We start from the raw sequence: 230,043 nt of genomic DNA, 5'->3' as shown, positions 1-230,043 counted from the left end.
GACGATGAAAGCGCAAAGAATACAGACTAAGACCTTCGTGGTCTCTCTTAGGTTTGCCATCTCAACAATTATAGCTGAGGGAGAAATTTTTTAAACTTGTTTTACACTAATTTTTGGTCGGGTCCAAAAACCCATTTGTGTTGCTGACCGATCACGCGGAAAAATCCGCCGTTTTCTTCATTCCAGCTTAAGACATTCTGGAAACGCTCCATTGGAAATTTCTCTCCCAGGTTATAACAAGGAGTCAGAACCCATGGAAAAGAAAGAGAGCTTTCGGTTGTTGCCAGAGATTTGAAAGCATCAAGAGTCGATTCAAAATCCACTCTGTCAGCGATAACTGATTTTAACTGAAACTTCGCTCCGTACTGAGCGTTCATTTTTTGGATGTTCTTAAGGGGAGTTTTTACCCCTGTGGAAGGCGTTTTATAGTCGAAACTGATATAGTCAACTAAGTCGAAGATTTCGTCTACAACACGAGTTCCGGCCGCTTCAATATTCACGTAATACTTTCTTTCTTTAAGTGCTTTAACAAGTGCCAGGACGTGAGGCACGTGGCTTGGGTGAAGTGGATCTCCCCCAGTAATCGAAACGTTTTTAATCGTTCCGTTAAAGCCTTCTGCGTGAACTCTCGCCAGGATTTCTTCCAGATCGATTCCCGCTTCTTTATCGAAGTCCCAAGTGTCTTTTGAATCACAGTTCAAGCATCCTACCGTACAGCCCTGGTAGCGAACGAAGATTTGCGGGCGTCCTAAAAAGACTCCTTCTCCTTCGGTAGCGCGGTAAATAGAATTTATGAGGTGATTTCCATTCATATGTAATTTGTCTTTTTACAGGGGGGGCCTATAGGCGTCAAATGATACCTTCGGGAGTAAGTACTTTTTTCAGCCTCTCCCCCTAAATTAGTGATAAAATACGTATATATGAACCAAAAATATCAAGAATTATACCGAGACACTATTGAGAAACTGCGCCAAGGACACCGTCCCCAGATCAAGCTCACCCCCGAGCTTCTGGCGGACCTCAAAGGCGAATGGGAAAAAATCCTCGCTGAAGGAACTGACAAGGCCCTTCAAAGCGAGACGTTAAAGAAAATTCTCTGCATCTTAGATAACTCACAAAACACGACTGCTGAGTTTAATGAACTCTTCATTAAAACCCTCAAAAATATCAAAGACCACGAACTCATTGTCTACGCTCTTTCAGCTTCACAAAAACATGTGGTCGCTGAAAGTTTAAAAACCGGAACAATGATTTCTTTTGAATACTTTGAAGTGCTAAAAAATTTAATCAAAGACAAAAACCCTGAAGTCAAAGAATGGGCCTTGAGAACGATTGAGTCCCTTGGACCAATGAGTTTGCGTTTAAAAAATGAAGTGCTGGCCGCGAAACCAGGGCTGATGAAACTTTTTGATAAACACCAAAAAGCAAGTTCTCAAATCATTGAGTATCTTGAAAACGAATGGAAGCGAATGAAGTTATGAGCCGCTATAACGACGAAGAAGTCAGAAAGTTCCTACAAAAACATCACGATCCACAATCACAGCTGGAGAAGTTAAAAACATACACCAACGCTGCGACCACTCCTCTTTTTGAAACTGATTATCACGAAACTTATAAGGTCAATATCATCCCGGATAAAGCTGTCGCGCCCGCGATGTTCATTCCAGATAAACTCGATCCAAAAAAATTCCGCGCACATCCGACAACAATTCGTGCAATGAGAAAAGATCTCTTCATGGGTGGAGAAGACTTTGTTGACTTAGAGTGTCTCATCACTTGCGCATCATGCAAGACAGAAGTCGACCTGCAATTCTGGCACTTTTGCCCATACTGCGAAGCCTCTTTTCCAAGCGGAATCAAATAAATTCTATCAAAGATGTTAAGCTTTGTTAGATTTTAGTAATTTACTAGATTGCTCCCCTATCTGTATCTTCAATTTCCAGAATACTGTTCTTTTAAATGTTTGCCGCCGCAAAATATCATTGAGGATGAATGCGGTTATTTTTCAGGAGTAAGAATGAAAAGAGAGAATGCTTATCTGTCAGACAAACAAATTGCTATTTTAAAAGATAAACTGTTATCGGAAAAAGAACGCATCGCGAATAAGAAGCTTGAACAAGAATCATATCAGCTTGATAGAAATGAGCTGTCTGATCCTCTTGATGAAGCTAGTGTTAACACACAAACTTCTCACGATATCCGTTTCATTAACCGCGAAAACTTCTACCTAAAGAAGATCAATAAATCTCTCGATGCTATGAACCGCGGGACTTACGGTCTATGCGAAGAATGTGATGCTGAGATTGGATTTGAAAGACTAAATGCTCGCCTTACAGCTGAACTTTGTATCGCTTGTAAAGAAGAAGCAGAAATGGCAGAAAACAACAATTTCTTCGACAAAAAATCGAAATCTCTTGGACGTGCTCTTCACGACACTACAAGATAAGAAACACACAAAACAATTATTCTTTTAAGGATGCGACTCTTTTGGGTCGCATTTTTATTTTAAGGGAGCTGCTTCGCCTACTGGATGCTGGTAGAAATTAAGTTCGACATATTTGAGATTGTGCTTTTTTAATTCATCCATCACCGCGTACTCTTTTCCGTGAAACTCATCTTTTAAAACAACTTTCATCGTCGTACCAGAAACCACAGAAACAGATTTAATCATGCTATGGAATTGCTCTGATTCAAGCAGATTTTTTTGATCGATGGATTTTAAACCAACAATCAGCTCTCCCCACTTGTATCCATCACACAGGTCATTTTTTGTTTGCTCTAATCCACCCATTGACCTGATTTGCAGTTTTCCTTTATTCAGTTTTAACCAAAGACAGATAGGGCGATTATTAAATTCAGATTTAACCACCAGGCTTGATCCATATCCTCCACAGTGCAGAGTCAGGTCACTCGTTAGGGCCTTGTCTCTTTTTTTACCGTAAAGTAATTCTTCAACCTGATACTCGACTTCATCGCGAGTGATAAGAATAGACTCTTTGTCGTTAAAGCTTGCGATTCTTAAGGCATCGCCTTGCTCATACCAACAAGCTCCATCAGAAAGCGACTGCACGCTTACGTCTTCTGCCATGACAGAGCTAGCAATCATGAGTCCGATCATAAATTTGGTGAAATGGGATAGGCCCATCACAACAATCCTCTTATAGGGTTTACTTTACCGATCCTATCGGTTACTCATGGAATAAGTTTACTTTTTTAGTCTGATAATAAATTTTAAGGGTTTAGGGCCACTTTTTATGCGTGAACTGATCTATATCGTGGTGGAAGCTTTCTACAAAAAGGCCGTCTATGACGTCCTTATTGGCTATCATTTCGAGAAATTCAGGCAGCCAGAAGAGCTTGAAAGCCACCTGCAGAGAATTGCGACCTTCTGGGAAATGCAACTGACGGGGCAAATCACAAAACCTTTAGAAGGCCCGCAATTCAGGCTTATGCTCACGCATCTACAGATTGGAATTAAGCGCGGAGAGCTTGGAAGATGGGTCATGCTCTTTCACCAAACCCTCGATGAACTTGAAGAGCAATTCAGGACACAGGCCCCGGCAGAGGAGCTGGCAGAAATTCAGTTGATCACTGCTGAATGGAAAAAACGAATCGCCTTTTTTAAAGAGCGATTTGAATCAAACCCAAATATGTTTTCCAGAAATTTTTAGTGGTGCTCGCCGCCGCCTGCAGGGGCCGCGTGCTCTGAAGGAATGTTCACTGGTTTTCTTTGAACCCTACGCTTTGGATTGGCCGCATGGAATTTCACAATCATTAAATCTTCTAAGATCGGCTCCCCTTCAACTTTATCAAAAAGCCAGTTGCGAGAGTAATACTGATTAAGTCTTAGAGCTTCTTCACGGGCCTGTTTTTCAGTTTCAAATTCAACCACAGCAAAACTTAAGCGCTGATAGACCATAGGCCTTGAATTGACTCTATTAACTCCTGGAGCGTAGTCTTCAAACTTGATGGCGTTGGCCGCGTCTTTATCGCCGGCGGCCCCTGTTGAATCCAGGATGAGGTTGAATTCTTCCAGCGTGTATTTTAAATCAGGTGCTTCTTTCTTTTTGGAACAACCAAAAATCAAAAAAGCACCTAAAAATAAAATCGCTAGTTTTAATTTCATTATCTTGCTGATCTCGTCGTTTTCTTTGCTGGAGATTTTCCAGTGCGCTTATAGCGAGGAGTGTTTACGTTTTTAACAGTTTTAGCGTGGCGTTTCTCACCCGGTTTTTTCTTAGTGAAAACTTTCTTCTTGAGTTCATCAAGCTGCTTTTTCTTTTTATCCAGCTTCGTCTCAACAGCTTTTGCTTTAATCGCTTTAACCGCAGAGAACTTCTTCTCATCAAAAGCAGTTAAACGAATCGCTGATTGGTTTTTAATCGCTTCGTTAATACGCGTGATGATGTTCATATCTTTTGGCGTCACCAGGTTGTAAGCAAAGCCCTCTGCCTGTCTTCTTCCTACGCGACCACAACGGTGGATGTAGTAAACAGCTTCAAATGGAAGATCGAAGTTCATAACCCAAACCAGGTCCTCAATATCCATTCCGCGAGCAGTGATATCAGTTGAAATCAGCACTCCACCTTCTTTTAGGAATTGATCGTAGGCCTTCTTTCTTGCTTTTGCTTCCATTTCCCCGTGAAGAGCATGGAACTTCATTTTCGGGAATTTCTCCGGAAGCTGAGAGTAAAGCGAGGTTACTGTATCGTGTTTGTTAACGAAGATAATCCCGCGTCCCTGGGCCTGATTTTTTAAAAAGGCTTCAGTCATTTTCAGTTTTTCATCGTCTTTTAAGTAAATGTTAAATGTACGCACTGATTGAGTCAGTTTGTTTTTATCTTCGCTGTTGTAGCTAGCAAAATCAATCTCAGCAAAAATGGTACGGCAGAATTCATCAAGACTTGGTGAGTGAGTCGCACTGAAAAGCCCCACGTGCACTAAAGTGTCATCACAAGACTTGTAGATATTTTCCAGGTCGCGACGGAACCCCATTTCCAATAATTGGTCTGCTTCGTCCATGATCAGGTAGTTTGTTTCTTTAAGGTTTAGTTCTTTTCTTTTAAGGGCATTACTTAAGCGCCCTGGAGTCGCGATTAAAATATCAATATTGTCGCGAGAAAGAAGATGGTTCGCCTTAGCAGCTTCACCACCAGCGAGCATACGCACGCGAAGCTTTACATGGTGAGAAACAGATTTAAAAACTTTTTGCAGCTGAAGAGCAAGCTCTCTTGTTGGAGCTAAGATAACAGCGCGAGGTTTCCCTTTTGTTTCTTTCGGGTCCCCGACCATTCCATCTTCTTCGGCCGTTTTTAAAAGCTCGCAAATTGGAAGAGCAAAACACAGAGTTTTCCCTGAACCAGTTTTAGCGATAACGTTAACTGATTTACCCTTGATAAAATCAGGAATAACTAAAGATTGAATGCGCGTAGGCTCTTTAAGTTTATTTTCTGTAGTAAAAGCAAGGACTGAAGGATGTGATAGGATTTTTTCGAAACTCATGGTTGGACTCATCTGATGCGCGGTAAGCTAGTTAATTTAAAACCAGCTTACCACGACTAACAGACTATTAAAAGAAAATGCGGAAATCGACCGAGTGAAGCGCTGTAAGCTTTACGTCCTCGTCAGTGTCCTTAAGTGGCTTTTTAAGCGAGTATTCAAGCTGCATTAACCACAGTTTCATACGTGGAGTCAGGGTTAAATATTGTTTATCTACCATGGCGCGGAACTCAAGCCCCAGGCGGTCTCCCCAGACGTGGGCCCCGACACTCGTACCTGCGTACATACCGTCAGCAAATCCGTATCCTGACCTCTTGTGGACACCAATAAAAGGCTGAAGAGATAAAGCGTTTAAACGGTATCGTGCGTCTGCGTGGAAACGAATTAATGGGTCATAGTCATACATATGGGCCTTTGAGCCTTCTTTTGCGTCACCGATTTTAGTTAGTTTTAGTTCTTCAATACCTAGGAATGTTGAGTAATTTGAGTTTCTGTAACCTAGACGGTAATCGACTTGAACCGTTGTTTCAGTGTTCATTTTGTCAGGAGTGTCGATTGAGTCCCCTTTTGCGATCTGAGTTCCTGTTACGAATTGATAAAGATCCGCTCTTCCCATTCCGTACAGGTTGAAATTCCCAAAGAAGTGCTCGCCGTATGTGTAATCATTGAAGAATCCTGCTTTCGCATCGGCCTTTGCAAAAAGAGTCATCGTCGGGTTATTTCCAACGTTTGGAACAATATATTTTCCTGTCGGTAAGTTGTCACAGTAAAGCCTTGCAGCTGTATTGGCCGTCGTGCGGGCAATACAAATAGTCTTGATGTCATTTCCTTGTTCTGAAACCAGGTCAAGACCCAAGATGATCGTTTGAAGTTCTGCTGGTACATCGTCTCTAAACAAATCAAGAAGATCTTGGTTGGTTACTTTTTGGCTTCTAATTCCAATATTGGCCCCGACATCAACATACACTCTAAAGTTTGGCGTAAACTTCACATCCCATGCTGAAAATGACGGAAGTGGAGTTCCCAGAGCCACGTTTATTTTCAACGTTTGTTCGGTCTTATCATATTTTGTTAGAATACGGTTTGCTTCATCAATTTTTTCCTGGTCCGTTCCCTGAAACTTTGAAGCTTTGTCGATATCGTCAATAACATCCTGAACGTTTTTATTGGCCGTTGCCCCAATATCAAAGAAGAAGTCGTGTCCGATTGGTCTTAGCATTGCTTCTGTTTTTAACTTATCGTCGATAATCTTATAGCGTTCAACAACGTCATAAGCTTGGGCCGTCAACGATCCGGCAACCAGGGTACCTAGGGCAAGAGCTCTGATAGGTTTCATTCAAATCTTCCTTGATTGTTCATGATGCACAAAATTGTTATTAGTCTCCATCGTAGTGGGTGACAAAAAATTGTAAAGTGGATTATGCCCGAGCAAAGACATCCATTTATCTTTTGATTGTTAAAGTCTGATATTTTTTGCGATAATTATCTCACTATGAACCAAGAAAAAAACCAATTCCGCCTCGATGTTCGCCTAGATAACAAGCCGCCGATGAAAATCGATGTGATCGACACCATCACCGTAGGCCTTGACCCTCGTTGCGACTTGGTTTTATCTGGAACAAAAATTAAGAATCGCCACCTGGAATTTATTGCGAAAGGGGAAAATCTTGCACTCGTTTATCTGGGAAATACGAACCAGACTTTTTTAAACTCCCTTCCTCTGGAGGAAGGGAAAACATATTTACTAGAAATTGATGACCGCATTCAACTTTCAGGGGCAGAAATTATCGTCCGCTCTGAAGTCGTACTTGTACATGAAAGTCAGAGAGTAAAACCTATTGTCTTTAATTCTCTCGAAGACCTCACTCCTGAGTCTATTCCAGAAAAAATCGTTTATGCAGACAATCCGACGGGTTCAATGAGACGAGAAGTCCATGTCAGACCCAATGTCATCGACAGTATCGAAGGGCATTCAATCATCAACCTATGGGTGGTTAAAACGTCTTCACTTGTTTTTGATTTTTTTATCACTTATTTAGTGCTCGCTGTTTTACTTCCCATCGTTTTTGCCCAAGATTACGCCATCGTGATTATCGATTATCTTGCCTCTGTCATTTTCCCTCTAAAAACCCATTCATTTTTTAAATTCTTCATTGCCTGGTACTTGTTAAGTTTTGCCCAAACGTTGGTGTTTGGAACAACTATCGGCCAGTTCCTGCTTGGCCTTCGTCATAAAGGTGAAAACAAATTCGGCAAATTGATTTTCTTTCGCTTAAAAACATTTTTGTTTTCTCTTTTTCTCCTTCCAGCACAAAACTCACTAAGCCAGAATTATTTTTTTAAAGGAGTGAGAAAAGTTGGAGTTTTTCTTGTCATCCTTTTTATTGTCTTCTCCCCTTTTTTCCTTCCCTCTCCTTACAATCTACCTATCACTCCCATGGTCGATGGGCCGAGCACCCACAAAGAGTTGCGCGCTAGAAGTATTTTTAGCTTCTCTAAGGACCTGCAGGTCAATCTCAACGCCGAACTCTCTCCCCGCTATATGCTTCTTCCTTATGTTGGAGCAGAATCGAAAAAAAGGGCCTTCGAGCTTTTTGATCTAAAAACCAACACTAGTATCGTGATTAAAGAAGTCAGAGACTTTTTTTATAACGACCTTGACGATCAGATGGAGTACGCCAACCCACTTTATAAAACATTTCATCGTCTCCCTTTTAGCGAACTTACCATAAGAGAAAAAAAGGAAATGATTGAAGTGGCCTTGATGTCTTCGCCTGGCCAGGTAAAATCATTATTCTTAAACCTCGGCCCTTTCTTTGGAAGTGCCACTCTCATCAAGTCCCGCCTGATGGAAGGAATCACTACCAACGAGGCCACTCTTAAGTCCTATGCTCCACAATCCCCAATGTTTTTTATTGGCAGCACTGGCATCGATTATTATTACGTCTTCACTCCAATGGGGATCAAATGCTTTAGCATCGATTCACCTAATAAAGGCGCTTTATCCGCCGTTTTTGAGGAACAGATCTGGAGCAAGCTTCTTTCTGAATCTGAAAATACCGTCGTCTTAAATCGCCAAAACGTAGACCTCCTTCTGGCCCAAGACTCTTTTTTACACGGTGACGAGCAAACCTTTTTGACTTATTACGTCGGAGTTGCTAATAACCTCTCTAACGTAAGGATAGTACACGCAGAAATGGACCTAACCGACAGAGCAAAACGCGCTGTCATCAAAAACATCGATGCCGTTATGAAATCTGTGACCAACAAAAACGTTCACAAGTCCTTCGCCGACATTAAAAACCAACTCACACCAATGGAAAATCCTGGAGAAAAATGATGAGTGCCACTGATACCCCAAGAATCCAAGACCAAGTCAAAGAACACTTCAAATTCAAACTAGAGCACGTAGATCGTCACTCAAAGGCCCGCGCCGGTGTTATCACTACTCCACACGGAGATATCCCAACTCCCGTCTTCATGCCCGTAGGAACTCACGGAGCGATCAAAGCGCTTCAACCACAAGTCCTAGAAGACATGGACACAAAAATTATTCTTTCAAACACCTACCACCTTCACTTAACTCCAGGTTCAGACCTCGTGAAAAAAGCTGGTGGGCTTCATAAGTTTATGAACTGGCCTCGCCCCATCCTAACAGACTCGGGAGGATTCCAGGTTTTCTCTCTTCAAAAGAAATCAATCAAAGAAGAAGGTGCAGAATTTAAAGACCAAAAAGGTGCAAAAATTCTTCTTTCTCCAGAGACATCAATCACGATCCAACAAAACCTTGGATCAGACATCATGATGGCCTTCGACGAGTGTATCCCATATCCTGCCACTCGCGAGTACACCAAAAACTCAATGGATAGAACTCACAGATGGCTTGATCGTTGTATCGCCACTTGGAACAATCCAAAACAAGCGCTTTTTGGAATCATTCAAGGATCAACATACAACGACCTTCGTAAAGAGTGTGTTGAAGAACTTGTAAAACGCGACCTTCCTGGATACGCCATCGGTGGTGTATCAGTTGGTGAAGGTGCTGAGTGGATGGAAAAGATCGTGAGCTTCACAGCTCCTCTTATGCCAGAAAACAAACCTCGTTATGCTATGGGGATTGGTAACCCAGAAGATCTTCTGATGTTATGGGAAAATGGAATTGATATGAGTGACTGTATCATTCCAACGAAATTTGCTCGTGGTGGGACGCTATTTACGTCGCGTGGGAAGATTCGTATTCGTCATAGAAATTATCGCCGTGACTTTTATCCTATCGACCATTCTTGTTCTTGTTATACTTGTAAGAATTTTTCTCGTGCTTATATTAAGCACCTTTTTGATTCGAATGAGATCTTGGGACAGGTTTTGGCGACGACTCATAATATTGCTTATTATAAGTCGTTGGCAGAAGGTGCGAGGAAAGCGATCCTTGAGGACCGCTTCCTGGATTTTAAGAAAGAGTTTTTTGCTAATTATAAGAGAGATGATTCTAAGGATGATGATATGGGTGGGGAGGATTAATTCCTCTCCCCTTAACTTTTAGAAAGCCAACGAAATATTCGTTTATTAAATTCCGGCTCTTTTAGTCCCTTAAAGACACACCCTTTATCGTTGTGTGGACAATACATGCAAAACGAAGGGTTCTTTGAAAATTTTTTTTGATTAATGGTTATCACACTTTCTAAACAATTTATCTCAATAGATTTTTCTATTCTTTCTGGTAAATAAGCTAAAAATAAATCTCTTCCAAAACTACTTTGCGACAGACAAACAACATAAACTGACAACAATAAAAACACATGACTTATTTTATATAAGTTCTCTCGTTTTGTTATTTTATTAATTACAAATTTAATCAAGAAAAAGAACGCTATAAATAGAGGAAGTTCAAAATACCATTGCAAATCCCAAGAACTATTAAAAGGATCGTAACCTCCTTCTTCCTGCCACGTGACTTGAAATTTATCGGCCAATGCTTTTGGATATAATTCGTACCTGGCCCCAAAATAGATATAGAGCTGTAGAATGATAATTATCACTGTCGCAAACAATGCACTAAACGATGTCATTAGAAATGAAATTACTTTTCTTCGTGATAATATTTTCATTAATATAATTCCATCTTTCTATAGCCTTCAATTTCCTTCCAGCTGGTGCTGGAACCAATATCCATAAAAAACCAATTCTCTTTTTAAATAGATTAGGATTCAAATCCTTATCATAACAGTGAGCAGTTTTTTATTCTTCTAAGATGTCTCCGAATATTGTTACTTTTTTATATGATCCAATCCCTGCTCCAGCCCTCAAATTACATACTTCTGGCAATTTTTTTAATTGAAAGTTGATTTTAGATAGGAAAATCATTTTTTTCTCACAATCAATCCAAGCATTCTTAAGAAATTCATTACGACTATTAAAAGTGGTACTCATGATACAATAACGAAAAGAATAAAAACTTATACAAAAGATAACCCAACAACCAATAGTCAGTGCTATCTTTCTTATAAGTCCCGAATAATTATATTTTTTGCTTCGACACAGGAAAAAATACGCAACAACACAAAAAAGCAAAACTAAAAGAATCACTGTCGCCAAAAAAAGAAATAAAAAAATAATTTCTGAGTCATTCTTAAACGGTTCATAAAGCACACATCCTGATCCAACGAAACAGCTTAGATGATAAAAAAAATCAGCAACAGAAGCAGCTGCTGCCGTTAAGACAATGGCAACTACTTGATACATAATAGTTTTTTTATCTCTCAATTAAAACTCCTCAGACTGAAAAAAAATCTAGTCTCAAAGCACAGTCCTTGCCTGAAATAGGTCAGTTCCGACACACCTTTCTTGTTACTATATCACCAAAAAAGTCTGCTGGAGCATCCCATTGAATGTCTTTTTAACTTAATCCCTATTTGTTAAAAACAAACTCATGATCTTCCATTCATTATTAACTTTTTCTAAATCTAATTCGAGATCATTGTAATTATCACATGAATTTTTTATTAGAATATTACGAATAACTGTGAGTGTTTTCACCTGTGCAGTAAAATGATTCTGAGTATGAAAAAGAATGTAATTTGTTGAATTATTCAACATAGATGCTTCTTTTAAGTGACTCCACAACTTAGTATTTTTGTGATTCGCCTTATTTGCAAGTCCTTTTGGGATTGCACTCTCTTCAAGGTTTCGATTGTTCTTTTGATTATAAACTTTACAAGTAAGAGGATCGTCAAAAATAATTCTTCTGTTAACTTTTTCATCTAATGTTTTTTTCAAAGAAGGAGAAGATAATTCCTTTAAACATTCAACACTTTCTTTGCTAGTGCACTCCTCTACCTGTCTTAAAAACACTTGTAGATCTGGATTTTGTCTCAAAACAGTATCTACATTATTCTGGCCACTTCCCGGAGGGAAATAACTTTGAAAACCTACGTTAGAATAGCCACTATCCTTAGAAACAAAAAATATGTTTTTTTCATTATTATACTCAACAACAAAACCTCCATCTAGCATTTGATCAATTTTTACTTCGATACTTTCATCTGAAGGATAGTATTTCAAGAATGAGAACTCAGACAAAACCACACCTTGTGTTTCATTTTGTTTAGGATTTTTTTTAATTAAATCTAAAAAATTTGCGCTCTTACCATTATAAATGACCTCTTCTTTAGATATTATCATCTTACCATTGCTCGATTTAAGGACTTCCCCATTTCCTTTTTTTATAAAAAAACTACCATGGTAACCATCTTGCTTTCCTAAAAAGCGTTCATTCGCAACAATGTTTAAATTCTCCTCGCTCGCGACAGTAAGGTTAATTAACAATAAAAGAATATGCATCAATTCTCCTGTAACAATTCCATTGGACAAGTATTTAGAAGCAGTATAATTTAAAACCTCCAAGAACCGTAAACAAGTCTTGGCATATAATAAGTCAAGGCCATAAAAGATTGTCTATTCTTAATAGTCGCTCCATAACAAATATTTTTCCCATTATACAGCTCGCTATTATAAATTCCCTTATCCAACTTAAATTGATATGCAGGTGTTAAAGACTCAGCAGCTTCTTTAACTCGAATATCCACTGATTTCATCCAATCCAAAAGCTTCGGATCATTCTCCTCTGCATTTTCAACAAAGTTAGGATCCCTATTAATTGTGTCTACCTGTGCATAATTTTTTATTTTTGCGCAGAACATGGCCTTGATTTCTTTTTGATTGTCTTTATAGGCTTCTGCAAACTGAACAACTCTTAGATCTTGATTTCTAATGATGCTCTTATTAACAAAAAAATTATTAAAAGAGCTCAAAGGGATCAAGTAGTCGTCACCCGTTGAAGCAGATATTAAGTAATAGGGGTAATCGGATTCAGAATAAATTAAATTTTTAACTTTGAATTTTTCTCCGATATCAAAAAAAACCACCCGCGTTTTTATCTTATTTTTCCAATTGCCGTATTTATCACGGTCCCAAATATCAAATAAAATACTTAGCTCATTTAAGCTGTTAGTGGTTTCAATACGAGTATTTAAAAATTTGGCCTCTTCCTCTGAAAATTTTGAAAGACCAACCAAACGAATTACATTAGTGAGCTCTTTACCAATATTCTTTCGATCCTCTGAATACTTCGCTTCAAGTTTCTTTAATTTCTCTTCTTTATCTGCTTTTTCCTGAATTTTTCTTTCTTTCTCATATTTGGCCTGCTGCTCTTTTGCCTGTAGCTCGTATTTCCTTCTCATCTCTTCTTCTTTTTCAACCATCTTTCTATTTTGGCGGTTAACCCGATCTTCCAGAGTAATTTGCTCAGATACAGCGGTATTACTTACAAGAAAGATTAATCCTAGGGCCAAACTTGAAACCTTCATAAATATTCCTATTAAAATATTATTTTTTGTTTATATTAATATAATGAAATTAAAAAATTTAATTGCAATCTATTTGTTGCTCTTCTCAATTAATATTTTTTCAAATGAGTGCACCAAGCCCCCCGGCCCTGAGAATGCAGCTCAATGTGCACAAGTATGCAAAGAAGATATAGATTGCAAGGAAGCCAGGATTTGCGGCCAATTCTATTCTATTAATACCAAATATGATGACGTATTCAAAAACTATATCAAACAGTTCCAACCCCAGAGTTGTGAGCCTGATAAGAACGGCAATGTCATCATTAATGGGGTTTGCTATACTCCAAAGTGTGTATCGAATAAGTGCGTTCGTCTAAGTACTACTTGCAGTAAAAATCCTATAAGAATGCAAGCTACTCCAAATTATCAAACCTCATCTCTAAAAACATTTGAAAATTTTATTGGTCCTCACTTTGAGAAGGGGAAAACTTGCACAGTTGAAAGCGTTTTACTTGAAAAATACATTTTCAAAAATAAAAAACAAATAGATCTACCATTTTATAAAACGAAAGTTGTTCTTGAATATGCCCAAGATCAGCTTCAAAGAAAAAATAATAATGACGGGGTTTATTGCTCTGGACTTTACCTAGTAAAGACAATTGAAAAAGACACAGGAGCTGGAAACAATTTCAATGATCAACCTAATCTTCTTGCAGAAATTAAAAATTACTTAATCAAATTTATTACTTACTCTCCAGAAATAGCTGCCACGTTCAATCAAAGGAATCAGGACTACTCATGGCAAATCATTCAAAAATTTAGCACTGATTTAGATTTTTTAAATAAACTCCCATCGGAGTTACTAACATCTTTATATGCCTTAAGAGGAAATACTACTTGGAATCACAGTGAAGCTGATTTTTATTTTAATAAAAGAATCAATGGCATAACTTTGCCTCTATTTGGGCCAGGGCTAAGGATATTCCTAGAAGATAATCCAGATTACTACAATCAAAAGGTTTTGCCGATTTTAAATAAAATAAAACCATCAGAGAGTGCAATTCGAAACATCGTTTCTTATTCAGACGAATCAAATCTCATCCAAACATTAATATCAAAAAAAATAGCCAACCAACATCAAAAAGGAATCATTAACTTTCTTTCGGAAAAAGGAGAAGAGCAATTTAAATGCTCTTTTGCGGAACAGTTTATTTCATATTATTCAGCAGCTACTACACAAAAAGATTATTTGAAATTGTTAGATAGTAAATCAAACTGTATAAAACAAAAAGCTGCTTCTCTTAAAATGATTAGTCGAAAAGATCCAAATGGATGTGACTTCGCCCTAAGCAGTACTAGTATAAGCCAGGCCCATTTTGCGGAATTAAAAAATACAGCAAATAATTGCAAAAAGCTTTGTAATCAAAAATCAGATTGTCTTTCTGTAAATTTAGACTGCTTAAATCCCATCGCCATTAATAATTCATTTAAAGATGACTTTTTAAAACCAAACCCAGCCAATAAGAATCCAATATGTAATGACATAAAAATTATACCAGAAGTTTCTGCTGATTGTATTGCTGGTCTCTGTGAAGTTATCAGCAACAATTGCACTTACCCAAGCTTTACTGAAAGTGTTAAAAAGTTTGTCAATTCAAATGATCTTAATCTTTGTAACGTTGATTCAGAATGTGAGTTAAGTAATGCTCGAGGAAATATATTTCCCCCTATTATGTATGCTTTTTCTATAAAGCAACCTAATAGCAGAGTGGCCATATCGAGTTATGTTTCCAATACTCAAAAATCTTGTACTGCAATCTCGAAGCAATTTTGGGCAACAGAAAGAAATGATGAATTAGGAAAAAGATTTGAGCCGAAATGTATCGATAATAAATGTTTTGCAGTTGCTTACTAAATGGAGATCAAGATGCTTTTAAAGTTGTCTTTCATTTTATTAACTTCAGGTCTATTGCACGCTCAAAGTGTAAATCCTTTCGTTTCTCCATTTGCCGAAAAAATTGATTTATCAGATGAAAACTTTAAAAAAGCTTACGATGAAACGTCTAAAAAATTAATGGCCTTTATAGAATCAAAAGACCCAAAAAAAGATGGTGAATTATTAAAATCATTTAAAAATAGCACCTCATGTATGTTTTCTTTTTTTAGGGCCAGCGATTTTAACTCGCATACCGAAATTTGGGATAGTCTTCTCCAAAATGCGATGCTTCACCCTAATTATGAAGAAAAAATTCAGCAAATTGAAAGCCAAAAAGATAAAGATGACCAGAAGAAGATCGTTTCTCCTGCAGAACTTAGAAAATTTTGTACTTTTCAGATAAACCAAGAAGCCTTAAAGAAAATGGAAAATGATTGGAAATTAAAAGATACTCAAGTCTCAGAAGACTACAGCGCTTTAATGGTATATCTTCCCAAAGCGCATAAGGAATTAAGAGCTAACTTTCAAACAATGAAAGATTTTATTGATGGTATGCGCTTAATGCTTAAAGATAAGACAATTCTAGATAAAGATTCGATCTTGTACAAAGAAATCATTTTTCAACTCTTCTCTCAAATGATTTATCAAAGTGAAGTTACTGTGCCTATGTCTCTAGAAAGAATGTCAAAAGAGTGTCAGCCCTTCATCGACACGATTTATAATAAGAAATGTAAAGATGTAGCTTTATACAAAGATATCCCAGGAAAAAATACGCGCTTAGCCTATTGTCTGGACGATCATCAAAAAGACTTTCCTGTCACCTGCGGTTATAAAAAAATAATTCGTCCGTATTCTGACATATTAAAGCGATGATGATTTCTTATTAACTTTTAGAAACTATCCAATCAAAGAACTTAGTAAAGAAGCTTCCTGTACCACTTGAGCCCGATCCAGATGAAGGCCCAGGGTAAAGACGGATTCCTACCATGGCCTCCCAATCATTCGAGCTCTCATGAAGGTGGTGGTAGTAATCGTAGTTGGCGTAAAGTTGTAGGTATTTTCCTTTCAGAAGTACGACGTCTGCTCCGGCCATTAACCCCTTGCTTGAAAGTCTTCCTAGGTTGTAATCAGTTTTGATGGTTGAGGTTTGAGAAGCACTGTAATTCCCATTAACCTTGGTTTCACTGGAATGAAGAGCATAACCAGCATGAACGTTAAAAAATGAAAAAATCCAATAACCAAAGTGCAGGCCACCAGTGAGACTAGTTCTACTAATATCCCCTTCGATGTTAGAGAATTTTATATCATCTTTTTGAGAAGCGTAGCGGATAAATAAGTTTAACTCGACGTTACTTTCCCAGCGAATTCCCATTAAAGCTTTATAAGAAGGTCCTCCAGGTTTGTAATTTTGATTGTTATCATTCTTTCCATAACCATAAAGTAAAGACCAGCTGGAAGAGTTAATTTTATGTTGTCCACCAGGAGCTGCAAAAAGAGATTGGGACCCAATAAGAAGAAGCATTATAAATAATTTTTTCATAAGATTAAGGCTAATCTATGTTTAATTTTTTACAATGCTTTTGATAGACTTTTTAACTTCTAACAATACCAGACAGGAAGAATCGGAATAGCGATACGTAAATTTGACCTTACTTTTTATAAACCGAAATCCCTGCATTCTTCCACTTATGCGAAATATTCTGAAAACTCTCCGAGTGGCCAAGGAAACAATGCCCGCCAGGCCTTATATTTTTATAAAGCAGCTCATTGACCTTTCCTATCGTATCGGTTTGAAAATAAATCAGTACATTCCGGCAAAAAACGACATCAAAAGGTTCCTCGTCCATTGCCGGGTTTACAAGATTGATCTGCTTAAAAGAAATACTCTCTCTTAATTCAGGCCTGATTCTAAACCAGCCCGCAGCTTCTTTTGTCCCGACAGTCAGCCATTCATGATAAATTTCTGGAATCCCTTCTCGCTCAACGAGAGGATAGACTGCATTCTCGGCAACAGAGAGAACTTTTGTATCAACATCGCTGCCTAGGATAAAAAATTTGCGATCTGGTGGTAGGTGTTTTTTTAAAACAAGTCCCAACGAATAAACCTCTTCCCCTGTTGAAGAGGCCGCACACCACAATCTAAATGTCTCTTCATTTTTCTTTAACCACTCAGGAATGACCTGCTCGATTAAAAAATCAAAATGACCTGCCTCTCTAAAAAAGAATGTCTTATTTGTCGTAAGCATATTCACGAAAGACTGCCACTCAGGATCGTTATTATCCAGATTTTCCAGAAGCTCACGGTATTCGCTATAGTTTGAAAGCGCTCGCGCTTGTAAACGTTTTCTTAAGCGAGTTTTCACTAAGTCAATCTTGACCGGACTTAAGTAAATCCCAGTGCGCTTAAAGATTGCTTCTGAAAAATAATTGAAGTCTGAATCGCTTAAAGAGAGAGAGGGTCCCCCCTCTCTCAATGTTACCTTTACTGCTGAGCTCATAAATTAAACGTCCTTAAAACCGTCGTGGTGGTAGCTAGGAGTGCTGTCGCCAGACACTTTTTTAGCGGCCACTGGTCTTTGAGTATTATAAGACGCTGCTTGCTTTTTTACCGTGTGTTGCTTTAAGTAAGCTACATTAGTTGTGGCAAAATTCTCTTCTTCTTTATGTCCATCCTGACCATTGATTGTCAGAACCAGCTGGCCTACGGCCTTTCTTAAAGACTCTGCCTGAGCTGATAGCTCTTCAGCGGCACTTGCACATTCCTGGCTTGTTGAAGCGTTTTGCTGAGTGGCCTGGTCAAGTTGCCCCATCGCCTTTGTGATTTCATCAACACCCTTTGACTGCTCCTGGCTGGCCGTCGCAATTTCTGCGGCCATGTGAGATACACTTGAAACATTTTGAACGATCTCTTCTAAAACGTCCCCACACTCACGAGCAACCACACCACCTGTTTCAACAGTGTTCTTACCTTCGACAATAAGTTTTTCAACTTTTGTTTTTGTTTCTGAAACGATTTCATTTACTTTATTGATACTGTCATCAAGAAGAGAGCCGATTTCTTTAGCAGCATTTCCACTCATTGCTGCCAGGTTCCCCACCTCTTCTGCAACGACTGCGAATCCTTTTCCATGTTCACCAGCACGGGCCGCTTCAACTGAAGCATTGAAAGAAAGAAGCTTTGTCTGGAAAACGATATCATTGATAACTTTTGTCTTATGACCAATTTCTTCAATCACTTTTACAATTTCAGCAATGCGATTGTTGCTGTAGTTAACTTGTTCCATGATCATTGTATTACTCTTATCAATGGCCCCCATTGAGTTGATCATTTTTTCTACAACTAATTTACCATCGGCGGCTTTTTGTTGAGAGACACCTGATGTTGTTGCTGTCGAGTTTGCGTTATCTGAGTTTTTCGCAACCATTGAGTTCATTTCTTCGATTGATGCAGCAGTTTCTTCTAATGATGCTGCTTGCTCGGTTGTCGCTTGTGAAAGCTCTTCTGCTGATGAAGCAATCTGAGCTGCTGCACTACTTACCTGAGCCGAGCTATCAAAAAGGCTTTTTACAACTTCATTAATTGCATTCGTCACAGATTTTAAAGCAAAGAATGCCACTGTAATTGATAATACGATGGCCGCAACAGAAATGATTAATGTCATCATAATTGCACTAGAAGCAAGTTCATTGGCATGTGCCGACTTTTCTGCAAGTTGGCTTGCCGTCAACTCATTCATTTTTCTGATTTGTTCTCTCATTTTCTGGCGATAGTCTTCAGCAGAAGAAATCTGATCATAAGCTTCCTTATTAAGATTCTTTTGAGCAAGTTCTGCAGTTTTATCTGCGCTCACAATCCAATTATCTAAAGATGCTTTATAATCTGATAAAAATGCTTTTCCTTGATCAGAGGCCATTGAATGATACTCATCCATGCTCTTTGCAATCGACACCTTAGTGTCTTGATAACGTTTTTTAATCAAAACCAATTTTTCTGGATTAGTTTCTAGAATCTGCTCAAACGTAGAAATCGTCAGGACTCGCTGAGCATCCTGGATCTCAGAGGTCAGCTGATCCCTCTTCACATTTATAGTTGTAATTTCATTTAGCTCATTTCTGATTGTCGACATTCGACTAAGACCTAAATAAACACACCCTACAAACGCCACGATCAATAAAGACAAAATAGCCCACACTTTGCGGCTCAAACTCCACTTACTCATAATTCCCCCTATGAATGTTAATCATTAAGCAACTTGCTTTAAATTCTTTTGCGATAAAATTTGTCGATCTGAAATATTAAGCATCAGCTCAACATCCAGGCTTAAAATAAGACGGTCCCCTTTTTTGGCGACTTCTCTGATACAAGAATGCTTTAGGGCATTATCTGAAAAAGTTGCGGCCACAACTTCATTTGATGAAAAGACCAAAACACAATTAATCGAGTCTACAACTAGCCCAACGCACGAAGTTCCATAATCGAGAATAATAATAGATGTCTCTGGGCCGTCTGCGTGTGTAAGTAAACCTAACTTTACCCTAAGATCTATTATAGGAATGATTTGTCCACGCAGATTAATGACTCCCTTGAAATAAGCAGGAGATTGTGGAATTGGCGTTGTTCCTGTCATACCAATCACCTCTTTTACGCTTAAAAGAGGTAAAGCATACTCTTCGTTTTTGATAGAAAAAACCAAGTGCCTCAATCCGTTATCTTCCATAGATGCAAAAGCATCTCTACCTGAAGCCTCTTCAGTTTTATTCATCTCTTCCTCCCTTAATTTGTCTTACATATTGCTTATCGGCCCTCAATTTAAAAACTTTAAGGATAAATCCATATTGGAATAAAAATATGGACATAAACTTATGGATATAAAATCATAAGTATAGGTATCCTGATATATAGGAGGTATTTCGATGGGCAGAAATATCAAAGGTATAAAGGACAAGGAGCTAAAAACCCTTATCAGCAACCTGGCAAAGAATTTAAAGAAGGCCAGGCTGGAAAAAGGGCTCACAATGCAGGAACTGGCGACTGCGGCAAAAATTGCAACTTCTACTGTATGGGAACTTGAAAACGTAAAGGCGGAAGACTTTAGAATGAGTACCATAACTGCAATTGCGAATCAGTTAGGAGTCTCACCGCTGTCTTTAATAGGGAAATAATTTTTTTTTATTTCTTTTGTAAATAAATATACCTTTTAATGACGATATTCAGTTTTTACAAATGATATATCGTTTTCTTGAACAAAAATTAATAACTCGCTATTACATCAATTCTCTGCCAGAACTGGCACAAGCATCAATTTTGGCTCAGCGACAGGAGCTTCATTTTTTTCCAATGCCGAGGTAACTTTCGAATAGGTCACATACCCAACACCCATATCAACCAGTGCGATAGCATAACCTACGAGTTTTAATTTAGGATTTCCTTTCTTTAAGGCCATCTTTTCAAAATACTCCAGCGCCTTTAAATCAATCTGCACTTGTGCATTTCCGACGACAGTCTCCCATGCCGTATCAAAAGCGACGCGAGATATATTGGCATCATCTTTAAGAGCGAAGTTCACAATTGATGAGTTCGTAATCGCCACTGCTCCACTGGCCATAAAACGCGCCTTAGTGGTTTTAAGATTTTTTGAAATACCAGTCATAAGAATTGTATCTGTCGTCATGAATCCTACGTTCTGAATCACTTCAGGGTTAGTCGCTAAATTTTTTGCCATGACTAGCGGATTAGGATCATAAATTTCATCATAACGGGCCACGGCCTCTGAGCCCATCTGTACTCCTGTATTGAGAGCAATGTACTGCCATTCAGACTTTGCTCCTTTAAGGATTTTCTTCGGCCACTTAATAGACTTTGCCAGATACAGCCGAAGACGTTGTTTCATCTTCTGTGATTTGATGGTCGCAGTTAATGCTTTTTTATAAGTTGCGACAGTTAAAGCAGTGACAACTTCTTTTTCTGCGACTTTCATTCCAAACTTCGCTTTGGTACTCGCCACTTTATCTTTTAGTATTGATAGACGGCTCTCAATCGCGACCTTTTGTTTTTCAAAGAAACCAATCAAGGTTTCTTTTACTGTTGTAACGAATGCCGTTTCTGAGGCTATTAAGCCGACTTTTGCCAGGATTTTAGCTCCCCAGTTAAGCACAACACCGCCCGTGATCCAAAGACCAATATCTGCGAAAGCATAACCCCAGAAAGTTTTCTTTCCAAAGGTCTCCATGCGGTTTGCAAGATCTTTAAACCCCATAGAAATGAGTTCATGGTGATACTGTATTTGATTGTAGGTATAGGCAGAACCAAAGTTCGCCATATCATCTTCAAATTGAATACGCATCTCTTCTAAGTCCATCCAGTCGCGGTAATACTCTTCCTGGACATCCACTCCAGCACTTACTGATAAAAAGAGATAACTTAAAAGGCTTGAAGCTGCCGAGCTGGCATACATCGTAAATGTTGAGCGGTATTTTTTGACTAAGATATCACCTAAAACATCTGTCCCCGTAGGGTCAGATCCTTCTAGTCTCACTAAGTCGATTCCTTGTTTAGTGATTAAAAACCATGAATCGATTTTTCCATTTCCGTCGATATCACGGCCGAAACCAATAACAGGATTAATCTTACTGGCGAAGCGAGGAATCCCTGCGGCCTCAATGCGCACTTCAAACTCACCATTATGGTTAGTGTATTTAGTAAGGGCTACTTTAAACTCTCCCCCATAGGCGTCATGAAGCACGGTCTTTATAGTCACGGGTTTTTCTGCGGAGTACACAACTCCACTTTGAACACCTAAAAATAGTAATGCAAAGACTGCTATCCATCTTTTCATAAAAATATGCCTCATTCGTAGGTGTCAGAAGCAAGTTTTAGACCCAAACCTGAAGTCATCTTTTTAAAGGGTTATAAACTATATGGTGTCTATACTTTTGACAGTGTGATGAGAGATTCAACACCGAAGCTTAAACAAAAATTAAATTCAATGAGTCTTTCTCCTTAGGTACAAATATGAAGGCACATCATTCTTAAGGAGATTTATGCTCACAGAAAGGCAGGCCAGAGAAAAAAACTACTACGAAAAATTCGCTCTCACGTTTGATCCAACCAAGCATATCGACCTCTCTCCCGTTGAAGGAAAAGAGCAGAGACCCTGGAATAGTTACTGGAGAACGTATGAACTCTCAAAGAAACATTATCAGTCGATTTACCACACACCAGTTACACTTCTGGATTTCGGGTGTGGCCCCGGTGACAATGCTTTGAGATTTTCAAAGATTGGCTACCAGGTCACTGGCCTTGATATCTGTGAAGAAAACGTAAAAAACTGTCGCGAGATTTTCTCCCTTTATCCAACAGACGAGCGCGCGCATTTTGTGGTCTGTGCGGCCGAAAGTCTTCCTTTTACAGATCACTCTTTTGATACAATTGTCGGTATTGATATTCTTCATCACGTCGATATCGAAGCAGCAATGAATGAAATTCATCGCGTGCTCAAAGAAAATGGTATCGCTATTTTTAGAGAGCCTCTGGATGTTCCTTTACTAGACAGGCTAAGAAATACCAAACTTCTTAAAAAACTTTTTCCAAATACTCCCTCACTCGATCATCACATCACTGAAGATGAAAGAAAACTTAACTCAGAAGATTTAAAACTCATTCGTAAAAAGTTTCCTGATATGAAAGTTGAAAGAAGTCTTATTCTTTCGAGACTTGATAAATTTATCAGGCAACCGGGAGATAAGAGAGCAAGCTGGCTTGAGAAAATGGATTATTTCTTAAGCAAGCTTGTTCCCTATTGGAGTTATCTTGGTGGGGCCGCAGTGATCATCGTTAAGAAAAAAACAATGATGAGCTTCATTCCACTGTTACCCACACTGATCCTACACCATTATTTCTAACCATACGGTTAAAGATATAAGCATTGTCCGGGTGTAAGCGAATGCATCCATGAGAAGCCGGTTTTCCTAGCATCGGCCAGTTTCCTCTGGTTGTTCCGTGAATGGCATACCCTCCATAAATAAAGACAGCGTAAGGCATATTACCAAGCCCATTGTAGTCACCGCCTGGCCAGGTGGTTGATGAGTATCGGTCATAAATTCTTCCATTGGGGTTTTGATCCATCGCTGGTGTTCTATAACCTGACATACCAGTTGAGACCAGCCAGACATAAGTGACGACTCCATCGACGTAGAGATACATCATCTGTTCTGCACGTATGATTCGCGCCCAGACAGGGCATGCGCTTTGATAACACCAACCTTTTTCCTGCTCACCTTCGCTAATAAAAGGCGACTCGCCGGTTTCTTCGGTGTAGCGCTCGTCATAATATTGGAGGATTTCTTCAATGTGTGGGTCGCGAGGATCTAATTCATCGAGGATATTGTAGGGCCTGCTTTCGGTCCCATGGACAAGGTTAAGAGAGCAAATCACAAAAATAGACAGGATAAACGACTTCATTGTTCACTCCTAATGTTTTAAATTAAAAGTGATGCTTCGATCCCATCTACGAATGAAAGGCCATCCTAGGCCAATTTAGGAAATGATGGATCCAGTTGATCCGCAACATTTCTTTGGTAGAGTTCTGCGACTGTATGATATTTGGCAGACACTGGACCATTTAGGAGTGTTACGGTCAAGAATGCTAGGATTAAAACTTTCATACATCACCTTTTGTGTAGTTGGAGGGGCTCCCTCTTCTCTTCTTCGGAGTTGCAAAGCAGATACCGTCCTTTTTCATTGGTTAGTGTGACAATTTGTCCCAGATTCGCTGGCATTTCCTATGCAGAAAGATACTCAGGAGGAAAATCGCACCATGAAAAAAATACGCATCGACAGTAAAAACCAAGCAAATGTCATCGGTAACAAAATAAGAAAAAAGGAGAAATTAGGAAATAGAAATGAATTGATAAAGAAAATGAAGGGCCTCACTCGAAGATGAGGCCCAAAAGAGAAATTAAAGTTTTGATTCAATCATTAGAGAAAGAAGTTTTGTTAGTTTCTCAAGATCCCCGTAAGAGATGTTGTGGAACATAGAAATTCTAAACTGGTTTCTTCCCAGTTTTCTGTATCCATCAATCCCGTAAACATATTTTTTCTTTTCAAGATACTTAATTACGTCATCAACGTTAACTTTTGAATCAACATCGATTGTCGCTACTGCGATTGAACGGAATTGTTTTTCTTCGATGAAACATGAAAGGTATGGCTTAGACTCTGCCCATGAATAAAGCAGGTCTGCTTTCTTCTGTGAAAGTTTTTGGATTTCTGCGTATCCAAGCTCGTTCATTCTCTTGACTTGTTCATTCATAATGAAAATTGTTGCAAGTGCAGGAGTATTGTAAGTTTGATTAGCCTCAGAATTTGTGATTGCATGCTCCCAGCTCATGATGTCTGGAATGTAACGAGACTTATCTGCTGCGATTTTCTTTGCACGCGCCTGAGCTTTTGGCGACATAATCGCAACCCATAGTCCTCCATCAGAAGCGAAAACCTTTTGTGGAGAGAAGATGAAAAGGTCAGTTTTAGAAACGTCACAAGGACATTGTCCAGCTCCAGATGTTGCATCAACAGCAAGAATTGTATTGGCATCAACTACTGGAAGTTCTGAAATCTGAACACCTGTTGATGTTTCGTTAAGAGTGACAGCGATCATATCTGATCCTGCGACAGCTTTACCGTTGATCCCTTTTCCGAATGGAACGGCAACTTGTTCTGCTGTAATCCATGGAACAAGCTTAGAAGCTTTATACCATTTCTCAGAGAACTCTCCACATGTGAAGTGAGTGACTTTCTTTTCAACGATCCCTAGAGCGATCATATCAAAAAGAAGTGTTGCTCCACCATTTCCTAAAGCTACAAGGTAGCCTTCTGGAAGGTTGAAATATTTTTTGATTCCGTCTTGAAGTTCTTTTACAACGTTTTTTACACCTGGCTTTCTATGGCTTGTTCCCATGAATTCGTGGCCGGTTTTTGCCAGTCTTTCTAAAAATTCTGTTGGTACAAGAGAAGGCCCTGAACCAAAACGTGGGTCACTTGGAATAAGTTCTTTTGGCATTTCGAAATTATCAAACATAGTCATGTCCTTTGCGATGGGGATTATTTCGTGAGCAATAAGGTAAATTTTCTTAGACATTTTAACTTATCTTTTGACAGAATACTAAGCGATTATGAAGAAAATAAAATACCTGACACTAATGCTTTTTATCAGTACTCCGCTCTTTGCTGCGACCAGCAGTGCGGGCCCAACTTCGAGGGATTTAAACTTCTCACTGGGGAATCTCTGCGAATACGTAGGAAAAATTCAGACAGATGGCGAAGGAAAGTCTAATACATGCAGCTTTCTTCCAACTCTCGCTGGAAGTTATGACATCTTTCTAACGAAGGAATTAGCTCTTTCTCCACAGCTTGGCGCAACCCTTCCCAAGACTGGTCGCGATGAAAATATCAAGCGTATGACCCTCTTTGCTCTCTTAAACGGCAAGTATAAGACGTCTTACCTGACTTTTATTGCAGGAGCAGGTCTCTACTTCACCAGAATCTGGGGACCGGGAGGAGATGAAGAACTCAATAACGGCAATAGCACCGATTCATTCCCTCTTCCTAAAGACCCGGTCTACTCGAGAAACTTTATTGTGAACCTAGGCGCTGGCTACGACTTTAATACGACCTGGTCTGCTGAACTCTATACCTATGTCTTTAACGCTCTAGAAAGCGAAGACAGGGCCTTTAGTGTTGGCGCTACACTCTCTTATCACTTTGGAGACGTCCTATGAAATACACTCTAGCGACCCTTGGGCTTCTTCTGACACTTAATGCTTCAGCGTTTACTCTGAACAATTCTGCCAAGCTGACTTTTGCTCAAGACGAAGTCAAAGTAAATCTCGCAGGAGGATTCTGCGCGAATCTTGGTATCACAGATGAAGAGTTCATGAGTATTATCGGCAAGGCCGTCGATAGTTTCTGGAACAAATCACCAACCAGCCGATTGAAACTGAGAAAAGGAAGTATCGTGAACGTCGATTCAGCTTTTCATACTGATACGATTTGCACTCCATCGACGAATTGTACTCCAAACCCTGACCTGGAAGTTTCCAGCGATATCCTCATCAGTTGCAACACTAACGTTTCAAACTTTTCCAGCGCTGCTATTTTAGGAGTGACTATTCCCAACAATGTCAGTGGCGACACTATTTATGGATCGTTGGTTTTAATCAACGATCAAGCTAATAATCAGTTTAAAAATAAATCGGCCGAACAAAAAGCTTCTATCATCGCCCACGAACTAGGCCATGCTTTTGGACTCGGGCACTCTCCGGTAGAAGACTCGCTAATGTATTATGCAACGATGGCCAACAGAAAAAACCTGGGCCGCGATGATATTGATGGTATCTCTTACCTGTATCCTAAAAAACAGCCTTTTAGTGGCTGCGGGACTGTAGATTTTAATGGCGGAGATAAACCCAATTACTGGGGCGGGCTTTTTATTGGATTTGCCCTGATCTCACTTGCTGAATTAATGAGAAAAAAAAGAGCGGTTTAAAACCGCTCTCTTTTATTTTTTGTATTTGAAACTTCTTCCGCGTTTTGCGCATTCTTTCTCGTACTCATCAAGCCACGTCTTTTCTTGTTCAGAAAGCATATTGAAATCAATCAGGTCGTGATCAAATCCAACATACACCATGTTCTTAAAGCGAAGCATGTTCTTGTACTCCGGGTGGCGCTCAACTGTTGCTACGTTTTCTAAACGGACTCCACCAAAACCTGGAATATAAATCCCCGGCTCGATTGACCCAACCGTGTTTTCTCTCAGTGGAACGTTTGACGTTGTTGAAAGCCTGAAGCCTCCTTCGTGAACGTTGATCCCTACTCCGTGACCTGTTCCGTGGTTGTAATTTAAACCAGCTTTAAAGATCGGCTGTCTCGCTACACCATCAACCACTGATCCCCATGTCCCTTCCGGGAACACAGCATTTAGTGTGTGAAGAATAGACTGAAGAACAAGAGTGTAGACTTCCTTTTGGCGAGGACTTGCTTCGCCTCCACTTAGAAAAGCTCTCGTCGTATCAGTGGCATATCCAGATTCAAAGTATCCACCAGAATCAAGAAGAACCATTTCATTTTTCTTAAACGCTACGTCTGCGCTTGGGCTTCCGTAGTGAATGATTGAAGAGTTAGGTCCAAAAGCAGCAATCGTATTAAAGCTTTGGTCCAAAGCCCCGTTGTTTTTATAGAACTCATTGGCCTTATGGTAGAAATCAAGCTCTGAGAAGCTCGCTCCATTTTTAATGCTTTCTTTTACCCAAAGAATCGTTTCATAGATAGCAGTGTCTGCTTTATTGAAAGAGTCTTGCATTGCTTGAAGTTCCGCTTCGTTTTTTAAAGCGTGAAATGGAACTAATCCTTCTGGTCTGTTGATCATTTTATCAACACCGAAGTGAGCGCTTAGTTTTAAGTAGTCCGCTGCGTTTGTTGAATTAGCTGAATAGAAAATCTTGTTGAACTTATAAGTTGTCTCACCAGATTTTTTCTTCCACTCCGTTTCGTATTCATTTACTAACGCCAGAAATTTTTCCAGCTCAGAGAATTTTCCAATTGAAAGATCGATCACATCGCTTTGGATCTCCCCTTCAATGTGCTCCATTAATAAATAAACGCGTTCGCGAGTCGCTAGTGCTTTTGCTCTAAACGTACTCTGGCTTGGCATTTCATAACGGCGCATGTTTGTTAACCATGCGATTGAATCAAGGGCGCTGATAAAAAAAGCTTCACCGTCATTTAAAATGCGCTCAAGCTTACTCTTTGTTGTCTCACCCACAAGTGAAAGCGGAAGCTCCATGATTTTCTTATTGAAAGAAAAATCCTGAAACGAAATCACTTTTGTCAGTTCAGCGTTGTTGAACGCTTCTGTTTTAAGTTGAGTTTTAAAATCGTTGTAAAGAGAAAGCTCAATGCGGTCTCCTTCAACACCTAGAGATTTTAGTTTGCGAGAGTTGATCGCCTCTTTCATCGCCTGACGAAGTCCTGTCCCGTAAGGAACTTTGAAAACTTCTACAAGAGAGAGATCGCACTCAAGGTCTGCCTGCTCATAATAGCGGCCATCGATAAAAAGCATCACTCGCCCTTCTAAAGGGACAATCACTTCGGCCGTTGAGCCGGTAAAACCTGTGACGTAGTAGCGGTGACAGTCGGCCAGAGGCACATATTCATTCAAAAAAATGTCCGAGCTCGATAGGTAGAAGCCATCAAGCTTCTTTGATTTCATGAATGATTTCAAAGCGTTAATGTTGTTTTTGAGTTCCGTATTTCCAAGAAAACCAGTCTTTGCCATAAACTATACCTTTTTAGTTAAGTTCTTTTCTGAATCTGCCGATAAAGCGTTCACGATTATAACCCAACACAGAGTGCTTATGAAACCAAAACTCCACCCGGTTTACATTATTATTGGACTGTTTCTTTTCAAAGTAGGAATTATCGACAATTTCCGCTTTCACGGAAACAATTCAAACGCTGAAAGACGTGTAGCAAGTATCGAAGAATCGAGAAAAGCTAGCCGCAACTAAGAGGGTGTTCCCAGAAGTTTGACGAACGTTTCACCACGCTGAGCGTAGTTTTGAAATTGATCAAACGATGGGAATGCCGGAGAAAAAAGTAAAACTCCTTTGTCGGCACCATAATTCTCTCTAAGAAACTTCAATGTTCCTTCCAAAGTATCCTTCTTTTGATAAGACACTTTCCCCTTGATCTCACTCTCAATTTCCGCACCCATTTCACCAATTAAGTAAAAATGCGCGACTCTTGATTTTAAGAAATCCAGGTGAGGAAGAATTGAATCCCCATGCCCTCTCTTTTTTCCGCCAATGATTAAGTGAATAGGAAGATTGAAATCCTCCATCGCTTTTACTGCAGTCATCGTCGCATCCCAGTTCGTGCTTTTAGCATCGTTGTATGCGCGAAAAGATGGAAGACCTACGACTTTATCAACGTATTCAATGCGGTGATGAACACCAGCGAATGTATCAATTGAATGCTGGATGGCCTTTGGTGAAAGACCTAAGCTCTTTGCTGCTTTTAGAATGAAGGCCAGGTTTACTTTGTTGTGAATTCCTGGAAGTTTAAAATTCCCAATAGGAAAATCAATTTCTGGAGCTTCTGTATTAATGGAAAGTTTTTTTCCTTTCTGAGTCTCTGCCCATTTTTTAATGATAGGAAAATCTTCCGGATAAATTAGCACATCGTTTTCAGTGAAACGATTAGTGATAAAAAATTTCGAACGCCCGTACTCTTCAATCGTCGCGTAGCGCTCTCCATGATTTTGAAAGAGGTTTAAGATCATTGCCACATTCACATGGAAATGATCAATACTCTCCAGCTGAAAACTAGAAAGCTCAAGCAGAATAAAGTCCGCGTGATTTTTGTTTTTTAAAACATCGTAAGCGTAATCGCAAAATGGAACCCCAATGTTTCCACCGACAAAAACTTTTTTCTGATCGGCTTCAATCATCTCGCCTAAGAAAGTTGTCGTCGTCGTTTTACCGTTGGTACCAGTGATACCAATCAGAGGTCTTAAAAAGTTATTGGCCTCAAGGTATTGGTACGCGAGTTCAATTTCTCCCCACACCGGAATGTTTTTATCCAAAAGTGGTTTAAGAAGTTTGTGGTCGCGAGGAATACCCGGGCTCAGGATCACCAGATCAACTGAATTTAATTTAGCTGGCAAGGCAGGATCAGTTTCAGAAAAACAGGCCTCTTTAGAGACAAAATCAAGCACTCCCTGACTCTTGGCCCATGAAGTAACTTCGCCTCCATTGATGGCGATCAGATCGCCTTCAAGGGCCTTAACAAAACGAAGGGCCGAGAGTCCAGAAACACCCATCCCATAAACTGCAATTCTTTTATTTTTTAGTGTAAACATGCTATCAAGTATAGCCTATGAACTATAAAAGTCACGCTATGAAACTCCTGGATTTCGTCAATCTCTACGCTCCGATGTGGAAGGAAGAGATTATGAATGAATACCCGGAAACCATTCATGACTACCCTCGCGAATGGATTGATCTCCTGGACTCTTTAAGTGAAAAAGAGCTTTATGACGTGGATTGTAAGCGCGATATTCCCGCCCTTGCCGGCAGCTCTTTTAGAGAATTCGTGCAGACCATCAAGACTTTGACCGAAGTTCCAAAGATCCCTGAGTCCCCAGAGCTTCCACTGGAAATGTGGGCCTTCCATGGGGTGAAGAAAAAGAAAAAGCATGAAATCCAAAAGATCGTACCGGTCTTAAAAAATCTCCGCGATCATAGTCACTTTGATTACGTTGTCGATATTGGCGGTGGCGTGGGCCATCTTTCCCGCGTCCTTTCCCACTACCACCAGATCCCTTCGATCTCCATTGACCAAAACAGCGAGTTCCAGGAAATTGGAAAAGAGCGTTTGAAAAAATTCAGAAAACTCGATGGCGCTAAAGATGTGACGTTCATGAACCTGACCTTTGGCCGTCCAGAAGATCAGAGCGCTTTAGAAAAAGTGTTTCATGAAAAATCCGTGAGCCTTGGTCTGCATACGTGCGGACCACTGGCCAATAAACTTATCCAAAACACAATTGATCATCACTCAATGGGGCTTTTAAATTTTGGGTGCTGCTATTACAGAATTAATCCGGAAGTCGATTTTCCTCTTTCAAGCTTCTACAAAGAAAATAACTTCACTCGCCTGAATCTTTTTGGATTGAGTCTCGCTACCAGGTCTCATGCAGCGATGGAGCTTTCAACTTATCAAACGAAAGAGCGAGTTAAAAATTATCGTTATGCCCTTCATCTCTTTTTGATGAAACACTATAACAATAAGTACGCTACCGATGTCGGTGAATGCCAAATCCAAACTTACTGGAAGCCTTTCCAGTTCTACATCAGAGAAAAACTGGCCGAGCTCAAAATCGAACACACATTTTCAGATGACTACTTCAATGAATTCTACGCCGATCCCTCTCTTCAAAGAGAGCTTCGTGTGATGTTTTTATGCAACATCATCCGTTGGCAACTAGGTCGCGCGCTGGAAGTTTACCTGCAACTGGATCGCTGTCTATACCTGGAAGAAGAAGGTTATGATGTGAAACTTGAACAGTATTTCGACGAGGAACTCTCTCCTCGCAATCTGGGCATCCTGGCGCTTTTAAAAAAGGCCTAACCTTTAAGCTTACTTAAAACGAACTCCATCATTTTTGAAATCGCTCTAAAGAAAAACAAAGTCACGGATAAAAAATAAAATCTTAAATGCAAAACTATTCGCTTAACGACCTTCATTCTTTATTTTTATAAAACCACTGGATAAAAATCAAAGCCTGGGTCTGTCCAGTCAGCACTATCTAGACAATTGTAAGAAGAATACGTTTCAAAGAAAGGTTGTTACATGTTTTGGGGCCAATATGCGCCTGTTGAAAATAAAAAAGGCCCTCCGAAGAGGGCCTCTCATTGATCGTTATCTTAAGAAAAGCATGTCGTAGTATTTTGGAAGTGTGTAGAACTGATTTGGGATCAATTCTTCAAGCTCGTTACAGATACCGGCCATTGTCGTTACCATTGTCATTAGCTCGCTTCCAATTTTTTCTGCATACTTCTGGTGATCAGAGTGATCGCCTGAAAGTTCTTTTTGCAAGTTTGTAGACAGAGAGTGGATTTCATCAATCTTTGTCGATACTTTTTTGTAAGCATCCATTTCAAAATTTGAAGCTACACCAATTTCTTTTTGTCCCTTAATCAGGTTTGCAAGAACTGATTTATATTCAAGCCCCGATGGAATGACATACTGGTGAATCATGTCGATCATTGTTTCAAACTCGATCTCTCTGATCTTGATGTATCTTTCAAGAAGGATGTTATAACGAGTCGTCACCTCTTCTGCCTTAAAGATTCCGTTGCGAACCAGGAAGCTATAATCTTCTGCGTTCGTCATGGTCTTTAGAGCTTCTGGAGTTGTGCGAAGGTTTGGAAGACCACGTCTTGCCGCTTCTTGAACCCATTCTTTCGAGTAACCATCTCCGTTAAAGACAGCTTTCATTGAGTTCCCCATAAGCTTTTTAATTAAGCTCATAAGAGACTGATCTACCGTTTGCCCTTTTGCTTGCTCAGCTTCAAGGTAAGCGTTCGCCTCATTGAAAATGTCTGTTACCGCTGCATTTAGAATAGTCATTGGGAAACCGATCGCGTGGCTTGAACCGACAGCACGGAATTCGAATTTATTTCCAGTGAAAGCAAATGGCGATGTTCTGTTTCTATCAGTGTTGTCCTGTAGAAGATGCGCCAGCTGGTTTGTTCCAAGGTCGATTACATTGTTTGATCTTGGAGTGAATGATTTATCTTCCATGATTGTGTGGAAGATTTTATCAAGTGTATCCCCTAAGTAAGCAGAGATAATGCTTGGAGGTGCTTCGTTCGCTCCCAGGCGGTGATCGTTACCTGCTCCAGAGATCGCCATACGAAGTGGCTTCGAATAGCGGTGAAGAGCTTCTACGATAACAGCAACTGTTGCTAAGAAACGAAGGTTTGATTGTGGCTCTGATCCTGGCTCTAGCAGGTTTAATCCTGTGTCGTCGCTCATTGACCAGTTAACGTGCTTTCCAGAACCATTGATTCCAGCAAATGGTTTCTCGTGAAGAAGAACCATCATGTCGTGTTTTTCAGCAATTCTTCTCATCGTCGTCATAATCATCTGGTTGTTGTCAGACGCGACATTGGCTTCAGAGAAAATCGGAGCCATTTCAAATTGCCCTGGAGCAACTTCGTTGTGACGAGTTTTTGAAGGAATTCCCAGGCGGTGAAGTTCGTAATCAAGCTCTTGCATGAAAGCAAGAACGCGGTCAGGAATTAAACCGAAGTAGTGATCTTCAAGCTGTTGGTTACGAGTTGTTAGAGCTCCAAAAAGAGTTCTACCAGTCATAACTAAGTCAGGGCGTGCATAGTAGAAAGCTTTATCAACCAGGAAGTACTCTTGTTCAGCTCCGCATGTAACGTGAACTGAAGTTGTTTGTTTGTGTCCTGCTAGTTGAAGAAACTTTGTTGCTGCCGGGCTTAGTTTTGAGATCGATTTTAAAAGAGGAGTTTTAATATCGAGAGACTCACCAAAATATGAAACGAACGCTGTTGGAATACAAAGCGTTCTTCCGTTTGTTGTTTCAATTAAAAACATTGGGCTTGTTAAATCCCAAGTTGTGTATCCACGCGCTTCGAATGTTGAGCGAGATCCACCGTTAGGAAATGAAGAAGCATCCGGCTCACCCTGCATAAGCTGAGAAGCTGAAAGTCTTTCGATAGGTTTGCCATCTTTTAAACTGAAGAAGGCATCATGTTTTTCTGCCGTTCCACCTGTTAGTGGCTGGAACCAGTGACAAAAGTGAGTTGCCCCATTTCTTACGGCCCAGTCTGTAACCGCTTTTGCGATCGCTTCTGCGTGTTCTTTTTTAATCCCACGTCCTTCATCAAGGGCCTTGATGATTTCTTTTTTCGTAGCATCTGAAATGTCTTCTGATGTTTTGAAATCAAACGTGAGTTCGCCATAGTAATCACTTACTTTTTTTGGCAGTCCCAAATTGTCGAGAGGTACATTGAAATGTCTTGGATTTCTTGAAGTAGCACGGTTACGCAAACTAGATACAGAATCTTTCTCGATCGTCATACATCCTCCCCGATGAATTTTTGGCACGAGAAGATTGTAAAGTTAAACGGTTAGTTGATAAAGAAGATTTGTCGCAATTTTTCCTAAAGAGTGCGAAGGCACATCATCGCAACCATGGCGAAAAAAAGGAGTAGCGTACCAATTGTTGCCTGCATTTCTTCTGGCATCATAACGATTAATTCCTGACTAATTTTATTTTTCGTCTTCATTTATGCCAAAAAGTTTTAAACCCAGCAAGTCAAAATCTCTGAATGTGTAAATGACCTACTGGGTTATTTATGGTTATTGCCCTACTAAAATATCGTACTGAGACTTCTCTAACTTGTTAAAAGTGTTGAGAATTGTCTCTTTATTGCTTCCTTCTTCCTGCTCTTTAAAAAGTTTAGGAAGATCAATTTTAAGTGTGTAGTCCTCGTTGTATTGGCTGGCAAAGGTCCCCATTCCAAGTGTATCAACCTGGCCATTTAAGAGTGCACTGACGACGTAGTTTCCAAATTGGAAGGCCTCATACTCATTAATAAGCGTGAGAAAATCACTAAAAGAAGTAATCGCTTTCGCATGGTTCTTCTGCGCACTAAAGGCCGCTTTGTAAGCGCGTGCAATAGGATTGTTTAGTTTAAACGCCTCTTGAAACTGCGCCGAATGTCTTGTCTCGTGAATAAGAAGGAGCAGTCCCGCATGTGGGTTGCTATCTTTTTCCAGCTCGTCGATGTTGAGAAGAACTCTCCCCGTACCTGGATTTGTGATATCAAAATCAAAGTACGCTTCATTTTTTGTCGTGGTTTTATCAATGATAAGCTCTGGGGCTTTCATTCCTAGTGCCTTCACTTCAAGAGCAAAAACCTGGCGAAGAACTTTTTCTTTTTCTTCCCAAGGAAGCTCTTTGTATTTTTGGATTTTTTCTAGAAGAGCACTGTCTTCTTTTATTAACTTTATAAAAAGCTCGCGTTCTCTTTTGGATTTCTCTCCAATAAGTTTATGGAATTCATTCGCTTCCGGCTGAAGAGCAAAGGCCTCCGGGGCCAGTCTCTGAACTTCTTCATTAGCAAAATAGCGATCAAGGGCAAAAACATTTTGAGAACATACAACAAGCATAACTAACAGCATTTTCATGAGATACCTCCGCTATCCTACCATCCCCTTTTAGATTCTTTTTGGCTGTTGACAAATATCAACAACAAGATAGATAAATATCAACATGGAAAACTTCACAATATCACCTGATGACTGCCTCATTCTACGCGCTTTTAAAGAAGCGTCTTCCTTAAGGGAAGCGGCAAAAATACTCAACTGCGATCCTGCCGGGCTTCAACGAAAAACCCAGCGCATTTCCGAAGACTATGGACTCATTCAAAAAATCGACGGCCGCTGGGGACTCACCGACTCAGGTCTTGCTTTAGTTGGCTGGGTAGAAGAAAGTATCGCTGCTCAAAAGAAAGTCATGCAGGGTCATTCGACAATTAGGATTGCTTCAACCATGTGGTTAGTTGAGCAGTTTCTCATCCCTCACCTTACCCTTTTTCCCACGAAGGCCCATTTAAATATCAGCACTCCTGGAGGTGATATTGAAAACCATCTTATCACTGGGGCCTGTGACTTTGTTATTGTTTGCCATCCGCCGGAAGACCCGGCGATTGCTCATAAACAGCTCTTTAAAGAAGAATGGCTGGTGGTCACTCCTGCTTCATGGAAAACCAAAGGTCAGAAACTTTCAATAGAAGCTCTGATGAAAAAACCTTTCATTCGTCACGAGCAGATGAATCCTGATATTTTTTCTTTTAGCGATCTGTCCGCACAGACGGTTTTAACTGTTGATAGTTTGATTGGCGTGCGTTCGGCCGTTTTAAATGGTGTTGGCTGGAGTGTGGTTCCTAAAATTCTGGTACATGATTTGTTGAAAGAAAAAAAGATTGCTTTTGTCGAGCATGAGATAGAGATGGATAGAAAGATGTGCGTGTGGTGGCTTAGAAGAAGAACGGATTCGAAGAAGCTATCGACTCAAGTCTGTCAGTTTTTGCAAACAGCTTACGATAAACTCAAATAAAAAGCGCTCCCGAAGGAGCGCTTCAATCTCTTATGGATTAAAAACTTTCACGGCCTTGTCTTTATCGGCCACAGTAATCGCCTTAAGTTTTGCCGGCGTCACTCCGACATTTAAAGTCACAGTCTGAAGACTTGCCAGTCTTGAGATCATGAATGTGTATGACTCATTAGCTCTTAGGTATTTTGCATAATCATTGTAGCGGTCTTTTAGGACACGCATACCATTGATAGCGATGATTTCATCTCCTGCGTTTAATCCTGCTTTATAGGCTGGACCATCAAGAGTTACTGCTCTTACGATCACTCTATCCCCTGAGAACTCAGGGTCAAATCCAAGCCATGGTGATTCAGATTTATCCCACTCGAACTTTAATCCAGCTGTAGCACAGATGGACTCAAGATCAATTTCTTCAGTTGTTGAAGTCATCACTTCAAACTTCTCTCTGATCTCTTTTCCACCAACTTCTTCAACCATTTTGTAAACCTGTTCTGGGTTTACTCCACGCTCTGGATGTTTTTTATAATCATTCCATAGAAGAGTTAGAAGATCGTTAATGCTCTTTCCTTTTTCTGCCAGAAGGATGTTTAAAGCAAAGAAAACAATTCCACCTTTAAGGTAGTAACTCACACTTGAGTTGTTTGAGTTTTCATCCGGGCGGTAAAGCTTGATCCATGAGTTAAAAGATGAATCATCCAGTGAGTGAAATTTTCTTCCTGGAACAGAGAAGTATCTGTTCAGGTTATCTTTCTGCATTTCTAAGTATTCTTCCATCGTGATCAGACCCGCTCTATAGATGAACAGCTCATCCATTAAAGATGTCAGACCTTCAGCAAGCCATAGAAGTTTTGAAGTTGCTTCCTTTAAGTAGTTAAATGGCCCAAGCTCAAAAGGACGAATGCGCTTTACGTTCCATGTGTGGAAGTATTCGTGAGATACAAGTGCTAAATAGTTAATGTAACCTTTGCGGTTTGTAATTGCCGTTGGGTCAAACTGCAGTGCTGTTGAATTTGAGTGCTCAAGACCACCGTATAGGCCAGGAACAAAATGAGTCATGAAGGTGTATTTTTCATACGGGTATCCACCCATAAAGCCAGCGATGTGTTCAACGATTTTTTTCGTGTCTTCTTTTAGGTTTTCTTTGTGAGGAAGAAGGTTTCCATAGAAGGCCACATCGTGGGGAATTCCTCCGGCCATAAAACCATCAGTTTCCTGGCAACCAATCTCAATTGGTGAGTCGATCAGGTCGTCATAATTTTTTGCTGTATAGATGAAGGCTTCGCGCTTCACCGAAATATCTTTTAGTCCTGTTGAAACTTTTGACCACGATGCTGGGAAAGATAATTCGATCGTCGGGTCAGTTATATTTTTTCCTAACACACCCATTAGAAGAGTTGGCAAGTGTAAGAAAGCATGTGAGTCATCAACGTGTGATGTTCTTACTGTTAGCTCATGGCAATAAACATTGTAAGAAAGCGTAAATGTGTCAGCATCCTTAGTATTTTTTAACTCGCTTTTATTCCAATCGATATTAAAAGTTGAAACATCTGTTTGTTCGAGAAAAAGTCTTTCACCGTTAGCTGTTTCCGCTTTTAAGCTAGATAGATGGCGTGAATATTCACGGATTAAATAAGATCCTGGCGACCAACGCGGAAGAAAAAAGTCCAGTGATTTTTCACCAGATTCTTTTTTTCCTTGAATGACAACTCGAACTTGGTGCGTCGAAGGTGTTTCAATTATTAATTTATACGTTAGCTTCATAAAAAATTTCCTTTTTTGACTTGTAAATTCTTTTTTGGTTGGATAGTTACTGGTGCACATACAATAACACTAACGACACTTTTCCGCATGGGATTTTCACATGGGTTTTAAACAAAATAAGGTTAACAAGGACTTGGTCCTTCCGCCTGTGATCATGTTTACTGAGCGCGCCCTTGAACAATTAAAATTGATCATCGACAACGATTTTACCTTGGCGGGTAAGTACTTTCGTATTGTCGTAAGTGGTAAAGGTTGCGAAGGCTTTACTTACGCAGCAGGTTTCACTGATCTTCAAGAAGACGACTTCCAGGTTCGTATTGCTAATAGCAACGACGACATTTATATCGTTATTGATCCATTTGCTGCCTTCTATTTACAGGAAGCTTCTGTGGACTTTATTCAGGATTTCAACCAGGACGCTGAGGGCTTCGTTATTACGAACCACTCTCAAGGCGAATTCAAAGGGAAATTCTGGAGAGCAAGCCCAGAAAAAACACCTCCAGTAAAAGAAGGAGTTTAAAATGCTAGATTTTCGCTACCTGAAGGCCTTTATGCTTACGGCAAAGTACGCAAGCTTCTCAAAGGCCGCTGAAGAATTAAACATTGCTCAGTCAGCAGTTAGCCGTCAAATTAAACTTCTGGAAGACTCTCTTCAAGAAGAGCTCATCATTAGATCTAGTAAAAAAGTTATTCTTTCGGAAAAAGGAAAAGAGCTTTACCAGGCCTCTCAAAGTTTTGAGAAGACCTCGCTTCAGATTTTCCAGCGCGAAGATCAACTCCCACTTTCCATTGGTATTTTAGAAGGACTCCTTAAGAACTGGTTCACTCCTCTTCTGACAGACTACCTTAAAGGACAAAAGCGCGACGTGACAGTTCACGTGGCCGATATGCCTGAGCTGCGTTCAGGAATTGAAGAGAGCAAATTTGATGTGATCTTTGGAACGGAAAATATCCAATCAGAGCTCGTGACATCACTAAAACTTTTCGAAGAAAAACTAGTTCTCATTTCTAAAAATGAAGTGAACAGAAAAAAACTAAGCGATCAGCGCTGGGTGGTTTTTTCAAACAACGATCACCTGTTTAAACTTTCAAAAACTAAAAGTGAATCTATCGTCATGGTAGACTCATTTACGTCAATCATCTCATTGGTAAAAAACGATGTAGGGATTGCCATCATTCCAGATCATTTAATCAAGAAAGAAGACCAGCTCAAGGTTCAGGAAATCCCAGGACTGCCTTCATCTCAGATTTACATGAGCACACTTAACTACAAAAAGATGCCTGAGAGAATCAAGCATCTTTCTGATATCGTTAAGAAAAAATAATTTTTAAATTAATGCGCTTTCTTTTGATCGACGAGTGGCTTGTTTTTAACGTTGTCCAAGCTCTCGAAGTAATCATGGAAGTATCCGCTAAAGAAGTCATTGGCCTTCTTGAAGTCAGCACTATTTGTGTTAAAGAGGTTAATGGCATTATACGGACTTGAATCGTAAGGCCCAAAGCGCCCGGCCTGAGTGACAAAGACCATGATATCTTTTTTTCCTTTCTTCATTGGCATGTAAGTCGCAATCCATGTATCGACATCAACACTTCTGCCAAGGTTAGTATCTAGGACAATCCATCCTTTTTCAGTGTACACCATCGTGGCCACATGGTGTCCCCACACTCCCATATCACCGGCGATCCAGATCTTTTTAACTGAATCAGGATGCACTTCTCTTACTATGGCTTCCATATGAGCAATTGTCGCGCGTCCAAAACAAAAACCGATTGTTCCTTTTGGGTCGTAACAGTAATGGTTTTTATTGACGTTAGAGTCGGCCATTGCACGATAAATCACGTTGGCATCATCCATAGGAATGGCCTTGATTTTTCCGGGCACATCCTTTGGTTCAAATGGATCTTTTAAAAGTTGCTTTAAGTTGGCATTGTTTTTTAAGATCTCATCGTTTGAAATTCGTCTTTGGATTTCGATTAAGTTATCGCCACCATACAATCCTTCAAGCTCCTTAAGCGATTTCGCATGAGAGAAGACTTGAGCGGCAGGACCGTAGTGAGTTTTGTAATTCATGATGTTGGTCATGGCCTCAAAACAGGTCTGAAAATTTGCCGGGTCTCTCTCTGGAGACTCAACATGAACAGGTGTCTGTGAACAGCTAAAAAAGGTAAAGAGAACGACTAGAGGTATTAGTTTTTTCATACCTACTTCATCGGAGAATTACCCTAAGAATTTTAATAACAATTTTTTGATCTTGGCAGCACGCGACCATCTTCGCAGAGGTTTAATTCTAAATGCTTACCTTTTCCTGAGAGTTTTTGTAGATTATATTTTCGAATGAGTGGCGCCACTCGGCCTAGGCGGTCTTCGCTGCCAATGCTCCATCTAACTTCAACTTCTTTAGGAGTTTCATGCCCGAAAGCAAAGTAAACACCTTCTTCATTTTGTGAAGGAAGAGAGCCATAAGCGTAGTTGGCCTCGCCGAAATATTTTGTTTTAGTCGTTGAAAAAGTCAGTGTTGAAGAGATGCCGTGGAAGTTACTCTTCTTTCCTTGAAGGTGAAAGCGCATTGAGCCCTTTCCTTCTCGCTTAGTTTGATTTTCAAAAACATAGAGACGAGTGTTGATATCTCCAGCGCGCACTTTACTTTGCCCTGAAATAAAATCCATCACACCATCACCGTTTAAATCAATCGTCACAATTCCTGATGGGTTCATAAGATTGATCCCCAGCTCTTTTGCTTTATCATCGTAAGCGTGGTCCGGCTCCTGTTCAAAGAAGACCAGTCGTGAAGAAGGAGGAAAACCAGAGTTGGCGATTAAAAGATCGTTTAGCCCATCAAGGTTATAATCAATCCATGCTCCTCTTCTATCTCCCTCTGACCAATTCTCTTGTTTGTCTTGAAGGAAAAATTCTGAGCGGATAAATTTTGGTGGAAAAGTTTTTACTGAACCAGTCAGCACTGCTGATTTGTCGCGGGATTCAGGGTCGCTGTCGCGGGCCAGGTTTCCAACCACGATATCAACAATCCCGTCGTTATTGTAGTCGCCACATAAACTGAAAAATGAATTTCCTCCGCCTTTTTGATCAGCAGAGCCTTCATTGTCGGCCGCATAGCCTGACTCTACTGCGTAGTTAACGAAGTTTTTCCCGTCGATATTAAGCCATAGCTTATTGTAGTAGCCGTTTGAATTACTGGTCATGATATCGGGAAGACCATTTTTATCCACGTCGCACACACTTGCACCAAAAGTTGGTGTGGCATTCGGGTAAATCTTGTCCGATTTATTATAGTCGTACTCACCTCTTAACTGGCTTCCGACGTCGGTGAATTCAAAACCTTTTCCTTGTAAAAGATAATCTGTCACTGGTTTTGGATTGTTGTCTTTTTGTGAAAACCAATTGGCCAGGTAAAGATCGATTTCACCATCAAGGTTGAAATCTAAAGGCACAATACTCGCCGTGGGCAGAACTCCCGTTGGCAAAGAAGCCTTGGCCTGATAGCGAAGCTTTCCGTTTTCTACGATGCCTTTATAAACGCGCCCAGGGTACTGGGTCATCTCACTTCTTTGGTTGAGATTTCCTACAATGACATCGTAAATCCCATCGTGGTCCAGGTCGACAAAGTTGAGGTAACTTGCGCGCACAATTTCATTAAAAGGGTTTTCCCCTAATTTGAATTTTTTTTCTTTTTTATTGAAGTAATAAAATTTTGGAGAGGCATAAAAATCATCCAGAATTACCAGGTCAGTGGCCCCGTCATTGTTCACATCGACAGCATAAAGATGAACTGCTGAAACATCCTTAAGTCCATACTCTTCAGTCTTATCGACAAAAATTCCGCCAGATCTTTCAGGGGCAATATCGTAAGGAATCGACTGCTCACGAGGGCCGCCGAGATCTTTTATAGGCTGAATCTTTTTTTCAGCACACCCTGAGAGTAAAACCCCCAGGAGTGCCAAATAAAGGGACTTAGAAGTCGATGATGTCAAAACCGTATCCACCATTTTTTACAACTGTTTCAGAAATCTTGATAACGTTTTTGTCATTGTTTTTTGACATTGCCTTCAGATTTCTTCTGATTTTTCTTCCAGAATCATTGCAGATGAATTTAGTTAAACGAAGAACGTAGTCTTTTTGTTCCTGAGTTGCTTTTGAACTATTCAGGATAGCTGTCGTTCTTGAGATCGTTGCCAGGATAATATAAAGATCGATCACCATGTCAGCAAGGCGTCCTTGTGGAAGCTCATTGTCCACAATTTTCTTTCCGTATTTAATTAAAGTGTCTTCTACTGCGATAGCAAACTTACCAAGCATAGAAGAGAACTTCTCTGCCTGCTCTTTTAGCTCTGGGTGAGCTTTTGTAAGAGCTTTTGATCCCATCATATGAGACATTCTCTTTCTGGCAAATTTTGTAAACACACCAAGAGACTTAATTGGGTCTTGAAGCGCCTTTGAAACGTCAGTCACTTTTCCAAGCTCTTTCATTTCTTCAGATGGCCCTCTTACTCCTGATAGAGCAAGAAGTGCGCGAAGAATTTCGTTTGTTCCTTCGAAGATCATGTTGATACGAACGTCTCTCATTAATCTTTCATAAGGGTACTCTTTCATATAACCGTTACCGGCCGCAATTTGCATTGCCATATCAATGCTTGCCCAAAGAGACTCTGAACCGTAGATCTTACAAACAGCTGTCTCCATATAGTAATCGTTCATGCCTTTGATCATGTTCCCTGTTGTCAGGTAAACCATACTCTCCGCTGCATAAGTCATCGCCGCCATTTTTGTCAGCTTATCCTGAATTAATCCAAACTCGGCAATAGGACGATCGAATTGTTTTCTGTTTGTAGCGTGAGCTGTGGCCATTTCAAGAATCATCTTCATTCCAGAAACACATCCTGCTCCCAGAGATAGTCTTCCCGAGTTAAGAACATTCATCGCAATCTTGAAACCTTTTCCAAGCTCACCAAGAATATTTTCTTTTGGAACGACAACTTTATCAAAATAAACAGCGCGGGTTTCACTCGCACGAATCCCCATTTTGTTTTCTTTTTCACCAAAAGAAAGTCCTGGAGATCCACCTTCTACGATGAAGCAGGAAATTTTTTCCACAGTCTTACCGTCAATCACGTGCTCTGTTTTACAGAAAACTGAATAAAAACCTGCCAGACCACCATTAGTAATCCAAAGTTTTTGTCCGGTAATAGTGTATGTTCCATCCTTATTATCAACAGCTTTTGTTTTAATTGAGTATGCATCTGACCCAGAACCTGGCTCAGTTAAACAAAAAGCTGCGATCACTTCACCACTTGCCAGGCGAGGAAGCCATTTCTTTTTTTGCTCAGGTGTCCCTTCATTTAAAAGAGCACGGTAACCAATCGACTGGTGAGCCCCGATCATCGTCGCCACTGAACCATCATGACTTGCTACTTGAGCAAACACGCGACAATAAAGTGAGTAATCAAGACCTAGACCACCCAAATCCTCAGGAACTCCCAGACCTAAAAGACCCATTTCAGCGAGTCCTTGAATGACTTCTTTTGGAAGGTGAGCTTCTTTATCAAACTTCTCTCCGTTAATATTGTCTTTTGCGAAAGCATCAACTGCTGCCGTCATTTCCTTGGCCATTTCAACTTGAGAGTCTGAAAAGTGTGGAAAAGGAAAAACCAGGTTTTCGTTGATTTCACCGAAAAAGAGAGACCCTACTACTGATTCTAATTGTCCGTTCGAATTACTTGCCATTTTTGATCACCTTTTATGATTGAAACGTTGAATTTAATACATTTACTAGGATACTCAATCTTTCCAAAAAGAGAAATGAAAACAAAGACCAATCTGTTTACTCAGGTACAAAAGAATCTTATTGCTACAAGTCTTCTAACTTCTTAGAATAGAAGAATAACTATAAATTTGATCCACCATGGATGGTGAATTTGAAAGCTTTATTAATGTTGTTCAAAATTAACATGATGTTAAAACAAATATGAAAAAATTTAATTTCAATTTTAAGTTCTTAGATCGTTTCAAAAAGTCTAAACAAGACCACGATGAAAATCTTGAAGAACAAACCGATCAAACAGACACTGATTACGATCAAGAAGACGACGACTCCCCTGTTCAATTCACAGAGATGCGCAGAGATGGACAAGAGTCCGAGGCCATCGCTGGTGATGAATCTTATACTGATGAAAACCCAGAAGTTTTTGCAGAGAAAACTCTCAGCAACTACAACCTCAATAAATTCAGAGAAGAAAACCAACACCTGGTTAATGACTACAGTGAATCAGATAAAACTGATCACAATATGAGTTTTGAAGAAATGGAAATGGACCCGCCTGAAAAGCCGGAGTCTGTCGGCCGTTTTAAATTTAAATTTCCTAAATTTGGTGCAGGAAGTGGCGAGCGAATCAGAGAGAGATTCTCTGGTGCTTCTCCAATGAAAAGTATCGATAAATTTAGCTGGAACGATTTCATTTTAAAGCTTTTCTCTCCTTACACACGTGGAAAAATCCACGGTGTATTTATCATTCTTCTGGTTGTCACGTTCACTTATTTAATTGGTAAAACAGCTGCTCTTTTTATTGGTCGCGGAACTCCGATGGTTTCAACAGTAAAAGGGAATATCAGTGTTCCAATTGAAAAATCGGACACAACTCTTCAAGACATCAACCGCATTTCTTCAACAAACCTCTTCAATGTTAAAGAAAGCGATAAGGCCGGTGATAAAGGTCCAAAAATCGACATCGCGAGCATCGTCTGTACGGATGCTGAACGCCCTACTTCTGAACCACTGAAACTTCTGGATACAATTGTTCTTCAAGACTCGGTAAAATCTGTGGCTTCAGTTCAAGTTCGCGGATCAAGTGAACTAGTCAATGTGAGAGAAGGTGAACAACTAAACAATGCTGTTGAAGTTTCAAGAATCAACCGCATGAAAATCATTTTAAAGAACCTGACAACAGGTGAATGTGAATACATCGCCAGTGAAGAGGAAGATGCTCCGATTATGCCTCCGATGAAAATCGTTTCTCCAAAAGTTGGGCAAAAAATGTTTAAGAGCCTTAACCCAAGTATTAAAAACGTAGGGAACTCTTTTAAAATTAAGCGCGCTTTCAGAGACAGCATGATCAGCAACATGAGCGAAGTCTTGACTCAGGCCAAGGCGGTTCAGATCACCAACCCGGATGGATCACTGGCATTTAAGATGACAGAAGTTGTTCCAGGGTCAATCTACTCTCAGCTTAATATCCAGAACGATGACGTAATCACGTCAATTAATGGAAAGAAAATTGAAAATCTCAATGAACTTATGACTCTTCTTGGACGAATCAAAGAAATTGACCAGTTCCAGATCGGCCTTAAGAGAAATGGAATGAACGAAACATTAGAATACGGGTTTGAATAAAAATATTTAATTTGGACGTTTAAATGAAAAAAAATGTTAATCTCTCGAAAGTCTTAACCGCGTCTCTCCTACTTACCACAGTGGGGCTATCGCCTGAAGTAAGAGCACAGTTTGACAAATTTAAGAGCAAAACAAAATTCAACCGCCCAAGTGGAGCGGCCAACGCTAAAAAAGGTGTTAACACTCCTTCTGATATCTCTATTCCGGATACAGGAAAATCGGCAAGCTCATTACTAGATGCTTCGGCACAGGATACGACCAATTTTGCTCCAGGTGATGATGAAGGTGGCGATGAAATGGCCGATGAAGGAAGCGATTCATTCGAAGAAAGCTCTCGTGGTGGAAGCGGATCATCTGATACTTTCGGAAGAAAAAGAACGGGGTCTGCAAGCCCTACAAAAACAGATAAAAAGTACGTTAACCTAAACCCTGAAACGGCCTTTGGTCCTGAAGTTGTCACGAGCTTCGACTTCCCGAACGTCTCGATTTTAGATTTAACAAAACATATGCAAAAACTTACAGGATTAAACCTAATCCTGGATAAAGACATTAAAGGAAAGATCTCGATCTCTTCACCTACTCCAATCACGATTGGAGATGCGTGGAAAGCTTACCTTCAGGCCCTATCAATCAATGGGTACTCACTGGTAAAATCAGGGGCCTTCTACACGATCGTTAACAACCGCGATATCAGATACTCTCCAACGACGATGTATACGGGGACCTACACTCCGAATACTGAAAACTACGTGATGCAGATTATCCCGCTAAAGTATGTTAACTCGCGCGAAGTCGCTAACTCTTTCCGTCCATTCATGTCTCGTTACGGAAGAATCATCGAAATCAAGCAAACCAACACGGTTATCGTTCAGGAAACAGGAACGCACATCAACCGTCTAATGAAGCTAATTAAGTTCATCGATATCCCTGGACACGAAGAGTCTCTGCAAATTATTAAGGTAAGAAACTCATCAGCTCAAGAGATCGCAACTCTATTAGATAAAATTTTAAAGAACGGATCAGGAGCTGGTGGAGTTCCAAGAACAAACACTGTGGCCTCGGGATCAGGTTCAACATCTCAATCAAATATCTCTCGCATCATTGCTGAGCCAAGAACGAACTCAATTATCGCCATGGCAAACTCTGATGGGGCACGCGAACTTAGAGGCCTCATTGAAAAACTAGACGTTAAAGTTGTCGCTGCAGGTTCTGGACAAATCCACGTTTATTACCTGAACTACGGTGACTCTGAGGCCCTGGCAAAAACTCTTTCATCTCTGGTTGGAAACGCACCGAGATCAGGAGCTGCTGGTGGTTTAACTCGCTTTACATCGCCAACAAGTGGAACAGCAACAACGGCCACTCTTTTTAACAGCGAAGTAAAAATCACTTCTGATAAAGAAAACAACGCCCTTGTCGTAACGGCCTCTCCTACTGACTACGAAACTGTAAAAACAGTTATCGCTCAGCTGGATATCCCACGCGACCAGGTTTATGTTGAAGGTCTAATGATGGAAACTCAGGTTTCCAGAGGACAAGGATTCGGGATCAGCTTAATTGGAGCTTACGGTTCTGGTGGATCGCAAAAAGCTGGTTACGGTAACACAAACGATCTTCTTTCTCTTATGACAAACAATATCACTAACCTTTCAGGACTTTTCGTTGGTGGTGGTATCGGAAGAAAAGTTGACCTTAAGACACCAGATGGAAATACAATTCAGGTCAATTCGGTTAACGGTCTAATCACTGCGATTGCAACAAACGCAGGAACAAACGTTCTGGCGACTCCACAAATCCTGACAATGGATAACGTTGAAGGGGCATTCGAGTCTGGGGAAGAAGTTCCAACAACTGAAACAACGAGTGCAACGAATGGTTCAACGACCAACTCGATTAAAATGCAAAAGGTTTCACTTAACTTAAAAATCACTCCGCAAATCAACAAAGTTACACGCTTTGTAAAACTTAAAATCGACCAGAAAATTGTCGACTTCTCGGGAAGACAAGTGAACTCTACTCAAGGTGGGGTTGGGACAGTTATCAGAGCATTTAACACGACAGTCGTTGTGCGCGATAAAGACACAATCGCTATGGGTGGTTTAATGCGTGATAAAGAAACAAACACAACAAGTAAAGTTCCTTTACTGGGAGATATCCCGGTACTAGGTTGGTTATTTAAAAACACGACGAAGTCGGTTGAAAAAGTTAACCTACTCTTCTTCATGACGCCAAAAATCCTGGCCTCATATGAAAAAACAAACGCTGAAAACGTAAAAGACCTGCTTAACCGCCGTCAGTCTCACTTAAAGAACATGGTCGGAGACGACGATGCCTTCTCTACTACGGTTAAGGGACTTTACGACAAAGCTAAAAAACAAGGTGAAGGTCCTCTGTACGATACAAGTGAAACTGAAAAGTACAAAGACAGAAATGAAGCTATTGGTGTAGATGCAACTGAAGGCAATGTTCCTGATTATCAGGAAATTATCCAGAAAGCAGAAAACAAGCCGGCGGGAACAACTGATCCGGTGACATCAGTACAGTAATTTAATTTTTTAAGGAAGTATCAGTGAAAATATCCGATCACATGATGGAAAAAGTTGAAGGCCAGAAAGAAAAAATCGGCCAGCTCCTTTTGAAGCATACATCGCTCACCGACGCCCAGCTGGAAGAGGCCCTGGAGATTCAACACGAATCTGGAATGCTTCTGGGTGAAATTCTTTTAAAGAAGAATTACATCAATCCGCACGACATCATTAAAGTGATCTGCCACCAGGTGGACATTCCTTATTTAAATGAACTAAAACTTGAAGAAATCGACCCGAATCTGACGTTAAATATCAGCATCAACTACGCCAAGACTCATGAAGTCCTGCCGATTTTGGAAACGGAGTACTCTGTCACTCTTCTAGTGACGGACCCATTTAACTTTGATGCAATCAACGACATCCAGGAAATTTTTAAGAAAGAAGTAAAGATGGTTGTCGCCAGCCCTCTTAAAGTTCAGGATGCGATTAACCGCATCTACGAAAGAGCAAACCGCAACGTGGTCGACTCAATCGAAGGTGAATTCGACGAGAACCTGGACTTAGACGGACCTATCGATATCCTTGAAGCTGGAGCTGATGAAGCGCCAGTTATCCGTTTTGTGAACTCGATTATCTTCCGCGCGATTAAAGAGCGCGCCTCAGATATTCACATCGAGCCTTACGAAAAAGAAGTCGTCTATCGCTTCCGTATTAACCGAGTTATGAGAGAGATTCTGCGCCAGCCGATTAAAACTCAGGCCGCAGTGACTTCTCGTCTAAAAGTTATGACGAAGTCGATGGACATCGCTGAAAAGCGTCTTCCTCAAGACGGTCGTATTAAAATTAAGATGGCCGGAAAGGACATCGATATTCGTGTGAGTGTTGTTCCTATTCAAAACGGTGAACGTATCGTAATGAGGGTTTTAGAGAAATCAAACAACATTCTGACTCTGGAAAACCTGGGCTTCCACGGGCAAAACCTAAAAGCACTTGATGAACTTTCAAAAAGAAAACATGGTGTCGTTTACGTCTCGGGACCTACTGGTCACGGTAAAACGACGACCCTCTTTGCGATGTTAGACCGTATCAATACACCAGATAAAATGATCATCACCGTTGAAGACCCGGTGGAATACGAGCTGCAAGGGATTTCGCAAATCCAGGTTAACCACAAAATTGACCTGACTTTTGCCCGCGCACTCCGCTCTATTCTTCGTCAAAACCCCGACGTTATCATGGTGGGGGAAACCCGCGACTTGGAAACAGCAGAGATGGCGATCCAGGCTTCATTAACGGGTCACTTTGTTCTTTCTACGATTCACACCAACGACGCTTCGTCTGCTCCTAACCGCCTTATCGATATGGGAGTTCAGCCGTTTCTTATTGCTTCTTCACTGGCGGGAGTTCTTGCTCAACGTCTTATTCGTACTCTATGCAATGACTGTAAAGAAGCTTACACTCCTACTGATTACGACTTCCAGATGCTGGATGTTCACTCAATGCCAAAAGAAGCGACACTTTATAAACCAAAAGGTTGTCCAAAGTGTAACTACCTTGGGTACGCCAGCATGACAGTTGTTTCAGAACTTTTAATTATCACTGACGACATTCGCCCTTTAATTCTAAAGAAGGCCGATGCCTCAACGGTTAAAAAGATGGCAATGAAAAATGGAATGAAATCTCTTCGCCAGGACGCCCTGGAAAAAGTTTTCAAAGGAATCACTTCTGTAGAAGAAATGGTCCGTGCGATCAACGAAGAAGATGAGGAAACACAACACTAATGGCGATTTATAATTATAAAGGGATTGATAAATCTGGAAGTGAAGTTAAAGGCACGGTGAATGTCGAAGGACTAAGTGCTGCCAAGACGCGTATCCGCGGAATGGGAATCATGCTGATTGAAATCAGCGAACAGACTTCCGGATCAGTGAAAAAAAGCGGCGGGATTAATTTCGGAAGTGCCGTTTCAATCAATGACCTCGCCTTAATGACCAGACAGCTGGCCACCCTTCTTCGCGCTAAAATTCAAGTCGTCGAAGCCTTCAGTGCCCTGGTTGACCAGACTGAAAACCCAAGCTTAAAAATCACTCTTTCTGAAATCAGACAAAAAGTTAACGAAGGGTCATCGCTGGCCAAAGCTCTTTCTGATTATCCAAAAATCTTTGACAACGTTTACGTCAACATGGTCGATGCCGGAGAGGCGTCAGGTACACTTGAAGTTGTTCTTTTAAAACTGGCCGATTTTACGGAAGGACAGGTAAAACTAAGAAACAAAGTTAAAGGGGCCATGACTTATCCCATGATCATGATGGGTGCCGGTGGCGCCATGATCGGGATCATTTTTATTTTCGTTATCCCAAAGCTAACCAGAATCTTCGTTTCAATGAAAAAAGAACTCCCTCTTCAGACAAAAATCTGTATCTGGATTTCTAATTTCCTGATGAACTACTGGTGGCTGGTCATTTTAGGGCTCGTTGGCGGATGGATGCTTTTTAAACGCTACATTTCTACTGAGTCAGGACGATCTAAGTACGATGCTCTTGTGCTAAAACTTCCAGTGGTCGGAGAAATCGTGACCATGGTTAACGTCAGCCGTTTTTGCTCGACACTTGCCACACTACTTCAGTCAGGTGTTCCGATCCTGGTCTCAATGAAGATTGTTTCTAACCTTATTTCCAATGTTCACATGAAAAAGGCCATTGAAGACTCTCGCGCAAGCGTCTCCGAAGGAGCTTCACTAACCGGTCCCCTTGTCCGTTCTGAGCTTTTCCCGCCGATGGTAACCCACATGATTAAGTTGGGCGAAAAATCAGGGGAATTAGAACCGATGTTGCAAATTGTTTCAGAAAACTACGAAGATCAGGTAAATTCAAAACTTGCTGGACTAACATCCATCCTAGAACCTATAATGATGGTAGCAATGGGACTTGTAGTAGCATTTATTATCTTCTCGGTAGTAGTGCCGCTTATTGATCTCAATAGCGTTGGAAGATAAAACCAAACAACCTAAAAACATATTTTCTCTTTTTGGAGTCCTAGATGGAAAACATGTCGTTTACTAAAGCTCTTGCTCAGAATCAAAGAGGTTTCTCTTTGATCGAGATCCTCATCGCTCTTACTCTACTAGCTATCGCTGGTACATTCGTTGTTGGTCGTTTTAACGACACACTTATCGAAGGAAAAATTAAATCTGCAAAAATCCAGATGAGTAACCTGGACGCTCGCTTAAAAGAATTCAGAAGAAAATGTAGCTTCTACCCTTCTACTGAACAAGGTCTTGAGGCCCTGATCTCTAAGCCAACAGGCGGAAGAGAGTGTAAGGACTATCCACCTAATGGATTCATTGATGGTGATGGTATTCCAAAGGATCCATGGGACAATGATTATGTTTATGAGTCTGATGGAAAAACTTACAACATCTACTCTTACGGAGACGATGGTGAAGCTGGTGGTGAAGGCAATGATGCTGACATCTATTTAAAAGCACCAAAAGGTGGAGCTGCTGCCTCAGGTGGTGGAGAAACTGGCGGTGAGGCTGCTCCAGCGGAATAAATTTATTCAAGCAAAACTTCTAAAATCAAACCAAGGCTTCACGGTCATCGAAATCCTGATAGCCTTGGTTTTGATCACTCTCGTAATGGCCATGGCCCTCTCTAATCCCTTCTCTACCAGCCAAGATTTAGATCAAGAAAGCGACAACATCGAAAGAGCTATTCGTTTCATGAGCGATGAAGCTGTACTAAGAAACTCAGTCGTTCGCCTGCATTTCATGTTGGGCAAGGCCCCTCAGGAATACGCAGTTGAATATGGCCCGAGCTCTTCTTTTGTCCTTCCCCCAGAACCTGAGTATGAGTCGACATCTCAAAGTAAAGAGGAAGAAGAAAAAGAAGCTAAACGACTAAAAGAAACGAATATGCAATTTAATAAAATTCAGGAATTCCAGGATTCCAACAAAGAATTGCCAGAAGGTGTTAAGATATTAGGTGTTGGCAATGGAAGCTCGGAAAAATTTAAGAGCACCGGTGATGTCTCTGTCTATACTTTCCCTACCGGGGAAAAAGACGATGCGATCATCATCCTGGCCAATGATGAAAATGTGATTTCATTGGAAGTGAATCCGTTTAATCAAAAAATTGAAAAGAAAACTCATAAACTTGAAAACCCTGGAAACCGCGAGATCAACGATCTGCAGTCGGCAAAGGCAAAAGAAATTTTTGAGACATGGCTGAAAGAAAGATAAGGACTACACTTCTTGGCAACCGCTCTGGCTTCACACTGATTGAAGTTATGATTGCTATTGCCATTTTTGCTGTGTTTGCCTCGGCCTTCGTAACCGGATTTGGTTACAACCTCATAGACTCGGGAAAACTTAAGGAAGATATGCTCCTTAAGGATTTCTGCGAAAATAAAATCAATGAAATCATCACGAATCCTCCGGCACTCTCCGACTCTTTAACGTTAACTAAAGACACAAAAGATGTGGAGAACAACAATAACTATCAGACGATTGTTGAGTATAAAAAATTCTTTGTCCCTGATATGTCAAAAATCGAATCAAGTGCGGACTTAGAGCAATCTCAGGAAGAAAGTCAGGAAAAACAGTTAGAAAAAAGAATTTTTACAGTCTTTAAAGAAAATATGGAAAAGATGATCTGGCAGGTTGAAGTCACCGTGAAAAATAAAAGCTCGGGTGAAACTTATAAACTGGATGCCTGGATTATGAACCAGAATGCGGATGTGGCCATTGGATCATTCTAAGACCTGCTCTCCATTAAATAACAATCAGGGCTTCACTCTTTTTGAAGTCATGATCGCTATTACCATTCTTTCTATGATCTCGTTTGCGACCTACAAAATGATCGATACCAATACGGAAACCAAAGACCGTGTTATCAAAGAAGACCGCCAGACTGTTCAGAGCTTAACGGCCATTGGACGTTTAGACAGCGACATTTCTCAAATCTATAATCCACTTTTTTCTCATTCTAAAATTGTTCCGACAGCAAGTAACTCAGCAGATGTTTATGCTGACACTAATACCAATGCTAATGGCGCTTTTGATGGAAGAACTAACAATGGATCTCTAATCCCTCAATTTAAGTCAGAAGAAAAATCGAGCATCATCTTCTTAACTCAGGCCAACCGTAGAAAGTTTTCCGACTCAAAAGAGTCGCGTTTTGCCTGGGTAAAGTACAGCCTGCGCGCCATGGAGCCTGACCCGGATAATCCTGATGATAAAGTCTCGGGCCTTTACGAAGTCGTCCGTCAAACGATTGCTACAGACATCTATAACTCTACTCAAGACTGGTCGAAGCCAAAATTTCAGGTCGTGATGGATAAAGTAAAGGACTTAGAATTTTCTTTCTGGGATGAGAGGACAAAAAAATACACGACTTCTCTTCAGGAATTAAATGAAAATAAAAACCTGATCCGCTCATTAAAAGTCAACGTGACGTGGATTGATGAAGACAAAAACGAACAAAAGCTGGAAAAAACTTTCCGCGTGCTCAATCCATACTTCAACACCAAACAAGACGATATTAAAACCGGGGCCCTTGGAGGCACAGGTGGAGATGGGTCTCAACAAGGTGGTGGATTTGCCGGCGGACAAGGTAGAGGTGCTGATCAACCGGGAGAAGACGATGACAATTAGACCCGGTTTTCTAAAAGCGACAATTAAAAACGAACGCGGAATCGCACTGATGCTGGTCTTAGGGGTTATCGCTATTTTAACTTTCCTTCTGGCCGATTTTACGTTTGAGACCAAACTCAACAAGATTAAAATTTATAATCAACAAGATAAAATCCAGGCGCGCCTTAATGCTGAGTCAGGACTTAACTTCGCAATGGGAAAACTCCGCCTTTATCAGGTGGGAAGAAATAAACTGGAAAAAGAAGAGAGTCTAAAAAGTGCTTTCCCTACTTCCGACTTAGAAAACATTATTATCCAGCCCTTCATCTACCCTATCCCGGAACCAAAGGGTGCAGGGATTATTCAAAAAACAGCGCTGGAAGAATTTAATAAAAAGACTCTTTTTAGAGGCGAAGTCTCAGTGACTTTCACCAAGATCGCCGGGTTCTTAAATCCAAATGGTCTTCGTCTAAAACCAACCAATAATAAATCTGCACAGGACCAGGACGCTGCGGCCGGGGGTTCAGGGGATTTAGACGGAGGAGACTCTGACTCTGGGGATTCTGGAAGCTCTGATGATGGCGACGGCAAAAAAACAAAAACAGAAAGAGCTGACGTTATTATCGAGAAAAAATTAGTAGAGACTCTCCAAAGGCTGATTAAAGATAAGAGTGACACTGATGAAGAGTTCCACGCGAAGTACTCCAACGTCGATCCGGCCTACTTAGTTAAAGAATTAAAATTCTACGTTAATGACTCTTCAAAATTCCAGGACAGCCAAAGACCGGAAGTTGAAGCGAAATTCAACCAAAAGAATATCACTCCCAAACACGCTCCTCTGGCCTCAATTGATGAGCTGTATTTGCTTCCTTCATGGGATGATGCCATCGTTGATCTGATTAAAGACCGCATGAGCGTTCACGAAGTCAGCGTTATCGCCATCAACGAGTTGACTATCGAAGACCTAAAAATCCTTTTCCCAAGCATCAACAACATCCAGATTGAAGAATTCTTCAAATACCGCGATGGAGACGAAGACAAAAAAATTAAAGGTAAAAAGTTTAAAAGTGCTGAAGACTTTAAAAACGTTATTGTTGGAACCCTCAATATTGTCTCAGACACGGACTATAACGAGCGAATGAGTGAACTCAAGCAGGCCGGGCTAACCATCGATACGGCCGGAAAACTTTATAAAGTTAACAGCCGCGGTTCATACAACAACGCCGTTTATAATATTGTGGCCTATGTAGATCTTCCGGTTAAGCCTCAACCGGCCAAGCAAAAAAAGCCAAACGAACCAGCTGACCCGGGTGGTGACGGCAACCCTCCTGCTGGCGATCAAGGCCAGGGGCAAGGTCAAGGATCAGGGGGCGGCGACAAAAAAGATGAAAAGCCTCAGCCTGTTGAACTCCTTCTTCCGCGCGTAATTGAAATGCGACTAGAATAGTCGGAGAACCTTTTTTCCCTTATAATTTCCTATGCTTCATTAGGCTTTGCCCTTAAACTTAAACTATGAACATACTGGCCATTGATATTGGTGCCTATTCAGTCAAGTTTATTGAGGTGAGGCCCGAGCGTAAAAATTATGTGTTGGTTGAAAAACAAGAAATCATTCTTGAAGAAGTAAAACCGCATTATCCAAACATCGTAAGTCTTTCTGATTTGCAGAAAGAAATTATCAGCAATTATATTCAAAAAAAGCCAAACGATATCAGAATCATTATGCAAATGCCTAATGAAATGCTGACGACGAGATACCTGGAAATTCCAGGTACATCGAAAAGAAAAACAGAACAGATCATTCCGTTTCAATTGGAAGAAAACCTTCCCTACTCGCTAAACAATGCTCACTTCAGCTCGCGCATCAATAAAAAGAGCAACAGCTTTTCTGTTTTAAGTAACATCACTCAATTCAGTGTCTTTAAAGATTTTTTTGGTTACTTTGAAACGAAGGAAGCTCAGCCTTCTATCGTGACCAGCGAAGTTTCTGTTATGCAGGCCTATGTGGATCACATCCGCATGAACGATACTTGTTGTATCATCGACCTGGGACACAAGACGACAAAAGTTTACTTTGTTCAAAACCGTCAGATTGTTTCTAACCACACTTCTTACGTGGCAGGAAATGCTATCAACGAAGTCATCGCCAGAACGTATCAGATCTCGCTGGAAAATGCGATTATCTATAAACATGAAAACGCTTTCATGCTTAACGATGAACAGCTGGAAGAAGTTTCTCCTGAACAAAAAGGGTTCGCTCTTTTAATGAAGCAGGTCTTCAATCCTCTGATCCTCGATTTAAAAAGATGGGAAATCGGCCACCGTGTAAAATTTGGAACGAGTATCGACAAGTTTTATATCTTTGGTGGAACAAGCAGCATCAATAACATTGATAACTTTATTTACTACCATACTGGAATTCCAGTGGAGACATTGCCTCCGCTTCTGGATTTAAAGAATGATTACACGGCCCACGATAAAAACTTTTATCTGGCAAAGATGATGGCCATCTCTCAAAAGGCCCCATCAAGTATCATCAACTTCCTGACGGGGAAATTCCAGACTGCTTCCAATGCTTTTATCTCAGTTCACTCTGCGGTCTTTATCTGGGTAAGAACGACTTTCATCGCTCTACTTTTGATCTTAGGTCTGGTGGGTGAAAGATTTATTTTCCTGCAAAAGCAAAACGCTGATGCCGACAAAAAAATCAAAGCACTTCTTAACCGCGGAAATTTAGCACTGTCTGCTCCAGATAGAAAAGCTTATGAAAAAAACCCGAACCGCGTTTTAAACGTTCTTAAAAAGAAAAATAAAATCGTTAAAGATGAAGTTTCATCGATTCTTTCTTCTCAATCAGTCAACGCTCTAAGGCCTCTGGCCCTACTGAGCAAGACGATTAACAACAACCCAAAAGTGAATCTTGAAAAATTCACCAGCGACGGGTTTGAAGTTAAAGCGGTCTTCTCTTCACTTGAGCCGGTTGAACTTGAGAACATGGAAAAAGTCCTAAAAGGCTCAGGTCTTCCCGGACTCGTCGTCAACTACAAACCTGGACAGGCCACTTTGGAACTCCAGTTTGAGGATAAATAGTCATGGAAAAATCATCGAATCTTTTTATTAAAATTGATGAGTTTATTTTTCAAAAGCTGGATGCTTTAAAAAGCGAAGGCGTTTTCCAGAAGTTCAACGATGCTCTGGCAAACCTGGATGAAGACCAACAAAAGATTGTTGCCCAGGTAACAACTTTCACTTTGATTATTATCCCTTTTATTTTCGTTGCTGTTTTATGGTGGGGAAATTCTCAGTCGAGAAAGGCCATTGAGACGAAAAAACAAATCATGGATCAGATTGCGCTTTTTGACGGGAACAAAAATACCCTAAACAACATCAGCGCCAACTACCTTGCCCCTTCTTCAATCATGGGCCAGGACGACTTAGACAATAGAATGAGAAACATCCTTTCTCAAAGCTCGATTGATCAGTCAAAAGTGAACATTTCAAACTTCACTCAAAACTCGATTTCTTCAAGCATCAACAAGACAGAAGCGGAACTTGTCTTCCAGGGATTTGGGACCAATGATTTCTCAAATTTCATGCGCGCTCTGGTTGACCAGGAAAGATTTAAAATTTTAAAAATCAATCTGAATAAAAACAATGAAACGAACCTGCTTCAAGGAACAATCTCCCTGATGCATATGGGTCCCAATCTTAATCAATAATGAAGAAGAAAAGAATTCAGTATAATGAACTTAACGAAGAAATCTACACGCCCAAATACTGGACGAAGGCAAGACTCGTTGTCATCGGTTTCATTCTGCTGTTTCTTGGTTTCATGGTGAACTTTTCATTAGAAGAAAGGGTGAATAAATTTCTTCAGACGAAACTTGGCCAAAACCCTTCGTGCCCTATTCAATTTGAAAAAGTAGAACTCTCTTACCTACTTCCTAAAGTAGTGATGAGAAAGCCGGTTATTCTTGGTGCCTGTTTCGGCCAGTACAACAACCGCCTGGAGTTCCAGGATATCAAAGTTGCTTTCCACTCTCCTAGCTTCTATCCCGTTGGTCTAAGACTGCATGTTGAAGCAAGAAGCGGAAAATCTTATATCAATCTCTACCCGGTGATCTCGGTCTTCTCGCAAAACGTGAAGATTGAAAAAACCCGCGTAGACACCCAGCTTTTTGCCCCAATGACAGAAGCAAACCTTTCACCAGTTGCCGGAACTCTTAGCATTGAAGGCTTCTTTGAATTTAAATCAGGATCTCTTCACGATGGTGAAGTTGATATCGTTTCACGCAACTTCTCTCTTCCTTCTCAAAACATCAAAGGTTTCGAGTTGACTCAAATCAACCTGGAAACGCTTAACATTTCAGCTAAGTTTGATGACCCAAGCAACATCTCTATTGAGCGCATTCAGATTGGTAAAAATAACGCTCCAGTCGAACTGAACTTAAAAGGGAAAATCAGAGTTAACGAAGCAGACTTCATGGGTTCCATGCTAAATCTTAGCGGGAACATGAAACTTACCAACTATATTTTGACGAACTTCGCCTTCTTAAAACTATTCTTGCCTGAGTCAAATACCAGTGGTAATTATCAGTTAAAGGTCAATGGACCTCTTAGAAACCCTGGTGCTCCTCAAATCCTATAAAACGTATGCAGACACAACAGCTCGAAAAAATGCTCGCTCACCATTTAGCGGGTAACCTTCCTCACCACGCCATCAAAGACGTTTATGAATACGCTGTGCTTCCTGGTGGAAAACTTTTTCGTCCTCACCTGGTCTGGTCTGTTTTTTCTGATTTAAATCCGGAAGCATTCCTGGCCTCGAAAGAAAACTTAAATTCTAACCACGCTAAACTCTCTTCTGGCGTGGAATTTCACCATACGTACACTTTGCTTCACGATGACCTGCCGGCGATGGATAACGACCTTACAAGGCGTGGAAAGCCGTGCACGCATATTGCTTACGGTGAATGGCAGGCACTTCTTGCTGGAGATGGCCTGTTAAATATTTCTTATCAACTGCTTTCAAAAATCAATCACCCGAGATCGCAGGACCTATTTAGATTTTTTAGCTGGGCGCTTGGCCCAAAGGGATTGATCCACGGTCAGGTTTTGGATCTTTCTCACGAGATGACAAAATCTTTTGCCAACACTCTTCGCACCCACGAACTAAAGACGGCCCGTTTGATTCAAGTGGCGATTCTTGGAAGTGCACTCATCTCACTTCCAAAAAAAGACGCAAGAAAAGAAAAGGCCCTCTGGAGATACTCAAGACTTCTGGGCGTGAACTTTCAGCTCATTGACGACCTTTCTGAGCTTGCTGAAAGCGAACTCTCTCAGCATGAGCTGGATGTGAATCCATGGCTTCGTTTTGGCGAAGACTGCCTTCAGGAGACGTCTCGTGGTCTTTTTGAGTTCGCTCGCCTCTCGGGTGAATTAAAATTAAAGAATACAGATAAAATCGTGGCAGATTACTACGCAAAGATGCTCTCGATTATTGAACCGAACCTAAAAACAATCAATGGTCACTTAAAAGGGAAACTGGACTTAGCTCCAGTGATTCTTATGATGAAGACCTTCGGTAATGTGTAGAATCTCTTGAAGCTTTGACTTGGCGGCCATCAGCTTTTGGAAGTCAGATTCAATCAACACTCTCTTAGTCATAGATTCACGGACAACTTCTTTTTGAGAAGTTCTTTCCGGGTAAATAGGTGCTTCTGGAATAGAGTCATTTGCCAGGAATTCATCTTCATGAAGAGCTTCATCGTCTTCGAATGAAAAGTTATCGGCAAAACTTGCTTCAACAAGAGACTCGCGAGGCATAAGAATTTTCATCTCTGCCTTCGCGCGCTCAATTGTCATTTTATCTTCGAATAGTAATTTTTTGATGAGAAGAATCGCTTCGATATCGCGATGTTCGTAAAGTTTTTGTCCTGATGAAGAAGTCATTGGAGCAATCTCTGTGAACTCTGACTCCCAAAAACGTAAAACATAAGATTTTACACCAGTGAGCGCACAAACTTCATTGATCTTGAAGGAAGATTTGTTGGGAATTTCAATTGGTCCAAACATTAATTATCCTCTGCCCTACTTCAGAACAACGACTAATCGTTGTCTTCATCCTCAGGTGAAAAGTCCATATCGTCATCACCATCATCAGTGTTCGACATGAATGAGCTTAGAGCTCTTGCCGTTCCTTCTTTTGGAGGAAGTGACTTATTTTCATTTCCTTTTTCATCCAGACGGTGAGCATATCTCATTGTGACATCTTCTTTAAGCACTTGTGAAGGCTTAAAAGTCAAAACTCTTCTTGCAGAGATGTCCATTGCTTCACCTGTTTGCGGGTTACGCCCTACACGTGTTGCTTTATCTCTGATGGAAAAATTTCCAAAACCAGATATCTTTACCTTCTCTCCTTTTGAGAGAGTATCTTTGATTACTTTAAATACGAGATCAACTAAATCTGCTGCTTCTTTCTTCGAGAAACCAGCTTCTTTATACACTCGTTCAACGATGTCGGCCTTCGTGAGACTCATTATCTTCCTCCATGAAAATTATGTGCGCCATAAACCATATATTAGCAGGTTAACTTAGAAGGTCATTTTTTTCTATAAAAAAATTCAAGGTTTTACGTTTAATCGAGCTTGTCGCTCAACTATTTGCGCTTAACTTTCTTTTTTCCTGACTCTTTTTCAATCTTTTTCTGCTGATTGGCCTTCTCAGTATCTCTTTGCTTCATCCAGGCCGTAAGCTTCTCATCCACTTCACGAAGTTCTTCGATAAGTTTCTTTTCAACTAGCGTCTTTGACTTAGCAATTTTGTCAAATTCTTTAAGAGATGCTGAATCATCCTTCACCATGAGCTGACGTTTTTCAACTTCTTCTTTGGTCATACGGTAGATCGGCATGTCGGCCAGGTACTCAGCAAACGTGAATTTCTTTTTATCAAGGTATTCAACGTAAGATTTTCTGTTCGTCGACTTTGTCGCTACTTCGTATTCTTTTTCTTTGATGAAGCGGATGATTTCGTTGTTTTGACGGATCTTCTTTTCAAGATCTTCAACCATTAATTCATAACGACGCTTAACAACTTCAAGTCTCTTTGCCCCGAAGATCTCAATGATCTCTTCTGGTGCATTAAAAATTCTTACCCCGCGCTCAGAGATAAGCGTGTAGTTTGGAACCAGAGTTGAAGCTGTCGACATTTTCTTGATCACTTCTTCAAGTGGTGGCTGCTGCCCCTTCTTGAAAATAAGTTCAATCTTAATGTCGTTGTTAACTGAAGAGTCGATAAAGTCTTTGATATAATCTTCATCAATGAACTTAGTTAAATAACGGTACACTTTCGCAGCATCGTATCCGCGAGGAAGCTCAGTGATGTAAATTGAACCGTGGATTTCTTCGAATTTCATTCCGAAAACAAGACGGCCTTTTTCATCTACTTCAATTTTATTTTTGTAAGTGTGAACGTAACTCTTAAGCTTTTTAGCTTTTCCAGTTTCAATGAACTGAATGATTGAGTTTACAAGATCAGAGTGGTGGAAGCTTGGAATAACAGATGAGAAACCTGTTCCAATTCCTTCTGCTCCGTTCATTAACATGATAGGAAGCTTTGGAAGAAGACAAACCGGCTCCATAACTTTTTCATCGTAGTTAGGAACCATGTCGACCTGGTTCATGTCATCAAATAACAGGAACTCAGTCATTTTTCCAAGTTTACATTCGATATAACGTGAAGCTGCCGGAGCAGTTTCCATTCTTTCACCGAAGTACCCTTTTTTGTCGATCAATGGATAGTTGTTTGAGAAGGTATAATCCTGGGCCATGTTAACGATGGCCGATTCAACTGAAGCAGGTCCGTGCGGGTGCAGGGTTAATACTAACCCGGTTGCACTGGAAACTTTCATCAGTCCTTTTGATTGGTTTTTCCACAGAGTGAAAAGAATTCTACGCTGACCAGGCTTTAATCCATCTTGCAGGTATGGAATCGCACGATCCATCAACGTATAGATTTGGTAATTTCTATATTCTTCTTTTACAACTTCAGTAAGTGATACTGAATCCAGAGCGTGAAGATATCTTTCTTCCATTGTACTTTAATCCTTTCTTTCTATTTTTTCTTTTTAGTCGCTTTCTGTACTGGTTTTGCTTTCGCTGTTGTTTTTGTAGCTTTCGGGGTCGCTTTTTGAGTTCCCTTAGCAGCAGCTTTTTTAGCAGGTGCCTCTTCTGCGGCGATGGCCCCAGTAGACTCTGCATCCAGTAGTAGTTCTTTTCTTAAATTTGTATCTTTACCAAAACAAATATCTAGAGTTTGTTTTGCAGAATCCATGTCATCGACACTGATTTTTGTAAACTCATCACGGCTTAGTGTGTACTTGAAGGCCTCTGGAGACATCTCTCCTAGTCCCTTGTTTCTTTGGATTTCTTTAATTTTTACCCCTGATTTTTTCAGTTTCTCTAACTGTTCATCGCTTTCCACAAAAAGCGTTTCTTTGTCAGTGATAACCTCAAAAAGTGGAGCTTTAGCAAACTGGATAGCACCTTGTTCGTAAAGTTCCGGCCAGAAAGTGAAGAAGAAATTCACTAAAAGCGTGTTGATGTGACCACCATCCACGTCCGAGTCGGCAAGGAAGACGATTTTAGAATAACGAAGATTTTGTGCATCAGCTTTTTGCCCGATAGTTAGACCAATCGAGGCCATGATGTCCATGAATTCCTGGTTATTGATAACATCGTTAATCGATGCCTGCATGACGTTCATCGGTTTCCCTTTGAGCGCAATACCACCCTGGTAAAGTTTATTTCTTGCTGAACGAAGTCCACCAATCGCCGAGTCCCCTTCACAGATGAAAAGTGTACACAGGTGACGGTCTTTTCTTTCGTTAGCATCAAGGAGTTTTTCAACTCTTTGTTTTTTTGCTTTTTTCCCTTTTAGAGAGGCGTCTTTTAATTCCTGGAATCTATGGCGCGATTTTGCTCGCTCTACAACCAGCTCTAAAAATTCCTTATTTTTTCTAAGGAATTTCTCGAGATTGTCTCCCATGAAATGTTCAATCCCTTTTTCAAGGTTTAAGTCGCGAACAAGTTTTCTTTTCGTTTGAGATTCAAAACGCGGGTTAGGCATTGTGATTCCCATAACAAAAGTCATACCTGTAAGAACGTCGTTATCAACGACAGAAATCTTCTCTTTTTTAGCTGCGCGCTCGATTTTTTCCTTAACAGTGTTAATGAAAATTCTCTTTACGCGGTCGTGGTGGAATCCACCGTCAAAAGTCGGTGTAGAGTTTACGAAAGAAATGAATTTTTCGCGCTCTTCTGACTTTTTATCCAGGGTAACTGATAAGTGGAAATCGATTTTCCCCTTAACTTTCTTCCCTTTTGCGTTTTCTGTTTCGTAAATGTAAGCCTCTTCGCCCACTAGCTGAGCAGAAGCTGCATCAATTCTTTGAGCAAGCTCAAAAAGTCCCTTTTTAAACTGGTATTTTTCCCCGTTAAAATAGAACGTCAACCCTGGGTTATTGTAAGCAAGGTCGATGATACGCTTTCTAAGTAAATCCTCAGAAATTTCGTTGTTTTTATAAACTTCTTTTGAAAGTGTCAGTGTAACAGAGACACCTGAAGCACCTTTAAAAGGCTTTGGTTTTGTCTTTTTTGTCTGAAGAGCACCGTTAGTGAATTCCCACGTCTGCTCTTGCTTAGAATTGTAGTGTTTTACAGTCGCTACAAACACGTCAGAAGTTAGACAAGTTGCCGCTGCTCCAAGACCGTTTTGCCCTAGAGTTCTGTATAAAAATCCCTTCTCATCCGTCTCTTCGTCTTTGAACTTCGATCCGGTTCTAAATTCCGTGTAAACTTGAGGCACTTTATCGATAGGAAAACCAATTCCGTTATCCGTGATAGTGACCGTCTTTTTGTCAGGTGAAAGCGTCGTGTGAATTTCAGTAACGTGACCGCGGTAATACTCGTCGATACTGTTATCTAAAATCTCTTCAACGGCCTTTGATTTTGCCTGGTGAAATTTAATTGTCTTAAATTCGATGCCATTTGGCTTATAAATATAGGCATCTAGGTCTTCTACATCGTTACTTCCAAAAACAAGCGTCACGCGATTACGTACGTGCCAACGCTGATCCTTGCTCTCAATTAAGGCGTCTTTTGTGTTACCTTTACGGGTAACCGGGCCTACACTACTCATTATGCATCCTTTTCAATCTCTAAATATTGGGAAATAATAGTCACAAATGACTCTAATGCTGACTAGGTTAAAGACCAGAGCCCGTCTTAGAAAAGGTACAATGCGTCGAAAAAACTTTTTTTGCTGCCTGTTATTTATGACATCAATAGTCTCCTTTTCCCTCTGGGGAGAGGAGTTAAATCATAACGTTTTGCCGTATAAAAAAAATTTAAAAGAAAAAATTTTGGAGGGTGAAATATTCTCCGAATCAAAGGTCACTAGTGCGACTGCGAGCACTTCTTCCGACAAAAAAAATGAAACACAAGAATTGCATTTCACGATCGCTGGTCTTCATCCCAAATCCTGCTCTTACGCTCTTAAAAAACTCTCTGTGTACGAGGGCTACTCAAAATTTTTAGATTTCGTGAAAGTGAGCAAGTATAGCGAGCAAAATCAGGAAATCGATTTCCTGCTCTCACACGTGCTTCTCCCCTATGATATGCGCTTAGTTTTTAAACTTCCTCGCATTGAAAAAGAGGGTGTCTACCCCTTTGAATTTGAGCACGGAATTTTGAAGAATTTAAAGGGTAATATCTACGCCATAAATCACAACGGAAAATGTCTGTTTTTCACTAAAGCTGACTGGCAAGGTCCACACACAGGATTTCCCAATGTAGTCTTTGAATTTTTTTCTCAGACTCTCGCCAAGCTCTCTATGGAAAGATTGTTTAGGATATCGAACACACTTAGTCATTGATTTGCCTGATTTGCAATGACAGTCCAGAAAAGAAGTATTATAAAAATTTAATGAAAGTTTTAAGATTAAGCGCACAAGACACCTATCCCATCAGGCAACAAGTCCTGATTCCTGATCACGATATTAAAAAAGCAAAATTTGAAAACGACGACGATGAAGACATCTCTTTTCACCTCGGCGCCTTTAAAGACTCAAAGCTTGTCAGTGTCGCTTCGTTTTACTACGAAAGAAATCCTATTTTCCAAGACCAGCACCAGTACCAACTTCGCGGCATGGCCACTCTTCCTGATTTTCAAGGACAAGGGCTAAGCTCGGAACTTCTGACTATGGCCTTCCCAATTATCAAGCAAAACTTCTGCACACTTTTATGGTGTAATGCCCGCACAACAGCGGTGGGTTTTTACGAAAAAGTGGGCTTTAAAAAGTTTAACGATGAAGTCTTTGAGATTGAAGGGATTGGGCCGCATGTTTTGATGTATAAAAACATCTAAATTCTAGAGAAGATCTTTATACTTTGAAATAATAAGGGCTTCATAACCACACCCTGAACATGGTGGGTTCTCCTTTACGGTTCTTTTCATCTCCTCTCGGTCATAGATTTTTCTAGGCAAATATTGCTTTCGACATGCTGGACATTGAGCGAGTCTGCTTGCAAGAGAATATGGCACATAAAATCCTGAGAAAATGCATACTATCCCGTAAATTGAAAGACTGATACCGCGAAAGAAATGACGAAAAATCGGCAATACAATAACCATAGAAAACAGAACTGAGAGTATAATCCGATTGGCCTTTTTTTCGTAATAGTCGATGTTTAATTCCATTTGCTCCATTCAATAATTATATATCTACTCAAAAAATAGGCGTCTTCAAGAAATGCACAATCCTCATTTCCCATGTCCTTATAGGGTATTGAACACAGATCATTCCTATTTTGATTCTTTTTTTTAATCTTTGATAATCTTAAGCTCATGATAAAAATTGAAAACACTCATTGGAAATTTGTGATTCTAGTTTTATTTACTGTGGTCATTGTTTCCTATCCTTTCTCATTATCAAAGCATGAATGGACATTCACTGCTCTAGGTTCGCTCTATCTCATTTTTAATGCCTATTCCATGAGACTGGGCAGCTCTATCGGAATTTATATGTCCAAAGAAGGAATAATCAAAAAAGTTGGCAAAAAAAGAACAATACCGTGGTCTGATATTCAAGTTAGCTCTCATTACAACTTCATACTTTTTCAAATTGTAATATTTTCATCGCAAGGTGAAAGGATAATGGATTTATGCTGGATAACCGAAGATTGCATTATTGAAGGTACAAAAAAATTTGCCCCACCAGATAGTGATTTCTATAAAATTGTAAAAAATTATTCTAAGAGTAAAGAACTTTAAAAAGCATTCTACTTCGGATAACAAAACCTCTTTTTCGCATTCGACTCCACCACCTGATAATTCTCCTCAAGGCATTTCTTCTTGCTTGGAAACTTTTTCAGCGGAGCACACGAATAGGGGCTTCTCTTCTTTTCTTTATCGACCGAGCGCTTTTCTTGACAGCTCTCCCACCCGTCTTTATCCACACAGGTGTAATACTGAAACTCGCACTGGTAAATGAGGTACTCTCCCGCCTTGTAGCGAGAGTCGATTTGGTAGTGGCTTTTGCGGTAGGAAAGATCGTCATCATCTGCCGGATTGGCGGGCTTTCCGAGGACTGGGATTTCCACCTTTTCTTCTGGCGCGCCATCAGCTTTTCCCACAAGAGGAAAAACCATAAGCCCTGCGAGTAAGAAAAGGTGAAGTCTCATCTTAGTTTCCGCTTTTTTCGTCTGTTCTGATTTTTTTCATGGCGAATTCAAGAACGTCTTTTAAATCCTTAAGTTCCATTTCAAAAAACATGTGAGACGCAGAAACTTTTGGAAGAGTTTTTCCGTATTTCATTTCGTCTTCAAAAGACTTGATACGGTTGTTGAGATTGTTTCTGATCGTTCTCATTTGCTTAGGAGTTTTTTCTTTAAAACTCGCTTTTAGTGCTTCTACGCGTGGGTTAGCCATAATCAATCCTTATTGCCAAAGTAATACATAATATCGACCGCCGAGCTTTAGCCCTTCGATGCCAATGGTGAAGGCAAGAAAGATAAAGGCGAGGAAGAAATATTTCAAGTGTAATCGTTCCCATTTTAGAGGGGTTTTAAATAAACCAAAGAGCATTCCGACAAAAAGGCCACCGGCATGGGCCGTATTGGCGATAGGGCCTAGAAATCCGGTCAAACACAGAAGAAGCCAGCCAATCATGATGGTAATATCCCTAGGTGGCAGGGAATACTCCATGTCCACGTGGATTTTCTTATAAACCCAAACAAACCCCAGCATCGCATAGAGTACACCCGACATTCCTCCGAACTGAGGGCCGCTTACACAGTACTGCAGGAGGTTTGAAACCACTCCACTCACCAGGATAAATATCAGTAGAAAATTCTTCCCGAATTTGTACTCAATTAAATAACCTAAATCCTTAAACCAGAGCATATTAAACACAATGTGCAGGATGGATAAGTGAATGAGAATGGGAGTGACGAGTCTCCAAATTTGTCCGTGTAGGATTTCATATAAAAAGCCCGTCTCTGGTACACCCATAAAGAGCGCATCGAAGAGCCTTTTTCCCATGTCCGAATAGCTCAGACCAAAGAGCACGGCACAGATGATGATAATTGTATAAGTCACTTGCCCGCGGGGAAGAGTTTTAATTTTCACCCACTCTTCATCGACTTCAATCGGCTTTTGAAAGCCAAGCTTCACGCGGTAGTAGTCCATAGCGCGTGGAAGATCTTTTTCTTCGTCTACTGTGAGAAAGTAAATATCGTCTTTTTCGCTATAGTGAGTCTCTGCGCTGATGCCCATAGAAAAGAGTTCATCACGCATCTGATTGATCATTTTTCTGTCGCGAAGTTCGCCTACGACAAACATATTTTTTCCTTAATTAAAAGCATCGATTAAATCGCCGGCCACTTCCCCATCTCCTTGGGCCAGAGATTTTTGAAAGGCCTGAAGAATGAGTTTTTTCTCATCTTCTGTGGGTTTTGTCCCGCCAATAAGCAGGTTGAATTTCCCACCTTTATTAAAAGGGATCGAGTCCACGGCAAAAATCATTTTTTTCGCCTTTTCAGAAGAGATTTTACCACTTCCGGTGACGGCTTCCCTCACCGCTTTTTCAATTCCTTCAGCGCGCACCACTCGTTGTGATCTCTCCGCTGCCGGAACAACTGCTCCTGAATCAAATACCGTGCGCACATACGTCACGCGGAATTTTGAAGGGTCTTCAGCTTTTGAAAGCGTCTTTAGTAAATCCTTTTTTTGGCCCATTGACCAGTCGCCCGTTGGCATAAGTATTCCGTCATCTCCGGAGAACTTCGGCACCACACTTGGGTTCTTGGCGTCTTTAGTCGCCAAGGTGAAATAGCGCTTGCTTGCATTCATCGACTCAGTGACGCCATCGACATTGGTTTGAATTTTTCCAAAAGCATCCTGAACTAATGTCTTAGCGTCTTTTTGGGCATAATTGACAGCACTCAGGGCGCGCATTTGCTCATAAGCATTGTCCACCCCAACACCGGTAAAATCCACTGAGACAATGCCATTTTTTGCTTCACCAAGATTAATTGAAACGCGCTCGCGTTGAAATAATGGCGGAGAAAGTGAATCTACTTTTTTAAAATACTCTGTCAGCTCATCAATATGTTTATCACTGATATCGCTGTTAAAAAGAGTTTTTACTTTTCCACGGATTTTAGCTGCGTATTCAGCTGCATCAGCGCAGTCACTTGGTTTAATTTTTCTTAAAACTCCAATCATATCTTTTGAAGGAATCACCTCTCCACTTGCGGTTTTAATCATAATCCCTGACTTCATTAAGTCAGAACTTCCGGCCAGTGATTTTCTTAAACCTTCAATCGAATTGACATCCTTATGCATGACGGCCAGTTGCTCTTTAAACGAGACCGTTCTTGATTTTCCGTCTTTAAAAGCTGTCGTTCTTGCACCTCTGGCGGCCATGTTGGCCTCAAGAGCACTTTCTCCACTTCCCGATAAAAACCATGAGCGCACATCCACCACTTCATCGGTTCTTGGAGCAATCATTTTTGAAAGACCCATCTTCTCAAACTCTGTGGCAAATTCATCAACGCTCTTTTGGTAGATGTCGTTGAGTTTTTTCTCCCAAACAGCGGCATCTTCACCCTCACTCAAAGCTAAACGCAAACGCATTCCCTTGTAGTCTTTGTATTGACCTTCAAGCTTCGCGGCCACTTCGGGATGCTCTTGTAAATTTTTTTGAAATTTAGCGAGAAAAGAATTGTTAACCGAATCCACCATCGCTTTATCGCCAATGAGTGTATCGTTGAGTTTTTTCTGAACGGCGTTTTCCACATCAAAATATAAAACGTCTTTGCGTTTTAATTTTTTATCCGCTTCCATCATCGAGATGAATGAGCGGTTGTTGGTGTTAGTGATTGAATCCTGACCGTACTTAAGTTTGTACGAAGTTGCTTCTGGCCCCGCCCAATTGACGGCCTTCACCTTGTCGGTCGCTTCCTTGACTGCGTCTTTCGACGCTTCCCTCGAGGTAACTCTTGCCATCGCTTTTTCGAGAGCGGTCTCAAATTGCGGGCAATCTCCCCAGGCATTGAGAGTAAAAGCGAGAGAAAATAGTAGAGTTAAATAATTCATCTTGATACTTTTCGGTTTTTTCATGCATTTCGTTAGAAAACAGAGGGTAAAAACCCTTGTCTAACTATAAATAGGTTTATTTTTGACGTATTTTGGGATATTGTCGGGCCATAAGCGAGATGGGAATGGAAAATAGTGGACTTATTTAAGGCCAATGCCGTTTTCCCCCTATGGAGAGATGACTATGCTTAAAATTAATAAAAAAGTTGAATACGCTTTGATGGCCCTGAAATTCATGGCCGACAAAAACGATTCAACTCCATTAGTTTCGGCCCGTGAAATCTGTGATGCTTTCAACACTCCGTTTGATACGACAGCAAAAGTGATGCAAGTGATGAACAATCACGACATCCTTACTTCGGTCAAAGGAATCAAGGGTGGCTATCACTTAAACAAACCTCTTTCAAGCATCACCTACATGGAACTGGTGCGCATGATTGAGGGCAAAGAAGAAATCGGCCGCATGTGCACGAATCACAAAGGCACGTGTGAACTTCTTGGCAAATGCAACATCTCTACTCCAGTGGAAAACCTAAACCGCAAACTAAACTCATTTCTAGAGAGCTTAACCCTTGCAGAACTTCTCCAAGGAACAGAATTCAACATCCCAAACAAATTGGTGGATGCCCTTGAGGTACAACAATAATGAGCACAGATATTTTAAATTCTGATTACAAATACGGCTTCTTCACAGACATCGAAACTGAAGAGTTTCCTAAGGGTCTTAACGAAGAAATCGTCCGTATGATTTCGGCCAAAAAAGAAGAGCCAGAATGGTTACTTGAATTCCGTCTTAAGGCCTTCAGATACTGGCAAACTCTTAAGCACCCTACTTGGGCAAAGCTGACTATTCCTGAAATTGATTATCAGGCGCTTTACTACTATGCCGCTCCAAAGAAAAAAGATTCAATTGCGAGCCTGGATGAAATCGATCCAGAACTTCTGGCCACTTTTGAAAAGCTAGGAATCCCTCTTAATGAACAAAAAAGAATCAGCGGTGTTGCTGTTGATGCAGTATTTGATTCAGTTTCTGTCGCTACTACACACAAAGAAGAACTAGAAAAAGTGGGAGTTATTTTCTGCTCAATTTCTGAAGCAGTTAAAGAGCACCCAGAACTAGTGAAAAAATACCTGGGAACAGTTGTTCCTCACTCAGATAACTTCTACGCTGCTTTAAACGCGGCGGTTTTCTCTGACGGATCATTCGTCTTCATCCCAAAGGGTGTTCGTTGTCCGCTGGATTTATCGACGTATTTTAGAATCAACGCTAAAGAAACAGGACAGTTCGAAAGAACCCTGATCATTGCGGAAGAAGGCTCATTCGTAAACTACCTTGAAGGTTGTACAGCTCCTCAAAGAGATGAGAACCAACTTCACGCGGCCATCGTTGAGCTTGTTGCTTTAGACGACGCTGAGATTAAGTACTCTACAGTGCAAAACTGGTACGCCGGAGACAAAGAAGGAAAAGGTGGGATTTATAACTTCGTTACAAAACGCGGTAACTGCCTTGGAAAAAATTCTAAAATCTCATGGACTCAGGTTGAAGCAGGCTCAGCGATCACTTGGAAATACCCTTCATGTAACCTGATTGGTGATGGTTCAGAAGGTGCTTTCTACTCTGTTGCTTTAACCAACAACTTCATGCAGGCCGATACCGGAACAAAAATGGTTCACATCGGTAAAAATACAAAATCAACCATCATCTCTAAAGGGATTTCTGCTGAACAATCAGAAAACAACTACAGAGGATTGGTTAAAATCAACCCAAGTGCAACGGGTGCAAGAAACTACTCGCAGTGTGATTCGATGTTAATCGGAGACAAAGCACGCGCCAATACGTTTCCTTACATTGACGTTAAAAACAACACGGCAGTGGTTGAACACGAAGCTTCGACATCGAAGATTTCAGAAGAGCAACTCTTCTATCTTCAGTCTCGTGGACTTTCAGAAGAAAAATGTATCTCTATGATCGTTAACGGGTTCTGTAAGGATGTTTTCAAAGAGCTTCCACTGGAGTTCTCAGTTGAAGCGGTAAAATTAATTGAAATGAAATTAGAAAATAGCATTGGTTAGTAAGGAAATATTTATGATTGAAGTAAAAAACCTCCACGCAAAAGTCGGAGACAAAGAAATCTTAAAAGGAATTAACTTAACAGTTAAGGCCGGTGAAGTGCACGCGATCATGGGGCCAAACGGTTCTGGGAAAAGTACACTTTCAAAAGTGATCGCCGGACACCCTTCGTACGAAGTGACGGAAGGGTCAATCACATACAAGATCAACGCAAAAGATAAGAACCTTTTTGAACTTGAAACTGATGAGAGAGCAAAAAGCGGAATCTTTTTAGGTTTCCAATACCCTGTAGAAATCCCAGGTGTTTCAAACTTCACGTTCCTTCTTGAGTCTTTCAATGAAACGTGTAAGTTCAACGGGGCCCCGGAAATGAGCGCAGAAGAATTCAGAAAATTCCTTCAGCCAAAACTTGAGCTTTTAGAAATGAACCCAGCTTTCCTTGACCGTCCGGTGAACACAGGATTTTCAGGTGGAGAAAAAAAGAAAAACGAAATCCTGCAAATGGCCGTTTTAAACCCAAGACTTTCTCTTCTTGATGAAACAGATTCAGGTCTTGATATCGACGCTCTAAAAATCGTCGCTAAAGGTGTAAACGCTCTACGCTCTCGCTTCAATGCAACTATCTTAGTGACTCACTACCAACGCCTTCTGGACTTCATCGTTCCAGATCATGTTCACGTCCTTTACAAAGGAAAGATCATTAAGTCTGGTGGAAAAGAGCTGGCCCTTGAACTTGAAGAAAAAGGATATGAGTGGCTGATTAAGGACCACGAATAATTTTATGGAAAACGTACTACTAAACGAACTAGTCAAAAACTCGGCAGAGGTTCACAAAAATTCAGGTGAACTTGGGGCGAGCTATAACGAAGCTATGAAGCGAGCTCTGGAGCACTTTAAAACTCTGGGTATTCCTTCTAAAAAAGATGAAGACTGGAAATACACTAATATTTCTAAAAATCTCTCTCCACGCTTCTACTCTCGCCAAAGCGAAATCGTGCAGGAAATTCCCGCACAGGTCATCGATCGCCGCGGAATGATTATTTTTAACAACGGGATTTTTAACCGCCACCAATCAGTTCTTCCGGAAGGAGTGAGCCTAGATCAACAGGTTCCATCGACAAACTTCTTTGATTCATTTGATGCCCTAAACTTTGGTGTTGCTCTCTCACCTCTTTTCTTAAAAATTAAGAAAAACACTGTGATTGATTTCCCAATCAGCATCGTGCACCTGACAGATGAAGCTGGTGTAAATAAGATTGTATCTCCTCGTCTCACGATTGTGGCCGAAGAGTTCACAAAAGCTTCTTTCGTTGAAGTTTTCACTTCAACACAAAACCTGCTTTTCCAATACACGACAAACGCAGCGACTCTTTTTGAACTAAAAGAAAACGCATTTATCGAACACGTCAAAATCCAAAACGAAGCCACTGCTTCAACTCACATCGGTTTAACAAAAGCTTCTGTTGCTAAGAGTGCTCAGTTTAAATCAATGACAGTTGACTTGGGGAACTTCACTTCTCGCCACAATATCGACGTTACAGTTAGAGGCGAAGGTGGAGACGCGCACGTCAATGGTCTTTTTGCCCTAAAGAAAACAGAACACGCTGATGTTTTCTCGAGCATTAACCACTTAAGTGCCCACACGACTTCTGATCAGCTTTTCAAAGGTATTTTAGCTGGTGAATCTCACGGAGCTTTCACTGGAAAAATCGCCATTGCTAAAGATGCTCAGCTAGTTAACTCAAACCAGTTGAATAAAAACTTAATGCTTTCTAAGAAAGCTCACATCGACACTCGCCCTCAGCTGCTCGTTTCTGCTGATGACGTCAAGTGTGCTCACGGGGCGACAATTGGTCAGCTTTCAGCTGAAGAAGAATTCTACCTTGAGAGCCGCGGGATCAAAAAAGACAAAGCAAAAAGAATGCTTTGCCACGGTTTTGCGACTGATGTTCTTTATAAAATTGATAACGTAAAAATCCAGGAGCTCGCAATCAAGATGCTTGAAGAAAGCTTTGAGAAGATTGCTCTAAGTGAGATGACTCTATGAGTACTTTGAACGTTGAAAAAATCAGAGAAGACTTTCCGCAGTTAAAAACAACTGTGAACGGAAAGCCTTTGGTTTATTTAGATAACGCCGCAACGACGTTAAAGCCAAAAGTCGTGATCGACCAGATGACTAAACACCTAAGCCAGGATGTGGCCAACGTTCACCGCGGGATCCACACTCTTTCGGAAATGGGGACAAGGCAATTTGAGGAAACGAGAATTGCTGTTCAGAATTTTATCAATGCTCGCGAAGTCCACGAAGTGATCTACACCAAAGGGACAACAGATGCGATTAACCTTCTGGCCAACTCTTTTGGTGAAAGATTTTTAAACGCCGGTGATGAAATCCTTCTTTCTCAGATGGAGCACCATTCGAACATCGTTCCGTGGCAAATGATCGCGGAAAAAAAAGGCGCAAAAGTTGTCGTGATTCCGGTCAACGACAAAGGCGATATCGTTTTAGAAGATTATAAAAAACTTCTGAACCCAAAAGTAAAAATGGTGTCAGTGGTTTACACGTCAAATACGCTGGGGACAACAAACCCGGTTAAAGAAATGATTAGACTGGCCCACGCCAATGGCTCTAAAGTCGCTGTCGATGGAGCTCAGTCAATCGCTCACCAGAAAGTAGATGTACAGGATTTAGACTGTGACTTCCTGGTCTTCTCTGCTCACAAGATTTACGGGCCAAATGGTCTGGGGATTTTATACGGGAAAGAAGAACTTCTTAATGAAATGCCGCCTTACCAAGGTGGTGGAGCGATGATTAGCGAAGTGACGTTTGAAAAAACGACTTACAATATCCTGCCGAATAAATTTGAAGCAGGAACTCCGGCCATTGCTGAAGTGATCGCTTTTAAAGCGGCAATTGATTACGTTCAAAAACTTGGAATGGACAATATCTACAACTACGAGCACGAGCTTCTGGCCTACGCCACAAGCGAGCTTAAAAAGATTGCAGGCATTCGTCTTATTGGTGAATCTGAAACGAAGTCAGGGGTTCTCTCTTTCGTTTTAGAAGGTGTTCACCCCCATGACCTAGGAACTCTTTTAGATAAACAAGGTGTAGCGATTCGTACGGGACATCACTGCACGCAGCCTTTAATGAAGCGTTTTGGTATCACTGCTTGTGCCAGAGCAAGTTTTACTTTCTACAACACTAAAGCAGACGTAGATGCACTGGTCGCAGCGATTAACAAAGCAAAAGAATTTTTATTATAGAGGTTACATATATGACAGAAGCAGAAACAAATATGGAAATTGATATCGATATTCAGCCGACTCCAAATCCAAACGCGCTGAAGTTCATCCTGAATTACCCGGTAAAAAACGAAGGTAACTCAACTTATAAATCTCCAAGTGAGTGCGGAGAAAACAAACTGGCCCTTGAACTTTTTAAAGTCAGAGGGATTGATCAACTGCACTTTTTTGAAAACGTTATCGCTGTTACCAAGTTTTCTTACGAAGACTGGAACAACGTTGAAGTGGGTATCACTAAAGCTCTTAAAGAATTTATGCCGACTCACAACCCTGACTATAATGATCCAAACCCTGAAGCCGACAGAAGAAAAAATCTTTCTCCAGAACTTCAGCAGATTGAAGCGATCTTAGATAAAACAATCCGCCCAGGCCTTCAAGGTGATGGTGGTGATATCCAGGCGCTGACTTATCAAGACAATATCCTGATGGTTAAATACCAGGGTGCATGCGGGACTTGCCCGAGTTCAACAACCGGAACCCTTGAAGCGATTAAATCGATTTTAAGAGATGAATTAAATCCGGATATCGAAGTCTACATTGCCCCTGAATACTAATTTTAAAGCTCAAAGGCCCCACATAGATGGGGCCTTTTTTTTGCCTGTTTCCCCCCCCCAAAGTATAATATTTTCAGTATCTTAAAAGATTAATAAAAATCATCTTTAAAAAAGTTTGACTATTCAAACTTTTGATTTAAACTACTAACAGGAGGATCATGTATGATCGTTCAAAATTGTAATCTCCTGTTAGTTGTCATTTCTAAAATCGAGTCACTCATTGCCGAGCAAAAGACTCAACATCCGAACTTAAACGATGAAGAAATCATCGAATTCTTAAAAATTAAATTTTCAATCGAAAATAGATCCTAAACATTTTTATTCCTTTGTCGAAGAAGCATAAAAATAGTCTGTGCCTTAACTAACAGGAGAACATTTTTATGTTAACAAAATGGAAAACGTCTTTATTGACTGTTGCTACAGTTGCAATGCTTGGATTTACTACTTCTTGTGGAAAGAACGATGCTTCTAACATCCAGATCGCTGGTGTTAAAGGGCCAACAGTTACTCTACTTCAAGACAACATGATGATCTCTGCTGTATTTGAAAATATTCAAATGGACGGTGGACTTCGTTACAATATTCCAAAGTATAAGTATTCATTCCTTGAAATCTCTCCAGATGTAGAGTCAAACGGAACACTTATGCAAGTTTCGATCTCTCTAAAAGACATCGTTGATGGTGGTCTTGATCAACTTGACCCACAAAAACTTCCTGGTGGACGTAACCTGCCTGGTGTAGCTTCTGGATCACTTCCAGCAGTAGCTTTCTCAATCGAAAAATTCCACAATATGTCTCTTTACGTAGGTAAAGATGTATTCGGTATCTTCCTTCCAGCTTCAGTAGGTGTTGAAGGAGCTATCGCTTCATTCAGATACTACATCGGGGAAAAAGCAGCGGGTACAATTTCTCTAGTTGGTGCTGACCAAAACGGAGAAAACTCAGGTGTTCTTCTTATGCTAAACATCTCTGGACAAGTTAAGTCTCAGATGATGAAAGTTTACAAGAAATACAATCACTAGTTTTTAGATAGAATCGTGGCCGTGATGATCTTTGATCTTCGCGGTCACTTCTCTTCCCAAGATTGGCACTAAAAGAACCGACAAGATAATCAGACCCGCTCCTAAAAGATTCATTCCATTTAACGTCTCCCCTAAAACTAAAAAGCCAAAGAGAGCTGCAAACGGCGACTCTGTTAAGAAAATGAGTCCGGCAATGTGGTCCGGGATTTTTTTCTGAGCGACGATTTGGGCCGTAAAAGAAATCATGCTGGAGAAAATCCCCAGATAGATAAGACCAATAAGCACATTGTGACCAGGATCAAACACCACCCCAAAATCAATGACCCCTTTAAAGATCAAAGCGATGGGAATAGACATCAGCGCCACAAAGAAGTTCTGCAGAAAATTAAACTCCACTGGAGACTCGATAGCATTGGCCACTCTCCCCACGTAGATAATATGGATTGCTCCAAACACCGAGCAAATCAGCGTGAAGAAGTCTCCACTGTTAAGATCTTTAAATTCCAGGTTGCACATAAGCGCCATTCCCACCATTGCCATAAAGATGAGAAACCAGAACGTCGGGCGGTATTTCTTCTTAAAAACCAACATGGTGATAATCGGAATAAAGAGCGTGTACAACGTTGTAATGAATCCGCTTTTTGCCACAGTCGTAAGCGAGAGGCCGATGGTCTGGAAAAGTAAAATCCCCAGGAGAAACACCGAGCTGATAAATGATTTCTTAAGAATGTTGTCACTTCTAGTGAATGAGCGTTTATAAAGTAAAAAAGGCAGTGAGGCCACGCCGGCCACGCTAAAGCGAAGAGCATTGGCCCAGTAAGGGTCAAGAGCAACCAGAGTCCAGCGAGTGGCAATAAAACCGTATCCCCAGATAGATGTGGCAAATAAAAGAAGAAGGATATTAATAAACATTTTTTAGTTCCACTCGCGAGGAAAGTAGTACTCCATCATCTTCTCATGAACTGAGCCTGCAGCAGGTTTGTACTTGTAAGTGAATTTCGCGCGCGCAGGAAGTGAGATAAGAATCGAATCCGTACGCCCGTTGGTTTTTAGGCCAAACATTGTCCCGCGGTCATGAAGTAAATTAAATTCAACGTAACGCCCGCGTCTGTGAAGTTGGAAGTCTTCATCAGCTTCTGTATAGGCTTCGTCTTTTCTTTTTTCGACGATTGGAAAGTATGAATTGATGAAGTTAGATGAGATGTCTTTAACCATCGCCAGGTCTTTATCTAAATCATTCGTATTGTAGTGATCGTAAAAGAATCCGCCTACTCCACGCATCTCACCTCCACGGTGAGTGTTGACGAAGTATTTATCGCATTCTTTTTTCATGTCTTCATAAACACCATACGGAGTCAGTGCATTTTTCCAAATGGAATGAAAATACTGAAAGTCTTCTTCATGAGGGTAATAAGGCGTTAGGTCTGCCCCACCGCCAAACCAGAATCTCTCTCCGGCCTGGATCATTCTAAAATTTGCGTGAACAGTTGGGACTCTAGGGTTTTTCGGGTGAATAATCAGGGAAATCCCTGCGGCCCACATCTCATCGCCTGTGCCCCCTAAGCGGCTGGCGAAGGCCGGGTCAATGGCCCCAAAAACTTTCGAGGTGTTAACCCCTGCATTTTCAATTACGTCTCCAGTAAAAGCGCGAGTGATTCCTCCGCCACCTGGGTTACCTTTGTGATCCTTGCGCTCCCATACGTCTTCTTCCAATGACAATTTAGGATCAACACTAAAAAGTGCCTTAGTAATGAGATCCTGAAGATCTTTTACATATTGGTGAAAATCATTCTTTTTAGCTTCTAAATTGTTCATAGCAATTTCCATCGAGGAGTCGTTGTGTTAAAAAAGGGCTGGACTCTCCCTAAACAGTAAGATTACTACTACCACGTATGACAAAGTTTGTCCCCCTGCTCCTGCTTTTATTTTCGCTGATGACCATCAGTGAAGGCTTCGCTCAAGCGAGTGCTCTGGAAGTGGATTCTGGGCCCCAAAAACCGTATTTACAGGGCGATGTCGTCGTCGATCCCGTCAAAAAAACCCGCACCTCGCTCTACCACTACGGGTATGTTGACCGCGAGCACAGCTGGGAAGAAAGCGCGAAAAATATCGGAATCGTTTACGGACTGACATGGGTTTTCTATCCCTTGATTCAACCCAAAGTTTTTAAGGTCGAAGACGGCTGGAATAAATACAAAAACAATTTTGGAAAACTCGTTTTTGATAAAGATGAACCGGTGTGGAATTTATTTGTTCACCCACTCACAGGCTCTCAACTTTATCTTCTCTACCGTGCTGAAGGTTATTCGCGAATGGCGGCGATGGGGATGGCCTCAATTAGTTCCGCCCTTTTTGAATTCACTGTTGAGATTCTCACTGAACCGGCCAGCGTTCAGGATTTATATCAGACACCGATTCTTGGAACTGTGTTAGGGTTGGGAATTGAAACCGCTTCGATGTCACTTTTAAATTCGGGCACAACTGCCGGGAAAATTGTGGGCCACATGATTAATCCGGCGACCCTTTTTCCTTTTTATGAAGGGCGCACTCTCATCATTCCTAAATTTGAACAAGAAGATAAAGGTGCGATGTTAAGACTGGAGCTCAATTACTGATGAAGAATTGTTTTTTAGTCATCCTATTACTTTTAAGCTCTGCTCTTCACGCTGAAGAGACGAAATCGACATTGGAAAATAACTTCATCCTGCGAGCTGGTTTTTCGTTTAACCACATTGAAATGAACACAGACCGCCTGATTGATAACCATGAATCTGAAGATGATGACCCGGAAGACGAAACCAAGACTCTGGGATTTGGTCTGGTCACTTCTCTTGCTTACCGCTGGGAAGCCTGGGAATTTGCTGTGGCCTCAGATGTTCTTTTTGGAAAGATCAAAGACGTCACTTTTATCGACAACCAAAACTCCATCCGTGGTGGAGGGAGATTTCGCTTCGTAAGTTTTAGCCCGCAAATCAAATACCACACACCTTTTTCTATTTTAGATAAGGCCAATGTCTATGTCGGTTTTGGGCCATCGTGGTCTCTGCAAACTTTTGTTTTTAGCAATGCTACGACTACCGGAAATTTTAGCAATAAAAAAAGAATTAGTTTTGAAAACTATGGCGGTGGTATTTTTATTGGTCTCGAAGAAATTCTTCCTTTCAAACAAGACCATCCGATGTTTTTAGAAATTGGATATAACTACATGCACTCCTACAAAGTTTCTATTCTCGATGCTTCCGATACAGCAGAAGTCATCACACTCTCGGAAGGAAACTCCAACGATTTCTCCGGCCACTACATTATCGTGCGCACGGGTTTCACTCTTTTTTAGTTAGGGCACCTTACGCTCTCAAATACCCGACTTTTTTAGACCAATCGTTTTAAGGTTTTATCTCTATTGGTGCAAAATTATGGGCCAAATTTAAATGGCCATTTACTTAGGTTCTCTGGAAATTGCATAGTTGGCCCGTAAACATTTATCCCCTAAAGAACTCACCTATAATGATCGAAGAGATGATTGATAAGCGCCTTTAAATGAAGGATTTTTATGAAATTACGCTCTCACCTTTTTTGGACTCTAACGACTTTAATCATCGCCACAAATGTCATGGCCAATGAAAATGTGGCCAAGGTTATTATCATGCGTGGAATGGTCAAAGCAAAACTGACTGATGGAAGTATCATCGATGTCAAAGCTGACCAATCAATCCCTGAAGGTGCTGTTGTTCAAACAGCAGATAAAAGTTTCGTAAAACTTCTCTTCATTGATAAATCGCAAATGAACCTCGGGCCGAATTCGCAAATGGTGATTAATGCTTTTCCTAAAAAAGAAGCAGGTATCATCACTCTGGTAAAAGGTCAGATCAGGTCTCAAGTCACAAAAGACTATATGGAGATGGAAGATAAGAGTAAAAGTAAACTCTATATCAAAACGAAAACTGCGGCGATGGGTATCCGCGGAACAGACTTCCAGGTTAACTTCAACCCACAAAATCAAAACACATCATTGATCACTTTCGAAGGGAAAGTGGCCATGGCCCATATTGACCGCGATCAAAGAGATTCTAAATTTGATCAGGGAAATTTAGAAAGAGTTGTCTCAAGTGATAAGGCCGTCCTGGTAACAAAAGGACAGGTCTCTGCCGTTAACCTCAACGTTGCCGAGCGAGCAATGATTCCAACAAAACTTGGAACAAAACAAATTGAAGCTCTGGAAAAAAACGAAACGGGTTTAAATGAAGGTTCATCACATTCAGAAAAACAATTCAGAAACCCGATTCCTCCAGGAGCTGAAGGTGCGGCCTTCTCTAACTCTGCTTCAGCGGTAGATAAAGAAGTCGCTAAATTGGGTGTGGATGTAAAAGCGTCTCTTCCGGCCGTCTCTCATACTGAAAGGCCAGGAAGCTCTGAAGGATTCTTCAACGTCACAACTGGTGAGTATAAACTTCCAGCGGGAAGTGTTATCGATTTAAATACTGTTAACATTATCCCTCCTCCATCAAACGCTCCATTTGATAGTAACTCTGGGACCTATATCGTCCCTGAGACTCTGGGAAAAATTGACAAAGTTACTGGGGAATATAAAGCACCTGCAGGTCTGGAGTTAGATCCTTCCGGGAAATTCATCGTGGTAGACCCTGAGGCCTTCCAAAAGGCACAGGCCCCAGCAAAAGAAGATGAGAAAGCTGGAGAGAAAAGTGATAAAAAAGATGAGTCTGCCAAACCAGAAGGCGACAAGCCAAAAGAAGTTGCAAAAGCAGAGGGAGATTCTGGAAGAGCGCCGGCAAGTGTTGCTCCTGCCGAGGTGAAACCACCTGAAATTTTCACAGCGACTGCTCAGACTTTCATCAACACTTACTCTGCACCAGTTGTTCCTCCTCCACCAGCAACAGCCCCAGGCATACCGGGATCGAGAACAACATTGACTAACATCGCTCAGGATGTTCTTCAGAAGAATGATGTAGCAAAACAGGCCGCTACCGACCGCGGGGTTGCGGTACCAAATACCAAGGTAAAATTTATTTTCAACGCCGAGTAATTATCAACTATAATAATTGAGAATATGAAATTATAAAAAGCACCCAAGATGGGTGCTTTTTTTATGTTATAGGGATGTAACAAATGCTTCTCAATAGGTTTAGGGCCCCTGCTCTTTTATCGTTAACAACACTTCTTCTCTCATCTCCTCTTTCTGCTTCAACGATTGAAGAATTTTACAAATATTTCAAAAACGCCCAGTACCCAAAGGCCATTGAATCTCTTGGACAACTCGATTCTAACGATGCCAAGATAAGTAAATCCTACCTTATGGGCCTAAGTTACTCGAGAATGCAGGAATACGATCAGGCCATCACCCAATTTCAAAAAGCGATCAGCGAAAATAGTACGAGTGCTGATTTATACTACGAATACGGACAAGCGCTGTATGCTGCTAACGAATTAAAGAAGGCCCGCACTGCTTTTAAAACATCAGCAGAAAAAAACTTCAATCGTCCTGCCTCACTTTATTATGTGGCCCATATTTCGCAAATACTAGAAGAGTACGAAGAGGCCCGCGACACTTACACCCAAGTAATCAAAGAAAAAGACTCCGACGATAAAATGAAACAAATCGCCCGCTACCAATTAGCGGAAACTCTCCTTTCCATTGCCCGTGAAAAATCACAGCAAGGTGAAGACCTGGAAAGACGTGTTGAGCGCTTTATTATCCCAATGCTCAGCACGGCCTACAATATCGATAAATCCTCGCCTCTTGCTTCAGAAATTAACCAGCGCATTGCTCAGTTGATGGTAGAGTTCAATCTCGATCCAAACGTCATGGCCAATGGAAGACGTATCAACCCAAAACGCTACAATGGATATGTTTCACAAAAAATTAAGTTTGATGACAACATTTCTTTAACCAACGAAGAAAATAACGTTCAGCAATCAAAAAAAGAATCTTATATTTTTGAAACTGAAGCCTACGGAAAATACGACTTCCCAATCAAGAAGCGCTACATCGTCTCTCCTGAAGCGCGCTTCACTTACACCCAACACGCCAACCAATCGAGCCCTGAAGTTTACCAAAACGATTCGTTTACGATGAATGTGAATTTAAAAAATAAATACGAACACAAAATGAAGGAGCAACCTGCAAGCCTGCTTTTTGATATTGATTACTCTCACGTGTTTAAAGACTGGCAGGCAAAAAAGAAAAAAGAATTTTATGCCAAGTCTTTTACTTTTACACTTGGAGAAAGCTTTAGCTATTTCAATATCGGTGATACGACACTAAAAATCAAAAGAAAGAATTACGATGGTAAAGATGAATCAATCAGCAACCACACGACAAGCTTCAGTGCTGACCAGACTTTCTTTTTTTCAACTCATCACCTGTTAATTGCACTTTTTGATGCCAGTTTTATCGACAACTACAATAACAGCAGTACCAATACTGACACTTATCTTCTGCGCTTTGACTACATCATTCCGGAAATCATGCCTCAGTACACTCTGGGATTAGCGATGGCCACAACTATCACTGACACCAAAGAACAAAAGGCCACACGCGGGACTGAATTTACTTTCAACCCTTCTGTGGATTTTGCCCGTGAGTTAAGCGCCAGCAGCCGCATTAGTATCAACTACGACTTCACAAAAAATAAGTCGGACGATACTAACTACTCATACAGCAAACACGTTTTTACGACTGAATACCGCTTTAGCTTTTAATAAAGGGAGCTCTCATGCTTTTTAGGATTTTCCAGTACCTGGGGATTACTGCGATCATTACTTTCAGTGCCGGGAGTATTTTCCTTTCCACCAGCGCCAGAGATTTAAACTCGTACACCAATCAGTCTTTTCTTTATAACTACGCTTCATTTTTCGAAGACCGTTTTTACGATCTACGTATGAAACTGACGATTGACCGCGACAAAAAAGACGACCGCCTGGTGCTGGCGGCCATTGATGATAAATCACTCACTAAAATTGGACGCTGGCCGTGGACTCGCACCCACATTGCAAACCTGGTCAACAAACTTAGCAACTACGGCGCTAAAGTTGTCGCCTTCGACGTTTTTTTCTCTGAACCAGAACTCGCATGCAATGCTGAATCACCAGATAATCTTTTAGGGGCCTCATTTAAAAATTTCCAGTCAGACCCGACGAAAAAAATTATCCTTCCCTATTCGGTTGTAAAAAAAGAATCGGATGAGATTGACCAGGAAACTTTTTTTAAAGAAGCCCCTGATCAACTTCTCAATTTCATCATGGATGCCAGGCAAGCAGAAGGAAGCAATCTTCGAGAGTTTTTAATTGAGAAAAAAGTTTTTCCAATTGAAATCCTGGCCAACTCAGAGACAGGGATCTCACACATTGAAGCAGAAGCTGACGCTGACGGGGTTTTCCGTCACTACCCGATTATTGCCAACGTAGGTGGGATGTATTTCCCTTCTTTTTCTATGCAGGCCTACGAGTTTTTTAGCGGTGATCACACTGTCGTTAATATTCCTTCAACTGAGACGGCCTACATTCAAACCAAAAAAGGCAATCTTTATGTCAATTACAATGGTGAGGCCAAGGTAAGATGGTTTGGTGGTCTTGACCACTTCCCTACTGTCGGTGTCTGGGATATTTTCCAGGCCAAAGACAATGATCCTGAAATGCAGCGAATCTTTAAAGACAAACTGGTCTTTGTTGGATCAACAGCTTTTGGAGCAAACGATTTACGTAACACTCCTGTTGACCCGATTCTTCCCGGAATCGTTTTTCACATGAACATGGTCCATATGATGCTGGAAGGAAAGTTCATGGTCTCAGAACTTGAGTCGACGAAAATTTCCTGGATCATGCTTTTGGGAGGGAGTGCCCTGATCGTTGGTGTGATGCTCTTTGGAAACGCGATTGTAGACTTCGTAGCGGTCTTTGCCATCATGGGTGGACTTTTCTACTTAGACTCGTATTACTTCATTCCTAAAGGCTATAACAACAGGCTCTTCTTCTGTCTCTTCTCGGTTTTGAGTTGTTACTCCTGGTCAACCTTCCTGCATTTTTATCAATCGAATAAAGAAAAGAAAAAAATCAAAGGGACATTCTCGCGCTATCTTGCTCCTAGTATTGTTAACGACCTTCTCAAGAACCCGGAAAAGGTTCGTTTAGGAGGAGAAAAGAAAGTGATTACCGTCTTCTTCTCCGACGTGCGCGACTTTACTTCGATTTCTGAAAAACTCACTCCCGAGCAGCTTACTCACTGTTTAAATAAATACATGACAATGATGACTGACACGCTCTTTGAACATCAAGGAACACTGGATAAGTATATCGGCGATGCCATGGTTGCTTACTGGGGAGCACCTGTTGACTTAGAAAATCATTCTTACTGGGCGGTTAAAGGGGCCGTGCAAATGATTGAGAGACTCCCTGCGATCAACGCAGAATTTGAACGCGAAGGCTTCCCTCTTTTTAAGCACGGAATTGGTCTCAACACAGGTGAATGCTCTGTTGGGAACATGGGGTCTAATCAAATTTTTTCATACACCGCACTTGGGGATAACATGAACCTTGGTGCTCGCCTTGAGTCTCTTTGTAAGTTCTATGGCGTGCAATTAAATATCTCTGAGTACACTAAAAACGCCATTCCACCAGAACTACAAAAAGAGTTCGTTTTCAGAACATTGGATAAAGTAAAAGTAAAAGGAAAAGAAAACGCCGTCACAATTTATGAAGTCCTTCATCCAGGGCATCACCTGATTAATGAAAGAGAGGCCCTGGCCCAATATGAAGAAGCTTTCCAGATGTATCTGGGGCAAAAGTTCAACGAGGCGTTTGAAATCTTTAAATCACTACATGAGAAATTCCCTGAGGATAAGAGCTTCGAGCGCATGATGCATATGTGCGAAGACTATAAAGAGGTGCCTCCTCCTCCAAATTGGGATGGCTCTTACACGCACAAGTCTAAGTAATTTCATTACTGGCCTCGAAAGAGGCCAGTTCTTCCTTGATAAAGCCTTTCTTCCTTCCTAGAATTTCCCCCATGAAAACACTATTTTTAATCGCCGCTCTTTTTACGACACAAACGACTTTTGCCAAAGAGGCCACTCTAAAATACCCAGTGGAATTTCTCTTTGAAAAAGTTCTGGAAAAAAAGCATCAGACTAAAAAAGATTCGATTCCTTTTCCTAAGTTTTACTATTCTAGCAAAACTCCACTAAAGCAATTTCAAGATGCGATTGAAAAACAATGGGGGTTTAGACCTCATTTAATCACCAATGCCTTCGCCGTAGACAACAATGAAATCTACATTATGGATGAGGCCGATTACTACGAATCCAACAAACGCTGCATGGACGATTCTGTAGTCCACGAACTGGTTCACTACGTCCAGGTAAAGTATCTAAACTGGGATTTAAACGACGAGAGTTTAGAATGGGACGCCATTGATATCCAGACGCAATTTAGAGAGGAATATTGCCGTTAAAAGGCAGTAATTTTTTCAAAAATCTGGCATTCTCTCCTAAAAGTCTCTAAAAGAGACTTATGAAACTCCTAGCTTTCACTCTAGCCTCTTTTCTCCTGGCCGGTAAAACCTTTGGTTTCACCCTGAATCCTGTTTATAAAAATGGAGAGGAAGTTTGCCAGGAACATGCACAAGAGAGATCTGGAGAGCATTTCCGTTACGTCTTTGTTCCAGTTAATTACCAAAACCCACTCGCCGGGCAAACTCAGATTTACTCTTACCTAAAAAAGGCCTTTAACCCAAAACAACCTTCTGTGATTTTTTTCACCGGTGGTCCTGGAGTGTCTTCGCGCTCGAGTGAATTCTCTCTTGAGCACTACAACGTTATCTTTTTCGAGCAACGAGGAATCTCTTGTTCAAGACCTCTTAGTGAAGCATTGTTTTTTGATCCGGCCTTTTACAGCACTGAAAATACCGCTAGAGACGCGGCCCTCGTTGCACATGCCTATGGTCTCTCGCAAGTCTCGGCCTACGGGCATTCCTATGGCACAGTGGCCGCCACTGTTTTTGCATCTTTTTATCCAGAGCTGGTGAAGTCGCTGGTTTTAGAAGGCGTTGTCTATAAGGCCGACAAGACCCTTTGGCGCGATCCTAAGAAGCTCGCACGCATTCAAGATTTCTTCAATCAATTGCCGGCGGAAATGAAGAATAAAATCCTTAAGCTCTCAAACACTCCAGGAATTCCTGCAACCTGGTTTTCAAAAGTGGCCAACATGATGATGTATCTCAACAACGGTTTGAGATCATATCAAAGTTTTTTAGAGCAGGTTCTTTTGATGGATGAAGAAAGCTTCAGCGGCTTTATTCAAAGCTTTTACGGCAACCCCGAAAAACCGGAAGAAGAGTTTAGCTTTGGCGATGTCACGATGGGCATGATTGGCTGCCAGGAAATGAGCATGGCAGACACAACATTATCAATGGTCTCAGAATTTTCAGGTGAAACGCTCATCAGTAATCTCATCAACGACGATGAACGTAACTTCTGCGCACCTTTAAACATTTCGCACAATAACAATCGTATCTACGATGCCCAAAAGTATCCTGTGCTCGTGCCAGTCACCTACCTTCTGGGCGAGACCGATGGCGCGACTCCTCTCTATCAAGGCCTTACCCATTTTAATAAAGTGGCAAAGGGACAAAAACAGGCCCTTATTCTTTTAGAAGGTGGACATTTACCTATGCTAGATCTTTTAAAAGAAAATCGTTTATGTCATGATCCAGAAGATTGCCATAAACTCAGACAGAATCGTGCGGCCATAAAAGTTATCGAGAGACTACTCTCTGGAAAAAAGCTTACCCGCAAAGAGCTGGAGGATTTTAATGGCAGTGGCGAACTAAAATGGAAGTCCTTAGAGAACGACAATGAGCAAGACTGACTACAACTACGAAGACGAAAAAAGAAAAATCCTTGAAAAAAAAGTTCGGGCCCAGAAAAGCTTTACTAAAAAAATAGACATCGAAAAAAAGCCTGAATGGTTTAAAGTGAAGCTTCCCGGTGGTGAAAATTACCGGGAAGTAAAAGCTGAATTAAAAAAAAATAAACTCTGGACCGTCTGTGAAGAGGCCGCATGCCCGAACTTAAGCGAATGTTGGGCCGCCAAAACAGCAACGATAATGATCTTAGGTGGAACATGCACCAGGGCATGCAAGTTCTGTCACGTAGACACTGGTAACCCTGGGGGGAAGTTGGATCTTGATGAAATTTCCAACGCTGCAAAAATGGCCCAGGTAATGAATCTGAAATACCTGGTTGTAACTTCTGTAGACCGAGATGATCTCGAAGATTATGGTGCATCTCATTTTGCCAATGTCGTTAAAGCAATTAAACAGAGCAATCCTTCAACGTTAATTGAAACTCTCGTTCCTGATTTTAATGGATCAGAAAAACACATGCACACTTTGGCACAAAGCTCTCCATTTGTGATCGCCCAAAATGTCGAAACAGTGGAACGCCTGACATATGATGTGCGCGACCGAAGGGCCGGCTATGAGCAGACTTTAAAATGCCTCGAGTTTTATAAAAAGCATTATCCAGACATCAGTACTAAAACCTCATTAATGGTTGGCCTGGGGGAAACTGTTGATGAACTCATCGCCACAATGAAGGATTTAAGGGCCATTGATGTCGACATTATTACATTCGGCCAATACCTGCGCCCGACCAAAAGACATCTTCCAGTCCTGGAGTATTATCATCCGTCTACATTTGAGATGTTAAAAGAGAAGGCCTATGAAATGGGCTTTAAATTCGTCGCCTCAGGTCCATTGGTCAGAAGCAGCTATAAAGCGGCCGACTATATGGAGCACCTAAAAATCAAGGGGCACATGAAGTGAAAATCTTTAAAGGCATAAAGCTCGAAGATTTTTCTTTAACTCCCCAAGATATCCAAGTTCACGCAACAACGGCCGTTATCATAAAAAAATCCTGGCCGTACGAGCTCGCCCATTCATTCCAAGAAATCATGGTCGAAAAAATTTATGAGCATCCCGATGAATCACTATTCATTTTTTGCTCACACCCTAGTTGCCTGACTCTTGGGAGAGGATTACAAAAAACAGCGACAGATATCATTCCTCTTATTGATTTTGATCCATTAATTGAAGAGCAACTATCCCTAAAAATTCACAGGATCAAAAGAGGTGGAGGTATTACTTTCCACCATGAAAGACAAATCGTTCTCTATCCTATGATTTCGCTGGATCATAAAAAATATAAAGTTTTTGATTTTATGCTACTGGCACTATCTCTAATCAAAAATGTGTTAGAAAAAAAGTATGGTCTCCAATCACTTGAAGTCAGATCTGATTTATTAGGTCTTTGGGCAAAACAGTTTAAGATCGCCTCTATAGGACTCTCTACACGAAAGTTTGTGACTTATCATGGAGTGGCCTTGAATTTAGGTGAAGATCAAAAAATTCAGGAAGCTTTGTCCATGATTTTCCCATGCGGACTTCCGGGAAGTGCTTACTCGAATGTAAGTCGTATTTTGCAAAAAGACATTTCATTTGAAGATTTACAACCAGAGTTAATGCTGGAATTTCTCAAGTCGATAAATGATTCAACTTCCAGGTCTACAAAGGAAGATTCACTAGTGTCTGAATTATCTTAATATAAGATGGTGAGACAAATTCCTCGATCAGCTTAGGAATAATAAGCTTCATTTCCACTTTTTCTTTCTTATCTGTCGTCGCCACAAAAATTTCAACGAACGCTTCTGCAATCAAAAGTACTTTAGACAATGGTGAAAGATCTTCAGGGTACTTATTGGCAAAACCAGAACCTTTTTTCATCCCGTGGTGGTGCTTTATAAGAACGTCTGCCCCCATCGGGCAACGCTTATAAGTCACGACTAACTCCGCTGCTAATTTAGCGTGATTCATAATGATATCTTTTTCTTTTTCAGAAAGGGCCGGATTATCCAAAAGGGCCTTTTCAAATTTAAGTTGCGGGTGTTTTAAATAAATCGGAGAAAGATAGATATCGTGAAAGAAGAGTACAAAGTTAATCTTATCAGACTGACCTTCTCCTCCCCAGGTAACATTTTTAATAATATGATTGGCCACGTAGCTAGTGATCATCGAGTGCGTGAAGATGTAACCACTTTTGTTACTCAACATAGTGGCAAGAAGTCCTTTTAACTGAGCATTGTCCTTCACAACATCAGACATAACCTTGGCCGAAGCTGTGGCAATTTCCGCCATTTCCTGCCTGATTTCTTCTGTCGAAAATAAATTGGCGGCGGCAAATTCAAATCCATCGTTAAGGACTTCTACTTTTTTATCAGTCGTCATTCCTGAACTGTTCTTCAGGGCCTCAGTGATGCGTTCAATAAGTTTCAAAGAAACATTGTTCACCATCACCAGGCGGTCAGTACTGCGGACGTAAATGGTGTCTACACCTGTGGCCTTTGCATTCTTGATACTTTCATCAATTGTGTCGTCGCGACGGGCAAGCATCTTGTATTGGGAATCAACTGAGAGATAAAGGTTACAAGGGGCCTTAGTCAATCCTTCAACCGGTGCCATTGAGATGGGATAATAAGCACCCATTTGCATTTCGGCCATCTGCTTGGCCGTCACTCCTAAAATAGAAGCTGATTTTTTGAGAATTGATTGAATGTTATAGCGTGAAGAGACAGCAAATGTTTTAACATCGATATCTGTGTCTTCATCGCCTCCGACTCTAATAAAAGGAGTCTTCACTCCATAAGAGCCGCGGTATTCGTTAATTTCTTTAAAAGCATCGCGCTTATTGATGGTGTCTAATGAGATGATGAGATCGAAATTTTTCTTCGCTTTATGGATAGCTATCCCCGCCTCAATCGTCGTGACAAGTTCGGCCTTGGTAGCGAGATACACTTCCAGGTTCATGACGTATAACGTGCTTAGAAATTCATTATCACAGATGACAAGGGTTTTACTCATGAGCGAGATCCATCTCTAGAAATTACATAAATAAGAAATAAATAAGAAATACCTAAAAAAGGATAACATAAATTAGTAAATGAAAGTGATTGGGAAGTTTTGACATCGCCCTTCTGGACTAATCTCCAAAAGGGCGACGAAATTGATTAACTTAGTATTTTAGTAGATCTAACATTCCTTGGTACACGCGGTCTGTGTTTGGCAGAATCGCACGCTCAAGAATTCTGTTGAATCCAACAGGAGTGAATGTAGAGCCTACGCGCTTAACTGGCGCATCTAGGTGCTCAAACGCCTTATCGTTAATGATCCCTACTAACTCTCCACCGAATCCACCGAATACTTTATCTTCGTGGACAATTAAACAGCGGTTTGTTTTCTTGATTGAATTGATAATTGTCTCTTCATCAAGAGGAATAATAGAACGAAGATCCACGACTTCTACGTTGTATCCTTCGGTCGCTAGTTTTTCAGCAGCTTCAAGACACATGTGAGTTGTGTTTCCGTAAGTGATAACTGTTAAGTCAGTCCCTTCTCTTCTTACACGAGCTTTTCCAAATGGAACTTCGAAGTCATCAGGAACAACGGCCATCGCTTGTTTTGAGTTATAAAGCGACTTTGGTTCAAGATATAAAGTTGGTCCTTTAGATCTGAAAGCAGTTCTTAGTAACCCAGCTGCATCGTCAGCAAATGACGGCACAACAATTCTGATTCCAGGGATAGCTGCTAGAGATCCTTCAAGGTTTTGTGAGTGGTATAGTCCCCCACCAATGTATCCACCAGAAGCAAGACGGATAATAACGTTCGGAGAGAACGCTCCGTTTGATCTCCAGTAGTCGTGAGACATCTCAATGTATTGTTCCATTGCCGGCCAGAAGTAGTCAGCGAACTCTGCCCCTTCAACACACACGCGGATATCGTCTCTAAAACGAGAGAAACCGTTTGCAGTTCCTAAGATAAAGTCTTCAGCGATTGGCCCGTTAAATACGCGCTCAATTCCGAATTCCTGTTGCATACCTTTTGAAACGTTGAAGATACCACCTTTTTCTTTGTTGGCCATATCCTGTCCCCAAATGAATGTATTTGGGTTGTGACGGAATTCTGCTTTTAGCGTTCCGTTGATAGCGTCGATGAATTTAGTCTCTTCGCCTTTTTCATTGTGAATTCCTTCCGGGTATTTTGTCGACACGTATGACTCTGGCCATAGGTTATCAAAGATTGATTCCGGAGTTGGGTTTGGTGCTTTCATCGCTTTTGTGTGAGCGTCTAAAACCACCTTCTTTTGTTCTTCATCAATAGCGTTTAGTTCAGCTTCAGTGAAAACTTTTGAGCTTAATAGTTCTTTTCTGTAGGCCAGGTATGGGTCCTGAGCTTTTGCTGCCGCTCTTTCTTCTTCATCGCGGTACCATTCGTGTTTATCAGAGTTCGAGTGGTTTCCGATACGAACACAGTCTGCGTGAACGATAACTGGCTCGCATTTTTCAATCGCGATTCTTCTTGCTTCTTCCATTGCTGACATAGAATCGAAAACATCTTTTCCGTCACAGTGGATGATTGTCAGGTTTAAGAACCCTGAGAAGTTATCAGCAACTCTTTCGTTTGCTGTCTGGTCTCTTTTTGGAACAGAAATCCCGTATCCGTTGTCCTGGAAAACGAAAACAACTGGAAGTTTCTCACAAGAAGCTCCGTTGATGGCTTCGTAACAGTACCCTTCAGATACAGATGATTCACCTTGAGAAGAGAATGCTACACCTTTGTGCTTGTATCTCTTCATTGCGCGGGCAACACCAACTGCGTGAAGCGTGTGGTTACCTGTACAAGATGAAACGTTGTGGATTTTCCACTCTGGCTTAGCAAAGTGGTTAGACATGTGACGTCCACCAGACGCTAAATCTGTCGCCTTAGAAATACCGTTAAGGATAATTTCTTCAGCTGTGATTCCAGCTGAAACAGCTGTCAGCATATCGCGGTAGTAAGGGAAAAGGTGGTCCTCTCCTCTTACGAATGTTTGTCCGATAGCTAACTGGATTCCATCGTGGCCGGCGTATGGTGCGTGGTAAGACCAACCAACCGCTTGTTTTAAATAGTTTGGAGCGCGCTCATCAAGCATACGACCAAGAGTCATAAGCTCGTACCATTTTTTAAGCTCAGCTTTTGGTGTTTTTTTCGCAGAATATTTTTTTTCTACTTTTTTTAGCATAGATACCTCAAGTCATAAAAATTATGGAATTTCGATAGTAACAAATTTGCAGAAAAAATGCACCCCCAGGTGCATTTTTATATCGCATAAAAAAGGTAGACACGAATCTTACTTTTTAAGAGTTCTGCAAAGACAGAAAAAATGTACCTTAGAAGTGCATTTTTATAGCGAATAAGAGACGTAAAAGATAAACTCTCTCCCAAATAGTTCTGCAAATAAGTACCAAGGAGATATAATGCCAGTCGCCACACCTAAACAATATAAACAAATGCTAGAGAGAGCAAAAGCCGGCGGGTACGCATATCCGGCCATTAACGTGACTTCTATGTCGACGGCCAATGCCGCACTAAAGGCCTTCGCCGATAAAAAGTCTGATGGTATCATTCAAGTGTCTACGGGAGGCGGGAAATTCGCTTCTGGGCAAGGCGTAGGAGATATGGCACTAGGGGCTATTTCTATCGCTCAGCACGTCCACTTGATGGCCGAAAAATACAATATTCTAATCGCCCTTCACACAGATCACTGCCACCCTCAATACGTAGACAGCTTTATGCTTCCACTGGTTGAAGAAACAGAAAAAAGACGTGCAAAAGGTCTTCCAAATTTATTTAACTCACACATGTTTGATGGTTCGGAACTTCCGTTAAATGAAAACATCAAAAAATCAAAAGAACTTCTTGAGAGATTTGCTAAAAGCGAACTTATTCTTGAAGTCGAAACTGGTGTTGTTGGTGGAGAAGAAGACGGTGTTAATAACGAACACGCTCCTGCTGACAAACTCTATACGACTCCAGAAGAAATGGTAGAGATCGCAAAAGCTCTTCGCCCTATCGGAACATTCATGTACGCTGCGACTTTTGGAAACGTACACGGTGTTTATAAGCCAGGAAACGTAAAACTTCGCCCGACAATCCTAAAAGATGGTCAGGACGCTGTAAAAAAAGCTTTCGGTGCTGAAGCTGAACACTTTTTAGTTTTCCACGGTGGATCTGGAAGTGAGCTTTCTGAAATTCACGAAACTCTAGGTTACGGTGTAATTAAAATGAACATCGACACTGACACTCAATACGCATACACAAGACCAGTTGTAGACTTCATGTTGAAGAACTACGACAAAGTTTTAAAAGTTGACGGAGAAGTTGGATCGAAAAAACACTACGACCCTCGCGAGTGGATGAAGTCTGCTGAGAAAATGATGACAGAAAGAATTGCCACAGCTTGTGACGATTTAAAATCAACTGGAAAAAGTTTACTTCAATAATATCTAATAGTTGCCCCCCCTCTTCTGGGACTCTCCTCGAAGGGGGGCAATTTTCTTGAACCAAATCAGCCTCTTATGTTTTAATGATTGGATGAAAATTAAAACACTGATCCTCGCTTCAATCCTTCTTTCATCAACAACTCTAAAAGCGGAAAGCTTCATGGCCATCATGGGTGGCGGTGGTGAGCCTCAAGGAAACTCAACGATCTTCGACAGCACGATGAAGACACTGGGAAAAAATCTCAAAGGAACTGATTGGCAGTATCAGATTTCATTTAACGGAGGACACGCGGAGACAGAACAGTTGATGAGTTCTGAGTACCCTACTCCAGTTGCACCTATTTCAAATTTCACTCCAGAGAACTACAAAAAAATGATTGAGGAATACAAGGCCCGTATTCTTCTTGGTGATATTAAGTCCGGCGATCAGCTTATGATTATCATGAACACTCACGGGGCCGCAAAAGTTGGAAATAAAAAAACTCACTCAGTGGCCGCTTCCGGTGGAGAGGCCACTGACCTTAATAGTCTTTCAGGAACACAGCTTGTAAGCATGGATGACCTGGAAGAGCTGGTTAAACTCACCAATGAAAAGGGCATCAGGCTTGGACTTGTTGACCTTAGCTGCCACTCGGGAAATACAATGGCGCTCAAAAAGGACGCTCCCAACACTTGTATTATTACAGCCACAGGGCCAAATCATTACGGATACGCCGGCGACAGTGCTTTTTCCGGACAATTGATGAAGAACCTCAAAAAAGGAACGACATTAGAAATGGCCTTTTTAAATGCGCGCGCTGATACCAGAGATGCTGCCTACCCTATGATTTCAACTGACGAAGGTGAAGAGATCACTGCGGAAGTTTATGCTAATATCACTCCTTACCTTTACTACTACGATCCGAAAGCTGATAAGCTGACAGATTACATGCTCAAGAACTCAAGTGACTGCGTTACTTGTGTGAGAGATCAACAATTCAGCGCTCTCTTTGCCCAGATCGACAGGCTTCAAGCGGCGGCCAGAGGAACAAAAAAAGGATATAACGGAGAAGAGTTAAAAAAACTTCTTCTCGACTACAAAAGACAACAGGATGAAATCCTAAGAACGGCCAATTCGATTGGAGCTCTTGCAGTCAATAAAAAGGAGGTTTTCTCCGCTCCAATTATGCTCAATGGTAAAAAAGTGAGAGATTGGTCTCTCGATTTTACCTGGGGACAAATGTTAAATCTGGAACCAGACAAAACTCTGGCAAATCTTGCAAAATACCGCGCCGATAAAAAAAGAACTGCGCTGGACATAGCTCAAGACGACGCCATCTTTCAGGTATGGAATCAAATCAAGAAGAAGCAGCAGGAAATCATCACTAAATTTCCAAACTTAAAAACAGCAAAAGAAGATGGGAAAAAACTGGTTCAGCAAATCGGAAATAACCGCGATACTGCTGAAAAAATTGCCTTACAAGAAAAGAAGTTTTACGATGAACTCTATCGTCAGAAACAATCGATGAACGTCGATGATCCCTGCCGTAAAATTGTATTTTAATTTTTTAGGAACTCAGGTCTCATGAAATATTTTCTTCTTCTCCTACTTCCGGCATCACTTAATGCTGCCCTCATCACTGAGTGCGGAGAGTACACCGCTAAGGGAGTCGTGCGCGCTAAAGAAGATGGAATCAAACTCATTGTCAACGAAAAGACTCAATCTGAATACGTCATCAGTATGCCCAGGCTTGAACAGGGAAAAATCGCCGGCCACATCGACCGCGATGTCACAGTTAAACTTCTGCTGGATAAATTAGACGGACAAAAAGGAACAACTGAGAACATCATCTCAATTGATTTTCGCATCCCCGATCCCCTAAAACCTGGAGACACAGGTTTTACACTTGATAAAAAAACAGTTTGTAGAAAAAACTAGAGTTTCTTTTTGATGTAGATTGTTTTGTCGACTTCAGCAATCACATTGCCTTCATCGTCTTTGATATACACAGTAAGTACTGGCTCGATTTTATGTTTGCCTTTTAACTCTTCTTTATAGCCTTCGACCTGTTCGCGCGTCAGCCTGAATTGAGCAAAAACTTTTGTCGTTCCAGGTCTTTTGAACCTGATTGAAGCGGCCTTATCCCACACAATATACCCTCTTCCTAAAAGCTGAATTAGCATCAGCATGTAAAAAGGGTCAGTCATCGAATAAAGAGAGCCTCCGTAAGCTGTCCCCACGTAGTTGCGGTTCCAAAACCTAAGCTTGAGTGAGACATCGACTTCTAAAAAATCATTTGAAACGTGGTCAATACGAATCCCGGCCCCCCAAAAAGGAGGCCAGAAGTTCATTATTTTAAAAAGGATTTTTTGCCTGAGATTCATTAACCTAAAATCTTAGAAACGATCTCGTAAACGTTCTTTGAAAGCCCATCAGTTTTGATGATTCTCTCAAGCTCTGGTCTCATCAGGTCTTGAAGCGCTTTAGGTGTGCGCTTGAAATCCTTAAAGCCCGAAGCCAGGCGTGAAGCCACCTGTGGGTTTAATTTATCCAGCTCTAACAGGCGATCCGCAACCAGTTTATAACCGCGTCCAGATGGGTGGTTAAACTGAACCTTGTTGGTCGCTACAAATTGACCAAGAAGTGCGCGCACCAAGTTCGGGATCGTGCGGTCGTAGACAGCGTCTTTTTCCAGCTTCAAGATCGCATCGTATGTCGACTCATGAGAAGCACTCGCTTGTACTGTTAGCCATTTTTGCATAACGAGTGTCTCGTGTTTCCATTTGTCGTAGAAAGCTTTAAGCGCTTCATCTTTATGAACAGAGTTAGCGTGAACAATTGTTGTCAGCGCTCCGATCTCATCTGTCATGTTCGTTGCTGTTTTGAAGTGATCAAAAGCAAGTGAGTTGTACTTGCCACCTTCCACGTATGAAAGAAGATCAAGACACTTATTCTTCAGGTCGCGCTGTCCCATTGACTTAGGATCAAGCTTGTATTCTTTTTGCTCAATCGATTTATAAAGTTTTACCAATGTATCCTGGTGAGCTGTCGCCAGAGTCTTTTTTACAAAAGTGCGAACGGCTTCAGTTTCCGGGTAAGCAATCTCAGCTTGCTCCTGGTGAAGAACACCTTCTCCCGGAATCGACATTGAAAGCGCCTTGAACGCTTCATCAATCGTGTTATCAGCAAGAATTTTTCCGAATGCTTCAACGTATTTTGAATTTAACTCAAGCGTTCTCTTTGCCTTTGCATCTTCAATTAAATCTAAGATCAGTTTTGTCGACACAACCTGGGCCGCTTCAAAACGGTTAAACGAATCTGAGTCGTGGGCCATCAAGAATAATTGTTCATCAAAAGTTAAGTCAGTTGTTAACTTAACCGGAGCTGAAAACTCGCGGTTAACGGAAGCAATTGGTTTTGAAGTGATGTTTTCAAACACGAAGTCTTGAGTTGTTTCTTTTAACTCAAGAACCTTTGTCGCAACATCTTTTCCTGTGCTGTCAATCAATCCCACTCTCACTGGCATATGATAAGCTTTGGCATCTTTTGGCGCATTTGCCGGAAGAGTCTGAGTCAGTGTCAGCGTAAAACGCTTAGCTGCTTCATCGTATTTCGATGTCGCTTTCAATAACGGTGTTCCGTTTTGGCCATACCAGTTTTTAAACTGAGTAAAATCAAAATTGTTATTGGCCACGCTCATCGCATGGATAAAGTCTTCTGTTCTTACTGCTTGTCCGTCGAAAAGCTCGAAGTACTTGTCCATCCCTTTTCTAAATCCATCAATTCCTAAAAGAGTCTGGATCATGCGGATAACTTCGGCCCCTTTCTCATAGATCGTTGCCGTATAGAAATTGTTAATTTCCATGTACGTCGCTGGCTTAATCGGATGAGATGTTGGACCTGCATCTTCAGCAAACTGAGCTGCACGAAGACCCATGACCGACTGGATTCTCTCAACACTTCTTGAGTTCATGTCAGCAGAGAATTCCTGATCGCGAAATACTGTTAGGCCTTCTTTAAGTGTTAACTGGAACCAGTCGCGGCAAGTGATTCTGTTTCCTGTCCAGTTGTGGAAGTACTCGTGACCGATCACTGATTCGATCCCGTAGAAGTTTGTATCAGTCGCTGATTTTTGATCAGCAAGAACGTAAGCAGAGTTAAAGATGTTTAGACCTTTATTCTCCATCGCTCCCATGTTGAAAGCATCAACGGCTACGATCATGTAAATATCAAGATCGTACTCAAGACCAAAACGATCCTCGTCCCACTTCATTGATTTCTTCAGTGACTCCATTGCGTGGTGACACTTATTTTCATTTCCTTTGTCGCAGTAGATTTCTAAAGCAACATTGCGTCCTGATTTTGTTTTAAAAGTATCTTTAATAACCCCCAGGTCTCCAGCAACAAGCGCGTAGAGATAAGCAGGCTTTTTAAACGGGTCTTCCCAAGTCACGAAATGCTTTCCACCTTCAAGGTCACCGCGAGCAATCGGGTTACCGTTAGAAAGAAGGATTGGATAAAGTTTTTTATCGGCTACGATTTTTGTCGTGAACTTCGCCATGTTGTCCGGGCGGTCAACGTAGAAAGTGATTCTTCTAAATCCTTCCGGTTCGTTTTGTGTACAGAAGATCGTTCCTGATTTGTATAATCCATCAAGAGTCTTATTAGCTTCCGGGTTGATTTCATTTTCAATCATCAGCGTGAACTCTGCTGGTACTTTATTTAAAGTCAGCGAGTGGTTTTCTGTTGAGTGAACATAATCAGTGTATGTTTCGTTGTTAAGCTTAATTGATTTTAAAACCAGCTCTTCTCCGTTAAGAATCAAAGGAGTCACTTCGTCAGTGTTTCTCTTGATTTTCATCGTCGACTGAACCAGAGTTTTTGTATTGTCCAGGTGAAGAACTAAATCGATTGTTTCAACCAGGTAATCAGGTTTTTTATACTCGCTTAATTTAATCACTTTTGGTGCGTCAGTTTTCATAATCAATCCTCATTTCCAAATATATTTAGTGTTCCAGATGAACCTTGTAGCCAGTATGGCTTCTTATGTTGATAACACCAACATCAAAAATTAAGTACTGCCCCTTGATACCGAGGAGCCTACCGCCCACGACCTCTTGTTTATCAAAAGACATGGAAGAGACTTTTTCCGGGTAAGTCAGTACCGGGTATTCAATGTCGATCACGTCTTCATTTTCCAGGATGCTTACATGATCACTTCCGAACTGGCCTTCCAGGTCATCGAGATCATCGCCAAAAAGCTCAAAAAGTTCATCGCGCTTTGCTTGCAAATCGATTTCTTCCGGCACGCCCTTAAGCATCTTGCGCCAATCTGTCTTATCGTTGACCTCACTCGAGAGTAATTTTTCAAAAACCCCCGACTGGTAGCGAGTCCCCACTTTCAAAATGGGCAGGGCCTGTGTCGCTCCCTGATCAATCCAACGGATAGGAATCTGAGATGTTCTAGTGATCCCGACTTTAAGCCCTGAAGAATTGGCCAGGTAGACGTAATGAGGAATCATACAGTTCTCTAATCCCCAGTCCGGCTGGCGGCAAGTCCCTCTTTCAAAATGACAGGTTTCAGGTCTAAGAATGCACATATCGCACTCAGCGAGCTTGATAGAACACGGGTAACAGTAGCCCCCAGAATAACTCTTGGCCGTCTTTTTCCCGCAGTTCGTGCAGTTAATTTCCTTGTGATAGATGAGCTTTAAGTCTTTTCCGATTAAGTCGTTAAAAAGAACCGGGCCCTCCGGAGTCAAGAGCTTATAAATGGCCTTGCCATCCAGGAGTTCGACCTCCATCTTATCGAGATTAAATCCATTCAATGTACTCATGACCCCGGATTCTACTCAACTATTAAGGTAAAGTCACAAAAATTAAGGGCTTCCCATGGACTAGGATTAAAGTTTAGGCCGCAAGTTGTCGATTGTTTATTTATGAGCGAGAAAAAGGACCCAAACAAGAAACATTACTTTCAAATCGCCTCTCATGAAGATTTTATTGAGACGATGAGCATGCATTGTACCCTTGAGGACTCTCCGCCGCTTACTATCTGGGAGAAGGGCGAATCTGAAGAAGAGGCCGAAATTTACGAGGCCGTTGAATACTTCCCGAACCCGAAAATTATCAAGCTTAAGCCAACCGGGAAACTGATGACGAAAATCACCGGTAGCACCAAGGCCGGCAAACAGGTTCTGGTTAAAATCCCTATTGAAGATAAGATCAACTACTTTACTGGTGGACGCCTAAAGTTCCATCCGGAAGACCTGACTTATTCATTAGAGATCCAGCAGGACATTTATAAAAGCCAGGCCCGCGGTAACTTCCGTCTGGCGGCCAGCGACGTTATCCCTATTCAATTTAAAATCGACGACCAGGTTTTTGATGCCCTGGATATCTCAGTAAGTGGAACCAGCTTTACCATTGAGCAGGCCGAAGTCGAGCGCTTCGCTAAAGGCAAGGTCTTTACCGACTGCACCCTGCGCTTTGACCGCAAAAATTACCACATCCCGACAGTTCAAATTGCCGTTCATATCCCACTGGCCGACGAAGCCGGCAAGCCAAGTGGCCGCTTTAAAGTAGGGATCTCTTTTAAGGGCCTACCTCGCAAAACCGAGGACGAACTCTACATCAAAATCTCGACCGAAGCCCGTGGTGAGGAGATGAAGAAAAAGTTCGATACCATCCTTTCCAAGAAGGCCGAATAGGTCTTCCCCATCCCAATGTTATTAAGCCCTTTAGTTACTTTTGGCGCCCTACTTTGGTCCCGATATTATTTTCATACAGGCCTATAATTAATTGACGTAGAAGGCCTAGAGGAGTAGTTTTGCCGATACTATGAAACACAATTTACAAGACAACCTCCAGGGCGAGCAAATGGCCAATACTAACTCTAATGGCGGCAAAAAACCGTTTAGTGATGCTAAAATCATTGAACGCGCCAATCTCCTACGCGACAACGATCTATACTTCTTTTTTAGAGCAATCGAAGAAACTGAAGCTTCAACAGTAACTGTTAAAGGTAAAAAGCAGATCATGATTGGATCTAACAATTACCTAGGCCTTACTCACCACCCAGCTGTTAAAGAAGCTGCGATTAAAGCAGTAGAAAAATACGGAACAGGATGTACAGGATCACGTTTTTTAAACGGTAACCTTAATATCCACGAAGAACTTGATGAAAAACTAGCGACTTACTTAGGACATGAAAAAGCGATCGTTTTTTCAACTGGTATGCAAGCAAACCTTGGTGCGCTTTCGGCAATCTGTGGTCCAAAAGACTTAATGCTTTTTGACTCTGAAAACCACGCTTCAATCATCGATGCTTCAAGACTTTCTCTTGGAACAACTTTCAAATACAAGCACAACGATATGGCCTCTCTGGAAGAACTTCTTGAGAGCAACATGTCTCGCTTTAACCGCGTCATCATCGTTGCTGATGGGGTTTTCTCGATGACAGGTGATATCCTTCGCCTTCCAGAAGTTGTAAAACTTGCTAAAAAATACGGCGCTTACGTCTACGTAGACGATGCTCACGGTCTAGGGGTTATGGGACCTCAAGGTCGCGGGACAATGGCCCATTTCGACGTAACAAAAGACGTAGACTTCAACATGGGAACATTCTCTAAGTCGTTTGCTTCTATCGGTGGTGTGATCTCAGGATCAAAAGATGCTATCGATTACGTTCGTCACTCTGCTCGTTCGTTCATGTTCTCAGCTTCAATGCCACCAGCTGCTGTTGCGACAGTTTCTGCGTGTATTGATGTGGTTCAAAACGATGAAACAATCCTTAACAACCTATGGTCTAACGTTGAATTCATGAGAAATGGATTCAAAGAACTTGGGTTCTTCACTTACGGGTCTCAAACTCCAATCATCCCGCTTTTCATCGGTGACGACATGAAAGCTCTAAAGATGACAAAGTGGCTTGAGTCTAAGGGTGTCTTCTGTACTCCGGTTCTTCCACCAGCAGTACCTAAGGGAGAAACTCTTATCAGAACAAGTTATATGGCCTCACACAATCGTGAAGACCTATCAACAGTTCTTGAAGTGTTTGCTGAAGCGAAGAAAATCTTCGATATCCCTAACCACCTTCACTAAAACTTATGAGCAAAATCTCCATCCGCGAAATTGAGCTCTCTAATAAAAAAGATTTAAACGCTTTTATAGATCTCCCTTGGGAGATCTATAAAAACGATCCTCACTGGGTGCCGCTTTTAAAGATGGCGCTTAAAGACCTCTTAAATCCAAAACACCCGTTTTATAAAACTGCTGACGTTAAGGCGTGGCTTGCTTACAAAAACGATAAGGTCGTTGGAAGAATCATGGCGATTCACAACTACACTTATAACAAGCATGAAAACAACAGCGTTGGACACTTCGGTTGTTTCGAGGCCATCGAAGATCTTGAAGTGGCCCAAGGGCTAGTTAATGTGGCCGCTGAGTACTTAAAGAAAAAAGGACTCACAAGCATGCAGGGCCCGATGAACCCGGGAACAAACTACGAGTGTGGGCTTTTAGTTGATAAATACGACGATGCTCCACAAATCATGATGACCTACAATCCTCCTTACTACGAAACTCTTTTTAACCAAATGGGTTTTGCTAAAGCGATGGACCTTCTTGCTTACAATCTGTCTCCAGACATCAAACTACCGCAGATCATTGTGGACATTGCGGCCAGAACAGAAAAGAAATCAAAAGTTACTTACAGAACTGTTGATTTAAAAAACTGGAAGAAAGAACTCGAAATTATTTTTGAAATTTATAACTCTGCCTGGGAAGCTAACTGGGGATTCGTTCCTATGACTAAGGCGGAATTTGATCATACGGCCAAAGACCTTAAGGCCATCGTCGACCCAACACTTATCCAATACGCAATGGTGGACGGAAAAGAAGCTGGTTTTATCCTAGCTCTTCCAGACTTAAACCAGGTTTTTAAAACGATCCCAAGTGGTCGCTTAGGCCCAGTTGCAATCTTTAAACTTCTAACGGCCAAATCCCGCATCAACCGCGCACGCGTCATTATGATGGGAGTCAAAAAAGAATACAGAAAAATGGGACTAGAGACTCTGCTTTACAAAAACTTGCAGGTTTCTATTCAACAAAACCCGCGTATCAAAAACGTTGAGCTCAGCTGGATTCTGGAAACAAATGTGGAAATGAACAAGCCACTTATCAGAATGTCTGGCCCTGCTTACAAACGCTACCGCTTGGTTGAAAAGGCCCTCTAATGAAAATTCTCGTCACCGGCGCCAGTGGTTTTGTCGGCGGCCACCTTATTGAAAGACTTTTAAAAGACGGGCACGATGTCTTTGCTTTGGTGAGAAACCCAAAGAAGCTTGCTCTTTCTGCGCACGAGCGTCTGCAAGTCGTAAAAGGTGACCTCGATCAGGATAACTTATCGTGGGTTGAGACTCTTCCTGCTGATTTAAATACATGTGTGCACACTGCGGGAATCGTCCACGCCTACCGCACCGATGAATTCTACCGCGTAAATACAGAAGGCACGCGCAACTTAGTTAACAACTTAAAAAAGAAATACACTTCCCTGCACTTCGTTCTCATCTCTTCTCTCGCGGCCGCAGGCCCTAGTGCCGGCACTGAAAAGAGAAATGAAAACGACATGGATCTTCCAGTAAGCATTTACGGAAGATCTAAAAAACAGGCCGAAGAAGTGCTTAAAGAAGTGGCCCCAAAAACTTTTGACCTCGCGGTCATCAGACCACCAATGGTGATTGGTCCCCGCGACGCTGCCGTTTTAGATATTTTTAAAATGGTTCAAAGTGGAGTGATCCTGCTTCCAGGTTTTGGCTCAAAGGAAAAACTCTACAGTTTCGTTTGCGTTTTTGATTTAGTGAATACGATTGTCAAAGTGATCGAAGAAAAAAAGACGACCGTTTACTACAGCTCTCACCCGCAGGTCGTGACTTTTAACGAGCTTATTTTAGAGATTAAAAAGCAACTGAAGAAAAACTGGCTGATCTATCTGCCGATGCCACTTTTTTTAGTTAAACTCCTGACTATCATTCTCGATTTCATTTATAAGCTCTTCCCACATCCTCTGCGCCTGACCCCAGATAAATACCATGAATTCGCGGCCACAAACTGGACGTGTGATGGAGCAAAAACAGAAAAAGAATTGGGGCAAGTCTATAACTACGACATTGAGAGAACGATCACTGTGACTTTAATAGATTATAAATCCCGCAACTGGATTTAGAAGAACTCTCTTATTTTCCTTCTTTTAAACGAATCTGAAACCAGAATGTACTTCCCACATTCACTTCACTATCAACTCCAATCATCCCACCCATGAGATCAATCAGGCGTTTTGAAATTGAAAGACCCAGCCCTGTTCCACCAAATTTGCGAGTCGTGCTTTGGTCTTCCTGGCTGAAAGCTTCAAATAGATTTTCCATCTTGTTTTTATCAATACCAATCCCTGTGTCCTGAACTTCAAAACGAATCAGGGCCGCTTGGTTATTGCGGTCAATGATATCCAGGCGGACATGAACTTCTCCTCCTTCCGGAGTGAACTTAATAGCGTTGTTGATCAGGTTAAGAAGAATCTGCTTAATCCTGAATGGGTCACCTTTAAAAAGATAATTTTCTTCTAAAGCAAAATACAATCTCAGACCGATAGATTTTTTCTTCGCTGAAAGTGAAAGGATTTTCTCGCATTCCTGAAGCACATCAATCATATCAAAATCGAGAGTTTCAAGCTCCAGTCTCCCCGCTTCAATTTTCGAGAAATCCAGGATGTCGTTGATGATGGAAAGAAGTGAGTCTGCTGAAAGCTTGGCAGTCTCTAAGTTATCTCTTTGGTCTCCAGTTAATTCTGAATCCAGAGTCAACTCTGTTAAACCGATAATAGCGTTTAGCGGAGTCCTGATCTCGTGGGACATGGTCGATACGAAATTTGATTTAGCTTTGGTCGCAAGTTCGGCCTTGATGATCTGGCGTTTTAACTCCAGGTCGCGCTCGTTAATCGCACGGATCGCCACGTTTAGTGCCTGGGCGATTTGCTGGAACTCAAGAACATATTCTTCTTCTACCTGGAACTGGTAGTTACCCTCGGCAATCTTTTTAGAGCCTTCTACAATTCTGTTAACTGGCTCAGTGATTGTTTTCTTTAAGCGCCAAAGGATAATCAAACCGAAGCCCAGACCAACTAAAAAGAATGAAAAACCTAATTTAATAATTAACCAGGTCAACTCATCGTTAAACTTCTGAGTTGAGTAGATGAATTCGATGCTTCCGATTTTTTCGTTGTTTCTTTTGATATCACCGGCATCAAGAAAGCGGTTCTTTGTTTTTAAAAGTTCCTTAAACTCAATCCCCGCGACAGTGTGATCGCGGCTTTCAACCAGGATGTCTCCGTACTCATCGAGAACGCGGACAGCGATAATTTGGTTGTCGTCGCGGACGAATGTTGAAGCGGCATTTTTAATGTTGTTGGTATCGACCGTCCAAATCGGATCGGCCAGAAGGCTAGTCGCAATTTGCAGGTTAGATTTTTTCTGCCATGCGATTTTTTCTTCGTTACTTTTAATCAGAGCTTTTGCAACGATAAAACCAAGAAGCGAGATCATCAAAAAAATGACCGCAATAACGCTAATAATCAGCTCCTGCGTGATACTCAGCTTTTCAAAAAAATTCTTAGACTTGGTCATGGTATTAGCGTAGCACCTTATGCGCCCTTTCAAAATTTAAGAAAACAAAAAGATTAAGAAATTTACCAATCAAAACTAATCATTGGCCCAACGACACCTTCATAAGCAGTGTAGCCAATTCGGTAGGTGTCAAAGATGGATTTATAAGCGGTGTCAGTCTCTTGGTACTTACCCGCTTTTCTTACACCTTCGGCCGCGAATGCTGTAAGAAAAAACCCTCCAACCACATCGGAAAGATAGTGTTTCCCGTCTCTGATTCGCTGAAATGATGTCGCGACAAAAAGAGCGCCGGGGACAGCTGCCCAATAAGGCCCATAAAATTGCAGCGTTTTTAATGTTAGGGCCGCATAAGGAACAACATGCCCTGAAGGGAAAGATGACTTTCCTCTAAAATTGGTTTCCCACTTTGAGAGTTTATCTTTTTTTGGTCTTTCATGGATATCAATCACACTCAAGGCCGCTGATTCAACCAACGCCAGGTACATCGTGGCAAATGTTTCCTTGGCAAACTGGACGGACTTAGGACTGTCGTACTTCACTCCCAAAGAAAAGGCCGTAATGGGAATAATGGGAAAACTAAGCACTGGGGCCAGGTCACTTGCGACCTGCATATATTTGGGAATGCGCTTTTTCATTTGGTGATGAGTGATGCGCTTGTCTTCTTCAAATGAATACCAAAGTGCTGGCACGGCAGCTCCTGCATAGTACAGGTTATTTTCCGCTGTGAACTGCATGTAAGAGCCTTGGTAAAGTAAAGTCACTGAAGACTTTAACCCTTCCCAATAGGTCTCTGCTGTTAGGTCTGCCGCTGAAAGATTTTTAGAAAACAAAAGAAACAAAAGTACGTATAGAGCGCGTTTCATGATCAGTGATGGTCCTTAGGTCCTGTTGTTGTTTTAAACACGTAGTCCCAAAGAGGAGAGCTGACGCCGTACTTGCTTCTCTCACCAGAGTAGTGGTGCTGAAGGTGGTATTTTCTAAGGTACTTCCCTACTTTTGATGTCATCGCAAAGTGGTGAGTTGCATAGTGAATGTAGTCGTAACAAAGGTATCCCACCATAAAATAGGCCATGATAACGCCCAGGTATTTATCCGGGAAAAACAGGGAGAAAAAACTCCACAGGAGGAAAAAAATTAATATCGCCGGAACCGGTGGCATCACCAGTCTCGTCGGGTCTTGAGGGTCATCGTGGTGAAGACCGTGGAAAAGGAAAACAAAATATTTTCCCGCGCGGCTTTTAGCGTCCCAGTGAAAAACATAACGATGAAGAATGTACTCCATGAATGTCCAAAGAATTAAACCAAAGAAGAAAAGAAAAACAAACTCAGCACTTGTTACACCTTTTACAGTTGCTCCACGATAGAGTAAAAACAAAATGACCGGTGTCCATAAGAGCAGCGGCACGATCGGATGAACGTGAGTGAAGGATTCAAGGATAGGATTCTTAAAGATCCTGATAGATTCGCCATTGTGCTTTTTCATGGCCCTATAATTATAATAAAAGCTCTCGTCTGTAAATTAAGGCACCCTATGAAGACTTTCTTTTTTACACATTTTTTTATCCTCTCAGTTACTCTGTTCTCCACTAGTTACAATGCCTTTGCAGGCACTGCTAAATTGGACATCAAAAGCGAGCTCTCAGACGCTGAGATTCGTCAGCTTGAGGGACGCGAGTTTATCGTCAGAACCATGGACGTCCCGGGCTCTGCCTGGCCGGAAATCACCTATTACGCCCTTATCAATGCCTCACCACTGGAAGCTGTAGGGCTTTTTGCCGCTTACGATATTCAAAAGGACTACACACCTAATCTTTTAAAATCCACTCCAGTCAAACACGTCAGTCCCACCGATGTTCAGACCGAGTATGAGCTCCACATTCCCTTTCCTCTTTCCAACGCCAGGTACATTCATGGCGCAAGAATTTTTAAGCACGCTGATGATTATGAAGTGCAGTGGTATATGGTGGAGTCTTCTTCAAGTGAAGATGTACGCGGTGGTGCTTACTTTCAAAACTACAATGGAAAAACTCTTCTTCGCTACCGCACGTATGTAAAACCGAAATCTATCTTTGGAAGCTTCGTAAAAAAAGTGATGTTCAAAGATGTTGAAAAATCCATCGTCGCCATTCGCACCTTCATTGAAAGAACTGTGAAAGAGAATTCCGCTTTAAGCAGTAAATATTCTGAGTTTATAACTCGTGCTCTTCGTGGTGAATTTGTTTATCAGACTATTATTGATAAAAAATAATACCCGAGAAAAGGCCCTTTTATTGCTCCAAACTTAGGACTAATTTTTTGCCCCTGTGATCTGTAATGAACAGTTACGAGCACTTGCAAAGGGCCTTAAAAATGGTCCGTTGGATGTCAGAAAATTGTGATGAAAAGTAAGAAAAAACAGCTATCTAAAAATGTAAACGCACCATAGTATTTATCCATAGAGACAAACGGATACACGTTGATGGTCGACGACTAGAAATGGATTTTGAAGCGTCGATTTTTTTCCCTTAGCCAATCACATCTTCCTCAATACTTCCCCACAATTCTTTAAGCACCGGCCCCATGGGCTTACTGGCATCTCTGACCATATAGATTTCAATATCGCGGTCTTTAATCAGTGGAGTTTTTATTGGAGAGAGCTTCTTTGATGTGAGTTCTGCTTTAATCAAATCGTATGGCAGACCTCCCCAACCAAGTCCTTGCACGATCAGTTCTTTCTTAAAACCAATATCACTTACGGTGAGGCTCTTAGAGCCTTCTAAAACACCGGTAGTGACTTTAGAGATGCGTCTGGCACTGTCCGCGAGAATAATCTGGTTGTGATTGCGCAAAAAAGCATCAGTGATTTTCTTTTCGTTTTTAATGAGCTGAGTGCTGATAACCGAAATCATTTTTGTCTTCGTCATAAGCCTCATATCAAACGTGTGCTCAACTAAGGGTTTAGGCGTAATGGCAATATCCACATCGCCATCTATAAGTCGCTCTACAGTCCCAGAGAGAATTTCAAATTGCAGCACGAGTTTTGTTGAAGGGTGTTTGGTAAAAAAGTTTTTAAGGAATTTTAGTACCAATGAAACCGGGCTAACGGCGTCGATACTTACACGGATTTCTGGCTCAACTCCTTTACTCATCTGCATCGCCAGTGCTTCGAGTTCACGGAATTCTCGGAGTAAAAGTCTCGCCTTTTGATAAAACACTTTTCCATCCGCCGTTAAACTCGGTCGGTATTCATCGCGTGAGAAGAGCACTATTTGGTACTCTTCTTCCAGCTTCTTGATTGCCATGCTAATAGAAGGCTGGCTTTTGTGGAGATAATCGGCCGCGGCCTTAAAACTTCCCTCTTTAACGATGGCCTCAATAGTCAACAGCTGTTCAAGTGTCATCTCTACAATCTCCGTACTTTTCTTACGTTAAACATCATCACAAAAACTTATTAATCCAATAGATAAATTATAATTTGTTTTTATACAAACCTAAGTTAGGATTTTTGACAAGAATATTTCTTTTTTAAGTTTCGTTAGGAGGAACTATGTTAAGACAATTACTCATTGCTACTGCTCTATTCTCATCAGTTGCGGCCTTCGCAAAAACAGAAAAAGTGGAAATTGATCCAGCTGCTTCAAAAGTGGTTTACACAGGAAAGAAAACTCTTGTGGATAGTAAACACACTGGTGAAGTTAAGATTAAAGACGGTTTCCTTAACTTTGACGGAAACACACTTAAAGGTGGGGAATTCGTTATCGATATGACGACAATCACAAACACAGACCTTACAGACGCTGAGTACAATAAAAAATTCGTTGGCCACATCACAAGCGCGGATTTCTTCGACACAGCAAAGTTTGGAACGTCTAAACTAGTGATTAAGAACGCTAAAAAAGAAAAAGATAACACTTACAACGTGACTGGTGACCTTACAATCAAAGGAAAAACTGCTCCAGTTAATTTCACAGCACTTGTGACAAAGTCAGAAGCTTCTGCTAACATCACAGTTGATAGAACTAAGCACGATGTAAAGTACGGCTCAGGATCATTCTTTAAAGATCTTGGTGACAAAGTTATCGCTGACAACATCGAATTCGTTGTAACACTAAAAGCTAAGAAGTAATTTTATAGGAGAGTTTAAAATGAGTGATATCGCGCAACTAATTAGAACAATTCCCAATTATCCCAAAGAAGGAATTATGTTTCGCGATATCACTACTCTCTTAAAAGACCCAAAAGGGTTTCAGACCACTATCAATATGCTGGTGGAAAAATACAAAAACGCACCTATCGACTACATCGCTGGAATTGAGGCCCGCGGCTTCATTCTAGGCTCTGCGCTTGCTTTTGCTCTAGGAAAGGGATTTATCCCGGTTAGAAAAAAAGGAAAGCTTCCAGGAAAGACAATCACTCAAAGCTACGACCTTGAGTACGGTTCAGACACTATCGAAATCCACGACGATGCCCTTCACACGGGCGCTAATGTCCTTTTAATCGACGATCTTATTGCGACTGGTGGAACTGCTATCGGTGCCATCACTCTGATTGAGAAAGTTGGTGGAAAGATCTACGAGACGGCCTTTGTGGTCGACCTGCCGGAATTAGGTGGGGCCAAAAAAATCCAGAACATGGGACATAAAGTCTTCACTCTATGCTCATTTGCCGGACACTAGTTTACCTCTGACATAAATATTATCTATTTTTTATATGGTACTTTTTGTACCTATCCAACTATAAAGCCTCCATTCAACTTTTGGAGGCCTTATGAAAAACACACTTTTAGTTCTTTCTCTTCTTTTGACATTCACAGCTTTTGCTAAAGACATGTCTCGCACTGAAAAATACGAAGACGCTTATGTTGAACTTGAAGACGGCTCAAGCCAATACATTGGAGGGTGCTCAGTTCACCAGGACTATGAAGGAAAACTTTTTACAGTTGATAGCACGATCGTAAAATACTTCGAGCCTGAATATAACAACGCTGAAAGTACGATGGCCAAACTTAAAAAAGTAGACCCCATTCTTCTGGCGGCAGCTGCAGAAGGTTCAGGATCTGATGTAAAAGAATTCTTCTCACAAGTTGATGACATCACTCTTGAAAAAATCACCAGCACTGTATTTAAAGGCCTGGATCTTTACCGCTTCAACATCGGAGTTGGCGGTGGAAACGGCTACTACGAAGTGTACAACCGCACTGAGAAAAAAGGTGTTGTGAGCTATACTAAACTATCAAATGTGTTTGATGGAGATATTGAGTACTGTGACAGCAGCGTTTGGTTAAATAAGTAAGAATAAAAAAGGCAGGTCAAAGACCTGCCTTTTTTTTATTATTTTGCAGTGACGACGAAATTTGCTCTTCTATTTTTCGACCAAGACTCTTCATCGTGACCAAAAGAAACTGGTTTTTCTTTCCCCAACGAAATCATCGAGAGTTTTTTTCCATCCACTCCGCGTCCGGTTAAATAATCATACACCGTCTGTGCTCTTTTTTCCCCTAACGTAAGGTTAAACTGCGAGCTTCCTCTTTCATCGGCATGACCTTCAATTTGAATATTCACTGCTGCATTGGCCACCAAAAAAGCGATATTTTCATCCAGCATTTTTTTAGACTCCGCTGTGATATTGGCCGAGCGGTAATCGAAATAAATGGTTTTTAAGTGACCAGCTCTCCCCGAATCAGAGTCGCCGTTTAGTTCCAGGACATAATCATTTTTTCCTGAGACATCGGCATCGCTGTTATCAGCACCATTTTTTTTCTTAGCGCTTGAACAGGCCACAGCAAAAATTAATAATGAGAAAAGACAAAGTTTTTTTAACATTCATGACCTCTAGTTGGATTAAACTCTTAACCGCTATGATAAGGCCCAAAAGCAATTTGATGAACGATTTGAAAATAAAATTAATCTTATCTTAGAAAGGCAGATGAAAAAGTAAAAGACACTAGCAGGCTGATCCTTGGGGTAACCAACCCACCAGTGTTGTGTCTTCGGTGTACGAAGGGCTTTCGTACGGACATCATAACTCACGTCTCGGAATTTTTTTTGGGTTAGTGTATTTTTTTTAGAAGTCCTCTTTTCAAAAAAAGACAAATAAATCAAGAGGATAAGTCGAAAATATGATTAATTTTATCTTCGAATAAACACCAAAGCGCAAAGCTTCTTGATCCTGTGTCACAAGATGTTTATCATTTTCGGATGGACACTACTGCACATATCATTATCGCTGAAGATGAACCCACTATTGCCAATAAAGTAAAAGAACTAATCACCGAACTCGGCTGGAATTCGGATTTAGTCGGCAATGTTCCTGATCTTCTAGAAAAATTAGGAAGCACAAAAAGGCCTTATGATATTGTCGTCCTTGATCGCATGATGGGTGGAGCTGATTCGGCCGACTACGTCGCCAACATTCGCATGCAATACCCCGCTTTGAGAATTTTTGTTTTATCCGCCATCGACTCTTCACTGGAAAAAGCGAAGCTGATTGATAGTGGAGCTGACGAATACCTCGCCAAGCCTTTTGAGTCCACTGAGTTTAAAGCAAGACTAAAAGCTCTTATCAGAAGATCATCTAATTCAGATGCTCATCTCAATTACAGTGTGGCCAACCTGACACTCGATCTCATCCACCGCACAGTTGCCGTTGATGGTGAAGTGCTAAACCTCACTGCTAAAGAATTTTTGGTTCTCCACGCTCTTTGCTCAGTCATCGGAAAGATCTACAGCAAAAACCAATTGATTGAATCCATCTGGGGCTTTTCTCTGGAAAATGAAACAAATGTAGTTGAATCAACAATGAATAGTTTAAGAAGAAAACTGGAAAACGCCGGTTCAAAAGTGCAGATTAAAAACACCCGTTTTGTAGGATACTGGGTTGAAGTTTAGATTTTTCCTCATATTACTGCTCTCTCTTTGTACCGTAGGACTCGTGCTCTCGGTAAGTTTTAGTTATTACCTAAACACCGCACGCCTGGAGCTGATTGACCTGCAATTGAGAGAAAGTGCGGTTGCTCTAGTTAACTCGGAACTTCCAGATATTAAAAAAATCAATTTTGATGAAGCTGAAGAAATTATTTCTGAAGAGTTGGGAAGTAACCGCGTAGGTAAATTTTTTATCGTCAGAACTGATCCAGGTGAAATTATTTTCAAATCGCAAAGTGCGACGCTGATGAATATCGATCCTCCAAGAGAACCACAGGTCTACTCGTACAGTGTCAATGGAAAGACTTTGCGAATCCTGAACTTAAAACTTCCCAAGAGACCTGGAAAAACACTGCAAATCGGGGCGGTCATTGACCCTACACTATTTGACTGGTGGTTTATTTCCAATAAGCTTGCTTTATACTTAGTCGTTACGATCATTCCGATTCTTATTTTTTCAATTGTACTTACCAAATACCTGCTCAATCCATTAAAACTAATGGCGGGACATCTTCAACTGGCAAGCCAGGACCTGCAGAATTTAAGACCAGTCCCTTCACTTCCTAAAAAACTTCTTAAATACACAAAAAAATCTTTTTTAAACAACGATGAATTCTCTTCTCTGGTCGATAATACCAGCGATCTTTTAGAAAGAATTAATATCAATTACAAAATGACCAAGCCGTGGACGTATCAGCTGGCCCACGAAATAAAGACTCCACTTTCTATTTTAAGTTTTGATGTTGAATCTTTAAGTGAAGAGAAATTAAAAGACCCGACTCTAACCCAATCGATGCATGAACAAATTGAGAGAATCTCTAATATCGTTTCGCAATTTCTAGAGTGGGCCAGTGTTGAAAACACTCAACAAAAAGATAATTTATTCGCGATTAGAATTGCCAGCTCGATTGAAAATCAGATTGAAGGTTTAAATCGCCTGCACCCTGGAAGAATTGAATATAAACTGAAAGAAGATTTTGTCGTCATCTCCAATCCACAACATCTTTTACAGTTGATTACCAATCTTTTAACCAACGCTTTAAACTATTCGCCGGAATCCTCTCCTGTGACCATTGAGTCTTTCGACAACACTCTTCGCATCAGTGACCTGGGGCCTGGAATTCCGAAAGAAGTTATTGAGAGAATCGGACAGCCATTTAATTCCGGGCCACACAATCCAGTACTCAAACATAAACGCACGGGTTTAGGTTTAGCGTGGATCAACACATTAACAAAACTTTATAACTGGGATCTCGATATCAATTCGGGAACTCACGGCACAATTATCACGATCAAATTCACAAAAAATCTCATCACTTAGTCGCTTTTTCCCTCGAAGATAAAGAAAATTTTATTTTACATTTCTACTGTTTCACCAGGGTGAATGTTATAGTTGGAACTAATCAACAAATGGAGATTGAAGATGAAACACTTGTTACTGGCCTCTGCACTTTTATTATCACTAAACGTGGCCCACGCTAAGAAAGCACCAAAAAAAGCAAAACTTTCTAAAGAAGATGCAAAAGAACTTTGCCTTACAACAAAAGGCGCTGAGCTATCAAAGAAAGAACTTAAAAAATGTATCGCAAAAGCTATGCGTACAGGAAAAGCTTAAGAGCACTTTTTCTGTATTCATATACTCCTAGGAAATGGCCCCCTTCTTTAGCCTATTGAGAAGGGGGTTTTTTTTTAAGCAAGTTTAAGATTTACATTGATGTTTCCACGAGTCGCATGTGAATACGGGCAAACCACATGGGCAGTCTCCATCAGTTTTTCGGCCACAGCTCTCTCTACTCCGTTTACGTTAACGGTTAATCCAACCTCAAGCATAAACCCGCCGTCTTCTCTGGCGCCAAGGGCAACTGTCGCCTCTACAGATGTATCTCCAATAGCAATTTTTTGAGTACGCGCCACATGTCTTAAGGCACTTTCAAAACAGGCCGCATACCCGGCAGCAAAAAGTTGCTCTGGGTTTGTCGCTCCCCCTTTGCCTCCAAGCTCTTTAGGGGCCTGAAGCCTTACTTCCAGCATTCCGTCATTTGATCTTGCAATCCCGTCGCGTCCACCACTAACCTGCACTGATGTTTGATAAAGTGTTTTCATATTAAGTCTCTCCTTTTTTTTGTTATTCACTGAAGTCATCCTACCTCGCCATTAAATTGCATACAATTTAATTTTATGCTATGATGTTAGACAAGACCTGCACAGGAGATAAGTATGGCAAAAAACAAGACTTCTAAAATCGACAGCGAAAAAATTCTGCTTTTAGACAACCAGCTTTGTTTCAAGCTCTACGCTGCCAGCAAGGCCATGACCCAGGCCTATGCCCCCTTGCTGGCCCCATTGGATTTAACCTATCCGCAGTACCTGACGATGATGGTTCTTTGGGAAAGCGATGACCTCGCCGTTAAGGAGCTGGGAGAACGATTAAGCCTTGACTCAGGAACTCTTTCACCATTGATAAAAAAACTTGAGGCAAAAAAAATTTTGACAAAAAAAAGATCTGAAGAAGACGAGCGCGTTGTTACAATCAAACTCACGCAAAAAGGAATAGATTTAAAAAAGAAAGCACTTCAGGTTCCGCAGCAGATTGCCTGTCAATTAGAGTTAAAAGAAAAAGAATTTTTTGATTTGCAAAAGCGCCTGAATCAGCTGATTAAAAATTTAAATCAAGCTGCCCTCGTTGAGTGATCACTCGTTTTGACAAGTGGCCCATTCATCCAGAGATGACCGGACAGTTCTCTCCAGAAGGGCCCCATTTTTAAAAGTCTCAAGAGCCCCCTGTCTGGCCAAAATACCAATATACTTTTTTTGCCTGTCCCAAAAGGGATAAGCACCATAACTTCCCGGACTCGAAACGCGCACACCTGGAGTGCAGTTATAAGTTGAATTCTGGCACTCATGCCATAAACCAAAACCATAATGCCACATTTCTCCAAGGGCATTGACTGCCGGAGAATTGCCAAAAGCAACTGCCGCAGTCTGATCCATTAAAAGTTGCGATTGCAGATTGGCCGAAAGGAGCGTCTCATTTTTTAGAGCGCGCAAAAAGGCCAGATACTCACTTGCTCTCCAGTGCATTCCACCTGCGAGTCTTGGGTTAGCACTCGATGGAAGGTCATAGCTCCCTGTAGAAAAAAGCCCGGTTTCTGATTTGAAACTATTAAAAATGTCCTGCCATGACGAAACACCTTTTGCTTTGATGGCCATTAAACCTGCCACTTGCATGTGGGTGCTTGAATAATAAAATTTTGATCCTGGAACAACACCATTGCCTGAATTGGTTGTGGCGATATTGCGCACACAATTTTCAAAGTCAAAACTTCCAGCGTTTAAACAAAGAGGTTCTGTTTCCAGTCCTGAAGTAAAACTTAAAAGTTGAGCAAGATTGATGTTGTAAAGAGAATCAGTGCTCACAATCGGCCACGATGAAATATACTTTTGTGGTTTATCGGTCAGGTTTAAATAACCCTGATCCACGAGTCGCAAAATAATAACAGAAGAGACAAGCTTTGAAGTCGAGGCCGATTCATAAAGACTCGAAACACTAGAAGTGCCTCGGCTAAATGTGTATTGTCTTCCGTCAGAGCGCTCCACTAAAAGTGTGAAGTCAGCATCTGTTGTGGCATTGGTGAGTGTTTGTTTGAGCTGGTTTTCAATCGCCGCTGTTGAGCAGGTCAAAGGTCTAATCACTCCATCGACTCCTTCATCTTCCACTGTTGTTTTGTCTTTTTGACAAGAGACCAAAGCGGCCAGTAGCAGAAGGAGTGAGAGTTTTTTCATATCAGACCCAGTTGATTTTTTTTAAATACTTCTTCACATACGAAGCCGCCCCTTGCGGTTCGTGGTGCGGAAGTTTGGATGGCTTATCTATTGTAACCCTGTTGTTTTTTTGCACAAGGGCTTCCATAAACCTCTCGGCCCCATCATCGCCTACAACCAGGTCATCAATCCCTGAAATCAGGTGAATGTCCTGGTTTGTCAGTGCCAGATTATATTTTTCGTCTCGAATCCATGGGAAAACATTGTCCGGTTTAAGCTCCGGAGACACCAGTTGTTCCCTGACTTTTAAAGTCGACTTATAAAAAGGCGTATCAAAGAGATGGACCACATCTTTTGGCGCCATCCCGAGTCCTACGCCCACACCTCTTTTTTCATAGCCTTCAAATTCCTTCATCATCAGGGCCTTTAAGGCCAGGAGGGACCCGAGCGAATGCCCACCTAGGACAAGTTTTAACTCTCCTGGAGCTAAGAAGTGTTCGTTGAGTGGAAACTCTTCTTTAAAGGCCAAAGAAAGACCTTTAAAAGCTTCTAAAAAGAGTTTATGAGCATGCTCTTTGAATTCTTCAAAGCTTTCGACTTCAGAGTAATTTCCCTGGTAGTGACCGGGAATATCAAAAAGCGCACACGAGACACCCACTTCGGCCAGGCGAATAGGCCAGTTAATGATCGAACTCTTATCCGCAGTGTAGCCGTGAGTAAGAATGGCAAACGTCGGTTTAATCTCTCCGTCTAAATCCGGAAGGAAGTACATGACGTTCGTTTTTTGATTCTGATAGTTGAGATAGCCTTTTAGAATTTTCATAGGGCATTTATAACAAAAAGGGAGACTAGATGTCTCCCTTCTTATGTGCAATTTGTTTAATCTAAATTATTTTTTGTAGACAACTGGCCACTCTGATTCTTCTCCATCGCAAGAATCTTTCACTCTTGCTTCAATAAGAACAAAACGCTGGTTTTCCGGGCTGTATTGATAAGTCGCTGAGCTTCCACAGTCCCCCATTCCACGACCTTTTTGGAATGTTCCAAGAGTTTTAGTTTCAGCATCATAACCAGCGCCCATTAAATCAGATGTTGCCATGATTGAACCGTCGGCCGCCACTTCTGCGACTGCAACGTTAGTCACTTCTCCCCATGGAGAAACGATATAAGCTTTTTCTAGAGAATTGTACGCATACATTTCACAACCAAGAACATAAAGTGTTCCACCCTTTGGTGAATACTCTGATCCTGGAAGTTGATAAGCTTCTCTTTGTAGGTATTCATTTGATGCAAATTCAGGACATGCATTTGTATGACGGTCTAGAACTTCTTTTGGAATAGAGATCTCACCAGCAAACGCAGTCACAGCAGACAAAGTAAGAGCAAGAGCGAATAAAGATTTCATTTTCATGGAAAACTCCAAGTTTAAGTGTGTGTTGATGTCCGTTTTTAACACGCCTAGGAATTTTTTGTTTGGAATCTGAAAACTTTATAGGCTACAAAACCCTTATTTTTTTAAGAAAATAGTTTGACGGACTACCTCAAATACTTTATTTTTTAGATTCCAAAAAATGGTCGCGCCCAGGTAGCTCAGTCGGTAGAGCAAGGGACTGAAAATCCCTGTGTCGGCGGTTCGATTCCGTCCCTGGGCACCATCTTGGAACTTTAAAAACCTCGTTTAACCCACGAGGTTTTTTTTTGCCTTTTTTCAAGCAATTATCAAATCTTCTCTCTTTCTTTTTAACTTACTCTGATATCGACAGTAAACTTTTAACTTCGTCTGCACTTAAGTCAATCAATAGGTCTTTTTGGCGTGAGGTTTCCCCTCTTTCAAGTTCGATTCTGCTTTTGCTGATCCCTAAAAGCTTAGCAAAAAAAGCGATGACCTCTTTGTTGGCCTCACCATCAACAGGCGGGGCCTTGATCTTGACCTTTAAGCGAGGTGGTTCTCCATAGAGACCAGAAATTTCGTTTTTACTTGCCCCTGGCTGGACATAAATTCGAAGAATGGATTGTGAATTTTTAGCAGTTATAATAGTCATTTGATTTTGAACGTGAAAAGCATTCAAGTAAGCTATCGCTCATTCACATTTCCTCTCTCTCGGGAAAGCGCATCAGCCTTTCAAAAGGCCATCTTTTAAGCTATAAAACAAGAGTAATGAGCGCTCTAAAGTCTGTCTATTTTTTATTCATCGTTTTTCTTCTTATCGGATGTTCCGCTTCCCACAACAGTGCCCCATCGACAGGTATCATTTCGCAAGAAAAAAATTACCCGATAATGATAACCAACAACCCAATTGTTTTTGTGGCCAATGTTCCCGTTGTAGGAATGAAAGGACATTTAAATGCTTTTGGTAATCACGGGACATCTATTGTCGACTCCATTCCTGGTGGAGACCTTTATATCCGTTACCCTAACGGCCATTTAAAAAACCTAACAGCTGAAGCAGGTTTTGGAATAGCTTCTGGAGAAATTCAAGCGGGCGCTCAGGCCATTGCCGTTCGCCAGCCAACCGTTCACTGGAGTGGAGATAAAATTCTTTTTTCTATGCTTGTAGGCGGCCCAAAAGAGCGCTTTGATAGAGCAAGCAATAGACGTTGGCAAATTTATGAAGCATCTGGGCTTAATGAATCCGACACTGTCGTTATAAAAAAAATTCCTTACCAGTCTTCAAAGTACAACAACCTCTCTCCGATCTATGGGGCCACTGACGATATCATTTTTGTTTCAGACGCTCCTCTCTACAATATGAAACACACCTACCCCCAACTGGATGAGTATGAATCAACTCCTTCCAACACCGGGATTTGGAAAATCAATCTGCAGACAAAAAAACTTTCAATGATCGAACACGCTCCAAGTGGCGCTTACGATCTTTCTCTCGATAGTTTTGGTCGAGTTATCTTTACCAAGTGGGATCACTTAAAAAGAGACCAGCAGGCCGATGCCGACCGCTATGAAAAAGGAAGTTACCGGGCCTTTGATTTTCCCGATGAAACTTCAAGCGCTGTCAGAACAAAATTTCCAGAACTCGATGAAAATGGAAAATACCTGGCCGACAAACGCGGAGTGCTTTATGAACTCTTCCCTGAAGCGCGCTCAATAAAAGATCCGACTAAGGACCCTAACGAGTCGATTAATAACTTTAACCAGTTTTTTATCTGGCAAGTTAACGAAGACGGCTCTAACGAAGAGACTATTAACCATGCTGGCAGACATGAGTTTGGTGGCTCTTATATGCCTCCCGTTTTTCTTGATGACCCCAACTTAAGCGAATTTTTACCTCGAGAAGGTGTGAATAAAAAAATGCGCGACACGATTGCCGGCAATGCGGGGATCTTTCAATTAAAAGAAGACCAGGACAATCCTGGAACTTATTTAGGAACATACGCCCTGGAATTTGGTCGCGAAGCTGCCGGTCGCATTGTGGAGTTCAATCTTCCTCCTGGAAAAAATCCGGAAGATGTCATCATGACTGATTACACGAATGCGACGCTGGATTATTTTCCAGAAAGAACAAGTGACAGGCTTCCATCAATGACCGGCCACTACCGCAACCCTGTAAGGCTTGCAGACAGAAGTATTCTGGTGAGCCACACCAATGAATACCGCCTCAATGAAGACGATTCAACGGACCCAGGGACAACCAGACCGCGTTTTATTTTCAGACTCAAAAAAATGATCCCTAATCCTTTTGATACGGACATGATTGCGGGCAATCCACTGACGGAAGGAATTGTTAAACACGTGCGCTGGTGGACAGATGCTGAAGCGCCTAAGGAATACTTAGGTCAACTCAATGAAACAGACGCTGTCGAAGTGCGCCCGCGCCCACGTCCTTCAAGCACTCCTCTCATGGCCACTGACCCCATTGAAAAATCAGTGCTCACTGAAGAAGGTGTTGATGAAGTCGAATTGCAAAATTGGCTTAAAGAAAAAAAACTGGCCCTGATCGTTTCCCGCAACGTCACGATGAGAGATAAGGCCGATGTCGGCCAGCCATTTAACCTGCGCATCCCTGGTGGTGCCGAAAACATTCCGGCCCAAGGGAAGGTTTACGACATTTCTAAGCTTCAAATCTTTCAGGGTGAATTAACCCGCAGTTATGAAAAACAAGATGGTCGCAGAGTCTATTCTCGTCCGGTGAGAAATAATGAACATCATCCGGATATTGAAAAATTCTATACCGACAAAGGAAAAGTGGAATTGGGTCTTGATGGATCGATGGCCGCTTTTGTTCCTGCAGGAAGGGCCCTTTCATGGCAGTTGGTTGATCCAAACGGAAAACCAGTTGTGCGCGAGCGCGTTTGGGTGAGTTTTGCTCCAGGTGAAATTAGAACGTGTGCTTCTTGCCACGGAATCAACTCAACCACTCACAACAAATTACCTGAGCCAAAAAATAAACCAGAGGCCCTAAGAAACTTAATTCGCAACTGGAAGTCGCTTAAATAATCATCCGCACATTCTTTTGCGAAGAGAGATGTTCTCTTTATTTTTAATCTGATCAACTAAGGCGGAGGCCTTATAAAGCTCATGATAAGAAGATTGAATCGTCAGCAGATAGTTCTGGCTTAAACTCTTAAACTCTTCGTTTCTTTTGCGGACATTCATCATAAGGACTGACGGTGTTGTGGCCGCTTCTTCTGCAATACCTGCCTCGATTTTGACATTGTAGCGCTGAAAGGCTTCGATATACTTATTCATCTCGGACTCATGCACTTTGAGCTTCTCTTGAATATTGACGATTGAAGCATTAAGCGAATCCAACTGAAAAGAAAAATGATCGACTCCGACCTCACGGTCTTTTGTATAATTAATATTTCTCATGAGCGAATCGCACTTTCGTCCCAAGTTAATGGCGAGGAAGTGAAGCTCATGGACCTTTTTAAGGCCGACTCTTACTTTGACTATCGAACTATTTTGAAACTCTAATGTACCGGCCAAAAATTTTGCGAGATTATTTTCCATGGCCACAGATTCGGAGTGAGCAGAAAACATCTTGAGGGATAATTTTATTGAAGTCTCTCTTTCTGTGTTTATTTTTTTAGTCTCATACCGAACTATATTTTTGAATTAGCCTGAATGGGTCTTCCAATCAGAATAAAAAAGGGCCCGCAAGCGGACCCTTCTTATACAAGGAAAGAGATGTCTCTTTTTTAGTCAGCTTCTGCTTCGACACTTGTGCCGACAGCTAGCTCACCTAACTTAGGAAGAAGAACGTCTCCAACATCACTATAATCCATTTTTAATTTCAGAGTGACCTGGTGCTTTTTAGTAAATAGTCCACCTAGTTTTGGGGCCCCAAGGCTTTCAAGGTCGATGTCTACTCTTGTGACAGCTCCGTCAAACTTTGCTTTAAATTGAGACGGTTTTAAAGTCTTTTCAAATTTTACGTCATCTTTTTTGGCGATTTTTACCAGAAGAGATGATCTCGCCTGATCGAATTTACCGTTTACAACAAACGATAGTGAACGCTTTCCAAGATCAACATTAGAGATCCCTTTTTCGTTTACAGAGAAAAGGTCCGCTTTGTTATAAAGGGCCACTTTATAAACCGCTTTAATAGAGTTCAGGTCTGCCTGTGCTTCGTTTTTCACATCTCTTTTAACAAAGGCCACAGCTTTTGATCCAGCAATTTCTTTTCCAAGAATTTCCAGGTCACCTTTTGTGCTTAGGTTAACTGTGTATTGAGAAGCAAGATCGGCCCCTTTAGCATCAAAAAGAACTTGTACGTTTGCCTGGTGAGTTTTTAGAGTCACTTCGTATGGCACCTGGACGTCTTTTTTACAAGCGTATGGAACTTGTCTGTAAAGAGTTTCGTTTCCACAAACGTTTTCTGTGTATGGAACCTGACGGCAAACTTGCTCAGCTGGTACCCAGTCACACTGCTGACGAGAACGGTTCTCACACACTTCGTGTGGACGGCTCACTTGACGGCACTCCTGACGAGAAGGTCCTGTAGAACACTCTCTTTCTTCATAAGGAACCTGACGACATTGCTGTTGCCCTGGTCTTGTTTCACAAACTTCTCTTGGTGGAATTTTTGTACAACGGTTTTCTCCATTCACTACACGACACTGAACTTCTCCAGGAACTGTATGACATTGCTGTCCCCCACCTGAAGTTGTACATTCTTGTCTATAACGAACAACCACGCGGCACTGTTGCTCACCTGGTACAGTTCTACATTCATTTTCATAACGATTTTCTGTTCTACAAACTCTGTCGTAAACAGTTCTACATTCCTGATGGCCGGGAATTGTTTCACATTGCTGACGGTATCTAGTGACATCACGGCAAACATACTCAGTATAAGGTTCACTGCGATAGCAAGTTGAATCTACTGTCTCTGTCTTGTAACGAGTCTCTTTCAGCCAGTTTTCCAGATCGAAAATTTCTTCTCTTTGGTTTTCGAAGTTAATTGTCTTTGAAGTTTCTGCGTGAGCGATGCTCATAACCAGCATCATAACCATCACAAGCAGCGTGCGTGCTGTTGATATCATTTCGTCCCCCTTTGACTACTTTGGATTTTTAACAAGAGTAGTAGAGGCAATTGGTATGCCATTTCTGTTCATCATTTGACATGCGTCAAGTAAACAAAAATTCATTGAAACAAGATAAATCTCAGAATGTTGTATTGGCCCCAGTGCCAGAGCGGCACCAGAGCGTGTAAGGCGTTTAAAGAATCGACGTCACTAACTCAGAAGGCCTTGCGATCACTGCTCTATCACCATAAATAAAGATCGGTCGCTCAATTAAGATGGGATGTTTCATTAAAATTTGAATCCATTCTTTATCAGAAAGATTTTTATTTTGCAGACCGAGCTCTTTATAAACATCTTCTTTTTCTCTTACGATCTCTTTATAAGTAAGGCCCAAGAGACTTGGTAAATGCGAAAGAAGTTTTTCTTTGAGTCCATCTTTTAAATAATCAATAGTATCAAACTCAATACCTTGCTCCTCTAAGATTTCTTTTGCTCCTCTGGATTTTGAGCAGCGTGGATTGTGAATTAAGATGGCCTTTTTCATTGGTAATTTTCCTTTTTACTGTTAGCCTATTTTAAAAGTATTTCGCAAAAAATTCCACAGGAGACATTGATGATCAAAAAATTGTTATTCAAAACAACGCCAGAGAATTCACTCTTTAATGAAACCTCGCTACTTGTCCTTAGAGTGATTGCCGGGCTTTTAATGGCCTCGCTCCATGGTTTTGGAAAAATGCCTCCAGGTGAAAAACTTATCGGTGGCGTGCAGGCCTTAGGATTTCCGATGCCTGTTCTTTTTGCTTGGGCCGCTGCTCTTGCTGAACTTCTTGGTGGGATTTTCTTAGCTGTTGGTTTTATGACCAGACCAGCGGCACTTTTTATGGCCTTCACTATGTTTGTTGCCGCTTTTGGAGTTCACCTTGCTGACCCATGGGACGTTAAAGAACTTTCTCTTTTATATTTTGGTATTTCGCTGATCTTCGCGACTCGCGGAGCAGGAAAATTCTCTATTGATCATTTCATGAAGTAATTTTTTATGCCCCACTTTATTTAGTGGGGCAGTCTTCATCATTAAGCCCCCAGAGGCGTTAAAACAACCACACTCATCCCAATGGCCAGACTCTTTCCTTTATTCACATACACGTGATTAACTTCACCCGGAAAGGCGAGCACATCTCCCTTCTTAACAACATAGGTATTGCCTAAAACATTCACCGTCATCTCACCTTGAATGCAGTGAAAATATTCCTTTGTTCCCGAAGGATGTGGCGTCCCCTTCATCTGAGCGCCTGGCTCAATCTCAATGCGGTCAATATCCATATTGGGAAGAGCATCTGGAAGAAGTTTATAAATGAGTACTGCTCCCTGACTTCTGGTTTGAACAGTCACTTCGTCTGCGGGAATAAGTTTGCAGACAATATCTTGTGGAGTGAGCAGTTTTTCAATTGGAATATGCAGGGCCGCAGATAAGCGTGCCAGATTGGTCAGCGAGGGATTTCCGACTCCTGATTCGAGATTGGCAATAGTTGAACGGGGCACTCCCACTAATTTGGCCAGTGCTTCCTGAGTGAGGTTTCTCCTCTGCCTTAGTTCCAGTAAGTTATGGGCCAGGTTATGCGAAAGTAACTCAAACTCTTTGTCCATATAATATCCACCTTGTTATTATTTTAGCAAAGATCTAATAAGTTAACAATTGGCTGAGTTTAGCAGGTTATGGGTTTAGATTAGGCTTAGGACTAATCAAGGAGAAATCTATGTCATTTACACTACCAGAACTACCGTATGCCAAAACTGCACTTGCCCCTCACATGTCTGAGGAAACTCTTAACTATCACTACGGCAAGCACCACAATGCTTACGTGACAAACTTAAACAACTTAATCAAAGAAACAAAATTTGAGAAGATGACTCTTGAAGAAATCATCCTGAGTTCAGAAGGGCCGGTATTTAATAATGCTGCTCAAATCTGGAACCATACATTCTTCTGGAACTCTCTTTCTCCAAACGGTGGAGGTGAAGCGACTGGAAAAGTGGCCGAACTGATCACAAAAAAATGGGGATCATTTGAGGCCTTCAAAGAAGCCTTCACTAAGTCAGCTGTTTCTAACTTCGGCGCCGGATGGACATGGCTTGCTTTAAATAAGGCGGGAGAACTAGAGATCGTTAACACTAGTAACGCCCAAACTCCGATCACAACAGGGCATAAACCACTGATCACTGTGGATATTTGGGAGCACGCTTATTACATCGATTATCGAAATGAGCGCCCAAAATTTATTAATGCATTTTGGGCGTTAGTGAATTGGGATTTTGCTAACAAAAATCTGTAAGACTAATAGCCGTTTGAGTATTCATTGCCGACGGGACCTCTGCATCCCTTAAGGCCCATGCAATACTCTTTTAAATTCTTAACCTGTTCAACAGTGTTGCTGTTTTCAGTATAAGAGACTTTCATATTACCAATAGCTTTCGGGGGCATGCCGGGTATCATGTGATACTCGAGAGTCCCCGCTTTGGTTAAATAAAGTTTTTTCTGGCAATTAGTGATTCTTTCAGCAGAGAAATTATTATCGCGGGCACACAGGTAGCGCTCACCAGTGGTCTGGTCAACTCCACTTCCACTAATTAAGAAAGCATGAGCAGTCGATCCTTCGCCAAGCTGATTTAAAACAATAGTCGGTTCCTGGTGCTTACCTAAGCGGTACTCAATATCGTCGAATAACTTGCTGTAGTACTCTTCGCCTTGTGAGCGCGTGCTCGTCACCATTGTGAGCCCTTGCATACTCATTGCGTTTTCACCCCAGTTCTTTTTCACTGATTCCTGTAACAGGTCTTTGACTTCGGGGTCGCTAGAGAACTCTTTTAGGTTTTTAAATCCTCTGATCTCAACTGGCTCGTTGTTGTTGATCTTATCAATGATGTACTGATAATTTCTGATTCGCGTAGATTTTTCATCATCTTCGGCAAATGGCTTTTTATAGTTGGCATTAAAAGTCGCCAGGCGGTTAAAGCGTTGAGTGACAACAGCGTGCCCCCAGCAATACCCTGTATACCCACTATCTTTTTTGTAGAAGGCAGTATCGCCGTTAGTAAAAGACAGAGAGTTTTCCGGTGCATCGTTATCCACGCCACGGTCTAAAATATCAAATCCTTCAGGGCAGAGTTTTTCACATGAACATGACTTATTGTCACACGTCCCCCAGGCCTTGCATGAACAAAGCTTGTCTTTGATTTTTGAAAATTGATTGGCCGTCTTGTCTAAAACCATTACCAGGGCCTCTTCTGCTCCACTTGCGCAAGCACCACTGCCACTGATATAAGAAGTCTCTTTGCTCATTCGCTCTTTTTCTTTGAGCTCATCATACATCTCATCACTGCTTGAGCTGCCGAAGCCTTTACCGGTAAAAAGATTGGTAAATGCTGAACTAACCGCTGTCCCAATTTGAGATTCACAAGAAGTAAAAAGTACAATTAAAAGCATAAGGCATATGTTCTTTTTCATTACTTAATGCCCTCCACTGCTTCTAACAGGTATTTTTTCTCCTGGTTTTCTTCTTTAAAGTACGTTTGAGCGCGAGCGAGTTTCTTTGCATCGAACTTGCCCTGTTTTAAATAATCGCTCAAGAGTCCGCATAAGATAATGCTGTAAGTGTAGGCATTAGGATATTTTTTATATTCGGGTGCACAGTAAAGCTCTTTAACATTTTTTTTATTAACAGCGACGTTAAGTGTGTCGTAGGCAATGATATTAAAACTATCCTGGCTTTGTTTAAGGGCATCCGGGTTAATCACACTCAGCCCCTTTTCAAATTCTTTATTTTTAATCAATTCGATCAAGTTGCTCTCTTCTGCAAAATAACCATAGAAACCAGGGACCTCACCTTTTCCACTGAGTCTTTTTTCAATAGCGCTCAGGTAGTATTCAATATCCTGTGTTTTATATTTGCTGTTGTCCGCAAAGTATTTTTTAGCAGCTTCATACCCGGCCTTAAGCTCTGCTTGATCTTTGCTGTTTAAAGCAATGGCCATCAAATTGATATATGCTTCCGCCTTATTTTCTTTAACGTTTAACTTAATCGCATCCTGGTAATACTTTTTTGATTTGTCATAGAAGCGGTATTGATACAACTCTCTTCCCGCAAGCAGATTTACAAAAAACTTTTTCTTGTCATCAACCAGACTAGACTGCAGTTTGCTTTGCACTTCGGTTTCGATTTTCTCAAGGTCTTTAGTGGAGATTACTTTTGATTGAGGAGCTGCAAATGCAGTACTTAAAACCATTGGAAGGAGGAGTAAAAACGTCTTCATAAATTAACCTGGATTTAGGGCCCGTAATTCTTATTAATTATAAAGACGAATGGGATTTTTCGGTAGTAGAGCAAAGATGATCACCATACGTTGAACGTAAAAACAATCACTTTGCTCTCTTAAGTCCTAATATTCTACTTATTTAGTCGTTTTAGGCTTGGCAGTTTTTTTAGTCGTTTTCTTAGCAGCAGGCTTAGTTGGGATTTTGCCTCTATCGTCTTGGACTGCTTCGCGGCCCAGGTAATTTGATTTTTCGCCTTCAGAAAGACCTGCATTTGGGGTCTCTGGTGTCTTCCATTTTTCAGTCGCATTCTCAATTGCTGAACATGAAGCCAGCATTGCAAGAAGCATAACTAAACTTAATAATCTTTTCATTTCCACTCCTTCGAATAATCTTTTCATTTCCACTCCTTCGAAAAAAGATTTTTTAATTATAAAGATTTTTTTAAATTAATCAAAGACTGGTTTATCATCCATCCCCACTCTCCCGACTAAAGGAAGTTTAAGAGCAGGACGTAAAAAATCTACACCAAAAGAAAGTCCAAGCACATTGACTTCAACTCCTTCGCCAAGACCAAGAGTAAAACCAAGAGCACCGACAATAGAAAATTGAATTCCTGTTTTTGTCTCTGACCATCCCAGAGGCTGGCCTTTGTAGATCCAGTCTTTCCCAATAGCATTGGAAGGAAGTTCTACCGTCATGCCTTTAGTTGAACGAATAATATGTGAGACAAATGTATTGCTGTTAGGCCCAGGCCAGGCCCGGTATTGTTCGGCATAGGGGTAACTTTTCACAGCGGCTTCCACTTCTGGAATCATGGCCTCTGCCTTAGGCCCAATATAGCTGGCAATAAGTTCAGGTCTCGCTCCAAACCAGTGGCGGTCAGGAATGTCTTTTTCCACTCTGATAACCGGAAGACCACGCTGTGCCCTCCAGCCAATTACATGGTAAGTGGTGTATTCAGGTGCATTTTTTTCTTTGGTGACAACCCAACTGTGTACACTGAAATATCCACGCCAGCTCACTGTTTTAGCAGCGTAAACTTGAACAACGGCTTCTTTTTCAACACTAGGAAGTGGAGCGATTTTGGCGCTTTCTTTCGTCGCCGTTCTCCAGTCAGTCGTTTGAGCGCATGAAAAAAATGTCAGGGATAATGTCAGAAACAACATCAGGTTTATGTTTTTCATTTCACTATCAAATCAGATTGTTTTTTATTTGGCAAAAGAATGGACAACAGTATTGTCTGAGTAACGGTCAAAATTTTTCCAGGCATTAATCAGATTATAGTTCTTGGAATTGATGTACACACCACCATTTTTTTCCGGACCGCCAAAAGTGTGAACTCCGATGACATAGTTTTGTGAATCGTTTTGCCTAAAGAGTGCACTCCCTGACATTCCACCGAATGAATCACAAAAATAACTAAGAAGATTTCCAGCAACGACTCCAGGGCAAGTCACACTCCATTGAGTGCCAAACTCTTTATCTCCGGGATAGCCGGCAAAAGTAATCGGCGCCGTTTTTCCTTCAATCATTTCTTCTTTAGTCAGAGATCTAAAGCCGGCCCAGCCAATTTTATCACCAAGATTTTCTGTCAATTCGACCAATGCAAAGTCAAATTCCTCTTTCATTGTTTCAATGTATTCTTTTTGAACAAAGAAACGTTGATAAGTTGATGAGCCAAGCCCCTGGTCGTTTTTAGAAAGTTTTCCCGCCGTAAAAAGAAGTCCTTCACTCCATTCTTTCGTTTTAAAATTATAAACACAGTGAGCGGCAGTGAGCACATGGCGAGGGCCAATTAAGACTCCTGTACATGTCGCTTTAGTCTTTTCATCATAGATAAGTCCAATCACTTTACTTCTAAAGTCAGCAAGCGAAAGCACTGGAGTGCGCGCGTATTTGCCGTGGATATTTCTCATATCCATCGCGGGTACACCCATTTCCTGAGCGCGTCCTTGAACTAAATAAAAGGCCAATAAAATTGTCATTAACATGTTAGATTTCTATTAATGGAAAAGAATTTAATTGCCAAGCAGTATGTAATTTCGCTAGAAGCCTAACCTATGAAAATCTTAATTAAATCTACACTTTTTTGTGCTCTTTTATTAACTTCACAGCTTCAGGCGAAGACTCCGGTTGTCTCAAAAGGCGTTGAGGAATACTATAATATTCTTGCTCGCGACAAGGTGGATTTTGAACCTCAAGGGATGGTCTGTGAGCGAGTGGCAGTCAGAGAAGTAGAATCAATCTACCCTTCTGCCAACTATGACATCATCAACAGCATTCGCTACGACGACAAAAAAACAACAATCGGTGAACTCGATGTTGTGGTCATCGATAAAAACACAAATCAAGTTGAAGCAGTGGCGGAAGTGAAGTGCTGGAAGAGTTTTAGTGGTGCTCTAAAAAAGGCCAAAGAACAACGCATGCGTTTTTTAACTTACCTTAACCGCAGCATCATCATCGAAGACAAAGATGGAAAGCGCTACTCAAAAGATCAATTTAAACATATTCAGAAATTCTTCACTATTTCTCAGGCCGGTGGATTAAATCAGGGCTTTGATTTTGAACTAAGCCTGAACTTCAAAGAATTGATGGAACTAAGAGGCCGACTACTGGACTGTAAAGCTCAGGGACGTTGCCCACAAAGATAATACCTATATCGCTGATGAAGATAAGATTTTTCTTATCTTCATCAGCTTTTCTTCTGACGCATTTAACATCCTCTTTTTCAACTCACTAGGTATTGAAAAAAACGCCTGTCTCATGTAGCGTTTTTATTGAGAATTTTCGTTATTATTCATCTTTAACCAAGACACCTATGGCCCACTTACCTGATCTGATTCGCGACCTCGGTTTTATCCTCATTACTGCTGCATTCGTTACCCTATTATTTAAACGCCTCCGCCAACCAGTTGTTCTGGGGTATTTAATCGCCGGCTTTTTTCTGGGACCGAACTTCCCCTTCTTTATCCATGTTCAGGACACTCAATCAGTCCACATCTGGGCCGAAATCGGAGTTATCTTCCTGCTCTTTGGTTTGGGACTTGAATTCAGCTTTAAAAAACTCTCGCGCGTGGGAAAGAGTGCCGGGATCACCGCTTTTGTTGAAGCAGTCTTTATGTTGGGGATTGGTTTTTTAACCGGGAAGATGATCGGCTGGAACAGTATCGACAGTCTCTACCTTGGTGGAGTTCTTTCAATCTCTTCAACAACCATTATCGTGCGTGCCTTTGATGAACTGGGGCTTAAAGGAAAAAAATTCGTCTCCCTGGTTTTTGGAATTCTCATTGTAGAAGACTTGATTGCAATTTTACTTCTCGTTTTACTTACTACGGTCGCCGTCTCTAACACACTCTCAGGCTCAGAACTTGCCACGGCCACTTTTAAACTCGGCTTCTTTTTAACCTTATGGTTCCTGGTCGGGATTTACGTTATCCCGAACCTACTCAATGCCATTAGAAAACTCTTAACTCCGGAAACGACAGTCGTTCTTGCTCTGGCACTTTGCTTAACGATGGTTATCGTAGCGACAAACGTGGGCTTCTCTGCTCCTCTTGGGGCCTTTATCATGGGGTCAATTTTAGCGGAGACTAAAGAAGGAAAAAATATTGAACATTTGATTAACCCAATCAAAGATCTCTTTTCCGCCGTCTTCTTCGTTTCAGTCGGAATGATGATCAACCCGAACTCTCTCTATCAATATGCGGACATCATTTTACTAATCACAGTTGTCACGATCGTCGGAAAAATTTTAAGTACAACAGTAGGCGCACTTCTTTCAGGGCAGTCGCTTAAGACTTCAATGCATGCCGGTCTCAGCTTAGCGCAGATCGGGGAATTTTCTTTCATCATTGCGACTCTGGGTCTGACTCTCAAAGTGACCAGCGAATTTCTTTACCCTATTGCTGTCGCCGTTTCAGCGATTACCACATTTACGACCCCCTACTTAATCAAGAATTCAAATGCTCTTTATGAAATGATCAGCGCACGCTTGCCTCAAGGACTTAAAGACCAGCTCACTCATTACGAGACGACCTTTGCTCACAAAAGTGAAGTGGGAGTTTACGGCCTGCTTTGGCGCGCCTACGGGATTCGCATTCTTCTAAACGTGACAATCGTTGTAGGTATTGCTCTTTTTACAGAGCAGATTATTCTTAACTATGTTTTTGATTTAACCACATACTCCCGAGATATTCCTGGTATCGGGGCCATCATTGCCATTATTCTTTCCGCACCTTTTTTATGGGCGATTATCTTCGGAGCCCCGGCCCAGTCTTCTTTGAGCAGCTCAACTGATGTAGCGAAGCTAAGAAACCTACTGGTTGGTGTAACTATTACCCGCGTGATTTTGGGGATCATTTTAGTGTTGGGACTCATCAGCCGTTTTACGACAATGCACAGTTCATATCTTTTTGCTTTCCTGGTTATTGTAGGAGCAGCGATTGTCTTTAGAAATTTCATTGAACCTTTCTACCACTCTATTGAAGAGCGCTTCATGTACAACTTAAATGAAAAAGAACGTGAAGAGCTGGCCCTGCAAAAAACGAAGCCGGTACTGGCCCCATGGGATGCAGTCATGTCGGAGTTCGTAGTCTCACCTAATTCAATTATTATTGGGAAAACTCTCCAGGAATCAGAGCTTAAAGAAAAATTTGGTGTCACTATCGCTTTAATTGAAAGAGGCCACAGAAAAATCATGGCCCCAGGAAGAGACACACTTCTTATGCCTTTTGATAAAGTTTACCTGATCGGAACAGACACTGAACTGACCGAAGCTAAACGAGTGATTGAAGCTGAAGATTTCCACGCAGAGGTTCCAGAACATGCGAGTTATGGGCTGGAGAGCTTTACACTATCCAAACACTCAACATACATTGAAAAATCGATCCGCGAATGTGGACTCAGAGAAAAAATTGAAGGACTCATTGTCGGTGTTGAAAGAGATGGTAAACGTTTTCTCAATCCAGACTCAGGAATGATCTTAAAAGCAGGAGATCTTCTTTGGGTTGTGGCCGACATCAAACGCGTAAATCAAAATCTAAAAAGTTAAAAAAGAACCTTCTCCTGGATGAGAGGAGAAGGTTTGTCGTAGGGCGCGCTTTAAACATCTTCAAAGCGCGGATCATTACCAGATGGAATCATAGAAGAACCGGCAGCTTTCTTAGAGACAGGCGGAGGTGGAGTTTTAGTAACTGCCTTTGTATGCACTGTCTTTGCTGGTGTTGTTTTCTTTGGTGCCGATTTAATATTCACAACATTCGAAACACTTGTAGGACTAATAACGTTGGCCACATTCGGCACATGTGCCCTGACAGGAATAGAGCTTCCAACCTGAGCGGAGTCTCCTCCTTTAATTGTCACCAATAATAAATCGACAACTCCTTTAAGCGAAGTGGCCTGGGCCGATAACTGCTCTGCTGCGCTGGCCGCTTCTTCTGAGCTCGCCGTGTTTGTTTGGGTTACTTGATCAAGCTGATTCATTGCACGCGTGATTTCCTGAACCCCCATTGACTGCTCCTGACTGGCCGTTGAAATCTCTACAGTCATCTTTGTCACTTTTGCAGTGCTATCGACAATTTCCTCAAGAACATCTCCACATTCTTTGGCAATACGAGTTCCTGTTTCAACTTTAACACTTCCTTCTTTAATCAAGACTTCTACTTTTTCCTGAGTGCTTTTAACGATACTTTCAACTTTATGGATGCTGTTATCCAATAGAACTGAAATTTCATCTGCTGCATTTCCACTCATTTGAGCAAGGCTTCCCACTTCCTCTGCAACGACAGCAAATCCCTTTCCTTGCTCTCCCGCTCGGGCCGCTTCAACTGAGGCATTGAAAGAAAGAAGCTTAGTCTGGAAAACAATGTCATTGATGACTTTTGTTTTAGAAGCTATTTCTTTAATAACATTCACAATCTCAGAAATTTGCTGGTTACTTTCATTAATCTGAACCATGATGTTTTTATTGCTAGTGTTGATGTCATCAATCGCATGGATCATGTTCACTACAACTTGCTGCCCTTTATTGGCATTTTCCCTGCTTCCATTGGCAAGCTCAGTGGCCTCCTGAGCGTTGCTGGCATTTTTTTGCACCATCGAGCTCATCTCTTCAATTGAAGCAGCTGTTTCTTCTAAAGAAGATGCTTGTTCTGTTACGGCCTGGGAAAGTTCTTCTGAAGAAGCTGCAATTTGTCCAGCAGCTGCCGTTACCTGATTTGAATTTTCTGAAAGGCTGCCAATAATTTCATCAATAACTCTTGTCACAGATTTAAGAGTGAAAATTGCTAAAATTAGGCCTAAAGCTAAGGCAGAAATACTCGCCACAATAACCATAAACTTTGCGTTGGCGTAAGCTTTATTGGCAAGTGCCGTTTCGTCATCCATTCTCTTAGTGTCACGCTCATTCATGCGATTTAAAATCCCTTCACCTTCAAGGCGAAGTTTTCTTCCTGTTTCACTAATGAGTGCAGCTGCCTCAGTGCCCTTTCCTTCATCTGCCAGCTTTTGAATTTGATCATTAAAAGTTGTCCATTTCGCATAGACGTCCTTAAATTCCATCAAGTCCTTTAATCCTTCCGGGCTTGAAACTTTCGCACGTGATTCGATCATCTCACGCATTTCTCCATGCCTTTTAATGATATAGCCCTTATTAATGGCCCTCGCCTCTACAGTGGCATGAAGAACATAATTTCTTTCATTGATAATCTGAATATAAAAATGGTTCATGATCTCGTGTGTGCGCACCAGGTTTACTACACGCTCTTGAGTGATCGTCTCAAGGATTTTGTTGATATTGGACATTTGATAGATACCGATAACAGAAACTGAACAAAGACCAACGGCCATGATAAATATAACGAAATAAACTTTTTGATTTAAACTCCATTTCTTCATTTTTTTTCCCTGTTAAAAAAATTTCATGATTGCGATTCAGTTCGGAATAAAAAACGAATAATTAATATTGGAATAAAAAATGAAGTTAAACTTAAATAAATTAGAGGTAAGCTTTAGTTAGAGATTATAGAGTGAAGATTTTGAGAAATGGATGTATTTTAAGAACTGTTCAAAAGCTGATCTACATCATGTGAGAGTAAAAATGAAATTCCTATCGCTATTATTTGTATTCCTAATCAACACTTCGCATGCTTTAGAGTATCGTGCTTTTTGTTCAGGCAACCGTGGAAAAGTGGCCATCTCATTTTATAGTAGTAAAGACAGACTCTATTTAAGATATAACAACCTCATGGGCGCTGATGACTTTCCTTTATATGAAGGTGTTGTCACAAAACTCACTTTGCCAGTTATCAAGATAGCTGAGGAAGAACTTTCAAGCCTTGATCAAGAGGTTTTGGTTTCATGGCCGATTGAAAAATGCGACTTCAATGATAAAGATCCACTTATCATGCAATGTGGAGGGGAAGCTCAGTTCCACCTTCCGCTTAATACGGGCCTTACTTCTTATACATTGATCACTTCAAGAGTTAAGGAAGAGAGTCTGACTAACGTCTTTGACATGTTTAAGATCCGTTGGGGAATCGACAGCCCCGACTTTCACCACTCATTGGCCCTGCCTTTTGATCCAAAGCTTTGCCAGGCCAGTTTAAAGCGCTAATTCTTGAGTGTTTCAATTTGCTACTAAATTATTTCCATCTTTTGATAGGTTGCATTTTGCATTAAAATAAAACCATCTCTTTATATAAGGTGGTTATATGTCATTCTCGAGAAGATTTCTTCTGTCTTTTTTTCTGACAGCAACTGTATTTGCAGCGGATATGGATCCCAACGAAATTGTAAAGAAGGCCGATCTTAGAAGAGGTCTAGGCAACACATCTCATTCCTTTCACGTCACCATCACTAACCAAGATGGGAAAAAAGAAGTTTATAAAGTCGCATTCAAAGATGTGAATGCTTCACTTACTGAACAAACAGAACCAGAGCGCGCTCGCGGAAGAAAACTCTTGATGAAAGACTACGACATCTGGCTTTACACGCAGAATATAAAAAAGCCCCTGCGCATCTCTCTAGAGCAAAAACTCACCGGAGAAGTTGCCAATGGAGATATCGCCAGAACAAATTATGCTGAAGACTACGATGCAACTTTACTGGCGACAGAAAAAAGAGGCAATGCTGAGTTTTATAAACTAGAGCTTAAAGCAAAAAATAAAAAAGTGACTTACGGACGCATTGAGTACTACGTTAGTAAAAAAGATTACCTTCCAATGGAAGCGACTTTCTTTGCCCTTTCAGGAAAACCACTTAAGCGCGCTCAGTTTGGCGACTTAAAGATGATCCAGGGAATGGAGAGATCAACAAAAATGGTGATCCGCGATTACCTACAAAAAGATAAGACTTCGACTTTAATTTTCTCTGACCACAAACCAGAAAAGTTTGATGAGAGTTTATTCAACAAGGACAGGCTGGAATTTTGATTAGAAAACTTCCCCTCGCCCTAACTCTCCTTTCACTTCCGGCACTTGCCAGTGCTAAAGGTGAGTATTTACTTCGCGGCTATCTTTCAGCGAGAGCAAGCCACTATACGGCCGATTCCAATGAAAACAATGGCCAGCGCCACCGTGCTCAATTTGAGCAGGAAGCGCGTTTTGGTTCAGACCTGGTTTTTATCAACCAGCTCAGATGGACATACAACTCCCTTTACTCTGATTTATCCTCTACTCCTGCCACCGATAAAAAAGACACACATGACATTTACCTGGGGGAGAACTTTATGAAGTTCAAATCCTCTTCATGGGTGACTCAGATTGGTTATCAGGAAGTCGCCTGGGGTGAAGCTTTCGGTTTTAATTATGCTGATGTCATCAACCCGAAAGACTCAAGAGAGACCTTCTATTCTGATTACTCTGAATCAAGGCTTCCTCTTTTTTTAGTGAACTTTAAATACTTTTTTAGCAATGGTTCAGTGCAATTGATTTACTCTCCTGAACCAAGATTCTCTCAAAATCTTCCGGTGAACCTCTTTACTAAAAACCTTCTGCCACAAACGCAGATTGAGACATGGAAAGAAGAAACACCTAAGTTTTTTAAAGAGCACGAGTATGGTGGAAAATTTTCCATTAGTCTTGGAGGCTTCGACACTTCTGTCTTTTACTACAACTACCTGGACCGCGATGCCACTTATAATCTGATAAATGCCACACTCGATAATATCACTGTGGCCGAAAGTCATGAGAGAGTCAGCACAGCAGGTCTATCGCTGGCAAAAACGATCTTTGACGATTTTGTTTTTAGAACTGATGTCGTTTACACCAAAGATAAAAGAATCAATTCTATCGCCAACATGACCTTAACCAGCACGCCTGTAAACATGATGAACTTCCTGGTGAGTCTGGATACTCCCACTTACAATAAATTTTCTGCCGTTCTCATTTATGCCTCTTCGCAGTTAAGTGAAGACCTGCCGGATGCTTTCCGTGAGAAAAGTCAGAGTTACTCTATCCTGAAGTTAACTTATGACTTAGGTGAAGACAAAAAATTTGATCTTTCCTACACTCACGAATTCGCCCAAAGTGGTCACGCCGTTCAAGGGCTTCTTTCATGGCCAATTAGCAGCACACTGGATATCAACGTCGGTGCTGAAACTTATTGGGGGGCCGAAGAGTCACAAATGGCAAAATTAAAAAATGCAAGCAACGTCTTTTTTGGAATTAAAAATTATTTTCAATTATAAGGATCTCCATGGAAAAGCTCTCTGATGCAGTCCTGCGCTTTCAAAACATCCACAAAGTCTTCTCCTCTGACGGTGTTGATTTCACCGCTTTGGAAAAAATTAATTTCACCATTCACAAAGGGGAATTTATCGGTCTTTCCGGTAAATCAGGAAGTGGAAAAACCAGTCTTCTCAATGTTGCAGGATTAATTGATCCTCCGACTAAAGGCGACCTCTTTATAAAAAACACCAACATTAAAGATTTAAAAGACCACGAACTCTCGCTCATCCGTGCGCAGGAAATCGGATTTATCTTCCAGACCTTTAACCTGCTTCCTCTTTTAAGTGCACTGGAAAATGTTGAATACCCGTTAATGCTTTTAAATATTCCGGAAGCAGAGAGACTGGAGCGAGCTCATCAGGCACTAAAGCGCGTAGGACTTGAGGGCTTTACTCACAGAAGACCAGGTCAACTCTCAGGTGGACAGCGCCAACGTGTGGCCATCGCCAGAGCGATTGTGAAATCCCCTACTTTAATTTTAGCAGATGAGCCGACAGCAAACCTCGATACAAAGACATCTGAAGAGGTTTTTGATCTTTTAATGAGGCTTCAACAAGACATGAAAGTCACAGTCATGCTTTGCTCTCACGATACGGACCTGATTGCCAAAACCCAAAGGCAAATTAAAATCTCTGATGGTCACATTATTAGTGATAGCCTTGTTGGAGGTGCCTAGTGATGCGATTAAAACTTGCCGTTAGAAACATTTCCCGTCACCGTCTAAGAAGCTTACTTTCAATCAGTATGATCGCCGGGGCCGTTACAGCAGTGATTTTATTCCAGGGATTCTCCAGCTACTCGCTGGCCGCTCTGAAATGGATTGCCGCTGAAAACCAATACGGTAATATGCAGATTGCTTCTCATAAATACTGGAGCCCAGGAAAAGAGTCGCGCGCCGAAAGACTCTTTGCTCTAAGTGACCTGGATGAACTTAAATCTGAAATGCCGCAAATTGAACGACTGAGTGGACGCTTAAGCTTTTTTGGTCTGGTCAGTAACGGCGATCTTTCTGTAGGAGGAAAAGTCATCGGTGTTGATCCCGTTGGTGAACCAAAATTCTCTAAAAGTATGCGCATTACTGAAGGGCGCTTTTTTAATGAAAGTGGGGCCAAGGAAGTAGTTGTAGGGAGACTCCTTGCGAAGCAAATGAACGTTAAAGAAGGCGACAACATCACGGTTCTTACCAATACGATTGATGGGATCATGAATGCCATGGACTTAACTGTCGCTGGACTTTTTTCTGCTGGAATTGATGAAATCGACGGGCAGGTCATTTACATGCCTCTTTCAGTGACTCAGGAAATCCTGGACACACAAAATGTCGATATCGCTGTTTTAAAATTTAAAGAGCTAGAAATGGCCGAAGCTAATTTAAATAACATCAATACAAAGCTAGAAGGGACTCACCCTAACCTCTTTGCCCGTTCATGGCGAGACCTGGCGGTTCTTTTTAGACAGGTTGATAAATTCTACGGCGTTCAAAACCGCTTGATCGAGGCCATTCTTCTGGCCTTGATGTTCCTGGGAATCTTAAACACTGTCAGTATGACAGTTGTTGAAAGAACGGGAGAAATCGGGACTCTTCGCGCACTAGGTGAATCAAGAAAAGATATTGTCTCGCAGTTTGTTTTAGAAAGTGTAATGCTCTCTTTAATCGGAATCATTTGTGGGATTCTTATTTCTGCCGGGTGTATCCGCATCGTCGAAAGTGTAAAAATCATGACGGAAATGCCGGGAGCTTCGACTCCGTTCCAGATCAAGATTTTCTTCCAATGGGGATCTGTTCTTTACGCCAGCTTACTTGCTTCTGTGACAACAGTTGTGGCAACAATGATTCCAGCTCTTCGCGCTTCCAGACTCGACATCGTCGAGGCCCTAAGAAAAAACATCTAATCTTTTTTTAAGTAAAACCTGATATTTTTTAGTAAACCTCTTCGCCCCGAACGGGCGAATGAGGTTTTATCCATCACTCTTTCAAATTCCTTCCCACTCATCTCTTCAAGATTCTGATGAACTTCTCCCACTGGTCTTAATAAGAAAAAATCCAGGATCTTTTTTTGCTGATCACTCCAGCTTAAAGGTGGAAAAGTGTTTTGCCTGTCGACACGTTTATTCCATGGGCACACATCCTGACAAATATCACAACCAAAGAGAGTTCCCTCTTTTAAAGTCATTTTCTCTGACGGGATCGTATCGAGTTTAAACTGCTCAATCGTAAATGTGCTGATACAGTCTTTGGCAATGATCGTTCTACTAACGGGATCAATCGCCTCGGTCGGGCAAGCATCAATGCAGCGGGTGCATTGACCGCAGTGATCAGTCTCATAGGCCTTCGTTTTTAAATCGAGTTTTTTATCCAGTAAGAGAGAGCCAATAATAAAAAAACTTCCCTGGTGACGATTGATCAGCATGGAGTTTTTCCCAAACCATCCAAGCCCTGCTCTTTTAGCGAGATCGCGCTCTAAAACGGGGTGAGTGTCGAGAGTTAAGCGAAACTCCACTCCATGATCTTTTTTTAAGCGCTCACCGATGCTTTCAAGCTTTTCTCTTAAAAGATTGTGATAATCCCATCCTTCAAAACCTAAAGTGTAGGATGCGAGTTTAAGACCATTCCAATTGGGGTTTTTTTGATAAAGATTTTGTAATTCAGAATGAGTCGGATGATAAGAAAATAAAAAAACCACGGCCGACTGGAAATCTTGCCAGTGATTTTTTAAGTCCTGTCTTTTTTCTTGTCTTTCCCCTTCCAGGTAATGAAGTGGAGCATGGAGGTTTGCGGCCACCCATTGATTATAGTACTCAAGAGTCGTAGGGACCGGGTCTTCTGTGTACCCGAAATCCACTACGCCGTATGAGTTTAACCAATCCATTTTCAGTATTGAGGGATGATCTCGATAGCACCTGTAGGACAGGCGTCCACACAGGCGAGATCCATGGTGCATTTGTTGATATTTTTAGCTTCGATATAAGTGTCGCGCTTTTCGTCTTTTGTGACGGCCCAGATTTCATGCGGACACACTTGTACGCAGGCCTGGCAAGAAGCACAGTTATTCGTGTCTAAGAGGATTTTTTTTTTATCGTCGGAAGCTTCCTCCAACCCTTGCGATCCACCTTTGACTTTCGGAGCGTCCTTTATCAACTCGACCTTAACAGAGTTTGAACTTCCCTGAGAGAAGAACTGACCGTCCCCGCGAGTCACCACCAGCTTATCCCCATTTTTAAGTTTTAAGCGGTCTTTAACTTCTTTAAGCACGTTTTTCATGAACTCGTTATTCTCGCGTTCCTGATCAGTGACGATAAATGGACTCACTCCCCAGTATAAACACATACGACGTGCAACTTTAATTGAGTTCGTGATACCAAGAACTGGGATACTTGGGCGGAATTGAGTAATACGTAAACAAGACTGTCCAGACTCTGTTACCGAAAGAATTCTTCTGGCGCCGATTTTTTCAGCGATCATTGATGCTGCCACCATAACTGAAGCCGTGACACTAGATAAATCCTGATGCCTTAGAAGTGGGCGATCTTTTGGTGTGCGCTCAGCTTCGCGGACGATCTGATCCATCATTCTCACCGTCTCAATAGGGTATTTCCCCGAGGCCGACTCGCCCGAAAGCATAACCGCATCTGTCCCATCCCAAATGGCGTTGGCAACGTCAGAAGCTTCCGCTCTGGTTGGAGTTGGGTTTTCCGTCATACTCTCTAACATCTGAGTCGCTGTAATAACCGGAATCCCTTTGTTGTTACAAGCTGTAATGATTTTCTTTTGAATCGCCGGAACCAGATGGTTTCCAACCTCAACTCCCATGTCTCCACGGGCAACCATGATCATATCTGTGACAGATAAAATATCATCCAGGTTATCAATGGCCTGAGGCTTTTCAATTTTCGAAATAATAGGAATGTTTACTTTTAATGTGTGCAGAAGAGTTTTAACCTGCATGATGTCTTCTTTCTTTCGAACAAAAGACAGGGCCACATAGTCTGCTCCTTCTTTAAGAGCAAACATTAAGTCCTCACGGTCTTTATCGGTGAATGCCGGAGCTGACACTTCACAGTCCGGAAGATTGATACCCTTATTTGATTTTAGCGTTCCACCTGTTTTAACTTTGATCTTATAAACGTCTCTATCACGGCTAACGGCCACAGCTTGCAGTAGACCGTCATCAAAAAGAATACGTGCTCCATCATGACAGTCAGCTACCAGGTTTTCATAAATGGTAGGGATATAATTTTGTGCGTACTCGGGGTATTTATCTTTTAGTTTTGAAGCCCCAATAACCCACTCACTTCCTTCTTCAAGCTTTAGTGGTTCTGGAAGTTTATCAACACGGATTTTTGGACCTTGAAGGTCAGCGAGGATGGCGACTTCATAACCAGACTCTCGTGAAGCTTCACGGATGTTTTTAATAACTGCGGAGTGAGCTTCATATGTTCCATGGCTCATGTTAATACGGCAGACGTTTACGCCTGTTTCGATTAACTTTGAAATCATTTCTTTGGTATTGCTGGCCGGGCCGATTGTGGCCACGATTTTAGCTCGTCTCATGGGCATCCTAGTTTTTTAAAATTCCTTTTATAAAACTAGGATACCACTAACTATGCTTTTTTTGTATTTTCTTGTGAAAGAGACTGCAATCTCATGTTCTCCATGCGCTGCTCATACTGGTCTCTTAAAGTCGCTTTTTCAAGCTCGGAGCTTCTAAAGAGACGCTCAAACTGGGCCTGAGATTCTCCTAGGCGCGTCGAAAGCTCTTTTTGGTGGTCATTTCTTTCGCGGACTAGCTGGTCCTCGTATCTCTGAACGATACGGCTGGTTTGGTTGTCGCCCATGGCCTTATCTCTGGCGATTTTAGTTTCGTACTTATCGCGCATTTGATTTAGTTCCTGACGGCTTTGAGTTCTTAGAGTCTCTACTGCAAGTTTATTGGCCTGGGCCTCTTTAACCGCTCTTTCGGCCTCTGTGCTCTTTACGATGGCCACTTCGTTTTCTGCCTTGCGAGCAATCTGCGAGATACGGTTTTCGTAATTCTCAATAATTTTGTTGGTCTGCTTTTCCATATCCGCTAGCTTTTGTTCATATAAGTTTTCGCGGAGAGAATTCTGGCGGTTGAATTCAGTTTTCAGCGCCACTTTCTCATTATTAAAATCTTTTTTATTTTTCTCTAAAGAAGCTGTCTTATCTTTTGAATAATCTTCTTTAAGTGAATTAATAGTCTCCATGTTCTTTTCATTCATGGTATTGACTACGCGGCCAAACTCCACTCTCTGCTCTTTCATGCGCTTTGTATTTTGTCCTGTCACGTGAGAAAGGTGGTCTTCAGCATCCGTTTTTAACTTGCCTGTGTCTGTTTTATAGCGATCTAAAAGAGCGTTGTTTCTTTCACGATTTTGGTAAATCGTATCTTTTAGCGTTTCATTGGACTCGGCCTCTTTTTTAGCGGCATTTTCCAGGCTCGCTGTCTTCATCTCTTTTAGTTTTTCTCTATAAGAATTATCGATGATTTCTTCTTTTTCTGTGTTCAGACGATTCGTGCGCGCCAGTTCATCACGTGAAACCTGAAGACGGTTTTCATACGACTCTTTTGACTGCTTCATTTCATCTAAAAGATTATCGGCCTGAGTTCCACCTCTGATCTTTTGATTGGCGACACTCTGAATGTTGCGGACATCATCATTAAATTTTTTTTCCAGCTCTTTTGCTTCTTTTTTATGAGCTACGTTTTGCTTTTCCTGAAGATCCGAGTTTTTCTGACGAATATCTTCCTGAAGTCTTTCGTAGTTTTTTTGCCCGTCATCGCTTTGTTTGCCTTTAAGATTTAAAAGCTCCGCCACTCTTTCTTCCTGGCGGTCTTTAAGCATGCGATTGTCGCGTTCAAAAGTTGTGCGAAGGTTTTCATTATCGTCTCTTAGACGATTGACTTCTTTAAACTTCTGATCGTTTGATGTTTGTCTTAAATTGTCCATTTCATCAGCATGACCTTTGGCCAGCTTCATTCTTTCAGAACGGTCTTTTTCGCGCATTTCTGCGCCCATTGTTTTTGATTTTTCGTCGAGGTTCTTCACTTGTGTGTTGAACTCTTCCTGGTAGCGTTTATTGGCGTTAGTGTAACGCTCATTCATCGATTGTTTGATTTGGTTTTGGTAGCGCTCATTTTCATTGAACGTTTTTTTGTACGAGTCACTTAAAGTTGTCAGCTTATCATTGAGATCGGCCTTGGCCTGGTTTCTCTCCTGCTCAAATCGACCTGCGTTTTCTTTCAGGCGATTTTTAAACTCTTCCTGTCCTTTAGTGATAGCACTTCTTGTTCTCTCTGAATAAAGCTCGTTATTAATCTGGTTTTCTTCTTCAAGTTTGGTTTTATTTTCGGCGTAAGTCTTGGCCTGTTTTGTCGTGCGAGCATCAAACGTCTCTTTCATTTGCTGCAAATTTTTATCGTAAGAAGCTTTTAAATCTTCTTGAGCTTCACGATAACGATCGCGGGCCTGGTCAAGTTTTACTGATTGATCTCTTACATCCATAATTACCCTATAGACTTAGTCCCACATTTTTTATGGGGGGATTACCATTAAATAATTATATAAGATGGAGGGGGAGATTTGGAGTTGGGCAAAGATGACCTTTGCCCAACTAATATGGTCGGCTTATTTAGCTAATTCTTCGTCGATAACTTCTGAAAATACCTCAATCGGCTGTGCCCCAGCGATCAGCTTTCCATTGATAAAGAAAGTCGGAGTCGACTTAATACCAAGGTTTGAGCCTTCTGCTACGTCAGCGTCTACTTTCGCTTTATACTTTCCAGACTCAACACACGCCTTGAATTCCGCTTCTTTTACGCCTGCTTTTTTAGCTGTAGCGATCAGGTTAGGAACATCAAGTTTTGACTGGTCAGCAAACATTGCATCGTGCATTTTCCAGAAAGCTTTTGGGTCTTGTTCAAAAGCACACATACTCGCCTCTGCCGCTCCTCTTGCTTGCGCATGGAATGGAAGTGGGAAGTGCTTGAAAGCGATCTTAACTTTGTTGCCGTATTTCTTCTCAAGACCTGCAAGGATCGTTGCACCCTTTGAACAGAATGGACACTGGAAGTCTGAGAATTCTACGATTGTCACCTTTGCATCAGCTCCGCCTTTAAATGGAGCGTCCCCAACGTTTACTTCAAACATTGGAAGAGATGGTTTCTGCAGGTAAACTTCTACTGGAGATTTTTTTGTTTTCTCAGCAATCCATTTATCAACCGCGACCTTTTTAGACTCAACTGATAAATACTCTACGATACGAGCTTTAATTTCTGGGTTAACTTGATCTTTAGGGATTTGACGGTCTTTAATGAATTTCTCAACTTCAGCATCAGAAATCTTCACACCTTTAGCAATGTATTGATCCAGGAACTGATCGTTTGTTAAGTTCTTCTTGTTTGGATCGGCATTCATAAAACGCTCAAGTAGCATCGCTTGAAGGCGCGCCATTTTGATTTCATAAACTTTCATCTCAGCTTCATAAAGATCACTTTCGATCCCTTTAACAAAGTCTTTTTCTAAAACAGGCTGATCACCGATCTTAGCGACTACTTCTTTTGAGGGTGCTGGTTTGAAAATAAAATTCGGTTTAGAACTCGCTTCTTTTTGGCAGGCAATAACCACTACTGTAAGTACGGCCACGCCCATAAGCGGAGTTAGTTTCTTCATAAGCTTTTGCATCTTACCTGTCTCCTACCTTGGATTAAATTAAACAGGACTTATGATAACGGCAAAAGCTCAAGAATGCGATAGCTCACGGATAAATTCTTGATAAACTTGAGATTCTGAAAGAAGCTCTGCATGTTTTCCAGAGTTAATCACTCGGCCTTTTTCCATAACCAGGATTTTGTCGGCGTTGATAATAGTCTCAACCCTATGGGCCACGATAATAGTCAACGAGAACTCCTGAATAAGGAGAATACATTCGCGCAGGGCCAGTTCCAGCTCTGAGTCCAGGGCCGATGAAATCTCATCAAAGAAAACAATATTCTTCTTTAAGTAACAAGCACGCACCCCAGCAAGAAGCTGCTTTTGACCAAGCGAGAGTTTAGAAGGAATGATTTTCTCATGAGTGCTGACGCCCATGGTTTTAAGATAAGGAATGCTCTCTTCAAGTTTTCTCCACGCCTCTTCAAAATGGGCCACTTCTTTTGGATCTAAATCGCGCTTTAGCGTGATATTAAACATCAGCGACTCACTGAAGATATGGGACTCTTGAGAAACAATGCTGACTTCCTGGCGGTACTCATCCAGGTCTTGAATCCCAAGATGGTACTCGCGCCCATCAGAATTCATCGTTAAATCAACGATCGCTTCTTTGGCCACTAAGTTTCCAGCAAGGATATTTAACAATGTCGATTTCCCTGAACCCGAAAGACCTACGATACCAATAAGCTCTCCAGGGTTTCCTGAAAAATGAATGTCCTGAAGTGAAAAATGATCTCTCACTTCTTCTGCTTCATCAGCGTTTTTCTTAACTCGTTTAGGGTAAGTAAACTTAGGAATCGAAACATTCATCTGCACAAGTTTGCAGTGGTGCTCTTCCGATAAAAGTTGGTTTTTCCCAACGACAATCTTCATCGGCATGTCGTTTAGAAAGTGTTGAATGCGGTCAATCCCCGTCGCTGCTCTTTGGATGTTGGCAATCTTGCCGGAAATTTCTTTGATAGGGTTAATCGATCTTTGAATTAAATCAACGATAGCAAAAATCAAAGCAGCTTCTGTAAGACCCGTGTATGGGAAAATAAAAATCACCAATGCCAGAAGAATCGGATAAAGCGACTCTGCACACGCATAATAAGCGGCATCCATGTTGTTGGCCTGATTTTGTTTTTCCAGAAAATCTTCGAAGGCCATATTTGACTTCACCGAAGCGTAGTTGTCGTGGCGGGTGTAATACATCTGATGAAACCCACCAAGAACGTTCGCTGTTACACGGTTGACTTTCGCCTGCGCGTTTCTGAGTCTCATAAAAATATCGCGCATTAACTGCGATCCCCAAATCAAGAGAATCGTCGCCAGGATTTCGGCCCCACTAATAAAAAATCCAGTGAACTTGTGAAGTGTAATAAAACCGATCAAACAAGAAGCGACAAAACACAGGTCGATAAAAATCCCGAATGACCCCGATGTGATCAAATCGCGAATCGCTTCCGTATCCGACATAATTCTCGAGAGAATCTCTCCCTGCGGGTATTTTTCGCTGTCGTGTTCGTTTGATGAAAGCCATCTGCCATAAGTCTGAGTGCGGGCATACTGAATCAGTAAGCGCACGTACTTATTCACTCCCAATTGATAAACGACGCGGTTAACATAGACGGCAACGAAGTTAATAAATAAGGCCATTAAGGCCTGGTTAAAAAGTGTGTTGTCATCGTAATGAGTAGAGAGATTGGCGATAAGTTTTGGAGTCTGGACTCCAAGATAGGCCGACAGGATAAGGCACACGAGCACCAGTCCCATCATCACTTTCGATCCCTCGAAGAAAAATAAACTATACCATTTGTTTTTGGAAGTATTCATACGTTTTGCTGTTTTCTTTTAATAATTGGTTCACTTGGCCTTCTTCAATAATCCCTTCTTCTTTATCGATAAAGATCAGGTAATCAGAATGTCTGACGGTCGAGAGCCTGTGACTGGTGAGAATTAATGTTTTATTTTTCATCATCGGCTGCTTTTTAAGCTCCTGGATGATTTCTTTTTCTAAAATCAAATCAACTGATGAGAACGGGTCGTCCCAAATCAAGATGTCTGCTCCGCTCATAAGGCTTCGGACTAAACTTAAACGTTTGGCCTGGCCACCTGAAAGGCGTTTGCCGTTTTCCCCTACTTCCATCTTCATCAGATTTTCCATATTGGGTTCAAGATAATCAAGGCCCAGGATTTTAAGCATCACTTTGGCATGTTCGCGTTCTTCATCGCTCTCTTTTTTCCCGAGGAAGATATTTCTCTCCATCGTGTCATTGAAAATATACGGGTCCTGTGCAACAAGAGAAATACTCTGTCCTCTTTGGCGAAGCACTTCCGCAAGCTTTAAAAGGATTTCACTTTTTCCGTGTCCTGTTTTAGCAATCAACACGTTCCAGGCATCGGGTTTAAAACTCACGCCAAGAGCTCGGTCCCAAAATGGAAGTTTGTAATTGTTATCAGTCAGAGTTGTATTTAGGTTTTTTAATTTCTCTTCTGCTTCAACACTAGTTGTAAGTGTCAGGTCTAAATCTTTTAGTCGTCCCCAAGATGCGTGTGAGCGAGACACCACCACACCGATCCAAGACAGGTACCCCATTGGCTCCATAAAAAGGAAAACAAACCCTGAAAACAGGATGAGAGTCGTTGCCCCCAAGTCGTAAGACTTGATGATGTAGGCCCCCCATAACATCGACAACCCCACTCCCAACGAGATGAGTGGCATTGTGATCGAAATCCCCAGGGATGAACGATAAAAGTAATAAAGCTCTTTAAGTGAAAGCTCCCCGAAGAGTTCCATGAAAGAAGCTTCAGCATGGAAGTTTTTAATCGTTCTTTTTCCAACGTAGCTTTCCATGATCAGGTTCTGCACTTCACCCTGCATATCCTGAGTGAGCTTAAAATACTTTCTGTTTTTTGAAACGATCACCGTAAAAATAATGAAAGCTCCAAGCATCGGAGTTAAGGCCAAAAGTAAATGAGGGTTAAAACTCACCATCTTGGGAATCAAGATAAAAAACGCGATCACAAAGTTGGCCCCTTGAAGTCCAACAAATCCGATAAGCGCTCTGATCTGATCAATATCCCCTGAAAGGTACTGGAAGAGCTGTCCGGCGTTTAAATGGCGAAAACGCTGAGGTGTATTTGATTCTAATTTCTCTAGAAGCTCAGAGCGCAAGTATTTCTGTAGCAGTCTTGCTGGAAAGAAAAATAAAATACGCGAAGATGTTCTAAAAACAATAATCCCCAAGGCACATAGAAAAAATAAACTCGGTTTTAGTTCGTTGTTATTTTTTGCTACATAATCCGCGAGCTCTTTGGCCATGAAAGGCAATTCACTCTGAATCTTGTGAGTCAAAATGAGGGCAATGACGCCGAAGAAATAGTAAACTTTGAACTCTTTTAGCTGGTTCCAAAGCATACCAGTGAAATTCATTAACATTCGATTTTTTTGCATGCCTAAATATAATGAGGAAGAAACTTTAAGGCACGAAAAAAACTCGTTAACTCATTGCGGAAAGTTTGACAGCAAAAGAACTAACTTTTACTATGTGTGCTCGATACAAATTCCATACAGGCGGATAGCTCAGTGGTAGAGCGCTTGGTCGACATCCAAGTGGTCGTAGGTTCGATCCCTATTCCGCCTACCATTTTTAAATAGCAATTAAATCTTTTCTATTTTTAGAAGTTCCAATGGCCATCTTCACATAGCGCTTCAGGCGATTGAAATCGATAGGTTTTTCCAGGAAATAAATCCCTTCCATTCCTTTTATGGCGACAGGTAAATCAGGAATCAGTGCTGAGACCATGATAACCGGAGTGTGCTGATTGATACCTGGTTTAGTCCTAATCGCTGCGATTAAATCACCACCATTTAAAAACGGCATGCCGTGATCAGTGCAGATCAGATCGAACTTTTGAAGGTAAGACTCCGCAAAACCTTCCAGCCCATCGGTAGCGAAAGTCACATGTCTGAAACCTAGTTCCCTCGTGAAGACTTCTTCCAGGATCTCGCGGATCTCTTTTTGGTCTTCAACAATCAGGACTCGGCTCATGAGACTTCCTTTTTACTTTTTTTTTCATTGGTAAGAATAGTGATACGCTCAGCGATTTGAGTCAGTGGTTCAACATACTCTGCTGCTCCAATGTGAATCGCTTCTTTTGGCATTCCGAATACAACAGATGTTTCTTCATCCTGAGCAATCGTGCGCACACCAAGTTTACGCAGCTCCAGCATCCCCTTAGCACCATCTTTCCCCATCCCCGTTAAGATAACGGCAACAGTGTGTGTGTAAAGTGACTTGGCCACTGTTAAGAACATATAATCAACTGATGGTTTGAAACGGTTGACCGGTTCATCATCATTGATTTCCACATAAGTCTTTCCAGACTTGTGGACCATTTTCATTTGAGTTCCACCAGGAGCAATCAGTACGCGGTTTGCTCTGACTTCATCTCCGTTTTCTGCTTCTTTAACTTCAAACGGACACAGATCGTTCATTCTCTTGGCGAAGGCCAAAGAGAAGACGGCCGGGATGTGCTGAACAATCAGCATAGGAGGAATTTGATTGGGAAGCGCCGTTAAAATATCGCGAATCGCTTCTGTTCCACCTGTTGAAGACCCAAGAACAATAAGTGAATCAAGGTTACAGACTTCTCTGGTCTTTACACTTTGTGGTCTTTCACGTCTCGATTTTTTGCTTAGGTTCGCCATCGCCGCTGTTCTGACTTTTTCCAGGATGAAAGGCGTAACTTTTTCAATCTCACTCATCTCTGGTTTCTGGATGTAGTCAACGGCCCCATTTTCCAGAGCGTCTAAAACCATCGGTCCTTCGGCCATACTGATTGAAGAGATCATGACAGTCGGGATTCCGTATTTTGGAGCAATGATTGTTTTTAACAACGTCACCCCGTCCATTTCCGGCATGTGGATATCAAGGGTGATAACGTCTGGTTTGTGTTTTTGAATCAGTCCTTCTACATCAGAAGGCTTTTCTGCCATCGCGCACACTTCAAACATCGGGTCACTTGAAAAGATTTTTGAAAGAATCGTTCTGATGGTTTTTGAATCATCAACCACCAGGACTTTAAACTTTGAAGGCATTGCTTTTTTCGCAGCAATCGGTGTGACTGCAGCTGCAGGTGCGGCCCCTTCAATTGAAACGCGGACTTTATTCAGTTCAGGAAGGTAGAAAACTTCAACCTGCCCGTTCTTCTCAATTTTCTTTACGTTCTGAAACTTCTTAACTTCAAAAAAAGGAGCGATCTGATCGATGCTTTTTTGCAAACCAATCATTTTCACTTCAATCTTTGAAAACTCAGAATTGAAGTACTCTCCGACAAACATAAAGATCTTTTCATACGACTGCACCGAAAGCTCTGTGCGCTTTACCGAAAAAGCGACACTTTCCTGATTCGTATGATGGAAAGAGATAAAGATATCACCAGGAAAAAGAGTCACCAGGAACTCTCCTCCGTCTTTTTTCGTCTGTGGTTGTAATGAACGCATCTTCTTCATTGATTACCTGCCCTTTATTTCGTGCTCAGGTAACGACATGACATATACGGGAAACTGGTTGCCGGAACAACGTCCGAAGCTTTCGCTTTCAGCGGGTGTTTCGCATTTGCTTTTTCCCCTAAGTCTTCCAGTAGAAGCTCTACGCCTTTCCACTCTCCCACCAGCTTAGCTGCGTGAGCAGATGTGTTTCCGTACGTCATAATCGACGTTGGAAGTGTTCCGTACTTCTTGTGTAGAAGTGCGAAGTATTTCTTGAAGTCTACGAAGTAAATTTTGTTCGCTTCAAGTTTAGTATCAATATTATCAAAGAAGACCACTGTCTTTTTGAAATCTCTCTGGTGCTCTTTTACAATCCCTTCCAGGATCTCGCCCTGACCTTCAAAGAAAATCATTGTCGGTGGCTGAGAGTTGTCCAGGTCGTGGAAAAATGACTTCATCACTGGCAGGTCTGATAAAGACCCCAGGATAAGGCGCATTTTCTTCTCTGGATTAGCGATAACAAATTTCTTCTGGTTTTCTTTATCAAAAGAAGACACTGCCGTTTTTCTCTGAGAGCTTCCAGCGATTGAGCGAAGTTTTGTTCTGATCTCTTCCCCGCGCTCTTCTAAGTTTGTCAGCGCTGGTTTTTCTACGTAGTCACTTGCTCCGAATTTAAATGCTTTCATTGCTGTATCAGAGTCAGCACGTGAAGCAGAAGAAATAATCATTACCGGAGGGTGAGTGCTCGTATGGTTTTTCTCCAGATAAGTCACCCCATCCATTTCTGGCATGTGAATATCGAGAGTCATTAAATCTACTTTTACTGTTTTTAGTTTTTCCATTGCATCTTTACCGTTGATTGCTGTCGCAACAACTTCAAATCCATGCTCTGGAACAAGGACTTTCTTTAGAAGTGTAAGGATACTTGGTGAGTCGTCCACACACATAACTCTTAACACGGCCGGAGTGTAAGACACAGGTGCAGCTGCCACTGGTGCCACTGTAGACACTGATGGTCTTGCTCCCATTGGTAGCACGTTGCTTGCCGGTTGTGGTGCGGCCGCCGGTACTGCATTTTTATGAACGTAAGCAGAAGGCCCGATCGAAGCGATATCCAGCTTCATCCCCGAAAGAGGCTCTGAAATCCCTGAGAAGTACAGCCCGTGTGGTTGTAGCCTTGCCAGAAGATCTTTTGAGATCGCTTCTACCTGATGTGTTTCAAAATAAATGAAAACGTTTCTACAGAAAATAACGTCGAATTTTGAGTCTTTCACCGCTTCAGAAACTTTTAAAAGGTTTCCTGGTCTGAACTCACATTTAGTTTTTAAATTTGATTTAACCTTGGCGTACATAGCGATATCGCCTGTCCCCTTGGCCCAGTTGTTCCCCATGAAGTTCATCGGGATTTCTTTGATTTCGTTTTGGTGGTAAACACCATTGTTGGCAATCTTGACTGATTCGCCATCGATGTCTGTCCCCAGGATTTTAAACGACACTGTCGGGTCGATTTGCGGAAGATGGAAATCTAAAAACATCGCCAGCGAGTACACTTCGTGTCCTCTACTGCAGGCCGCTGACCATACAGACAGGGTCTTGTCTCCGCGTTTTTTTACATGGGAGACAAGTTCCGGAAGTTTCGCCTTTAAAATTTCAAAGTGCGGAAATTCTCTGAAGAAAAAAGTATGGTGAGTTGTAATGAGTCCGACGAGAATGTAAGATTCGTGATCTAAGTTCTGATCGATGTATCTCATATATTCATCGGCAGTCTTTAGCCCCAGCTCCATCATGCGTTTTTTAACTCTCGTCTCTACCATGTAGGCCTGTTTTTCACCTAAACGGTTCCCCGAGATTTTATGCACAACAGTTGAAACTTTTTCAATCAACGATACAAAATCTTTACTTACACTACCAACTGCCGCCTGACTCATTACACACCTCTAAAAATTAACTTTCAACTCTAAATAAAAGAAACGGCCAATTAAGCAGCTCTCTTAGTTCCACTGATAGCTTCCATATCTTTAAGGTCAAGAACCTTAGCGATGTCTAGAAGTACTGTTAGTGAATTTTCTTTCTTATAAACACCAAAGATAAAATGCGTGTTGATTTGGTGTTCAACTTCCGGCATTTCACTTACGTCTTCAGAAGAAAAAGCTAGGACTTTGTTGATTGAATCTACAACCACACCAATGTTCATTCCACCGATGTCAACGATGATAACGGCTTCTTCTTTATCCTGACGGGCATCTACTTTTAGTTTTTTTCTAAGGTCGACAACTGAAATAACCTGCCCTCTTAGGTTCATAATTCCCAGGAAGTGCGTTGGTGATTTTGGAATCGGTGTCGTGTCCGGCACAGAGATAACTTCTCTTACCATTAGTAAAGGAATTGCATAATCCTCTTGACCAAGACTAAACTCGATAAAACGGCTTAGTTCTGATGTTCCTGCTCTCTTCATTTTTGTAACGTTGTCTTTTTCCATTGTTTTGTCTCCTCTTTCCTATGCTGCCATTTCATCAATAAAGTTCGTCTTCTTCTTTTTCATCGATCCTGCAAACAGTTCCATTAAATCCAGAATGAATGCCGGGCGGCCATCCCCAAGGATCGTGCTTCCCATAAACCCTTTCTGGTTTTTAATCTCATCACCAAGTTTCTTAATAACAACCTGCTGTTGGTGAAGAATGTCATCCACCAGAACTGCAAAGTTTCTTTCATCAGAGTTAACGATGATGGCAATCTGCTCGTGCAGCGGTTTTTCTGCCATATTTCTCTGAAGAGCTTTTGAAATTTTAAATAATGGAAGAACCTCTCCTCTGATCTTAAGACAGTCACCCACACCATTTACATGGTGGACGATGTCCGGAGTTGGAGAAAGTGATTCATACACTTGTCCAAGAGGAATGATGTATCTTTCTTCTCCGATCTTTGTAACCATCCCTTCGATGATTGCCAGAGTCAGAGGCAGGATAACTTTAAACACTGATCCTTTTCCGATTTCAGAGATAACTTTTACTTCCCCTGAAAGCTTTTCGATGTTGGTTTTAACAACGTCCATCCCTACACCGCGTCCTGAGATTTCAGAAACCGCATCTTTCGTCGAGAAACCAGGGTGGAAAATAAGGTTGATGATATCGTCATCGCTCATTGTAGCGTTGGCCGAGATAACTCCCTTCTCAATTGCTTTTTCACGGATGATTTTTGGGTTGATCCCTTTACCATCATCGCTGATCTCGATAACCATGCTATTACCTTCGTGGAAGGCCTTAATCGTCACTCTTCCTTCTTCTTCTTTACCGCTGGCCAGACGACCTTCAGTCGTTTCAAGACCGTGGTCAACAGCGTTTCTTACGATGTGAACAAGAGGGTCTGCTAAATGCTCAAGAACTGTTTTATCAATTTCCGTCTCTTCACCTACTAACTCCAGGTGAACTTTCTTCCCAAGAGTTTTCGATGTATCGCGGACAATTCTCTGCATCTTCTGTAGAGTCTGCTTCAATGGAACCATACGAAGGCTCATTGAAATGTTCTGGATTTCTTTTGATAGTTTTGCCAGGTGAGAAAGCGACTTTAACATCGTCGGGTTCTCAACTTCATCTCTGTGCTGGTTAAGCATCGTTTGGATAATAACAAGCTCTCCAACAACGTTATTGAGAAGTTCTACACGAGATAAACTCACGCGGATACTGTCGTCTTCAGAGTTTCCTTTTGCCGGAGCTGCGGCCTTTTTATGTTCATCGTGTTTTGCTTCAGACTGAGCGGCAACCGGAGCCGGAGCTGCAGCCGTCTTTTCTCCAGGGAAGAAAGACTCTGCTCTCTTTTCCTTTTGCTCCATCGTCAGAACTTCTGCCGGTGCATTTAGGTTTTGCTCAAAGCTTTCAAGAAGAGCAATGTCTTCTGCTGAAATTGTTTCTTCTTCTTGCTGTTGTTCTTCAACATGAGCAGATGCTGCTGGTGCAGATGGTGCTGCTGCCAGGTTTCCGCTCAGTGCAGACTGGATCTTCTCGATGATTTCTTTTGAATCAAAACGCGAGTTCAAATCCATGTTCAGCATTCTGATCATGACACTCACGTGGTCGTTACACTCTAGTAGAAGTGAAACGATGGCATCAGTAATTTCTAACTGACCCTCTTTAAGTTTTAAGATTAAGTTTTCAAACTCGTGTGTGAACTCGGCCACATCACCAAATCCTACTGCACGCGAAGTTCCTTTCAGGTTGTGTGCCAGCCTGAAGATCTGATTCATTAAATCAGCATTGTTCTTGTCTCCTTCAAGCGCCAGGAATGCCTGCTCTGAATCGTCCAGGAGCTGAAGTGCTTCTGTTAAAAAATCTAACTTAACTTCTTTTTCAAATTCATCCATAAAACCCTTCTTTTTCGTGTGGGAATTTAATTTTTTCCATATGATTTATCGGCATCTCAAAAAGCAGGGTTAGAAATTTTTCACTAAATTTTCGCAGAGATTAGGCGCCTAATACGCTGATATGTGCTAAAAATTCTTTTCCGACTTAATTCGTCATACTGAGTTTTTTTTTGATTCTTGTGCATTATCGGATATAATAGCTCCACTTTTCTTACCCTTTTTATTTAGGAAACTTATGAGCCAAATCGTGATCAATAAAGACCTGGCAAAGGCCATCGCAGACTTTCAACTTCCGGAGAATTTAGGATTCGGAAATGTCATGGCACCAGTGATGGCGAGTTGCTCATATGAGAATGGAAAATGGGGTCCACTTGAACTTCTTCCTTACGGGCCGATCACAATGTATCCAACAGCGAAAGTGCTTCACTACGCTCAGGAAATTTTTGAAGGAATGAAAGCTTATCGTGTGAACGGAAAAAGTCCTTTTATTTTCCGTCCTGAAGAAAATCACCTGCGCTTTAATCGCTCCGCTGAAAGAATGGCGATGCCACACGTCCCTTACAATATTTTCATGCAAGCGGTTTTAGATGTAACTGCTTATTCATCAAACTTTGTTCCAAGAAGAACTGGCGAATCGCTTTACCTTCGCCCCTTCATGTTTGCTTCGGAAGAGTCTCTGGGAATTAAACCTGCTGAAAAATTCAAGTTCATGGTTATCGCTTCTCCCTCTGGTTCATACTTCTCTGGAGCAGGACTCTCGGTTTACATTGAAAGAGAAAATGCCCGCGCTTTCCCTGGAGGAACAGGGTTTGCTAAAACTGGTGGAAACTATGCTGCTGGATTAGCTGCGGCCATTACTACAAAAAATTTAGGATTCGTTCAGACGCTATGGCTGGATGCTGTTCATAAAAAATACATCGAAGAAATGTCGGGAATGAACGTTTTTGTTGTCATCAACAATGAACTTCACACATCGACTCTAGGAGATACAATCCTGGATGGTATTACCCGCAAATCGCTTATCACTCTGGCGCAGGACCTTGGTTACAAAGTTGTTGAGAGAAAAATTGATGTGGACGAAATGCTTGCAGATATCAAGTCTGGCAAGTGTACAGAAGCGTTTGCTTGCGGTACTGCGGCCATCATCACTCCGATCAATTATTTTGGTGAGGCCAATGGCGATAGATACCCACTTCACTACCCTGATGGAAAAATCTCAACTATCCTGAGAGAAAAGCTTCTCGCTATCCAGGAAGGCCGCGAACAGGACCCATATAAATGGGTCACTGTTGTCGAACCAAAAACAATTTAATTAAAAGTGGATTGTAGGCAGAACTAAAAGGCAAATCACGCCGACGATTGTCGGGACCAGTGCCCACAGAAAAAGCCTGACAGGGTTGATTCCATCGGCCCCAAAAGTATCTTTTAGAATTCCAAATCCAGCTGGATTTGGGGCATTGGCAATGACGGTTAAGCCCCCACCTGCAACTGCTCCGGCCACAAGGGAGTACTTTGAAGACTCCGAGAGCTCAACTAAACTTCCTAAATAAGTCAGGGCCGCATTGTCGGTAATTGCTGTTAAAGAGGTTGCTCCAAGAAACAAAGCAAGGTCACTCATGCTCGATAAAAGCGGCTTTAACCACCAAGCCTGAACTCCACCCAGGGTCACTAATCCGGCCAGGAAAAAGGCCACGAGAAATGACGTTTTGATTTTTAGCGGGTCCTGAAACTTCTCTGTAATTTTCACAAAACCTAAGAAGAATGCAAACACACCAATAAAAACTTTTGGATGATGGGCCGTATAGACAACTAAAAATAAAAAGAGAACATGGGCCGTAATCTTCCACCACGCCGGTTCCATATAATCGGCCTTTCTCTCTTTTTGTTTTACATAACCTTTAAGTTCTTTTTTAAAGAAAAAAGCATAAAGCGATGTTGAAATCAAAATGGCCAGAAGAGACTTATAACCAAAGTGCTCCAGCATGTAGAGCGTTCCCCAATTCCATTTGCTGGCCACCATAAGGACAGGCGGGGCCGCAAAATGCGTTAGAGTCCCACCAATAGAGACGTTAACAAATAAAAGACCGAGAGTTGCGTATTTAAATTTTAATGAGACTTGAGTTTTATAAAAAGCATCCAAAAGAATGAGTGCTGTCACAGTCATGGCCGCAGGCTCAGTAATAAACGAACCTAAAACCGGACCGACAATTAAGGCCGACAGGTAAAAGGCCATTTTTTCATCAACCATTGGAATCAATCGGGCAAAAAAGCCAATAACTTTTTCCGCCAGAAGAATCACTGGTCTTGTCGCTGCGATACACATAATGACAAAAACAAAAGCAGGCTCAGTGTAATTAAGAGAGTCAATGTATGAAATGGCAGATTCAGGTCCGCTTAGAAAAAGATAGAAGCCAATAAAGACCAAGGCCCATAGACCAAAGACAACTTCGACTTCTGCCAGGTAGTGCCAGATATTAGCAGCGAAAGAACCTTTCGGTTTCTGGTCAGCAATGTGTTCAAACTTGCTGACCAGAAAAGTGTGAATAATGGCGATGAAAAAAAGCGCCGTTCCGACAATCTCGAGCGTCGTCACCTGCACTAATTAACCATCCTTCCCGATTGAAGCTACAGGACAAGCTTCAAGCTGCTCTTGGCAAAGTTCGATATCCGCTGCCGTGACTGGTTGTTTCCAAACATAGGCGTTACCGTCTTCATCTTCTTTAAAGAACTCAGGAGCACCCGTGTAACACACGTTACAAGCGATACACCCTTCTCCGTTATCATCGTCTGGATCTGTGCAGTACCATGCTCCAGCGATATTGAGCTTATGCTTCATACTTTTGTTGGCCATAAAAATTCCTCCGGGACTTAAACCTCAATATAATAGCGAAAAAATTGTGATCTATGAAGAGTTATTTGCTAAACTAGGACCCTCAAAACTATTGAAGGAAACATTTGTATGGCGTCTAAAACAACATTGGAAAAAGCGAAAGAATGGGCCCAAAACTCTTATTTTAGCCCTGAATCCAGAGCAGAAATAAGTGCCTTGATTGAGGCTAATAACCAAAAAGAAATCGACGAGCGCTTCTATAAAGACCTCGAGTTTGGAACTGGTGGTATGAGAAGTATCAGAGGCCAGGGAATTAACCGCATTAATATTTATACAATCAGAAAGGCCACGCAGGCACTCTGCCTTGAGGTGCTAGCGCAAAAGAGTGCTAATCCTTCAATCTGCATTAGCTACGACTCTCGCATCTGGTCTTTTGAACTGGCGAAAGTTGCAGCTGAAGTCATGGCCGGAAATGGCGTTAAAGCTTACATCTACAAGCATCTTAACCCGGTTGCTCTTTTATCTTTTGCTGTTCGCTCTCATAAGTCGATGGCAGGAGTGATGGTGACGGCTTCTCACAACCCACCTGAGTACAACGGCTATAAAGTCTTCTGGTCTGATGGAGCGCAAGTCACTCCACCAAATGACCAAAATATCATCAACAACTATTACGGGATCACTGACTTCACAACAATCAAAACCATGGGCTTTGATGAAGCGATGAAAGCAGGAATGATTTCGTGGATCGACGACTCAGTTGAAGAGTCTTACTACAAGGCCATTCTAAGTAAGGCCATCAACCCACAAATGTGTAAAGACAATGGTGGAAAACTAAAAGTGATCTACACTCCCATTCACGGAGCAGGCCTTGTCCCATGCTCGCGCGCACTGGCCGATTTGGGATTCACTGATGTTCACGTTGTTCCTGAGCAGGCAAAACCAGATGGGAATTTTCCAACTGTAAAGAGCCCAAATCCGGAAAACCCATCGGCCTTAAAAATGGCCGTAGACCTGATGGAAAAACTTGGCGGCGACATTGTGATGGGAAGCGACCCGGACACTGACCGTCTGGGTGTAGCGATTAAAGTCGATGGAAAAATCCACTACCTGACAGGAAACCAAATCGGGATTTTAAAACTGCACTACATGCTTTCTGAGATGAAACAAAAAGGAAATCTTGAAGGCGAAAACTACGTCGTCAAATCAGTCGTAACAACTCCCCTTCTGGATACAATCGCTAAGAAGTTCGGCGTAGAAATTTACAACACGCTGACTGGATTTAAGTGGATCTGTGGAAAGATGAACGAGCTGGAAAAAACAGCTCCACAAAAAAGGTTCGTTTTTGCGACAGAGGAATCTTTTGGTTACCTTTGCCATAACTTCGCCCGCGACAAAGATGGGGTGAGTTCAGTCTCTCAAATGGCGGAAGTGGCCCTTTTCTATAAACTAAAAGGCATGAACCTGCTGGACGCTCTCGATAAAATCTATGAAGAATTCGGCTTTTCTAGAGAGGATTTATTGTCTCTGGACTATTTCGGCATCGAGGGGCAAGAAAAAATTTCACGAATCATGACAAACTTTAGGAACTTCAGCGATAACACTATCCTTGGACATAAACTGGTGCAAATCAAGGATTACTCTAAGGGGATCGAAGGACTTCCAAAGAGCAACGTGCTGGGCTTCTTCTTTGAAAACGGCAACCAGGTTTATCTTCGCCCATCTGGAACAGAACCAAAGATTAAGTTCTACATCATGATCCAGGAGCGCGAAGGCACTCTTTCAAATAAAAAAATTAATGCCGAAATCAAGGCGACACAGTTCCTCGATTATTTTAAAGCGGCATCAGAACGAGCATAATTTATGACACAAAAAAGTAAAGATTTAGCAGTATGTTTAGTTAGCGGTGGTATGGACTCACTGGTGTGTGCCGCTATCGCCAATACTTCATTCGAAAATCTGGCCTTTTTACATTTGAACTACGGACAAAAAACTGAAGAGCGCGAACTTGAGAGCTTCAAGAAGATCGCTGAGTTTTATAAAGTTCCAAAAAATCTGCAAAAGATCATCGACGTCTCTTTCTTAAAGCAAATCGGCGGCTCTTCACTGACTGACGATAATATCGACGTCAAAAAATACAAAGGCGACTCAGAGGAGATCCCTGATTCATACGTGCCTTTTAGAAACACGCACATCATCTCTATGGCCGTTTCATGGGCCGAAGTCGTAGGTGCCAAAAAGATCTTTATCGGTGCTGTTTACGAAGACTCTTCAGGATACCCGGACTGCCGTCCTTCTTACTACAAAGCAGTCAATGCGCTTATTAAAGAAGGGACAAAAAACGGCGATATCGAAGTCATCACTCCAGTGATCTTCATGAAAAAAGACGAGATCGTTAAAAAGGCCGTTGAGCTTCACGCTCCTCTGCAATTTAGCTATTCTTGTTATGAAAGAAACGACAAAGCTTGTGGTGTGTGTGACTCATGCGCGCTTCGCTTAAGAGGTTTCCAAAAGGCAGGAATTGAAGATCCGATTGAGTATGTGACGAGACCTAAGTACTAGGACTAGAATCCAAAAGCAGTCGAGACACCGTTTTGGTAAATTGAAGACGATGATGTTGTCCCCAGGTAGCCGCCAATTCCAATTGACCCGGACATCATTCCCGTGTTGTACATTGATGGCGTTCCGTACATTGAAGAACCCCAGTACCCTCCACCGTAGCCAGACATAAAGCCCGAGCTAAATCCGTTTGATTGAAAAGGGTTTCCGTATCCGCCGTAGCCGTTACTCATCATTCCGCCGTAACCAGCGTATCCACCGTATCCATAACCATTACAGGCCGAAGAAAAAGCATTAGCTTCACTTGCCGTGATTGGGTTGGCCCCGATTGTTGTATTGTAATTGAGATAGCTGTTGTAGCGGTTCGTGCACTCAGTGAATCCTGAAGCATAAGCTTCGGCCCACTTCTTTTGAGTTTCGTGTTGATACTTAGCAACCGTGTATGTTCCAGCAAGGTAGGCCAGTGGCTGAGCGATCACTCCCAGCGCCTCAACAATGCCGTTGCTCTCATCTTTTTGTTGGAAAATACAGTCGATGCAATCGACTCCAGCTTCTCCTGCTGATTCAGCAATCTGCAAGCGAAGACAAGCGCGGTACTCGTCTTGGTAGGCCGGGTGATTCATCCCTTCGCAGTCTCTTGCCTTCCCTGCCGCATGCAGAGGTTTAACATCCATCAGGATGCTAATTAAGATAAGAATCAAAAGAATGACTTTAGGGGCCAGCTTCATAGCTACCTTATCGGTTGATAATCTCGTTTTAATGAGGGCCTTTTAAAACCCTAACCCCTTGATATTGAGCATGAGATGGGGGCCAGAGCTGTCTACTTTTTAGAGGGTCCGGATAAAAATTTCAAAAGGCCCCATCTATGTCCGGACTATAGCTATCATATTGTGGAAGTGTTGAAACTTTATGGAGAGAACTATGAAACTTTCACTTTTTGCTGCTCTTTTACTTTTATCAACAGTTAACGTGCACGCGATCCCGCCTGTGCCGCCTTCGCCTATTAAATCTGAGCCTGTGGTGCTTAACTGCAAAGACCTAAACGCTCTAACAGAAGAAGAGATTGAAGAATTAAATCAGGACCCGGAAAGAATCGTTTCTGTGGACCACGAACTTCGCGAAGTGTGTTTTAAAGCAAACTAAGAATGAATTAAAGTCGAACGGAGTGAAGAAATTCTTCGAAAGTCTTCACTCCTCTTTTTTTGAATTCAAGATCAAGCCTGGCTTCGATCTCAAAGAGCATTGCTGGCCCCTGAAAAATAAAGGCCGAATAAATCTGGGCCAGGCTTCCGCCCGCTCTCCAGAAATCCATTAAATCAACAAAGGAAGAAATACCACCGACACCAATCAGGATACCTTCTGAGTGAGAATGTTTCATTTCTTTTAATAAGTACTCGCGTGTCTCGCGCGCTTTTTTTGTGAGCAGCTTTCCACTGATCCCACCTTCTCCACGCTCTTTCATAATCGTCGTATTAGTCGCAATAATTCCATCGAGCTTGTATTCATTTACCAGACCTACAACTGAAGAGAGTTCTTCAAGCGCCATATCCGGTGAAACTTTAACTAAGAGTGGTTTGTGGATTTTTTTTCTTTCGCTATCGACAGCTTCAAAGATCTGGCGAAGGCCAGCATCTTTTAAAAGGTCGCGAAGCCCAGGTGTATTTGGTGATGAAACGTTGATCACCAAATAATCTGAATAAGGAGCAAAGTCTTTGTATAAAACAGCGTAGTCCTTAGGTGCATCTTCATTAGACGTCACTTTATTTTTACCTAAGTTCACTCCAAGAATTTTATGGCGTCGGCGGGCACTCTTTACATTTTCTAAGATCACACTTGATCCGAAATTGTTAAACCCCATACGGTTTCTTAAAGACTCTTCTTCTGGGTAACGAAACAATCGAGGTTTATCGTTTCCTGCCTGGGGTTTGGGAGTGACAGTTCCCACTTCGACAAAACCAAAAGGCAAGGCGGTTAAAAAACCAATCGCCTCTGCATTTTTATCAAGACCAGCTGCCAGTCCGATAGGATTTTTAAAGTCGAGTCCCATCGCTTTAAAGTGAAAGCGCGGGTCATCTTTGTGATCAGGAAGAAATCCACCAAAGGACTTCATCGAGTGAATCGTCAGTTCATGGGCGCGTTCAGCGTCCATGGCAAAAGCGATATTTTTAAAAAATGGGTAAGCGATTTTATACAGGTTAATAAAGCTGAACAAAGTCCCCTTCAAGGACTTGCCCTCCAGAATGTAGAATGGCAATCGATCCGTCTGTCCCAAAATAGTCGACGACTTCAATTGTCCCTTTCATATCCCCTTTACTCATCCCGATTAAGGCCCCTGTTTCTGGGTCGTAGATCTCAGTTCCTTCAGTGATGATCTTTAAGATGTCACCGATGTTGATTCCACTCTCTCTTCCGGCATTCAAGTAAACTTTTGTTCCAATAATTTTGGCCACGCGCCCGACCCAGTCAAGTTTGCTGGCAAGCTCCACCACTTTTGGCACAGACTTTCTAACGGCCACGCGAACAGCGTAACGAAGCAGGTCTCTGCGGTAAGCAAGGTAGTCTTCTCTGTCAGATGAGAAGAATCTGTATGTGCTGTCATCAGCGTATCCACCAAGTGTTTCAGTGTAGATTTCTTTTCCAGCGTTCACATCAAAAACACGCACTTCAACTTTTGATTCTGTATAAGATTTTGTTTGTCTCACAATCCCGATCTCATCGGATTTCTCGCGGACGCGGGCATCAATGACACGGCCAAAAATGATAAAATTAATTCCGGCGATCTTTGCTTGTCTGGTTAACTGCACCAGCTTCATCCCTCCACCCACATAAATTTCTTTAGACGGGCCAAAGAGTTTTGCTGAGCTTGGATCAACGATAAATTCACCTGAACGGCTAAGCTCCATTCTAAGCTCTTCTGTCGCATTGACTTCCAGGTCTTCACTTTCAAATGGCGATTCATTAAAAAACGGCAGAAGCGCGATTTTCTTTTTCACACCAGAGAAGTATTTTCTTTCTTCAGCACGCGGGCGCTGGCCGCGGCTATCGCGTTGAACAACATTTGATGAACAAGCTACTAGCATGTTTAGTGAGAGCATCATTAAGAAGAAATTCCTGACCATTTCGCTTCCTCGTTCTTTAGATATAGGTCTACTTCTTAATTATTTGCCTGTTTCTCAATAATTGCAAAACTATGGTTTTCAGAGGAGAAAAGAAGAATTTTTTGCTCGTTTAGAGAGTATTTTCCTCCATCTTTTGCCAGCCTCGCATAGAGACTCTCCACTGGAAGTGTGCTTTTTACCGAGATCACCGAAGCTTCACTCGAATAACTCTTTAGCTCCGCCACTAGCCCCACATCCTTAAACTGCTCGGCCAGGAAATTATTGACCTGAGTGATATCAAAAAGCCCGTGTTTCCCGGTCACTTTCATTTCAACCATTGTCAGCGTGCTTGTCGCGCGGTTGAGTTCTAATGAGCTGTTGATTCTCACTGTCTGCGAGTTAAGCAGGTTATAAATCAAGCTTGCTAAGTTTGAACTCAAGTCTTTTGGATTATAAATAGTAAATTCTCTTTTTTGTGTCGGGAAATCAAAACCCACGAGTGTCTGATTTGTTTTTGTATTCACCAAGAGGTATTGCGCTGTCAGTTCAAAACGCGCACTCTTTCTATCCTGGAAAACTTCAGCGCGCTTAAGCTGCGAGTTCCATTTAAGAGTGACTGACTCAGCATTCATGTTCGAAGGAATTTGTGTCAGGTCTTTATCTAAAACCACCACATTGCCAAAATTTTTAAACTGCGTTGTCGCCCACTTCTTCCACGACTCAACAATAACACCTGAGAAATTTTCGGCCTTACTGACCCCTACGTCACTCCAGCTCATTGAATCGTCAATTCTGATATCCGGACGAATATAAAAAGTCTTGATTGTCACATCCGGAAGATTTGAAAGGTACTCATTAAAAAGAGCATCGACTTTTGCTTTATCCAGGTCGTACTTAAAAACTGAACGCTCAAATTCGTCTGTGGGATTGGCCGGTTGGCTTAACATTGTCACATTCAAGAAGATTGGTTTTAAAAGTTCAATTTCCTGATCATCTGTAAGCTTTTTTTCTTCGAGTTTCGCCCAGAATTTATCTGAATCAAGGTCTCTGGCAATCAGCTCTTTAGTCAAGGCCTGACGGTAACCATTTAAAGTCATAAACATCAAAACTGGAACTTTTACAGCTGGATCAGTTGAAACGAGTGTGTCCTTTTTTAAGGCCACACTCACTTCTTCTGCATAGGTATTAAAAGAAAAACATAAAACAAGCAGAAACAGGGCAATGCTTTTATTGAGCATGAACATCCTCTAGTCTTCCATCGATAATGAATTTAACAGCGTCGCGGTTAAACACTTCATTAATCTGATGGGCCATCTGTGGCGTTGGATTAATTAAAAATTCTTCCCCTAACGGCAGTCTCGCCTTTCCGCCCGGACCTTCAAAGATCATGTGCATTGGAGTGGCGCCACGGTAAGAAAGAAGAACCTGGCGAAGTTTATTGAGCTTCATTTCTGTCAGGTCAGCAAGGTCGACGTTGATACGCACACCTGTGATCTTGTTTTCTGAATGCTCTTTAAGCTTTAAAATTTTATCAGCGAAGATCTTTCTTGGATTTTCCTGAAGGTTGACAAAACCTTCCACCAGAACCGGTTCATCACTGCTTAAAATCATTTCGTATTCGGCAAACACTTTCGGGAAGACGATACATTCAATCTTCGCATCTAAATCTTCCAGAGTCGCAAAACACATCTTGTCGCCTTTTTTCGTCAGGATGTTTTTGCGGCCAGAGATTTTCCCGGCAAGAGTCATCGTGCGTTTTTGGTCGGAGCCCAGGATATCCTGAACGTGTCCAATAGGCATTGTCGAGAGCTCTTTCATTAAGTTTTTATAACGATCAAGCGGGTGCCCAGAGATATAAATCCCCATCAACTCCGCTTCGTGGTTAAGTTTTTCCAGGTCATCAAAATCTCTTACTTCCTGAATATCCAAATTCGATTCAGCTGTCTGAGACATTGATTCTCCACCTAAATCAAAAAGAGAAACCAGGCCTAGAGAAGCTTCTTCCTGGCGCTTTTTACAGTAAGCTAAGATCATTTCCAGGTTTTCTAAGAGTGTCTTTCTGTTTAGCTTTTCGATGCTATCAAAAGCTCCTACTTTAATCAGCGATTCAAACACGCGAGTGTTTACAATTTTTAAGTTGATTCGTTCACAGAAATCAAGAAACCCTTTGAATGGTCCGTTTTCTGTTCTTTCACGCACGATTTCTTCTACGGCGTTTTGGCCGACGTTCTTCACTGCTCCCATACCAAAACGGATGTTTGTTCCAACAACGTTAAATGGCCATAGAGACTCGTTTACATCTGGAGGAAGAACTTCGATGTTAAAGTGTTTAGCATCGTTGATATACTGAGTGATCTTATCCATTGACCCAAGTTCTGTTGAAAGAAGGGCCGCAAAGAATTGTGCTGGATAATAGTATTTAAGCCACGCAGTCTGGTACGAAATAACTGAGTAAGCAACGGCGTGGGATTTGTTGAATCCGTATTCCGCGAATTTTTCCATTTTGTCGAAAAGCTCACTTGCTACTTTTAAATCGTAACCGCGCTCTTCGGCCCCTTTCATGAAAATCTGACGGTGGTGGGCCATCTCATCAGCTTTCTTTTTCCCCATCGCACGACGAAGCATATCCGCTTGTCCGAGTGAGTATCCGGCAACAATACGGGCAACGTTCATTACCTGCTCTTGATAGATAATAACTCCGTACGTATCTTTTAAAACCGGCTCAAGACTCTGGAATGGGTAGTGAGTTTTTTGTCTTCCGTGTTTGATTTCAATGAACTCATCCACGATACCAGATTCAAGTGGACCTGGGCGGTATAGGGCGTTGATAGAAGAAATATCGTCGATAGACCCTGGAGCAATACGCTTACACAGGTCGATCATCCCCGAGGATTCTAACTGGAAGACTCCAATCGTTTCACCTTTTGAGATGAACTCATAAACTTTTGGGTCTTCAAGATCGATGTTTTCAATATCGAAGGCCGCATCTTTATCACGTCTGATGAAGTTTGAAGCACTCTCAATAACCGTCAGGGTTTTAAGACCTAAGAAGTCGAATTTTACCAGACCGATTTTTTCCGAGAAGTCCTTATCAAACTGAATAACCTTTTCACCTTCGCGCCCTTTAAACAGTGGACAGTAAGTCACGAGTGGAAGGTTGGTAATGATAACTCCCGCAGCGTGAATCGAAGCGTGGCGAAGAAGCCCTTCGAGACGGCGGGAAATATTGATAACTTGTTTTACGCGTGAATCGCTCTCCATCAACTCGCCAAGCTTTGGCTCCATCTCCATCGCTTTGTCGATTGTCATCTTCAATTCTTCAGGGATGAGTTTTGAAATGACATCGGCTTCACCGAATGTCAGACCAAAAACGCGAGAGACGTCTTTGATAACGGCCTTCGCTTGAAGCTTACCAAAAGTAATAATCTGCCCTACGCGCTCTTCACCGTATTTTTGAGTAACGTACTCAATAACTCTGTAGCGGTTATCCTGACAGAAGTCGACGTCGAAGTCCGGCATCGAAATACGTTCAGGGTTGATGAATCTCTCAAAGAGTAAGTTGAATGGAATCGGGTCAACGTTGGTGATGTCTAATGCATAAGCAACAATCGATCCCGCTCCCGAACCACGTCCTGGACCTACCGGGCATCCGTGAGTCTTGGCCCACTTGATGAAGTCCGATACGATCAGGAAGTATCCAGGGAATCCCATTTTAATAATCATCGCCAATTCGTCTTCAAGACGTTCTAAGTATTTTGGCTTAACTTCGCTCTCCCAGTTTTCCTGAGCGCGGAGTTTGATAAAGTGTGGACCGTTAAAACGCTTCTCTAAACCTTCTCTCGCCTGGCGAGCGAAGTAATCAGGGGCCGTCTCATCAGTTTCAATTGGATAATCTGGAAGATGGTAAATCTGATTTCCTTTTTCATCTTTCCAATTGAACTTAACGTTACACTTATCGGCGATTCTTAGAGTGTTATCACAAGCATCCGGAGCGTAATGGAAAGCCTCTCTCATCTCTTGTGGAGACTTGTAGAAGAACTCATTCGTCGTCAGCTTCATACGCTGCTCATCCATTAACGTCTTACCAGTCTGCACGCACAGAAGAACTTCCTGAGCGGCCGCATCTTCGCGAGTCAGGTAGTGACAGTCGTTAGTTGCAACAAGGTTGACGTTATTAGCGCGGGCGTATTCAATAATTTTTTTGTTAACAGGAATCTGTTCCGGAATTCCGTTTTCCTGAATCTCTAAATAGAAATCTTCGCCAAAGAGGTCTCTCAATTTTTCGATGGCCTTAATCGCGCGGTCGTCTTGATCAGTAAAGAAGTTGTATCCCACTTCTCCCTTCAAGCAGGCCGTCGTACAGATCAGCCCTTCAGAAAATTCGCGAAGAAGTTCATAGTCAGCGCGAGGCTTATAATAAAAACCTTCCATGTAAGCGCGAGAAAGAAGCTTACAGAGGTTTTGGTATCCCGTTTCGTTTTTACATAAAAGAATCAAGTGGTGGATCTGGTGGCGAGACTCCATCTCATCCTGAGATCCAACGACCTTCTGCTTTTTGAGGGCGCCTTTTTCAAAACGCGATCCAGGAGTGAAATAAATTTCAGATCCAAGAATTGGTTTAATGCCGGCAGCTTTACATTGAGTGTAGAAATCAATCGCACCGAACATGTTGCCGTGATCGGTTTGCGCGATCGCTGGAACTCCAAGTTCTTGTGCTCTTTTGATTAAATCTTTTAAACGGATCGCTCCGTCCAGAAGTGAGTATTGGGTGTGCAAATGCAGGTGCACGAAACTGTCTTTGTGGGTCTCTAAAAAGGACATAATCCTAGGCTCCTTAGAGGTGTGTGTATGTCCTTAAATTTAAGCATTTTTAATACGCTTTTTGAATTGTATTTTAAGTCAATTTTACACGGTCTCAGAGGGGTTCTTGAGGGTATTCGACTTTTAGCGTAAACTACTTAATAATTCGATCGTTTTTATGGAGAGACTATGAAAGTCCGTGGGTTACGAACCCTTCTTTTCATCCTAGGTGCCCTCGCTGTTGCAGTGGGGTTCGCTTTATACAAAAAGTCTCCTGAAAAAGAGCTGGCAAATGATATGAAAAGTCAGTTGACGACTGAGTCTACTGAGGAAACAGGCGTGGCCTCTAAACCAAAAACTCTTAAAGAAGTCATGTCTCAAAACCTTAAAAAACAAGAAGAAATGGTCGAAAGAAAAGACTTCGATGACACAGTTCTTGGACAAGAGCGCTTTTACACTGAAGCTGAAATCAACGAAATGACTGAAGAAGATTTTAAGGGCCTGGTCCTTGAAACAGAAAATAAACTTCCTAAGGTTTCTGATATCAGAAAACTTCCCCCGGGGGCCCTTCACCGTACTCCTGCTCCAGTTATCCAGGCGGGAAAGGATTTGGGACTACTCAAAGAAGTTTTAAAAGTGCATGAGTCTTACGAGCGAGTCGTGGCCCCTTTCTATGAAAGATGTGCCAAAAATGCAGAACGCCCGACTCCAGTGCGCGCTCTTTGCCTTACGAATTTAATTCAGGTAAAAAAGAAGAATAATGAGAGAATCAATGTAGCTGATTACCCTTCAGACTTAATTGAGCTCTCGAGAATGATTACGGACTTGTAGTTTTTATGAAAAGAAAAAATACGAGACAACCTTCTCCCCAGCTTCCAGGCCAGTTGAGCTTCAACTTCGATGTGCCTAGAGAGCAGGATAGAAATTTCCACTTAGGTGGAAGATCATTCTACTTTTTCGACTTCGACGACAACGTCGCTTTTCTCTCTACTCCCATCATTATTTTCCACAAAAAAACCGGAGCAGAAATTTCACTCTCAAGTGGGGAATTTGCTCACGAGAATAAGCACATCGGGATCTCTGGCCCTTATGCTGATTACTACATGGACTTCAACGATGCCCATGGGTCTTTCCGCCATTTCCGCGATAAAGACTTAAACCCGATTGAAGTGAAAGCTGGAAAAAAACAAGGTTTCGTCGAAGACGTTTTAAAAGCATTAAAAGAAGTCGATACTCACTGGAAAGCTCCATCTTGGGAGTATTTCTATCATGCGACTTACAATGAACGTCCGGTTTCATTGATCACGGCCAGAGGACATCACCCGACGACTATTATCGAAGGTGTTGACCAGATCGTTAAGGCGGGATACCTGCCTCATACACCGAACTACCACAGTATTTATCCTGTTTCTAACCCTGAAGTGAGAAAAGACTTAGGGGATATTCACTTCAAACAAAGTGTGGCCGAACTCAAAAAACATGCAATCCGCGCCAGTGTTGAAAAGGCGATCAATCAATACGGTTACTCACCTTTTCATCGTTTCGGGATGAGTGATGACGACCATAAAAATGTTGAACTCATCACTGAAGAGATGCGCGATTTAAAGAAAAAGTATCCGGAAATGAGCTTTTTTGTTATCGAAACGTTTAAAGACTCTTTCTCAAAGCGTGAGGTGCTCCTGCACGAAACGCGTGAGATCATCTCTGCCAAAGAATCAGTGAAACCACAATTGTCTCTATTTGATTAACTCAGCACATTTTCCTTCTTTTATGAAAAGGTTTCTTCTATCATGATCTCTTAGGAGATTTTCATGAAGATTATTTTCACTCTGCTTTCCCTTTTTTCGTCTCTGACCTTTGCTCAGGATTATCGCAAAGAGATTCAGCCCATTTTTGATAACCGCTGTATTGCCTGCCACAGTTGCCTCAACGGCCCTTGCCAGGTGAACCTGCAGAACTATGATAACTTTTCGCGTGGAGCTCACCATCAAAATGTCTACGAAGGCACTCGCATCGACAGCGTTGCTCCAACTCGTCCGGGAATTGATGGAAAAACACTTATCGACTGGAGAAAGCTTGGCTTCTTCGACACCAACACATCACGCGATTTGGATGAAAACCTTTTTTATCTCTTTTTAGGGACAAAACCTCTTACACAAAGAGACTTGCCACTCAACACTGTTGAAGAAAGTGTGGCGTGTATCGACAATACAAAAAACTTAAAGGCCCTATTTGCTGAAAGCCTCAATATCAAAATGCCTTACGCTCTTCAGCCGATTAGCGAAAAAGAACGCATGACTTTAGGAAGCTGGCTCGCCAACGGCGCTCCCGGACCAAAACCTCTCAAAGCGCCTAAAGAAACACAATCCCAGGTTCGGGAGTGGGAAAATTTCTTTAACCAGAAATCCGAAAAAGAAAAACTGGTGAGCCGTTATTTATACGAACACCTTTTTCTTGCTCATATTTATTTCCCGGAGAAGCCAACTGACTTCTATCGCCTGGTGCGATCTGAGACGAAATGCGATCAAGGAATTTCTGAAATTGCCACTAGAAGGGCCAACGACACGCCGGGGATGAAGGAGTTCTTCTACTGCCTCAAACACCAAGACCTGACGATTGTGGCAAAAACGCATATGCCTTTTTCTTTCACTCCAAAAGTGATGGAGAGATTTAAGCAGCTCTTCTTCTCTACGAAATGGGAAGTTAATAAAAAAGCTGAGGAAGAGAAATACACCTCGGAAGCGGCAGAAAACCCTTTTATCGCTTTCTTTGATATTCCGGTAAAGGCCCGTTATCAATTTTTATTGGACAATGCCCACTACATCATAAGCACTTTCATCAAAGGGCCGGTTTGTAACGGAAGCAATGCCGTTAACTCAATTCAGGAACAATTTTACGTCATGTTTATTAGTCCCGACTCAGACAATATGGTTCTCTCCAGAGAATTTGAGGCCAAGGCCCGCGACCTTCTCATTCTTCCTGGTGTATGGGGCAGTGACATTAAACTCGCAGACACCTGGGGGCTGACAAAAAAAATTGTCGAGCACCGCGAGGGCTATCGAAATCTTCGCGCCTTGGAAACAAAGAAAAACCATCCTCACGGGTACGCTCTCGGCGATTTGTGGGATGGAGATGGCCACAATAACAACGCTGCTTTGACGGTTCTAAGACACAACGACAACGCTGTGGTCATCAAAGGATTTAAAGGTGATTTGCCTAAAACTCTTTTCTTCTTAGACTATGCTTTAATGGAAAGACTGGTTTATAACCTGGTAGTGAATTTTGACGTTTATGGAAACATCTCTCACCAGATGCTTACGCGCATTTATATGGACTTAATTCGCATGGAGGCCGAGGAAATGTTTCTTTCTTTTCTTCCACCTCAATCGCGCATGTCTTATCGCAAAGAATGGTATAAAGGATTTCTAGCGGAAGCGAAGCTAAAGTACGTCTTCCCTCTTCTTGATACAAAAACGCCGACACAGGTAAAATATAAAAATCCTAAGCACGCTAAAAGCGAATTCGTCGAACAAGTTCTTTATGGTTATTTAAAAGACGAAGTTAAAGGGCCTGGCGATTTTATCAACTGGAAAAACGTCAAGCTCCCTATGGAAGAAGCTAAAAAAGGTCCGCTAACCACAGCGGCCGCTCACTTAAGAGACATTGCGGCCGTAAGGCCAAAAGGAAAATTCCGTTTCCCAACTTTCTTCCCTGAGGATGCTTACCTGATTGTCACAAAAGAAAACAAAGAAGTTGAAGTCTTTACCGTGATGAAAAACCGCGAACACGAAAACATTTCATGGATTCTGGGTGAGTCGCTAAGACTCGCGCCTAAAGAGGACACACTGACAATTCTTTCTGGTTTTTACAGCTATTACCCGAATCAATTTTTCAAAGTAAAGGAAGCTGACCTGGTGAATTTCAAGAATCAAGTCTTAAAGATCAGCAACATCAATGACTATAAAGAGCTGAAGAAAAAGTATGCTGTCTCTCGAGTGGCACCTGATTTCTGGGAAACTTATGACCTATTAAACGCAGTTTATAGAAAGGATTTTCCAATTGAGGCCGGCCACCTGGATCTGACTCGTTATGTGATGGAGTAACCAGACAACAATAACCAGGCAAAAATAACTAGATAAGAATTCCTCTGATACCAATCACAACAAAAATCACTCCCATGATAAGAGCAAAAAGATCACTGGGAGTGATTTCAGATTTTCTGAACATTTCAAAATAAACATCGGCCTTCTTACCTTCAACAAAATACGCGTCCACTAAATACGTTCCTAAAAGAACTGTCAGAGCGCTGTTAAATAAGAGACTGTGGAATTTATACCCAGGAAGCTCCAGGTACCAGTTGAGAACAATGAGACCAAAGTGCAGGACGATGAGGATTAAAGAAAAAGAGAGCTTTTCTTTTTTTGAGACTCCTCTTCTGAGTTTGATTCTTCTAAAAAAAAGAAACATTGCCAGGAAAAAGAGTCCCAAAAAAATCTTAAAGAGCCCAAAAAGAAGAATGCCTTCGTTGGTGCTTACTCCCACTCGATTGTCCCTGGTGGTTTTGAAGTGATGTCGTAGACCACTCTGGTGATCCCCTTCACTTCATTGGTGATTCGGCGAGAGACCGTCTCTAAAAATTCGTGGGGAAAATGCGACCAGTTGGCCGTCATCCCATCACTCGAATTTACCATGCGCAGACAAATCACGTGCTCGTACGCTCGACCATCACCTTTGACTCCCACTGTTTTAATCGGAAGAAATACTGTAAAGGCCTGCCAAGTTGATTGATAAAGTTTGGCCTCAATCAGTTCTTCAAAAAGAATCTGATCTGACTCCTGCACCATGCGGATCGCTTCTGGTTCAATCGCTCCCAGGATTCTCACCCCAAGCCCAGGACCTGGGAATGGATGGCGGTAAACCCAGTCGCGCTTTAGCCCAAGAGAAAGCCCCATCTCGCGTACTTCATCTTTAAAAAGATGGCGAAGTGGCTCTAGAAGTTTTAATTTCATTCTCTCTGGAAGCCCTCCCACATTGTGGTGAGACTTAATCGTCACCGACTTTCCGCCATTAATGTGCGGTGAAGACTCGATAACGTCCGGGTAAAGAGTTCCCTGAAGCAGGTATTCAAAATGAATCTTGTGATTTTTTTCGTACTCGTGAACTTTCTTTTCAAAGATCTCGATAAACATGCGACCGATGATCTTTCTTTTTTGTTCCGGTTCATCAACGCCTTTAAGCGCGTTTAAGAAATCATCTTTTGCATCTACGATTTCAATATTGAGATTAGTGTCGCGTTTTAACTTTTGAATGTGGTTGTAGTCCTGAATTCTTAAAAGTCCGTTGTCGACAAAAAAACAATGCAGGTTATTTCCTAAAATTCTCTCTGCTAAAGTCGCAGCTACCAGTGAGTCAACTCCACCGGAAAAAGCGCACAGGACTTTTTTATCGCCGATTTCGCGGACCATTTCAAAAGCTTCTTCCAGCATCTCACTTGCGTTCCAGTCTTTAGAGAGGTTTGCGACTTTCTGGTAGAAGTAATTAAGAATCGATTTCCCGTGTTTTGAATGCTCAACTTCCGGGTGAAACTGCAGTCCCATAATGGGTTTTGACTTGTGTTTTATTCCCGAGACAAGTTTATTTGAACTCTCCATCACCACATCAAAATCTGCAGGAACACGACTCACGTGATCCGAGTGACTCATCCACACGCTCATTTTCCCCGGAGTGCCGGCAATTTTAAATTGGTTCGTGAAATGAATGTCGGCGTGTCCGTACTCACCGATAATTCCTTTTTCAACAACTCCGCCGAAGAATTTCCCCAGGAGTTGCATCCCATAACAAATCCCCAGGACGGGAAGATCTTTATGTTCAAAAATAAAGCTGTAGTCGTATGGGTCTTCAAAAACCGATTGAGGCCCACCTGAGAGCACCAGGCATTTAGGAAGATGACCTTCCTTAAATCGCTTGTGGCATTCTTCCAGTGCGATAATCTCGCTGGAGTACCCAAGCTCTCTGGTCTTTCTGGTAATTAATTGAGTGTACTGAGAACCAAAGTCCACAATCCAGATGATCTTTTCAAAATTTTTCATATCTCGTTAACTCAACCTGTAGTTTGGCGCTTCCTTAGTCACAAAGACATCATGTGGATGGCTTTCTTTTAACGAAGCATTCGAAATCGTAATAAACTCTGCCTTCTCAAAAAGTTCTGCAAGATTTTTTGCTCCTACATAACCCATTCCCGAACGCAGACCTCCCACTAACTGGAAGATGTTGGTTGAAAGAGATCCTCTGTATGGCACTTGCCCTTCAATTCCTTCCGGTACAAGTTTGCCCATATCTTCTACCGCTCCTTGTCCGTAGCGGTCTTTTGATCCTAATGTCATCGCTCCCAATGATCCCATCCCGCGGTACACTTTATAAGCGCGCCCTTGGTATAAAACCATTTCTCCCGGAGCTTCATCAGTTCCAGCAAAAAGAGACCCGATCATCACTGAGTTGGCCCCAGCGGCGAGAGCTTTCACCACATCACCTGAGAGTTTAATCCCTCCATCGGCGATCACTGGAATGCCTGCTTTTCTACAGAACTCTGCACATTCTAAAACAGCAGAGAATTGCGGAACACCAATACCGGCAACAACACGAGTGGTACAAATTGACCCAGGGCCAATCCCTACTTTGACTCCGTCAACACCGGCGGCAATCAGGTCTTTACAAGCTTGAGCAGTCGCGACGTTTCCGGCAACCACGTCTACTTGTGGAAATGTTTTCTTTAAAAGTTTAACCATCTCTAAAACACCTTTAGAGTGTCCGTGAGCGGTATCTACAACCAGAGCATCAACGTGAGCTTCCACTAAAATCTTAGCGCGCTCAAACTCTTTTTCTCCTACACCAATGGCAGCGGCCACACGCAGGCGTCCGAATGAATCCTTATTGGCATTAGGGAACGTGATGGTCTTTAAAATATCCTTAACAGTGATAAGACCATAAACTGATCCATCAGCTCCCACGAGTGGAAGTTTTTCAATGCGGTGTTTGTGTAAAAGTTTTTTTGCTTCATCAATTGAAACTTTCGGATCTGCTGTGACGAGTTTTTCTTTTTTCGTCATAACATCTTTAACTTTCTGATTGAAATTTGACTCTAACTGCAGGTCGCGGTTAGTAAGAATCCCGGCGATTTTTTTGTTCTTATCAACAACCAGAACCCCGGTGATTTTCTTTTGTCTTTTTAAGTCCATCACGTAACTAAGAGTCGTGTCTTCATCTACGCTTACTGGATTTAAAATCATCCCGGCTTCAAACTTTTTTACTTTCTCTACTTCTTCCGCCTGACGGTAGGCCGTCATGTTTTTATGGATAACACCAATTCCACCTTCTTCAGCTAAAACAATAGCAGAAGGAGCTTCGGTGACTGTGTCCATAGCTGCGGAAACGATAGGAATGTTCAGGGTAATGTTGCGGGAGAATCTGCTTTCGGTACTTGTTTCTGAAGGCAAGTTTTCAGAATAGGCAGGTTTAATGAGAACGTCGTCGTAAGTAAGTGCAAGTTGTTCTTTGACTTTAGTCATACTGCTTCCTCTTTTTTCAAAAAAAAAGCAGATCTAAGAATTAAACCTACTCAACAAGCTAGAGCTTGTTGAGCTGGTCAATTAATTTATCGCTTTCTTTATAATGTGGTGTAGTTGGAATTGTATTCATGTTTTCCGTAGGAACGGCCTGGTCTACAACTGTTTCAGAAACTGATTCCGGAACAGAAGCCGGCGCTCTCTTACTTGTAACAACATTTTTGTCTACAGAAGGTATATCATAGATTGCTGTCGTTGCACTAGTCTCCGATCCCTGTAATCCGTAAATTTTTACAACTAATTTATTAGCTACTGGTGTCGATGTTACTGTTTTTGATTTAGCTTCTTTTTTAACAGGTGCTGTCACTACCTCATGCGCAGGTTTTTTCATGTTCATGATTTCAGCTTTGTACTCTTTTTCAAGTTCGGCCGCTTCTTTTTTACCATGAGACTCTGCACCGTGGTGTTCAGACACTGAAGCGATCGTTCTTTTTGCCGGAGCGTGAGCTTCACCGTGACTTTCTTCCTGGCCTTTAAAAATCTCTGCTGATTTTTTGTCCATTGGACCAACACCCGGGAAAAGAGAAACAAGCTCCCCGTATGTTTTTGCTCCTACTGGAGTTGGGTCGCGTGGCATTCCTTCTTCAAAAGCCTGATCAACAAAAGAGAAGTTTCCTTCTGCCACTGTCAGGTTAAGTGCCGGTTGTCTTAGGTTCGAAAATTTCATCAGCCCGTTGATAACCATCAGCTGAGTTTTTCCTTTAGCAGAATCGTAAGAGAAGATCGCTTCTCCCCCCTGGTAATTAACAGTCGCATTGGCCGATGTTAATTTAGCGTCGTCCATTTTATTGAGCGACTGAACCCAAAGGTCCCCACTTCTTAATTCAACATTGTTTGGAGAGACAGCTACCGACGTTGCACTTCCCATAAAAAATCTATGGTCAGCGTTGTCAGTGAAAGTCACTTGCCCGGTGTGTTCGACAACGATTTCAGAATTAGCGTAGATCACTTCGCCTTTTTTGATTTCGTGAGTTTCACCGTTATAAGAAATAAACCCTGCTCCTTTAATGTCAACGATACGTCCGAACTGAACGGCCGCTGCAAAAGAAAGAGTCGGGATAAAAGCAATGACTGCTACTAATAATTTATTCATTGGTTTTCTCTTCAATTTTTTCATAGTATGAGCTTAGAATTTTCCACTCATTTGTGTTTCTGTATTTCTTTCTGAATTCTTCAACAGTCGCAAAGAACTTCGCTTTATCACCCATCTTCATATGAGTCAGGGCAACCCAAAGTTTTGCGCTTCTAAAATATTGTGACGTTGGGTATTTGTTCATCAGCGCCCCAAAGTGCTTAAGCGTCCACTCGTGGTGCTCGCCCGATTCGTACGCAGAGATCCCTGCTTTAAAATAGAACTCGTCATCAAGGTGCTTGAAGTCCGGGTAGTAGTTCACTAGTGAGGTGTAGAACTGCGCTGCTTTTTCAAAGTTTTTTGCTTTGAATTCTTTATCAGCAATCTTCACCATATCATCAGCAGACCACTTGTATGTTTTCCACTCTACTAAGTCTTTTTTAACTTCAAATGAACCAGGTTTTACACTGGCAATCGCGCGCGATGGAGCCGCACTATGACTTCCACCATGTCCACCATGAACAGGAGCTTCTCCATGAGAGTTACTTGCTAGTGACTCTTCCGCATGTCCGCCTTTATTGGAAAAGGCCTTGTCTTGTTTTAATTTTTGAATATCAAACTCAAGCCTCTTCACCTCTGCACGAAGCTCTCTATTTTCTTTGGCCAGCTTAAGTGCAACGTTTTCGTACTTATTAATCAAAGCGGCCTTGTGCTCAATCTTTTTCATCTCCCCTTCAAAGCTACAAGATGTAACCAGAGGAATGATCAAACATGATGCTAAAAGTGTATTTTTCATAAGTTTCTTCCAAAAAGGCCATAAAGGTTGGCAGTTCTCCTTATGATTTTCGGAAGATAATGAAAAAAATTTAACCAAAAATGAGAGGCGGAATTATTTTGAATTAAATGAACTAAATAAGTCGATTAACCGATCAATCCCGTCAACAAAAAGGGCCGGCCCTGGTTGAAGAAAAATCTCGGGTTCTAGTTCAAAGATGGCATTATTTTTAACGGCGCTTACATTAATAAGCTCGGAACGGTTTTTGATACTTTCGATATCGACCTTTTTCCCACACCATGAAGCCAGGATAATATCGGGGTCATGGGAAGCGACTTCGGCATTAGTGACAAATCGCTCAGAGGCCTTCACCCCTTCAAGTGATTTTGCTTCAAAGATATCGACTCCACCACAAAGGCTGACAAGTTCGCTAAACCAACGGATCCCACAGATTTGAGGTTCATCCCACTCTTCAAGGTACACCTTCGGGCGCTTCTTTAATGTCTTGGCAAAAGCACGCCCCATGGCCATCTTCTCTTCCAGAGTCTTTAAATAAGCTTCGGTTTTTGCTCCTTCGCCCACCATGTGCCCCAAGGTCCACATGTAACGAAAGATCTCCTCTAATGAGCGTTGGTTAGAAATATAAACATCAATTCCTTCAGCAATCAGCTCGCGGGCAATGTCTTTTTGAATGTCGGAAAAACCAATCACCAGGTCAGGCTTAATTTTTTGAATCTTTTTTAAATTGGCGTGAGTAAAAGCAGAAATCACTGGATGCTGTTTTACTTCTGCTGGTCTTTTGGCATAGACAGAAACGCCGGCGATTAAATCACTTCTTCCAATAGCATGAAGAAATTCCACCGACTCTTCGGTCATACAAATAAGGCGTTCGGGATTATACCTAAAGTTACTCATAGCTAGGAAGTTTGACCACAAAATCCGTCATCTCACCGACTCGCTGATACTTAAGCTCTCCTTCGTGGGCCTCAACTAGTCCCTTAGAAATAGAAAGCCCAAGGCCTGTGCCTTTGCCGTATTTTTTAGTCGTGAAAAAGGATTCAAAAATTTTATTTTGCAGCTCCAGAGGAACTCCAGGGCCACTGTCTTTAATATGAATCTCAACCCATTTATCATTAGTAAAGGCTTCAACCTGAATCACTTTCATTTCTGCGTGCTCAAGCGCATCGATGGCGTTGTTCATTAAATTAATCAACACCTGGGTAATATATGAAGGGTAACAGATCACTTTTGTATTAGGTGTAATCTTTAAATCAAAAGTAATCCCCGATTGAACAATGCGGTCTGAGCCCAGAAGAACAATCCCACGGATAAGCTCATCGGCGCTCACCGACACCATCTGATCCCCGTGCCCTTGTCTGGCAAAAGTACTGATCCCTTTAACAATCTGAGAAAGCCTCAAAATTGTTCCTTCTACATCTTCAATAATTTGATCACACTTATCCAGGTCCAGTTCGTCGTGAGAAAATAAATTTCTGATCTGATGAAGTTTTCCCTGAATCGTAAAAAGGGGGTTATTAATATCATGGGCCAGGTTTGAGGCCATTTGTCCCAGCGATTGAAACTTAGCACTCTCAAGCAACAGCCCCTTTTGTTTAGAAAGCTCCTCTTTAAGGAGTTCATTGAGCTGAATAAAAAAGAATGACAGAAGTGATGCTGAAACAAGAACGAAAGCTAAGTAAAAAAGAAAAATACTTTTAAAGTTCCCCACATACTGCATTGGTGCAAAAAAACGGTCGTGAAAAACAGTAAAAAGAACCGCGAGAATAATCATGTTGATGAAAAAACAAATCGTCCCATAAAGCGGTTTAAAATAAAAAGCCGACATAAGAGAAATTGGAATCAGCCAAATCAGACCGAAGAACCCCATCCCATGTGGAGAAAAAGCACTTAAGTAAATGGCCGAGTAAAGAATGGCGATTTGAATCCCCGCTCCGATATTTAAAGAAGCTTCAAAATTGGTGTCTCTGGTTTTGAGAAAAACGACTAGGGATACAAGAGAAATAAGACTAAAGAGAATCCCGATACGCACAAAAAGGTTAATGTGCAGGATATTGGCACCCAGGAAAAACAAGGCCATGATCACAATGCCCAGAATTCCTGCCGCAACGATAGAACGGGCCCTAAAGAGCGTCGTAATGTCGACTTGGTCACTTACATGTTCCGGTAAGAAGAAATCAAGCAAAAGATAGAATTTCTTTAACATCGCTACCCATTGTTTACGCGCTTTTATACTACAAACAGTATGCGAAATGAGGCTCAGTTTGTAAACTCTTTGTAAGGATATTGTTACCAAGAGTTAACAATGAGAAAGCTTGTTTTTGCCCCCTGCCGGGAGTAAAATTCTTAAGGATCTTTAAAGATTGGACCGTTTACTTTTTAAGGGTATTTTATATGCGTTTGACCATTCTCTTTCTTTTGATGACTCTTTCTACTTTTGCCTTTGGTGCTGATGAATCGGTTCCAGCAAAACCTGTGAAATTTGGGATTCAGTCTTTTAAAAAAGACAGCGATGAATACCTGGCCCTCAATTTTGAGAACTACCAGAAGTGGCACACGTACTGGAAAAATCCAGGTGACGCAGGACTTGCCATTAAAAATGTTTTCACGGTCAACGGCAAAGAAGTTAAGTTTGAAGAAATGGAATGGCCAGCGCCAAGACGTTTTATTGAACCAGGAAATCTTTGGGCCTATGGATACGAAGACAATTACACTCTATTTTTTAAAGTCTCTAAAGCAGATTTTAACAAATACAGCGGTAAAAGCATTCAGCTAAAATCTACATGGCTGGTTTGTAAACATATCTGTGTTCCCGGGCAACAGGTCACTGATTTTAAAATCGCTCCGGGAAAATTGACAACGACAACCACTGATCTTCTTGCCTCTCTGGACTCTACTGTTTTAACTGAAAGATTTGACCTTCTACCAAAAACTGCCGTCATCCCTGATTACTTAAAAATTAAACTTTCTAAAGGCAGCAAACCAGGTACGTTAGTTCTTACTTACACAGTAGATAAAACAACTGAAGTAAGCTTTCTACAAAATACGAACTTAATGTATGCGTTCCCGCAAATCCCTTTTGATGTAAAACATGAAAACCTTATGGTTGAAAAAGCGAGCTTAAAAGGAATCACTGAAATTGCTTGGGATGGAGAATACCAGGACCCACCACAACTACTACCAGCTGATGGGAAATTTAAAAAGCCTTACACTCTTCGCTTCCTGTTTAATGACCCGATTCAAAGAAAAGCTTTTATCGTTGATAAAAAGTTTTCAAGCTTTGAGCTATCAGAAGTGACGGTCGCAGAAAAAGCTGAAGGTGCTCCGCCAATTGACGTGGGAGGAACTGCCTCTCCTGCGGGGTCAGCCAGGGTTATCGTCGATGCTAGCACCAGTTCAAACTCACTAATTTATTATCTTGCCCTGGCCTTTGTCGGCGGGCTTATTTTAAACATCATGCCGTGTGTTCTTCCGGTTATTTCTATCAAGCTCTTCGGGCTGGTGAAATACAAGAATGAATCACACAAGATGATTTTAAAACATAACTTCTTCTACACGCTGGGGATTCTTTTTACTTTTGCTGTCCTGGCCACTGTCGTTCTTTCACTAAAATCGATTGGCTCACAAGTGGGCTGGGGATTTCAACTGCAATCTCCTACTTTTGTCGCCATCATGGTGATTGCGCTTTTCATTTTTGCTTTAAACCTTTTTGGGATGTTTGAATTCAAAACTCCCGGGGGATCAAAGCTCGGTGGAATGCAACTCAACGAAGGCCTTACAGGAGATTTTTTAAGTGGTGTGCTTGCCACGGTTTTATCCACTCCGTGTTCTGCTCCTTTTTTAGGAACGGCCCTGACGTTCGCTTTTAGCTCTCCCCCAATGGAAATTTACCTGATCTTTTTAATGATCGGACTTGGGCTTGCTTTCCCATTTGTCTTGACGGCGATTTACCCGGCGCTTGTGTCTTTTATTCCCAAGCCGGGCAACTGGATGAACACAGTCAAAAAGCTTCTGGGTGTCACTCTTATCCTGACAGCTATCTGGCTGCTTGATGTTTACAACGCTCTTGTTGATGGCTCTTCTCACTTGATTAAACTGGGAACGATCCTGGTTTTTGTCTTTGTTGGTTTTATGCTTTCAAAGAAAAAAGAAAGATGGATTGCAGGTGCTAGTTTTCTGGCCGCCCTTGGACTTTTTGTCAACATCGCTACGACGACAATGGTGACGAGCACTGAAGCTCAAACCGCACTTATCCGCGACAAACAAGCTAAAGGCCTAGACTGGCAGCCATGGTCAGAAAAGGCCATGGACGATTTGAAGGCCAGCGGACAAGTCGTCTTTATCGATTTCACTGCGAAGTGGTGCTTTACTTGTAAAGTAAATGAAAAGCTGGTTTTAGAAACCGAGAAATTTAAAAGTTTCGTGACCCAAAACGATGTAAAGCTTCTTATCGGTGACTGGACAAAAAGAGATGAAATCATCGGCAGCTTCTTAAGAAAAAATGGAATGGTGGGCGTCCCTGCTTATTTCGTGCAGAAAAAAGATGGGACACTGGTCAATCTTGGTGAAACAGTAACGATTGAAAGAATTAAAGAGCACCTGAATTAAAAAGTTTGAGCGCAAGCTCTTCGATAAGTTTTTTGTCCCACAAATCTTCTAAAAAGTTTTGTGGGATGCCTTCTACTCCGTAATACGCCCCTGCTAACTGCCCAAAAACCGCCGCCGTCGTATCGGTATCATCACCTAAATTCACTGCAAGCTTTACGCCTTCATCGAAGCTTTTTGAATGATAAAAACACCACATGGCCCCTTCTAAACAAAGAAGCGCGTCTCCTTTTCCTGAGACTTCTTCATAACTTTTAGAAAAATCAAAAGAGGCATTCTTAAAGATCCCTTCTTTCGTTTCTCCCTTAAGCGCACGGTGAATGTAGAGAGATAAATCTTCGCAGGCCTTAATGCAGTTTAAAGGTGCGTGAGTGACTTTAGAACTAAGCCCTGCATACTTGATGGTGTCTTCTAAATTTTTAAAATAAAAAAGCGGCACAGGAGCAAGTCTCATCAACGATCCGTTAGTCGCTGGATCATCTACCGAGCCCGCATAAATATCTTTATTTTCTTCGTATCTTAAAAGGGCCGCTTTTGTCGTGTTGCCGATATCAAAACAGTGACCGGTGCAGCTCATATAACCTTCGCGAAACCATCTGATATAGCGCTCGATCTGATCGTAAGGATCAAAGCCATTTTTCTCCACCAAACTCGTCCCTAAACAAAGAGCAAGAGATGTGTCGTCAGTCCACTGTCCTTTTTTCAAATTAAAAGGTCCACCCGCCTGCATTTCCTCTACTGGAGGAAAACTTCCGCGGGCCTTAAACTCCACCGGAGCTCCCAGGGCGTCTCCAACAGCGAGTCCTAATAATGATCCTAAAAAGCGCGACTGTAATGTGGTCATATTTATGATTCAAACTTCGAAGGGCTTCTCATAAGCTTCGTGATAACTTCCCTTGGCTCAAGCCCGTCGTATAAAACGCCATAAACCCCATTAAAAATCTGAGCGCGGATATCAAAGCGCTCTGAAATAAAGTGGGCCGCTTTTGCTGTTTTATAACCTTCAACAACTGAGCGTTGTGACTTAATGATCTCTTCGGCCTTTCTTCCCTTAGCGAGCTCCAGACCAAATGTTTTGTTTCTTGAAAGATCCCCAGTTGTCGTGAGAATTAAATCCCCCATTCCTGAAAGACCATAAAATGTTTCCGGACGAGCGTTATAAACAGCTCCGAAACGAAGCATTTCTGCAATCCCGCGTGTGATCATCGCCGCTCTGGTGTTGTGGTTGTAACCCAGACCTTCAATAACCCCTCCGGCAATCGCCAGGATGTTTTTTAAGGCCCCACCTAATAAAACTCCTTTAACGTCATAGCTTGCTAAAACTTTAAAGGCACTGGTGTTAACCATCGAGGCCACATTTTCTAAAACTTGTTTTGATCTTCCGGCCAAAGTCACCAGTGTGATTTGATCCTGCATAATTTCGTGAGCAAAACTTGGCCCGGATAAAAAGCAGAATTGGTCTTTAAAGTGCGGGTACATATCAAAAAATAAATCGTCCGATAATTCCAGCGTGTCCGGGTCAATCCCTTTTGAAAGAGACATGAGAGGAATGCCTTTAATAAAATAACCTAAAAAGCGGTCATAGTTTTCTTTGAAGTACTCACTGATGCCGTTACTTGGAAGAGCAGAAACAATCAATTCTAATTTCCCGCCAATGGCATCGACTTCATCCCACGACAGAGCTGCATCGATATTGCTGGCAGTTTTTAGACCTGGAAGATAAATTGAATTTTCTCCGGCCTTAATTGCATCGTAAATATCTTTAGAGCGAACCTTTAAAATAACTTTCTCAAAATTCTGCGCCAAAACCTGAGCAATCGCTGTTCCGAAGGCCCCTGCCCCAATAACCAGTGCCACTTGTCTCTTCGTCGTACTCATAGAGAAATAACTCCTTTAATGGCCGCTGCACGTTCATAGACTTTAATAATGTCCTGACTCTGCTGCATCGTTGTCTTCCCGCTGACACTAATATAATTCCCGTTAGACGAAGCCTTCTGCTCAATTTCCATTCCCTGAAGAATGAAAAGAATCTGGTGAACTTCGCTGATAGGAACAATAAACTTAAAAAGATACTCGGTCGGAAACTTCACTGTCTCATCGAGAACGAGTTTTAATTTATGTAACCTGTCTTCTAATGGGTTCATTAAAACTCCAAAACCTTCACAGGAATTTTCTGAGCGTAACGAACGATATCAATCACCTCGCGGGCACAAGCATCCCCGGCCTGGCGATGAGTGATGTAATCCACAGCTTCCTGAATTTCATAACTGGCATTAGGCACTGTCGCCGTAAACCCCGCGCGCTTAATAATCGGCAGGTCAATAAACTCATCCCCCATAAAAAGGATTTCTTCGTCTTTATAACCAAGGGCCAGGATTTCTTTATAAGCTTCGCGCTTGTCTTCATTTCCAAAGTACGTGAATGACAACTTCAGGTTATCAATAAAGCGCTTTCTCACGCCTTTTGAATCTCCACCTGAAATCACTCCTACTTTCAGTCCTGCTTCCATCAGCATTTTTAAACCGTGTCCATCCAGGGCGTGAGTCGTGCGGTTAAAACCGACATCGTCTCCTTCCCACGAAATCTTTCCATCAGTCAAAATACCGTCGATATCAAAAAGACAAACTTTGATTTTTTTAAGTTTGTCTTCGAACTTTTTTGCTGTCACTAGAAGTGACTTTTTTTCATCTAAAGGCTGGGCCATTACACTACCTCATAAATTCTAAGTAACTGCTCAACGATTCCCTTGATCTGATCAAGTGGAAGAGATGTCGAAGCATCTGAGAGAGCTTTATCAGGATTCGGGTGGCACTCCATAAAAATCCCATCAGCACCTGCGGCCACTGCAGCTTTAGCTAAAACTAAGATCTGCTCGCGTTTCCCACCTGTCGCTGTTCCTAATCCTCCAGGTCTTTGCACACAGTGAGTGGCATCATGAATCGCTTTAACTCCAAAGCTCTTCATGATCTGGAAAGAGGCCATATCAACAACCAGGTTATTGTAACCAAAGCTCGATCCTCTTTCGGTTAAAAGGATTTGGTTTTTTGGTAAAAAAGTTGTGGCTTTATCAACGATGTTTTTTGTTTCTTCTGGTGAAAGGAATTGTCCTTTTTTTACTTTTAAGATGCGCCCGTATTTTGCACACGCCTCTGCTCCAGCAGCAATCATGTCTGTCTGGCGGCATAAGAAGGCCGGAACCTGAAGAACATCAACCACAGTCGCGAGCTTCATCGCCTGACTAGCTTCGTGGAAGTCTGTCAGCACTGGAAGGCCAAAAGTGTCTTTTACTTTTTTAAGGATTCTCATCCCTTCATCAATTCCCGGACCTCTGTATGAGTTGATTGATGTACGGTTGGCCTTATCAAAGCTTCCCTTGTAAGTAAGGGTGATTCTATCCTTGAATGGTTCAAGGTCTTTTACTAAACGCTCAGCGATTCCCAGAGCAAGCTCTTCGCTCTCTAGAACACATGAACCGATAAAAAGGTCTAATTTTGGTTTTGTCATAACTATCTCTCTCTGTTTTGATCTGATTTCTCAATAAACGCCTTAAAAAGCGGATGTGGAGAAAAAGGTTTCGACTTAAATTCCGGGTGGTACTGGCTGGCAATAAAGAACGGATGATCTTTAAGCTCGACCACTTCCACTAGGTTTAAATCGCGGTTAAAGCCTGAGACGACCAGGCCTGCACCGATAAGTTTATTCATATACATATTATTCACTTCCAGACGGTGACGGTGTCGCTCCTGGATTTTATCGCTGCCGTAAATTTTGTGGGCCAGTGAGTTTGGCTCAAGATGACACTCATAAGAGCCAAGTCTCATGCTTCCACCTTTTGAACCAGTGCTTGATTGACCTTCCATATAATGGATCAGGTGCTCTCCGCCGCTTTGGAATTCTTCAGATGTCGCATCTTTGATTCCTGCTACGTGACGGGCAAATTCAATAACTGATAATTGAAGGCCCAGACAAATCCCAAGGAATGGAATCTTTTTTGTTCTGGCGTATTCAATCGCTTTAATTTTCCCTTCTGTTCCACGGCTTCCAAATCCACCTGGAACTAAAATCCCCTGCACACCTTTGAAGATATCATCCAGGTTGGCGCCTTTTTCAAGTTGTTCGGAATCAATGTAGATAGGTTTGAACTTTAACTGATTGGCAATCGCACCATGGTTAAGAGCTTCATCTAAAGATTTATAAGACTCAACCAGGTCGGTGTATTTACCAACGATACCAATTTTGACTTCTCTAAGTGGATGAGTGAAGTTGTGAACAACTTTTTCCAGGTCGGCAATCTTTGGCTCCGGCGCCCAAATACCAAGAAGTTCACTGATTCTTTCATCCAGCCCCTGTTTGTGAAATTCAAGTGGAACTTTGTAAATTGAATCCATATCGATACTTTGGAAAACGTTTTTTCTAGGAACGTTACAGAAACGAGAAATCTTATCAAGCGTGTCTTCATCCACTTCTCTGTCTGAGCGACAAACAATGACCTGTGGAGAAAGCCCTTGAGACATTAGTTCTTTCACCGAGTGCTGAGCTGGCTTTGATTTCAACTCGCCTGCGGCCGCGATGTAAGGAAGAAGAACCAGGTGAATAAAAAGAACATTGGCCGCTCCCTCATCAAGAGCAAGTTGCCTGATTGATTCAATAAATGGAAGTGATTCGATATCACCAACTGTTCCACCAATCTCTCCGATTAAGATGTCACAGTTTTCACTGGCAGTGTGAATTCTTCTTTTGATTTCATCAGTGATATGCGGAACAACCTGAACCGTTTTTCCTAAGTAAGTTCCTGCTCTTTCGTTTTCGATAACTTTTAAATAAACCTGACCCGTCGTAAAGTTACTTTCACGCTTCAAAGTCAAAGACGTAAAGCGCTCATAGTGACCAAGGTCCAGGTCTGTTTCAGCACCGTCGTCAGTGACGAACACTTCTCCGTGCTGAGTTGGGCTCATCGTTCCCGGGTCGACGTTGATATAAGGGTCCATCTTCAACATGGAAACCTTAATTCCTCTTCGCTCCAAAAGACCTGCGATACTTGCGGCCGCAAGACCTTTTCCGAGTGAGCTTGCAACCCCACCAGTGATGAAAATGTACTTTTTGTGTTTCTTAATTTCTGCCACTTAATACCTCTTCTACTTTTTTTACGTCTGCCGGATGGTCGACTCCGACGATGACACTTCTAGTTTCCAGAGCACCGATTTTCATGCCCATTTCAAGGGCGCGAAGTTGCTCTAGTTTTTCAAGATCCTCCAGTCTCGAGACTGGAGCTTTTGAAAAGGCGCTGAGTGCGCTTGGTTTGTATGAATACACACCGATATGTAGAAACCAATAATCGTTATTAGCGTCTACTCCCGCATCTCTTTTAAAAGGAATCGGTGAGCGGGAAAAATAAAAAGCATCGCCAGTCGTTTCACTCATGGCCACTTTCACTTTATTCGGATCTCTAAAAACATCATCAAAGCCCATTTGCTTTTTTACCAGTGTCGCAATCTCTACCGGTTTATTTAAATGAAACTCCGCCAGGCGAACCAAATCACTTCCTTCCAGAAGTGGCTCATCTCCCTGCACGTTAATAACGAGGTCATAAGACTTTTCTTTAAAATGCCTGCTGTAAGCAAGCTCAATACGAAGTGTTCCCGAAATCACGTCATCATCAACTCGGACGACATTCTGGGAAAAACTCTTGATGTGGTTTTCTACCTGGTCATCATCTGTGACGACGTAAGCATCAAACGAAATGTTGGCCGAAGAGGCTTTTTGGCAGTTTTCAAGAACTCTTGAAATCATGCTTTTGCCTGCAATCATCGCCAGTGGTTTTCCTGGAAAGCGAGTTGAAGCAAAACGGGCGGGAATTAAAATGAGGACACTTTTTTTACTCACTTTAAAGGTCTCCAAAATAAGATATAATAAGCTTAATATTATAGAGGAGACGCCTCGGTATGGCCCAAAGATTTTCATTACTTTTTCTGAGTCTTTTTGTCGGATATTCTTTGAATCTTCGAGCCGAGGATTATAAGCGCACCGTCATTACTGACCCGAGCATCAGCCGCCGCTGCGACCTCTTGACTGAGACCAGAAAAGAGAAAATTGCCAATAAACAACGCATCCTGGCCATGATCGAGAGAAATAAACACCTCCAGGAGATCACTCCAGAGAACAAAGTCACATTAAAAAAGAAACTCGAAGTGAATCTTGGTCACTTAGAACACGAACTCACTCTTACTCTCACCCAAATTCAGTACCAGGAAGAGAATATCGTCCGCAAAGGTTGTCCCGGCGTAACGCTATAAAAAACTTTTCAATGCATACCGCGCACTCTATCCTATTCTAAATATTTACTAATTAGTTTAGAGAGACTGCGCCGATGACTAAAAATCTCTTATTGTATCTCATTGCGATAAGCCTTATCGCCCCAAAAATCACTCATGCACAAGACGATGACACTATTGAAACGCTGGAAAGCGGCTCAGAGTCATCAACAATTGGCGCTCCGGAAGGAGAAATGAGTGACGGGCCACAATCTCTTCCTGCTGGAGAGAGCGCAACTGCTCCCACTCCACAGACAGAGGCCATTCCTTCACAAAATGTCGATGCGATGACTGATGAAGTGGAAAAACTTGAGCCTGTTAACGCTCCTGAAAAGACTTCTCCCCTGCAAAAAAAGACCGGAGTCGTTTCTGAGGAAGAACTTTTAAAACCAAAAAATAAACCTGCACCAAAAGTGCGCGCCCAAAAACAAACTGAAACAGAAATTTACGTGCAGGAAGCAGACAAATATAAACTTAACGACGTTTATAAAAACCTGCAGCTCAATGATGTGATCGAACAAGGTCTAAGAAAAAACTACGACCAAAATATCCGCGGTCAACAGCAAGAACTTAACGAGATTGCTTTCTCTGGGACAAAAAGTGCTTTCTGGCTTCCGGAATTAAAAATCTCGCTGACAACTGACGATCAAAAAATCGCCACTCTTAGATCTAGCGAGCGCACTCCGACAAATCCTCACTCGACTTCTCCAAGTGGAACTTTAGGTCTTTCTCTAGGAGATTACACTGTTTTTAACTGGGGTAAAGATTACGCAATTTATCTTAACAAAAAAGGGATTTACGAGAGAAATACGCAAATCTACAACGAATCAAAAAGAGAATTGAAGCTTGATTTGATCAACAGCTACTTCACTTTATTGTCGTCAAAAAACATTGAAAAAATCCGCCAGGATCAACTTCGCCAATCTTCTTTCGTTTACCGTTTAAGTAAAGAAAAAATTACAATTGGAAAAACATCAAAACAAGATTATTACCAGGCAAGAAGTGAATACTTAAAAGCACAAAATGAATACCACGATGCTAAGATCACTTCTGATCAGACCGATGAAAGCGTCGCTTTTCAGATCGCTGACCCGATCGGGACAAAATACGTTATCAACGAAACACTGGATTACAGAAGATTAAAAATCACGCTGGATGAAGCACTAAAAATCTCAGAAAAGAATAACCCGACTCTATTAACAAATAAAATGCTAATGGAGAATGCGGAAAGAGAATACGATGTGGCCTTAAAAGAAAACATGCCACTGCCAAAATTCTCGGTCAACCTGGGCGCTTACAACAAGAGATTTGGCCCTTCGACCAACACGACTCGCTATGAAACTTATGGTGGAAGCGGAAATGTGGAGTTGGTTGCTTCTATCAATACAACATGGGCCATTACAGGCTCAGATGGATTCTTAAACTCAAACAAACTGGCCACAGCACGTATTGGAAAAGAAATTTCCATGAAAGAGTTTGAAAAGAATACACATTACACTCAGTCTTTTATCAGACAGACTTACAAAACAATTCTTTCACTACAAAATCAAATCGTGATCCTGGAAGCTCGCCTTCCAAGTCTACAAAAAACATTTGATACCATCTTAGACAATTACCTTAACGGCAGAACGAAATTCTACGACTTCTCACTCTCTCTTGAAGACTTAAGCAATACAAAAGTTTTCTATGAACAAGTTAAGCTTCAGCACCTACAGCAGAAACTGACACTTGCCCGTTTAATGGGTGTAGAGGATTTCCCTGGGGAGAACTTCGAACTTCTAGCAACAAGAGTAAAAGGTAAATAAGATGAAACATGCAATGAAACAAACAATCGCAGCCTCTTTGTTATTCGTCTCGGCCAGCGCTTTTGCGGCCAATGGCGAGCTGGTATTGAATACTGAAACGACTTTTAACCCTTCTCACACGAACCGCTTCTCTTTCATGCTCGGAGTAAACCCAAGCCTGACAAAGGCCGCGGACATGAGCAGTTTTAACTTCTCGTACGGAAAAAAACTGGAAAACTTCTGGGCCGACGCCAATGTCATGATGACCAAAGGGCTTTTTAGTAAGTTCTCGGCCAACAATGCAACAGCAACTGGGGCCACTGATGATCAGCTTGCTGAGCAAGAAAACACTCTAACGACCATTGGTCTAGGGATTGGGCGCGAAACTCGCTACGCACAAACCCTGCTTCCTTTCGACGACATCTATGAACTTATGGCCGCTAACCTGACTTATAATATCTATAAAGAAGATTTCTCTGGGAAATCTTTTAGTGGTCCGGGAGTAATGGCAAAGTTTTCTGTTTATAAGCGCTTCAACGATTATTTTAGTGCCGGTGCTCATTTCAATTACAACCTTGCTGTGGTAAAAAGATCACAAGAAAATGATACGGAAACCAGCTCTCAGCGCTCACTAACTTTAGGGTTTTTGACAATGGGTGTGGATTTAAGTTTTTACCTCTAAAACCTAAGGTGGATTATGATTCCTCGTTATGAAGCAAAGGCCATCACCCCAATCTGGAGTGATGAAAACAAGTTTAAAACTTTCCTTCAAATCGAGCTGGAACTCTTAAGTGCGCTGGAAGAAAAAAAGATGATCCCATCCGGGATTTCAAAAACGATCCGCGACACCGCTAAAATCAACACGGCAAGAATCGATGAAATCGAGCTGACCACCAGACACGATGTCATCGCCTTCTGCACTTCCATTACCGAGCAACTCCCAACTGAAATTGGAAAATACTTCCATTACGGTGTGACTTCTTCAGATGTTATCGACAGTGCTTTAACTCTTCAGATTAAGGCCTCTCTTGAAGTCGTGATGAAATCTTACGACAGCTTCATGGAAGCGCTAAAGCTGCGCGCCCTAGAAACAAAAATGCTTATGACCTTAGGCCGCTCACACGGAATGTATGCAGAGCCAATGAGCTTTGGTCAAAAACTTTTAGGTCACTACGCTGAATTTAAAAGAAGAAGAGAAGATTTAGAACATTTCTATAAAAATGAACTCACGATCCAGCTTTCAGGGGCCGTAGGAAACTACACCATCCTGACTCCGGATATCGAAGAAAGTGTCGCTAAAAAATTGGGTGTAAAAGTTGAAGATGTTTCAACTCAGATCATCCCGCGCGACCGCCTGGCAAAATTAATCTCGATCACGTCACTCGTGGCCAATGCTATCGAGAGACTGGCCGTAGAAATCCGTCACCTTCACCACTCTGATGTCAAAGAAGTGGCCGAAGGATTTAGACCAGGACAAAAAGGCTCAAGTACAATGCCACATAAGAAGAACCCAATTGCCAGCGAAAACCTGACTGGTCTTTCGCGCTTTTTGCGTTCTCACTTAACTCTTGCCCTGGAAAACTCAATCCTATGGCACGAAAGAGACATCTCGCACTCAAGTGCAGAAAGACTTTATCTGCCAGACCACTTTGGGATTTTAACGTACGCTCTTGATCGTTTCACGACGACGCTCAACCTTTTAGATATCGATGAGAAAGTAGTCGAAGGAAAAGTTTTAAACCACACGCACTACCTTTCAAGCTTCTATCTGCACTTTTTGATTAAAAACTGTGAGTCGTTAACCAGAGAAGATTTATACGCTGTTGTTCAGGCCGCTTCTTTTGATGCCGAAGCCAAAACAAATCCTCAGCGCTTCCGCGACTTGATTCAAAATGAATTAAAAACAAGAAAAGAGACTGTGACTCTTCCAGAAGTAAACGCTGACGGACTTCGCAACATCTACTTAAAATCTGTCGATCAGATTTTTAACCGAGTGTTGTAATGGAAAAACTGGAATACAACAATTCGCTCTTTTCACCTAAGGGAAAGCTGAATCGTTTATTCTATGCTCTTCATAACGCTTTTTGGTTTTTAATCGGTTTTCGCTATATTTATTACCCGGGAATCCTGGTCGCGGTTCAAAGCAGCCCGCAGTTTCCGCAGTTGATTCATATTCTTTCATCGAATCCTCAAACGAAAACATTGGTTCCTTTTCTTTCATCAAATGTCGGCCAGTCGACTTTAGACATCGTCTTAAAGTTTGTTTTTATTCTGATTTTACGATTAGTAGATATTAAAAGAATCAGAGACATTGTGAATCGCAACCTGACGAAAGTTGAAAGTGCCCTCGCCATTATCATTCTTTCTCTGCCTTATATAGATTTCCTTTCAACCATTGTTTTAGTGCTTCTGCCTCCTAATAAATATGCAAAAAATGCGATTCATGAAGAGATTAAGAAAAAAGATTTGGGTGAAGCTCGTCGAGAGCACAACCTTCAGGACCTAAAACGCCTTTTTGAATCTGGAAGAATTTCCAGAGCGGAGTATGAGGCCGCTCTGAAAAAATTTAAATCTTAAGAATTATGCCCTGTGGTTGAGCCTTTTGGATTGAAATGGTACTCACCTTTTCCTTTAGTGATATGCCCTAAAAAGAAAGCTCTCTCCCCTAATTTTTCCAGCTCCGCAATGACCGTATCCGGTGCATCCGTCGCAATCACCATTCCTACACCCATATTAAATGTCTTATGAAGCTCTTTTGTGCTCAGACCTGAGAGATCGCACACTTCTTTCATAAAAAGGGGAAGCTCTGGAGCTTCAGTGACATGGTAATCAAAATTTTCATTCATGCGTGGGATATTAAGAAATCCAGACCCAGTAATATTGGCGATTCCTTTTACATGGGTAAAGTGAGTTTTAAGCAGAGACATTATCGTCTTTACATAAATTTTTGTCGGAGTTAAACATGCACGTTTTAAATCCGGGTTGCAGTTATTTTTCTCCAGGATTTTTCTCACCAGAGAAAATCCATTTGAATGAAAACCTGAGCTAGCAATCCCGATGAGTGTGTCTCCATTTTGAATGCGTGATCCATCAACCATAGAAGATTTCATCACTTCTCCTACTGAAAATCCTGCCAGATCGTAATCCCCTTCCTGATACATTCCCGGCATCTCTGCGGTCTCTCCACCGATAAGGGCCATTTGAGACTGAAGGCACCCATCGACGATTCCCTTAATCACTGCTTCTGAAACTTTCAAATCAAGTTTACTTGAAGCAAAGTAATCCAGAAAAAACATAGGTCGTGCACCTGAACAAATCAAGTCGTTCACACACATGGCGACTAAGTCGATTCCAATCGTATCGTGGACTCCAAGGTCTACGGCCAGTTTTATTTTTGTTCCAACTCCATCTGTTGATGAGGCAAGAAATCTTTCTTCATCCATTGCATAGAGAGCGCAAAAGCCTCCAATGCCACTAACGACTTGTTGGTTGTAAGTCGATTTAACCATTTTAGAGATGCGCTCTACAAAGAGGTCACCTTTTTCAATATCTACGCCGCTGTCTTTATAGTTCATGTAAACTCCTAGTGTCTAAAGTGCCTTTTACCAGTTGTCATCATCGCAATCCCAAACTTGTCACAAGCTGCGATCACTTCATCATCTCTCATACTTCCACCCGGCTGAATGATTGATGTGATCCCCACGTCATGGCAAACTTCTACCGAGTCCGCAAATGGGAAGAAAGCATCTGAAACCAGAAGCATCTTATCCATTGATAACCCTTTTTGTTCTGCTCTTACTTTTGCCAGTAAACGAAGAGAGTCTAAACGGTTAGGTTGCCCCATTCCTGTTCCTGCTAAAGTGAAATGTCCTTCAGTCGTTTTACAAACCAAAGCGATCCCATTGCTCTTTAAGTGCTTACAAGCAAGGATTCCAAAATCCACTAACTCTAAAGTTTCAAATGGCATTTCTTTTTTTGTAACTAATTTTAGCTCTTCAGATTTTCCGTAAGCTTCATCTTCATTTTGCATTAACAGTCCACCAGAGATACTTTTTACAATAAACTCTGATTCTTCTTTTGGTCTAATCGGCGTCTTTAACAGGCGCACGTTCTTTTTCTTCGAGAAGGCCTTGAGAGCATTCTCAGAAAATCCTGGAGCAATAACCACTTCGATAAATCTCTCAGTTAAAAACTTTGCACACTCTGAATCGACTTCACTCGACATAGCGATGATCCCACCAAAACTCGAGACTCCATCACCATTCCAGGCCTCCATTAAAGAAGCGACCGGAGTTGGGGCCACTGAAAGGCCACAAGGGTTAGCGTGTTTAATAACTGCAGTGACTGGTGCCCCTTTTGAAATATGGGCCACATCACTCATCACCCTCCAGGCAGCATCAGCATCCACCCAGTTATTGTATGAGAGCTCTTTTCCTTGAAGAACTTCAGCGTCCAGAAGGCTTACGCCTCCTTTCGTATTTTTTAACTTAAAGACATTGGCCCATTGATGAGGGTTTTCTCCATAACGAAGGGACTCTTTTGGTTCAATGGCCAGCCAGTTTTTATCTTGTACTTTTTCTTCGGCAAAACGGCTCGTCAGCTCTTCTGCGATCATCAGATCGTATTTAGCAATACGCTCAAATGTCTTTACTGCAAGAGATCTTCTTTCAGCAAATGATGTCGTCCCATCAAAGCGAGTTAAAAAATTATCGTAGTCTGAGACATCTGAAAGCACCGCGACTGATTCATAATTTTTAGCACTCGCCCTTAACATTAAAGGGCCTCCGATATCGATATTTTCAATCAGTACATCTTCTGAAGCATTTGTGCCGGCATATTTTTCAAAGGGATAAAGATTACAAACAACTAAATCAATTGGCTCAATGTTAAGTTCGCGGGCCTCAACCTGATCCGTTTCATGGTGACGACGAAAAAGAAGACCGCTTGTCACGGCAAAAGAAATCGATTTCATTCTTCCGCCAAAAGCTTCAGGGTTTCCTGTGACTTTTTCAATGGATGTCACTGGAAGGTTTAAGTCTTCAATAAACTTTTTCGTTCCACCCGTTGAAATGATTTCCACCTGGTGTTTATGAAGTGTTTCTACCAATGTCTTTAGATTCGTTTTATCCGTTACGCTGATCAGGGCCCTTTTAATCTTCACACTTGTTTCAATCATTGTTTTTTCCCTTATAAATTGGCTTCACAGTATTTAAGTCCACTTTCAAAGATAAAAAGCCCAAGCCCCTTATCTTCACCTTTGTCTGCTCCTCCGGGATTGTGCCATAAACTAATGGCCGCTTCCGGGTGAGGCATAAGACCAAAGATAAGTCCGCTTGGGTCACACACACCTGCTATTTCAGCAAAGGATCCATTGACGTCACTTCTGTAATTAAGAGCAATCTGCCCGTTTGAGCTAAGTGCCTTATAAGTTGCTCTCTGCTCTTCTTCGTCACCTTTAAACACAATGCGACCTTCTCCGTGGCGGATCGGAAGCGAAATTTTTTCTCCACGAAGCTCACTCGTCCACACGCACTCTGAAACTGGAACATCTAAATCCACCCAACGGTTGATAAAATGCCCCTGACGATTGTGAGTTAACGTCATTGTTCTTTTCGAAAAAGGTTTTGGCAGAAGACCCAGTCTCACTAGCGCTTGAAATCCGTTACAAATTCCAATCACTAACTTTTTTTCTTCAACAAATTTTTTGAGTTCTTCGCCTAGTGCATACTTAAGTTTTAAAGCTAAAATCTGCCCAGAGCCAATTTCATCTCCAAATGAGAATCCACCAGGGAGCGCCAGGATTTGGGCCTCTTTTAATTTGCTTTTATTTTCAATCAAGTCAGAGATGTGAATGATTTCGGCCTGAGCACCGAGCTCCGTAAAGGCCAGGGCCGTTTCCACTTCACAGTTAATCCCATCTCCCGTCAGGATCAGCGCTTTAATCTGTTCTCTTTTCATGATAGCTTCCCCTCTACTTCAATCTTGTAATGACTCATGCATTCATCATTGTGCACTTCAAGCAGTCTTTCTCCCTGAAGATCGATCTTAAGAATCCCTGTTTCATTGGTTTCTCCCAATCTTGAGAAAATATGCCCTGAAAGGTTTTCTTCAAATTCTTTTTGGTCTTTTTTATCTACCGTCACGATAAAGCGGCCACATCCTTCGTTGAAGAAAAAGGCCATCAAGTCTTTTTTCTCAATCCCTTTTAAATCAATGTGGGCCCCAAATTTTGTCCCCATCAACACTTCGGCCAGAGCGACTAACATCCCCCCATCAGAAATATCGTGGGAGCTTAACACCAGCCCCTCTCTCATTGATTTATGAAGTGAGCGGTACAGATCCAATTGTTTCTTTCCGTTGATATGAGGCAGTGGGTATTCCACAGTGTAGTCTTCATAAAGCTCTTTTAATTCAAAAGCACTTTGATAATCTGTAAGTTTACTTCCCACCAAGTAAACCAAGGCCTCTGCCTTCTTCGCTTCTGATGTTGTCACCGCTTTTAAGGTCGGCACTCTTCCCATCGCTGTGACTAAAACAGTTGGAGGGACACTGATTTTAACTTTCTCACCATTATCCATCGCTCCGATGAAGTCATTTTTCATGCTGTCTTTACCACTTACAAACGGCATTCCGTAGGCCAGAGATAAATCGTAAAGTGCTTGTGAAGCACGAACAAGGTGAGCAAGCTTTAACTTCGCGTCGGGGTTTCTTTCTGATTCAATCGGATCAGGCCAGCAGTAATTATCAACCAAGACCATTTCATCCGGATTCGCCCCTGTTGAAACAGCATTTCTAACCGCTTCATCTAAAGCAAATTCGGCCATCAGGTAAGAGTCGTATGCTGAAATTTTAGGACACAGTCCACATGAAATCGCCAGAGCATTGTCTGCTCCACCGCCGTGAGGCTTCATCCAAATCACTCCGGCATCACTTGGTGCCGAATAACCTTTTTCAGTTGAACCTGTATAAGGTTTTACAATCGTTGCCGCTTTGACTTCGTGGTCGTAACGGCGAACCAGATGCTCCTGGCTTCTGATATTTGGACTTTTAAAAAGTGAAAGAAGGATCTCTTTATAATCATCTTTTGGAAGAGTTGGTTTTTTAATCTCTTTTTTTATCCAGTGAGTGCTTTTTGCTCCCAGGTCAAAATGCGCTTTTAATTCCATCGGAGGAAGTGACTCATGGACAAAGTGCAAAGAAAGATTCGCCACCGTTTTGCCTTCGTAATTGACTTTCAAAAATCCTGTCTCTGTAAACTCACCGATGACCGACGCTTCAACACTTCTTTTTTCAGCTAATTCTAAAAAAGCTTTTTCCTGATCGCGAGGAACTGAAAAAGTCATGCGCTCTTGTGATTCACTGACCATTAATTCATAAGGAGAAAGACCGGGGTATTTAACCAGTGCCTTTTCCAGATAAACCACGGCCCCATTCGTTGCCTGGGCCATTTCCCCTACACTTGAAGAAAGCCCTCCGGCACCGTTATCTGTAACGCTGTTAAAAAGTCCTTTAATTCTTGCTTCAATGAGAAAATCAGAAAGTCTCTTTTGCGTAATCGGGTCTCCAATCTGCACAACTGAAGCAGGAACTCCGTCCACTAGTTCCATCGAACTAAAAGTCGCTCCGTGAATCCCGTCTTTTCCAATGCGACCTCCGGCCATCACAATAAGATCGCCGGGTCTTTGTCCTTTAAGGCTTGTGGATTTATTGTTTTCCATTTGAGGCATGACTCCGATGGTTCCACAAAAAACCAGAGGCTTTCCTACGAAGTCGCGGTCAAAAACAAAAGCTCCATTGACAGTAGGAATACCACTTTTATTTCCTCCATCCTGAACTCCTAAATGAACCCCTTCCTTGATACGGTCCGGATTTTTTAAAAGAAGTGGAAGCTTAATTTCGTTTTCGCGGAAATACTTATTTTCTGCCAGACAAAAGACGTTAGTATTGGCAATTGGTTTTGCTCCTACTCCAACACCCAGGATGTCGCGGTTAACACCTAAGATCCCTGTCAATGCTCCACCGTATGGGTCAAGAGCACTTGGTGAGTTATGAGTCTCAACCTTAATACACACATCCATTTTGTCATCAAAACGGACAACTCCAGCATTGTCGTGGAAGATCGACACTAACCATGGAAGTTTTCTTTCATTCTTAATTTTTTCCGTTGCTCCACGGATATAAGACTTAAAAATTCCTTTGATCTTTAAGTTCCCAAGTGGCTTTACACCTTTTGGAAGATTATCTTCACTGTAAGTAATCTCAGAAGAAAAAATCTTATGCTTGCAGTGTTCACTCCAAGTCTGAGCGATGATTTCCATTTCGACATCAGTTGGGTTTCTCTTTTGTGCCTGAAAATGCGCTTTGATATGCTTCATTTCAAAAAGCGAAAGCGCCCAGCAGTTTTCCTGATTTAATTTTAAAAGCTCTGCCTCACTCACGTTAAGGTCAATCTCTTTTGATTCCTGAGCAGAAATGTGAACGTTCGGGAAATCAATATTTTTTAAGCGCTCATTGTAAACTAAATCATTGGTCATCGTGACAGTGACTTTATGAAGAAGGAAGTTGGCCATTTTTTCATAAGTAAGCTCAGTGAGTTTTTTGGCAGAAAGGTCCTCCCCCTCTACAAAGAACATCACCCCACTTGAAACTTTCATAGGCATTTTCTTCAACTCAGGAAGAAGCTTTAAAGCTTCAAGGGCCGCATGGGCCGAGTTATCAGTCACTCCTGGGCGAAACCCCACATCAATCAAGCAAGGATTAGAAAAACCGCGCTCTTTAAGCCATGAGTGATAAAGCTCCTGGTTTTTTGATTCTGAAGAAAAAAGGACTTCAGTCACACTGTCGCAGAAAACTTCAGCAGCGAGGGCCTCCATGTTTTCAATTTTTTCTTTAGTCTCAACCAGAAAGTAGCGCACTTCCCAGATGTGATTAAATGTGGTCTGCATATAAGTTTGAAACCAGCTCTTTAAAGCAGTCTCACCCGTTGTCACTTTTTTTAAGTTAAAAAGATCAGGGTAAATTTCAAAACGATAAACGTGACTCATAAAAATCCCTATAGTGATTGAGTTAAAAGTTTTTCTAATATTTCTGGATAAAAAGTATTTTCAATTAAAAGCCCACGGACCTTAAATTCTTCCAGGGTCTCTCCTGGAATGAGAGGAAACGTTTTCTGGGCAATGATCTCCCCTGTATCTATTCCTTCATCTACATAATGAATGGTGCACCCACTCTCTTTAACTCCTGCACGGAAAGCTTCACCGTAACCGTCTTTCCCTGGAAAAAGAGGCAGGAGTGAAGGATGAATATTAATCACCCTCACTCCAGACTCCCTAAAGACGTGAAGAAACTTAGGAGTTAAAAGCTTCATGTAGCCGGCAAGCACGATCCAATCAGGATTAAAGTCTGCCAAACGGACAATCAGCTTTTGGTCATAATCTTCTCTTGATTCTAGTTTTTTCTTCCTTACATAAAAGCCCGGAACATTGTGATTAAAAGCGCGCTCTAAAACGCGGGCCTCTCTTCTGTCACTTAAAACGCACACCACTTCGGCAAGTCCTGAAGCTTTGGCCCATTTCATAATGGCCTCTGCATTTGATCCTGAACCTGAAGCGAGGATGGCGATTTTTTTCATAATAAACATTTCCCGATGTCAGTTCGGTATTGGGCCCCGTCAAAGTGGATTTGCTCAACATAATCATAGGCCTGAGCACGGGCATAAGTATAAGTTTCGGCCAGACTGGTTACACCAAGCACTCGTCCACCTTTTGTTTTGAGCTCTCCTTTCTCTTTTGAAACTCCGGCATAAAAAAGAAAGTCGTAAGGAGAAAGATTAAATGACTTTGAAAAATGAATCACATCTCCACAACGAATCGAAACTCCTTCTGTTCCCGGGTATCCGTGAGCGGCCATGACGACATGGATGGCCTTCATTTTTTTTCTTTCAATCATTTTATTTTGTGGAAGTTCACCTTTGGCCGAGGCCAAAAGCCATGGAGTCAGGTCTTCATTTAAAAGCGGAAGAAGCACTTGAGTTTCAGGATCGCCAAAACGAGCGTTGAACTCTAAGACTTTAAAGCCATTTTTTGTTTTCATCAGTCCTGCAAAAAGAATCCCTGAAAAGGCCACACCTTCTTTTTTCATCCCATCCATCATGGGAGCAAAAACATTGCGATTAATCCACTCTTGCTCTTCTTCTGAAACAATCGTCGCCGGAGAAAAAACTCCCATTCCCCCAGTATTGGGGCCCTGATCATTGTCTCTTAAACGTTTATGATCTGAAGCTGTCCCAAGAAAAGTAAAGTGCTCGCCATCGCATAAAGCAAAGGCCGACACTTCCATTCCTTCTAAGCACTCTTCGATAATAATGTGATTGGTGTTTTCACCTAAAAGCTTTTCCTTCATGAGCGAAAGAACAGCGATTCTCGCTTCATTCTTGCTGTGGCAAACGACAACGCCTTTTCCTGCGGCAAGGCCATCACACTTCACCACCATTTTTGAAAGTGGTCCCTCTTCGACAAAACGAAGGGCCTCTTCAACATCAAAAAATTCCTGGTATGAAGCTGTCGGCACGTTGTATTTCTGCATAATCTTTTTAGCAAAAGACTTTGACGACTCAACCATCGCCGCTTTTTTAGTTGGTCCCACAATCAGCAGTCCTTTTTCGCGAAAGAGATCGACCACTCCAGACTCCAGAGAAGCTTCAGGACCTACCATGGTCAAATCGATCTTTTCACGAAGGGCAAGACGTAAAAGCCCCTCGGTATCTGTCACACTGATATTTTCTATCTTTAATTCAGGAAGAGTTTCCTTCATCCCTGCATTTCCCGGAGTGACCATCACTGATGTGACCAGTGACGACTCCATAAAGTGGGCACACAACGCATGCTCGCGGCCACCACTTCCTATAACCAGAACTTTCACATATACCTCATACTGTATTGGCTTAAATTAAACTCTTCGCCAAAGACCGCAACTCCATTAATGCGTTTTGAAACTTCATTCGCATAGGATTTATAAACGGCCTCTGCTTTCATTTTTGTATACTCATCCAGAGGAAGAGGTACTGATTGATATTTTTCCTGGCATAGCGACTTAAAGTCTCCGCCGTAAACAGCAGTGTCTCTCTTGGCAGCTTCCAGGCAGTCATACCAGGAACTCTTCTTGTAAAACTCTCTTAAAAATTCCTTAGAGAAGCTCTTTCCCTTATAAAGCAAGCGAAGTTCATCAATGCCAATAGAATCCACCAGCATAAATGACCTCTTGCCATGGATATCCTGAATAAAGGCCACTTCAATTTTTCCATCTAAAAGAGTGAGCCCCATATCTGCATGAAACTTAAAAAGATTAAGAGCTATAAGCGCCGTCATTTCACGAAGCTCATTAAACTCAGCTTCGTTCATATGAGAAATCGTCATCGCTTCCTTATAATCGATATAGCGGTCACCTCTTTCTAGCTTTGTTGAAAAATCAATCACTGGTTTTTTAAGCAGTCCCATTTGAGGAACTTCACTAAAACCATAAGTCTCCCACTTCGCTAAATCACTTCCCAATCTCTTTGAAAGAGAGTTTCCAGGAGGAAGACCTAGACGAAAAATCACTTCCAGTGGAACCAGAGCATTCACAGGCCTTGTTTCATAAACGCTGTAGTCATATTTTTCTTCCACCATCGGTGGGCGAAGAACTGAAATATTTTTAACTTTTAAATAAGGAGAATTAAGTTCAATTTCACGCTCTTCTAAAAGGGCGTGGTGAAAAAGACCAAAAGTCTTAAGCTTTTTATAAAGATAAGAATGAGACAGTGTCTCTAAGTAATCATTGTCGAAGTTATTGGTTAAGCTCTGTGATTGAAAAAGATTTTCCCAACTCGCAGGGTTTCCGAGATGCTTAAAGAAACTCTTTCCCATCACAGCGAGAGTTTTTCCTTTTTCATCAAGAGCATCGGGCATCTCTCCCCAATCAAAAACAGAAAAACGATCAGAGAATTCAAAGAGTAAATCTTGTGCAGACACTTCCCCCCTGACATTTTTCACCGATCCACGGTACAGTACAGGCGGCAGTTGTGTCATAAATTACTCCCTATGTAGACTTCTCATGTCCTGGAACTTCTGTGCGCTAGCTATATCAACAGGGTAACAACCATTGATACAGGCCATGCACAGGCTTTCTTTTCCAATACTTTTTTTAGTTGCTTCAGTTGATAGATAAATGAGTTTAGTTGCGCCAAGATACGCTTCTACTTCTTCAGTAGTCTTATCACTGGCCACTAACTCTTTTGGATCCGGGAAATCCACGCCGTAATAACATGGATACCTAATAGGCGGGCACGTTGTCGCGAAATACACTTCTTTTGCACCGGCCTCTTTGACCATTTCAATAATTCTCTTTGACGTTGTCCCACGGACAATACTGTCATCGAGTAATAAAATATTTTTTCCCCTAATCTCGCTGGCGATAGCCGTGAGTTTTAATTGAACGGCACGTTTTCTACTTTCCTGCGTATTAAGGATAAAACTTCTTTGGATATAGCGGTTTTTAATTAAAACTTCGCGGTAAGGAATCTTTAGTGTTTCACTTAAACTAATGGCGGCCACACGGCTTGTTTCAGGAATCGGAACCACGATATCAGGAGAAATCTCCCCGCTTGCAATCAACTCTTTAATTTCTTCGCCCAGGTTTTTTCCAAACTCTAAACGAGCTGAATATACACTGCGCTCTTCTAAAACACTTTCAGGGTTAGCAAAATAAACCCATTCAAACATACAAGACTTAGGCGCAATCCCTTTAGTCTTTGAATAATCCACTGAAGAGAAAATTTCTCCACTTTGGTCGATAAAAATAATCTCACCCGGGGCCAGGTCGCGGATAACATCATAACCTAAAAAGTTAAGTGCATTAGACTCTGAACTAAAACAGTAGCTCTTTCCAAAATGCCCTGGGTGCAGTGCCTTTTCTTCTTCAGAGAGTTTTCTTTCCCCTAAAATAAGAGGTCTTAATCCATGAGGGTCTCTAAAAGCAAAAAAGCCTTTGTCGGCCAAAAGACCAACAGAAGAGAATCCACCTTTAGCTGTATCAAATAATGTTTTTACGGCTTCCTGGAATTGATCGAAATGATTGGCCACATTTTTTTCACGAAGCCCATCGGAAAGAATATTGAGCATGACTTCAAGGTCATTATTAGTGAAGAGATGTCTTCTCTTTTCAACTTGAACATATTTTTTTAATTCGAAGTAATTAACGATGTTCCCATTGTGAACCATTCCAATCCCGTGCGGGTAATTGATGGTCATGGGTTGGATGTCTCTTTTTGAATCAATAGGAGACTTATTATTTTCTTTTGGACCAACAGTGGCATAGCGGGTGTGAGCGATACTCATAGTGCCTTCAAATCCCGCCAAGATTGAAGGCACGAAGACATCACTAATAAGACCCAGGTCTTTATATTGGTGGAAACTTTTTGTATTGAAGTCGAAACTTAGAATTCCGGCGGCGTCTTGTCCTCGGTGCTGCAGCAGGAGCAGACCTTGATAAGCTTCTTGGACTGAATAGGGAGTTCCGAAAACTCCTACAATTCCACACATCGCAATTCTCACCGATTAATTAGTAAAACTTATGGATGACATTAAGAAGACTAATTATTATTATCAGGTATGGCCACCAAAATCTTTGATGTTCATTAAATTTTTTTTCGGGCATGATTTTTTTAACTATGAATAAGATAACTTCAAACACAGTTCTCGGAATCTTAGGAAGCGGCCAATTGGCCCGAATGACATGCCTCGCCGCAAGCACTCTTGGCATCCAAACCCATGTTTATTGTACAGAAAAAGATGTCTCACCTGCTGAACATGTCGCGACAAAAACATTTAAAGGAAGCTTTCACGACTTAGAGACCATTCTACATTTTTGTCAGTCGTGTGATGTCGTTACATTAGAAAATGAATTTATTGATCAACACATTTTAGAAAGTATCGACCATAAATTCCCGGGAAAACTTTTTCCTAATTCAAAAACATTTAAAAAGATCGGCGATAAAATCAGCGAAAAAGAAAGTTTCGCCAATGCTGGAATCAGAGTTGTTCCGTTTAAAAAAGTTTCATCTCCTGAAGATGTCGCTCGTTTTGCTGAAGTCTACCACTACCCTCTTGTGCTCAAAAGCTCTAAGGGCGGATACGATGGTTATGGCAATGCCACTATCAAATCGGCAAGTGAGCTGGAAGAAAAATTTAAACTCCTAAAAGGTGACTTATTAGTCGAGGCTTTTATTCCTTACGAAAAAGAACTCGCCGTTATGGTAGCGAGGAATCTTAGCGGTGAAATCATCACTTACCCTATCGCTCACACCATTCAGGAAAATCATATCTGTCATTTTGTCAGTGTCCCGGCCGATATTTCTGCAGATATAGAAGAGCAAATTAAAAATGCAGCAAAACTCGCGATGACAACAATCGATGCTGTCGGTATTTTTGCATTCGAATTTTTCCTGACAAAAGATGGGACTCTCTATTTAAATGAATCGGCCCCGCGCCCACATAACAGCGGTCATTATTCACTAGAGGGATGTATCACCTCGCAGTTTCACAATCATGTCAGAAGTGTGCTCAATCTTCCTTTGGGTGAAGCTCACTTGAGATCCCCTGCCGTTTTAATGCTTAATCTTTTAGGAACACAAGAACAAGTGGCGGAACTCAACCCCCTTAAGGATTTTCTCAATACTAAAGACGGTCATCTTCATCTCTACGGGAAACGTTTCTCTAAAAAAGGACGCAAGATGGGCCACTTCACTCTTTTAGGCGAAGACTCAGAAGAGATGATGGAAACACTTAAAAAATTAAAATCGGGATATACACTATGAAAAAATCTAAAAATCAAAAACCACTTGTGGCCGTCATTATGGGAAGCCAGTCAGACTGGCCGACAATGAAAGAAGCTTGTGACGTTTTAGATGCTTTTAAAATCCCCTATGAAAAACAAATTCTTTCGGCCCATAGAACACCAGATGAGATGAGAGCTTTCGCGATCTCTGCCCGAACTAATGGATTAAAAATTATTATCGCCGGTGCTGGTGGAGCAGCTCACCTTCCGGGAATGACGGCGGCCTACACAACTTTGCCGGTCATTGGTGTTCCAGTAGTTTCTAAAACTCTTCAAGGAATTGATAGCCTTTATTCAATCGTGCAAATGCCTAAAGGGATTCCTGTGGCCACTGTAGCGATTGGGAATGCCAGCAATGCAGGATTACTTGCCGTGCAAATGCTTTCAATCAATGATGAAGACCTTGCCGGGAAAATTGAAACTTTCAGGCAAAGACAAAGTCAGGATGTTAAAGAATCCAATAAACTTCTGAAAAAATCAAAAGGCTAAAAACATCCTACATAGGTATCTGTGTAAGGCATTACATCTGACCTATAGCCAGTGCAACTATTGTAATAGGGATAAACAAACTCTCCATCGCAATACTTAAATGTGCACGCAAAAAATGAACTCGCTTCTGTGCGACAGTTTCTCTCTGTTCGATAAGGCGCCATCGCTGTGTCCGTGCAACAACTTTGTGTGTTGCAAGCCTGGGTGGTCACTGGAGTTGAACAAACCGCAGGCCCTGTCGGTGTGCAGTTTTGAGTGGTGGCCCCAATAGTCCCACAAAGTGCGGGGTTATTAGGAGTGCAGGCCTGAAGAGCTAACGGCTTAGGCCCACTCGCACATAATGAATCATCAACCACTACACCATCAACCCGGCATTGGACTGTTCTACTTTGAGTTCCACTGAGAGCATTAAAAGTGCATTGAGCATTTCTAGTTTGAGTTCCTGAGTTTGCACTAAAGAGACATGCCGCTGTCCTGTTTTGAGTTCCTCCTGCACATGATGCTGAACAGGCCCCCCATGGTGAATATGTTAAGTAAGAAGTCCCACCTGTGCACACTGACCAGGGAGCATAGGTCCACTGCCCTGAACCACCGACACAGGCACTCCATTCACTCACTTCCCATGCGGGGCAAACCAAGGCCTCTATGGCCTGCCTGATTTCTTGGATATGAATTTTTTTGATGGGAGTGACTTTCGGGATAATCGGATCATCTGTCCAGGCATACACACTCAGAGATAAGATACAAATCGCGACTCCCAGGATATTTTTCATTTCACTGCTCTCTTCTCAGGTAATCACGGTATAACAGCAAGGTCTTTAATTGCTTCTCCACATTTTCCAGCGCTGTCTGTTTATCCGGAAGACTTTGAGGGTTGATCATTAAAGTCTGAGTCATCGAATTTTTTTTCTCATTGGAAGAAGTCGGTTTTTTAGCAACGCTGTCGATGACATCTCCAAAAAAATAATAGCGTCCATCTGAAGAGGTATAAAATGAACGTCCATTTTTGATATCCACTCTAAAGATTCTTCCTAATTTTTCTTCTCTACTTAAAGCTTCTACCTGTATTCCCATTTTTGTAAGTTTTTCAAGCAGGCTTCTTTCCTCGGCCACTATTTGTTTTTTATATTTTACCGCTGGAGTATTGTATGACTTCATAATGTACACAGTTTGTATGATAACCAGAGCCGACAATAGAGTTATGGCCTTTTTCATTTCTCCTCCTTTAAGGGTCCTGACAACTATAAGAACAAGAAGCTGATTGACAGCTCCACGAATCACAGACTCCTGATGAATTGTAGCTGTTACAATTTCCACAACCTGATCCACATGGACAACCAAAACAATAAGACGAAGAACACATACAAAAAGAAGTACAGCAGCTATGAGTGTTACAGGATTGTTGAGTCACCGGAACTCCTGAACAAGTAGCAATTCCTGTCGGCGTGCAGGCCTGTGATGTCGGAGTGGCCACTCCACAAAGTGCCGTATTTGTCGGCGTACAAAATTGTGAGCTCGCGGGCCTTGAAGTACTGCATTTGGAATCCGGAAGGACAACTCCTCCTTTCACACATCTTACAGTCCGGGTTTGGTTTCCAGAATTTGGTGTCAGGACACAAGTGGCAGTCTTACTCTGAGTTCCGGAATTAGTATTGAATGAACATGTCGATGTCCTGGTCTGCGTGCCTCCACCGCAATTGCGGGAACAGGCCGACCAGCCACTGTATTTATAAGAAGCCACGCCACCAGTACACGTGCCCCAACTTCCATATGACCAGGCACCTGTTCCGTCTGTACATGCCCCCCATACACCAGTTTCCCAAAATGACTGTAGCCGGTCTATTCTCGCTCTGAGCTCTTGGATATGAATCGCTTTGACAGGCATGTCTTTTATCAACACATCATCAGTAAATAGTGATGTCGGCACTAAAAAGCAGGCTTCTCTTATTTTAAGTTGAGTCCGCATTTCTAAAATATGATTTGCCTTAACCGGAAGCTTGCTGGCCATGGTCGGATCAAGCCACTCATGGGGAGGAAGTGCCCATACACAACAAAGAGAAAAAAGAAGATTGAGTAAGATAAAAATCTTCACTACTGATAAGTCGGAACATTTGGCACGCACACGACTTCTCCTGCATTGTTAATCCCCTTTAAAATCTCCCCCTCTCCACAGATAAGTGTTTTGCAAATAGCTCCCGAATCCGAAATCCCTTGTAAAACCTGCCCGGCCCCACAAGTAGGTAAAAGGCAAGCTGTCCCATTCCACGTTCCACCTAAAGAAGTGCACGACTGGCTGGTGGCCGAACTAATGATCGCCTCAGCATCACTATAACAACTCACAATACTTCCGGAAGAATCAGTGATGACGGCCATGGAGATATAAGCGGCCTTAGTGGCCTGAGTGACAATTTTTTTCATCTTCTCGAAATGAATGATCAACTCAACAGATTTCGCTCCGTTATTTAAAGTGATGTTATTATCTTTAGTCAGCATCTGAAGAATCTTAAGAGAATTGTTTCCGTAAGAAGAGCCCGTTTGAAAAAGAACTTGATTGGTCGGCCCCTTAATTTGAGTAACAGCATCTCCAATATGCTTATCTTTCATCGTGTTCTGGCAAGCGAGTTTATCAGCAAGCAAGGTGACGATCTGTCGTCGAAGCTCCAGCTCTTCCATTTTCGTTTCAGATGTCGCCTGCCCTTTGGCCATCATCTTAATAGAAGACGAAACACCTAAGGAAAGGACACTTAAGAGTCCCATGGCAATAAGGATTTCTGCGAGGGAGAAGCCGCTGTGATTTGATATCTTCATAAAATTTATCCAAGTGTCTATAGATAATTTTTATGTTTATCGGAATTTTAATAAACTGTTTTTAAGTGCTGTAATTGAATAACTGACCCCATAAAGAATCGGGTCAGCATTCAATAGTCACTACTGAGGCATGGGAGAAGATGTTTTCAGACGGTAGAGAAGTTTAGGCGTTTCTACAAAACGGAGCCCTTGATAAAGAAAATAATTTCCAAATCTTGCTTTGACTCCAATTTTAAAGCTATAGAATTTTTTATACTCGCGGGTGATACCATGTGAACAATAAAGGACGACGTTTCCATCCAGCACCTTCTCACCATTCATAAAATTTTCTTTATTATGAATCCAGTGCAAGTTAAAAAATTGAATGGCCGAATTCTCCACTGGCCTCATCCCTGTTAAATCCGGGTCACAATCAGAGCGCAGGTAAGTAAAATGTGGAGTCACATCAATCATTTCTTCCTGAAACACCAAGGCCAAAAGCCCATTTGTTTTATAGGACTTCGCCTCTATTGCTACCCCGGAAAAACCAGTGCCATTCAAATAAGGAAGAAAAGAGACGTCACTGACATTTCCTTCATTCACTCCACGCACTTCAGCGCCAAGTATTTCCAGTTGATCATGATCAACATTTCCATGGTGATGCCCTAGTTCATGAATTAAAGTCTGGATCGCCTGACCATAATTCATAAAAACTTCCCCTTTTCTATAGAGGAGATCGAGATTGTAATAAATCGGGCTTCCCACATAGTCGCCAGTAACCGCCAGGCGTACATACCCGTTAATGATAAAGAAGCCAGGTTTCTCTGCTTCAGAAGCAAAGTTCAAAACTTTTTTACTAATTTCTTCAGGAAGAGAATTTTTAATTTTCAGCAAAAGTTCTCTTTCACCTTCTTTTTTTGCACAAGTGCTTTGGGCAAGGCAAAGATCAATGGATTGCCCCAGGTTCTTAAGAGCAAATGTGAGATAATTCTCCGCAAGGCCGCCACCATTTCTCACTTCATCTCCACCTTTGGCAAAAACGTGATTCGCAGTCAGGAGGAAAAAAAGAAAAAATAACTTTTTCATAAACTTACCTGGTTAAAGGGAAAAATTGAATATTGAGTCGGTAAACTTCAGAAGCTGATTGGGTGCTTAGCAATTTGCCGAGCCTGCGATGAAACTTAAGAATATGCTCTTTGACTTCTGGTAGCTGCTCAGGATCGATGGCATAAGTGACAGCTGTAAAATCCCTCTTTGTCACATCTACTTCTTCCAGAGCTTCAATGGCCTTCTGTAAACTCTGTCGATGACTTTCGACAATTGAAGAAGAAGGAATGTCCACTGTCGTCGTCAGCGGGGTGGCCTTCCTCACCAGTTTGCCGGCCATATTCTCAATATAACCTTTGGCCGAAAGAAAATTCAGGGCACTTTGTGCCACTTCGACTTGTAGTCCTAATTTTTTTGCAACCCAGTCTGCAGAGTATTCAGTCTGTGAAAGTTTTGCGAGACTCAAAATTCCCAGGTAGTGCCAGTCTTCAACAAAATCCAGCTCCTCACTTTCTAAAATAATTCTTTCAGGCTCTAAGACTTGTTGAAGATCGTCTTTTAGTGACTCCACTGTCTCAGAATCTAGTTGCAACACTTTGGCGATATGTTCAATATTATGCACAGAGAGCCTGCGTGAGCCGCGGACCACATCACTGATGGCCGTGCGACTAATTCCCAGGTCGCGGGCAAAGGCACGCAGAGAATAGGCAGGGTTTTTCTGCTTTCTCATCTGGTACTCTTTATTGAGAATGTCAGTAGATGAAACTCGCTTTGAAATAACTATTCCTCAGTCAATAAAAGCCTTTATTAAAATGATCCCAAATTTAACGGATTTTTCATTAAATTAATAGGCCACTAAACTCTATTAGTGACCCGAAGATGTTTCGGGACACTAATAGCATAAAGACTGGGAAAGCTATCGTGAACTGATTTTATGATTTTTTATTAACGCTCGCGCTCTTCTTCAACCTTTTCGTAGTTTCTGATGTAGGCCTTCGTCACTCGTTCAAAAAGTGAGTCTGAGTCTTTAGCATCATACTCATCTTTCTTTCTGAACTTCTTGGCCGAAATACTTTGCGAGAGGATTCTCGAGTCATTTGATGCTTCTTTATATTGATAAGCTACTTCACTTCCTGCAACCTTTGACGACTCGGATGCTTTTGTCGGAGCAGTTTTGTCGGAGATTTTTGGAGGAGCTGAATGCCCTAGCATTTTCTCAGTCACCGTTTTACTTCCTGATGAACTACTTCCAGATGAACCTCCAACATAATAGCCATATGATCCACCAGAACTCTCATAACGGCTTCCACCAAGAGAAGCCGACTTATAGGCCTCTGATGCTCCCTCTGTGTTGTTAAACTTTTCAAATGAGCCTTTCATCGTTTCGCCGAATGTATTGTTCACCACACTCACCGGTGAGCTCGAAGAAGTTGCAGGATGAGCAATCTTTGTTTTTTCTTTGCTTCCAGTTGTTGGATTAGGAGTCGAAGTCGGAAGAATTGAATTTGATTTTTCTGCAATCTTTTTTTGGTTCTGAGAAATATTGGCAAGAGACTTTTTAGCTATCGCCATTGAAGCTCCACTTAAACTCAGCCCTTCTCCTGTAGACATTTTAGCTGAACTAAATGAACTTCCTGATGATGCTGAAAGCCCGATTCCAGATGAAGAGGTTTCAGCAACAGTTGAAAGTGATAAAGACTTTTGATCACCAATCGTCACTGCCGCTGCACTAGTATTAGTCAGCGATCCACCTTGATTAACTCCCCCTACATTAGCAGCACTCACTTGCTGCAAGCTCTGAGTAGCAAGTGCGAGTTTGGCCGGAGCTTCATTTTGTTTTGCGTTCGAAACCGTACTCGACTTAGCTCCAGACCCGGAAGTTCCATTGGCAAGAGCATTTTTAAGTTTTGCCAGGTATGTCTCTAGTTTTGATTTCGCGGCCAGAAGATTTTGTAACTTCATTCTGTCTGCTTCTAAAATTGCATTGGCCTTTTCTGTCACGTAGTCGAAATACTCTGGCCTGTTGGCCGCCTGACCTATAACTGCATCAGCAGCTTTCCAGGCCTCCATATATCCTTTCATTGCATCCTTGTTTCCACCGATGCCCAGCTTCTCCATGAAGGCCCCTGCGCCTCCAACAATTTTTTTAGCATTTGCACTTAACTCAGTTTTTGTTTCGCTCTTTTCATTTTTCTCAACTTCGGCCAGTGCTGTTTCTCCATCTGGGCATTTAGCACCTGATTTTTTGCGCGCTTTTTCCATCGCTGTAAACGCCGCCTCCATTGGAGATGACCAGTCATAGTTTGCATCATTGGATCTTGGAAGTGCCGCCATTGTATCTTTTAAATAGTTCGCAAACATTTGCATTCTATCGTTTAGGGCCTCACTCTGCATCTTTGAGAGATAAACCTCTCCATAAGACTGAAGAGCTCCTGCTTTCATCACTGGGATTTGTTCCTGGACAACTTCACATCCTGGAACCGGGTCTTTTTCTTCGACCACTTTACACGATTTATTTCCTTCTTCATCCGTTTCACATTTTTCAATTTTCTTCTTTCTTTCACAGGCAGCTTTCGCCACCTCTAGAGATGAAGCAAAAGCTTTATCGCGAAGATTAAAATACGCCTCCATCGTCGTCGTATTTTCTTTACTGTTTGTCTCTGTCGATTTTAAAGCGGCCAGGATTAATTTTTCACGCAATGGAATGCGCCCATTCTCACCGTTGACACTTTCAATACTCGCCGACACGGTATCAATCTGTAATTGAATTGAATCAACCTGCAATGTAGAGCCATCCCCTTTTGTTAGCTCGCCCATCTTTTGCTCTAGTCCGGCAATGCGTTCGTTAAGCAATTTATCGCGGGCAATCTCTCCACTGGCATAACTCTTTACAGCTCCCCACCAGTTAGAAAGCGAGCCAGGCATTTCATCTCCTGCCCCCTTACAAGACTTCGCTCCAATTTCATTTGCTCCTGATAACACAACAGCAAGCTCGTAAACTTTTTTATTGTAATCTTCTTCATTCACTTCTGTGATGTTGCCACTTGAAGAAGTGTTAGAACTTCCCGGACATCCAGCAGGGATTCCACCTGGCCCTGGACCAAACACGGCCCCACTACAATCAGGTTTCGCCTCTCTGGCCTTCTGTGCTTCTTCAGGCGTATTAAAAGCAGTCCCTATAGTCTCTCCTTTATCGTTAACTAAAAGATTCACTCCAATCCCAGTAATAAACATTCTCGTCCCTGCTGGAACAGGAGTTCCATCCATATAATAGAGAGTGAATGGCTTCCCTTCATTATTGGTAAATGTCGGCTTGGCCCCAGACGGTGTTGGCTCGGCAAACGCACTAGACATGAAGAGAGTGACCAGACATAGAGTGTTTAAAATCTTCATATAAATATCCCCATCACTAGGTGGAAAATGAATGCTTCTTATAAATAGTATTTTATGAGATATTCGGAATTTTTGTGGACAAGCAGCAGGAAAATCAGCCAATTAACTGTCCTGTGTGACCCGGGGCCTATGATTTCAACCACTCCCCGGGAATAGTAAGGGTATTAGTTCAAAAAGAGATTGCCCAGAAAAGGGGTCATTAGATTAAATCAGGTCGCTCTTTTTTCAAGAATTCCACAATTTTTTTAATCTCTTGTGCATCCTTCACAGGGGCCACCAGGGTGACTTTATCATTCACTACGACGATATGTTTTTCCATATTGATTAAAGCAACGAATTTATCCGGAGCAAAGATCACGTTGTCGGTAGAATTTAGGAAGAACTCTCCATCAGATTTCACTACAGTGTTTCCATGAGTTTCATCAATCACTGAAGAAAGAGCATCCCAAGACCCCAGGTCATTCCAGTCAAATGTCGCTGGCATAACAGCAATGCGGTTTGATTTTTCCATGATGGCATAATCAATCGAATCGCTTGGAAGCTTTTGATAAACTTTTTTCATCTGTGTCGGGTTTTTAGTTGCCTTCATCAGCGCATCGAAATGTTTGTACATTTCCGGAGCGTGCTCTGCAAATTCTTCTAAGAAAACGCGCACAGGAGCAACGAACATCCCAGCATTCCAGAGGTACTGTCCGCTCTTTACGTATTCTGTCGCTAATTCATAATGAGGTTTTTCTTTAAAGCGAGACACTTTAAAAGCTTCCTCATTAAGCAGCTTTCCTTTTTGAATATAACCAAATCCCGTATGCGGGAAATGGGGTGTAATTCCGATGGTCACGATCTGCTGATTTTTATGAGCGAAGTCTGCTGCTTTTTTTACTGTTGAGTGGAAGCCTTTTTTATTCAGGATTACATGGTCACTGGGCACGATGGCTACGACATCATTCTCATCCACTCCCTTTTGTAAAAGTGTGGCCAGAGACATCAGGATACAAGGTCCCGTGCTTCTTCCCGTTGGCTCGAAAATAATACCGCTCTTATTGATTTTGCCTTTACTAGAGGCCTTGCAAAGTTTTTCCTGTTCTTTGGTCGTTACCACAAAGCGCTTCTCTTTTACGATAAAGCGGTCAAAACGCATCAGTGTCTCTTCTAAAAGACTGCGGCTGCTGATTAAATTCAAATATTGTTTTGGTTTTTTCTCTACTGACTCCGGCCAAAAGCGCGTGCCTTTACCACCGGCCATGATAAGAGAATAGAGATTATAAGATTTTTTCATAAGGACCCTTACGGCATCTTGATGATGGTATAGTCCTGTCCCATGAAAAGAGATTTTTCTTTTGCAACGTAAGCTTTTGCCTCTTCAGGCGTGTTGAAAGCTTCAAGACTTACTCGGTACCACGTTCCTTTGCCCTTGATATCGATCTGGTTGATGATTGGGTTGTAGCCTCTTGCTCTGAAACCTTCTGCGAAAGCTTCGGCCTCTTTTAGAGTCCTGTGGCTTCCTAATTGAATGGTGTATTTTCCACTTAACGTATCTTTAGATCCCGCAGCTCCCGCTGATGGAGTCGCTTTTGCTTCTCCGTGAGCTGATGCACCACCATGCTCAACACTCATGTTGCCATGACCTGCTGACTGGGCAGCTCCACCGCCAAACTCTTCACTGATTTTTTCTTGAAGTTTATTTTCGATGTCTGAGCTTTCAACTGTATTAGCTTCTGGATTCGCTTTAATGCGAGAGAGCTCTTCTTCTTTATTTGAAAGAAGCTCAACCACTTTCTTTTGGTCTTCCTTAGTAATGCCCGCCATTTCCAATGAATAGTTCTTTCCGATCTTCACCCCTAAGACAAATGAGGTAACAGCAATCAGAATCATGAAAATGAAAATTAAAGCAACTTCCTTCTTAGCAAAGACATACAATTTAGTTTTTGAATCCATGACTCAATTTTAAACGCGATCCCGGTAGGTTGCAATGGACTTTTTTTACCGCAGTCCATTGTTTGGACCACTTCCCTGCCCTTGATCAACGTGTCTTCAATGTTTCTTGTGGGCCTCTTCGTTGCAAATCTGCCCCTACGAAAACAGGAGGAAGCATGAAAACAATTAAAAAACTTACAAAAAACCAAAAAGGCCAGGGAGTCATGGAGTATGTCATCATCTCAAGCCTGGTAGGCATCGTCTGCATCACCGCAGTTAAAGGATTCGGGGGCGTCATTAAAGAACGAGTGGAAGATATGAAGAAGTCCATCGTCGAAAATATCAAAAACAAGTAGTCCTATGATTCTGGTCTACATTATCTCCTTTAGTGTTCTTATTACGTCGGGCATTTTGATGACCGACGTGCTTTTTACTGCCGACAAAAAACTAGAAGAGGTACAGCAGAAATTTATCCAAAAGACCCGCTCTTTCCATGAAAAACAAAATGACCAAAAAGGGAGCATCACTTTAATGGGAATCTCCCTAACCCTGATCTTTTCTTTCCTTTTTATGTACCTCGCGCTCAAAATGAAAGTTGAACTCAAAGAGGCCCACTACCGCAAAGACAGCTACCTTTGTTTCCAATCCCTCAACGTCGACACTCAAAACTACATAAGCAGCATGGCCAAATTCAACTGGGCCTTAAGAAGTCTCTACATTGCAGGATTAATCACCCCTAAAGCAAAGGCCGCATTTAAGGCCATCAAAATGGCCCGTGATATAAATCACTTCCTCTACATAAAAAACTTACTCAAAAATAAGTACTGCAAAGGAATGAGTGGTCCTTTGTCCTACTTAAAAAATTTCCCCTTTAAAACCATCCAGGCCTTCTTCTTACAGACAAACCCTGACGCCACAACCATCCTAAGGAGCCCGAAATGGAAAACCCTCGTTTACAAAAAGCCTCAAGGCATCAGAGAGGAGAAGGCCTTTTGTCTCCTCACCGAATTCGAAGCAGAAGGCCCGCTAAAACCCAATCTCAAAGTCAGAACTTTCGAATATGCAACAAAGGGATTTTCGAAATTGAAATGCTTATCTGGGTTTCTCTAATTCTTTTGCTCGTCACCGGCTTTTTGTCTATTCATAAGATCTATGTGAAAGAGCACCAACTGGTGCAGGAGGAGTTTCAACATGAATGGGATCAGCTCAACGCTCGAGCAGGAAATCAAAAAAACCAAAGAGGAAAAGCACAAGGAGAAATTTAAACTTCTTCTTACCATCGTCTTAACCAACATCATGGTCGCGCTTTTGTGTTGGCAAACAAAAGAAGAGGTCCAAATTAAAAAGGGCAACAAGACCCTTCATCTCAACTATCAGGTGATGGTGCTTCCACTTTCTGCCATGCTTAGTGAAGAAGCCCTGGAGTCACCAGAGACGGCCATCACTCTCTACACTAAAGACAATCAACTCATCTCCCGCAAGGCCTTTTTGCATGAACAGATCCGCAAAGATCAAGACATCACCTACTTCAAGATAGAAATCGCCAACACTGATATTCACAAAGTCAGTGAGCACTTAAATCAGGAAATGGTAGGCATTCCCTATATTGAAATCCCTGAGACAAAAAAGTCCAGGCCAACCGCTAGAGGGTCTCGTTATGAAGTTAATTTGTAGTTTGTTTTTTCTACTCTCTTCTTCTCTTTATGCTCGCGAAGTCATCCTGGTGGAAAACAAAGCGACGAAAGAAGAAGCTCAAATGGTACTCAAAGTTCTGCAGGAGAAGTTCAATATCCCCAGGAAGTTTATCGTTATCAGAAACATTGCCAACGAATGCGCCAAAGACTCAGATGCGATTATGCATTTGTGTTTAAGAGAAAACGCGGAAGTCGACATTGTGAAAATGAATAAATTTGTAGTGGAAAAGACGCTAAGGGTATTTTTAGAAATGGAGGAAAACTAATGAAGAGGAAAAACTGTGGCCGAGACGAAAGCCCCGGCCTTTGTATTCAAAACTATTTAGCTTTTGCAGCAGTTTTTGCTTTTGGAGCAGTTTCAGCTGTTAAGTGGATAGCGAACTTTGGTGTAGTTCCTTTATTTCTGTTAGCAGCTTTTCTTTTTGAACCAGCGTTCTTTGCTTTTCTTGCTCTTCTATTTTCAGTTACACATGTTCTTGAAACCATCGGACAACTCCTCTATAACCGCTTAAGTAAAAACGGCATCAACACTAATAATTTACTTTGTTTTAAAAACCTAAACTTTAAGCCCTCTTTTTTACCCAGTTTCAGACCATGTGTCAAAGGAATCTTTGTCTTTCTCTCCCTGATTCAAGCCTCATACGCTGAGGATTTTGTCCTTTCTAAAGGACAATCCATGACTATGGCCCTGCCTTCATTGGAGAAATTCAACATCGGCAACAAAGAGGTCCTGAGTTACCGCTTCAATGAGAGGGACAAGACCCTGATAATTCGCGGTGCAAAACTAGGAACCAGCGAGGTCTTGGTCTGGGAAAAGGGCTCATCTCTTCCAAAAGAACACCAGGTTTTTGTCATCACTAAGGCCCAGGAGGCCAAATTCTTACACCTTGCACAACTTTTACATGGCCAGGGTCTGGAAACCCAAGTTCAGATTCCCCACCTTAAAGTAAGCGGAGAGCTCGGAAGCCTCAAGCAGTATTTGCAGTATAAAAAGATTCAGGCCCAATACAACGACATGATCTTGGATGAGGCAAATCTCACACGCGAGCTTAAAAAAGAGGTCCTGGCCGATATTTACCAGCTCTTTTTTAACGATTACAAAGACTCCGTCTCCTGCAAAGTTCTGTATTCGGACATCACTTGCCTCATTCCCTCTAATGAAGTGATTAGTGAAAGCTTAAAAAAGCACTTAAGTGAAAAATACAAAGTCACTTTAGTTGAAATCAATAATCAAAAACTAGGAAACAACTATTCTTTTAAACTCAAACTCATCCAACTCGAGCAGCTTGATGGTGAAGAGTTGCGCCTTGGTCTCGAGCAATTGAGCACAACTTTAGGAGAGCTCTTAAAAGTTCCTCTCAATAAAATCGTCGAAAAAAATGCCGTCCTCTTAAATCAAAAAAAAGTGGTGATGAACACTCTGGCCGAACCTTCCGGTCTTATTCGCCCCCTTTCTCCTGCTGAATTTCAAATCGGGGCCGACATCCCATATGTGACAACCAGTAAAGAAGGAGTGAGTAACACCAGCTGGCAGTTTGCCGGTCTAAAAGTCAAAGTCACGCTGGAGAACCTGGGAGATAAAATCAAAATAAACTACGAAACCGAACTCACTAAACCTTCGGGAGAAAATAATAATTCCATTTCTGGAAATAAAGAACGCTCATCCGTTGTCGTGCCTTTAGGTGAAGCCACGCAATTGTTTCAAGTGGTCTTAAAAACAGACGCTAAAGGGGTTGATCAAATGCCTTTTTTAAACCGCATACCGGTCTTAGGAGAACTCTTTAAATCAAGAAGCTCACAAAATAATTACAAAATGATCACCGGAATTCTCGAGGTAAAAAACAATGAATAGACTGCTGGCCGAATACCAAAACGATATTTTGATTCTTTTTAAAAACCATTACCGCAGGCTCATTACTAAGGGAGTTGGTTTTGATTTTCAAGACGTCTTAAAAGACACACTGATTGATCTCAATATCAAAGAGGCCAAAACAGAAGAAATCCATTTTCTAAAATCGTGGTTTGAATTAGTTCATCATCAAAGTTACTTTGAAAATTTCACCGAGCGCCCTTTTACAGAAATTATTTTTCATTCATCCAATCATGTGCAGGTTATCGGGCTTCATAAAAAAGATTCTTTTGAGATGGATCATCTCTCTTCGGAAGACTTCCAATTGAGCCTGGAAGTTTTAAGTTTAAAATCGCAAATCAGCTGGAACTTTAAGGAGCCTTTTGCCAGTTTTAACATCTTGGTGAAAAACCTCTCTTTGAGGGCCACGCTGATTCACTACTCCACTTCGGCCAACAGTAAGTCTAAAGTCTTTTTAAGAGCGATTCCCTCTTCCACTCCCTCGCTTGATCTTTTTCATTTAGAGCAAGAAGCAAGTGAGCTTCTTAAAATGATTGTGAAAGAAAAAAAGAACGTGCTTATTTCAGGAGGGACAGGCTCTGGAAAAACCACACTGATGCGTTCTTTGATTGCTCATATCCCACGCGAAGAACACATCATTGTGCTCGAAGACACTTATGAAATCCTCAACCAACATCCCAACCAGACATCCTTTCTAGCCAATAAAGAGCAAAGTAATAAATCCCTTAAGGATTACTGTGCCTACTCTCTCAGAATGAGTCCTGAACGCTTAATTGTGGGGGAAATGAGATCCACTGAAGTCGTGCCTTTTCTTCTGGCAATGAACACTGGCCACAAAGGGCTGATGAGCACCATCCATGGCAGTTCTGCCGTTGATGCTTTGGCGAGAATCTCTCTGCTCTTTTCTCTCTTTTCGGAGTCAAAAGATATCTCGTTTGCACTGGTGACAAAACTCGTCTGTAAAAACGTCGATTACGTGATCCATCTGGAACACAAACGCATCACTGAAATCTGCCGGGTCATCGGCTCAGAGTCAGAGACGCCTTTTTATGAAAGACTTTATGAAGCCCCTAGTATTTAGCAACTAAGATTTCGTGGGCGCGAAGCAGAGCATTTGTGATGTCAGCGCTCGCGATCTTAAAGCTCACTGAAACCGATGTCAGGTCGTAGAACTCGACGTTGATATCGCTAAATGAGTTTTTAAGATTTTCTACTAAATCTTTAGCCTGGTCTAAGTGGCATCCAACAAATGAAACAATGGCGTACTCTTTTTTCTGAAGAGTGCTCACCGCTTTTAGTTTGAATTTCTGGTCCTGGTTTTTAGTAATCGTCGTTCCACCCAAACTCGGGTCGATGCTTGAGCCGACAAAAACCGGGATATCTTTTCTTTTTGTTGGAAGAAGAGTTGTTGGGAATAAAACTTTAGCCCCTAAGCTCGCCAGAGCTGTGGCCTCGTCATAAGAAAGCGTCGGGATAAATTTGGCATCTTTGACTAAACGTGGGTCAGAGCTTGCAATCCCCGCGACGTCTGTCCAGATTTGAACGAGAGATGCATCGATCGCTTCTCCAAAAAGAGCTGCTGAATAATCTGAGCCTTCTCTTCCTAGAGTTGTCGTATTGCCCAGAAGATCTTTTCCAATAAAGCCTTGAGTGACAACAATCCCTCCTGCATTTAAATGCGGGATCACTAATTCACGGGCCTTCTCGGCGATAACATCAATCTGTGGCTCAGCTTTCTGGAAATCAGAACTGGTCTTGATCACATTTCTGGCATCAAGGAAAAGAACTTTTCTATCAGGAACACGAAGACGAATTAAGTCTGAAACCAGAAGAGAAGAAATACGCTCACCAAGACTATAGAGCTGGTCCATAATCTTGGGAGTGTAATGTCTTTCTTTTAAAATTTCAGCGCCCACAAACTTGATTTCATCAAAAAGGAAATCGAGCTCTTTTCTTATTTCTTCACTTGAGAAAAGATCGTGAGCGATTTTTGAGTGTCTTTGAATCAGTTCATTGATCAGTGAGTGAAGTGTATCCTCATCCCCTCTTTGTCCCGCGCGGGCAATGAACTCCAATTGGTTTGTCGTATTTTGAGTGGCCGAAATCACAACGACTCTGATGTCGTTGTTGTTTTCCACAACGTTCGAACAGCGAAGCATCGCTTCTGCATCTTTTACACTGCTACCACCAAATTTTGCGACAATCCATTTGTTCATGACTAATCTCTGGTTAATTTTTTATATGATGTTTTGCTTGGGATAAGAGCTTTATCACCAAGACGTTTTTTCTTATCTTCTTCGTAATCAGAGAAGTTCCCGTCGAAGAATACAACCTGGTCGCCTTCAAAAGCGATCATGTGAGTAGCAATTCTATCTAAGAAGAAACGATCATGGGAAATAACCACCGCACATCCTGCATATTCCATAAGTGCTTCTTCAAGAGCTCTTAGAGTGTTAACGTCAAGATCGTTGGTTGGCTCATCCAGAAGTAAAACGTTTCCTTCTTCCTTAAGCATCGCTGCTAAGTGAACGCGGTTTTTCTCACCACCAGAAAGTTCTTTAATGCGTTTACTTTGGTCTTCACCAGAGAAGTTAAAACGAGAAATATAAGCGCGTGCGTTTACTTCACGGCCTCCAAGTTTTAACAGGTCTAATCCACCAGAGATCGCCTGAAGAACAGTTGTTTCTGGATCGAGAGTTCTATCCTGGTCAACGTAAGCAAGCTTTACTGAATCCCCGATAGAGATTGTTCCTTTTGTAGGAGTCTCTTTTCCTGTGATCATTCTAAAGAGCGTCGTCTTACCAGCACCGTTTGGCCCGATAACACCTACGATTCCCCCCGGAGGAAGTTCGAAATTTAAGTGTTCATAAAGAAGGCGATCACCGTAAGCTTTCGCCACGTCATTGAACTGAACAACTTTCTGACCAAGACGAGGTCCTGGTGGAATGAAAAGTTCATTGGTTTCGTTTCTTGCTTCAGACTGCACTTGCTGACGTTTTTCGTATTCAGCAATACGCGCTTTCGATTTTGCCTGACGAGCTTTAGGAGCAGCACGGATCCACTCCAACTCTTCTTTAAGTGATTTTTGTCTTTTTGATTCAGACTTTTCTTCCTGAGCAAGACGTTTTGCTTTTTGCTCAAGCCATCCAGAGTAGTTTCCTTCGTATGGAATCCCTTGACCGCGGTCAAGTTCAAGAATCCATCCCGCAACGTTATCCAAAAAGTAACGGTCGTGGGTGACGGCAATAATTGTTCCTTTGTAGCTCTGAAGGTGACGCTCTAACCACCAAACTGTTTCAGCATCAAGGTGGTTGGTAGGTTCATCCAGAAGTAAAATATCTGGTTCTTGAAGAAGGAGCTTACAAAGAGCTACACGTCTTTTCTCCCCCCCTGATAGAACTCCACACTTTTGATCAGCAGGAGGACAGTTTAGTGAGTCCATTGCTAAATCTAGACGAGAGTCTAAGTCCCATGCATTGGCAGCATCAAGCTTATCCTGAAGGTCAGCTTGTTTGGCGTATAATTTATCCATTTCAGCATCAGACATTTCTTCGCCAAACTTCGCGTTGACTTCATCGAACTCACGAAGAAGATCGACAACGTACTGAGCTCCCTCTTGAACCACTTCTCTTACCGTTTTATCCGGGTCAAGTTTTGGGTCCTGCTCAAGGTATCCAACGGTGTATCCTTTTGCGAGAGTTGTCTCTCCTAAGTGATCTGTATCAAGACCTGCCATGATTTTAAGCAGTGTCGATTTACCGGCACCGTTAAGACCAAGAACACCAATCTTAGCTCCATAGTAGTATGAAAGGCGGATGTCTTTTAGGACATGCTTTTGCTTGTAGACCTTTCCTACTTTATTCATTGAATAAATGATTTGTTTATCGTTCACGTATGACATGATTTTTCCTCTAAAAAAAGGGACTGATTGAAGGCATGATTCTACCTAAAAAAGGCCCTTTTTGGAAGGAGATTCATCTCACCTTGCTACAAGTCATCACTGGAGGACGAAATACTGAAAGATGGAATAAAGATAAAAGAAATAAGCGGGAAGAAAAAAGACGGCCAGGACGGAAAACTTGATTAAATCGGCCACTTTTAGGAATTTTTCAAAACAAAGTTCCTGTAGGTGCCAGACTTCGCGCACGACTTCTGTCACGCCCGGTCTGGGAGACACCCCATTTTCTCTCCAGCGCTGGACGTGCTCTTTGACCCTCTCAGCACAGAATGAAAACTCACGGTAGCGCATCAAGTCCCCGTCTAAAACTTTTGAATCGGCCAAAACTCTTCCGGCCGAAAGACCCACTTCGGCCATCGAGATAAACAAATAGAGCCCCTCCATCACTCGGGAGAATTTATTAAACATAAGGGCCTGGGCCTTTTTAACCGCAAAATTAAAAACAAGAATCGCCAGAGCTTGCAGACAAAAAATAAAAAAAAGATCACCTGGATGAAGTGGCAAATCGGCCAGAGAACTTGAAAGCCAGATAAATCCCCAGGTCGTCATTGTAATGGCCGCAAACTGTAAATTTCCCCCGAGAATAAGGCCTTTCACCTTCTTTTCAAATTGCAGGTCTTTAATCACATTGTTTCTTAATTCCGGTAAAATAGATTTAAGATTCACACCTAATTTGCGATGGACCTCCAATAGTTCGTGTAACAAAGAAGTGTAAAATTTGTAATGAGGAATTTCCATTTCCGCCGTCTTCATTCCCATCCCCATTTTTGCTTCCAGTTCAGGAAGAAACTTTAAGAGCTTCTCTCCTGGCGGTGTTTTCTTCTGAGAAAGGCTCCACTGCCGCAGTGCCCGAGCTTTCTCCCATAGAAATGTCCAGCTTTTTTCCGGTAAAAAAAGCAGTGAAAAGAAGCTTCCGATATAAATGAAAAGTGAGATCACCATGAAGAGAACCTTAACAAAACTACCTAAGTCTAATGAATCCGTTCGAATGATTTTGACGGCTCTTTTTCATTCCCGAAATCCCCTCTTTTGAATTGACGATAAAATTCATATTTGCAATAGTTTAGCTATGAAGAACACCACTGAAAAAGACCCAAAAAACATCGCTGAACTAGGACGCATTCATCAAACGGACCTGGCCGATTACAATCCTCTTCAGGAAAAAATCGACTATCTTGAAATGCGCATTAAAGTCCTGGGTGATATCTGCACAGAGATCAATCCTTACGATCAAATCTCTGATGATCTAAAAATGCGTTTAATGGATTTTAATATCCTCGATCTTACTGACCCCTTCAAAGTCACGAACCAATTGCTAATGCTTCTTGAAGACACGATTGATGAACTTCATGTGCTGAAGCCTTTTGATGACAGCGACCTACCCGTTAAAGAAATCCTCTAATGAACAAACCAATTCCGAAGGTCAATCTCCACCCGGCCTCATGTAAATACTTAAAGCTCGGTCATCCCTGGATCACCGAAGACACTTATACAAAACGCTTCCCAAAAGAGGCCTTTTTCCTGATTGGCGTGGATGAAAAAAACCGTCAGGACGTAGCTCTTTTAATCAACGACCCTCTTCATAAGACAGTAAAGGCCAGGCTTTGGAGTTTAAACAAAGCTGAGTGGACACTAGATTTTAAAGATGTTTTAAAATCGCGCATGAAAGCGGCCATTGATAAGCGCCGCGTGCTTATGAAAGAAAGAGAAAATATTTTTCTCATCAACGGCGAAAGCGACGAGCTTCCCGGTCTTCTTATTCAACTCTTAAAAGATGAAGTGATGATTCAGTACTACGCTCTTTTTTGGAAAGACAAAGAAGATTTAGTACTAGAGTACTTAAAAGAAAACCTTCCTCACCTTCAGGAAATCTGGGTGCAGGAAAGAAATTTTGATCAGGCAAAATCAATCCGTTCTATTAACGGCAAAGACAGCTCTGAATTCACACTGACTGAGTTTGGTCTCAACTACAGAATTAAAATCAATCAGCACTATGACTTCGGGATTTATTCCGACATGAGTGCGATTAGAAAAAACATGCGTCCCTATTTGGAAGGACAAAAAAGCCTTCTGAATCTTTTTAGTTACACTGGAGCTTTTTCCGTGTACTGCTTGGGGATGGGATTTGATAAAGTCACATCAGTTGACCTCTCTTCAAAATACCTCGCGTGGTTAGATGAAAATATCGCTCTTAATCCGAGTTTAAATAGCTCACACCATACAAGTCTTTGTATGCCGAGTGAGCGCGCCATGGATAAATTAATCTCTGAAGGCGCAAAATATGAAGTGATCGTCTGTGATCCTCCGAGTGCTTCAAGCGATGGGAATAAAGTTTCTAATGCTATTAAGTCTTATGAAACTCTTCTGCCACAAATGCTGGAGCTTCTGGACACAGAAAAAGGAAAGATTTTTGCTTTTCTTAACACTCACGCCATTAGCTGGAATAAGTTTGAAGAAAAACTTAAGGCCATCGTCGACTCTTCTCAATTTAAAAACCAGGTTGTCATCGGCAAACGTTTTAAACTGAATGAAGACTGTCTTCCACTAAAAGGCTTCCATGAGGGTGATTACTTAAAAGGATTTTTAATTGAATTTAAAAGGAAATAAAATGAACCTGATTATGCTTCTGCCTTTAATGATCGGCAGTGTGGGAATCCTTCAAGGAACCATCAACCGTCACGTGGCCACACATATTGGTGTTGCCCAAGCGACTTTGATTTCAAATGCCGTGACTGTCTTAATCTGTATTGCTTTCTATGCACTGGTAAAATCAGTCCCTTCTTTAGTGCCTGATTTTTTCCAGGTAAAAGCTCCTCTGACAACTTATAAATGGTGGTTTATTTTTCCACCAATTTTTGGTTTTTGCATTGTCACCGGAATCCCTCTGGCCTTCGCTAAACTAGGAGCTGTAAAAGTGACAGTTCTTCTTGTTGCCGCTCAAATGGTTACAAGTGTCGTCTGGGATATTTTTGTTGAAGACATTGGTCTAAATATGATGAAATTTGCCGGAATTCTTTGTGCTCTTGTTAGTGTTGTTTTAATTACTCTTTCTAAAAATTAAGGGCCCTGCCCTAGGAGATATTATGACTTATAGTGGATTTTGGAGACGCTTTGGTGCTGTCTGTATCGATGGATTTATTCTCTGGATCGTTTACATGATCCTGATGATCGTTCCGTTTTTCCCTCAGGTTTTATGGATCATCATCTCAACTTACTACCACGTTGCTTTTGAAACCTCTCCTCTTCGCGCGACTCCAGGTAAAGCGCTTCTAGGAATCGCGGTTATCAAACCAGATGGAAGAAAGCTTACGATCAAAGACTCAATTATCAGACACCTGATGAGCTTTATTTCCAGCGCTCTTTTATGTGCGGGTTACTTCATGGCGCTTTTTACAGAAAAGAGCCAAACTCTTCACGACATCGTGGCCGACACTATTGTTGTTAAGGAGAAATTTGCAGAAAACGACTTCTGGCAGATCTTTGTGACCCAGTCGAAAATCATCTTCGCGACTGATAAAAACTCTGATATCCACGTGGAAAAGAAGTTTGATGGACAATCTCTGGAAGAGCTCTACAGTCTTTATCAAAAAGGGATTTTGACGGAAGAAGAGTACAATAAGAAAAAAGAAGAATACTTAAGCCGCATTTAGGTAAAAAAAAGCCTCCGTAATGGAGGCTTTTTTATTTTCGTATCAATTAAGATTTTACGATTCTTGTTCTCCAAGCTCTGATATCCGGAGCCAGGTAGTCATACTTCATGCTCGCAAGCGTGTATGAAGCGTATTCGTAGTCAGTCGTGTGAGTTAAACACTCAGTTGGACAAACTGTTGTACAAAGACCGCAGTACATACAAAGAGCAGTGTCGATCGTGTATTGCTTAAGATCAAGACGGATTGGTGTACCATCTTTAGTTTTGATCTTTGGAGCATCAGTTGGTCTCTTAACAGCAGCAATGTAGATACAGTCTACTGGACAAGCAACCGCACACTGAAGACAAGAAATACAGTTCTCAGCATCGTTGAAAAGACGTGAACGAGAGTTTGATGGAAGCTCTTCTCTTACTTCTGGGTATTCGATCGTAACAACTTCTCTTCCCCATACGTATTTAAAAGTAATCCCCATCCCTACGGCCGTTGATTTAACAGCGTAGTAAACGTTTTTAAACCACTGACTAAGTGTCAGTTCTGGTTCAGCGGCTTTTTTAAGGTGAATCGTTTCCATATTTTTCCTTATTAATTAATCCTTTAAATAAAACTAGCGGTCAACTTCCCCAAGAACGATATCGATACTTCCGATACTCGCTACAAGGTCGGCCACCATCTGCCCAGGGGCAATGATTGGAAGCATTGACGTGTGAGTGAAACACGAAGACTTCACTTTTAATCTGTATGGAGTTTTTCCACCGTCAGAGATTAAGTGGTAACCTAACTCTCCACGTGGACACTCAGTTCTCATATAGATTTCACCAGCTGGAACCTTGATGATTTTTGAAACTTTGCCCATTACCGGCCCTTCTTCAATTCCTTCAAGCACCTGACGGATGATTTTAATCGATTCGAACATTTCGAAAATTCTTACATAGTAACGGTCCCAGCAGTCTCCTACTGTTCCTTTTTCCCCTTTACCTGTAACAACGTTGAAGTCGAATTTTTCGTACATACCGTATGGACGGTTCTTTCTTAAATCCCACTCAACACCTGATCCACGAAGAACTGGTCCAGTTGCTCCGTAATCGAAACATTGCTCTTTTGTTAACACACCAACGTTAGCTGTTCTTTCGATGAAGATTTTGTTCTCCCCAACAAGCTGGTGGTATTTTTTAAGTTCGCCTTCAAAACGGTCAACGAAAGTTTTAACTCTTCTTAGTTGATCGTCATTGATATCGTTCCAAACCCCTCCGATCCACACGTAGTTATAAAGCATACGTGCACCAGAAAGTTCTTCAAACAGTCTTAGGATTTCTTCTCTGTCCTGGAAACAGTATAGGAAAGTCGTAAACGCTCCCATATCGATCCCGTATGTACCGAAGTAAACAAGGTGAGAAGCAATTCTTTGAAGTTCAGCAATAAGGATACGGATGTATTCCGCTCTTTTCGGAACTTCAGTTCCCAACATTTTTTCTACAGCAAGACAGTATCCCCATTCCATTGACATAGCTGCAAGGTAGTCCATGCGGTCAACGAAAGGAATGACTCCTCTATAGTCTAAATTTTCAGCGTGTTTTTCGAAACAACGGTGAAGGTAACCAAGGTGTGGTGTCGCTTCTACAACGATTTCCGAGTCAGTTTTAATTTCAACTCTTAGTACCCCGTGAGTTGCAGGGTGCTGAGGCCCCATATTCAGAGTCAGAAGATCTGACTTTAAAACTTCCATATCTCCTAAACGGATTTTTTCTTCTTCGTGCGTGTGAGCAGACATTATTCACCATCCTTTGCGTCTTCAGATTCGTCTGCATCGTTAGATTTCCAACTTGCTGAAACTTTCTTTGGATCGCCGATTTCTTCTTTTAGTTTTTTACCGAACATGTGATCAGCTGAGTTGATCTTGTGAGCTGGGTTTACCACCATGTCTAAGTATTTCTCTTGAACAACGTAATCACGTCTCAAAGGATATCCTTGCCAGTCATCTGGAGTAAGAATACGGCGAAGATCCGGGTGACCAACAAAGTTCACTCCGATCATGTCGTAAGTTTCGCGCTCCTGGAAGTTCGCTGCATTCCACACGCTTACCACAGAGTCGATCTTTGGAAGTGTGTCTTTATTATTTCCTGAACCATCACCGCGCCCAAGCTTTGTTTTTAACAGAAGCTCACGGTTTTTAGTGAAGTCAGCAAGAACGTAAGTTAGTTCAATTCTGTCTGCGTAATCTGTTCCTGTCACAGCTTGAAGAACATTGAATCCTTCTGCCTTAAGTGCCTTACACACTTCCAGGATTTTTCCTGCTTCAACCATGACTGATGAATCACCAACAGTCGCAATGTTCGCTACTGCATTTGATCCAGAGACCTGGCCGTTTAATTTAGATGCGATTTCGTTATGCATGTTTTACCCACTTATCACGAAGGATTCTTTCGTTTGCGATTTTCTTTTGAAGAGTCATTACACCTTCAATAAGAGCTTCCGGTCTCGGAGGACAACCAGGAACGTAAACGTCTACAGGAACAATTTCATCAACGCCTTTTAGTACGTGATAGCCGTGTTGCCAGTATGGTCCACCTTTATTTGCACAAGAGCCCATTGAGATAACATATCTTGGCTCTGGCATTTGTTCGAATAGAGTTTGAATTCTCGTTGCCATTTTCAGAGTTACTGTCCCTGCAACGATCATAAGGTCTGCACGTCTTGGAGTGGCCATGAAAGCTCCACAACCAAATCTTTCAAGATCGTATTTCGATCCACCAGTTGCCATCATTTCAATCGCACAACAAGCGAGACCAAAAGTCATAGGCCAAAGAGAGTTCTTGCGACCCCAGTTTAAGAAATCATCTACTTTCATCAAAACGACGCTGTCTTGCATCTCGTGCTCCCTATTTTGTACGCACAAAGTTTATTCAATTAAATCTTTACAATTATTGCACAAATTTTACAGAGCGTACGAGTTGTCGTCAATGAAAAGTGACCCAAAGCTCGGGAATTTTAGTCAGGTTTTTTTTGACGGGATGCTAGCGAGAAGATTCTATTTAGAGACAAATCTGTCACAACGACTCTTGAAATCTTCGAACATAAGACGGAAATCCTGGGTGTCCTTCAGAGTATCTGAACTAGCAGGCGCTCTTCCCAGCTTATCTTGCATAAGAGTGATGCGGTTTTGGTCGTTTTTGCAGACGCGATCCATGATATTGACGTATTCCTTCACCGCAGCAACCGGGTATGGAAGGCCCCAGGCCGATGAAATAAACAAAGCTTCGTTACCAGAAGCTTGAGGTATATCTTTTTCGTTTACTGCAAACTTCTCCAGGTCCTTTTTCAGACCATCAAAATGATGACCCACTTTGTAAAATTCCTGGATACCAAGTTCTTTGGAGATGGCCCCTACCTTTTGGTCGTAAACCTTAGGGCAGTTTGAGCGCGAGAAACCTTCTCCCGGAAGCATTTCCTGAAGAACCTTGCACTCCACCATATAAGCGTCTACTTCACCGCCACGGCCTTCGACCGTGCTTTTAATGAAGTCTTTTAAATGGAAGCGGGCATCGTATGGGTTAAATGGCTCGCGGTAGGTGTAATGGGTTAGTTCATGGGCGAAGTCCAGCATCGCATCCAGGGTCTTTAGGTGCTTATTCAGGTAGACCTTAGAGCGGGTCTCGTACATCACCTGGGCCGGGTTAGAAGCTGAAAAACGGCGAATCAGGGTCGTGTCCGTCAAGGAGCCGTCGCCGATTGCGACCACATCAAAAAGAGTGTACCCCTGTTGGGCCGCTTTCTGAGTGGCCTTTTCAATAACCTTTTTTCCCGTCGAAACGCGCTTAAGCCCCTCAACCAGGCGCTTAAAATTCTCTTCATCTGAACGGTTTTTCTTATACCAAGGCTCATTGAAATTGATGTCTTCACCGGCATCCAGCATCTTCACCGCCTGCGCGTTGGCAGTCAGGGTAAAAGTCAGGGCAAGTAAAAGAATGGAAAGTAATCTCTTCATGTTCTGCCTTTATCGGAAGCTCACAGAAGAACTGAACAGGTAAAATTTACAAGATTACTTGAGGGTGCCGCTCAGGCATGTATGATCACACCATCAACATTTATTGGAGCCCCTGCATGAAAACAACGATTGCCCTACTTTCATTGGTACTTTCTGCTAATGTATTTGCTTACTCGCTAGCGGATTCAACAGTACTGACATCGGCTTCACCACTTCTTTCTTCTGCGACAACTTCAGGAACTATTCCTGAAAAACAAGCGGCAATGGTTATTAATGACTCTCAAGAATTCTTCCAGTCAGGAAAACTTTCAGTTTTTCTTTCACAAAAAATCAATGATGCAAAAGCAGTGAATGCTGGTGTGTCTGATGAAGAAGCACTGGATATGCTTATTAACGAAGCTCAATCAATTTTAAACTAAGACTATTAAACCACAGGCGCAGTGATCCCTACACAGCACTACTGCGTCCAAACTTTTGGAGACTTTATGAAAAAGACAATCGCTTTAATCGCTCTAGCTCTTTCTGCTAACGTATTTGCTTACTCGATCACTGATTCAACTGTTTTAACTTCAGCTTCACCACTTCTTTCTTCAGCGACAACTTCAGGTGAATTCCAAAAAGCTCAAGCGAACATCGTTCTTAACGACGCTCAAGAGTATATGCAATCAGGAAGACTTTCAGCTTTCCTTTCTCAGAAAATTGCTGATGCACAAGCTATCAACGAAGGTGCTTCTGAGTCAGACGCACTTGAAATGTTACTAAACGAAGCTGAATCTATTTTAAAGTAATTTTTGATTTTTAGATTCTAATAAAATGAAGAAAGGCCGCGGTCGATTTTAATCCCGCGGCCTTTTTATTTTGAACGATATTAAGCGGCCTGTTTACCGTGAACTGTCTGGTAAAGCTCTGATGACATTTCTTTTAGAACGTCAGCGCGGCTTGAAAGGTCTTTTGCCGCTTTAGCTACAGAGTGAGTAACAGTCGAGTTTTCATTCGTCGCTACATCAATCTGCCCCATAGCATTAGTGATCTCCTCGATCCCTTTTGACTGCTCACTTGAAGCTCTTGCAATCTCTTCGATCAGACCATTAACTTTTGTCGTATTTTCTACAACCAGATCAAACATCGTACCGCACTTAGATGCGACAGTCTGGCTCTTTTGCACTTTTAATTTTGCACTTTGAACGAATTTTTCTACGTTC

The 230,043-nt window shown here is 41.7% G+C and carries 222 protein-coding genes and 2 tRNA genes (2 of these 224 only partly in view); 104 read left to right on the top strand and 120 right to left on the bottom strand.

The features are described 5' to 3' along the window. Both AC6JA8_RS07960 and AC6JA8_RS07955 read right to left on the bottom strand, forming a co-directional pair. Window positions 1-60: the 5' portion of a C1 family peptidase gene (locus AC6JA8_RS07960; RefSeq protein ID WP_497976588.1), read on the bottom strand. It extends 1,332 nt beyond the left edge of the window; 60 of the gene's 1,392 nt are visible here — the first part of the coding sequence; its start codon is at window positions 58-60; the stop codon falls past the left edge of the window. A gap of 41 nt (window positions 61-101) precedes the next feature. Beyond that, the gene (locus AC6JA8_RS07955) at window positions 102-812 is read right to left on the bottom strand and encodes a 7-carboxy-7-deazaguanine synthase QueE (protein ID WP_102243299.1); all 711 of its coding nucleotides are present in this window, start codon (window positions 810-812) and stop codon (window positions 102-104) included. A gap of 108 nt (window positions 813-920) precedes the next feature. Here AC6JA8_RS07955 and AC6JA8_RS07950 point away from each other — a divergent pair, with 108 nt between their 5' ends. From AC6JA8_RS07950 to AC6JA8_RS07940, 3 genes are all read left to right on the top strand, one after another. Beyond that, window positions 921-1,481, top strand: coding sequence for a hypothetical protein (locus tag AC6JA8_RS07950; RefSeq protein ID WP_102243298.1), 561 nt, complete (start codon window positions 921-923; stop codon window positions 1,479-1,481). Further along, complete coding sequence (locus AC6JA8_RS07945; protein WP_166637366.1) at window positions 1,478-1,864, top strand: hypothetical protein; 387 nt, start codon at window positions 1,478-1,480, stop codon at window positions 1,862-1,864. Before AC6JA8_RS07950 ends, AC6JA8_RS07945 begins: the two co-directional genes overlap by 4 nt. 153 nt (window positions 1,865-2,017) lie before the next feature. Further along, window positions 2,018-2,446, top strand: coding sequence for a TraR/DksA family transcriptional regulator (locus AC6JA8_RS07940; RefSeq protein WP_102243296.1), 429 nt, complete (start codon window positions 2,018-2,020; stop codon window positions 2,444-2,446). Window positions 2,447-2,500: 54 nt separating this feature from the next. Here the strand turns inward: AC6JA8_RS07940 and AC6JA8_RS07935 are convergent, their stop codons facing one another. Then, window positions 2,501-3,106 carry a hypothetical protein gene (locus AC6JA8_RS07935; protein WP_497976587.1) on the bottom strand — a complete coding sequence of 202 codons (606 nt, stop codon included), beginning with the start codon at window positions 3,104-3,106 and terminating at the stop codon, window positions 2,501-2,503. A 148-nt stretch (window positions 3,107-3,254) separates the two neighbouring features. Here AC6JA8_RS07935 and AC6JA8_RS07930 point away from each other — a divergent pair, with 148 nt between their 5' ends. After that, window positions 3,255-3,671, top strand: coding sequence for a globin family protein (locus AC6JA8_RS07930; protein WP_142409606.1), 417 nt, complete (start codon window positions 3,255-3,257; stop codon window positions 3,669-3,671). Here the strand turns inward: AC6JA8_RS07930 and AC6JA8_RS07925 are convergent. From AC6JA8_RS07925 to AC6JA8_RS07915, 3 genes are all read right to left on the bottom strand, one after another. Then, window positions 3,668-4,126: a hypothetical protein gene (locus AC6JA8_RS07925; RefSeq protein ID WP_497976586.1), complete on the bottom strand. Its 459-nt coding sequence runs from the start codon at window positions 4,124-4,126 to the stop codon at window positions 3,668-3,670. The two genes, AC6JA8_RS07930 and AC6JA8_RS07925, sit on opposite strands and share 4 nt — an antisense overlap. After that, window positions 4,126-5,502: a DEAD/DEAH box helicase gene (locus tag AC6JA8_RS07920; protein ID WP_497976585.1), complete on the bottom strand. Its 1,377-nt coding sequence runs from the start codon at window positions 5,500-5,502 to the stop codon at window positions 4,126-4,128. Before AC6JA8_RS07920 ends, AC6JA8_RS07925 begins: the two co-directional genes overlap by 1 nt. Before the next feature lie 67 nt (window positions 5,503-5,569). After that, the gene (locus AC6JA8_RS07915; RefSeq protein ID WP_497976584.1) at window positions 5,570-6,835 is read right to left on the bottom strand and encodes a hypothetical protein; all 1,266 of its coding nucleotides are present in this window, start codon (window positions 6,833-6,835) and stop codon (window positions 5,570-5,572) included. Window positions 6,836-6,991: 156 nt separating this feature from the next. On the opposite strand from AC6JA8_RS07915, the gene AC6JA8_RS07910 reads away from it, so the two are divergent. Both AC6JA8_RS07910 and tgt read left to right on the top strand, forming a co-directional pair. Continuing rightward, window positions 6,992-8,839 (top strand): FHA domain-containing protein, encoded by a 1,848-nt coding sequence (locus tag AC6JA8_RS07910; RefSeq protein WP_497976583.1) that lies wholly within the window; start codon window positions 6,992-6,994, stop codon window positions 8,837-8,839. Continuing rightward, on the top strand, window positions 8,836-10,020 hold the full coding sequence (gene tgt / locus AC6JA8_RS07905; RefSeq protein ID WP_497976582.1) for a tRNA guanosine(34) transglycosylase Tgt: 1,185 nt from the start codon (window positions 8,836-8,838) through the stop codon (window positions 10,018-10,020). Before AC6JA8_RS07910 ends, tgt begins: the two co-directional genes overlap by 4 nt. Before the next feature lie 11 nt (window positions 10,021-10,031). On the opposite strand, the gene AC6JA8_RS07900 is transcribed toward tgt, so the two are convergent. From AC6JA8_RS07900 to AC6JA8_RS07885, 4 genes are all read right to left on the bottom strand, one after another. Then, window positions 10,032-10,607, bottom strand: coding sequence for a hypothetical protein (locus AC6JA8_RS07900; RefSeq protein WP_497976581.1), 576 nt, complete (start codon window positions 10,605-10,607; stop codon window positions 10,032-10,034). A gap of 130 nt (window positions 10,608-10,737) precedes the next feature. Then, complete coding sequence (locus AC6JA8_RS07895) at window positions 10,738-11,262, bottom strand: hypothetical protein (protein ID WP_497976580.1); 525 nt, start codon at window positions 11,260-11,262, stop codon at window positions 10,738-10,740. 138 nt (window positions 11,263-11,400) lie between these two features. Further along, entirely contained in the window at window positions 11,401-12,339 is a 939-nt protein-coding gene (locus AC6JA8_RS07890) for a hypothetical protein (RefSeq protein ID WP_497976579.1), read from the bottom strand. A 50-nt stretch (window positions 12,340-12,389) separates the two neighbouring features. Then, entirely contained in the window at window positions 12,390-13,364 is a 975-nt protein-coding gene (locus tag AC6JA8_RS07885; RefSeq protein ID WP_497976578.1) for a hypothetical protein, read from the bottom strand. Window positions 13,365-13,407: 43 nt separating this feature from the next. Here AC6JA8_RS07885 and AC6JA8_RS07880 point away from each other — a divergent pair, with 43 nt between their 5' ends. Continuing rightward, window positions 13,408-15,258, top strand: a complete 1,851-nt coding sequence (locus AC6JA8_RS07880; protein ID WP_497976577.1) for a hypothetical protein — start codon at window positions 13,408-13,410, stop codon at window positions 15,256-15,258. Window positions 15,259-15,270: 12 nt separating this feature from the next. Next, a complete protein-coding gene (locus AC6JA8_RS07875; RefSeq protein WP_497976576.1) occupies window positions 15,271-16,152 on the top strand; it encodes a hypothetical protein in 882 nt (293 codons plus the stop codon). Window positions 16,153-16,162: 10 nt separating this feature from the next. On the opposite strand, the gene AC6JA8_RS07870 is transcribed toward AC6JA8_RS07875, so the two are convergent. The 4 genes from AC6JA8_RS07870 to AC6JA8_RS07855 all read right to left on the bottom strand — a co-directional run bounded on the left by AC6JA8_RS07870 (window position 16,163) and on the right by AC6JA8_RS07855 (window position 20,042). Beyond that, a complete protein-coding gene (locus AC6JA8_RS07870; protein WP_497976575.1) occupies window positions 16,163-16,819 on the bottom strand; it encodes a hypothetical protein in 657 nt (218 codons plus the stop codon). 109 nt (window positions 16,820-16,928) lie between these two features. After that, on the bottom strand, window positions 16,929-17,777 hold the full coding sequence (locus tag AC6JA8_RS07865) for a CheR family methyltransferase (protein WP_497976574.1): 849 nt from the start codon (window positions 17,775-17,777) through the stop codon (window positions 16,929-16,931). Between the two features lie 3 nt (window positions 17,778-17,780). Further along, the gene (locus AC6JA8_RS07860) at window positions 17,781-19,499 is read right to left on the bottom strand and encodes a HAMP domain-containing methyl-accepting chemotaxis protein (RefSeq protein ID WP_497976573.1); all 1,719 of its coding nucleotides are present in this window, start codon (window positions 19,497-19,499) and stop codon (window positions 17,781-17,783) included. A gap of 24 nt (window positions 19,500-19,523) precedes the next feature. Continuing rightward, on the bottom strand, window positions 19,524-20,042 hold the full coding sequence (locus AC6JA8_RS07855; protein WP_497976572.1) for a chemotaxis protein CheW: 519 nt from the start codon (window positions 20,040-20,042) through the stop codon (window positions 19,524-19,526). A gap of 151 nt (window positions 20,043-20,193) precedes the next feature. Between AC6JA8_RS07855 and AC6JA8_RS07850 the strand changes: the two genes are divergently transcribed. Beyond that, window positions 20,194-20,442 carry a helix-turn-helix domain-containing protein gene (locus AC6JA8_RS07850; protein ID WP_497976571.1) on the top strand — a complete coding sequence of 83 codons (249 nt, stop codon included), beginning with the start codon at window positions 20,194-20,196 and terminating at the stop codon, window positions 20,440-20,442. A gap of 107 nt (window positions 20,443-20,549) precedes the next feature. Here AC6JA8_RS07850 and AC6JA8_RS07845 read toward each other — a convergent pair whose 3' ends face one another. Then, complete coding sequence (locus AC6JA8_RS07845; RefSeq protein ID WP_497976570.1) at window positions 20,550-22,115, bottom strand: hypothetical protein; 1,566 nt, start codon at window positions 22,113-22,115, stop codon at window positions 20,550-20,552. Between the two features lie 205 nt (window positions 22,116-22,320). On the opposite strand from AC6JA8_RS07845, the gene AC6JA8_RS07840 reads away from it, so the two are divergent. Next, window positions 22,321-23,181: a class I SAM-dependent methyltransferase gene (locus tag AC6JA8_RS07840; RefSeq protein ID WP_497976569.1), complete on the top strand. Its 861-nt coding sequence runs from the start codon at window positions 22,321-22,323 to the stop codon at window positions 23,179-23,181. Here AC6JA8_RS07840 and AC6JA8_RS07835 read toward each other — a convergent pair. Further along, window positions 23,138-23,740, bottom strand: coding sequence for a L,D-transpeptidase (locus AC6JA8_RS07835; protein WP_497976568.1), 603 nt, complete (start codon window positions 23,738-23,740; stop codon window positions 23,138-23,140). The genes AC6JA8_RS07840 and AC6JA8_RS07835 overlap by 44 nt on opposite strands. 496 nt (window positions 23,741-24,236) lie before the next feature. Then, entirely contained in the window at window positions 24,237-25,355 is a 1,119-nt protein-coding gene (locus AC6JA8_RS07830) for an aminotransferase class V-fold PLP-dependent enzyme (protein WP_497976567.1), read from the bottom strand. A gap of 94 nt (window positions 25,356-25,449) precedes the next feature. Between AC6JA8_RS07830 and AC6JA8_RS07825 the strand changes: the two genes are divergently transcribed. Both AC6JA8_RS07825 and AC6JA8_RS07820 read left to right on the top strand, forming a co-directional pair. After that, window positions 25,450-26,055, top strand: a complete 606-nt coding sequence (locus AC6JA8_RS07825) for a hypothetical protein (protein WP_497976566.1) — start codon at window positions 25,450-25,452, stop codon at window positions 26,053-26,055. After that, window positions 26,052-26,822 (top strand): matrixin family metalloprotease, encoded by a 771-nt coding sequence (locus tag AC6JA8_RS07820; RefSeq protein WP_497976565.1) that lies wholly within the window; start codon window positions 26,052-26,054, stop codon window positions 26,820-26,822. The genes AC6JA8_RS07825 and AC6JA8_RS07820 overlap by 4 nt, the downstream gene beginning before the upstream one ends. A gap of 12 nt (window positions 26,823-26,834) precedes the next feature. Here the strand turns inward: AC6JA8_RS07820 and AC6JA8_RS07815 are convergent, their stop codons facing one another. Beyond that, window positions 26,835-28,610, bottom strand: coding sequence for a M24 family metallopeptidase (locus AC6JA8_RS07815; RefSeq protein WP_497976564.1), 1,776 nt, complete (start codon window positions 28,608-28,610; stop codon window positions 26,835-26,837). 79 nt (window positions 28,611-28,689) lie between these two features. Between AC6JA8_RS07815 and AC6JA8_RS07810 the strand changes: the two genes are divergently transcribed. Next, the gene (locus AC6JA8_RS07810; RefSeq protein WP_158649614.1) at window positions 28,690-28,842 is read left to right on the top strand and encodes a hypothetical protein; all 153 of its coding nucleotides are present in this window, start codon (window positions 28,690-28,692) and stop codon (window positions 28,840-28,842) included. On the opposite strand, the gene murD is transcribed toward AC6JA8_RS07810, so the two are convergent. Beyond that, window positions 28,839-30,194 carry a UDP-N-acetylmuramoyl-L-alanine--D-glutamate ligase gene (murD, locus tag AC6JA8_RS07805; RefSeq protein WP_497976563.1) on the bottom strand — a complete coding sequence of 452 codons (1,356 nt, stop codon included), beginning with the start codon at window positions 30,192-30,194 and terminating at the stop codon, window positions 28,839-28,841. The two genes, AC6JA8_RS07810 and murD, sit on opposite strands and share 4 nt — an antisense overlap. A 17-nt stretch (window positions 30,195-30,211) precedes the next feature. Here murD and AC6JA8_RS07800 point away from each other — a divergent pair, with 17 nt between their 5' ends. Beyond that, window positions 30,212-31,462 carry a methyltransferase gene (locus AC6JA8_RS07800; protein ID WP_497976562.1) on the top strand — a complete coding sequence of 417 codons (1,251 nt, stop codon included), beginning with the start codon at window positions 30,212-30,214 and terminating at the stop codon, window positions 31,460-31,462. 291 nt (window positions 31,463-31,753) lie between these two features. Here the strand turns inward: AC6JA8_RS07800 and AC6JA8_RS07795 are convergent, their stop codons facing one another. From AC6JA8_RS07795 to AC6JA8_RS07785, 3 genes are all read right to left on the bottom strand, one after another. After that, window positions 31,754-33,946: a glutamine synthetase III family protein gene (locus tag AC6JA8_RS07795; RefSeq protein ID WP_497976561.1), complete on the bottom strand. Its 2,193-nt coding sequence runs from the start codon at window positions 33,944-33,946 to the stop codon at window positions 31,754-31,756. 83 nt (window positions 33,947-34,029) lie between these two features. Next, window positions 34,030-34,155 carry a hypothetical protein gene (locus tag AC6JA8_RS07790; RefSeq protein WP_272868927.1) on the bottom strand — a complete coding sequence of 42 codons (126 nt, stop codon included), beginning with the start codon at window positions 34,153-34,155 and terminating at the stop codon, window positions 34,030-34,032. 73 nt (window positions 34,156-34,228) lie between these two features. Further along, on the bottom strand, window positions 34,229-35,059 hold the full coding sequence (locus AC6JA8_RS07785; RefSeq protein WP_497976560.1) for a hypothetical protein: 831 nt from the start codon (window positions 35,057-35,059) through the stop codon (window positions 34,229-34,231). Window positions 35,060-35,144: 85 nt separating this feature from the next. Here AC6JA8_RS07785 and AC6JA8_RS07780 point away from each other — a divergent pair, with 85 nt between their 5' ends. Beyond that, on the top strand, window positions 35,145-35,990 hold the full coding sequence (locus AC6JA8_RS07780; protein ID WP_497976559.1) for a LysR family transcriptional regulator: 846 nt from the start codon (window positions 35,145-35,147) through the stop codon (window positions 35,988-35,990). 30 nt (window positions 35,991-36,020) lie between these two features. Here the strand turns inward: AC6JA8_RS07780 and AC6JA8_RS07775 are convergent, their stop codons facing one another. Then, window positions 36,021-37,748 carry a M61 family metallopeptidase gene (locus AC6JA8_RS07775; protein WP_497976558.1) on the bottom strand — a complete coding sequence of 576 codons (1,728 nt, stop codon included), beginning with the start codon at window positions 37,746-37,748 and terminating at the stop codon, window positions 36,021-36,023. 100 nt (window positions 37,749-37,848) lie between these two features. On the opposite strand from AC6JA8_RS07775, the gene AC6JA8_RS07770 reads away from it, so the two are divergent. Continuing rightward, window positions 37,849-38,268 (top strand): HesB/IscA family protein, encoded by a 420-nt coding sequence (locus AC6JA8_RS07770; RefSeq protein ID WP_491634885.1) that lies wholly within the window; start codon window positions 37,849-37,851, stop codon window positions 38,266-38,268. Between the two features lies 1 nt (window position 38,269). Next, window positions 38,270-39,073, top strand: a complete 804-nt coding sequence (locus AC6JA8_RS07765) for a LysR family transcriptional regulator (protein ID WP_497976557.1) — start codon at window positions 38,270-38,272, stop codon at window positions 39,071-39,073. Window positions 39,074-39,081: 8 nt separating this feature from the next. Here AC6JA8_RS07765 and AC6JA8_RS07760 read toward each other — a convergent pair whose 3' ends face one another. From AC6JA8_RS07760 to AC6JA8_RS07750, 3 genes are read right to left on the bottom strand one after another with little or no spacing between them, the layout of a single operon-like run. Then, a complete protein-coding gene (locus AC6JA8_RS07760) occupies window positions 39,082-39,948 on the bottom strand; it encodes a hypothetical protein (protein WP_497976556.1) in 867 nt (288 codons plus the stop codon). Between the two features lie 32 nt (window positions 39,949-39,980). Then, complete coding sequence (locus AC6JA8_RS07755; RefSeq protein ID WP_497976555.1) at window positions 39,981-41,738, bottom strand: FG-GAP repeat domain-containing protein; 1,758 nt, start codon at window positions 41,736-41,738, stop codon at window positions 39,981-39,983. Further along, complete coding sequence (locus tag AC6JA8_RS07750; RefSeq protein WP_497976554.1) at window positions 41,719-43,488, bottom strand: acyl-CoA dehydrogenase family protein; 1,770 nt, start codon at window positions 43,486-43,488, stop codon at window positions 41,719-41,721. The genes AC6JA8_RS07755 and AC6JA8_RS07750 overlap by 20 nt, the downstream gene beginning before the upstream one ends. 241 nt (window positions 43,489-43,729) lie before the next feature. Between AC6JA8_RS07750 and AC6JA8_RS07745 the strand changes: the two genes are divergently transcribed. The 13 genes from AC6JA8_RS07745 to AC6JA8_RS07685 all read left to right on the top strand — a co-directional run bounded on the left by AC6JA8_RS07745 (window position 43,730) and on the right by AC6JA8_RS07685 (window position 58,906). Further along, a complete protein-coding gene (locus AC6JA8_RS07745) occupies window positions 43,730-45,151 on the top strand; it encodes a PDZ domain-containing protein (protein ID WP_497976553.1) in 1,422 nt (473 codons plus the stop codon). 23 nt (window positions 45,152-45,174) lie between these two features. Then, entirely contained in the window at window positions 45,175-47,697 is a 2,523-nt protein-coding gene (gene gspD, locus AC6JA8_RS07740; protein WP_497976552.1) for a type II secretion system secretin GspD, read from the top strand. Between the two features lie 23 nt (window positions 47,698-47,720). Beyond that, window positions 47,721-49,460 (top strand): type II secretion system ATPase GspE, encoded by a 1,740-nt coding sequence (gspE, locus tag AC6JA8_RS07735; protein ID WP_497976551.1) that lies wholly within the window; start codon window positions 47,721-47,723, stop codon window positions 49,458-49,460. Then, window positions 49,460-50,674, top strand: a complete 1,215-nt coding sequence (gspF, locus tag AC6JA8_RS07730) for a type II secretion system inner membrane protein GspF (RefSeq protein ID WP_497976550.1) — start codon at window positions 49,460-49,462, stop codon at window positions 50,672-50,674. Before gspE ends, gspF begins: the two co-directional genes overlap by 1 nt. Before the next feature lie 44 nt (window positions 50,675-50,718). Beyond that, window positions 50,719-51,231, top strand: coding sequence for a type II secretion system major pseudopilin GspG (gene gspG, locus AC6JA8_RS07725; protein WP_497976549.1), 513 nt, complete (start codon window positions 50,719-50,721; stop codon window positions 51,229-51,231). Beyond that, entirely contained in the window at window positions 51,173-51,919 is a 747-nt protein-coding gene (locus tag AC6JA8_RS07720) for a pilus assembly FimT family protein (RefSeq protein ID WP_497976548.1), read from the top strand. The genes gspG and AC6JA8_RS07720 overlap by 59 nt, the downstream gene beginning before the upstream one ends. After that, the gene (locus AC6JA8_RS07715) at window positions 51,901-52,437 is read left to right on the top strand and encodes a type II secretion system protein (protein ID WP_497976547.1); all 537 of its coding nucleotides are present in this window, start codon (window positions 51,901-51,903) and stop codon (window positions 52,435-52,437) included. Before AC6JA8_RS07720 ends, AC6JA8_RS07715 begins: the two co-directional genes overlap by 19 nt. Continuing rightward, the gene (locus AC6JA8_RS07710) at window positions 52,424-53,332 is read left to right on the top strand and encodes a prepilin-type N-terminal cleavage/methylation domain-containing protein (protein ID WP_497976546.1); all 909 of its coding nucleotides are present in this window, start codon (window positions 52,424-52,426) and stop codon (window positions 53,330-53,332) included. Before AC6JA8_RS07715 ends, AC6JA8_RS07710 begins: the two co-directional genes overlap by 14 nt. Further along, complete coding sequence (locus tag AC6JA8_RS07705) at window positions 53,322-54,758, top strand: hypothetical protein (protein WP_497976545.1); 1,437 nt, start codon at window positions 53,322-53,324, stop codon at window positions 54,756-54,758. The genes AC6JA8_RS07710 and AC6JA8_RS07705 overlap by 11 nt, the downstream gene beginning before the upstream one ends. 65 nt (window positions 54,759-54,823) lie before the next feature. Further along, the gene (locus tag AC6JA8_RS07700) at window positions 54,824-56,401 is read left to right on the top strand and encodes a type II secretion system protein GspL (RefSeq protein ID WP_497976544.1); all 1,578 of its coding nucleotides are present in this window, start codon (window positions 54,824-54,826) and stop codon (window positions 56,399-56,401) included. A 2-nt stretch (window positions 56,402-56,403) separates the two neighbouring features. Beyond that, the gene (locus AC6JA8_RS07695) at window positions 56,404-57,030 is read left to right on the top strand and encodes a hypothetical protein (protein WP_497976543.1); all 627 of its coding nucleotides are present in this window, start codon (window positions 56,404-56,406) and stop codon (window positions 57,028-57,030) included. Beyond that, complete coding sequence (gene gspN / locus AC6JA8_RS07690) at window positions 57,030-57,959, top strand: type II secretion system protein GspN (RefSeq protein ID WP_497976542.1); 930 nt, start codon at window positions 57,030-57,032, stop codon at window positions 57,957-57,959. The genes AC6JA8_RS07695 and gspN overlap by 1 nt, the downstream gene beginning before the upstream one ends. Before the next feature lie 5 nt (window positions 57,960-57,964). Further along, window positions 57,965-58,906 carry a polyprenyl synthetase family protein gene (locus tag AC6JA8_RS07685; RefSeq protein ID WP_497976541.1) on the top strand — a complete coding sequence of 314 codons (942 nt, stop codon included), beginning with the start codon at window positions 57,965-57,967 and terminating at the stop codon, window positions 58,904-58,906. On the opposite strand, the gene AC6JA8_RS07680 is transcribed toward AC6JA8_RS07685, so the two are convergent. From AC6JA8_RS07680 to AC6JA8_RS07665, 4 genes are all read right to left on the bottom strand, one after another. Further along, window positions 58,862-59,386, bottom strand: coding sequence for a MerR family transcriptional regulator (locus AC6JA8_RS07680; protein WP_497976540.1), 525 nt, complete (start codon window positions 59,384-59,386; stop codon window positions 58,862-58,864). The two genes, AC6JA8_RS07685 and AC6JA8_RS07680, sit on opposite strands and share 45 nt — an antisense overlap. 32 nt (window positions 59,387-59,418) lie before the next feature. Continuing rightward, window positions 59,419-59,850, bottom strand: coding sequence for an integration host factor subunit alpha (locus AC6JA8_RS07675; RefSeq protein ID WP_102243248.1), 432 nt, complete (start codon window positions 59,848-59,850; stop codon window positions 59,419-59,421). A 119-nt stretch (window positions 59,851-59,969) separates the two neighbouring features. Next, window positions 59,970-61,403: a DNA gyrase subunit A gene (locus AC6JA8_RS07670; protein ID WP_497976539.1), complete on the bottom strand. Its 1,434-nt coding sequence runs from the start codon at window positions 61,401-61,403 to the stop codon at window positions 59,970-59,972. Between the two features lie 20 nt (window positions 61,404-61,423). Beyond that, a complete protein-coding gene (locus AC6JA8_RS07665) occupies window positions 61,424-63,508 on the bottom strand; it encodes a toprim domain-containing protein (RefSeq protein ID WP_497976538.1) in 2,085 nt (694 codons plus the stop codon). A gap of 46 nt (window positions 63,509-63,554) precedes the next feature. Between AC6JA8_RS07665 and AC6JA8_RS07660 the strand changes: the two genes are divergently transcribed. From AC6JA8_RS07660 to AC6JA8_RS07650, 3 genes are all read left to right on the top strand, one after another. Further along, a complete protein-coding gene (locus AC6JA8_RS07660; protein WP_497976537.1) occupies window positions 63,555-64,244 on the top strand; it encodes a hypothetical protein in 690 nt (229 codons plus the stop codon). A gap of 50 nt (window positions 64,245-64,294) precedes the next feature. Further along, a complete protein-coding gene (locus AC6JA8_RS07655; RefSeq protein WP_497976536.1) occupies window positions 64,295-64,735 on the top strand; it encodes a GNAT family N-acetyltransferase in 441 nt (146 codons plus the stop codon). A gap of 480 nt (window positions 64,736-65,215) precedes the next feature. After that, entirely contained in the window at window positions 65,216-65,641 is a 426-nt protein-coding gene (locus tag AC6JA8_RS07650; RefSeq protein ID WP_497976535.1) for a hypothetical protein, read from the top strand. Window positions 65,642-65,649: 8 nt separating this feature from the next. Here AC6JA8_RS07650 and AC6JA8_RS07645 read toward each other — a convergent pair whose 3' ends face one another. From AC6JA8_RS07645 to AC6JA8_RS07630, 4 genes are read right to left on the bottom strand one after another with little or no spacing between them, the layout of a single operon-like run. Further along, window positions 65,650-66,051, bottom strand: coding sequence for a hypothetical protein (locus AC6JA8_RS07645; protein WP_497976534.1), 402 nt, complete (start codon window positions 66,049-66,051; stop codon window positions 65,650-65,652). Window position 66,052: 1 nt separating this feature from the next. Next, window positions 66,053-66,298: a hypothetical protein gene (locus AC6JA8_RS07640; RefSeq protein WP_497976533.1), complete on the bottom strand. Its 246-nt coding sequence runs from the start codon at window positions 66,296-66,298 to the stop codon at window positions 66,053-66,055. Window positions 66,299-66,307: 9 nt separating this feature from the next. Beyond that, complete coding sequence (locus AC6JA8_RS07635; protein ID WP_497976532.1) at window positions 66,308-67,210, bottom strand: rhomboid family intramembrane serine protease; 903 nt, start codon at window positions 67,208-67,210, stop codon at window positions 66,308-66,310. Window positions 67,211-67,219: 9 nt separating this feature from the next. Then, complete coding sequence (locus AC6JA8_RS07630) at window positions 67,220-68,992, bottom strand: hypothetical protein (protein WP_497976531.1); 1,773 nt, start codon at window positions 68,990-68,992, stop codon at window positions 67,220-67,222. Window positions 68,993-69,152: 160 nt separating this feature from the next. Here AC6JA8_RS07630 and AC6JA8_RS07625 point away from each other — a divergent pair, with 160 nt between their 5' ends. The 8 genes from AC6JA8_RS07625 (at window position 69,153) to AC6JA8_RS07590 (ending at window position 75,921) form a co-directional block, all read left to right on the top strand. Continuing rightward, a complete protein-coding gene (locus AC6JA8_RS07625) occupies window positions 69,153-69,614 on the top strand; it encodes an RrF2 family transcriptional regulator (RefSeq protein WP_497976530.1) in 462 nt (153 codons plus the stop codon). Continuing rightward, the gene (sufB, locus tag AC6JA8_RS07620; RefSeq protein ID WP_497976529.1) at window positions 69,614-71,041 is read left to right on the top strand and encodes a Fe-S cluster assembly protein SufB; all 1,428 of its coding nucleotides are present in this window, start codon (window positions 69,614-69,616) and stop codon (window positions 71,039-71,041) included. Before AC6JA8_RS07625 ends, sufB begins: the two co-directional genes overlap by 1 nt. A gap of 13 nt (window positions 71,042-71,054) precedes the next feature. After that, window positions 71,055-71,816, top strand: coding sequence for a Fe-S cluster assembly ATPase SufC (gene sufC / locus AC6JA8_RS07615; protein WP_497976528.1), 762 nt, complete (start codon window positions 71,055-71,057; stop codon window positions 71,814-71,816). Between the two features lie 4 nt (window positions 71,817-71,820). Further along, window positions 71,821-73,086 carry a Fe-S cluster assembly protein SufD gene (gene sufD / locus AC6JA8_RS07610; RefSeq protein WP_497976527.1) on the top strand — a complete coding sequence of 422 codons (1,266 nt, stop codon included), beginning with the start codon at window positions 71,821-71,823 and terminating at the stop codon, window positions 73,084-73,086. Next, window positions 73,083-74,306, top strand: coding sequence for an aminotransferase class V-fold PLP-dependent enzyme (locus AC6JA8_RS07605; RefSeq protein ID WP_497976526.1), 1,224 nt, complete (start codon window positions 73,083-73,085; stop codon window positions 74,304-74,306). Before sufD ends, AC6JA8_RS07605 begins: the two co-directional genes overlap by 4 nt. A gap of 11 nt (window positions 74,307-74,317) precedes the next feature. Beyond that, window positions 74,318-74,899 carry a NifU family protein gene (locus AC6JA8_RS07600; RefSeq protein WP_497976525.1) on the top strand — a complete coding sequence of 194 codons (582 nt, stop codon included), beginning with the start codon at window positions 74,318-74,320 and terminating at the stop codon, window positions 74,897-74,899. Window positions 74,900-75,061: 162 nt separating this feature from the next. After that, entirely contained in the window at window positions 75,062-75,211 is a 150-nt protein-coding gene (locus tag AC6JA8_RS07595; protein WP_158649609.1) for a hypothetical protein, read from the top strand. 68 nt (window positions 75,212-75,279) lie between these two features. Beyond that, window positions 75,280-75,921, top strand: coding sequence for a hypothetical protein (locus tag AC6JA8_RS07590; protein ID WP_102243234.1), 642 nt, complete (start codon window positions 75,280-75,282; stop codon window positions 75,919-75,921). Window positions 75,922-75,924: 3 nt separating this feature from the next. On the opposite strand, the gene AC6JA8_RS07585 is transcribed toward AC6JA8_RS07590, so the two are convergent. Continuing rightward, window positions 75,925-76,833, bottom strand: coding sequence for a DMT family transporter (locus AC6JA8_RS07585; RefSeq protein WP_497976524.1), 909 nt, complete (start codon window positions 76,831-76,833; stop codon window positions 75,925-75,927). 3 nt (window positions 76,834-76,836) lie between these two features. Then, a complete protein-coding gene (hemF, locus tag AC6JA8_RS07580; RefSeq protein WP_497976523.1) occupies window positions 76,837-77,736 on the bottom strand; it encodes an oxygen-dependent coproporphyrinogen oxidase in 900 nt (299 codons plus the stop codon). Between the two features lie 77 nt (window positions 77,737-77,813). Between hemF and AC6JA8_RS07575 the strand changes: the two genes are divergently transcribed. The 9 genes from AC6JA8_RS07575 to AC6JA8_RS07535 all read left to right on the top strand — a co-directional run bounded on the left by AC6JA8_RS07575 (window position 77,814) and on the right by AC6JA8_RS07535 (window position 88,533). Then, window positions 77,814-78,536 carry a DUF3943 domain-containing protein gene (locus tag AC6JA8_RS07575; protein WP_497976522.1) on the top strand — a complete coding sequence of 241 codons (723 nt, stop codon included), beginning with the start codon at window positions 77,814-77,816 and terminating at the stop codon, window positions 78,534-78,536. Further along, window positions 78,536-79,255, top strand: coding sequence for a hypothetical protein (locus tag AC6JA8_RS07570; protein WP_497976521.1), 720 nt, complete (start codon window positions 78,536-78,538; stop codon window positions 79,253-79,255). The genes AC6JA8_RS07575 and AC6JA8_RS07570 overlap by 1 nt, the downstream gene beginning before the upstream one ends. A gap of 216 nt (window positions 79,256-79,471) precedes the next feature. Further along, window positions 79,472-80,962, top strand: coding sequence for a FecR family protein (locus tag AC6JA8_RS07565; RefSeq protein ID WP_497976520.1), 1,491 nt, complete (start codon window positions 79,472-79,474; stop codon window positions 80,960-80,962). Between the two features lie 83 nt (window positions 80,963-81,045). Next, window positions 81,046-82,638: a tetratricopeptide repeat protein gene (locus AC6JA8_RS07560; RefSeq protein ID WP_497976519.1), complete on the top strand. Its 1,593-nt coding sequence runs from the start codon at window positions 81,046-81,048 to the stop codon at window positions 82,636-82,638. A 14-nt stretch (window positions 82,639-82,652) separates the two neighbouring features. After that, entirely contained in the window at window positions 82,653-84,869 is a 2,217-nt protein-coding gene (locus AC6JA8_RS07555) for a CHASE2 domain-containing protein (RefSeq protein WP_497976518.1), read from the top strand. A 71-nt stretch (window positions 84,870-84,940) separates the two neighbouring features. Then, window positions 84,941-85,384, top strand: coding sequence for a hypothetical protein (locus AC6JA8_RS07550; RefSeq protein WP_497976517.1), 444 nt, complete (start codon window positions 84,941-84,943; stop codon window positions 85,382-85,384). A gap of 59 nt (window positions 85,385-85,443) precedes the next feature. After that, a complete protein-coding gene (locus AC6JA8_RS07545) occupies window positions 85,444-86,799 on the top strand; it encodes an alpha/beta fold hydrolase (protein ID WP_497976516.1) in 1,356 nt (451 codons plus the stop codon). Then, a complete protein-coding gene (gene lipA / locus AC6JA8_RS07540; protein WP_497976515.1) occupies window positions 86,786-87,757 on the top strand; it encodes a lipoyl synthase in 972 nt (323 codons plus the stop codon). Before AC6JA8_RS07545 ends, lipA begins: the two co-directional genes overlap by 14 nt. Next, entirely contained in the window at window positions 87,754-88,533 is a 780-nt protein-coding gene (locus AC6JA8_RS07535; protein WP_497976514.1) for a lipoyl protein ligase domain-containing protein, read from the top strand. Before lipA ends, AC6JA8_RS07535 begins: the two co-directional genes overlap by 4 nt. Here the strand turns inward: AC6JA8_RS07535 and AC6JA8_RS07530 are convergent. Together AC6JA8_RS07530 and AC6JA8_RS07525 are read right to left on the bottom strand one after the other, a co-directional pair. Next, a complete protein-coding gene (locus AC6JA8_RS07530) occupies window positions 88,496-89,848 on the bottom strand; it encodes an HD domain-containing protein (RefSeq protein ID WP_497976513.1) in 1,353 nt (450 codons plus the stop codon). The genes AC6JA8_RS07535 and AC6JA8_RS07530 overlap by 38 nt on opposite strands. Window positions 89,849-89,999: 151 nt before the next feature. After that, a complete protein-coding gene (locus tag AC6JA8_RS07525) occupies window positions 90,000-92,045 on the bottom strand; it encodes an alpha-ketoacid dehydrogenase subunit alpha/beta (protein ID WP_497976512.1) in 2,046 nt (681 codons plus the stop codon). A 235-nt stretch (window positions 92,046-92,280) separates the two neighbouring features. Here AC6JA8_RS07525 and fbaA point away from each other — a divergent pair, with 235 nt between their 5' ends. From fbaA to AC6JA8_RS07510, 3 genes are all read left to right on the top strand, one after another. Then, window positions 92,281-93,306, top strand: a complete 1,026-nt coding sequence (fbaA, locus tag AC6JA8_RS07520) for a class II fructose-bisphosphate aldolase (protein WP_497976511.1) — start codon at window positions 92,281-92,283, stop codon at window positions 93,304-93,306. A 91-nt stretch (window positions 93,307-93,397) separates the two neighbouring features. Beyond that, complete coding sequence (locus tag AC6JA8_RS07515) at window positions 93,398-94,849, top strand: hypothetical protein (RefSeq protein WP_497976510.1); 1,452 nt, start codon at window positions 93,398-93,400, stop codon at window positions 94,847-94,849. Window positions 94,850-94,870: 21 nt separating this feature from the next. Continuing rightward, complete coding sequence (locus AC6JA8_RS07510) at window positions 94,871-95,224, top strand: hypothetical protein (protein WP_497976509.1); 354 nt, start codon at window positions 94,871-94,873, stop codon at window positions 95,222-95,224. Here AC6JA8_RS07510 and AC6JA8_RS07505 read toward each other — a convergent pair. From AC6JA8_RS07505 to AC6JA8_RS07495, 3 genes are read right to left on the bottom strand one after another with little or no spacing between them, the layout of a single operon-like run. Continuing rightward, entirely contained in the window at window positions 95,221-95,670 is a 450-nt protein-coding gene (locus AC6JA8_RS07505) for a DUF4442 domain-containing protein (protein WP_497976508.1), read from the bottom strand. The two genes, AC6JA8_RS07510 and AC6JA8_RS07505, sit on opposite strands and share 4 nt — an antisense overlap. Beyond that, entirely contained in the window at window positions 95,670-98,267 is a 2,598-nt protein-coding gene (gene pepN, locus AC6JA8_RS07500) for an aminopeptidase N (protein WP_497976507.1), read from the bottom strand. The genes AC6JA8_RS07505 and pepN overlap by 1 nt, the downstream gene beginning before the upstream one ends. A 25-nt stretch (window positions 98,268-98,292) precedes the next feature. Then, window positions 98,293-99,123 carry a DUF2797 domain-containing protein gene (locus AC6JA8_RS07495; protein WP_497976506.1) on the bottom strand — a complete coding sequence of 277 codons (831 nt, stop codon included), beginning with the start codon at window positions 99,121-99,123 and terminating at the stop codon, window positions 98,293-98,295. A 102-nt stretch (window positions 99,124-99,225) separates the two neighbouring features. On the opposite strand from AC6JA8_RS07495, the gene AC6JA8_RS07490 reads away from it, so the two are divergent. The 4 genes from AC6JA8_RS07490 to AC6JA8_RS07475 all read left to right on the top strand — a co-directional run bounded on the left by AC6JA8_RS07490 (window position 99,226) and on the right by AC6JA8_RS07475 (window position 103,511). Then, entirely contained in the window at window positions 99,226-99,996 is a 771-nt protein-coding gene (locus tag AC6JA8_RS07490) for a hypothetical protein (RefSeq protein ID WP_102243214.1), read from the top strand. 130 nt (window positions 99,997-100,126) lie between these two features. Then, window positions 100,127-101,389 carry a serine palmitoyltransferase gene (spt, locus tag AC6JA8_RS07485; protein WP_497976505.1) on the top strand — a complete coding sequence of 421 codons (1,263 nt, stop codon included), beginning with the start codon at window positions 100,127-100,129 and terminating at the stop codon, window positions 101,387-101,389. A 5-nt stretch (window positions 101,390-101,394) separates the two neighbouring features. Then, complete coding sequence (locus AC6JA8_RS07480) at window positions 101,395-102,522, top strand: hypothetical protein (protein WP_497976504.1); 1,128 nt, start codon at window positions 101,395-101,397, stop codon at window positions 102,520-102,522. Next, window positions 102,522-103,511 carry an NAD-dependent epimerase/dehydratase family protein gene (locus AC6JA8_RS07475; protein WP_497976503.1) on the top strand — a complete coding sequence of 330 codons (990 nt, stop codon included), beginning with the start codon at window positions 102,522-102,524 and terminating at the stop codon, window positions 103,509-103,511. The genes AC6JA8_RS07480 and AC6JA8_RS07475 overlap by 1 nt, the downstream gene beginning before the upstream one ends. Before the next feature lie 10 nt (window positions 103,512-103,521). Here the strand turns inward: AC6JA8_RS07475 and AC6JA8_RS07470 are convergent, their stop codons facing one another. The 3 genes from AC6JA8_RS07470 to AC6JA8_RS07460 all read right to left on the bottom strand — a co-directional run bounded on the left by AC6JA8_RS07470 (window position 103,522) and on the right by AC6JA8_RS07460 (window position 106,447). Continuing rightward, window positions 103,522-104,964, bottom strand: coding sequence for an ATP-binding protein (locus tag AC6JA8_RS07470; protein ID WP_497976502.1), 1,443 nt, complete (start codon window positions 104,962-104,964; stop codon window positions 103,522-103,524). A gap of 62 nt (window positions 104,965-105,026) precedes the next feature. Next, complete coding sequence (locus AC6JA8_RS07465; protein ID WP_497976501.1) at window positions 105,027-105,827, bottom strand: phosphatase PAP2 family protein; 801 nt, start codon at window positions 105,825-105,827, stop codon at window positions 105,027-105,029. Window positions 105,828-105,829: 2 nt separating this feature from the next. After that, window positions 105,830-106,447 (bottom strand): sterol desaturase family protein, encoded by a 618-nt coding sequence (locus tag AC6JA8_RS07460; RefSeq protein ID WP_497976500.1) that lies wholly within the window; start codon window positions 106,445-106,447, stop codon window positions 105,830-105,832. 48 nt (window positions 106,448-106,495) lie between these two features. Between AC6JA8_RS07460 and AC6JA8_RS07455 the strand changes: the two genes are divergently transcribed. Next, a complete protein-coding gene (locus tag AC6JA8_RS07455) occupies window positions 106,496-107,212 on the top strand; it encodes a hypothetical protein (RefSeq protein ID WP_497976499.1) in 717 nt (238 codons plus the stop codon). A gap of 256 nt (window positions 107,213-107,468) precedes the next feature. Here AC6JA8_RS07455 and AC6JA8_RS07450 read toward each other — a convergent pair whose 3' ends face one another. Further along, window positions 107,469-108,344, bottom strand: a complete 876-nt coding sequence (locus AC6JA8_RS07450) for a LysR family transcriptional regulator (RefSeq protein ID WP_102243207.1) — start codon at window positions 108,342-108,344, stop codon at window positions 107,469-107,471. A gap of 146 nt (window positions 108,345-108,490) precedes the next feature. Here AC6JA8_RS07450 and AC6JA8_RS07445 point away from each other — a divergent pair, with 146 nt between their 5' ends. The 3 genes from AC6JA8_RS07445 to AC6JA8_RS07435 all read left to right on the top strand — a co-directional run bounded on the left by AC6JA8_RS07445 (window position 108,491) and on the right by AC6JA8_RS07435 (window position 110,235). Beyond that, window positions 108,491-109,069 (top strand): YceI family protein, encoded by a 579-nt coding sequence (locus tag AC6JA8_RS07445; protein ID WP_497976498.1) that lies wholly within the window; start codon window positions 108,491-108,493, stop codon window positions 109,067-109,069. Window positions 109,070-109,088: 19 nt separating this feature from the next. Next, the gene (locus AC6JA8_RS07440; protein WP_497976497.1) at window positions 109,089-109,619 is read left to right on the top strand and encodes an adenine phosphoribosyltransferase; all 531 of its coding nucleotides are present in this window, start codon (window positions 109,089-109,091) and stop codon (window positions 109,617-109,619) included. A 91-nt stretch (window positions 109,620-109,710) separates the two neighbouring features. Then, on the top strand, window positions 109,711-110,235 hold the full coding sequence (locus AC6JA8_RS07435) for a hypothetical protein (RefSeq protein ID WP_497976496.1): 525 nt from the start codon (window positions 109,711-109,713) through the stop codon (window positions 110,233-110,235). 38 nt (window positions 110,236-110,273) lie between these two features. Here the strand turns inward: AC6JA8_RS07435 and AC6JA8_RS07430 are convergent, their stop codons facing one another. Then, on the bottom strand, window positions 110,274-110,765 hold the full coding sequence (locus tag AC6JA8_RS07430) for an OmpA family protein (RefSeq protein ID WP_497976495.1): 492 nt from the start codon (window positions 110,763-110,765) through the stop codon (window positions 110,274-110,276). A gap of 375 nt (window positions 110,766-111,140) precedes the next feature. Here AC6JA8_RS07430 and AC6JA8_RS07425 point away from each other — a divergent pair, with 375 nt between their 5' ends. From AC6JA8_RS07425 to AC6JA8_RS07415, 3 genes are all read left to right on the top strand, one after another. After that, the gene (locus tag AC6JA8_RS07425) at window positions 111,141-111,830 is read left to right on the top strand and encodes a response regulator transcription factor (protein ID WP_497976494.1); all 690 of its coding nucleotides are present in this window, start codon (window positions 111,141-111,143) and stop codon (window positions 111,828-111,830) included. Next, on the top strand, window positions 111,820-113,187 hold the full coding sequence (locus AC6JA8_RS07420; protein WP_497976493.1) for a sensor histidine kinase: 1,368 nt from the start codon (window positions 111,820-111,822) through the stop codon (window positions 113,185-113,187). The genes AC6JA8_RS07425 and AC6JA8_RS07420 overlap by 11 nt, the downstream gene beginning before the upstream one ends. Before the next feature lie 102 nt (window positions 113,188-113,289). Beyond that, window positions 113,290-113,481 (top strand): hypothetical protein, encoded by a 192-nt coding sequence (locus tag AC6JA8_RS07415; protein ID WP_497976492.1) that lies wholly within the window; start codon window positions 113,290-113,292, stop codon window positions 113,479-113,481. 74 nt (window positions 113,482-113,555) lie between these two features. On the opposite strand, the gene AC6JA8_RS07410 is transcribed toward AC6JA8_RS07415, so the two are convergent. Then, on the bottom strand, window positions 113,556-113,969 hold the full coding sequence (locus tag AC6JA8_RS07410) for an organic hydroperoxide resistance protein (protein WP_497976491.1): 414 nt from the start codon (window positions 113,967-113,969) through the stop codon (window positions 113,556-113,558). Window positions 113,970-114,083: 114 nt separating this feature from the next. Here AC6JA8_RS07410 and AC6JA8_RS07405 point away from each other — a divergent pair, with 114 nt between their 5' ends. Next, window positions 114,084-114,557 (top strand): MarR family winged helix-turn-helix transcriptional regulator, encoded by a 474-nt coding sequence (locus tag AC6JA8_RS07405; RefSeq protein ID WP_497976490.1) that lies wholly within the window; start codon window positions 114,084-114,086, stop codon window positions 114,555-114,557. On the opposite strand, the gene AC6JA8_RS07400 is transcribed toward AC6JA8_RS07405, so the two are convergent. The 3 genes from AC6JA8_RS07400 to AC6JA8_RS07390 all read right to left on the bottom strand — a co-directional run bounded on the left by AC6JA8_RS07400 (window position 114,558) and on the right by AC6JA8_RS07390 (window position 117,039). Further along, a complete protein-coding gene (locus AC6JA8_RS07400; protein WP_497976489.1) occupies window positions 114,558-115,649 on the bottom strand; it encodes a serine hydrolase domain-containing protein in 1,092 nt (363 codons plus the stop codon). It abuts the gene before it with no gap. A gap of 1 nt (window position 115,650) precedes the next feature. After that, window positions 115,651-116,451 carry an alpha/beta hydrolase gene (locus AC6JA8_RS07395; RefSeq protein WP_497976488.1) on the bottom strand — a complete coding sequence of 267 codons (801 nt, stop codon included), beginning with the start codon at window positions 116,449-116,451 and terminating at the stop codon, window positions 115,651-115,653. A gap of 66 nt (window positions 116,452-116,517) precedes the next feature. After that, complete coding sequence (locus tag AC6JA8_RS07390; RefSeq protein WP_497976487.1) at window positions 116,518-117,039, bottom strand: DUF1176 domain-containing protein; 522 nt, start codon at window positions 117,037-117,039, stop codon at window positions 116,518-116,520. A gap of 168 nt (window positions 117,040-117,207) precedes the next feature. Between AC6JA8_RS07390 and AC6JA8_RS07385 the strand changes: the two genes are divergently transcribed. After that, window positions 117,208-117,283: transfer RNA gene (locus tag AC6JA8_RS07385), tRNA-Phe, on the top strand. 90 nt (window positions 117,284-117,373) lie between these two features. Here AC6JA8_RS07385 and AC6JA8_RS07380 read toward each other — a convergent pair. Beyond that, window positions 117,374-117,670: a DUF167 domain-containing protein gene (locus AC6JA8_RS07380; protein ID WP_497976486.1), complete on the bottom strand. Its 297-nt coding sequence runs from the start codon at window positions 117,668-117,670 to the stop codon at window positions 117,374-117,376. A 116-nt stretch (window positions 117,671-117,786) separates the two neighbouring features. Here AC6JA8_RS07380 and AC6JA8_RS07375 point away from each other — a divergent pair, with 116 nt between their 5' ends. Continuing rightward, entirely contained in the window at window positions 117,787-120,081 is a 2,295-nt protein-coding gene (locus AC6JA8_RS07375; protein ID WP_497976485.1) for an HzsA-related protein, read from the top strand. On the opposite strand, the gene AC6JA8_RS07370 is transcribed toward AC6JA8_RS07375, so the two are convergent. The 3 genes from AC6JA8_RS07370 to arsC all read right to left on the bottom strand — a co-directional run bounded on the left by AC6JA8_RS07370 (window position 120,082) and on the right by arsC (window position 122,658). Then, window positions 120,082-120,456 (bottom strand): hypothetical protein, encoded by a 375-nt coding sequence (locus AC6JA8_RS07370; RefSeq protein ID WP_497976484.1) that lies wholly within the window; start codon window positions 120,454-120,456, stop codon window positions 120,082-120,084. A gap of 329 nt (window positions 120,457-120,785) precedes the next feature. After that, on the bottom strand, window positions 120,786-122,132 hold the full coding sequence (locus AC6JA8_RS07365) for a hypothetical protein (protein ID WP_497976483.1): 1,347 nt from the start codon (window positions 122,130-122,132) through the stop codon (window positions 120,786-120,788). Window positions 122,133-122,307: 175 nt separating this feature from the next. Continuing rightward, window positions 122,308-122,658, bottom strand: coding sequence for an arsenate reductase (glutaredoxin) (gene arsC / locus AC6JA8_RS07360; RefSeq protein WP_497976482.1), 351 nt, complete (start codon window positions 122,656-122,658; stop codon window positions 122,308-122,310). Window positions 122,659-122,727: 69 nt separating this feature from the next. Between arsC and AC6JA8_RS07355 the strand changes: the two genes are divergently transcribed. Further along, on the top strand, window positions 122,728-123,144 hold the full coding sequence (locus AC6JA8_RS07355) for a DoxX family protein (protein ID WP_497976481.1): 417 nt from the start codon (window positions 122,728-122,730) through the stop codon (window positions 123,142-123,144). 41 nt (window positions 123,145-123,185) lie between these two features. On the opposite strand, the gene AC6JA8_RS07350 is transcribed toward AC6JA8_RS07355, so the two are convergent. Then, a complete protein-coding gene (locus tag AC6JA8_RS07350; protein WP_497976480.1) occupies window positions 123,186-123,758 on the bottom strand; it encodes a helix-turn-helix domain-containing protein in 573 nt (190 codons plus the stop codon). A 110-nt stretch (window positions 123,759-123,868) separates the two neighbouring features. On the opposite strand from AC6JA8_RS07350, the gene AC6JA8_RS07345 reads away from it, so the two are divergent. Next, the gene (locus AC6JA8_RS07345) at window positions 123,869-124,444 is read left to right on the top strand and encodes a superoxide dismutase (protein ID WP_497976479.1); all 576 of its coding nucleotides are present in this window, start codon (window positions 123,869-123,871) and stop codon (window positions 124,442-124,444) included. Between the two features lie 2 nt (window positions 124,445-124,446). On the opposite strand, the gene AC6JA8_RS07340 is transcribed toward AC6JA8_RS07345, so the two are convergent. The 5 genes from AC6JA8_RS07340 to AC6JA8_RS07320 form a co-directional block, all read right to left on the bottom strand. Next, window positions 124,447-125,616, bottom strand: a complete 1,170-nt coding sequence (locus AC6JA8_RS07340; RefSeq protein ID WP_497976478.1) for a hypothetical protein — start codon at window positions 125,614-125,616, stop codon at window positions 124,447-124,449. Then, window positions 125,616-126,422, bottom strand: coding sequence for a hypothetical protein (locus AC6JA8_RS07335; RefSeq protein WP_497976477.1), 807 nt, complete (start codon window positions 126,420-126,422; stop codon window positions 125,616-125,618). Before AC6JA8_RS07335 ends, AC6JA8_RS07340 begins: the two co-directional genes overlap by 1 nt. Window positions 126,423-126,560: 138 nt before the next feature. Further along, the gene (locus AC6JA8_RS07330; RefSeq protein ID WP_497976476.1) at window positions 126,561-126,797 is read right to left on the bottom strand and encodes a hypothetical protein; all 237 of its coding nucleotides are present in this window, start codon (window positions 126,795-126,797) and stop codon (window positions 126,561-126,563) included. A 75-nt stretch (window positions 126,798-126,872) separates the two neighbouring features. Continuing rightward, a complete protein-coding gene (locus tag AC6JA8_RS07325) occupies window positions 126,873-127,610 on the bottom strand; it encodes a DUF3750 domain-containing protein (RefSeq protein ID WP_497976475.1) in 738 nt (245 codons plus the stop codon). 24 nt (window positions 127,611-127,634) lie between these two features. After that, a complete protein-coding gene (locus AC6JA8_RS07320) occupies window positions 127,635-128,417 on the bottom strand; it encodes a trypsin-like serine peptidase (RefSeq protein WP_497976474.1) in 783 nt (260 codons plus the stop codon). A gap of 69 nt (window positions 128,418-128,486) precedes the next feature. Here AC6JA8_RS07320 and AC6JA8_RS07315 point away from each other — a divergent pair, with 69 nt between their 5' ends. Together AC6JA8_RS07315 and AC6JA8_RS07310 are read left to right on the top strand one after the other, a co-directional pair. Then, a complete protein-coding gene (locus AC6JA8_RS07315; RefSeq protein WP_497976473.1) occupies window positions 128,487-129,077 on the top strand; it encodes a hypothetical protein in 591 nt (196 codons plus the stop codon). Window positions 129,078-129,244: 167 nt separating this feature from the next. Beyond that, window positions 129,245-131,476, top strand: coding sequence for a monovalent cation:proton antiporter family protein (locus AC6JA8_RS07310; RefSeq protein ID WP_497976472.1), 2,232 nt, complete (start codon window positions 129,245-129,247; stop codon window positions 131,474-131,476). Between the two features lie 50 nt (window positions 131,477-131,526). On the opposite strand, the gene AC6JA8_RS07305 is transcribed toward AC6JA8_RS07310, so the two are convergent. Continuing rightward, a complete protein-coding gene (locus AC6JA8_RS07305) occupies window positions 131,527-133,320 on the bottom strand; it encodes a HAMP domain-containing methyl-accepting chemotaxis protein (protein ID WP_497976471.1) in 1,794 nt (597 codons plus the stop codon). A 202-nt stretch (window positions 133,321-133,522) separates the two neighbouring features. On the opposite strand from AC6JA8_RS07305, the gene AC6JA8_RS07300 reads away from it, so the two are divergent. The 5 genes from AC6JA8_RS07300 (at window position 133,523) to AC6JA8_RS07280 (ending at window position 138,044) form a co-directional block, all read left to right on the top strand. Next, window positions 133,523-134,038, top strand: coding sequence for a hypothetical protein (locus AC6JA8_RS07300; RefSeq protein WP_497976470.1), 516 nt, complete (start codon window positions 133,523-133,525; stop codon window positions 134,036-134,038). Window positions 134,039-134,135: 97 nt separating this feature from the next. Continuing rightward, the gene (locus AC6JA8_RS07295) at window positions 134,136-134,855 is read left to right on the top strand and encodes an outer membrane lipoprotein-sorting protein (RefSeq protein WP_497976469.1); all 720 of its coding nucleotides are present in this window, start codon (window positions 134,136-134,138) and stop codon (window positions 134,853-134,855) included. Next, a complete protein-coding gene (locus AC6JA8_RS07290) occupies window positions 134,852-136,111 on the top strand; it encodes a DUF1302 family protein (RefSeq protein ID WP_497976468.1) in 1,260 nt (419 codons plus the stop codon). Before AC6JA8_RS07295 ends, AC6JA8_RS07290 begins: the two co-directional genes overlap by 4 nt. Before the next feature lie 8 nt (window positions 136,112-136,119). Next, window positions 136,120-136,827: an ABC transporter ATP-binding protein gene (locus tag AC6JA8_RS07285; protein WP_497976467.1), complete on the top strand. Its 708-nt coding sequence runs from the start codon at window positions 136,120-136,122 to the stop codon at window positions 136,825-136,827. Between the two features lie 2 nt (window positions 136,828-136,829). Beyond that, window positions 136,830-138,044 carry an ABC transporter permease gene (locus tag AC6JA8_RS07280; protein ID WP_497976875.1) on the top strand — a complete coding sequence of 405 codons (1,215 nt, stop codon included), beginning with the start codon at window positions 136,830-136,832 and terminating at the stop codon, window positions 138,042-138,044. Here the strand turns inward: AC6JA8_RS07280 and queG are convergent. The 6 genes from queG to AC6JA8_RS07250 form a co-directional block, all read right to left on the bottom strand. Further along, window positions 138,041-139,021 (bottom strand): tRNA epoxyqueuosine(34) reductase QueG, encoded by a 981-nt coding sequence (queG, locus tag AC6JA8_RS07275; RefSeq protein ID WP_497976466.1) that lies wholly within the window; start codon window positions 139,019-139,021, stop codon window positions 138,041-138,043. The two genes, AC6JA8_RS07280 and queG, sit on opposite strands and share 4 nt — an antisense overlap. A gap of 2 nt (window positions 139,022-139,023) precedes the next feature. Then, on the bottom strand, window positions 139,024-140,703 hold the full coding sequence (gene pyk / locus AC6JA8_RS07270) for a pyruvate kinase (RefSeq protein ID WP_497976465.1): 1,680 nt from the start codon (window positions 140,701-140,703) through the stop codon (window positions 139,024-139,026). A 50-nt stretch (window positions 140,704-140,753) separates the two neighbouring features. Next, window positions 140,754-142,676, bottom strand: coding sequence for a coiled-coil domain-containing protein (locus AC6JA8_RS07265; RefSeq protein ID WP_497976464.1), 1,923 nt, complete (start codon window positions 142,674-142,676; stop codon window positions 140,754-140,756). Between the two features lie 123 nt (window positions 142,677-142,799). Next, entirely contained in the window at window positions 142,800-143,855 is a 1,056-nt protein-coding gene (locus AC6JA8_RS07260; RefSeq protein ID WP_497976463.1) for a thioredoxin domain-containing protein, read from the bottom strand. Between the two features lie 57 nt (window positions 143,856-143,912). Continuing rightward, window positions 143,913-145,697, bottom strand: a complete 1,785-nt coding sequence (locus AC6JA8_RS07255) for an ATP-binding cassette domain-containing protein (RefSeq protein ID WP_497976462.1) — start codon at window positions 145,695-145,697, stop codon at window positions 143,913-143,915. Continuing rightward, window positions 145,669-147,303: an ABC transporter transmembrane domain-containing protein gene (locus AC6JA8_RS07250; protein ID WP_497976461.1), complete on the bottom strand. Its 1,635-nt coding sequence runs from the start codon at window positions 147,301-147,303 to the stop codon at window positions 145,669-145,671. Before AC6JA8_RS07250 ends, AC6JA8_RS07255 begins: the two co-directional genes overlap by 29 nt. Before the next feature lie 133 nt (window positions 147,304-147,436). Between AC6JA8_RS07250 and AC6JA8_RS07245 the strand changes: the two genes are divergently transcribed. After that, window positions 147,437-147,511: transfer RNA gene (locus AC6JA8_RS07245), tRNA-Val, on the top strand. Between the two features lie 3 nt (window positions 147,512-147,514). Here AC6JA8_RS07245 and AC6JA8_RS07240 read toward each other — a convergent pair. The 5 genes from AC6JA8_RS07240 to AC6JA8_RS07220 are packed head-to-tail and all read right to left on the bottom strand — an operon-like array spanning window position 147,515 to window position 153,715. Then, window positions 147,515-147,916 carry a response regulator gene (locus tag AC6JA8_RS07240; protein WP_497976460.1) on the bottom strand — a complete coding sequence of 134 codons (402 nt, stop codon included), beginning with the start codon at window positions 147,914-147,916 and terminating at the stop codon, window positions 147,515-147,517. Then, window positions 147,913-149,379 (bottom strand): protein-glutamate methylesterase/protein-glutamine glutaminase, encoded by a 1,467-nt coding sequence (locus AC6JA8_RS07235; RefSeq protein WP_497976459.1) that lies wholly within the window; start codon window positions 149,377-149,379, stop codon window positions 147,913-147,915. Before AC6JA8_RS07235 ends, AC6JA8_RS07240 begins: the two co-directional genes overlap by 4 nt. 14 nt (window positions 149,380-149,393) lie before the next feature. Then, window positions 149,394-151,286, bottom strand: a complete 1,893-nt coding sequence (locus tag AC6JA8_RS07230; RefSeq protein WP_497976458.1) for a CheR family methyltransferase — start codon at window positions 151,284-151,286, stop codon at window positions 149,394-149,396. Between the two features lie 50 nt (window positions 151,287-151,336). Further along, a complete protein-coding gene (locus AC6JA8_RS07225; protein ID WP_142409663.1) occupies window positions 151,337-151,837 on the bottom strand; it encodes a chemotaxis protein CheW in 501 nt (166 codons plus the stop codon). A gap of 18 nt (window positions 151,838-151,855) precedes the next feature. Continuing rightward, on the bottom strand, window positions 151,856-153,715 hold the full coding sequence (locus AC6JA8_RS07220) for a chemotaxis protein CheA (RefSeq protein WP_497976457.1): 1,860 nt from the start codon (window positions 153,713-153,715) through the stop codon (window positions 151,856-151,858). Between the two features lie 235 nt (window positions 153,716-153,950). Here AC6JA8_RS07220 and AC6JA8_RS07215 point away from each other — a divergent pair, with 235 nt between their 5' ends. Further along, window positions 153,951-155,027, top strand: a complete 1,077-nt coding sequence (locus AC6JA8_RS07215; protein ID WP_497976456.1) for a branched-chain amino acid aminotransferase — start codon at window positions 153,951-153,953, stop codon at window positions 155,025-155,027. Here AC6JA8_RS07215 and AC6JA8_RS07210 read toward each other — a convergent pair whose 3' ends face one another. Together AC6JA8_RS07210 and AC6JA8_RS07205 are read right to left on the bottom strand one after the other, a co-directional pair. Beyond that, the gene (locus AC6JA8_RS07210; RefSeq protein ID WP_497976455.1) at window positions 155,028-156,308 is read right to left on the bottom strand and encodes a putative Na+/H+ antiporter; all 1,281 of its coding nucleotides are present in this window, start codon (window positions 156,306-156,308) and stop codon (window positions 155,028-155,030) included. 9 nt (window positions 156,309-156,317) lie between these two features. Then, complete coding sequence (locus tag AC6JA8_RS07205) at window positions 156,318-156,566, bottom strand: ferredoxin (RefSeq protein WP_102243160.1); 249 nt, start codon at window positions 156,564-156,566, stop codon at window positions 156,318-156,320. A 108-nt stretch (window positions 156,567-156,674) separates the two neighbouring features. Between AC6JA8_RS07205 and AC6JA8_RS07200 the strand changes: the two genes are divergently transcribed. Both AC6JA8_RS07200 and queC read left to right on the top strand, forming a co-directional pair. Further along, entirely contained in the window at window positions 156,675-158,402 is a 1,728-nt protein-coding gene (locus AC6JA8_RS07200; RefSeq protein ID WP_497976454.1) for a phospho-sugar mutase, read from the top strand. A 3-nt stretch (window positions 158,403-158,405) separates the two neighbouring features. After that, the gene (gene queC, locus AC6JA8_RS07195) at window positions 158,406-159,104 is read left to right on the top strand and encodes a 7-cyano-7-deazaguanine synthase QueC (protein ID WP_497976453.1); all 699 of its coding nucleotides are present in this window, start codon (window positions 158,406-158,408) and stop codon (window positions 159,102-159,104) included. 2 nt (window positions 159,105-159,106) lie between these two features. Here queC and AC6JA8_RS07190 read toward each other — a convergent pair whose 3' ends face one another. Then, complete coding sequence (locus AC6JA8_RS07190) at window positions 159,107-159,829, bottom strand: hypothetical protein (protein WP_497976452.1); 723 nt, start codon at window positions 159,827-159,829, stop codon at window positions 159,107-159,109. A 193-nt stretch (window positions 159,830-160,022) separates the two neighbouring features. Here AC6JA8_RS07190 and AC6JA8_RS07185 point away from each other — a divergent pair, with 193 nt between their 5' ends. Further along, a complete protein-coding gene (locus AC6JA8_RS07185) occupies window positions 160,023-160,244 on the top strand; it encodes a hypothetical protein (RefSeq protein ID WP_102243156.1) in 222 nt (73 codons plus the stop codon). A gap of 7 nt (window positions 160,245-160,251) precedes the next feature. On the opposite strand, the gene AC6JA8_RS07180 is transcribed toward AC6JA8_RS07185, so the two are convergent. Genes AC6JA8_RS07180 through dnaE form a run of 4 tightly spaced genes read right to left on the bottom strand, consistent with a single transcriptional unit; the run spans window position 160,252 to window position 167,020 of the window. Beyond that, window positions 160,252-161,313, bottom strand: coding sequence for a quinone-dependent dihydroorotate dehydrogenase (locus AC6JA8_RS07180; protein WP_497976451.1), 1,062 nt, complete (start codon window positions 161,311-161,313; stop codon window positions 160,252-160,254). Then, a complete protein-coding gene (locus AC6JA8_RS07175) occupies window positions 161,297-162,220 on the bottom strand; it encodes a hypothetical protein (protein WP_102243154.1) in 924 nt (307 codons plus the stop codon). Before AC6JA8_RS07175 ends, AC6JA8_RS07180 begins: the two co-directional genes overlap by 17 nt. Before the next feature lie 35 nt (window positions 162,221-162,255). Continuing rightward, a complete protein-coding gene (locus tag AC6JA8_RS07170; RefSeq protein WP_497976450.1) occupies window positions 162,256-163,437 on the bottom strand; it encodes a hypothetical protein in 1,182 nt (393 codons plus the stop codon). Beyond that, window positions 163,427-167,020: a DNA polymerase III subunit alpha gene (dnaE, locus tag AC6JA8_RS07165; protein WP_497976449.1), complete on the bottom strand. Its 3,594-nt coding sequence runs from the start codon at window positions 167,018-167,020 to the stop codon at window positions 163,427-163,429. The genes AC6JA8_RS07170 and dnaE overlap by 11 nt, the downstream gene beginning before the upstream one ends. Before the next feature lie 168 nt (window positions 167,021-167,188). On the opposite strand from dnaE, the gene AC6JA8_RS07160 reads away from it, so the two are divergent. From AC6JA8_RS07160 to AC6JA8_RS07150, 3 genes are all read left to right on the top strand, one after another. After that, window positions 167,189-167,830, top strand: coding sequence for a hypothetical protein (locus AC6JA8_RS07160; protein ID WP_497976448.1), 642 nt, complete (start codon window positions 167,189-167,191; stop codon window positions 167,828-167,830). Between the two features lie 5 nt (window positions 167,831-167,835). After that, on the top strand, window positions 167,836-168,747 hold the full coding sequence (locus AC6JA8_RS07155) for a hypothetical protein (protein ID WP_497976447.1): 912 nt from the start codon (window positions 167,836-167,838) through the stop codon (window positions 168,745-168,747). 63 nt (window positions 168,748-168,810) lie between these two features. Further along, complete coding sequence (locus tag AC6JA8_RS07150) at window positions 168,811-171,102, top strand: fatty acid cis/trans isomerase (RefSeq protein ID WP_497976446.1); 2,292 nt, start codon at window positions 168,811-168,813, stop codon at window positions 171,100-171,102. A 28-nt stretch (window positions 171,103-171,130) separates the two neighbouring features. Here the strand turns inward: AC6JA8_RS07150 and AC6JA8_RS07145 are convergent, their stop codons facing one another. The 7 genes from AC6JA8_RS07145 to AC6JA8_RS07115 all read right to left on the bottom strand — a co-directional run bounded on the left by AC6JA8_RS07145 (window position 171,131) and on the right by AC6JA8_RS07115 (window position 178,692). Further along, complete coding sequence (locus AC6JA8_RS07145; protein WP_497976445.1) at window positions 171,131-171,541, bottom strand: hypothetical protein; 411 nt, start codon at window positions 171,539-171,541, stop codon at window positions 171,131-171,133. Then, window positions 171,532-173,088, bottom strand: coding sequence for a glutamine-hydrolyzing GMP synthase (gene guaA, locus AC6JA8_RS07140; protein WP_497976444.1), 1,557 nt, complete (start codon window positions 173,086-173,088; stop codon window positions 171,532-171,534). The genes AC6JA8_RS07145 and guaA overlap by 10 nt, the downstream gene beginning before the upstream one ends. A 6-nt stretch (window positions 173,089-173,094) precedes the next feature. Continuing rightward, a complete protein-coding gene (gene guaB, locus AC6JA8_RS07135; RefSeq protein ID WP_497976443.1) occupies window positions 173,095-174,564 on the bottom strand; it encodes an IMP dehydrogenase in 1,470 nt (489 codons plus the stop codon). 58 nt (window positions 174,565-174,622) lie between these two features. Then, complete coding sequence (locus AC6JA8_RS07130) at window positions 174,623-175,714, bottom strand: hypothetical protein (protein ID WP_497976442.1); 1,092 nt, start codon at window positions 175,712-175,714, stop codon at window positions 174,623-174,625. Continuing rightward, entirely contained in the window at window positions 175,707-176,489 is a 783-nt protein-coding gene (locus AC6JA8_RS07125; protein ID WP_497976441.1) for a tetratricopeptide repeat protein, read from the bottom strand. Before AC6JA8_RS07125 ends, AC6JA8_RS07130 begins: the two co-directional genes overlap by 8 nt. Window positions 176,490-176,582: 93 nt before the next feature. Next, window positions 176,583-177,344 carry an ABC transporter substrate-binding protein gene (locus AC6JA8_RS07120; protein WP_497976440.1) on the bottom strand — a complete coding sequence of 254 codons (762 nt, stop codon included), beginning with the start codon at window positions 177,342-177,344 and terminating at the stop codon, window positions 176,583-176,585. Window positions 177,345-177,375: 31 nt separating this feature from the next. Continuing rightward, window positions 177,376-178,692 carry a sensor histidine kinase gene (locus AC6JA8_RS07115; protein WP_497976439.1) on the bottom strand — a complete coding sequence of 439 codons (1,317 nt, stop codon included), beginning with the start codon at window positions 178,690-178,692 and terminating at the stop codon, window positions 177,376-177,378. Window positions 178,693-178,880: 188 nt separating this feature from the next. Here AC6JA8_RS07115 and AC6JA8_RS07110 point away from each other — a divergent pair, with 188 nt between their 5' ends. Continuing rightward, on the top strand, window positions 178,881-181,094 hold the full coding sequence (locus AC6JA8_RS07110) for a protein-disulfide reductase DsbD family protein (RefSeq protein WP_497976438.1): 2,214 nt from the start codon (window positions 178,881-178,883) through the stop codon (window positions 181,092-181,094). On the opposite strand, the gene AC6JA8_RS07105 is transcribed toward AC6JA8_RS07110, so the two are convergent. The 7 genes from AC6JA8_RS07105 to kdsB are packed head-to-tail and all read right to left on the bottom strand — an operon-like array spanning window position 181,075 to window position 186,974. After that, entirely contained in the window at window positions 181,075-181,935 is an 861-nt protein-coding gene (locus AC6JA8_RS07105; RefSeq protein WP_497976437.1) for an ADP-ribosylglycohydrolase family protein, read from the bottom strand. The genes AC6JA8_RS07110 and AC6JA8_RS07105 overlap by 20 nt on opposite strands. 2 nt (window positions 181,936-181,937) lie before the next feature. After that, window positions 181,938-182,969, bottom strand: a complete 1,032-nt coding sequence (locus AC6JA8_RS07100; protein WP_497976436.1) for an NAD(P)H-dependent glycerol-3-phosphate dehydrogenase — start codon at window positions 182,967-182,969, stop codon at window positions 181,938-181,940. Continuing rightward, entirely contained in the window at window positions 182,966-183,235 is a 270-nt protein-coding gene (locus AC6JA8_RS07095) for a DUF493 family protein (protein WP_102243140.1), read from the bottom strand. Before AC6JA8_RS07095 ends, AC6JA8_RS07100 begins: the two co-directional genes overlap by 4 nt. Then, a complete protein-coding gene (locus tag AC6JA8_RS07090) occupies window positions 183,235-183,795 on the bottom strand; it encodes a KdsC family phosphatase (RefSeq protein ID WP_497976435.1) in 561 nt (186 codons plus the stop codon). Before AC6JA8_RS07090 ends, AC6JA8_RS07095 begins: the two co-directional genes overlap by 1 nt. Then, complete coding sequence (kdsA, locus tag AC6JA8_RS07085; protein ID WP_102243138.1) at window positions 183,795-184,595, bottom strand: 3-deoxy-8-phosphooctulonate synthase; 801 nt, start codon at window positions 184,593-184,595, stop codon at window positions 183,795-183,797. Before kdsA ends, AC6JA8_RS07090 begins: the two co-directional genes overlap by 1 nt. Window positions 184,596-184,597: 2 nt before the next feature. Then, window positions 184,598-186,214 (bottom strand): CTP synthase, encoded by a 1,617-nt coding sequence (gene pyrG, locus AC6JA8_RS07080; protein ID WP_497976434.1) that lies wholly within the window; start codon window positions 186,212-186,214, stop codon window positions 184,598-184,600. After that, window positions 186,201-186,974, bottom strand: a complete 774-nt coding sequence (gene kdsB, locus AC6JA8_RS07075; protein WP_497976433.1) for a 3-deoxy-manno-octulosonate cytidylyltransferase — start codon at window positions 186,972-186,974, stop codon at window positions 186,201-186,203. The genes pyrG and kdsB overlap by 14 nt, the downstream gene beginning before the upstream one ends. Before the next feature lie 59 nt (window positions 186,975-187,033). Between kdsB and AC6JA8_RS07070 the strand changes: the two genes are divergently transcribed. The 5 genes from AC6JA8_RS07070 to AC6JA8_RS07050 all read left to right on the top strand — a co-directional run bounded on the left by AC6JA8_RS07070 (window position 187,034) and on the right by AC6JA8_RS07050 (window position 191,763). Then, on the top strand, window positions 187,034-187,384 hold the full coding sequence (locus tag AC6JA8_RS07070) for a hypothetical protein (RefSeq protein WP_102243136.1): 351 nt from the start codon (window positions 187,034-187,036) through the stop codon (window positions 187,382-187,384). Between the two features lie 74 nt (window positions 187,385-187,458). After that, window positions 187,459-189,207 carry a TolC family protein gene (locus AC6JA8_RS07065; protein WP_497976432.1) on the top strand — a complete coding sequence of 583 codons (1,749 nt, stop codon included), beginning with the start codon at window positions 187,459-187,461 and terminating at the stop codon, window positions 189,205-189,207. Between the two features lie 13 nt (window positions 189,208-189,220). Next, window positions 189,221-189,868 carry a hypothetical protein gene (locus tag AC6JA8_RS07060; RefSeq protein WP_497976431.1) on the top strand — a complete coding sequence of 216 codons (648 nt, stop codon included), beginning with the start codon at window positions 189,221-189,223 and terminating at the stop codon, window positions 189,866-189,868. A 15-nt stretch (window positions 189,869-189,883) separates the two neighbouring features. Next, on the top strand, window positions 189,884-191,188 hold the full coding sequence (gene purB / locus AC6JA8_RS07055) for an adenylosuccinate lyase (RefSeq protein ID WP_497976430.1): 1,305 nt from the start codon (window positions 189,884-189,886) through the stop codon (window positions 191,186-191,188). After that, window positions 191,188-191,763: a hypothetical protein gene (locus tag AC6JA8_RS07050; RefSeq protein ID WP_497976429.1), complete on the top strand. Its 576-nt coding sequence runs from the start codon at window positions 191,188-191,190 to the stop codon at window positions 191,761-191,763. The genes purB and AC6JA8_RS07050 overlap by 1 nt, the downstream gene beginning before the upstream one ends. Here the strand turns inward: AC6JA8_RS07050 and purM are convergent. Genes purM through purF form a run of 8 tightly spaced genes read right to left on the bottom strand, consistent with a single transcriptional unit; the run spans window position 191,760 to window position 202,763 of the window. After that, window positions 191,760-192,761: a phosphoribosylformylglycinamidine cyclo-ligase gene (gene purM / locus AC6JA8_RS07045; protein WP_497976428.1), complete on the bottom strand. Its 1,002-nt coding sequence runs from the start codon at window positions 192,759-192,761 to the stop codon at window positions 191,760-191,762. The two genes, AC6JA8_RS07050 and purM, sit on opposite strands and share 4 nt — an antisense overlap. Before the next feature lie 8 nt (window positions 192,762-192,769). Beyond that, a complete protein-coding gene (purH, locus tag AC6JA8_RS07040; RefSeq protein WP_497976427.1) occupies window positions 192,770-194,362 on the bottom strand; it encodes a bifunctional phosphoribosylaminoimidazolecarboxamide formyltransferase/IMP cyclohydrolase in 1,593 nt (530 codons plus the stop codon). Between the two features lie 11 nt (window positions 194,363-194,373). Continuing rightward, entirely contained in the window at window positions 194,374-195,144 is a 771-nt protein-coding gene (locus tag AC6JA8_RS07035) for a phosphoribosylformylglycinamidine synthase subunit PurQ (RefSeq protein WP_497976426.1), read from the bottom strand. Then, window positions 195,141-198,230 carry a phosphoribosylformylglycinamidine synthase subunit PurL gene (locus tag AC6JA8_RS07030; RefSeq protein ID WP_497976425.1) on the bottom strand — a complete coding sequence of 1,030 codons (3,090 nt, stop codon included), beginning with the start codon at window positions 198,228-198,230 and terminating at the stop codon, window positions 195,141-195,143. The genes AC6JA8_RS07035 and AC6JA8_RS07030 overlap by 4 nt, the downstream gene beginning before the upstream one ends. An 8-nt stretch (window positions 198,231-198,238) precedes the next feature. Further along, window positions 198,239-198,817, bottom strand: coding sequence for a phosphoribosylglycinamide formyltransferase (purN, locus tag AC6JA8_RS07025; protein ID WP_497976424.1), 579 nt, complete (start codon window positions 198,815-198,817; stop codon window positions 198,239-198,241). Continuing rightward, entirely contained in the window at window positions 198,814-200,106 is a 1,293-nt protein-coding gene (gene purD, locus AC6JA8_RS07020; protein ID WP_497976423.1) for a phosphoribosylamine--glycine ligase, read from the bottom strand. Before purD ends, purN begins: the two co-directional genes overlap by 4 nt. Continuing rightward, window positions 200,103-201,251 carry a phosphoribosylaminoimidazolesuccinocarboxamide synthase gene (locus AC6JA8_RS07015; protein WP_497976422.1) on the bottom strand — a complete coding sequence of 383 codons (1,149 nt, stop codon included), beginning with the start codon at window positions 201,249-201,251 and terminating at the stop codon, window positions 200,103-200,105. Before AC6JA8_RS07015 ends, purD begins: the two co-directional genes overlap by 4 nt. Window positions 201,252-201,254: 3 nt before the next feature. Then, window positions 201,255-202,763: an amidophosphoribosyltransferase gene (purF, locus tag AC6JA8_RS07010; RefSeq protein WP_497976421.1), complete on the bottom strand. Its 1,509-nt coding sequence runs from the start codon at window positions 202,761-202,763 to the stop codon at window positions 201,255-201,257. Window positions 202,764-202,891: 128 nt separating this feature from the next. Here purF and AC6JA8_RS07005 point away from each other — a divergent pair, with 128 nt between their 5' ends. Beyond that, window positions 202,892-204,037 (top strand): 5-(carboxyamino)imidazole ribonucleotide synthase, encoded by a 1,146-nt coding sequence (locus AC6JA8_RS07005; protein WP_497976420.1) that lies wholly within the window; start codon window positions 202,892-202,894, stop codon window positions 204,035-204,037. Continuing rightward, window positions 204,034-204,546 carry a 5-(carboxyamino)imidazole ribonucleotide mutase gene (gene purE / locus AC6JA8_RS07000; RefSeq protein ID WP_497976419.1) on the top strand — a complete coding sequence of 171 codons (513 nt, stop codon included), beginning with the start codon at window positions 204,034-204,036 and terminating at the stop codon, window positions 204,544-204,546. Before AC6JA8_RS07005 ends, purE begins: the two co-directional genes overlap by 4 nt. On the opposite strand, the gene AC6JA8_RS06995 is transcribed toward purE, so the two are convergent. From AC6JA8_RS06995 to AC6JA8_RS06955, 9 genes are all read right to left on the bottom strand, one after another. After that, window positions 204,543-205,319 carry a thrombospondin type-1 domain-containing protein gene (locus tag AC6JA8_RS06995; RefSeq protein ID WP_497976418.1) on the bottom strand — a complete coding sequence of 259 codons (777 nt, stop codon included), beginning with the start codon at window positions 205,317-205,319 and terminating at the stop codon, window positions 204,543-204,545. The two genes, purE and AC6JA8_RS06995, sit on opposite strands and share 4 nt — an antisense overlap. A 1-nt stretch (window position 205,320) precedes the next feature. After that, on the bottom strand, window positions 205,321-205,761 hold the full coding sequence (locus AC6JA8_RS06990; protein ID WP_497976417.1) for a disulfide isomerase DsbC N-terminal domain-containing protein: 441 nt from the start codon (window positions 205,759-205,761) through the stop codon (window positions 205,321-205,323). Window positions 205,762-205,771: 10 nt separating this feature from the next. Next, window positions 205,772-206,668, bottom strand: coding sequence for a thrombospondin type-1 domain-containing protein (locus AC6JA8_RS06985; RefSeq protein WP_497976416.1), 897 nt, complete (start codon window positions 206,666-206,668; stop codon window positions 205,772-205,774). Next, complete coding sequence (locus AC6JA8_RS06980) at window positions 206,638-207,354, bottom strand: prepilin-type N-terminal cleavage/methylation domain-containing protein (protein ID WP_497976415.1); 717 nt, start codon at window positions 207,352-207,354, stop codon at window positions 206,638-206,640. Before AC6JA8_RS06980 ends, AC6JA8_RS06985 begins: the two co-directional genes overlap by 31 nt. A 120-nt stretch (window positions 207,355-207,474) precedes the next feature. Further along, entirely contained in the window at window positions 207,475-208,419 is a 945-nt protein-coding gene (locus AC6JA8_RS06975) for a hypothetical protein (protein WP_497976414.1), read from the bottom strand. A 4-nt stretch (window positions 208,420-208,423) separates the two neighbouring features. Beyond that, window positions 208,424-209,110 (bottom strand): TIGR02147 family protein, encoded by a 687-nt coding sequence (locus tag AC6JA8_RS06970; protein WP_497976413.1) that lies wholly within the window; start codon window positions 209,108-209,110, stop codon window positions 208,424-208,426. Window positions 209,111-209,325: 215 nt separating this feature from the next. Then, the gene (locus AC6JA8_RS06965; protein ID WP_497976412.1) at window positions 209,326-211,773 is read right to left on the bottom strand and encodes a hypothetical protein; all 2,448 of its coding nucleotides are present in this window, start codon (window positions 211,771-211,773) and stop codon (window positions 209,326-209,328) included. A 199-nt stretch (window positions 211,774-211,972) separates the two neighbouring features. Then, on the bottom strand, window positions 211,973-213,049 hold the full coding sequence (locus tag AC6JA8_RS06960; RefSeq protein WP_497976411.1) for a mannose-1-phosphate guanylyltransferase: 1,077 nt from the start codon (window positions 213,047-213,049) through the stop codon (window positions 211,973-211,975). A gap of 8 nt (window positions 213,050-213,057) precedes the next feature. Further along, entirely contained in the window at window positions 213,058-213,708 is a 651-nt protein-coding gene (locus tag AC6JA8_RS06955) for an SPOR domain-containing protein (RefSeq protein ID WP_497976410.1), read from the bottom strand. 155 nt (window positions 213,709-213,863) lie between these two features. Here AC6JA8_RS06955 and AC6JA8_RS06950 point away from each other — a divergent pair, with 155 nt between their 5' ends. The 4 genes from AC6JA8_RS06950 to AC6JA8_RS06935 all read left to right on the top strand — a co-directional run bounded on the left by AC6JA8_RS06950 (window position 213,864) and on the right by AC6JA8_RS06935 (window position 215,647). After that, window positions 213,864-214,043, top strand: coding sequence for a hypothetical protein (locus tag AC6JA8_RS06950; RefSeq protein ID WP_102243113.1), 180 nt, complete (start codon window positions 213,864-213,866; stop codon window positions 214,041-214,043). Between the two features lie 58 nt (window positions 214,044-214,101). Further along, window positions 214,102-214,797 (top strand): hypothetical protein, encoded by a 696-nt coding sequence (locus tag AC6JA8_RS06945; RefSeq protein WP_497976409.1) that lies wholly within the window; start codon window positions 214,102-214,104, stop codon window positions 214,795-214,797. Window positions 214,798-214,878: 81 nt separating this feature from the next. Then, window positions 214,879-215,361, top strand: coding sequence for a hypothetical protein (locus AC6JA8_RS06940; RefSeq protein WP_497976408.1), 483 nt, complete (start codon window positions 214,879-214,881; stop codon window positions 215,359-215,361). Continuing rightward, window positions 215,345-215,647 (top strand): hypothetical protein, encoded by a 303-nt coding sequence (locus AC6JA8_RS06935; RefSeq protein ID WP_497976407.1) that lies wholly within the window; start codon window positions 215,345-215,347, stop codon window positions 215,645-215,647. Before AC6JA8_RS06940 ends, AC6JA8_RS06935 begins: the two co-directional genes overlap by 17 nt. Before the next feature lie 52 nt (window positions 215,648-215,699). Here AC6JA8_RS06935 and AC6JA8_RS06930 read toward each other — a convergent pair whose 3' ends face one another. Next, a complete protein-coding gene (locus AC6JA8_RS06930; protein WP_497976406.1) occupies window positions 215,700-215,867 on the bottom strand; it encodes a hypothetical protein in 168 nt (55 codons plus the stop codon). 190 nt (window positions 215,868-216,057) lie between these two features. On the opposite strand from AC6JA8_RS06930, the gene AC6JA8_RS06925 reads away from it, so the two are divergent. Continuing rightward, entirely contained in the window at window positions 216,058-217,233 is a 1,176-nt protein-coding gene (locus AC6JA8_RS06925) for a secretin GspD/PilQ domain-containing protein (RefSeq protein ID WP_497976405.1), read from the top strand. Beyond that, on the top strand, window positions 217,226-218,332 hold the full coding sequence (locus tag AC6JA8_RS06920) for an ATPase, T2SS/T4P/T4SS family (RefSeq protein ID WP_497976404.1): 1,107 nt from the start codon (window positions 217,226-217,228) through the stop codon (window positions 218,330-218,332). Before AC6JA8_RS06925 ends, AC6JA8_RS06920 begins: the two co-directional genes overlap by 8 nt. Here the strand turns inward: AC6JA8_RS06920 and AC6JA8_RS06915 are convergent. The 3 genes from AC6JA8_RS06915 to AC6JA8_RS06905 all read right to left on the bottom strand — a co-directional run bounded on the left by AC6JA8_RS06915 (window position 218,322) and on the right by AC6JA8_RS06905 (window position 222,151). Then, window positions 218,322-219,467, bottom strand: coding sequence for an aspartate kinase (locus AC6JA8_RS06915; RefSeq protein WP_497976403.1), 1,146 nt, complete (start codon window positions 219,465-219,467; stop codon window positions 218,322-218,324). The two genes, AC6JA8_RS06920 and AC6JA8_RS06915, sit on opposite strands and share 11 nt — an antisense overlap. A gap of 2 nt (window positions 219,468-219,469) precedes the next feature. Beyond that, entirely contained in the window at window positions 219,470-221,152 is a 1,683-nt protein-coding gene (gene ettA / locus AC6JA8_RS06910) for an energy-dependent translational throttle protein EttA (protein WP_497976402.1), read from the bottom strand. Window positions 221,153-221,248: 96 nt separating this feature from the next. After that, the gene (locus AC6JA8_RS06905; protein ID WP_497976401.1) at window positions 221,249-222,151 is read right to left on the bottom strand and encodes a hypothetical protein; all 903 of its coding nucleotides are present in this window, start codon (window positions 222,149-222,151) and stop codon (window positions 221,249-221,251) included. Window positions 222,152-222,278: 127 nt separating this feature from the next. Between AC6JA8_RS06905 and AC6JA8_RS06900 the strand changes: the two genes are divergently transcribed. From AC6JA8_RS06900 to AC6JA8_RS06885, 4 genes are read left to right on the top strand one after another with little or no spacing between them, the layout of a single operon-like run. Further along, complete coding sequence (locus tag AC6JA8_RS06900; protein ID WP_497976400.1) at window positions 222,279-222,611, top strand: hypothetical protein; 333 nt, start codon at window positions 222,279-222,281, stop codon at window positions 222,609-222,611. After that, a complete protein-coding gene (locus AC6JA8_RS06895) occupies window positions 222,611-223,816 on the top strand; it encodes a class I SAM-dependent rRNA methyltransferase (RefSeq protein ID WP_497976399.1) in 1,206 nt (401 codons plus the stop codon). The genes AC6JA8_RS06900 and AC6JA8_RS06895 overlap by 1 nt, the downstream gene beginning before the upstream one ends. Window position 223,817: 1 nt before the next feature. Then, window positions 223,818-224,270 (top strand): DMT family transporter, encoded by a 453-nt coding sequence (locus AC6JA8_RS06890; RefSeq protein WP_497976398.1) that lies wholly within the window; start codon window positions 223,818-223,820, stop codon window positions 224,268-224,270. A 22-nt stretch (window positions 224,271-224,292) separates the two neighbouring features. Continuing rightward, window positions 224,293-224,859 (top strand): RDD family protein, encoded by a 567-nt coding sequence (locus AC6JA8_RS06885; protein ID WP_497976397.1) that lies wholly within the window; start codon window positions 224,293-224,295, stop codon window positions 224,857-224,859. 46 nt (window positions 224,860-224,905) lie between these two features. On the opposite strand, the gene AC6JA8_RS06880 is transcribed toward AC6JA8_RS06885, so the two are convergent. The 5 genes from AC6JA8_RS06880 to AC6JA8_RS06860 form a co-directional block, all read right to left on the bottom strand. Further along, the gene (locus tag AC6JA8_RS06880; protein ID WP_102243101.1) at window positions 224,906-225,430 is read right to left on the bottom strand and encodes a 4Fe-4S binding protein; all 525 of its coding nucleotides are present in this window, start codon (window positions 225,428-225,430) and stop codon (window positions 224,906-224,908) included. A 33-nt stretch (window positions 225,431-225,463) separates the two neighbouring features. After that, window positions 225,464-226,627 (bottom strand): NADH-quinone oxidoreductase subunit D, encoded by a 1,164-nt coding sequence (locus AC6JA8_RS06875; protein ID WP_491634649.1) that lies wholly within the window; start codon window positions 226,625-226,627, stop codon window positions 225,464-225,466. Then, the gene (locus AC6JA8_RS06870) at window positions 226,627-227,250 is read right to left on the bottom strand and encodes an NADH-quinone oxidoreductase subunit C (RefSeq protein WP_497976396.1); all 624 of its coding nucleotides are present in this window, start codon (window positions 227,248-227,250) and stop codon (window positions 226,627-226,629) included. Before AC6JA8_RS06870 ends, AC6JA8_RS06875 begins: the two co-directional genes overlap by 1 nt. Continuing rightward, complete coding sequence (locus AC6JA8_RS06865) at window positions 227,243-227,752, bottom strand: NADH-quinone oxidoreductase subunit B (RefSeq protein ID WP_497976395.1); 510 nt, start codon at window positions 227,750-227,752, stop codon at window positions 227,243-227,245. Before AC6JA8_RS06865 ends, AC6JA8_RS06870 begins: the two co-directional genes overlap by 8 nt. 132 nt (window positions 227,753-227,884) lie before the next feature. Next, on the bottom strand, window positions 227,885-228,841 hold the full coding sequence (locus AC6JA8_RS06860) for a hypothetical protein (RefSeq protein ID WP_497976394.1): 957 nt from the start codon (window positions 228,839-228,841) through the stop codon (window positions 227,885-227,887). A gap of 116 nt (window positions 228,842-228,957) precedes the next feature. Between AC6JA8_RS06860 and AC6JA8_RS06855 the strand changes: the two genes are divergently transcribed. Then, window positions 228,958-229,260: a hypothetical protein gene (locus tag AC6JA8_RS06855; RefSeq protein ID WP_497976393.1), complete on the top strand. Its 303-nt coding sequence runs from the start codon at window positions 228,958-228,960 to the stop codon at window positions 229,258-229,260. 66 nt (window positions 229,261-229,326) lie between these two features. After that, the gene (locus tag AC6JA8_RS06850) at window positions 229,327-229,629 is read left to right on the top strand and encodes a hypothetical protein (RefSeq protein ID WP_102243097.1); all 303 of its coding nucleotides are present in this window, start codon (window positions 229,327-229,329) and stop codon (window positions 229,627-229,629) included. Window positions 229,630-229,709: 80 nt separating this feature from the next. Here the strand turns inward: AC6JA8_RS06850 and AC6JA8_RS06845 are convergent, their stop codons facing one another. Further along, window positions 229,710-230,043: the final stretch of a HAMP domain-containing methyl-accepting chemotaxis protein gene (locus AC6JA8_RS06845; RefSeq protein WP_497976392.1), read on the bottom strand. Its footprint extends 1,250 nt past the window's final position; only the last 334 of its 1,584 coding nucleotides appear in the window; the start codon falls outside the window, past its right edge — the gene reads right to left on this strand; it ends in the stop codon at window positions 229,710-229,712.

Source organism: Bacteriovorax sp. HI3 (genome assembly GCF_059738875.1).
This window is presented reverse-complemented; position numbering and strand designations above follow the sequence as displayed.

Coding starts and splice junctions, on each gene's coding strand:
- AC6JA8_RS07160 (WP_497976448.1), top strand. CDS start 167,189: ATGAAAGTCCGTGGGTTACGAACCCTTCTTTTCATCCTAGGTGCCCTC.
- AC6JA8_RS07945 (WP_166637366.1), top strand. CDS start 1,478: ATGAGCCGCTATAACGACGAAGAAGTCAGAAAGTTCCTACAAAAACAT.
- AC6JA8_RS07925 (WP_497976586.1), bottom strand. CDS start 4,126: ATGAAATTAAAACTAGCGATTTTATTTTTAGGTGCTTTTTTGATTTTT.
- AC6JA8_RS07550 (WP_497976517.1), top strand. CDS start 84,941: ATGAAAACACTATTTTTAATCGCCGCTCTTTTTACGACACAAACGACT.
- AC6JA8_RS07650 (WP_497976535.1), top strand. CDS start 65,216: ATGATAAAAATTGAAAACACTCATTGGAAATTTGTGATTCTAGTTTTA.
- AC6JA8_RS07765 (WP_497976557.1), top strand. CDS start 38,270: ATGCTAGATTTTCGCTACCTGAAGGCCTTTATGCTTACGGCAAAGTAC.
- AC6JA8_RS07590 (WP_102243234.1), top strand. CDS start 75,280: ATGTTAACAAAATGGAAAACGTCTTTATTGACTGTTGCTACAGTTGCA.
- AC6JA8_RS07655 (WP_497976536.1), top strand. CDS start 64,295: ATGAAAGTTTTAAGATTAAGCGCACAAGACACCTATCCCATCAGGCAA.
- tgt (WP_497976582.1), top strand. CDS start 8,836: ATGATGAGTGCCACTGATACCCCAAGAATCCAAGACCAAGTCAAAGAA.
- AC6JA8_RS07330 (WP_497976476.1), bottom strand. CDS start 126,797: ATGAAAAGATTATTAAGTTTAGTTATGCTTCTTGCAATGCTGGCTTCA.
- murD (WP_497976563.1), bottom strand. CDS start 30,194: ATGTTTACACTAAAAAATAAAAGAATTGCAGTTTATGGGATGGGTGTT.
- AC6JA8_RS07660 (WP_497976537.1), top strand. CDS start 63,555: ATGACTCTAATGCTGACTAGGTTAAAGACCAGAGCCCGTCTTAGAAAA.
- AC6JA8_RS07760 (WP_497976556.1), bottom strand. CDS start 39,948: ATGAAAAAACTAATACCTCTAGTCGTTCTCTTTACCTTTTTTAGCTGT.
- AC6JA8_RS07530 (WP_497976513.1), bottom strand. CDS start 89,848: ATGAGTAAAACCCTTGTCATCTGTGATAATGAATTTCTAAGCACGTTA.
- AC6JA8_RS07235 (WP_497976459.1), bottom strand. CDS start 149,379: ATGAAGAAGATGCGTTCATTACAACCACAGACGAAAAAAGACGGAGGA.
- AC6JA8_RS07175 (WP_102243154.1), bottom strand. CDS start 162,220: ATGGTCAGGAATTTCTTCTTAATGATGCTCTCACTAAACATGCTAGTA.
- AC6JA8_RS07625 (WP_497976530.1), top strand. CDS start 69,153: ATGCTTAAAATTAATAAAAAAGTTGAATACGCTTTGATGGCCCTGAAA.
- gspD (WP_497976552.1), top strand. CDS start 45,175: ATGAAAAAAAATGTTAATCTCTCGAAAGTCTTAACCGCGTCTCTCCTA.
- AC6JA8_RS07565 (WP_497976520.1), top strand. CDS start 79,472: ATGAAATTACGCTCTCACCTTTTTTGGACTCTAACGACTTTAATCATC.
- AC6JA8_RS07465 (WP_497976501.1), bottom strand. CDS start 105,827: ATGAAACGCGCTCTATACGTACTTTTGTTTCTTTTGTTTTCTAAAAAT.
- AC6JA8_RS07190 (WP_497976452.1), bottom strand. CDS start 159,829: ATGAAGCTGGCCCCTAAAGTCATTCTTTTGATTCTTATCTTAATTAGC.
- AC6JA8_RS07505 (WP_497976508.1), bottom strand. CDS start 95,670: ATGAATCTCAGGCAAAAAATCCTTTTTAAAATAATGAACTTCTGGCCT.
- AC6JA8_RS07125 (WP_497976441.1), bottom strand. CDS start 176,489: ATGAAAAATACACTTTTAGCATCATGTTTGATCATTCCTCTGGTTACA.
- AC6JA8_RS06860 (WP_497976394.1), bottom strand. CDS start 228,841: ATGAAGAGATTACTTTCCATTCTTTTACTTGCCCTGACTTTTACCCTG.
- AC6JA8_RS07545 (WP_497976516.1), top strand. CDS start 85,444: ATGAAACTCCTAGCTTTCACTCTAGCCTCTTTTCTCCTGGCCGGTAAA.
- AC6JA8_RS06955 (WP_497976410.1), bottom strand. CDS start 213,708: ATGGATTCAAAAACTAAATTGTATGTCTTTGCTAAGAAGGAAGTTGCT.
- AC6JA8_RS07830 (WP_497976567.1), bottom strand. CDS start 25,355: ATGTTTGATAATTTCGAAATGCCAAAAGAACTTATTCCAAGTGACCCA.
- AC6JA8_RS07570 (WP_497976521.1), top strand. CDS start 78,536: ATGAAGAATTGTTTTTTAGTCATCCTATTACTTTTAAGCTCTGCTCTT.
- AC6JA8_RS06885 (WP_497976397.1), top strand. CDS start 224,293: ATGACTTATAGTGGATTTTGGAGACGCTTTGGTGCTGTCTGTATCGAT.
- AC6JA8_RS07630 (WP_497976531.1), bottom strand. CDS start 68,992: ATGAAAAAACCGAAAAGTATCAAGATGAATTATTTAACTCTACTATTT.
- AC6JA8_RS07105 (WP_497976437.1), bottom strand. CDS start 181,935: ATGACCACATTACAGTCGCGCTTTTTAGGATCATTATTAGGACTCGCT.
- AC6JA8_RS07700 (WP_497976544.1), top strand. CDS start 54,824: ATGAACATACTGGCCATTGATATTGGTGCCTATTCAGTCAAGTTTATT.
- AC6JA8_RS06930 (WP_497976406.1), bottom strand. CDS start 215,867: ATGGTTTCAAGAACATGTGTAACTGAAAATAGAAGAGCAAGAAAAGCA.
- AC6JA8_RS07130 (WP_497976442.1), bottom strand. CDS start 175,714: ATGAATAAATTATTAGTAGCAGTCATTGCTTTTATCCCGACTCTTTCT.
- AC6JA8_RS07225 (WP_142409663.1), bottom strand. CDS start 151,837: ATGGAAAAAGACAACGTTACAAAAATGAAGAGAGCAGGAACATCAGAA.
- AC6JA8_RS07855 (WP_497976572.1), bottom strand. CDS start 20,042: ATGAATAAAACTGAAGAGGCTTCAGGTAGAGATGCTTTTGCATCTATG.
- AC6JA8_RS07350 (WP_497976480.1), bottom strand. CDS start 123,758: ATGGACAAAGAGTTTGAGTTACTTTCGCATAACCTGGCCCATAACTTA.
- AC6JA8_RS06950 (WP_102243113.1), top strand. CDS start 213,864: ATGAAAACAATTAAAAAACTTACAAAAAACCAAAAAGGCCAGGGAGTC.
- AC6JA8_RS07880 (WP_497976577.1), top strand. CDS start 13,408: ATGAAATTAAAAAATTTAATTGCAATCTATTTGTTGCTCTTCTCAATT.
- dnaE (WP_497976449.1), bottom strand. CDS start 167,020: ATGTCCTTTTTAGAGACCCACAAAGACAGTTTCGTGCACCTGCATTTG.
- AC6JA8_RS07555 (WP_497976518.1), top strand. CDS start 82,653: ATGCTTTTTAGGATTTTCCAGTACCTGGGGATTACTGCGATCATTACT.
- AC6JA8_RS07560 (WP_497976519.1), top strand. CDS start 81,046: ATGCTTCTCAATAGGTTTAGGGCCCCTGCTCTTTTATCGTTAACAACA.
- AC6JA8_RS07435 (WP_497976496.1), top strand. CDS start 109,711: ATGAAAAACACACTTTTAGTTCTTTCTCTTCTTTTGACATTCACAGCT.
- AC6JA8_RS07915 (WP_497976584.1), bottom strand. CDS start 6,835: ATGAAACCTATCAGAGCTCTTGCCCTAGGTACCCTGGTTGCCGGATCG.
- ettA (WP_497976402.1), bottom strand. CDS start 221,152: ATGTCATACGTGAACGATAAACAAATCATTTATTCAATGAATAAAGTA.
- AC6JA8_RS07470 (WP_497976502.1), bottom strand. CDS start 104,964: ATGACCAAGTCTAAGAATTTTTTTGAAAAGCTGAGTATCACGCAGGAG.
- AC6JA8_RS07680 (WP_497976540.1), bottom strand. CDS start 59,386: ATGTTTGGACCAATTGAAATTCCCAACAAATCTTCCTTCAAGATCAAT.
- pepN (WP_497976507.1), bottom strand. CDS start 98,267: ATGAAAACTGACGCACCAAAAGTGATTAAATTAAGCGAGTATAAAAAA.
- AC6JA8_RS07460 (WP_497976500.1), bottom strand. CDS start 106,447: ATGAAAAAGCACAATGGCGAATCTATCAGGATCTTTAAGAATCCTATC.
- AC6JA8_RS07490 (WP_102243214.1), top strand. CDS start 99,226: ATGAGCGAGAAAAAGGACCCAAACAAGAAACATTACTTTCAAATCGCC.
- AC6JA8_RS07860 (WP_497976573.1), bottom strand. CDS start 19,499: ATGAGTAAGTGGAGTTTGAGCCGCAAAGTGTGGGCTATTTTGTCTTTA.
- AC6JA8_RS07050 (WP_497976429.1), top strand. CDS start 191,188: ATGGAAAAACTGGAATACAACAATTCGCTCTTTTCACCTAAGGGAAAG.
- AC6JA8_RS07785 (WP_497976560.1), bottom strand. CDS start 35,059: ATGAAAATGCTGTTAGTTATGCTTGTTGTATGTTCTCAAAATGTTTTT.
- AC6JA8_RS07280 (WP_497976875.1), top strand. CDS start 136,830: ATGCGATTAAAACTTGCCGTTAGAAACATTTCCCGTCACCGTCTAAGA.
- AC6JA8_RS07260 (WP_497976463.1), bottom strand. CDS start 143,855: ATGCAAAAGCTTATGAAGAAACTAACTCCGCTTATGGGCGTGGCCGTA.
- AC6JA8_RS07840 (WP_497976569.1), top strand. CDS start 22,321: ATGCTCACAGAAAGGCAGGCCAGAGAAAAAAACTACTACGAAAAATTC.
- AC6JA8_RS06900 (WP_497976400.1), top strand. CDS start 222,279: ATGAAGAACACCACTGAAAAAGACCCAAAAAACATCGCTGAACTAGGA.
- AC6JA8_RS07665 (WP_497976538.1), bottom strand. CDS start 63,508: ATGAGTAGTGTAGGCCCGGTTACCCGTAAAGGTAACACAAAAGACGCC.
- AC6JA8_RS06965 (WP_497976412.1), bottom strand. CDS start 211,773: ATGAAGATTTTAAACACTCTATGTCTGGTCACTCTCTTCATGTCTAGT.
- AC6JA8_RS07865 (WP_497976574.1), bottom strand. CDS start 17,777: ATGAGCTCAGCAGTAAAGGTAACATTGAGAGAGGGGGGACCCTCTCTC.
- AC6JA8_RS07525 (WP_497976512.1), bottom strand. CDS start 92,045: ATGCTAAAAAAAGTAGAAAAAAAATATTCTGCGAAAAAAACACCAAAA.
- AC6JA8_RS06970 (WP_497976413.1), bottom strand. CDS start 209,110: ATGAGAAAGCAGAAAAACCCTGCCTATTCTCTGCGTGCCTTTGCCCGC.
- AC6JA8_RS07515 (WP_497976510.1), top strand. CDS start 93,398: ATGAAAATTAAAACACTGATCCTCGCTTCAATCCTTCTTTCATCAACA.
- AC6JA8_RS07395 (WP_497976488.1), bottom strand. CDS start 116,451: ATGAAAATTCTAAAAGGCTATCTCAACTATCAGAATCAAAAAACGAAC.
- purM (WP_497976428.1), bottom strand. CDS start 192,761: ATGAACTATAAAGACAGCGGCGTAGATATTGAAAAAGGTGACCTCTTT.
- AC6JA8_RS07750 (WP_497976554.1), bottom strand. CDS start 43,488: ATGGCAAGTAATTCGAACGGACAATTAGAATCAGTAGTAGGGTCTCTC.
- AC6JA8_RS07405 (WP_497976490.1), top strand. CDS start 114,084: ATGGCAAAAAACAAGACTTCTAAAATCGACAGCGAAAAAATTCTGCTT.
- AC6JA8_RS06875 (WP_491634649.1), bottom strand. CDS start 226,627: ATGTCTGCTCACACGCACGAAGAAGAAAAAATCCGTTTAGGAGATATG.
- gspF (WP_497976550.1), top strand. CDS start 49,460: ATGGCGATTTATAATTATAAAGGGATTGATAAATCTGGAAGTGAAGTT.
- AC6JA8_RS07930 (WP_142409606.1), top strand. CDS start 3,255: ATGCGTGAACTGATCTATATCGTGGTGGAAGCTTTCTACAAAAAGGCC.
- AC6JA8_RS07480 (WP_497976504.1), top strand. CDS start 101,395: ATGAGCAAAATCTCCATCCGCGAAATTGAGCTCTCTAATAAAAAAGAT.
- AC6JA8_RS07400 (WP_497976489.1), bottom strand. CDS start 115,649: ATGAAAAAACTCTCACTCCTTCTGCTACTGGCCGCTTTGGTCTCTTGT.
- AC6JA8_RS07450 (WP_102243207.1), bottom strand. CDS start 108,344: ATGACACTTGAACAGCTGTTGACTATTGAGGCCATCGTTAAAGAGGGA.
- AC6JA8_RS07890 (WP_497976579.1), bottom strand. CDS start 12,339: ATGCATATTCTTTTATTGTTAATTAACCTTACTGTCGCGAGCGAGGAG.
- AC6JA8_RS07070 (WP_102243136.1), top strand. CDS start 187,034: ATGGCCCAAAGATTTTCATTACTTTTTCTGAGTCTTTTTGTCGGATAT.
- sufD (WP_497976527.1), top strand. CDS start 71,821: ATGGAAAACGTACTACTAAACGAACTAGTCAAAAACTCGGCAGAGGTT.
- AC6JA8_RS07390 (WP_497976487.1), bottom strand. CDS start 117,039: ATGAAAATGAAATCTTTATTCGCTCTTGCTCTTACTTTGTCTGCTGTG.
- AC6JA8_RS07675 (WP_102243248.1), bottom strand. CDS start 59,850: ATGAGTCTCACGAAGGCCGACATCGTTGAACGAGTGTATAAAGAAGCT.
- AC6JA8_RS07415 (WP_497976492.1), top strand. CDS start 113,290: ATGAAACACTTGTTACTGGCCTCTGCACTTTTATTATCACTAAACGTG.
- AC6JA8_RS07845 (WP_497976570.1), bottom strand. CDS start 22,115: ATGAAAAGATGGATAGCAGTCTTTGCATTACTATTTTTAGGTGTTCAA.
- AC6JA8_RS07115 (WP_497976439.1), bottom strand. CDS start 178,692: ATGTTAAAGAAATTCTATCTTTTGCTTGATTTCTTCTTACCGGAACAT.
- sufB (WP_497976529.1), top strand. CDS start 69,614: ATGAGCACAGATATTTTAAATTCTGATTACAAATACGGCTTCTTCACA.
- AC6JA8_RS07780 (WP_497976559.1), top strand. CDS start 35,145: ATGGAAAACTTCACAATATCACCTGATGACTGCCTCATTCTACGCGCT.
- AC6JA8_RS07635 (WP_497976532.1), bottom strand. CDS start 67,210: ATGTTTGTCGTAGGCGAACTTCGCGACAGAAAAATGATCAATCAGATG.
- pyk (WP_497976465.1), bottom strand. CDS start 140,703: ATGAGACGAGCTAAAATCGTGGCCACAATCGGCCCGGCCAGCAATACC.
- spt (WP_497976505.1), top strand. CDS start 100,127: ATGAAACACAATTTACAAGACAACCTCCAGGGCGAGCAAATGGCCAAT.
- purE (WP_497976419.1), top strand. CDS start 204,034: ATGAAAAAATCTAAAAATCAAAAACCACTTGTGGCCGTCATTATGGGA.
- guaB (WP_497976443.1), bottom strand. CDS start 174,564: ATGACTAAAGTCAAAGAACAACTTGCACTTACTTACGACGACGTTCTC.
- AC6JA8_RS07770 (WP_491634885.1), top strand. CDS start 37,849: ATGGGTTTTAAACAAAATAAGGTTAACAAGGACTTGGTCCTTCCGCCT.
- AC6JA8_RS07430 (WP_497976495.1), bottom strand. CDS start 110,765: ATGTTAAAAAAACTTTGTCTTTTCTCATTATTAATTTTTGCTGTGGCC.
- AC6JA8_RS07110 (WP_497976438.1), top strand. CDS start 178,881: ATGCGTTTGACCATTCTCTTTCTTTTGATGACTCTTTCTACTTTTGCC.
- AC6JA8_RS07035 (WP_497976426.1), bottom strand. CDS start 195,144: ATGAAAAGAGAACAGATTAAAGCGCTGATCCTGACGGGAGATGGGATT.
- AC6JA8_RS07955 (WP_102243299.1), bottom strand. CDS start 812: ATGAATGGAAATCACCTCATAAATTCTATTTACCGCGCTACCGAAGGA.
- AC6JA8_RS07935 (WP_497976587.1), bottom strand. CDS start 3,106: ATGATTGCTAGCTCTGTCATGGCAGAAGACGTAAGCGTGCAGTCGCTT.
- AC6JA8_RS07410 (WP_497976491.1), bottom strand. CDS start 113,969: ATGAAAACACTTTATCAAACATCAGTGCAGGTTAGTGGTGGACGCGAC.
- guaA (WP_497976444.1), bottom strand. CDS start 173,088: ATGAAAAATTTTGAAAAGATCATCTGGATTGTGGACTTTGGTTCTCAG.
- AC6JA8_RS06945 (WP_497976409.1), top strand. CDS start 214,102: ATGACCGACGTGCTTTTTACTGCCGACAAAAAACTAGAAGAGGTACAG.
- AC6JA8_RS07820 (WP_497976565.1), top strand. CDS start 26,052: ATGAAATACACTCTAGCGACCCTTGGGCTTCTTCTGACACTTAATGCT.
- AC6JA8_RS06940 (WP_497976408.1), top strand. CDS start 214,879: ATGAATGGGATCAGCTCAACGCTCGAGCAGGAAATCAAAAAAACCAAA.
- AC6JA8_RS07815 (WP_497976564.1), bottom strand. CDS start 28,610: ATGGCAAAGACTGGTTTTCTTGGAAATACGGAACTCAAAAACAACATT.
- AC6JA8_RS07005 (WP_497976420.1), top strand. CDS start 202,892: ATGAATAAGATAACTTCAAACACAGTTCTCGGAATCTTAGGAAGCGGC.
- AC6JA8_RS07575 (WP_497976522.1), top strand. CDS start 77,814: ATGACAAAGTTTGTCCCCCTGCTCCTGCTTTTATTTTCGCTGATGACC.
- kdsA (WP_102243138.1), bottom strand. CDS start 184,595: ATGACAAAACCAAAATTAGACCTTTTTATCGGTTCATGTGTTCTAGAG.
- AC6JA8_RS07370 (WP_497976484.1), bottom strand. CDS start 120,456: ATGAGAAATATTAATTATACAAAAGACCGTGAGGTCGGAGTCGATCAT.
- AC6JA8_RS07030 (WP_497976425.1), bottom strand. CDS start 198,230: ATGAGTCACGTTTATCGTTTTGAAATTTACCCTGATCTTTTTAACTTA.
- AC6JA8_RS07345 (WP_497976479.1), top strand. CDS start 123,869: ATGTCATTTACACTACCAGAACTACCGTATGCCAAAACTGCACTTGCC.
- AC6JA8_RS06905 (WP_497976401.1), bottom strand. CDS start 222,151: ATGGTGATCTCACTTTTCATTTATATCGGAAGCTTCTTTTCACTGCTT.
- AC6JA8_RS06935 (WP_497976407.1), top strand. CDS start 215,345: ATGAAGTTAATTTGTAGTTTGTTTTTTCTACTCTCTTCTTCTCTTTAT.
- gspG (WP_497976549.1), top strand. CDS start 50,719: ATGGAAAACATGTCGTTTACTAAAGCTCTTGCTCAGAATCAAAGAGGT.
- AC6JA8_RS07265 (WP_497976464.1), bottom strand. CDS start 142,676: ATGGATGTAAGAGATCAATCAGTAAAACTTGACCAGGCCCGCGATCGT.
- AC6JA8_RS06990 (WP_497976417.1), bottom strand. CDS start 205,761: ATGAAAAAGGCCATAACTCTATTGTCGGCTCTGGTTATCATACAAACT.
- AC6JA8_RS07445 (WP_497976498.1), top strand. CDS start 108,491: ATGTTAAGACAATTACTCATTGCTACTGCTCTATTCTCATCAGTTGCG.
- AC6JA8_RS07295 (WP_497976469.1), top strand. CDS start 134,136: ATGTCATTCTCGAGAAGATTTCTTCTGTCTTTTTTTCTGACAGCAACT.
- gspN (WP_497976542.1), top strand. CDS start 57,030: ATGAAGAAGAAAAGAATTCAGTATAATGAACTTAACGAAGAAATCTAC.
- hemF (WP_497976523.1), bottom strand. CDS start 77,736: ATGAACAATTTAGAAGCTAAAAAGAATGATTTTCACCAATATGTAAAA.
- AC6JA8_RS07595 (WP_158649609.1), top strand. CDS start 75,062: ATGATCGTTCAAAATTGTAATCTCCTGTTAGTTGTCATTTCTAAAATC.
- AC6JA8_RS07150 (WP_497976446.1), top strand. CDS start 168,811: ATGAAGATTATTTTCACTCTGCTTTCCCTTTTTTCGTCTCTGACCTTT.
- AC6JA8_RS07335 (WP_497976477.1), bottom strand. CDS start 126,422: ATGAAGACGTTTTTACTCCTCCTTCCAATGGTTTTAAGTACTGCATTT.
- AC6JA8_RS06895 (WP_497976399.1), top strand. CDS start 222,611: ATGAACAAACCAATTCCGAAGGTCAATCTCCACCCGGCCTCATGTAAA.
- AC6JA8_RS07810 (WP_158649614.1), top strand. CDS start 28,690: ATGAAACCAAAACTCCACCCGGTTTACATTATTATTGGACTGTTTCTT.
- AC6JA8_RS07090 (WP_497976435.1), bottom strand. CDS start 183,795: ATGGCCCAGCCTTTAGATGAAAAAAAGTCACTTCTAGTGACAGCAAAA.
- AC6JA8_RS07425 (WP_497976494.1), top strand. CDS start 111,141: ATGGACACTACTGCACATATCATTATCGCTGAAGATGAACCCACTATT.
- AC6JA8_RS07605 (WP_497976526.1), top strand. CDS start 73,083: ATGAGTACTTTGAACGTTGAAAAAATCAGAGAAGACTTTCCGCAGTTA.
- AC6JA8_RS07705 (WP_497976545.1), top strand. CDS start 53,322: ATGACAATTAGACCCGGTTTTCTAAAAGCGACAATTAAAAACGAACGC.
- AC6JA8_RS07230 (WP_497976458.1), bottom strand. CDS start 151,286: ATGAGTCAGGCGGCAGTTGGTAGTGTAAGTAAAGATTTTGTATCGTTG.
- queG (WP_497976466.1), bottom strand. CDS start 139,021: ATGGATTGGTTAAACTCATACGGCGTAGTGGATTTCGGGTACACAGAA.
- AC6JA8_RS07900 (WP_497976581.1), bottom strand. CDS start 10,607: ATGAAAATATTATCACGAAGAAAAGTAATTTCATTTCTAATGACATCG.
- AC6JA8_RS07685 (WP_497976541.1), top strand. CDS start 57,965: ATGCAGACACAACAGCTCGAAAAAATGCTCGCTCACCATTTAGCGGGT.
- AC6JA8_RS07790 (WP_272868927.1), bottom strand. CDS start 34,155: ATGAAGACGAAAAATAAAATTAGTCAGGAATTAATCGTTATGATGCCA.
- AC6JA8_RS06925 (WP_497976405.1), top strand. CDS start 216,058: ATGACTATGGCCCTGCCTTCATTGGAGAAATTCAACATCGGCAACAAA.
- AC6JA8_RS07300 (WP_497976470.1), top strand. CDS start 133,523: ATGAAATTCCTATCGCTATTATTTGTATTCCTAATCAACACTTCGCAT.
- AC6JA8_RS06995 (WP_497976418.1), bottom strand. CDS start 205,319: ATGAAAAATATCCTGGGAGTCGCGATTTGTATCTTATCTCTGAGTGTG.
- arsC (WP_497976482.1), bottom strand. CDS start 122,658: ATGAAAAAGGCCATCTTAATTCACAATCCACGCTGCTCAAAATCCAGA.
- AC6JA8_RS07380 (WP_497976486.1), bottom strand. CDS start 117,670: ATGACTATTATAACTGCTAAAAATTCACAATCCATTCTTCGAATTTAT.
- AC6JA8_RS06915 (WP_497976403.1), bottom strand. CDS start 219,467: ATGAACAAATGGATTGTCGCAAAATTTGGTGGTAGCAGTGTAAAAGAT.
- fbaA (WP_497976511.1), top strand. CDS start 92,281: ATGCCAGTCGCCACACCTAAACAATATAAACAAATGCTAGAGAGAGCA.
- AC6JA8_RS07670 (WP_497976539.1), bottom strand. CDS start 61,403: ATGGAAGAAAGATATCTTCACGCTCTGGATTCAGTATCACTTACTGAA.
- AC6JA8_RS07745 (WP_497976553.1), top strand. CDS start 43,730: ATGAAAAAATTTAATTTCAATTTTAAGTTCTTAGATCGTTTCAAAAAG.
- AC6JA8_RS07455 (WP_497976499.1), top strand. CDS start 106,496: ATGAAGACTTTCTTTTTTACACATTTTTTTATCCTCTCAGTTACTCTG.
- AC6JA8_RS07095 (WP_102243140.1), bottom strand. CDS start 183,235: ATGAACCCATTAGAAGACAGGTTACATAAATTAAAACTCGTTCTCGAT.
- AC6JA8_RS07060 (WP_497976431.1), top strand. CDS start 189,221: ATGAAACAAACAATCGCAGCCTCTTTGTTATTCGTCTCGGCCAGCGCT.
- AC6JA8_RS07475 (WP_497976503.1), top strand. CDS start 102,522: ATGAAAATTCTCGTCACCGGCGCCAGTGGTTTTGTCGGCGGCCACCTT.
- purF (WP_497976421.1), bottom strand. CDS start 202,763: ATGTGTGGAATTGTAGGAGTTTTCGGAACTCCCTATTCAGTCCAAGAA.
- AC6JA8_RS06880 (WP_102243101.1), bottom strand. CDS start 225,430: ATGGAAACGATTCACCTTAAAAAAGCCGCTGAACCAGAACTGACACTT.
- AC6JA8_RS07240 (WP_497976460.1), bottom strand. CDS start 147,916: ATGAGCCGAGTCCTGATTGTTGAAGACCAAAAAGAGATCCGCGAGATC.
- AC6JA8_RS07305 (WP_497976471.1), bottom strand. CDS start 133,320: ATGAAGAAATGGAGTTTAAATCAAAAAGTTTATTTCGTTATATTTATC.
- AC6JA8_RS06870 (WP_497976396.1), bottom strand. CDS start 227,250: ATGCATAACGAAATCGCATCTAAATTAAACGGCCAGGTCTCTGGATCA.
- purN (WP_497976424.1), bottom strand. CDS start 198,817: ATGAAAAAAATCGCCATCCTCGCTTCAGGTTCAGGATCAAATGCAGAG.
- AC6JA8_RS07510 (WP_497976509.1), top strand. CDS start 94,871: ATGAAATATTTTCTTCTTCTCCTACTTCCGGCATCACTTAATGCTGCC.
- AC6JA8_RS06980 (WP_497976415.1), bottom strand. CDS start 207,354: ATGAAGATATCAAATCACAGCGGCTTCTCCCTCGCAGAAATCCTTATT.
- AC6JA8_RS07440 (WP_497976497.1), top strand. CDS start 109,089: ATGAGTGATATCGCGCAACTAATTAGAACAATTCCCAATTATCCCAAA.
- purB (WP_497976430.1), top strand. CDS start 189,884: ATGATTCCTCGTTATGAAGCAAAGGCCATCACCCCAATCTGGAGTGAT.
- AC6JA8_RS07800 (WP_497976562.1), top strand. CDS start 30,212: ATGAACTATAAAAGTCACGCTATGAAACTCCTGGATTTCGTCAATCTC.
- AC6JA8_RS07185 (WP_102243156.1), top strand. CDS start 160,023: ATGAAACTTTCACTTTTTGCTGCTCTTTTACTTTTATCAACAGTTAAC.
- AC6JA8_RS07315 (WP_497976473.1), top strand. CDS start 128,487: ATGAAAATCTTAATTAAATCTACACTTTTTTGTGCTCTTTTATTAACT.
- AC6JA8_RS07645 (WP_497976534.1), bottom strand. CDS start 66,051: ATGAGACTTCACCTTTTCTTACTCGCAGGGCTTATGGTTTTTCCTCTT.
- AC6JA8_RS07170 (WP_497976450.1), bottom strand. CDS start 163,437: ATGCTCAATAAAAGCATTGCCCTGTTTCTGCTTGTTTTATGTTTTTCT.
- queC (WP_497976453.1), top strand. CDS start 158,406: ATGACACAAAAAAGTAAAGATTTAGCAGTATGTTTAGTTAGCGGTGGT.
- AC6JA8_RS07640 (WP_497976533.1), bottom strand. CDS start 66,298: ATGGCTAACCCACGCGTAGAAGCACTAAAAGCGAGTTTTAAAGAAAAA.
- AC6JA8_RS07795 (WP_497976561.1), bottom strand. CDS start 33,946: ATGACGATCGAGAAAGATTCTGTATCTAGTTTGCGTAACCGTGCTACT.
- AC6JA8_RS07320 (WP_497976474.1), bottom strand. CDS start 128,417: ATGTTAATGACAATTTTATTGGCCTTTTATTTAGTTCAAGGACGCGCT.
- AC6JA8_RS07940 (WP_102243296.1), top strand. CDS start 2,018: ATGAAAAGAGAGAATGCTTATCTGTCAGACAAACAAATTGCTATTTTA.
- AC6JA8_RS07285 (WP_497976467.1), top strand. CDS start 136,120: ATGGAAAAGCTCTCTGATGCAGTCCTGCGCTTTCAAAACATCCACAAA.
- AC6JA8_RS07310 (WP_497976472.1), top strand. CDS start 129,245: ATGGCCCACTTACCTGATCTGATTCGCGACCTCGGTTTTATCCTCATT.
- AC6JA8_RS07910 (WP_497976583.1), top strand. CDS start 6,992: ATGAACCAAGAAAAAAACCAATTCCGCCTCGATGTTCGCCTAGATAAC.
- AC6JA8_RS06890 (WP_497976398.1), top strand. CDS start 223,818: ATGAACCTGATTATGCTTCTGCCTTTAATGATCGGCAGTGTGGGAATC.
- lipA (WP_497976515.1), top strand. CDS start 86,786: ATGAGCAAGACTGACTACAACTACGAAGACGAAAAAAGAAAAATCCTT.
- AC6JA8_RS07715 (WP_497976547.1), top strand. CDS start 51,901: ATGGCTGAAAGAAAGATAAGGACTACACTTCTTGGCAACCGCTCTGGC.
- AC6JA8_RS07220 (WP_497976457.1), bottom strand. CDS start 153,715: ATGGATGAATTTGAAAAAGAAGTTAAGTTAGATTTTTTAACAGAAGCA.
- AC6JA8_RS06850 (WP_102243097.1), top strand. CDS start 229,327: ATGAAAAAGACAATCGCTTTAATCGCTCTAGCTCTTTCTGCTAACGTA.
- AC6JA8_RS07850 (WP_497976571.1), top strand. CDS start 20,194: ATGGGCAGAAATATCAAAGGTATAAAGGACAAGGAGCTAAAAACCCTT.
- AC6JA8_RS07340 (WP_497976478.1), bottom strand. CDS start 125,616: ATGAAAAAGAACATATGCCTTATGCTTTTAATTGTACTTTTTACTTCT.
- purH (WP_497976427.1), bottom strand. CDS start 194,362: ATGATTGAAACAAGTGTGAAGATTAAAAGGGCCCTGATCAGCGTAACG.
- AC6JA8_RS07355 (WP_497976481.1), top strand. CDS start 122,728: ATGATCAAAAAATTGTTATTCAAAACAACGCCAGAGAATTCACTCTTT.
- AC6JA8_RS06975 (WP_497976414.1), bottom strand. CDS start 208,419: ATGAAAAAGTTATTTTTTCTTTTTTTCCTCCTGACTGCGAATCACGTT.
- AC6JA8_RS07255 (WP_497976462.1), bottom strand. CDS start 145,697: ATGAATACTTCCAAAAACAAATGGTATAGTTTATTTTTCTTCGAGGGA.
- AC6JA8_RS07120 (WP_497976440.1), bottom strand. CDS start 177,344: ATGACCGAAGAGTCGGTGGAATTTCTTCATGCTATTGGAAGAAGTGAT.
- AC6JA8_RS06855 (WP_497976393.1), top strand. CDS start 228,958: ATGAAAACAACGATTGCCCTACTTTCATTGGTACTTTCTGCTAATGTA.
- AC6JA8_RS07870 (WP_497976575.1), bottom strand. CDS start 16,819: ATGAAAAAATTATTTATAATGCTTCTTCTTATTGGGTCCCAATCTCTT.
- AC6JA8_RS07950 (WP_102243298.1), top strand. CDS start 921: ATGAACCAAAAATATCAAGAATTATACCGAGACACTATTGAGAAACTG.
- AC6JA8_RS07100 (WP_497976436.1), bottom strand. CDS start 182,969: ATGAGTACGACGAAGAGACAAGTGGCACTGGTTATTGGGGCAGGGGCC.
- AC6JA8_RS07200 (WP_497976454.1), top strand. CDS start 156,675: ATGGCGTCTAAAACAACATTGGAAAAAGCGAAAGAATGGGCCCAAAAC.
- AC6JA8_RS07875 (WP_497976576.1), top strand. CDS start 15,271: ATGCTTTTAAAGTTGTCTTTCATTTTATTAACTTCAGGTCTATTGCAC.
- AC6JA8_RS07775 (WP_497976558.1), bottom strand. CDS start 37,748: ATGAAGCTAACGTATAAATTAATAATTGAAACACCTTCGACGCACCAA.
- AC6JA8_RS07495 (WP_497976506.1), bottom strand. CDS start 99,123: ATGAGTACATTGAATGGATTTAATCTCGATAAGATGGAGGTCGAACTC.
- AC6JA8_RS07155 (WP_497976447.1), top strand. CDS start 167,836: ATGAAAAGAAAAAATACGAGACAACCTTCTCCCCAGCTTCCAGGCCAG.
- AC6JA8_RS06960 (WP_497976411.1), bottom strand. CDS start 213,049: ATGAAAAAATCTTATAATCTCTATTCTCTTATCATGGCCGGTGGTAAA.
- sufC (WP_497976528.1), top strand. CDS start 71,055: ATGATTGAAGTAAAAAACCTCCACGCAAAAGTCGGAGACAAAGAAATC.
- AC6JA8_RS07835 (WP_497976568.1), bottom strand. CDS start 23,740: ATGAAGTCGTTTATCCTGTCTATTTTTGTGATTTGCTCTCTTAACCTT.
- AC6JA8_RS07205 (WP_102243160.1), bottom strand. CDS start 156,566: ATGGCCAACAAAAGTATGAAGCATAAGCTCAATATCGCTGGAGCATGG.
- AC6JA8_RS07015 (WP_497976422.1), bottom strand. CDS start 201,251: ATGACACAACTGCCGCCTGTACTGTACCGTGGATCGGTGAAAAATGTC.
- AC6JA8_RS07215 (WP_497976456.1), top strand. CDS start 153,951: ATGAGCCAAATCGTGATCAATAAAGACCTGGCAAAGGCCATCGCAGAC.
- AC6JA8_RS07365 (WP_497976483.1), bottom strand. CDS start 122,132: ATGATATCAACAGCACGCACGCTGCTTGTGATGGTTATGATGCTGGTT.
- AC6JA8_RS07250 (WP_497976461.1), bottom strand. CDS start 147,303: ATGTTAATGAATTTCACTGGTATGCTTTGGAACCAGCTAAAAGAGTTC.
- AC6JA8_RS07695 (WP_497976543.1), top strand. CDS start 56,404: ATGGAAAAATCATCGAATCTTTTTATTAAAATTGATGAGTTTATTTTT.
- AC6JA8_RS07375 (WP_497976485.1), top strand. CDS start 117,787: ATGAGCGCTCTAAAGTCTGTCTATTTTTTATTCATCGTTTTTCTTCTT.
- AC6JA8_RS07600 (WP_497976525.1), top strand. CDS start 74,318: ATGACAGAAGCAGAAACAAATATGGAAATTGATATCGATATTCAGCCG.
- AC6JA8_RS07920 (WP_497976585.1), bottom strand. CDS start 5,502: ATGAGTTTCGAAAAAATCCTATCACATCCTTCAGTCCTTGCTTTTACT.
- AC6JA8_RS07825 (WP_497976566.1), top strand. CDS start 25,450: ATGAAGAAAATAAAATACCTGACACTAATGCTTTTTATCAGTACTCCG.
- AC6JA8_RS06920 (WP_497976404.1), top strand. CDS start 217,226: ATGAATAGACTGCTGGCCGAATACCAAAACGATATTTTGATTCTTTTT.
- AC6JA8_RS07585 (WP_497976524.1), bottom strand. CDS start 76,833: ATGTTTATTAATATCCTTCTTCTTTTATTTGCCACATCTATCTGGGGA.
- AC6JA8_RS07065 (WP_497976432.1), top strand. CDS start 187,459: ATGACTAAAAATCTCTTATTGTATCTCATTGCGATAAGCCTTATCGCC.
- AC6JA8_RS07325 (WP_497976475.1), bottom strand. CDS start 127,610: ATGAAAAACATAAACCTGATGTTGTTTCTGACATTATCCCTGACATTT.
- AC6JA8_RS07885 (WP_497976578.1), bottom strand. CDS start 13,364: ATGAAGGTTTCAAGTTTGGCCCTAGGATTAATCTTTCTTGTAAGTAAT.